At 50.9% G+C, this 230,686-nt stretch carries 163 protein-coding genes, 5 tRNA genes and 3 rRNA genes (1 of these 171 cut by a window edge); 54 read left to right on the top strand and 117 right to left on the bottom strand.

What is annotated here, in order from left to right:
- From KDX31_00855 to KDX31_00810, 10 genes are all read right to left on the bottom strand, one after another.
- A protein-coding gene (locus KDX31_00855) for a DUF4347 domain-containing protein (GenBank protein UTW03633.1) crosses the window boundary here: on the bottom strand, nucleotides 1–35,160 show its 5' portion. It extends 2,187 nt beyond the left edge of the window; only the first 35,160 of its 37,347 coding nucleotides appear in the window; its start codon is at nucleotides 35,158–35,160; its stop codon lies beyond the left edge, outside the window.
- Nucleotides 35,161–35,416: 256 nt separating this feature from the next.
- Nucleotides 35,417–36,682: a TolC family outer membrane protein gene (locus tag KDX31_00850; GenBank protein UTW03632.1), complete on the bottom strand. Its 1,266-nt coding sequence runs from the start codon at nucleotides 36,680–36,682 to the stop codon at nucleotides 35,417–35,419.
- A 577-nt stretch (nucleotides 36,683–37,259) separates the two neighbouring features.
- The gene (rnr, locus tag KDX31_00845; GenBank protein UTW03631.1) at nucleotides 37,260–39,965 is read right to left on the bottom strand and encodes a ribonuclease R; all 2,706 of its coding nucleotides are present in this window, start codon (nucleotides 39,963–39,965) and stop codon (nucleotides 37,260–37,262) included.
- A 178-nt stretch (nucleotides 39,966–40,143) separates the two neighbouring features.
- Nucleotides 40,144–41,067, bottom strand: coding sequence for a protein translocase subunit SecF (gene secF / locus KDX31_00840; protein ID UTW03630.1), 924 nt, complete (start codon nucleotides 41,065–41,067; stop codon nucleotides 40,144–40,146).
- A 14-nt stretch (nucleotides 41,068–41,081) separates the two neighbouring features.
- Complete coding sequence (gene secD / locus KDX31_00835; GenBank protein UTW03629.1) at nucleotides 41,082–42,932, bottom strand: protein translocase subunit SecD; 1,851 nt, start codon at nucleotides 42,930–42,932, stop codon at nucleotides 41,082–41,084.
- Nucleotides 42,933–43,116: 184 nt separating this feature from the next.
- Entirely contained in the window at nucleotides 43,117–43,452 is a 336-nt protein-coding gene (yajC, locus tag KDX31_00830; protein ID UTW03628.1) for a preprotein translocase subunit YajC, read from the bottom strand.
- A gap of 41 nt (nucleotides 43,453–43,493) precedes the next feature.
- The gene (tgt, locus tag KDX31_00825) at nucleotides 43,494–44,618 is read right to left on the bottom strand and encodes a tRNA guanosine(34) transglycosylase Tgt (GenBank protein UTW03627.1); all 1,125 of its coding nucleotides are present in this window, start codon (nucleotides 44,616–44,618) and stop codon (nucleotides 43,494–43,496) included.
- 145 nt (nucleotides 44,619–44,763) lie between these two features.
- Complete coding sequence (gene queA / locus KDX31_00820; protein UTW03626.1) at nucleotides 44,764–45,798, bottom strand: tRNA preQ1(34) S-adenosylmethionine ribosyltransferase-isomerase QueA; 1,035 nt, start codon at nucleotides 45,796–45,798, stop codon at nucleotides 44,764–44,766.
- Between the two features lie 349 nt (nucleotides 45,799–46,147).
- Complete coding sequence (locus KDX31_00815; protein UTW03625.1) at nucleotides 46,148–46,885, bottom strand: hypothetical protein; 738 nt, start codon at nucleotides 46,883–46,885, stop codon at nucleotides 46,148–46,150.
- Nucleotides 46,886–46,984: 99 nt separating this feature from the next.
- Complete coding sequence (locus KDX31_00810) at nucleotides 46,985–48,076, bottom strand: ethylbenzene dehydrogenase (GenBank protein ID UTW03624.1); 1,092 nt, start codon at nucleotides 48,074–48,076, stop codon at nucleotides 46,985–46,987.
- Between the two features lie 357 nt (nucleotides 48,077–48,433).
- On the opposite strand from KDX31_00810, the gene KDX31_00805 reads away from it, so the two are divergent.
- A complete protein-coding gene (locus KDX31_00805; protein ID UTW03623.1) occupies nucleotides 48,434–49,414 on the top strand; it encodes a rhodanese-related sulfurtransferase in 981 nt (326 codons plus the stop codon).
- Nucleotides 49,415–49,477: 63 nt separating this feature from the next.
- Here the strand turns inward: KDX31_00805 and KDX31_00800 are convergent, their stop codons facing one another.
- From KDX31_00800 to KDX31_00785, 4 genes are all read right to left on the bottom strand, one after another.
- Nucleotides 49,478–50,164 (bottom strand): response regulator transcription factor, encoded by a 687-nt coding sequence (locus KDX31_00800; protein ID UTW03622.1) that lies wholly within the window; start codon nucleotides 50,162–50,164, stop codon nucleotides 49,478–49,480.
- A 12-nt stretch (nucleotides 50,165–50,176) separates the two neighbouring features.
- Nucleotides 50,177–52,003, bottom strand: coding sequence for a HAMP domain-containing histidine kinase (locus tag KDX31_00795; protein UTW03621.1), 1,827 nt, complete (start codon nucleotides 52,001–52,003; stop codon nucleotides 50,177–50,179).
- 74 nt (nucleotides 52,004–52,077) lie between these two features.
- Entirely contained in the window at nucleotides 52,078–53,433 is a 1,356-nt protein-coding gene (locus tag KDX31_00790) for a VWA domain-containing protein (protein ID UTW03620.1), read from the bottom strand.
- A gap of 194 nt (nucleotides 53,434–53,627) precedes the next feature.
- Complete coding sequence (locus KDX31_00785; GenBank protein ID UTW03619.1) at nucleotides 53,628–54,506, bottom strand: LysR family transcriptional regulator; 879 nt, start codon at nucleotides 54,504–54,506, stop codon at nucleotides 53,628–53,630.
- A gap of 143 nt (nucleotides 54,507–54,649) precedes the next feature.
- Between KDX31_00785 and KDX31_00780 the strand changes: the two genes are divergently transcribed.
- The 4 genes from KDX31_00780 (at nucleotide 54,650) to KDX31_00765 (ending at nucleotide 57,844) form a co-directional block, all read left to right on the top strand.
- Nucleotides 54,650–55,423: a ferredoxin--NADP reductase gene (locus KDX31_00780; GenBank protein ID UTW03618.1), complete on the top strand. Its 774-nt coding sequence runs from the start codon at nucleotides 54,650–54,652 to the stop codon at nucleotides 55,421–55,423.
- A 122-nt stretch (nucleotides 55,424–55,545) separates the two neighbouring features.
- A tRNA-Leu gene (locus KDX31_00775) sits at nucleotides 55,546–55,632 on the top strand.
- A gap of 724 nt (nucleotides 55,633–56,356) precedes the next feature.
- Nucleotides 56,357–56,776, top strand: a complete 420-nt coding sequence (locus tag KDX31_00770) for a hypothetical protein (GenBank protein ID UTW03617.1) — start codon at nucleotides 56,357–56,359, stop codon at nucleotides 56,774–56,776.
- Nucleotides 56,777–57,247: 471 nt separating this feature from the next.
- Nucleotides 57,248–57,844, top strand: a complete 597-nt coding sequence (locus KDX31_00765; protein ID UTW03616.1) for a DUF2846 domain-containing protein — start codon at nucleotides 57,248–57,250, stop codon at nucleotides 57,842–57,844.
- Between the two features lie 135 nt (nucleotides 57,845–57,979).
- Here KDX31_00765 and KDX31_00760 read toward each other — a convergent pair whose 3' ends face one another.
- A complete protein-coding gene (locus tag KDX31_00760) occupies nucleotides 57,980–59,701 on the bottom strand; it encodes a YdiU family protein (GenBank protein ID UTW03615.1) in 1,722 nt (573 codons plus the stop codon).
- Nucleotides 59,702–59,739: 38 nt separating this feature from the next.
- Nucleotides 59,740–59,961 carry a hypothetical protein gene (locus tag KDX31_00755; GenBank protein ID UTW03614.1) on the bottom strand — a complete coding sequence of 74 codons (222 nt, stop codon included), beginning with the start codon at nucleotides 59,959–59,961 and terminating at the stop codon, nucleotides 59,740–59,742.
- A gap of 244 nt (nucleotides 59,962–60,205) precedes the next feature.
- Here KDX31_00755 and KDX31_00750 point away from each other — a divergent pair, with 244 nt between their 5' ends.
- Nucleotides 60,206–60,538: an SEC-C domain-containing protein gene (locus tag KDX31_00750; GenBank protein UTW03613.1), complete on the top strand. Its 333-nt coding sequence runs from the start codon at nucleotides 60,206–60,208 to the stop codon at nucleotides 60,536–60,538.
- Nucleotides 60,539–60,654: 116 nt separating this feature from the next.
- On the opposite strand, the gene KDX31_00745 is transcribed toward KDX31_00750, so the two are convergent.
- Nucleotides 60,655–61,674, bottom strand: a complete 1,020-nt coding sequence (locus KDX31_00745) for a TRAP transporter substrate-binding protein (GenBank protein ID UTW03612.1) — start codon at nucleotides 61,672–61,674, stop codon at nucleotides 60,655–60,657.
- A 348-nt stretch (nucleotides 61,675–62,022) separates the two neighbouring features.
- Here KDX31_00745 and KDX31_00740 point away from each other — a divergent pair, with 348 nt between their 5' ends.
- A complete protein-coding gene (locus KDX31_00740) occupies nucleotides 62,023–62,946 on the top strand; it encodes a LysR family transcriptional regulator (GenBank protein UTW03611.1) in 924 nt (307 codons plus the stop codon).
- Nucleotides 62,947–62,999: 53 nt separating this feature from the next.
- On the opposite strand, the gene KDX31_00735 is transcribed toward KDX31_00740, so the two are convergent.
- Nucleotides 63,000–66,734, bottom strand: a complete 3,735-nt coding sequence (locus KDX31_00735; GenBank protein UTW03610.1) for a hydantoinase B/oxoprolinase family protein — start codon at nucleotides 66,732–66,734, stop codon at nucleotides 63,000–63,002.
- A gap of 270 nt (nucleotides 66,735–67,004) precedes the next feature.
- Here KDX31_00735 and KDX31_00730 point away from each other — a divergent pair, with 270 nt between their 5' ends.
- Together KDX31_00730 and KDX31_00725 are read left to right on the top strand one after the other, a co-directional pair.
- On the top strand, nucleotides 67,005–67,802 hold the full coding sequence (locus tag KDX31_00730) for a DUF1338 domain-containing protein (GenBank protein ID UTW03609.1): 798 nt from the start codon (nucleotides 67,005–67,007) through the stop codon (nucleotides 67,800–67,802).
- Between the two features lie 40 nt (nucleotides 67,803–67,842).
- Nucleotides 67,843–69,165: an FAD-binding oxidoreductase gene (locus tag KDX31_00725; protein UTW03608.1), complete on the top strand. Its 1,323-nt coding sequence runs from the start codon at nucleotides 67,843–67,845 to the stop codon at nucleotides 69,163–69,165.
- 35 nt (nucleotides 69,166–69,200) lie between these two features.
- On the opposite strand, the gene KDX31_00720 is transcribed toward KDX31_00725, so the two are convergent.
- Nucleotides 69,201–70,037, bottom strand: coding sequence for a LysR family transcriptional regulator (locus KDX31_00720; GenBank protein ID UTW03607.1), 837 nt, complete (start codon nucleotides 70,035–70,037; stop codon nucleotides 69,201–69,203).
- A 176-nt stretch (nucleotides 70,038–70,213) separates the two neighbouring features.
- Between KDX31_00720 and KDX31_00715 the strand changes: the two genes are divergently transcribed.
- Complete coding sequence (locus KDX31_00715) at nucleotides 70,214–71,758, top strand: aldehyde dehydrogenase family protein (GenBank protein ID UTW03606.1); 1,545 nt, start codon at nucleotides 70,214–70,216, stop codon at nucleotides 71,756–71,758.
- 194 nt (nucleotides 71,759–71,952) lie between these two features.
- Entirely contained in the window at nucleotides 71,953–74,067 is a 2,115-nt protein-coding gene (locus KDX31_00710) for a methyl-accepting chemotaxis protein (GenBank protein UTW03605.1), read from the top strand.
- 206 nt (nucleotides 74,068–74,273) lie between these two features.
- Here the strand turns inward: KDX31_00710 and KDX31_00705 are convergent, their stop codons facing one another.
- The 5 genes from KDX31_00705 to KDX31_00685 form a co-directional block, all read right to left on the bottom strand.
- Nucleotides 74,274–74,927, bottom strand: coding sequence for a response regulator transcription factor (locus tag KDX31_00705; protein ID UTW03604.1), 654 nt, complete (start codon nucleotides 74,925–74,927; stop codon nucleotides 74,274–74,276).
- Nucleotides 74,928–74,946: 19 nt separating this feature from the next.
- Entirely contained in the window at nucleotides 74,947–76,305 is a 1,359-nt protein-coding gene (locus KDX31_00700) for a cache domain-containing protein (GenBank protein ID UTW03603.1), read from the bottom strand.
- Nucleotides 76,306–76,410: 105 nt separating this feature from the next.
- On the bottom strand, nucleotides 76,411–77,700 hold the full coding sequence (locus tag KDX31_00695) for a TRAP transporter large permease subunit (GenBank protein UTW03602.1): 1,290 nt from the start codon (nucleotides 77,698–77,700) through the stop codon (nucleotides 76,411–76,413).
- Between the two features lie 12 nt (nucleotides 77,701–77,712).
- Complete coding sequence (locus tag KDX31_00690) at nucleotides 77,713–78,249, bottom strand: TRAP transporter small permease subunit (protein UTW03601.1); 537 nt, start codon at nucleotides 78,247–78,249, stop codon at nucleotides 77,713–77,715.
- Nucleotides 78,250–78,326: 77 nt separating this feature from the next.
- A complete protein-coding gene (locus KDX31_00685; protein UTW03600.1) occupies nucleotides 78,327–79,403 on the bottom strand; it encodes a TRAP transporter substrate-binding protein in 1,077 nt (358 codons plus the stop codon).
- Between the two features lie 326 nt (nucleotides 79,404–79,729).
- Between KDX31_00685 and KDX31_00680 the strand changes: the two genes are divergently transcribed.
- Entirely contained in the window at nucleotides 79,730–80,482 is a 753-nt protein-coding gene (locus KDX31_00680) for a TSUP family transporter (protein ID UTW03599.1), read from the top strand.
- 149 nt (nucleotides 80,483–80,631) lie between these two features.
- Here KDX31_00680 and KDX31_00675 read toward each other — a convergent pair whose 3' ends face one another.
- The 3 genes from KDX31_00675 to KDX31_00665 all read right to left on the bottom strand — a co-directional run bounded on the left by KDX31_00675 (nucleotide 80,632) and on the right by KDX31_00665 (nucleotide 84,935).
- The gene (locus tag KDX31_00675) at nucleotides 80,632–82,632 is read right to left on the bottom strand and encodes a methyl-accepting chemotaxis protein (GenBank protein ID UTW03598.1); all 2,001 of its coding nucleotides are present in this window, start codon (nucleotides 82,630–82,632) and stop codon (nucleotides 80,632–80,634) included.
- Nucleotides 82,633–82,915: 283 nt separating this feature from the next.
- Entirely contained in the window at nucleotides 82,916–83,761 is an 846-nt protein-coding gene (fghA, locus tag KDX31_00670; protein UTW03597.1) for an S-formylglutathione hydrolase, read from the bottom strand.
- A gap of 55 nt (nucleotides 83,762–83,816) precedes the next feature.
- Nucleotides 83,817–84,935 carry an S-(hydroxymethyl)glutathione dehydrogenase/class III alcohol dehydrogenase gene (locus KDX31_00665; protein UTW03596.1) on the bottom strand — a complete coding sequence of 373 codons (1,119 nt, stop codon included), beginning with the start codon at nucleotides 84,933–84,935 and terminating at the stop codon, nucleotides 83,817–83,819.
- Nucleotides 84,936–85,064: 129 nt separating this feature from the next.
- Here KDX31_00665 and KDX31_00660 point away from each other — a divergent pair, with 129 nt between their 5' ends.
- A complete protein-coding gene (locus KDX31_00660) occupies nucleotides 85,065–85,934 on the top strand; it encodes a LysR family transcriptional regulator (protein ID UTW03595.1) in 870 nt (289 codons plus the stop codon).
- Nucleotides 85,935–85,981: 47 nt separating this feature from the next.
- Here the strand turns inward: KDX31_00660 and KDX31_00655 are convergent, their stop codons facing one another.
- The 19 genes from KDX31_00655 to KDX31_00565 all read right to left on the bottom strand — a co-directional run bounded on the left by KDX31_00655 (nucleotide 85,982) and on the right by KDX31_00565 (nucleotide 110,289).
- Nucleotides 85,982–86,350 (bottom strand): hypothetical protein, encoded by a 369-nt coding sequence (locus KDX31_00655; protein UTW03594.1) that lies wholly within the window; start codon nucleotides 86,348–86,350, stop codon nucleotides 85,982–85,984.
- Entirely contained in the window at nucleotides 86,310–87,188 is an 879-nt protein-coding gene (locus KDX31_00650; protein ID UTW03593.1) for a hypothetical protein, read from the bottom strand. The genes KDX31_00655 and KDX31_00650 overlap by 41 nt, the downstream gene beginning before the upstream one ends.
- Nucleotides 87,172–88,812 (bottom strand): ABC transporter ATP-binding protein, encoded by a 1,641-nt coding sequence (locus tag KDX31_00645; protein UTW03592.1) that lies wholly within the window; start codon nucleotides 88,810–88,812, stop codon nucleotides 87,172–87,174. Before KDX31_00645 ends, KDX31_00650 begins: the two co-directional genes overlap by 17 nt.
- Entirely contained in the window at nucleotides 88,790–89,851 is a 1,062-nt protein-coding gene (locus tag KDX31_00640; GenBank protein UTW03591.1) for a hypothetical protein, read from the bottom strand. The genes KDX31_00645 and KDX31_00640 overlap by 23 nt, the downstream gene beginning before the upstream one ends.
- Before the next feature lie 5 nt (nucleotides 89,852–89,856).
- Entirely contained in the window at nucleotides 89,857–90,501 is a 645-nt protein-coding gene (locus KDX31_00635; protein ID UTW03590.1) for a hypothetical protein, read from the bottom strand.
- A complete protein-coding gene (locus tag KDX31_00630) occupies nucleotides 90,479–91,861 on the bottom strand; it encodes a sensor histidine kinase (GenBank protein ID UTW03589.1) in 1,383 nt (460 codons plus the stop codon). The genes KDX31_00635 and KDX31_00630 overlap by 23 nt, the downstream gene beginning before the upstream one ends.
- The gene (locus KDX31_00625; GenBank protein UTW03588.1) at nucleotides 91,858–92,532 is read right to left on the bottom strand and encodes a response regulator transcription factor; all 675 of its coding nucleotides are present in this window, start codon (nucleotides 92,530–92,532) and stop codon (nucleotides 91,858–91,860) included. Before KDX31_00625 ends, KDX31_00630 begins: the two co-directional genes overlap by 4 nt.
- A 5-nt stretch (nucleotides 92,533–92,537) precedes the next feature.
- Nucleotides 92,538–92,852 carry a PepSY domain-containing protein gene (locus KDX31_00620; GenBank protein UTW03587.1) on the bottom strand — a complete coding sequence of 105 codons (315 nt, stop codon included), beginning with the start codon at nucleotides 92,850–92,852 and terminating at the stop codon, nucleotides 92,538–92,540.
- A gap of 230 nt (nucleotides 92,853–93,082) precedes the next feature.
- Nucleotides 93,083–95,311, bottom strand: coding sequence for an EAL domain-containing protein (locus tag KDX31_00615; protein ID UTW03586.1), 2,229 nt, complete (start codon nucleotides 95,309–95,311; stop codon nucleotides 93,083–93,085).
- Complete coding sequence (locus KDX31_00610; protein UTW03585.1) at nucleotides 95,301–98,156, bottom strand: response regulator; 2,856 nt, start codon at nucleotides 98,154–98,156, stop codon at nucleotides 95,301–95,303. The genes KDX31_00615 and KDX31_00610 overlap by 11 nt, the downstream gene beginning before the upstream one ends.
- Nucleotides 98,157–98,165: 9 nt before the next feature.
- Nucleotides 98,166–99,320, bottom strand: a complete 1,155-nt coding sequence (locus KDX31_00605; GenBank protein UTW03584.1) for an ABC transporter substrate-binding protein — start codon at nucleotides 99,318–99,320, stop codon at nucleotides 98,166–98,168.
- Between the two features lie 28 nt (nucleotides 99,321–99,348).
- Nucleotides 99,349–100,479, bottom strand: coding sequence for an ABC transporter substrate-binding protein (locus tag KDX31_00600; GenBank protein ID UTW05248.1), 1,131 nt, complete (start codon nucleotides 100,477–100,479; stop codon nucleotides 99,349–99,351).
- A gap of 97 nt (nucleotides 100,480–100,576) precedes the next feature.
- Nucleotides 100,577–102,148 carry a hypothetical protein gene (locus KDX31_00595; protein ID UTW03583.1) on the bottom strand — a complete coding sequence of 524 codons (1,572 nt, stop codon included), beginning with the start codon at nucleotides 102,146–102,148 and terminating at the stop codon, nucleotides 100,577–100,579.
- Nucleotides 102,141–103,739, bottom strand: coding sequence for an MFS transporter (locus KDX31_00590; GenBank protein ID UTW05247.1), 1,599 nt, complete (start codon nucleotides 103,737–103,739; stop codon nucleotides 102,141–102,143). The genes KDX31_00595 and KDX31_00590 overlap by 8 nt, the downstream gene beginning before the upstream one ends.
- A gap of 65 nt (nucleotides 103,740–103,804) precedes the next feature.
- Nucleotides 103,805–104,959 carry a diaminopimelate epimerase gene (locus KDX31_00585; GenBank protein UTW03582.1) on the bottom strand — a complete coding sequence of 385 codons (1,155 nt, stop codon included), beginning with the start codon at nucleotides 104,957–104,959 and terminating at the stop codon, nucleotides 103,805–103,807.
- Nucleotides 104,960–105,205: 246 nt separating this feature from the next.
- Nucleotides 105,206–107,041: a diguanylate cyclase gene (locus KDX31_00580; protein UTW03581.1), complete on the bottom strand. Its 1,836-nt coding sequence runs from the start codon at nucleotides 107,039–107,041 to the stop codon at nucleotides 105,206–105,208.
- Between the two features lie 272 nt (nucleotides 107,042–107,313).
- The gene (locus KDX31_00575) at nucleotides 107,314–108,795 is read right to left on the bottom strand and encodes an ABC transporter permease (GenBank protein UTW03580.1); all 1,482 of its coding nucleotides are present in this window, start codon (nucleotides 108,793–108,795) and stop codon (nucleotides 107,314–107,316) included.
- Nucleotides 108,782–109,432 (bottom strand): ATP-binding cassette domain-containing protein, encoded by a 651-nt coding sequence (locus tag KDX31_00570; GenBank protein ID UTW03579.1) that lies wholly within the window; start codon nucleotides 109,430–109,432, stop codon nucleotides 108,782–108,784. Before KDX31_00570 ends, KDX31_00575 begins: the two co-directional genes overlap by 14 nt.
- Nucleotides 109,432–110,289 carry a putative selenate ABC transporter substrate-binding protein gene (locus KDX31_00565; protein ID UTW03578.1) on the bottom strand — a complete coding sequence of 286 codons (858 nt, stop codon included), beginning with the start codon at nucleotides 110,287–110,289 and terminating at the stop codon, nucleotides 109,432–109,434. Before KDX31_00565 ends, KDX31_00570 begins: the two co-directional genes overlap by 1 nt.
- Nucleotides 110,290–110,603: 314 nt before the next feature.
- On the opposite strand from KDX31_00565, the gene KDX31_00560 reads away from it, so the two are divergent.
- The 6 genes from KDX31_00560 to KDX31_00535 all read left to right on the top strand — a co-directional run bounded on the left by KDX31_00560 (nucleotide 110,604) and on the right by KDX31_00535 (nucleotide 120,977).
- Nucleotides 110,604–112,967, top strand: coding sequence for a diguanylate cyclase (locus KDX31_00560; protein ID UTW03577.1), 2,364 nt, complete (start codon nucleotides 110,604–110,606; stop codon nucleotides 112,965–112,967).
- Between the two features lie 73 nt (nucleotides 112,968–113,040).
- Nucleotides 113,041–113,655, top strand: a complete 615-nt coding sequence (locus tag KDX31_00555) for a LysE family translocator (protein UTW03576.1) — start codon at nucleotides 113,041–113,043, stop codon at nucleotides 113,653–113,655.
- 43 nt (nucleotides 113,656–113,698) lie between these two features.
- On the top strand, nucleotides 113,699–114,835 hold the full coding sequence (locus KDX31_00550; GenBank protein UTW03575.1) for a methyltransferase: 1,137 nt from the start codon (nucleotides 113,699–113,701) through the stop codon (nucleotides 114,833–114,835).
- 373 nt (nucleotides 114,836–115,208) lie between these two features.
- Nucleotides 115,209–117,302, top strand: coding sequence for a TonB-dependent receptor (locus tag KDX31_00545; protein UTW03574.1), 2,094 nt, complete (start codon nucleotides 115,209–115,211; stop codon nucleotides 117,300–117,302).
- Nucleotides 117,303–117,321: 19 nt separating this feature from the next.
- Nucleotides 117,322–118,284, top strand: coding sequence for a hypothetical protein (locus KDX31_00540; GenBank protein ID UTW03573.1), 963 nt, complete (start codon nucleotides 117,322–117,324; stop codon nucleotides 118,282–118,284).
- Entirely contained in the window at nucleotides 118,281–120,977 is a 2,697-nt protein-coding gene (locus tag KDX31_00535; protein UTW03572.1) for a response regulator, read from the top strand. Before KDX31_00540 ends, KDX31_00535 begins: the two co-directional genes overlap by 4 nt.
- On the opposite strand, the gene KDX31_00530 is transcribed toward KDX31_00535, so the two are convergent.
- From KDX31_00530 to KDX31_00470, 13 genes are all read right to left on the bottom strand, one after another.
- Nucleotides 120,974–121,348 carry a hypothetical protein gene (locus tag KDX31_00530; protein UTW03571.1) on the bottom strand — a complete coding sequence of 125 codons (375 nt, stop codon included), beginning with the start codon at nucleotides 121,346–121,348 and terminating at the stop codon, nucleotides 120,974–120,976. The genes KDX31_00535 and KDX31_00530 overlap by 4 nt on opposite strands.
- Nucleotides 121,349–121,355: 7 nt before the next feature.
- Entirely contained in the window at nucleotides 121,356–121,835 is a 480-nt protein-coding gene (locus KDX31_00525; GenBank protein UTW03570.1) for a DUF2489 domain-containing protein, read from the bottom strand.
- A 200-nt stretch (nucleotides 121,836–122,035) separates the two neighbouring features.
- Nucleotides 122,036–122,965 (bottom strand): IS481 family transposase, encoded by a 930-nt coding sequence (locus KDX31_00520; GenBank protein UTW03569.1) that lies wholly within the window; start codon nucleotides 122,963–122,965, stop codon nucleotides 122,036–122,038.
- A gap of 224 nt (nucleotides 122,966–123,189) precedes the next feature.
- Nucleotides 123,190–123,305: ribosomal RNA gene (rrf, locus tag KDX31_00515) — 5S ribosomal RNA — on the bottom strand.
- A 167-nt stretch (nucleotides 123,306–123,472) separates the two neighbouring features.
- Nucleotides 123,473–126,364: ribosomal RNA gene (locus KDX31_00510) — 23S ribosomal RNA — on the bottom strand.
- Nucleotides 126,365–126,622: 258 nt separating this feature from the next.
- Nucleotides 126,623–126,698 (bottom strand) — tRNA-Ala (locus tag KDX31_00505).
- Between the two features lie 59 nt (nucleotides 126,699–126,757).
- Nucleotides 126,758–126,834 (bottom strand) — tRNA-Ile (locus KDX31_00500).
- An 81-nt stretch (nucleotides 126,835–126,915) separates the two neighbouring features.
- Nucleotides 126,916–128,458: ribosomal RNA gene (locus tag KDX31_00495) — 16S ribosomal RNA — on the bottom strand.
- The 16S, 23S and 5S rRNA genes sit together here with 2 tRNA genes alongside, the layout of an rRNA operon.
- 760 nt (nucleotides 128,459–129,218) lie before the next feature.
- Entirely contained in the window at nucleotides 129,219–129,824 is a 606-nt protein-coding gene (locus KDX31_00490) for a YIP1 family protein (protein ID UTW03568.1), read from the bottom strand.
- Nucleotides 129,825–129,973: 149 nt separating this feature from the next.
- On the bottom strand, nucleotides 129,974–130,879 hold the full coding sequence (locus tag KDX31_00485; GenBank protein UTW03567.1) for a heme o synthase: 906 nt from the start codon (nucleotides 130,877–130,879) through the stop codon (nucleotides 129,974–129,976).
- Nucleotides 130,872–131,864 carry a COX15/CtaA family protein gene (locus KDX31_00480; GenBank protein UTW03566.1) on the bottom strand — a complete coding sequence of 331 codons (993 nt, stop codon included), beginning with the start codon at nucleotides 131,862–131,864 and terminating at the stop codon, nucleotides 130,872–130,874. Before KDX31_00480 ends, KDX31_00485 begins: the two co-directional genes overlap by 8 nt.
- A 1-nt stretch (nucleotide 131,865) precedes the next feature.
- The gene (locus KDX31_00475; GenBank protein ID UTW03565.1) at nucleotides 131,866–132,324 is read right to left on the bottom strand and encodes a hypothetical protein; all 459 of its coding nucleotides are present in this window, start codon (nucleotides 132,322–132,324) and stop codon (nucleotides 131,866–131,868) included.
- A complete protein-coding gene (locus KDX31_00470) occupies nucleotides 132,321–133,037 on the bottom strand; it encodes an SURF1 family protein (GenBank protein ID UTW03564.1) in 717 nt (238 codons plus the stop codon). Before KDX31_00470 ends, KDX31_00475 begins: the two co-directional genes overlap by 4 nt.
- A gap of 50 nt (nucleotides 133,038–133,087) precedes the next feature.
- Between KDX31_00470 and KDX31_00465 the strand changes: the two genes are divergently transcribed.
- On the top strand, nucleotides 133,088–133,345 hold the full coding sequence (locus KDX31_00465; GenBank protein ID UTW03563.1) for a twin transmembrane helix small protein: 258 nt from the start codon (nucleotides 133,088–133,090) through the stop codon (nucleotides 133,343–133,345).
- On the opposite strand, the gene KDX31_00460 is transcribed toward KDX31_00465, so the two are convergent.
- The 9 genes from KDX31_00460 to ubiM all read right to left on the bottom strand — a co-directional run bounded on the left by KDX31_00460 (nucleotide 133,319) and on the right by ubiM (nucleotide 142,574).
- Entirely contained in the window at nucleotides 133,319–134,203 is an 885-nt protein-coding gene (locus KDX31_00460; GenBank protein UTW03562.1) for a cytochrome c oxidase subunit 3, read from the bottom strand. The two genes, KDX31_00465 and KDX31_00460, sit on opposite strands and share 27 nt — an antisense overlap.
- Entirely contained in the window at nucleotides 134,200–134,778 is a 579-nt protein-coding gene (locus tag KDX31_00455; GenBank protein ID UTW03561.1) for a cytochrome c oxidase assembly protein, read from the bottom strand. The genes KDX31_00460 and KDX31_00455 overlap by 4 nt, the downstream gene beginning before the upstream one ends.
- Complete coding sequence (gene ctaD, locus KDX31_00450; protein ID UTW03560.1) at nucleotides 134,778–136,391, bottom strand: cytochrome c oxidase subunit I; 1,614 nt, start codon at nucleotides 136,389–136,391, stop codon at nucleotides 134,778–134,780. Before ctaD ends, KDX31_00455 begins: the two co-directional genes overlap by 1 nt.
- A gap of 4 nt (nucleotides 136,392–136,395) precedes the next feature.
- The gene (gene coxB / locus KDX31_00445) at nucleotides 136,396–137,511 is read right to left on the bottom strand and encodes a cytochrome c oxidase subunit II (GenBank protein UTW03559.1); all 1,116 of its coding nucleotides are present in this window, start codon (nucleotides 137,509–137,511) and stop codon (nucleotides 136,396–136,398) included.
- A gap of 461 nt (nucleotides 137,512–137,972) precedes the next feature.
- Nucleotides 137,973–138,563 carry a sulfoxide reductase heme-binding subunit YedZ gene (locus KDX31_00440; protein ID UTW03558.1) on the bottom strand — a complete coding sequence of 197 codons (591 nt, stop codon included), beginning with the start codon at nucleotides 138,561–138,563 and terminating at the stop codon, nucleotides 137,973–137,975.
- Nucleotides 138,563–139,585, bottom strand: a complete 1,023-nt coding sequence (gene msrP / locus KDX31_00435; GenBank protein ID UTW03557.1) for a protein-methionine-sulfoxide reductase catalytic subunit MsrP — start codon at nucleotides 139,583–139,585, stop codon at nucleotides 138,563–138,565. The genes KDX31_00440 and msrP overlap by 1 nt, the downstream gene beginning before the upstream one ends.
- 23 nt (nucleotides 139,586–139,608) lie before the next feature.
- Nucleotides 139,609–140,391 carry a CDP-diacylglycerol--serine O-phosphatidyltransferase gene (gene pssA / locus KDX31_00430; protein ID UTW03556.1) on the bottom strand — a complete coding sequence of 261 codons (783 nt, stop codon included), beginning with the start codon at nucleotides 140,389–140,391 and terminating at the stop codon, nucleotides 139,609–139,611.
- Nucleotides 140,392–140,491: 100 nt separating this feature from the next.
- Nucleotides 140,492–141,229 (bottom strand): gamma-glutamyl-gamma-aminobutyrate hydrolase family protein, encoded by a 738-nt coding sequence (locus KDX31_00425; GenBank protein ID UTW03555.1) that lies wholly within the window; start codon nucleotides 141,227–141,229, stop codon nucleotides 140,492–140,494.
- A gap of 139 nt (nucleotides 141,230–141,368) precedes the next feature.
- On the bottom strand, nucleotides 141,369–142,574 hold the full coding sequence (gene ubiM / locus KDX31_00420) for a 5-demethoxyubiquinol-8 5-hydroxylase UbiM (GenBank protein ID UTW03554.1): 1,206 nt from the start codon (nucleotides 142,572–142,574) through the stop codon (nucleotides 141,369–141,371).
- 228 nt (nucleotides 142,575–142,802) lie between these two features.
- Between ubiM and ilvY the strand changes: the two genes are divergently transcribed.
- Entirely contained in the window at nucleotides 142,803–143,678 is an 876-nt protein-coding gene (gene ilvY / locus KDX31_00415) for an HTH-type transcriptional activator IlvY (protein ID UTW03553.1), read from the top strand.
- A gap of 7 nt (nucleotides 143,679–143,685) precedes the next feature.
- On the opposite strand, the gene KDX31_00410 is transcribed toward ilvY, so the two are convergent.
- The 6 genes from KDX31_00410 to KDX31_00385 form a co-directional block, all read right to left on the bottom strand.
- The gene (locus KDX31_00410; protein ID UTW03552.1) at nucleotides 143,686–144,582 is read right to left on the bottom strand and encodes a DMT family transporter; all 897 of its coding nucleotides are present in this window, start codon (nucleotides 144,580–144,582) and stop codon (nucleotides 143,686–143,688) included.
- Complete coding sequence (locus tag KDX31_00405) at nucleotides 144,579–144,968, bottom strand: acyl-CoA thioesterase (GenBank protein ID UTW03551.1); 390 nt, start codon at nucleotides 144,966–144,968, stop codon at nucleotides 144,579–144,581. Before KDX31_00405 ends, KDX31_00410 begins: the two co-directional genes overlap by 4 nt.
- A gap of 70 nt (nucleotides 144,969–145,038) precedes the next feature.
- Entirely contained in the window at nucleotides 145,039–145,623 is a 585-nt protein-coding gene (gene phnN, locus KDX31_00400) for a phosphonate metabolism protein/1,5-bisphosphokinase (PRPP-forming) PhnN (protein ID UTW03550.1), read from the bottom strand.
- 111 nt (nucleotides 145,624–145,734) lie between these two features.
- Nucleotides 145,735–145,983 carry a hypothetical protein gene (locus KDX31_00395; GenBank protein ID UTW03549.1) on the bottom strand — a complete coding sequence of 83 codons (249 nt, stop codon included), beginning with the start codon at nucleotides 145,981–145,983 and terminating at the stop codon, nucleotides 145,735–145,737.
- Nucleotides 145,984–146,231: 248 nt separating this feature from the next.
- Nucleotides 146,232–146,723 (bottom strand): acetolactate synthase small subunit, encoded by a 492-nt coding sequence (ilvN, locus tag KDX31_00390; GenBank protein UTW03548.1) that lies wholly within the window; start codon nucleotides 146,721–146,723, stop codon nucleotides 146,232–146,234.
- 2 nt (nucleotides 146,724–146,725) lie between these two features.
- A complete protein-coding gene (locus KDX31_00385; GenBank protein UTW03547.1) occupies nucleotides 146,726–148,447 on the bottom strand; it encodes an acetolactate synthase 3 large subunit in 1,722 nt (573 codons plus the stop codon).
- A gap of 434 nt (nucleotides 148,448–148,881) precedes the next feature.
- Here KDX31_00385 and KDX31_00380 point away from each other — a divergent pair, with 434 nt between their 5' ends.
- From KDX31_00380 to KDX31_00365, 4 genes are all read left to right on the top strand, one after another.
- Nucleotides 148,882–149,148 carry a hypothetical protein gene (locus tag KDX31_00380; protein UTW03546.1) on the top strand — a complete coding sequence of 89 codons (267 nt, stop codon included), beginning with the start codon at nucleotides 148,882–148,884 and terminating at the stop codon, nucleotides 149,146–149,148.
- A gap of 186 nt (nucleotides 149,149–149,334) precedes the next feature.
- A complete protein-coding gene (locus KDX31_00375; protein ID UTW03545.1) occupies nucleotides 149,335–152,859 on the top strand; it encodes a hypothetical protein in 3,525 nt (1,174 codons plus the stop codon).
- Nucleotides 152,856–153,290: a hypothetical protein gene (locus KDX31_00370; protein UTW03544.1), complete on the top strand. Its 435-nt coding sequence runs from the start codon at nucleotides 152,856–152,858 to the stop codon at nucleotides 153,288–153,290. Before KDX31_00375 ends, KDX31_00370 begins: the two co-directional genes overlap by 4 nt.
- A gap of 53 nt (nucleotides 153,291–153,343) precedes the next feature.
- Complete coding sequence (locus KDX31_00365) at nucleotides 153,344–153,844, top strand: hypothetical protein (protein ID UTW03543.1); 501 nt, start codon at nucleotides 153,344–153,346, stop codon at nucleotides 153,842–153,844.
- A gap of 396 nt (nucleotides 153,845–154,240) precedes the next feature.
- On the opposite strand, the gene tyrS is transcribed toward KDX31_00365, so the two are convergent.
- Nucleotides 154,241–155,539, bottom strand: coding sequence for a tyrosine--tRNA ligase (gene tyrS / locus KDX31_00360; GenBank protein UTW03542.1), 1,299 nt, complete (start codon nucleotides 155,537–155,539; stop codon nucleotides 154,241–154,243).
- Nucleotides 155,540–155,900: 361 nt separating this feature from the next.
- Between tyrS and KDX31_00355 the strand changes: the two genes are divergently transcribed.
- Both KDX31_00355 and KDX31_00350 read left to right on the top strand, forming a co-directional pair.
- Entirely contained in the window at nucleotides 155,901–157,298 is a 1,398-nt protein-coding gene (locus tag KDX31_00355; protein UTW03541.1) for a peptidoglycan DD-metalloendopeptidase family protein, read from the top strand.
- A gap of 28 nt (nucleotides 157,299–157,326) precedes the next feature.
- Nucleotides 157,327–158,451 (top strand): anhydro-N-acetylmuramic acid kinase, encoded by a 1,125-nt coding sequence (locus KDX31_00350; GenBank protein UTW03540.1) that lies wholly within the window; start codon nucleotides 157,327–157,329, stop codon nucleotides 158,449–158,451.
- Nucleotides 158,452–158,818: 367 nt separating this feature from the next.
- Here KDX31_00350 and KDX31_00345 read toward each other — a convergent pair whose 3' ends face one another.
- The 6 genes from KDX31_00345 to KDX31_00320 all read right to left on the bottom strand — a co-directional run bounded on the left by KDX31_00345 (nucleotide 158,819) and on the right by KDX31_00320 (nucleotide 163,018).
- Nucleotides 158,819–159,247 carry an Rrf2 family transcriptional regulator gene (locus KDX31_00345; GenBank protein ID UTW03539.1) on the bottom strand — a complete coding sequence of 143 codons (429 nt, stop codon included), beginning with the start codon at nucleotides 159,245–159,247 and terminating at the stop codon, nucleotides 158,819–158,821.
- Nucleotides 159,248–159,335: 88 nt separating this feature from the next.
- Nucleotides 159,336–159,494, bottom strand: a complete 159-nt coding sequence (locus tag KDX31_00340; GenBank protein UTW03538.1) for a hypothetical protein — start codon at nucleotides 159,492–159,494, stop codon at nucleotides 159,336–159,338.
- The gene (hmpA, locus tag KDX31_00335) at nucleotides 159,491–160,699 is read right to left on the bottom strand and encodes an NO-inducible flavohemoprotein (protein ID UTW03537.1); all 1,209 of its coding nucleotides are present in this window, start codon (nucleotides 160,697–160,699) and stop codon (nucleotides 159,491–159,493) included. The genes KDX31_00340 and hmpA overlap by 4 nt, the downstream gene beginning before the upstream one ends.
- Before the next feature lie 73 nt (nucleotides 160,700–160,772).
- Complete coding sequence (locus tag KDX31_00330) at nucleotides 160,773–161,150, bottom strand: hemerythrin domain-containing protein (GenBank protein UTW03536.1); 378 nt, start codon at nucleotides 161,148–161,150, stop codon at nucleotides 160,773–160,775.
- A gap of 398 nt (nucleotides 161,151–161,548) precedes the next feature.
- The gene (gene erpA, locus KDX31_00325) at nucleotides 161,549–161,899 is read right to left on the bottom strand and encodes an iron-sulfur cluster insertion protein ErpA (GenBank protein ID UTW03535.1); all 351 of its coding nucleotides are present in this window, start codon (nucleotides 161,897–161,899) and stop codon (nucleotides 161,549–161,551) included.
- Nucleotides 161,900–161,986: 87 nt separating this feature from the next.
- Nucleotides 161,987–163,018, bottom strand: a complete 1,032-nt coding sequence (locus KDX31_00320; GenBank protein ID UTW03534.1) for an N-acetyl-gamma-glutamyl-phosphate reductase — start codon at nucleotides 163,016–163,018, stop codon at nucleotides 161,987–161,989.
- A gap of 159 nt (nucleotides 163,019–163,177) precedes the next feature.
- On the opposite strand from KDX31_00320, the gene KDX31_00315 reads away from it, so the two are divergent.
- The 8 genes from KDX31_00315 to KDX31_00280 all read left to right on the top strand — a co-directional run bounded on the left by KDX31_00315 (nucleotide 163,178) and on the right by KDX31_00280 (nucleotide 170,637).
- Complete coding sequence (locus KDX31_00315; protein ID UTW03533.1) at nucleotides 163,178–164,920, top strand: chloride channel protein; 1,743 nt, start codon at nucleotides 163,178–163,180, stop codon at nucleotides 164,918–164,920.
- 27 nt (nucleotides 164,921–164,947) lie between these two features.
- Complete coding sequence (locus KDX31_00310) at nucleotides 164,948–165,577, top strand: thiamine phosphate synthase (GenBank protein UTW03532.1); 630 nt, start codon at nucleotides 164,948–164,950, stop codon at nucleotides 165,575–165,577.
- 33 nt (nucleotides 165,578–165,610) lie between these two features.
- Nucleotides 165,611–166,900 carry a glutamate-1-semialdehyde 2,1-aminomutase gene (gene hemL, locus KDX31_00305; protein ID UTW03531.1) on the top strand — a complete coding sequence of 430 codons (1,290 nt, stop codon included), beginning with the start codon at nucleotides 165,611–165,613 and terminating at the stop codon, nucleotides 166,898–166,900.
- Between the two features lie 8 nt (nucleotides 166,901–166,908).
- Nucleotides 166,909–167,541 carry a hypothetical protein gene (locus KDX31_00300; protein ID UTW03530.1) on the top strand — a complete coding sequence of 211 codons (633 nt, stop codon included), beginning with the start codon at nucleotides 166,909–166,911 and terminating at the stop codon, nucleotides 167,539–167,541.
- A gap of 178 nt (nucleotides 167,542–167,719) precedes the next feature.
- Nucleotides 167,720–168,211 carry a DinB family protein gene (locus KDX31_00295; GenBank protein ID UTW03529.1) on the top strand — a complete coding sequence of 164 codons (492 nt, stop codon included), beginning with the start codon at nucleotides 167,720–167,722 and terminating at the stop codon, nucleotides 168,209–168,211.
- A gap of 150 nt (nucleotides 168,212–168,361) precedes the next feature.
- Nucleotides 168,362–168,979, top strand: coding sequence for a hypothetical protein (locus KDX31_00290; GenBank protein ID UTW03528.1), 618 nt, complete (start codon nucleotides 168,362–168,364; stop codon nucleotides 168,977–168,979).
- Nucleotides 168,976–170,169 carry a DUF2157 domain-containing protein gene (locus tag KDX31_00285; protein ID UTW03527.1) on the top strand — a complete coding sequence of 398 codons (1,194 nt, stop codon included), beginning with the start codon at nucleotides 168,976–168,978 and terminating at the stop codon, nucleotides 170,167–170,169. The genes KDX31_00290 and KDX31_00285 overlap by 4 nt, the downstream gene beginning before the upstream one ends.
- A gap of 258 nt (nucleotides 170,170–170,427) precedes the next feature.
- Nucleotides 170,428–170,637 carry a cold-shock protein gene (locus KDX31_00280; protein ID UTW03526.1) on the top strand — a complete coding sequence of 70 codons (210 nt, stop codon included), beginning with the start codon at nucleotides 170,428–170,430 and terminating at the stop codon, nucleotides 170,635–170,637.
- A 91-nt stretch (nucleotides 170,638–170,728) separates the two neighbouring features.
- On the opposite strand, the gene KDX31_00275 is transcribed toward KDX31_00280, so the two are convergent.
- The 8 genes from KDX31_00275 to KDX31_00240 are packed head-to-tail and all read right to left on the bottom strand — an operon-like array spanning nucleotide 170,729 to nucleotide 177,945.
- On the bottom strand, nucleotides 170,729–171,505 hold the full coding sequence (locus tag KDX31_00275) for a Crp/Fnr family transcriptional regulator (GenBank protein UTW03525.1): 777 nt from the start codon (nucleotides 171,503–171,505) through the stop codon (nucleotides 170,729–170,731).
- The gene (locus KDX31_00270) at nucleotides 171,495–173,360 is read right to left on the bottom strand and encodes a VWA domain-containing protein (GenBank protein UTW03524.1); all 1,866 of its coding nucleotides are present in this window, start codon (nucleotides 173,358–173,360) and stop codon (nucleotides 171,495–171,497) included. Before KDX31_00270 ends, KDX31_00275 begins: the two co-directional genes overlap by 11 nt.
- Nucleotides 173,361–173,395: 35 nt before the next feature.
- A complete protein-coding gene (locus KDX31_00265) occupies nucleotides 173,396–174,211 on the bottom strand; it encodes a CbbQ/NirQ/NorQ/GpvN family protein (protein ID UTW03523.1) in 816 nt (271 codons plus the stop codon).
- A 32-nt stretch (nucleotides 174,212–174,243) separates the two neighbouring features.
- Complete coding sequence (locus KDX31_00260; protein UTW03522.1) at nucleotides 174,244–174,498, bottom strand: cytochrome C oxidase subunit IV family protein; 255 nt, start codon at nucleotides 174,496–174,498, stop codon at nucleotides 174,244–174,246.
- 23 nt (nucleotides 174,499–174,521) lie between these two features.
- Nucleotides 174,522–175,115 carry a cytochrome c oxidase subunit 3 gene (locus KDX31_00255; protein ID UTW03521.1) on the bottom strand — a complete coding sequence of 198 codons (594 nt, stop codon included), beginning with the start codon at nucleotides 175,113–175,115 and terminating at the stop codon, nucleotides 174,522–174,524.
- Nucleotides 175,112–176,050, bottom strand: coding sequence for a 4Fe-4S binding protein (locus tag KDX31_00250; protein ID UTW03520.1), 939 nt, complete (start codon nucleotides 176,048–176,050; stop codon nucleotides 175,112–175,114). The genes KDX31_00255 and KDX31_00250 overlap by 4 nt, the downstream gene beginning before the upstream one ends.
- Before the next feature lie 47 nt (nucleotides 176,051–176,097).
- Nucleotides 176,098–177,501 carry a cbb3-type cytochrome c oxidase subunit I gene (locus KDX31_00245; GenBank protein ID UTW03519.1) on the bottom strand — a complete coding sequence of 468 codons (1,404 nt, stop codon included), beginning with the start codon at nucleotides 177,499–177,501 and terminating at the stop codon, nucleotides 176,098–176,100.
- 9 nt (nucleotides 177,502–177,510) lie between these two features.
- The gene (locus KDX31_00240) at nucleotides 177,511–177,945 is read right to left on the bottom strand and encodes a cytochrome c (protein UTW03518.1); all 435 of its coding nucleotides are present in this window, start codon (nucleotides 177,943–177,945) and stop codon (nucleotides 177,511–177,513) included.
- Between the two features lie 210 nt (nucleotides 177,946–178,155).
- On the opposite strand from KDX31_00240, the gene KDX31_00235 reads away from it, so the two are divergent.
- Nucleotides 178,156–178,554 (top strand): hypothetical protein, encoded by a 399-nt coding sequence (locus KDX31_00235; protein ID UTW03517.1) that lies wholly within the window; start codon nucleotides 178,156–178,158, stop codon nucleotides 178,552–178,554.
- Between the two features lie 191 nt (nucleotides 178,555–178,745).
- On the opposite strand, the gene KDX31_00230 is transcribed toward KDX31_00235, so the two are convergent.
- Both KDX31_00230 and mrcB read right to left on the bottom strand, forming a co-directional pair.
- A complete protein-coding gene (locus tag KDX31_00230) occupies nucleotides 178,746–179,336 on the bottom strand; it encodes a tetratricopeptide repeat protein (protein UTW03516.1) in 591 nt (196 codons plus the stop codon).
- Nucleotides 179,337–179,340: 4 nt separating this feature from the next.
- A complete protein-coding gene (mrcB, locus tag KDX31_00225; GenBank protein UTW03515.1) occupies nucleotides 179,341–181,686 on the bottom strand; it encodes a penicillin-binding protein 1B in 2,346 nt (781 codons plus the stop codon).
- Between the two features lie 47 nt (nucleotides 181,687–181,733).
- Here mrcB and KDX31_00220 point away from each other — a divergent pair, with 47 nt between their 5' ends.
- On the top strand, nucleotides 181,734–183,395 hold the full coding sequence (locus tag KDX31_00220; protein ID UTW03514.1) for an AAA family ATPase: 1,662 nt from the start codon (nucleotides 181,734–181,736) through the stop codon (nucleotides 183,393–183,395).
- Between the two features lie 96 nt (nucleotides 183,396–183,491).
- Here the strand turns inward: KDX31_00220 and KDX31_00215 are convergent, their stop codons facing one another.
- From KDX31_00215 to KDX31_00205, 3 genes are read right to left on the bottom strand one after another with little or no spacing between them, the layout of a single operon-like run.
- Nucleotides 183,492–184,259, bottom strand: a complete 768-nt coding sequence (locus KDX31_00215) for a heme ABC transporter ATP-binding protein (protein UTW03513.1) — start codon at nucleotides 184,257–184,259, stop codon at nucleotides 183,492–183,494.
- Nucleotides 184,253–185,242 carry an iron ABC transporter permease gene (locus KDX31_00210; GenBank protein UTW03512.1) on the bottom strand — a complete coding sequence of 330 codons (990 nt, stop codon included), beginning with the start codon at nucleotides 185,240–185,242 and terminating at the stop codon, nucleotides 184,253–184,255. The genes KDX31_00215 and KDX31_00210 overlap by 7 nt, the downstream gene beginning before the upstream one ends.
- Nucleotides 185,242–186,042, bottom strand: a complete 801-nt coding sequence (locus KDX31_00205; GenBank protein ID UTW03511.1) for a TonB family protein — start codon at nucleotides 186,040–186,042, stop codon at nucleotides 185,242–185,244. Before KDX31_00205 ends, KDX31_00210 begins: the two co-directional genes overlap by 1 nt.
- Before the next feature lie 117 nt (nucleotides 186,043–186,159).
- On the opposite strand from KDX31_00205, the gene KDX31_00200 reads away from it, so the two are divergent.
- The gene (locus KDX31_00200) at nucleotides 186,160–186,486 is read left to right on the top strand and encodes a Rieske 2Fe-2S domain-containing protein (protein UTW03510.1); all 327 of its coding nucleotides are present in this window, start codon (nucleotides 186,160–186,162) and stop codon (nucleotides 186,484–186,486) included.
- A 3-nt stretch (nucleotides 186,487–186,489) separates the two neighbouring features.
- On the opposite strand, the gene sfsA is transcribed toward KDX31_00200, so the two are convergent.
- Nucleotides 186,490–187,194 carry a DNA/RNA nuclease SfsA gene (gene sfsA, locus KDX31_00195; protein UTW03509.1) on the bottom strand — a complete coding sequence of 235 codons (705 nt, stop codon included), beginning with the start codon at nucleotides 187,192–187,194 and terminating at the stop codon, nucleotides 186,490–186,492.
- Nucleotides 187,194–188,351 (bottom strand): pyridoxal phosphate-dependent aminotransferase, encoded by a 1,158-nt coding sequence (locus KDX31_00190; protein ID UTW03508.1) that lies wholly within the window; start codon nucleotides 188,349–188,351, stop codon nucleotides 187,194–187,196. Before KDX31_00190 ends, sfsA begins: the two co-directional genes overlap by 1 nt.
- A 379-nt stretch (nucleotides 188,352–188,730) precedes the next feature.
- Between KDX31_00190 and dksA the strand changes: the two genes are divergently transcribed.
- The 10 genes from dksA (at nucleotide 188,731) to KDX31_00140 (ending at nucleotide 200,298) form a co-directional block, all read left to right on the top strand.
- Entirely contained in the window at nucleotides 188,731–189,159 is a 429-nt protein-coding gene (gene dksA, locus KDX31_00185; protein ID UTW03507.1) for an RNA polymerase-binding protein DksA, read from the top strand.
- 36 nt (nucleotides 189,160–189,195) lie between these two features.
- The gene (gene gluQRS / locus KDX31_00180) at nucleotides 189,196–190,071 is read left to right on the top strand and encodes a tRNA glutamyl-Q(34) synthetase GluQRS (GenBank protein UTW03506.1); all 876 of its coding nucleotides are present in this window, start codon (nucleotides 189,196–189,198) and stop codon (nucleotides 190,069–190,071) included.
- On the top strand, nucleotides 190,071–190,247 hold the full coding sequence (locus tag KDX31_00175) for a hypothetical protein (GenBank protein ID UTW03505.1): 177 nt from the start codon (nucleotides 190,071–190,073) through the stop codon (nucleotides 190,245–190,247). The genes gluQRS and KDX31_00175 overlap by 1 nt, the downstream gene beginning before the upstream one ends.
- Nucleotides 190,237–193,140 carry a PAS domain-containing protein gene (locus tag KDX31_00170; protein ID UTW03504.1) on the top strand — a complete coding sequence of 968 codons (2,904 nt, stop codon included), beginning with the start codon at nucleotides 190,237–190,239 and terminating at the stop codon, nucleotides 193,138–193,140. Before KDX31_00175 ends, KDX31_00170 begins: the two co-directional genes overlap by 11 nt.
- Nucleotides 193,141–193,196: 56 nt before the next feature.
- The gene (locus KDX31_00165; GenBank protein ID UTW03503.1) at nucleotides 193,197–194,597 is read left to right on the top strand and encodes a sigma-54-dependent Fis family transcriptional regulator; all 1,401 of its coding nucleotides are present in this window, start codon (nucleotides 193,197–193,199) and stop codon (nucleotides 194,595–194,597) included.
- A 553-nt stretch (nucleotides 194,598–195,150) separates the two neighbouring features.
- A complete protein-coding gene (pcnB, locus tag KDX31_00160) occupies nucleotides 195,151–196,563 on the top strand; it encodes a polynucleotide adenylyltransferase PcnB (protein ID UTW03502.1) in 1,413 nt (470 codons plus the stop codon).
- On the top strand, nucleotides 196,556–197,059 hold the full coding sequence (gene folK / locus KDX31_00155) for a 2-amino-4-hydroxy-6-hydroxymethyldihydropteridine diphosphokinase (protein ID UTW03501.1): 504 nt from the start codon (nucleotides 196,556–196,558) through the stop codon (nucleotides 197,057–197,059). Before pcnB ends, folK begins: the two co-directional genes overlap by 8 nt.
- A gap of 130 nt (nucleotides 197,060–197,189) precedes the next feature.
- On the top strand, nucleotides 197,190–197,981 hold the full coding sequence (panB, locus tag KDX31_00150; GenBank protein UTW03500.1) for a 3-methyl-2-oxobutanoate hydroxymethyltransferase: 792 nt from the start codon (nucleotides 197,190–197,192) through the stop codon (nucleotides 197,979–197,981).
- Nucleotides 197,982–197,986: 5 nt separating this feature from the next.
- The gene (gene panC / locus KDX31_00145; GenBank protein ID UTW03499.1) at nucleotides 197,987–198,835 is read left to right on the top strand and encodes a pantoate--beta-alanine ligase; all 849 of its coding nucleotides are present in this window, start codon (nucleotides 197,987–197,989) and stop codon (nucleotides 198,833–198,835) included.
- Nucleotides 198,836–199,116: 281 nt separating this feature from the next.
- Nucleotides 199,117–200,298: an acetyl-CoA C-acetyltransferase gene (locus KDX31_00140; GenBank protein UTW03498.1), complete on the top strand. Its 1,182-nt coding sequence runs from the start codon at nucleotides 199,117–199,119 to the stop codon at nucleotides 200,296–200,298.
- 78 nt (nucleotides 200,299–200,376) lie between these two features.
- On the opposite strand, the gene KDX31_00135 is transcribed toward KDX31_00140, so the two are convergent.
- A complete protein-coding gene (locus tag KDX31_00135; GenBank protein ID UTW03497.1) occupies nucleotides 200,377–201,213 on the bottom strand; it encodes a 6-carboxytetrahydropterin synthase in 837 nt (278 codons plus the stop codon).
- A gap of 129 nt (nucleotides 201,214–201,342) precedes the next feature.
- On the opposite strand from KDX31_00135, the gene rsuA reads away from it, so the two are divergent.
- The 3 genes from rsuA to KDX31_00120 are packed head-to-tail and all read left to right on the top strand — an operon-like array spanning nucleotide 201,343 to nucleotide 203,774.
- Entirely contained in the window at nucleotides 201,343–202,035 is a 693-nt protein-coding gene (gene rsuA, locus KDX31_00130; GenBank protein UTW03496.1) for a 16S rRNA pseudouridine(516) synthase RsuA, read from the top strand.
- The gene (locus tag KDX31_00125; protein ID UTW03495.1) at nucleotides 202,032–203,075 is read left to right on the top strand and encodes a class I SAM-dependent methyltransferase; all 1,044 of its coding nucleotides are present in this window, start codon (nucleotides 202,032–202,034) and stop codon (nucleotides 203,073–203,075) included. Before rsuA ends, KDX31_00125 begins: the two co-directional genes overlap by 4 nt.
- A 21-nt stretch (nucleotides 203,076–203,096) precedes the next feature.
- On the top strand, nucleotides 203,097–203,774 hold the full coding sequence (locus KDX31_00120) for a hypothetical protein (GenBank protein ID UTW03494.1): 678 nt from the start codon (nucleotides 203,097–203,099) through the stop codon (nucleotides 203,772–203,774).
- Between the two features lie 981 nt (nucleotides 203,775–204,755).
- Here the strand turns inward: KDX31_00120 and KDX31_00115 are convergent.
- On the bottom strand, nucleotides 204,756–205,301 hold the full coding sequence (locus KDX31_00115) for a redoxin domain-containing protein (protein ID UTW03493.1): 546 nt from the start codon (nucleotides 205,299–205,301) through the stop codon (nucleotides 204,756–204,758).
- Nucleotides 205,302–205,751: 450 nt separating this feature from the next.
- On the opposite strand from KDX31_00115, the gene KDX31_00110 reads away from it, so the two are divergent.
- Nucleotides 205,752–206,102: a hypothetical protein gene (locus tag KDX31_00110; GenBank protein ID UTW03492.1), complete on the top strand. Its 351-nt coding sequence runs from the start codon at nucleotides 205,752–205,754 to the stop codon at nucleotides 206,100–206,102.
- 263 nt (nucleotides 206,103–206,365) lie between these two features.
- Here the strand turns inward: KDX31_00110 and KDX31_00105 are convergent, their stop codons facing one another.
- The 16 genes from KDX31_00105 to rlmE form a co-directional block, all read right to left on the bottom strand.
- Entirely contained in the window at nucleotides 206,366–206,821 is a 456-nt protein-coding gene (locus KDX31_00105) for a CreA family protein (GenBank protein ID UTW03491.1), read from the bottom strand.
- A gap of 96 nt (nucleotides 206,822–206,917) precedes the next feature.
- A complete protein-coding gene (gene pnp / locus KDX31_00100) occupies nucleotides 206,918–209,020 on the bottom strand; it encodes a polyribonucleotide nucleotidyltransferase (GenBank protein UTW03490.1) in 2,103 nt (700 codons plus the stop codon).
- 211 nt (nucleotides 209,021–209,231) lie between these two features.
- Nucleotides 209,232–209,501, bottom strand: coding sequence for a 30S ribosomal protein S15 (gene rpsO, locus KDX31_00095; protein UTW03489.1), 270 nt, complete (start codon nucleotides 209,499–209,501; stop codon nucleotides 209,232–209,234).
- A 132-nt stretch (nucleotides 209,502–209,633) separates the two neighbouring features.
- Nucleotides 209,634–210,602, bottom strand: a complete 969-nt coding sequence (gene truB, locus KDX31_00090) for a tRNA pseudouridine(55) synthase TruB (GenBank protein ID UTW03488.1) — start codon at nucleotides 210,600–210,602, stop codon at nucleotides 209,634–209,636.
- Nucleotides 210,603–210,605: 3 nt separating this feature from the next.
- Nucleotides 210,606–211,001 (bottom strand): 30S ribosome-binding factor RbfA, encoded by a 396-nt coding sequence (rbfA, locus tag KDX31_00085; protein UTW03487.1) that lies wholly within the window; start codon nucleotides 210,999–211,001, stop codon nucleotides 210,606–210,608.
- 20 nt (nucleotides 211,002–211,021) lie between these two features.
- Nucleotides 211,022–213,574: a translation initiation factor IF-2 gene (infB, locus tag KDX31_00080; protein UTW03486.1), complete on the bottom strand. Its 2,553-nt coding sequence runs from the start codon at nucleotides 213,572–213,574 to the stop codon at nucleotides 211,022–211,024.
- 23 nt (nucleotides 213,575–213,597) lie between these two features.
- On the bottom strand, nucleotides 213,598–215,088 hold the full coding sequence (gene nusA / locus KDX31_00075; protein UTW03485.1) for a transcription termination/antitermination protein NusA: 1,491 nt from the start codon (nucleotides 215,086–215,088) through the stop codon (nucleotides 213,598–213,600).
- 36 nt (nucleotides 215,089–215,124) lie between these two features.
- Nucleotides 215,125–215,580, bottom strand: coding sequence for a ribosome maturation factor RimP (gene rimP, locus KDX31_00070; protein UTW03484.1), 456 nt, complete (start codon nucleotides 215,578–215,580; stop codon nucleotides 215,125–215,127).
- 298 nt (nucleotides 215,581–215,878) lie between these two features.
- A tRNA-Met gene (locus tag KDX31_00065) sits at nucleotides 215,879–215,955 on the bottom strand.
- Between the two features lie 256 nt (nucleotides 215,956–216,211).
- Nucleotides 216,212–216,298 (bottom strand) — tRNA-Leu (locus KDX31_00060).
- A gap of 13 nt (nucleotides 216,299–216,311) precedes the next feature.
- Nucleotides 216,312–216,677, bottom strand: a complete 366-nt coding sequence (secG, locus tag KDX31_00055) for a preprotein translocase subunit SecG (GenBank protein ID UTW03483.1) — start codon at nucleotides 216,675–216,677, stop codon at nucleotides 216,312–216,314.
- A 12-nt stretch (nucleotides 216,678–216,689) separates the two neighbouring features.
- The gene (gene tpiA / locus KDX31_00050; GenBank protein ID UTW03482.1) at nucleotides 216,690–217,454 is read right to left on the bottom strand and encodes a triose-phosphate isomerase; all 765 of its coding nucleotides are present in this window, start codon (nucleotides 217,452–217,454) and stop codon (nucleotides 216,690–216,692) included.
- Between the two features lie 106 nt (nucleotides 217,455–217,560).
- On the bottom strand, nucleotides 217,561–218,895 hold the full coding sequence (gene glmM, locus KDX31_00045; protein ID UTW03481.1) for a phosphoglucosamine mutase: 1,335 nt from the start codon (nucleotides 218,893–218,895) through the stop codon (nucleotides 217,561–217,563).
- Nucleotides 218,888–219,772 carry a dihydropteroate synthase gene (folP, locus tag KDX31_00040; GenBank protein UTW03480.1) on the bottom strand — a complete coding sequence of 295 codons (885 nt, stop codon included), beginning with the start codon at nucleotides 219,770–219,772 and terminating at the stop codon, nucleotides 218,888–218,890. The genes glmM and folP overlap by 8 nt, the downstream gene beginning before the upstream one ends.
- A 61-nt stretch (nucleotides 219,773–219,833) precedes the next feature.
- On the bottom strand, nucleotides 219,834–221,810 hold the full coding sequence (gene ftsH, locus KDX31_00035; GenBank protein UTW05246.1) for an ATP-dependent zinc metalloprotease FtsH: 1,977 nt from the start codon (nucleotides 221,808–221,810) through the stop codon (nucleotides 219,834–219,836).
- Between the two features lie 89 nt (nucleotides 221,811–221,899).
- Complete coding sequence (gene rlmE / locus KDX31_00030; protein UTW03479.1) at nucleotides 221,900–222,520, bottom strand: 23S rRNA (uridine(2552)-2'-O)-methyltransferase RlmE; 621 nt, start codon at nucleotides 222,518–222,520, stop codon at nucleotides 221,900–221,902.
- Between the two features lie 122 nt (nucleotides 222,521–222,642).
- Here rlmE and KDX31_00025 point away from each other — a divergent pair, with 122 nt between their 5' ends.
- Complete coding sequence (locus KDX31_00025; protein ID UTW03478.1) at nucleotides 222,643–222,945, top strand: YhbY family RNA-binding protein; 303 nt, start codon at nucleotides 222,643–222,645, stop codon at nucleotides 222,943–222,945.
- Nucleotides 222,946–223,008: 63 nt separating this feature from the next.
- On the opposite strand, the gene greA is transcribed toward KDX31_00025, so the two are convergent.
- The 3 genes from greA to carA all read right to left on the bottom strand — a co-directional run bounded on the left by greA (nucleotide 223,009) and on the right by carA (nucleotide 227,927).
- The gene (gene greA / locus KDX31_00020; protein UTW03477.1) at nucleotides 223,009–223,485 is read right to left on the bottom strand and encodes a transcription elongation factor GreA; all 477 of its coding nucleotides are present in this window, start codon (nucleotides 223,483–223,485) and stop codon (nucleotides 223,009–223,011) included.
- 12 nt (nucleotides 223,486–223,497) lie between these two features.
- Complete coding sequence (carB, locus tag KDX31_00015; GenBank protein UTW03476.1) at nucleotides 223,498–226,704, bottom strand: carbamoyl-phosphate synthase large subunit; 3,207 nt, start codon at nucleotides 226,702–226,704, stop codon at nucleotides 223,498–223,500.
- 89 nt (nucleotides 226,705–226,793) lie between these two features.
- Nucleotides 226,794–227,927: a glutamine-hydrolyzing carbamoyl-phosphate synthase small subunit gene (carA, locus tag KDX31_00010; GenBank protein UTW03475.1), complete on the bottom strand. Its 1,134-nt coding sequence runs from the start codon at nucleotides 227,925–227,927 to the stop codon at nucleotides 226,794–226,796.
- 273 nt (nucleotides 227,928–228,200) lie between these two features.
- On the opposite strand from carA, the gene KDX31_00005 reads away from it, so the two are divergent.
- Nucleotides 228,201–230,183: a hypothetical protein gene (locus KDX31_00005; protein ID UTW03474.1), complete on the top strand. Its 1,983-nt coding sequence runs from the start codon at nucleotides 228,201–228,203 to the stop codon at nucleotides 230,181–230,183.
- Nucleotides 230,184–230,686 lie beyond the last annotated feature (503 nt).

Genomic DNA, 230,686 nt, shown 5'->3' with positions numbered 1-230,686 from the left:
ACCCGACAACGAACTGAAAGTAGCGTTATTGGCAACCTGAGTATCAAAGTCGCTGACAAATAGAGCGTTAGCACCGGCACCAGCATCAATATGCAATTCACCAAGAATGCCATCCAAATCACCGTGAGCGCCCGCCTGATTGGTTAAATCACCGTTGGCGTCGCTGGCAACATAGATCGAGTCTTCACCCGCAAAGGTATTAATGTTGGTTTCAGTATCCTGATGAGTCGACAGCACATTGACGCGATCGTTACCGCTACCTAAATTAATATCCAGCGTATTAATGTTGTAGTAGTTGATGCCATCCATTCGGGTTTCAAAAGTCGCATCACCAATAATGTCAGTAATTTCAACATCGCGATACTCTCCCTGGAACTGAATCAACCATTCGTTGCCAACCTGTGTAACAGAGATATTATCCGTGTAGGGTAAGAAATCTTTTTGATCCGACAGATCATCATTAACAAACGAAGCGGGCTTATTGTTTGGATTCAATAATGGCCGCAGTGCTTCAATGATTTCAGCCTGAGTAGCGGTAACCGAAATGGACGCCGTTAACTGACCCAGAATTTCCAACTGATAAGTGCCCGCTGATGCCGGTGTAACCGTTTGAATCCGGCCGGTTTGTGGCATGATGGCAGCTTGTCTGGTGGTACTGGTTCTCACTTCAACAGTCGCAGTAGCAGCAGCAATTAACCCCGTCTGATCAGTAATTTCCAGCTGTGGAATAGGATTACCTGCCAATTCACCACCAAAAGTAACGGTATAGATGTAACCATTCACAATCTCCTCACGCTCAACAACCAGACCCGCGTCAGCACTATAGTGGTCTCTCAGAGCCGTCTGCAGAGTCGCTTCCTCAAGGTCATTGATCGCTATCTCAACACCACCAACATCCAGGATATAACTTCCGGATACAGCCCGAATATAGAGCGACTGAATCTCTGCCAGCGACGGCATATCCAAACCCGTAATACTGTCGTAAGTAACGAACATGTCGTTATTGTTGTCATCACCAGTGTCATTAATGATCAACTGGTTATCACCGGCTCCGCCATCAACCACCAGCAATGCCGCAATCTCATCGGCTAATTGCTGCTGACTACCCACGGTAATAATATCGTCATCATCGCCGGTCTTAAGCGTCAGCGCACCTGCCACCGTTTCGACGGCAATACGGTCATTCCCTCCTTTGGTTTCAATCGTAGTGCTGCCCTCATGGGTCGATTGAATCGTCAGGTCATCAACCCCTTCACCCAACTCAATCGACAGCGCTTCAATATTGGCATACCGAATTCCACCCGGGATCTCTTCATCACCCAGTCTGATGCTCTCACCCATACCAAAGCCTGTGATAGTGTCTGCCGTTAACGTACCACTTTCAGCAGCAGGGCTGGCACTATTATAAAGATTGAGCACATCCACCTGAGTATCTTCTGTCACCCGGGTGTTCATGTTCACGGGATTAATGTAGTAATCCCGTGCCGTTGGCTCAACACCATCTGGCCAGTCCCCGACTAAGGTGAACGTTTGACCATTCTGAGACTTAATCTCCATAGTGACGGTTTCGCCCGTGGCGTTATCGACCACGACCAGTTCAAACAGACCGTTCTCCAGGTCGAGATTGAAGCCATCCAGGTGTGTGAAGCTGTCTTTATCCCAGTACTCTGCGGCGCTGTCTGTTACCACGATTTCACCACCGACAGTAGCGATCGAGGTGAGCGTGCCTTCGGTTTTATACCAGTTATTTTCCTCCGGCAATAAGAGTGGGTTTTTAAGGGTCTGACCGGCACTTTCAACCAAACCACCGTCGATAGAGATAGGCCCGCGAATACGGTTGAGGCGTTCGCCTAACGGCTCAAATACCTGCGCATCACCACCATCAATAATGTTGTCATCGACTGCCGACAGGGTAACGGTCTGAATGTCATCCCAGGCAACCTGACCAGCCGTAGGCGTACCACCCGTAAAGGTGATGCTAGACGTACCCGGATTTACCTGTACCAGATTGTGCTCAGCCGTTTTACCGTCTTCGAAGGCATAGTTACTATGATAGGTACGCGTTGCTATTCCGGCAAAATCAACGGTAACAGAATCCGGCACCATTAAGCCGGTCACTGGATCGAGCACCATTGGCTGACCTGACAACACCACCTGATAGGAGTCATCCTGCCAGGTTTCGTCGACATAACCTTCCACGTCAGTCATCAGGTAGCTGACTTCAAAACGATCACCCGCACTCAGACTCAGAGTTGAAACCAGGTTATCCCCGTGGCGACGGTTATATTCATCGTAGTTTTTGTCCGTCAGAACATCAGCAGCATTCTTAAAGGTATAGGTATCGGTTTCCGCGTCATAGCTATCAATGATCGCTACCTTACCCGCGTTCGCACCCGAGGTTACCTTCAACAACATACCGTCCATCTTCACATAGTTACTGTCGGTGGCATGGCCATCGAGTGAAATATTCAGCTTATAGTTTTCAGTCATACCCTGAAGATAGGTACTTGAATAGGTATTGCTGTCATAGGTTACTGAATTGCTATATGAGCTGGTAAACAACGTCTGCGTATGAGTAGTCACTTCAGTACGCACAATCACATCTGTTGTGTACGTCACTGAATAACCGACTTCGACCCGATAACTGCCCTGATTAGCAAACAGGAATTCCAGCATAGGATCCTGCCCACTACTACTGCCGTTATCCGCTAACCAGCTAAAGTCTTTATCAAACGTCATCTCTGTGCCGTTAACACTGTAATTCAGATCCCCAGGCAGAGATGTCATGTCAAACACTTTCATATAAGGCAGATAGGCTTGTGAGTATGTCACCTGAGTGTCAACTACACGTCTGGACTCTGTGAGAGTGTCAAAAATAGTGCCTGAAGATGTAAACGACTCACTCCTATAGTTATAAGTTGAACTATCGCTATAGGCTTTACCGTAGTCGATATCGAACAAGCCCTGAACCTGAGTTTTGCGCCCATTCGAAATAATGGCGTCATCAATTCCGGCATCAACTAACACCTGATTACCAACGGCAGTTGCCGTGCTGCTAAGCCCGGCGGTATAAAGCTTACTCATCAAACCATCGGCAACGACCTGATTAATCGGATCAGCCGCATCTATATCGCTCTGAGTCACTAAATACGTGTACGTGATGCCATTGACTGTAATCGACCATGCATCACCGACAGCAGGTGAAGAGTCAGTATCCAAATCCAGGGCATACAGATCGTACCGCTCTCTGCTATCAGAGCTAGGCTGGTCTAATGGTTCATTGTTTTTAATCGTCAGACTGGCTGTAACACTACTTTCATCATCAGCGACGAACACTAAGGCATTCGCCACGACTGTCACCGTAATACCCGCTAATCCGTTAGTCAGCGCTGTGGCAACACCCGCTAATCCACCAGACGCTCCGGCAGTGCCATAAATCGTCGACAATGAACTGCCGGTGTAGGCTACGTCATTATTGCTGGAATCCTTAACCTCGATGGTCCAGATATCACTACTACTATAGCTGTAACCAGCATCAATCGTTAAGGCCTGGGAATAAACCGTCACATCAGAACCGCTTCGAGAGGCTTCAACACTCTCCGTCACCACCGCATTCAGCGTCAGACCCGGACTTGTCGTACCACTGTCCCGGGTGATCACCAGAGTATTACTGGTGGTGACATAAGTAGCGGTATAAGCACCAGACGTCAGCTGTGTGGCCAGATCGGTCCCCACAGCATCAAGCTCGGTATCGGTCGTTGGGGCAGTGGCATTGCTGGCCACGGCTGTTGAGTCAGCCAGAACACGCCAGTTTTCAGCGTTGATGCTTCCATCAAGAACCAGTGTTTGCTGAACTACCTCATTTGAAGTAGAGAAACGGGCATCTGAAGTGACCATACCGCTGCCATCAGTACGTTTCACAACAAACGAAGTATTACCACTGGTATAACTAACGGTGTAACCAGCACCTAACTGAGTGTTCAGTTGCGCTTGAATATCATCGGTTATTGCAGCCAATGTTGGTGCATTACCCGCACCGTTATAATCACTCGTGTAAGTGCCCGTTTTACCATCAACAGTAACAGACCAGGTGCGGTTGCTGGCAACGCCTGTATCGATGGTAAACTCGCGTTCAATCAACAGCGTAGAAGCACCCGTATCAACAACCCTGTCATCGACCACTCTGACGCTGACGGCTTTACTGGCGCTATCCGTAATAGTTAACGTCTTAGTACCATTGTCGTATTCAATCCGATAGTCCTGGCCTAGCACCGCTTTGACTGCGCCAACCATACCCGCACCCACAGTATTGAGGTTATCCGCACCGGAAGATTTATCGAAGGTGTAGTCCTGACCATCAATGGTGACGATCCAATCCTGCCCATTAGCAACACCAAATGAAGGTGCTTTCAGAACCAGATTGGTTTCCCGCAATGCCGTAGATGTTTGCACCGCAGAATAAGCAGTTTCATGGGTAATCGACAACGTAAAGCCGTTTTCAGTATTGGTAATCACGACATCGTCTGCGGAGCTTCCCTTAGCCACGGTAAAGAAGCTATCCAATCCGGTATTGGCATCTTTTAGCTTGTTCAGCAGTGACGTAGCAACATCGACACCACTGGTACCCGCAGCCTCAACATCATAAGTCACACCCGAAACAGTCACATGCCATTTATCACCCGCTTTAACCGTTGCCGGGAAGTTTATACCCGCCGAGGTATACCATCCGCTGGAGCTACCAAGGGTAGAGTCACTGCTGTTAACGGAACCTGCTGCGCTGAACAACATGTCATTAGTCACTTCGAATATGTAACTATCCGCTTTATAAGAACCACCACCTTCAATAGTGATGTGTGACATAGAGTCGTCAATTGCACCACCTACGTCGACATTACCAATCAGAATATTGGGTTCGGTATACCAACCTTTGTTGTTACTGCCCGTCAGAATGTCACCATCAATGTCACTGATGATTTGACCACCGGTGCCGTTGTAGAAGTACGTTTCATCCTCGACCTCCAGAAGTGCTGACTGGGTGAAGTCGAACTCTGTCGTGACCTGCTGCGGCAAACTCAGATGCAGCTTATAATCAGTGCCTTCGGGCACGCCTTCCCATACGGGATTGTTGCGATTCGTATTACCTTCAACCTCAACAAAGTAGGTGCCCGCTTCGGTGATTTTGTAATTAATGTAGCTGTTATTGTAATAGGTCGCGGGCAGAACCGACGTTTGCCCCTGATCCAGTTTCAACAAGTTGGTTTTGCTCTGCCAGTAAACACTGTCCCCATAAGCATAATCCGAATCCACATCCGCCCAGAAATCAATCCCGGCAAGGCCTGCCGCATCAATCATCGGTTGAGTCACGGTGAACTTAAAGTAATCTCTCGTGCCATCGCCACGGCCATTAACAGTAATATGCGGTGCGGCTTTAGAATTTGCGATAGTAGGGTCTGTCGCAGTTGTCCAGCGCGCGGCACTCAGATCCTGAGCCGTCTTGAAGGAGTCATTGCCTTGCAGCTCTTCCACTTCCGCCAGGCCAAAGCTCGCGTCAACCGAGCTGCCAGTACTGTTTGCCAGTACCATGCCTTCGCCCAGCACCGCCTCAGCCCCCGTTTCAGTGACTTGCGCACGGCCATTATCCTGAAGAATCAACAGGGAGGGTGATTCGTCATCCGCGATGGTGACATCAATCACACCCATAGCCAGACCGTTGTAGTATGGGTCAGTACTGCTTACGATATGGCTTAAGCGACCATAATGAATTCCTTCAGTGACTGAATCATCTATGGCAGTAAAGGTAACTGTTTGAGCCTTAAACCAATCCTGCGGAGTGAAAATCAGCTGAGTGACACCACCGGTTGATAACTGTCCGTCACTCTCTATTGTGATGGTCACGTTAGCCGATGGCTGATGACTTAGCATCAACTCATAGCTATCACTACGCAGAGACGCCACTGCTTCAGCGACGAGCGGCTCACTGCTACTCTTAGCAATCAGAACGGTTGGAGATACTGAGCGTACATCAATGTTGCCCATGACCTGACCACTATAGAACGCGTCATTAGTGATTATTGTGTGGGAGATTAAACCATCTGACTCACCGCCATTAGCGTCACTGTAAGAGACCACCTGAGGCCCCCAGTTTGCTGCGGTAAAGGTTAAAACGGTTTTATCCGTCGCCATGGAATCTGGCGTATCAATTTCAATTGTGACATCCGCCGTTGGCGCCTGAGATAACGCTACCTGGTAGCGATTATTGCTCATCAGGGTCACGGCCACATCAGGATTATTATCAATCACTTTATGTGACGTCAGATCATCATCTACGACTTCTGCTGAAATCTGACCCACCAGAATACGATCATACCCATCGCCATCCTGATCGGTATCACCCTCCTGAACCGCATGGCGAATAACAACATTGCGAACACCTTCAGCCAGATCATCGTCAGGAGCCGTGACTGTCACCAGCTGAGGAATAAACCAGTTAGTCCGATCGAACATAAGTGTTGTGGAGTCTTCGCTGCCATTCAGAGCGACACCTTTACCGCCCTGCTTCAATTCCAGCTCAGTTGCCAGAACTGCGCTCGCGGTTACCCGCACAACATCCTGCGGTGCACGGGTCAAAACCACTTCATAGGTATTATTGGTTTTGTTCCTATCGGCTAAAACAACACCCGCGGCTTTCTCAAATGTACGGATTGATGAACCGACAGGGCGGACAATAACACCCGCTTCATCATCGTCCATCACATCGGCAGAGATGGTATTAGTTAACGCCAGGAAGCGACTGTCATTGGTAGTTAAGGTATGTTCCAACAGACCACTGTGCCCCTGAAGATCATCAGCAACAACGGTCACAGCATTACCGTCATTTCCACCGGTTGTATTAAAGGTATCGCTGCCCAGGCCACCGATCAGGTTCAGGTCCAGATTTTCACTGGTACTGTAAATATAGAAGTTATCGTTACCTTCCATACCATTAATAATTAATCGCTCTACCCCTTCAAAGCCAATAAAGCGACCGGCACCATAAACACCGTTTTCGGTTATCACATAATCATCACCGAACTCAGTACCCAGAATCGTAACGGTATCCAGACCATCACCACCCCGAATATTCACCGGCGCATTCATCGCGTAGTTGATGAAGTCAGCCCCCTGACCACCATTGATGTTGGTAACCGGGGCGTTTTCATCTTCAGGATCTACCAGAACGAAACTGCGAATCAGGAAGGTATCGTTATCTTCATCACCGTTCAGATCAACAGACGCAACGTTGCGGTAGACAACAAAACTATCCTCACCAATGCCACCGTTAAGCGACGCATCGTAGCTGATACCGTTACTGATATAACCCTGGGTCACAAGGGTCGTATCAAAATAGTCCTCAGGCTTCAGACCCGATTCAACATTGTTTCTGGCTGAATTAAATACCTGCCCTACCTGGAAAGTATCGTCACCGGCACCACCATAAACTGACATCTTCGCGCTGGTGTCATCAAAGGTGAAACTGTCATTCCCGGCACGACCATAGACGTTAATTTCGTCGTTAGTATCGATGTTATAATTAACGCGCTGAACGGGTGCCCCAACAATTGGATTACCCTCTTCATCCACCTGCAAAGCGAAAATAGCATCCGGGCGGAACAGGAAGCTATCCGCCTGATCAGTTCCCTGAATCGCAACCCGGTCAAAGCCAGTATCGCTGGCATCGTCATCGATGGTGATCTCTGACTCACCTTCAGTGGCCAGACCAATGTAGTACCAATCAGAGCCACCTTCACCCCGCAATACCAGTTCGCCACCTATTCCATCAAGGTTCGTTTGCAAATCACTGGCATTGTAGTTGACCCGAATCGTGTCATCGTCAGCCCCCGCATTAACTTCAGCGTATGCTCCGGTATCAGACAGGGTGATGAAGTCATTACCTTCCCCCGTATTTAACTGAATGTTCGAAGCACCGGCCGCTGACACAAAGAGTTTGTCGCCACCGGCCCCGGTGTTAACCGTAATATCGGTTGCGTGGTGCAGGCTTTCGATCGCAACGTTATCAACAACAGCCTGTGTGTTGTCATTGGCGTCGTCGGCATTCAGATTGAGGACGACGTTTTCAACGCCAACCATACGCACAGCATACTGCCCTAAGCCTTGCAGCGTATCGAAAGATACAACGCTCTCAACCGCGCCTTTACTGGTCACGAACTCATCGGTGACGACCAGCGTTTCGTTGATCGTCGTGATAATTTCAACCGACTCAGCTAAATAGAAGCCATAATCATCCTGCACACCGTTGATATTGATCTCATGATCCACGGCCTTGCCATCGATCTCACGGGTAATAATTAAGCCATCCAGCAACGGCGCTTCCACGTCGGTGCGCAGCGCCTGGCCACCATCCAGGGTTTCAATTAACAGGGTGACATTGGCATCATTGAACTCAAGATCACCTATGGCACTCTGACCCACCGCAACGGCGTAAGCTTTCCAGTTATCAGCCGTCAGATAAACACCGTCATCTAAGGTATTACTGGCTGCGACATCATTGGCCCCACTGTCCTGATTAAAGCGACGCAGCGCGACCGCTTCCAGAATAACTTCGTGATTGGCACCGACACCATAGTAAGCGTAGCTGTAATAGGAGTGATCCAGATTATCGATGATCTCTGAATACATATTATTGAGAAGAATCTCCTTACCCCGTGTATCGCTGCTATTACCAACAGTACCGCTGACCCAATTAACACCCTGTACTCCAGAGGTATCACCCACGGTGTAATTGATCGCCAGAATTTCACGGGTATCAATCTCACGCACAACGTTGTAGTTGGTTTTACCCGCCGTACTGTCAGCCTGCGGGCCATCGCCCCAGCCATTATCATTACGGGTGAGTGCCTGAACATCATCAGCATTAGGGTCTAAACGACCCACATAGTCGCCCAGAGACGCATTCCAGTCATACGCCGCATCCCAGGTAGCGTCATCCCAGATGTTCTGCGAGTATTCATAGCTCGTAGAACGAATCGATGTATCCAGCTGAGTCTGCTTATACACCCTGAGGGCGGAATCAGATGCGATGTCGTACACTCTGCCGTCGGGTAAACTACCGTCTTTAAGCTGCGCACGTACGCCGGACAGATCCAGATAGCTTCTCAAATCTTCAAGACGGGCAATCACATCCGTCTTGAGGCCAGAAGAAGGTATTTCATCCAGCATGGGATCAATCAGCAGAGCATCCAATACATCGAGAGAGAAATCATAGGTGCTGATAAGGTTCTCGCCCATCAACTGCAAACCGCGTTTAACAAAACCATCTAAGCGATCGATGAAGGTCGTATCCGACACAACAGGGTTTGAATTTGCCAATGCCGTTACTGCGGTTTGTAATGGATTGAGGTATTGAAGTGCTGTGAACTCCTCCACCAGAAGGTCTTTCGACAAGGTAATGCTGGCCTCAGCGACATCTCCGTTCAGCAGGTCATCGAGAAGGCCTACCTGAGTATCTTTATGCGCGCGGACTAAAGCGCTCTTCAGGTCATCCGGAGTAAAGCCGGTACCGTCGGTCAGCTCAGCTAATTTGGTGAGATTAAAGTCAAAATCCACCGTTTCTAATTGTTGTTTCTCTAAAGTAATGTCCAGACCTGAAGTATCTCTGGCATTCACGGTCACCGTATCGGTATCCGCTCCGCCCACGACACGCACTAAGCCGGCAATACGCGCCATATCGTAGTTCTCGGGCAGTACTTTCAGCACACTACGCTCAGGCAGATTGTCAAATTTATACGCCGCCGTACCGGTGATTTCTTCAGCACTATAGTTCTGCACAACATTAATGGTGGTATCGCTTTCCTTCTTAGCCTCAACATCGTAAAACAGCGATATCATATCCCAGAACATATCTTTACCGGGTGTTGATCCGGCGACACCAACGCGGTCATATGAAGCATACTTTTCATCGCCTACACCGGTCACGCCCTCCCAGGGAGTGGTATAGGTGTAATGGTGTGTGCCAAAGAACCAGTAACTGGCCTGATGATAAACCGGCACATTGCGCACGTAGACATCCGTCAGAAACAGATCCGGATCGTAGCCCCAATTATCAATTTCAGTGGCGCTATTAGATGAGCCCAGGCGAACCCCATCACTCTGAATAATACTGCCGGTGACTGTCTGACCTATTACCCAGTTTAAGTAGGTTCCGAAGAAAACATCGTCCAGCGCTATATTACCCGCTTTGATGGATCCCGTATCAGCCAGACGATCAAACAGATCAAAATCGATCTCATCGGGCAACTCTGGCGCGATAGCGTGCCCCAGTTCAGTAACTTTTACCTCTTCTATCGGCGCGTATGTAGCGAAGTAATTCTCCCAGTCGCCATCAGGGAAGTTTTGTCCCCACTCCTGGCCAGAGAAATTCAGCGCCTGTTCCAGCAAGTCGGTGTTTTGAACGTAAGCATCAACTGCGGCGGTATTGTCCTGGCGAACATTGAACGTCCAGTTGCCGTAGTTTTTCCTTTCGAGACTGGACAGGCTGACACCATTGACCGGGTTGTTACGTGCCCGTTCAACGCCCTGAGCGAAGAGTTTTAAGGCAACCGTCAAGTTAGCCTCAAACAGACGCCAGTGGGCCTCATCAATAACCGGGTTGGCATCTGCCTGCACCCATTTCTGGAAAAAGGCTTCCCAGGCGGCGGCATCGAAGCTGTTATCACGTTTGGTGAAGACAACCTTATTATCAGTGATCGTTTGCGAAACCAACGCGTCATCAAGCACATTCTGCTCGACGGTATAGGTGGCATTGGATTCCGGATAAGTAACGTTAAAGGTTCCACCGGCACCACCGTAATTGATATGGTCATTGCCAGACCCCAGACTCAGCAACAGGGTTATATCGGTATTCAGCCCGTACAGGTTAATGACATCCTCACCTGCGCCAGTCAGTAACGCCAGACGTTCGATACCCTTAACACCTTCAACTTTAAGGCCCGCACCGTAAATGTACTGTTTATCATTTTCATCGGTGAATATATTGAACTCATCACCAAGACGGGTGCCTGACAGAATCAGCGTATCGAAACCTGAGCCACCAAAAATAGATACGCGATTATTTTGCACGTAGTTGATCATGGTGTCTTTTTCATCTTCAGCGGTGAGATTATTCTCATCGCCAGCCCCGGCGACAATACCGCCACCGCCGGTATCACTGGCGGCACTGGTAGACGCTATTCCACTTTGTAAGTGAGATTTCAGGAAGAAGGTATCGTCATCCGCCTCACCATATAAGGACAACTGGCCAATGTTATGGTTGACCTCAAAATAGTCGTCACCGATTCCGCCATAGAAGAAACTATTATTATTTACACCGTCGGTAATACCGTTGCGACCTTTGACCACTTCGATCAGCTCACCATGGCCATCATCCACGAAGTGGGTTTCGATAACACGTCCGATCAGGAAGTTATCATCACCGGCATCACCGGAGACATTCAGTGAAGCCATGCTGCCATCGACAACGAAGGTATCGTTGCCACCACCACCATGAACAGACACAGTGCCAAGGCCTTCGTTGTAATAAACCCGTTGATAGAACTCAGGATCTGCCATTGAGATTGATGGCGTGGTACTGGCAATCGCATCGGCAATATCAACCGGCTTATTGGTCAGTGCAGCGTTACTTGACTGTAATAGATGGAAGTTACCCTGAACATCCTGAGTCGCATCTATGAAGGTTACATACCAGGGGTCGCGGTTAGTTCCTGTTCCCTTGACGTTAACATCGGTGATTTTCTTCTCACCGGTCAGCGGATCCGTCAGCGCTAATAGCGCCGCTTTAATAGTGGCCGCATCATCGGTACTGTTTAATAGGCTGGTAGATACACCATCGTAACTTAAGGTATAACTGCCAGTCTGATCAGGCAATATACTGAAGACCTGAATCTCGTTATCTTTACGCTCAAACATCGCGTCGATATCAGGCTTGCCCGCCAGTAACGCCGCACCGGTACCATCTTCAGCCAGACGCTCCACAAAGGAGCGAATAACAGAGACCGAAGCCGCCGTCGCATCATCAACCTCAAAGCGCATGAATTTATCTTCAGAGGTTAGAGGGGCATCAACCAGTTCAATCATCAACGCATCGCCACCCACAGAAGCGACCCGGGCGACGATACCAGCACCTGCCAGTTTGGACTCTATATCACCGGCGTTATCAGATGCAGATACATTGATGTTGATATCGTAGTAGCTCAGAACAAAGTCACTTAACGCATTGGTGACTGAATTTCTCTGCCTTTCTAACAGCTGATACTGAGTATCGACATCCAGATGAAGCAGATCATCTGCATCATCAGCACCCCAAATTTCCAGCACATCGCTCTCTGTCGCGCCGGTGCCACTATCCAGAATATGGATATTGGACTGATCATCAACATTGCCACTAAGGGTCATCACGTAGTTATCAGAACCGAAGCCGCCGTCAAAAAAAGCGCCTTTGGTGAAATCTCTCACGCCATAGTCATTGCCGCTTGCGCCACCGTATATTTCAAACTGCTCAAACACCCCAACCGTTGTCTCATCTTCATTAATGGCGACATCTTTTGTAGGATCCAGCAGTGATTGCTGCTGGCCTGTCACCTTGAATGAATCATCCGACAAGCTGAAGTTCAAATCACGCTGTTCTATCAACGTATCGATATCATTATTATCGACATCGATATCTTCGAATATATCGGTACCACGACCACCGGTAATAACATCATTACCCTCACCACCGTTGATTCGGTCGTTGTAGTTACTACCAATCAGACGATCGTCACCATCACCACCGCTAAGGCCCAGGTTATCCACAGCCCGTGACAGTATCACCGCATCAGAATTAATGGTGTTGCCCAGAATAGGTTCTTCATTCGGGCTGAAGCCCGCAACGATGAAATCATCCCCGCCCAGAGCATTGATATTAATGGTGTCGAATTTATCGGTGACATCCGACTCGTTCGGTTTGCGATCAATACCACGAATAACGATCGTCACCTGACGTTCGCTTAAGTTATCGGCTTCAGCGAAATCAACACGTCGATGGACAACCTGTACCGTTTCGGTATCTTTCGAGAAGATAGGATCAAGGTTCTCATCAACCAGACCGGTCTCCCGCAGCTCGTGACCTACGGTAAAGTAATCCTGAATACTGGCATCGTCACCCCCTTCAATTAACACGCTATCGTTGGCGTTATCAGTATTGTAGGTAGGGTCTTCAAACCAATCGGTACCGCCATCCAATACCGCTTCACCGCCGCCGTCAGGAATGGACCAGGTAGGCTTTTCAATCATGCGCGGCACATTTTGTTCAATGGTCTGGAACGATGACAAGTACCCTTCCGCTGTGCCCGTCGGTGAATTAAGCGGCAACACCGCATAATCACCTGCGCCATCAAGCTCGATATGCCAGTTACCGGCAGCGTCTACCCGCTCAATGACCTGATAGCTGGAGGAAATATTATCAATCAGCGCCTGTACGCCAGCGCCACTGAAATCATAGGTCTGGATGATCGGTACCTGAGATGAGAATCCGGCTAAAGCAATCGTAAAGGTCGTATTACGGCTTAAACCATCACCATCGACCGTTACCAGAGTCGCATTACCCAGTGAGTCAACAGCGTTCCAGGCGGCGAACTTTGTTTGCAGTTCAGTAACAACGGCAAGGGCAGCATTACTCGCGGCCGTAGCAGCGGCAATAGCGGCATTCTCCAGAGCCACATCGCTGGGAGAAAGTGCTGCCGCATCTGCGGCTTCATCGGCAACAATCTTAGCCGCATTCAAGGCGGTTAAGTCAACCGTAATCGAAGCGTAATCCGGGTGGCTGAACGTTGTGCTGTTGACACCCAACGGCAGCGTCATGTTAACGTTAATATCCAGCCCGACAGCTAAACTCTCCAGAGAACCTGCACCCGCAGGGTTGACCACAATCGCCTGGCTGGCCTGAGTGTCAAAAGCGATTCTGAATACGTTTCCTTCCTCATGAACAGACACATTAGGGCCGCCTATACCCCCATTAAGCAAAGCCGTTTGCAAACCACTCTCGGTCAGATCAGCGGTGCCTAGCTGAATGCTGAGATCGCCGTAATACAAGTAGGTTCCTGTCACAACATCCGCTTTGTTAATGTATTGCTGCTGTTTGTTATCTGACGTATTAACATCCGCTTTCACTTCCATATTCTGGATGTTGATGAAGCGGTCCATCACATAAGGAGCATCGTTGTTAAGATCCGCGTCAAGAATGGCAACAGTCCATGGATCATTTTCAATACCCGTACCACCTACCCAGACATCGGTGATGGTATCCAGCGTTTCAAGATAAAGTTCCACTTCAAGCGCGCTCATATCACGCTGTAAGACTACCGATTCGCCGTTGTAAGAGAAGTAAGCATGATCCTGCCAGTCTTCCAGATACAAGGCTTGCGTGGCAACGACCCCATGACTCAGGTCGCGCGAGAACGCTGTAGAAGCCTGCACGACGTTGCCGTTCAGCGTGTATTGCTCTGAGCGCAACTGCAGATAATCACCCTCTTCTGTTTGCTCGGCCTGCAAGAAAGTGATCTGCCACGGATCAGCAGCAGAGCCCGTCCCGGTGACATACACATCATCAATAGCATCAAATTTTTCGAGGGTTGCTTCTATCGATGCTGCGCTCAATGTACTGATATCAATTGCTTTATCACCATACCAGAGCGACACAGGCCCCGCGGCCAGCGTTAAATTCTGTACCCGCCCGTTGTTGACCATCACCTGAGATTCAATAACCTGCTGATCAGCAACAGAAACCTCAGAAATTTCAGCCAACTTCATCACTTCATAGGAAGTATCAGCCGTATCCAGCGGAGAAAAGTTGATAGTCCAGTCGCCAGTGCCACTGATAACGACCTCAACAACAGAAGCTCTCAACGCATCGATGGTATTAAACGCGGCCAGAATATCGGCCTCGCTCATCGTGCTGTTCAGCAGCACTTTTTCAGTACCGTACCAAACCATCGCCGTATCGGTATTAAAGTTGATACTCTGTTCACCATTGGTAAACGTAAACACCGCCTCTGCAGGATCGCTAACACCATCAACATAGTCTGGGTTAGGCAGTGTAGTATTCGTGGCCGATACAGACAGCGCATCAGCAATCGTTTCTACAACGGTCAGGTTCAGATCAAAGAAGTCATCATCGGTATTCGTTGTGGCATCCAGCAACTGAATGATCCACTGGCCTGGCTCAGAACCCCAGGTGGCTTTCACTGCGGTGATATCCGGGTGGCTCAGAAGCGCCGCTTCTATGGCCGCAGCCGTTGCCTGCGCCAGTGACACCTGCACGGTCTGACCGGAACCATTCACATAGCTATACGCGGCCAGGTCCAGTGAAACGTCAACCGCCTGACCGTTATAGGAGAACTCAGCAGCAAACGCATTCGCCGGAAGGGTAAGCGCCTGACGGTCACTCGCCGGGAACACCACATGCTGGGTCACCGTCGAAGAGGTCGCCGTTAACGTGCTGACCGCAGCAGCGCTATCCACTAATTCAAAGTTCAGGACGCTGTAGTTACCATCGGTATCGGTAATAGCATCCAATAACTGGACAACCCAGCTGCCTGCGACATCACCGGCAGTGACCACCACATCGTTAATTCCAAAATGCGCCAACAACGCTTGTTCTATGGACGCTTGCGTGCCATCAGCATCGACGGTCACAGTGCCGCCACCGTAACTGACAGAGGTTATTTTACTACCTGCAGGAAGAGTAAATGACTGCTCGGTATTAGTCGGCAGATTGATGTCATCACCTAACACAGTGGTTCTGGTAACGATACCGGCCCCGAGGGCGCTACCACCGGTAACAAACTCAAGGGTATGGAAATTCCCATCCGCACTTTTAGATGCTTCATCAGCTGCAGGCCCTGACGGATTATCAGAGAAGCGAATCAACCAGGGGTTATTCGTGGTTCCCTGACCACTCACTCCCACACTTCCGGCGGGAATACCGGTCAGGCTTTCAAGTGCAGCCTGCACTTCTGCGGTTGTCATCAATGACGATAGCGCAACACCTTCATTGTTATACCAAACAATGCCATTCACTTCGGCAGGCGCGTCTTCGTTATAATCCAGTATGTCAAAAGCCAACAGCTGAGCACCGTTACGAGCTACCTCGCTCATAGTATCGGTAATGGTGGTGACATTGGGTGTGTGATCCGGGTTAGACAGATAGTCAGCCCCCAACACATCCAGATGATACAGATACTGCTGGGTACGGGTATCGCTGCGCTCAGTCATCGGACCGCTATGTTTCTGCACATAATACTGATGTGCCAGCACCAGATAGTTGCTGTTCAGATCAGTGGTCGCGCCGTCAAAGGTAATTACCCATGGATTAGCTTGAGTACCATGAGTACTCAGCGTTGCCGCTGCAGCCGGTGTAACAGTGACGTTACCCACACCAATAGCGGTAATAGACTCAAGCGCTGCCTGCACCTCAGCCGCACTCATACCGGCAGTAATCGTTGCTGAGTTACCCGCTGTTCGGCCATCATCGATTTTCGTATCATCGTAGCCGTAAAACAGAGTCACGTTATCCAGTCCATCAGCCAACCACAGTTCTTGCTGATTGTTTTCCGGTGACGAGGCTAAATAGTCGGCAACATTAACGATGGACTCGAGTACCGGTGCTCCATTAGAGGTGGTCAGATACTTGCCACCCTCCTGCAAATCATAACGATAGAAGTACTCGCCCTGGCGTACATTCGTGATATAGCTCTGAGGTTCTTTCAGCTCATAAATGATGTCGCCATTGGAATCCTTAACCACATCACCATTTTCATCCAGCTTAGGTGTTTGCGCCAGGAAGGCGGAGTAATCAGCTGGATAGACCTGATAATTACCATCAACATCACGATCGGGTTGCCATTCACGGGCTTTATCCCGGCCTAACGTGATATCAACACTCACCAGAGAAGTGTCCATCAAATCACCGATAGTGATATCGTCACTCTCTTTTTGCGTATCGAGTTTCAGAGACTCGATAGCGTCCATGACAATATAATCAGGCGCGAAATCGATGGTTAATTTAGCCCGGGTATCTTTTGTTACGCCATCGGCTAAGAAAAGTGCGGCATTGAGCTTACGCAGATCAACATGACTGGCGTCGTCATTGACTTTTATATCGAAAGTATCTGTACCTGCGCCACCCAACATTAGCAGATTGGCGCCATCCGCCAACGGTGCATAATTCCAGACAACGGTATCATCACCAGCACCCGCATCAACATCGACCGAGCCGGTACCCGCATTGATGATATCGTCGCCGGCATTACCTTCTATATCATTCACGCCACCCAGTATTGGATTGCCTTCTTCGTCTACGCCACCGACTGAGATCTCATCATTGCCGGCACCACCTTTGATGGTGTTACTGCCTAAACCACCGTCGATGAAATCACCAAACTGAGTTCTGAACAACGAATTGTCTTTAGTGATGACTAAAGCAGCACCACCCGGACCATCCGTTGGTATTCCCTGATTGTTGTAGTAATCGTAAGGCGTGCCATCTAATTGGTAGATTGGGGTTAGCCGCAGATTGCCATCCGGGTCGGTAAAGGTCGCGATATCAGTGGTAATATCCTCATCACCACCCTCAACGTAATCATCACCGCCATAAGTCGCTATGGTATCGAAACCCTCGCCACCAAATACCCGATCATGACCGTCACCGGTAAAGATAATATCGTCACCCGCGTTACCACGAACAGTCAGGCCGTCATAATTAAAGTTTTCACCCTTCACCACCACCTGATCGTTGCCATCACCGGTTTCAATGAGATAGGTGTCGTTCGCATTACCACTGCCAAGATAAGCAGTATCTATGGAGATCACATCATCATCAATACCTGCGACCAGTGACGTTCCGGTGTTCGCTCCGCCACTAACGTACAGCCCCGTCAGGAACTCAGTGTTCTCGGGATCCGCAATCATCTCAATGAAATCACTACCGCCAGCCAGATCAACCTCGATGTGATCAACGCGACCGTTTAAGCGTTTCAGACTATAGCGATCATTATGTGAAGTACCCGAAATCGTTAAGGTGCTTACATTTTTAGCCAGATAAACTTCGGCGACCAGCCCGGTACTAACGACAATAATATCTTCATCAGGATTATTGCTCTTCAGTAAGCGTATACGATCACGCAAAGCGGTTTCTTCCGCTTTGGTGTAATACTCAGTGTCGAGATAACCCTCTTCTGACAATTTCTGTAGTGTTAAATCAATATCCGGCGTAATGACATCAACGGTGTAGCTATGCGCATCAGCATCCGCACCCTTGTCATAACTTAATATCAGATTTCCGCTGCTCTGATCATCATTTTCCCAGGAAGCGATGTGATCCGGCGCGTGGTGAATACATTCAAGTTCAAAGGTTGCCAACACCTCGTTGACGAAACGGTTGCGTGCTTCAAACAGGGTTATCTTGCTGATACCTGCATCAATACCCACCCACAGGAACGCTTCTAAGAACAGGTTCAGTGAGCCCGTCATATCAAACAAACACTGCGGACCATGGGTAATCCGCTCAATCAGTTCTGAACCGTAGAGCTTGCCATCACCGACGGGCAAATCATCGAGGAACCGGGTTTCCATATCGTTGAGATCGAAGCCAATAATCGCTTCAATACCGCCTTTCACACCCGCTTCAACCAGGCCACCAAGGCCCAGACTGGCGATCACACCTACCGCAGCGCGCAGTGTGACTTCAGCTTTATCATCAACGGTATTTTCCAGACCGTGATCGTCCAGATAGAATCCATTAATCAGGCGCCAGGATTCAGCTACGTCAAAATCGGTTTCCATCCACTCACGGAAGCCGCGCGTATCAAAACCAAAATCAAAGTTGGTACTGGCACCAATTTCACCGAAGAAACCAACGTTAAAACCAGGATAGACCGGGAAGGTTTTCTGATATTCAAAGAACAGATCCAGGTCTGGCAGATCATACCAGAACAGATCGACTTCACCCCGGCCCGTAATAAACTGCAGCAGGCTGGCCGGATCTTCCAGAATCGGAATTCTGAAGTTTTTCTGTCCGACAGGATTACCAAAGGTTGCCCGGTTATTAGTCGGTTTATTCGCGCTGGATACACCGCCTTCTACGCCGTCCTGTGACGGACCGGCAATGGTTGATGCATGAGTACCCAACTGGGCATTTCGATCAGCTTCTGATTTGGCGCCCGCTGTGTTCTTAGAGGTAACCGCTGATGACGTATCGGTTGCATAACCACCGGTTAAATTAAAGTCACCAAAGTCGATATAGCCAGCCGACTTAAGCGTTTTCGCCTTTTCTAAAAAGTCGATAGTGGCGGCCAGAGCAGCAATGACTTTTTTCGCTGTATCAACCGTTGTGGCAGGCAAACGAAGATAGGCAATGTCGAGGATTTTAAGCTTGGCAACGCCCATATCGATATCAGTGTTAAGCAGATCAATAACCGGCTTAAGTGGCAGAATAATATTGCCAATAGTATCGAAGGTATCACCCAGGAAGCTTTCAAACACTGAGCCTGCATCTAAGCGTACATTTTGTAAAATAATGTTCGGATCACCAAACGAAATGCTCGCACCACTCTTTGTCGAGAGAGAGCCGCTGGCTAAATCCTGATAATAAACGATGGTGGTATCGATAGACGGCAACACATCTGCCGCCGATGTGGAAACCTTGGTAAACAGCTTCGCCTCAGCGTAAGCGTTGGCATTGATGACCAGCTCAACTTTTTCGCCGAGCTCTAAACGCCCATCAGCGGCAACGGTGCCGGTTGTTCCACCGATGTCTTTAATATCAAAACCAAAGTGGCCGCTGATGCCTGCCCCTTTGTCATTGATGAGATTACCTGCGCCATCGTATTGCAGCACCTTACCTGCGGTTTCGTCAGTCACATCGACCTTTAAGAAGCCCAGCGTACCCTGCGCGGTGGAACCGTTTTTCAGACGAGCATCGACATCCAGGGCGATCTCTTCACCTTTAGCGTTGATCCCTGAGGTGTTGAGGAACAAACCAAAATCAGGTCCGCTGCCTAGCGGAGCCATATTGCCCAGCCCTATGCCTAAGCCCATCAGGTAATCAATTTCAGCAATCAGGGAAGCATCAACATCCAGGCCTAAACCAGGCATTCCGACGGAAAAATCAACCGGCAGTTCGCCGTCAACCAGCACACCACCAAACTTGATATCAAAACTTAATAAGCCATTAGCCGAGAAGGTTAACTCAATGTCGTCTGCACTGGTGGGCAGACGTGTTTTTATCTTGCCGTTTTCATCGTATTGAATTGCACCAGAAGCATCTAACAGTGGCACCACAAAGGAAAACAGTGGACTATTGATGGTTTTCAGCCCGTCATAAAGCCCCTGACGGATTTCATTCAGCAAAGCTTCAAAAACTTTGCCTCCTTCGTCTTCAAGATCTTGTAATTTCTTGCCCAGCCCATCGATATAACCACTGGCATCTTTGTGGCCCAGGACGCTGGTTTCTATGCTGCGCAAGCTATTGGCCAGATCATCAAAGGGCTCCCCCCCCACCAGAGGCAGTTCGATATTATCGATTCCTGCAGCGACTTCGTTAATCGCTGAGAATGCGCCTTCCAAGCCTTCCCGAACGGTTTTCGGGTCATTCAGCAGATCAAGCAACAACACGATGACATCAAAATTCATATTGAATTTCGGCAGGTTGTAATCGAAGGTGCTGACAAAGTTCTGGCTTTGATCGACACTGAACGCCGCTTTGGCGAACAGAACGTTATCCGCAACACCATCCGCATTGAGGTCTCTGTCGGTGCCGCCCAGAGGCAGTGCTTCAATGGGGAAGAACATCGGTAAGTTCAGACCGGCAGAACCAAAAGCTGCTGCCTGAAAACCGTCTCTCACTTCGGTTAAATCTAAGTAGCCGTTGCCATTAGCGTCGGCACCCGGGTTACCCATATTGGCGTAAAAACCCAGATCGATATTAGCGCTGCCATTTTTACCCAGCAAACCGATGGTGCCCAATGGGCCGGCGTCAAAGCCTAGCTCAATATCGAGATCGTCAACCCCGCCGTGCAATGAAGCATGAATGCCTGTCATTTCATCAATGTAGAAAATAGGCGTGCGCACGTCACTCAGATCAAAACCGAAACCGAGATCTAAACCGGCTTCAGCTCTCAGGTCTATTTTGCCATTCGCTTCAACGTTGATGGCATCTAATGCACCATCGGCAAGGCCTAACCATGTATCCAGCCCCAGATCATCTATATCAAGCGCCAGATCAAACTCTTTCTCAGCAATCAGGTCGAGATTCAGATCGAAGTCAAACGCCGAATTGACATAGCTCATATCAACCATATCGGCATCTGCAGCAATACCCAGCGGAGCCAACAGAATACGCAGCTCTTCATTGAGCATATCTTCCAGCTGCTGGACGTTACGCGCCGCATCACGAACAGTGCTCACAGCATCGCTCAGTCCCGCCGCAAAACTCACACCTCCATCCCCCAGAATATCGGCAAGACTGGCATCAATTAAGGCTATCTTGTCATACAGCAAACCATCTTTGATGTTAAAGCGTGACAGGGTTTCCCCTGTCGTGGCGGGATTGGTGCCCGTTGTATCGATAAATTTAGCGCCCGTTATCTCCTCAGCTATCGGCTCAACCAACACATCGTTTTCATCGTAGTTGCCCATTAACTCCCATGATGTATGAGAGTATGTCTGAATAACGCGTTCACTATTCTGGAACAGCTCAACGCCCCAGAAAGTATCGCTATTGCTCGTATCTTTCCATTCAAGAAGAGTAATGCCTTTACCATCTTCAAGGATTTCATAGCGACTTGCCTGTGGCCCCCCGACTGGAGATATTTCATAACTATCCGTCGCAAGAACAGAACCAGCACCCCAGCGTTCTTCGTAAAAATTAACAGTGTTTCCGCTCTTCTGCCCCCATACTTCCCGATCGGTACCGACAATATCTTTAAGAATCTCGTCCACCCCCCCGATAATCATATCGAGTGACAGACCACCTAATGAGAATACCTCTTCTAGATTATCGAACTGGACAGAACTTGGAATGCTGGAGAGAAACTGTGCCATTGAAGCATCTTCGGGCAAACTGCTACTGCTGGCAGTAATAAAACCAACTTCATTACTGAAGCCATCCAGCGCCCCGGAGAGCGACACTGGCAATAACACTTCAAAGTGAGCATCACCCTCCAATTCAGGCAAGCCCATCAGCGAGGCCGTGCTATCACTAAGCATATCCTGGTAATTAAGAACCCCATCGAACCCCATGCCAACTGACGCGCCCAGTGACAGTGCCGCATCATTCACTTCAAAACCAATCGGCCCTAAATTGACTCCAAAATCAAAGGCTTTTATAAGATTACCGGCAACCTCATCCGCCAGATCCGAGGCTAAGATTTCCTCAGCAACAGTAATAATCGTTGAAGAGCCATCAGGGCTTAATTCGATAGCCGCAACCGTATAGAGCTCATCGGTATTACCCGACCCCTGCAGGTAGAAAGCATCACCGACCATGAACATACCGGCACTGGTGCTTTTTATCGCACCAATATGATTACCGGCAATGGTAATCGTGGCAGGCGTGGTATCAGCAGAACCGGCAGTAATACCGGTAATATCAATATATTCTTCGCCGAAATTGAAGTGCGCATCCAAGCCTGGATCCCGCACATAAAAGGCGCCGTCATCAGCAACACCAAAGTTAAACATGAAGTCGATGCCGCCACTGATAACCAGTGGCTGAGACTGAGTAATATCAATCGGCAGGTCAAAGTTAAAATCACCAAACGAGATCAGTTCATTCAGATCCAGATTGACCAGTTCGCTGAAGCTCTCCAGGGTCAGGGCAACACTGTACTCTTTTAAATTCGAAGATGAAGCGACATTGATAGCAAAACCATCATTCAAGCCGGTGGTTTGCAAATGCTCCAGCAGATCTTTGGTGGTGGCAGAACTATTGAGATCAAGATAGGCATCGATCGTGTCGACAAAGGCCTGAACTTTAGTCTGAATAGTGCCGTCTAAGTTGGTGACTTTATCACCCAGCAGATCAGACAAGGATAGATCGGTAAACGGAATAGCTGTGGAGTCGTCCAGATAGTTATCAATTTTAGTACCCAGATGCGAAGACCAGGTAGCCAGCTCACCCAGACCGATACTTAACTTGGTTTGATCCGACAAACTCATAAAATGATCGGAGGTTGGCAACAAACGCTGACCTTTAGCAATCTCCTCCATCATCAGATCGGTGGTGGGGAAATCAGGGTGACTCATGCCCAGCACATGACCCATTTCATGCATCAGTACCGTCAACAGGTCAATGCTGTCATAAGCACCATCGTCGGTGTCATCCTGCTCTGTCGCATCCACATACCAGGTCGCACCGGCAGCGTCATCATCAAGTGTGATGGTGTAATCCAGGCCATTCGCGCCGGGCGCACTGGTGGTTCTACCGACCACACCGGCGTCTGCAATAGCGTCTACTGTAACCGTTATATTTTGCAAATTAATCAGCGCAGCAGCAGGCAGTACCTCGGTCCAACGGGCAATCGCTTCAGTTTTTAACTTATCGATCGCAGCGGCATCCGTTGTCGCGTCGATCGTCGCCCCGGTACCCACCGTCGCTGTGGTAACAAACTCACCAAAGCCCTGAGATGATTTGAAAGCCGTCCATAGTCCCTCACCCGAGGCAATCTCATCTAAACCTTTAACATCAAAAGCACCGTAAGCTTTGACGGAATGACGGGTGCCAGAGTCATCGGTGTAAAAATACTCTGTATATACACCATCGATGTCTGTTTGCGGTGCAGATTTAGTGATTTTTGCCGCGATCGTTGAAAAGTCGAGGACATCTGATGTACCGGTGGAAAAAACCTGATCCTGACCAAATTTGTCATTAAAAGTAAAAGTGGTTTTAGCCAAATCCAGTTTGAAGTCGTTGATCTCAGGATCAGGCGAGGCTGAAAAATCGACTGTAAACCGTTCAGCAACGGTGCTGGTTACCGATACGGTTATACCCGTCAACTCATTCAGCGCCGCTTCTATGTTGGCGGTTGTTACAGCATCGTCAACACCAATAGCAAACGTTACCTGCAAACGCGCAGGATCAGGCGTAACACCGACGGTCTCTTCAAAATTAGCAAACGACAGGGTAACCAACTCACCTTCGTCGAAAGAGCTCGCGGTGAAATCCAGCTCAAACGAAGCCTGAGCGGTCGGGTTCGCTGTTCTGTCTATCAGATCCGTTATAACGACGCCACCGTTGATGTTTCTAAAGACATCATTCCCTTTGCCGCCCTCCAGGTTTTGAATATTTTTATAGGTGGCAATAATGGTAGAACCATCAAGAACCGTGGTGGTGACCGAGCCCGTTTCCAGATTCGTGGTATCCAGAACAATACCCGTCACATCGGTATAACCCGGGGTAATAAATTCAATATTAAAGGTAAAGTTGCGCAGGTCTTCGACATCTGCAGGATTGGGCTGAGTCACATCCACCAGCAGGCCAGGAACCTCGTTCAGCTTGTCTTCGATCTGCTGCATCATCGTCTGATAATCAGCCAGTGCCGTAATATTCACTGATACCGGGCCGGTTGTGCCGTCAGGATGATCAAACGTGAACGTAAACTCACCACCACTTATCTGATTACCCAGAGTAATCTGGTGAATATAGTTTTTCTCAGAACCATCTAATGGGTCCTGCGGCGCAACCGCGGCTTGAACCTGACGGTCGCTTGAAACCGTTAAATGGGTTGGGGTAAAAATAAGTTGTTCTGGATTATCGAATCTATCAAGATTCAAAAAAGTGATAGCAAAGGTACTCGAGCCTTTGGGAATCACGCTAACGTTATTAACACCAAGATGCAGCTCAAGCTCAGTTCTGATATTACTGGCTGTGACGGTATCAGTCGCACCAACAGTGATATCCAGAGTCGTAAAGCCGCCAACCGCAGAGTAATCACTTAAGGGTAACTGGAGCGTAAACTGATCACCTTCAACAGCATTGAGTGCTAATAATTGTTGTTCATCGCCCTGCTCCCGCGATGCAGTGCCCAGTGCTAAATTGACAGAATAGTTAGAGGTCTGGCCCTCCAGACTCAGGGTGTTGCCATTTTCATCGGTTTCACCACCATCTATCGTATCGACACCTCCCTGACCGATCACAAAGATATTATCATTGTCGTTACCGACAAAGGTGTCATCACCGCTGGAACCAATCACTTTGGTAAAACCGGCAACAGCGTTATTAGACAGGTTCCACTGCGAATCTGCAGCCACCGCCGCATTAATTGCCCCGGAAAGTGAATTCCAGCGCTCGCCCAATACCGAGGTTGCACTGCCAAATAACACTTTAGACTCAGCAATCTCCCCCCAGACCGGCACCTCAACAGCATCCCATAAGGTGTAAGCAATACCCGCCGTACCGTCTACCGTCACCCCGGCAACAGTATCTGAAGCATCGCTGTTATTGTCATAGTTCTGATAATTAAGGGTAATATCACCCTCTGAAGAGATCACGCCTCGCAAACGAGCATTACCGTGGAAGGTGAAGATATTATCACCACCGCCGCCAACGATATTCTCAATACCGGTGGCAAAAACATAGTTACCTAATAAAACATCATCCGATAGCGGAATGCCGAACCGTTTCAGTGCCGATCCGAATATCTCGTCCCGAACCATAATGAAATTAGCACCAATCGATAGCAGTGGAACTTCAGCATCATCTCTACCAACACTGATAAGATCGGTAAGCTCACTGATATTGTCGGTCGTGATCTCCCATATATCGTAGTGCAGCGTATTTTTAACATCACCGCTACCCAGCTGGCCTTTGAGACCAAAACCCGCCTCGGAAAGATCTAATGTATCAAAGAAGTCACTGACACCTGCGATCTTAATATCGGGCGCCTCAACAACTGCAGCGGCGCCCCACAGACCACTGAACTTATAGGTATCAGCACCCCAGCCTCCCGCAAGCACATGAAAACCAGGCGCAACAACATTCTCTGAAAACAGTGAAGGCTCACCGTTGATCACCGTTGACATAACAGTGTTTGCAACAAATTGCGCATAAGGGTTGGCAATTGAGTTTTCAATTAAGTTACCACCAACCTCAAACAGGTTACTGCCTAGTGAGGCATTGCCCAACGCTGCAACAGGATTAAGCGTTGTGTTTAACGCGATATTTATACCTGCACCGTAGGTAACATTATCGATATTCTGAATTCGGCCGGTAAAGCCTGCCTTCTTACCCAATAAACTGGTTAACACCGTTTGGGTGAAATCATCTTTCGCATAGCCAGTAAGAGCATTAGCGTTATCGCCAATAACCAGATTATCCGTATCACTAAGGCGTGTAGCTCCGGTAACTTCAAGTATCCAGGACTTGGTTTTACCGCTATCCGGATTCACCGTAACCGTGATTTTATTGGCACCTAACGCCGCATCAAGCGCACTTTGAATCGCCCCCCGCGTGGTCGCATCATTCTGATTAACCGGAATATCAAGAGTACTGACGCCATTAACGGATAAGCGGAACGTGGTAAGTGACTGATCCACCAAGGTGACGCGTTGCTTTTCTGCTACGCTCACTGCACTGCCATTGGCGACAGTAATTATATTGGCTGCCACACCCGGGGCAGCAACTGCGGTGTCTTTAACAATCTGCAGGGCTGATGCATCAATGATTAACGGCTGTTCAGCCGCATCGAGATCAGCCACCACTTCGACGATAAACTCATTACCCACCAGGGTGACGGGCAGAGTGTTGATAGCCGACGCGGTCAGGGCCGCATTAATACTCGCCAGCAACGTATTATTGACAGCGTCATAGTCAATAGGCCCTGTGGTTACACCACCAAAACTCAGTGTGAATGTCCCGCTGATGGTTTCACCGGCCACCACAGGTGGCATGGTAAATTTATAGATCCGGTTAGTCTCAACCAGCGTTGCATTGCTGGTATCAGTGCGATCCAGATAGGCATCAATTCGACCCACCTTAACCGGCGTTAAAGACTGATCGGTTGAGGCCGCTGATAATCCGTAACCGGTGCCCCCCATCGACTCTACAATATGGGTCAGTGAGGTCAGTGTAATGCTGAATTTATCGCCAACTAAGGTAACCGCGGCCGTTGCAACACCTGCTAATTGAGTATTAAGCGCCGTTTCGATACGTCCACGCAGGTCAGCGGCCGTCTGATTTGCCTGCAGCGCAACATCCACATACACAGAACCGGTGACCAGGCTGTTGTCACTCAGGGCTTTCAGGTTGTACTTCAGCCCTACGATTCCCTGCGAAGCACCATTAATGTTGAGGCTTTGAACTTCCTGACCATTGGTAAGCTGACTTGTGATCGTCGATGTGCCCAGAACAGTACCGGTAAAGATACTGTTCTTAGCGACAATGGATGCCACAGAGCCACCCGCAATGCTAATCGTGAACGGGCCAGTTCCGGTAACCGTCACCGTCCCTGTTAGAGTCGGTTGCTGATTAATGAGCTGCTGTAGTGCGGCCTGAATAGCATTTTTATCGGCTTCCTGGGCTAAGTCTGCTGTCTTATAGGTGCCGATATATAAATTATAAGGATCTGAATTAGCACCATGAGTAATGGTAATATCGTGAACCTGTGGCGTAGCGGTAGTTGAGGGGGTTAACACCAGATCAACCGCTGGCGCAGAGAGCGAAATATCAGTCAGCGTGGTAACGGTTTTATCGCCCACCACACGCCAACGCAGATCAAATGTTCCCGCTGTTTCGTCTGCCGTGACCAAAACCGTTTTTGGTGTTCCGGCAGGCAGCGCCATCGCTTGGTAAATAGCGTTCTCGATACGTTGCGCCAGGGCTGCATAATTGAGAGGCGCATTACTCTCTTTAGTAAATACCGCCGCACTGCCAGACGCAGACGTCACCACACCGGTGAACTCCACCATGTTGTTCTGGTTCGTATAAGTGATAAGGTATCCAGCCTCATTCTTAGTCACCGAGACGACCTTTGTTCCCGCAGCCAGGCTAAATTCTGTGGCCAGTTGGGTGTTTATTGTATTGGCAATGGTCGTCGATATATCGTCCGCCGCTGCGCCGGTGCTTAAACCGGTAATGGTCTGAACACCTGCTGTCGTGACATAGGTCAGATTAAAGTCTGTCGAATCGGTTACCAGCAGCTGTTGCTGCACCGGAGGAGTCAGATAGATGGGGGCGGTGGTGACTGATGTAGTGTCACCCTGCACCGTTAATGTGAAGCTACCACGCTGAGCTTCGGGGATAGACAAACGTTGAACTTCAGCCCCCCGATGACCATCAACAACCGTATCAACGGCAACGGATGACTTAGAGGTTTCCGCCAAATTCACGTAAGTAATCTTACGCAGATCGGCGAAACTACCACCTGAGATATCAACGGTATTTTTGACTGCAAGATCAGGTGGCGTTAACGATAACATACCCACCAGGCCATCAACATTAAGCAGCTGCGCTGATAACGGTTTGATACCCGTACCGCCAATCACCGTCCCTTTAAAGGTCGTACTTCCCGAAATGGAGAAGGTATTGGCATTCACGCCACCACGCACGATGGTATTTTCGCCAACATTCGTGAAGACAAAGGTCTCAAAAACACTCTCACCCAGTAACTTATCAACCAGGCCCGATGCCTGAGCATCGGTACTCAGGGTCGTTGGTCTTGGTGCAACTCGCTCTACAGTCAGTGACAACTGACCCGTGTTACCGTCGACCTTACCTTTTGCAACGTCCGTCGTCAGTTCAAATTTGCCACTCACTGGAGAGGCATACCCCAACGCCGATCCATCCAGGTTCTTCAACGCTTTGGTTAAGACCACATTACCCGGATCATTAAAGGTAATATTCAGTTTAGTGTTTGCCGCCGTACTGCCAAAGCGCGGTTCTTTAATGCTGACCGAACCGGCACCCAGTAATTCGTTAAGCTTATTCTTCAGCTCAATAATATTTGCCGCTTTATTGTCCGCAACAAAAGTAATCTTATCGGTTATTTTGTGCTCACCATCTTTGACCGTAGTAACGGTAGGTGTCACCGATGCAGAGGTAACCTGTAACAGATCCACATTGACCAACTCTTTGTTGATAAAGGTGATATCCCAACTATTGGCCTTAAAGCCTTCATTAGTTGTTTCAGCGGTTATGGGTGATCCATCAACAGTCACACCGGTCACTTTCACATTAAGGCTCACCTGAGAACCGGTCGCAGAGGTGAATTTCAATAATTTCAATGCTGCTTCAATCTTTGCAGCCGTGGCTTTAACGTCTACTTTGCCCGTCGCGGTATTGGTAATAATTTCAATCGGAGTCGCTGTAGTTTTGACGGTACCCGTAGCAGGATCTTTAAAACTTAGCTTAAAGGTTCCAGTAGGCAATTCAGAGCCGGTGAAGGCCAGTCGCTGAATCTCTTGAATTTTATAATCGAGAGCAAACTCACCCGCCGTAGTGGTATCTATGATAAGCGGCTGTACCTCTTTAACCGCGCCTTTCTGCTCAAAGTTGAAATTCAGTTCATCCGAAACCTGACTGAAATCGATGTCCAGAACATGTCCATTTGCCGTCAGCGTACTGGTATCGATGGTCACGGTATTTGTTTTGCGTAACGCTTCTGGAACGGCAATCGCCGCCAGCATATCGGCTGCCGAGGCAGAGCCAAAAATAAAGGTCGCGTCGGCATTGGGCGCCAGAATAGTCTCAAACGCATGTATGTTGCCAGCCCGACTACCATCAACCAGCGTGGTAACCCGTCCCTGTAAATTATTTGTCCCTTTTAAGCCCGTCACGTCGACAGACATATCCGTGACATCATTTTCACCCGGCGCGGTAAAGGTAATTTGCCACTCTTTCAATGCATCAGTAAAACTATCGGCGCGGACCTCTACCGTGTATTTCTGAACAAAATTTCGCTTCAGGTTATTTAATGCGGTCTGAATAGCTAAGCGGGTATTTTCTTTTTTCAGGTCAGCTGTCCCGGCCGTTGTATCAATGGTAATAGGGCCGGTGGAATACTTACCAATAGTTAAAACAAAGCTACCTTCGGTGACGTTATTGAGTGTCAGTTGCTTAATCTCACGAACCGAAGAGCCCTCAACGGTTGTCCAGATATCGGGCTTACCCTTTAACGTTGAATAGTTAGTGAGTGAAACCGTGTTGAGATCGCTTATTTCGGGATTTAAAACAGTAATTTCAAATTTATTGCCTGCACCGTAAACCACCACATTGGCAAATATTTGTGGACTATGCTGGTTTAATTTTTGTTGAATCTGTGCCGCAATATCATTAGGAGTCGAACCGGATGCGATAGGTACCGTAATGGATACCGTCTTATTAGGTGTCGCTACCCCACCGACGGTTTCAGTGTATTTGAAACCCATTGTAAAACTACCGGACTCAGCCAGACCCAGATCGATCTTAACGGAACCATTGGTATGCTGAGTAATTAACCCCGTATTGGCATCAACCGTATTAACGCCCGGCACCAACGTACCGACTGTCGGAATCGCATAAGATAACCCAGCGGTGCTGACAATAGTCATTAAAGGTATATTGGTGTAGATCGGTTTTTTGAACTCAACATCAAACGCCCCGGTTCCAGACCCTGCAGACTTCACGGTTACCAGGTCACCGACTGGCGCTACACCACCAACGGGAGTCAGCAGGACTCTCAGCTTAGTTTCCAGTGCCGTTTTTATATTGGTCGCTGTCACTGCCGTGGTGCTGGCTACAGTTATTGAGATCGGCGCTGTTGTCTCAACCGTACCATCCGGTTTGGGGAAGTTATTCAGTTTTACCGTGAAATTACCCGATACAGCACCACCCAGAAATATTCGCTGTACGTCATTGGCGTTACCTTCACTGTTAACACGGACAGTATTGGCTGTCAGCGCAAAATGGCCAGACACATCACCAAATCCAGAGAGGGTTTTAGTCCAGCTGGTTTTATCTTTAATAAAAGTACCGGTACCTGCCAATAAGTTATTGCTGTTGAACAGGTAAGTCATCTCCTGGGTGACATTGGAGAAATCAAGCACATCTCCACGGGTTTTCAGCCCCTCATCGGTGGTTGTGTCATCTTTCCCTTTCTGACTTTCAATAACTTCGTCCTGCCCCCAGTCATTGATGAACACATAATGATCGTAGCCTTTGCCGCCAATAAGGGTATCGTCACCTATTCCACCATAGAGAACATCATGACCCGTACCACCCACGATACTGTCGTCGCCCAGACCACCACTCAGGTAGTCATTGCCAGCGCCACCGCTGATAACATCGTCACCTAAGCCGCCACTGATCCGGTCATTACCTGCGTCACCACTGAGGTTATCATCGCCTTCTCCACCACCGATGGCATCATTACCCAGGCCGCCATACAAAATATCGCCCTGTAGCGTGCCGGTGATAATGTCCTGGCCGGCTCCACCATCCCAGACACGCCCGGTTTTAACACTGACGGCTTGGGTATAATTATCAGAAAAGATAAGGTCGTCACCACTACCTGTACCATTGACCAACAAGCCAAAGTCGCCTAAAACGGTCATACTTTTAACCGTACCCGCACCCGAATCACTGGTGCCTCTCAGGCCATCTATGCGATCGATAGCACCCGCTTTTAAGCCGGTACTGGCGCCGGTAAATTCGACCGCATCAATGATAATGGTCTTAATAGTGGTCGTCAGTGTGTAACGATCTTCAGTCGTAGGCCCGCTGGAAGTGTACTTTTTAATAACAGTAAGAGGATCAGGATTCGTTTCAGTCTCAGCGCTTAAAACGATGGTCGTCTGATTGCTTCCTCCTGCGGTTTTTTTCTCTGAACGAGCTTCCGTTATCAGCTTAATCTCTGGAATATTCATTCCAGCCGCTAACGATTGGAATGTGATAGTGAAATCGTATGGACTGGTACCCGTCGCAGTACCTGCACCAGTCACATTAACCATAGCCGCAGGCGTGGCGGCAGGCTGGGCCGGGGCTGTATTTGTAGAAACAACCGGCGTCGCTTTTAACAATAATCCATTAAGAGCTTTAGTCATTTCTGCTGCAATCGATGCCGCAGTACCCGAATTACTAATTTCTATGGTTTCTACGCCTCCCAGAGACAACCGGAAGCTCTTGATGTTACTCAGCTCCTGAGCACTGGAAAGAGGCGAAGTAGGCGTACCCACTTTAATTTTCGGAACAGTCAGCTTCTGTACTTCGTTGGTGGCCGTAGCGGGGAGCACACCATCGGCGGTATTAAAAATACCGGTTACCGCTTTATTGACTACACCCGTCGTTGATTTACCCAGATCCACAATCACATCGTTAGTGTTTGTAGACTTATATTGCGAGTAATCCAGAATATTAACGCCATCGGTTTTAGCGATATTGGCACCCGCGACATAGACAGTACCTGTTACCAGTCCCTCAGCCACCGTACCGGTTGTCTTCGCAGTCAGAATTTTACCGGGCAAGGCATCCTGATCTTTGATGATGTAGGTATTCTTACCCTGACCACCGATGATGTTGGCAATGTTATCCGCGTTAACGACATAGGTGAAAGTGACCGTTTTTAAGATAGGCGCCGCCGTGGTACCGATATTGATCTGTTTCTCGACGATCGCCGTCACTTTCACTTTTGAGGTTATTGTAGTGACCGCCGGAATCCCGGTAGATGTAGTGCTGACACTATCCAGTTCAAAGATCAGATCGTGAGTGACCTCGCGGAAATCAAGCGTCCCTTTTTTGCTGGTTGACTGAGTGTCGTCAATAAAAAAGTTAACGGTTTCTGCCAGCGCAGGCGTCGCGCCCTGATAAAACTGACCCCAGTCATTATTGAATTTATAGGTATTATCACCCAGGCCACCGATCACTTTTTCAACATTGATGGCATTTTTTACCGAGTGTGTACTGGTGGTTACATTCTGGCCCTGGAAAACCTGAACACCATATTTTTCAGTCGATGTTCTATCACTTTCCAACACTTCAGAGACCACCGGAATACCCGGCACAGTAGCTGTTGACAGCGGTTTGGTCGATTTAACCGATGAGTGAAATTCAACCGTAATCGCCTGAGTCAGCGCAGAGAAATCCAGGGCATCGGCGTCGCCACCCTTAATCACCGTTAAACCGTCTTTGGTATCAGCGCTTTCTATAACCTGATCAGCACCCCAATCATTTTTAAACACATAAGTGTCGGACCCAGAGCCACCCACTAAGGTTTGTGTACCCGCGCCACCCGCAAGGTAATCTTCGCCAGAGCCTGTAGTCACAGTGACATCAGTTAAACCAGCAACATCAAGTTTCTGATCACCTTTATCGGCGGTAAATGACGCAAATGAGTCTTTACTAAAGCCACTTAAAGTACCAATACCTTTAATGGTAGTGCCCACTGATAAATTGACATAATTTGTCAGCACAGTGCCTGAACCACCGGAGTTATAAATCAGATCAATTTTGCCGGAATAGTTGGTATTGGCTTTATTGATGTCTATTGGTGCAGAATTATCATCGATAATAAGCTTGGTATTTCCGGTATCCAGAGCTTTACCAAATGACAGTTTGCCAATTTCTCCCGTTCCGCTGGTAACCACCGCAACCGTGTTTTTAGCATTCAGCTGTGTAGCAGCATCGACGGCCGCAGGGTCAATCCCCATCACCGCATAATCTTTCACCCACTTAAATGCATCATCACTGGATAAAGCAGTGCCTGCTTTGCTGATAGCGATGTAGGCACTGGCGATTGACGATGTATCCAAAACATCTATTTTAGTTTTTAACTCAAGTTCAGTTTTATAACCTGCCCGACCCACCTTGATATTTTTAATAGTAGAGTCATCACCGTCGGCAAACTGGAAAGTACGTAACGTATTAGGTACCAGAGCGCCCGTCGTTTCATTGATTGCCTGGGCCGTAATTTTGAACGGAGTGGTGGCGGTTTTGCCCGTCACGGTAATACGGATGTCACTGCTAACACCGGTGAAGTTGATGGTATCTGTGCCCGCTGCGAGAGTGACCGGAGTCGCCGAGCCATTCAGCTCACCTAAGCTAACGGATTTATCGGCAGCCAAAAGCCCCGCATACAGAGGATCATTTGATGCAAAAAACAACTGTTCAGAGGACATCATATCCAGGGTTTGAGTCACATACCCTGACTCAGTTTCCAGTATCCAGTCGCCACCGATGAAGCGATTACCCGTCAGATCATCAGACGCGGCAATATCTGCCTGAGTTGCCCCCGCCAGCCGGTCAACAAACGCGATACCAACATCACCTTGCGCAACGTTACAGCCATAGATAAGAATATCGCCATCTGACTTCAGTGCTTTGCCCCAGGCTTCCAGCTGTTGACGATAGCGTTCTAAAGAAGCACTTCCCAGGGTAGCCGTCCCCAGGCGCAGCAAGCCTGAAGCTCCGTGTGACAATACATGCAGCGCGGAAATATCTTCATAGGCAGTAAGAACATCAGCAAGCTGTTCAACACCATCAGCTTCGGCATCCAGCAAAACGACCGTCACACGTTCGGACTGCTTACGCGCCAATGACTCATCCACTAACGCGTCAGTTAATTCGTTTTCTGAAGCTAAGGACTCTTCCGTATCTCCCTCTGCCGGATACCAGTCCGCCACCAACACACTGCCAGCGCTGGTAGTTTCAGTACGCCATTCAAGCCCATCGGCCGCATCGCCCATAAAGGTACTTAACAGCGATTGATAATCGTCAACGGAAGGGTCAATAACAACAAACTGATGACCCGACAATTGCTGGATGTGCTGAATTGTAGCGGCAGACTTTAGCGCATCAGCTTCAGCACTAACACTGTCTTCAACCGTACCCTCTTTAGGCTGAACAGCCTCAAGTTCGCCATCATCCTCAGAGGAAACCGGAAGCTCTGCAACCTGAAGGTTCTCAATCTCGGCCCCAGCGTCAGCACCACTATCAACGCTATCCTGATCATAATCATGCTGACGAATCAGCTGTAACTCCTCAGAGTTACTCGCTTCCGCTAAGCCTGCATCAATCAGCTGCTCTACCATGACGTTTTCGTTTAGCAGCTCTGCACTTAACGCAAGTGGAGCCGCATCTGCAGATAACAGATAACGATTTTCCATCTGCTCCATCAGATAAGTATTACGTCGCCGGGCAGTGATACCCTGACTAGTCCATATGAATTGTCTTAAATTACGATATTTGTCATAACGCATTCTGAAAAGACGATTAAATATATACGACATAATGTTCATCCAATGAATATTTCATTTAAAAAAAGCAACTATTCAATACGCTTTTTTCAGTTGATACGGAAGGAAAGCAAGCTTCTCTGCGCGATAAAACGAAACGAATTAATACGCAGAGACTACGTGCAGACTAAGACTGATCGCTTGTAAGCCAGTTGTTTATTGCTGACAGGTCTTCTTCCTGAAGCGCGCCAACCGCAAATTTCAGCCGCAAAACGTTTAGCACGTAATCGTATCGAGCCTTGATCAACGCCTGCCTTGCATCGGAAAGATCCTGTTCAACATCCAGCACTTCCACCAGGCTATTCTGACCACTACGGTAGCCTGCTGACTTAGATTTCAAACGGCTTTCCTGCGCCTGAAGAGATTTCTCAAGAGCGCCAATTTGTACAATCGCTTCATTTATACGGTGATAAGCATCATGAGCTGAACGCTCAACAGCGCGCTGTTTATCATTACGATCCTCAAGCACACTATTACGCTTTTCTAATGCCTGACGGATTTTGGCAGAGGTTTTTCCACCAGAGTAGAGGGGTAAATTAAACTGAATGACCATCTCGGTTGTATCGATATCACTGCTACCACCGAATGGTGAACCCTCAACCACAACGTTACCGTGTGTTAAGACCAGATCAAGGGTTGGATAGTGGCCGCCGCGCAAGGCCTTAATCTCTTTATCTGCCTCATTCAAACTGAGATTTAGCGCATGTAACTCTGGGTTATTCTTTGCCGCAAGCCTTACCCACTCTTCGGGATCAGATGGCACAGGCATTTCAAGTTGAATATCACTACGTAATCGGGACAGTTCGCCCGGCATAGAACCCAAAGATTCTCGCAGAGCATAGCGACTATCCATCAAACGGCTTTGCAGTTCGATCTCTTTGCTCAGAGCATTCAGGTAACGCGCAGAGGCGTCCTGCAGATCAACGGTCCTGACAAGACCCGTCTTATGTTTCTTTTCGGACACTTCATAGTGCTTCTGCATCGCTTTCTTTTCAGACTCAATGGCCTCTAGCTGATCGCTCCGCTCCAACACCAGGAAGTAACTTTCTGACAATCTTAGCAACAACTGCTGTTTGGACAGCTTATATTCGACCTCAGCGCGGTTAGCGGTGATTTTTGACTGGTCATAACGCTGCCATCGGGAGTAGTCAAATATTGACTGAGTGACTGTAAGGCCATAGCTTTCTGTGGGGTAATCGGCAGAGTTACCATAAAAGACAGCGTTATCTGACTCATTTATGGTTTTACTGGTCTCTTTGTGCTCATACTGGAGCGATATGGTCGGCAGCAAATCCGCCCGACTCAGATTGATAATTTCCTGGTCAGAGCGGTACTTATAGTATGCGGAAAGGTACTTAGTATCGCTCTCTTCAGCGACTTTCCAGACATCCATCAAGTCATCGGCCTGCACTTGAGCCGAACAAACTAATACAGAACATAAGCCCGTATTCACGATAATACGAGTTAGTTTAGAATTAAGCATGCATTCTCCCCGACCTCATCCTGAGCACTCCCAATGGTAATCTAACAGAAGGTTCAGCATCCGCCGCTAAAAATAGTTATTTAGTATTCAAAAACTGCATAGATTACTTTTTATTGATACCCAGTATGCTCAAATAACAACCAGGGTACAAACAAAATAATGTCAATAGGGAATTTTATTTATCGCATCTAAATAAACCATTAAGAATCAGGAACCTACAACAATAACCATTAAAAACAACATATTAAATACACCCTTACCACTACCCAGATTGAGCAGTGATGGTTGTTTCAAACAGGTGTATGATACGATCTGTAGCGGATTCAAGAAAAAAATAGTGCACTAGCGGTTATAATTTATACAACACGCTACTCAAGTCGCTCCTTATATATGCAAAAAGGCGGATCCCCCTGAAAGGAAATCCGCCTCTGATTTTACAACTATGCCAACCCTCGCCGACTGCGCCAGGCCAGGCCCGAGTGTGGGGTTATTTACGCGAAGTTTTACCCCGCAGCTTTTTCAACTTACGCTTTTTCGCCCGATTGCTCAGTCCTTTGGCGGGCTTTTTCGATAACCGGATCACTTCCAGTTCCGACTCACTCAAACGCACGCCTCCAGCACTCTCAGACTTTGCTTCGAACTTATTTCTGTTGCTTTTTCCGGCCCTGTCCTCTGCTGAACGTTTACGAGACGGTTTCCCCGAGCGGGCCTCGTCATCGCTTTTACCCCAGGGCGTTTTTGCATCTGTCCGGTTGCCCTGCTTAGCACGACTATGTTCGGGCTTAGCCGAAGAAGTCCCCGACGGTCTGCCTCGGGCAGGCCTACTTCCCTGGCGGCTTTCCAGCTCGGCAAGCGCTATTTTACCTTTACGCAGCAACTCCCGCTTACTCAGGCGCTTCGGTTCAGTCTCTGCACTCGCGGAATCAGCCCCGGGCTTCTCTGTCGCATCCAGCTTTTTAACCAGCTCGAAATCGATCTTGCGGTCATCCAGATCCACTCGCGCAACCTGCACCTGAACCCGGTCTCCGAGACGGAAAGATTTTCCGCTGCGCTCGCCATATAAACGTTGCAGGGCGGCATCGTAGTGATAGTAATCCCCCGGCAGCGCCGAGATATGGATCAGTCCTTCAACATAAACCTCTTCCAGCTCGACAAATACACCAAAGCCGGTCACCGCCGAAATCACGCCGCTGAACTCATCACCGACACAGTCCTGCATATACTCACATTTGAGCCAGGACATCACATCACGGGTGGCATCATCCGCGCGGCGTTCAGTCATGGAGCAGTGCTCGCCCAGCTCTACCATCTGCTCCATGGTATAGCGATGCATAAACCGCTTATCAATACGGAAGTTCTCCGGCCGGGTAACATGATGACTGTCATTATCCGAATGAATAAGCCCCCGAATGGCCCGATGAACCAGCAGATCGGGATAACGGCGTATGGGTGAGGTAAAGTGGGTGTAGGCCGGATAGTTCAGACCAAAATGCCCCTTATGCTCCGGACTGTAGACCGCCTGCGACATCGAGCGCAGCATCATCACCTGGATAACATGTTTATCCGCACGCCCTTCCAGGGACTCAGTCAGCGCCTGATAATCCGGTGGCGTCGGCTCATCCCCGCCCCCCAGACTCAGTCCCAGCGGACCGAGGTAGGTGCGCAACGCCTGCAACTTCGATTCTTTCGGACCGTCATGCACCCGGAACAGCGCAGGCTGCTTCAGTTTTTGCAGCATTTGCGCAGAGGCCACATTGGCACAGAGCATACACTCTTCAATAATCTTATGAGCATCGTTTCGCACCACCGGAACGATCTTCTCAATCTTGCGCTCTTCACTGAACAGAATACGGGTTTCGGTGGTTTCAAAATCTATCGCCCCCCGCTCCTCCCGGGCCCGGCGCAGCGCACAATACAGCTCATGCAGGTCTTCGATATGGGGCAACACTTCTGCATATTGCTGGCGCATCGCAGCACCGAAATCGGAATCCGGCTCCTGTAACATGGCGCCGACTTTGGTGTAGGTGAGTCGCGCTTTGGAGCGTATCACCGACTCATAGAAGGTATAGCCGCTGAGGTTCCCGGTAGCACTGATGGTCATCTCACACACCATCGCCAGCCGGTTTACATCCGGATTAAGCGAACACAAGCCGTTGGACAATATCTCCGGAAGCATAGGCACGACAAACTCGGGGAAATACACCGAGTTACCCCGTTTATGCGCTTCAATATCCAGCTGACTATCGGGGTGAACATAGGAGGATACATCGGCGATCGCCACCCATAAGCGCCAGCCACCGGAGCGTTTCGGTTCACAGTAGACCGCATCATCAAAATCTTTGGCGTCCTCACCATCGATGGTCACCAGCGGCAGATCACGCAGGTCGATGCGGTTTTCCACTGCAGAATCAGGTACTTCAGGGCCAAACTCACTGACCTCCTGACGTATCGCATCGGTCCATTCATTGGGGATATCATAGTTATGGATGGCAACCTTGATCTCCATGCCGGGCGCCATATGATCACCCAGCACCTCAGTCACCCGGGCGGTTGCTTTAGCCCGTTTAGACGGCGGTGTAATCAGCTCGACTACCACCAGCTGTCCCTGCTTATATTCCAGTCCGCCATCAGGGTCGGGCAGAATCTGAATATCATTGGTAATCCGCTGATTTTCCGGCGTCATATAACCGAAACCGGCATGCCCCTGAAAACGCCCAACCAGCTTATGGGTTTTGCGTTCCAGCACCTCGACAATAGCCCCCTCCATCCGGCCTTTACGATCTTCTCCGGTGGCCCGCACCAGCACCCGGTCGCCATCAAAGACCTGGCGCATCTCCCGGGCCGAGAGAAAGATATCATCACCGCCCTCATCGGGAATCAGAAAACCAAAACCATCCCGGTGCCCCATAATCCGCCCGGCAACCAGATCAAGCTTACTCAGCAGCACATACTGAGCCTTACGGTTACGCATCAACTGACCATCCCGCTCCATCGCTCGCAAGCGACGGCGCAGCGCTTCAGCACTCTCCTCATCACCAATCTCCAGCAGCACCTCTAGCTGAGGGCGGGTCAGCGGCTCTCCCTGGTCGGCCAGCAGTTGCATTATCAACTCCCGGCTGGCTATCGGGCGTTCATATTTCTCCGCTTCGCGGTCGGCGTGAGGGTCATCTGAGTAGTTTTTTGGGTCAGACATTCATCATCTTCTGTTAGGTACATTTTGAATAACTATACTCCAACAATACCTTAATCTGGAGCGTTTTACAGAACCTGTAGTGTAGTTAAACAATTGAAAAAGCGACATTCTCCAAACCGACACGCCAGAAACCAAAAAACCGGCTTTCGCCGGTTTTTTTTCATCAGACTAATACCGGTTAAGGCATTTCATCGACCTCTTCACCCTCGGGCTTCTCCGGCGGTAACAGATCCTCTTTACAGATCCCCAGCATGATCAGTATGTTCGCTGCCACATAGATAGAGGAGTAGGTACCGATAAAGACACCGACCAGAAGCGCGACCGCGAAGCCAAAGATCATCTCACCGCCAAACACTGCCAGCGCCACCAGTACCAGCAAAGTCGTCAGGGAGGTTACCAGTGTACGCCCCAGAGTCTGGCTCAGTGAGACATTCATAACATCGACCGGCTCACTCTTACGCAGCTTGCGAAAGTTCTCGCGGATACGGTCGGACACTACAATGGTATCGTTAAGCGAGTAACCGATTACCGCCAGAATAGCGGCCAGCACGGTCAGATCGAAGTCCAGCTGCAGCACAGAGAAGAATCCCAGTACGATCAGCACATCATGCCCCAGTGCGGCCACCGCACCGATGGAGAACTTAAGCTGAAAGCGGAAGGCAACGTACACCATGACCATAAACAGCGCCAGCAGCATGCCTAAACCGCCCTGCTCGCGAAGCTCTTCACCCACCTGCGCACCGACATACTCGTTGCGGCGCAACGTCAGATCCTGAGACTCACCGTCCTGCAAGGTTTGCAGCACCATATCACCCAGACTGGGATCATGAGCAACCCCCATGCGGATGAGAATATCCACCGGCGAGCCAAAGGTCTGCACGATGGCATCCTCATACCCGGCATTCTGCAGTTTATCGCGGATACCGTTCAGGTCAGGCTCTTGTTGATAACCCACTTCGATCAGTGAACCACCGGTGAAATCCAGACCAAACTTAAGTCCGTTGATCGCCAGTGAGGCGACAGAGATCAGCAGCAACGTAATCGAAAATGCGGCAGCAACTTTTCGCAGCCCCATAAAGTTATAGATTTTTTCAGTCGTCATCTTACTCTACTCCGTCAGATCGACAGTTTCTTCAGCGCACGACCGCCGTAAGCCAGATTAACCAACATCCGGGTAACCATGATCGCGGTGAACATGGAGGTCAGGATACCGACCGACAGGGTAATCGCGAACCCTTTTACCGGACCGGAGCCCATCGCAAACAGAATCACTGCCGCCAGCAGCGTCGTAATGTTGGCGTCAAAGATAGTGGAAAATGCACGGTCAAATCCGGCGCTGATCGCCGACTGAGGAGGCATACCGTTTTTCAGTTCTTCACGTATCCGGGAGAAAATCAGTACGTTGGCGTCCACAGCCATACCCACCGTGAGCACGATACCTGCGATTCCCGGCAGAGTCAGCGTCGCCGACAACATCGACATCACCGCCAGCAGCATCACCAGGTTCAGCGTCAGTGCAATATTGGCCAGTACACCAAAGCCCCGGTAGTAAGCCAGCATAAACAGCAGCACCAGAGCAAAGCCGATCTGCACCGACATCACCCCCAGCTCAATATTCTGCTCCCCCAGACTCGGTCCGACGGTACGCTCTTCAACAAAGTAGATCGGAGCGGCCAGAGCACCGGCACGCAACAACAGAGCCAGCTCAGAGGATTCGGTCGCGCTGTCCAGCCCGGTAATCCGGAAGCTGTTGCCCAGCACACTCTGAATGGTTGCCAAAGAGATAATCTTCTTCTCGACGTAAGGGATCCGCTTGGCAACCTGCTCACCCTCCACCGTTTCATAAAGGGTGCGATTCTTATGCTCAACAAACAGCACAGCCATGCGCCGCTTGATGGCGTTACGGGTGGTACGATTCATCAACTGACCGCCCTTGGCGTCCAGTGAGATATTTACCTGTGGCTGACCGTTCTCATCAAACGAGGACTGAGCGTTAGAGACACTGGAACCGGTGATAATCACGTCCTTTTCCAGGGTCGCCTCACGATTCTCATTACGGAACTCATAGGTCTCAGTAGTCACCCGTGAAGCATCGGTTTTGGCTTCCAGACGGAACTCAAGGTTCGCGGTCTTACCGATAATCCGTTTAGCCGCAGCCGCATCCTGAATACCCGGTAGCTGAACCACGATACGGTTACGTCCCTGACGCTGCACCAGCGGTTCTGCAACACCCAACTCGTTTACCCGGTTGCGCAGGGTGGTCAGGTTCTGCTTGATCGCATAATCTTCGATCTCACGGATCTTGCTTTCCAGCAATGTGATGGTGAGATAGAAAGCACCATCCATATCTTCGGTGTTAATCAGAAATTCGGAATACTCTTTACGCAGCAAGGTGACCGCCTGGTCACGCATATCGGCCGCCGAGAATTTCACCTCAAGACTACCATCCTCACGATGATCAACCGCGCGATAACGCAGTTTTTCGGAACGTAACTTGGTTTTGATCTCGCTGACATAGACATCCAGACGCTGCGCCACGGCAGACACCATGTCTACTTCCAGCAGGAAGTGCACACCACCCCGCAAATCAAGTCCCAGCTTCATCGGGCCTGCGCCAACAGATCTCAGCCATTCAGGGGTCGTGGGCGCCAGATTCAGGGCCACAACATATTTATCACCCAGCGTCTGGCTGATAACCTCTTTGGCTTCCAGCTGAGTACGACTGTCTTTGAAACGGATCAGACCGCCATTATCAGTCAGTTCTTCACCTTTAACGCTGATATCAGCCTGCTGCAAGGCTTCGGTCACCTGATCCAGCAATGGCTGGTTGACTACATTCGACTCTCGGGTGCCGGAAAGCTGAACAGCATAATCGTCAGGAAAAAGGTTGGGTGCGGCATAGATACCACAGACCAGCAGTACCAGCACGATCAGCGCATTTTTCCACAGTGGATATTTATTGAGCATGGCGCTCTGTCCCTAACTAGCCCGGTTATCAGAGCAAGCGCTTTCATCAAAAAAGGCTCGTTTCTGACCGGACTCCAATGTTTAGATTTAAACGATTCAACAAGCAGGCAACGGCCTGAACCGTCGCTGCTCTAATCACATAAAAACAACGCCACGATAGTGGCGTTTGGTTATGGATTTGTTACTAGATCTGTTTAATGGTGCCTTTTGGCAGCGCAGCACTGACATGAGTTTTCTGGAAAGTCAGCTCAGTAGTGTCATTCACGCTCAGTACCACATAGTCGTCGCTCAGACGCACAACTTTACCGATCAGACCACCGGCGGTGATCACTTCATCACCCTTGCTCAGTCCGTTCAGCAGCGCTTTATGTTCTTTGGCGCGTTTTGCCTGAGGACGCCACATAAACATGTAAAAAATAACACCGAAGCCAACCAGAAAAATCAGATTGAACATACTTGGATCTAAACCACCCGGTCCGGCAGCTGCTTCAGCGTAAGCTGGAGAGATAAAAAAGCTCATTACGGCTTCTCCTAATACTTAATAAAATCAATAAATTAAAGTCAAACTTCAACGTTAAGAGGCGGTGTTTCCATCCCCTTAAGATGGTAGAACTGGTCAACAAAGTCGTCCAATTTACCCTGTTCAATGGCCTGACGCAATCCGGCCATAACTTCCTGATAATAGTGTAGGTTATGGATGGTATTCAGCTGTGAGCCAACAATCTCCTTACACTTATCAAGATGGTGCAGATAGGCACGGCTGAAATTCTGACAGGTGTAGCAGCTGCACTGCTCATCTAACGGCCGTGTATCGGTCTTATTCGCAGAGTTGCGCAGTTTGACCACCCCGTTACGGGTAAACAGATGGCCGTTACGCGCATTACGGGTGGGCATGACACAATCAAACATATCCACACCGCGGCGAACACCTTCCACGATATCTTCCGGCTTCCCCACACCCATCAGATAGCGGGGCTTATCTTCCGGCATCTGGTGAGCCAGATGATCCAGTACCTTTACCATCTCCTCTTTCGGCTCACCCACGGACAAGCCACCAATGGCATAACCATCGAAGCCGATCTCATTCAGCCCCTCGATTGATTCATCCCGAAGATGGGGATACATGCCACCCTGCACGATACCAAACAGCGCAGAAGGACTGTCGCCATGGGCCGCTTTGGAACGTTTTGCCCAGCGCAGGGAGAGACGCATCGAGTCGGCGGCCTCAATCTCGGTGGCCGGATATGGCGTGCACTCATCGAAGATCATCACGATATCAGAGCCCAGATCTTTCTGAACCTGCATCGACTCTTCCGGCCCCATAAATACCTTGGAACCATTCACCGGTGACTGAAAGTGCACCCCCGCTTCCGTAATCTTACGCATCGCGCCCAGGCTAAACACCTGAAAACCACCGGAGTCGGTCAGAATAGGACCGTTCCAGTTCATAAAATCATGCAGGTCGCCATGCGCCTTAATCACTTCAGTGCCCGGTCGCAGCATCAGGTGAAAGGTATTCCCCAGAATAATCTGCGCACCGATCGCCTCAATATCTTTCGGCAACATCCCCTTAACCGAGCCATAAGTACCCACAGGCATAAACGCCGGCGTTTCCACATCGCCACGGGGGAAACTCAAACGGCCGCGACGGGCTTTGCCATCGGTCGCCAGACGTTCAAACTTCATAAAACATTCTCTGCTCACAATCTGTCCTAAATAAGTTACCTGAACTCAGGTTTCGCCTGGGGAGTTGCGATCTTCTCCCTATATAAGGCTGAATAAAATAAATTAAAGGCTGATCGCTGTTTTTTCGACTCAGACCGCCCTTCTGCTAACGATCTTTTTTGGATAAAAACATCGCATCGCCATAACTGAAGAAACGATAACGCTGCGCCACCGCTTCTTTATAAGCCGCCATCATATGCTCATAACCGGCAAACGCCGACACCAGCATAAGCAACGTCGACTCCGGCAGATGAAAATTGGTGATCAGCAGGTCGACCGTGCGGAACTGATACCCCGGAAAGATAAAGATATCCGTATCACCAAAAAAGGGCTGAATCTCGCCATCCTGGCTGGCGGTTTCCAGGCAGCGTACCGAAGTGGTTCCCACGGCAAGCACCCGGTTTCCCCGCGCTTTGGTTTCCCGTACCGCCTGACACACCGCTTCCGGCACTTCGATATATTCAGCATGCATCTTATGATCCTGAATATTATCGACTTTCACCGGACGGAAGGTCCCGGCCCCCACATGCAGGGTGACAAAAGCTTTGTTCACACCCTTCTCGGCCAGACGGTCGAGCAGTGCATCATCGAAATGCAGGCCGGCGGTTGGCGCTGCGACAGCCCCCGGCTTTTCGTTATAAACGGTCTGATAACGTTCCCGGTCAGACAGCTCATCTTCCCGCTTCATATAGGGAGGCAACGGCATATGGCCGAACTGTTCCAGTGCCTCGACCAGGTGCACATCCTGCAGCTCAAACTGCAACTCAAACAGGTCATCATGACGGGCCACCATGGTTGCTTTCAGGCCACCCTCAAACGTCAGTTCTGCGCCAGGTTTGGGCGACCGGCTGGAGCGGATATGGGCCAGTGCAGAGCGCTCATCCAGTACCCGTTCGACCAGCACCTCGATCTTACCGCCGGAGGCCTTCTGGCCAAACATCCGCGCCGGAATAACCCGGGTATTATTGAACACTACCAGATCACCGGGTTCCAGCAGATCCAGCACGTCGAAGAACTGCCGGTGCTGAAACTCACCGCTGTTACCATCCACACAGAACAACCGGCTGTCGCTGCGCTTCTCCAGTGGATAGCGGGCGATAAGCTCGTCGGGTAGATCAAAGTGAAAATCTTTTACCTGCATAGAGAAACGTTAACCTGACACGCAATAATTAGCTGAAACCGACGGGCAATCCAGTAACCGGCCGATAAAAAGGGAGCATATCCTACCCGGTTTACGGTAAAACTTCAGCTAAATTAGACGCGGAAAGACGATCTCAGGCATCAGAAAAAAGCTCGTCAGGGGAGAGGCAACAGGAGTCAACCGAACCCGTGCAGCCGGAAGCGAGCAAAATCGCGCCTGTTAATGAATGAAAGCATCGACCACCTCCGGGTCAATGCTTATCAGAAGAGCTTATCAAACTGGCTTTTTTAGCCCGGCCGGTCAAAAACGGGAAGCCGTATTATTCAGCCCGGTGCTCGTAAGACTAAGGCTAATGCTCAGATTCAGGCTCAAGCACTATCGCCGGTAACCGAAACCAGAGATTCAACAGACACAAGCCACTCATTGCACACACAGCACCGATCTCGACAGACCCTGCCACCGATATCACATAGGCAAAGCCACTGAAGAATTTTGTCAGCCACCAGGACGCGATATCCAGCCACAATGCGATCCAGCCTGCAGAGATCAGCAGCGTTTTAATCCAGCTAGCATAACTGCTATAAGCCATGACCATTGAAACAAGTACTAAGAATACGGCGATACCAAACAGGTGGATATGGGCTGTTTTTGCCATTTTCGTCCAGCTATACCCACCCTCGGTGTATTGCACTATATCCTCGTAGTGACTGAAAGGCATCGAGGTAATCGCCTTGCTCATCTGGGAATTACGGCTATGACACTTCTGACAATCCTCTTCGAGGATATACATCACCTCCTCTTTGAAGAAGGCATCATTCTTCGCCCCCTCTGCGATCCATTGAGCGATCAGATCGATATCACTATCTTCAGCAACATATTGATACATTGAGCCTTTCATGGCTGAGATCAACAGTGAGTCGCTGTAATGGGATCTCACTTTCTCCATCTCCGGAATATTAAAACCGCGGTCATGCTGAGAATAGAGTAAGCCAATCAGGGTGACCGCACTGAGCGCGCCCAGAATAACGGTTATAAGAAAACCGGACAGTCCCAGCTTTGCAGAGAATTCAAGTGAGTTTATACGCATAGATCAGCCCTTATCAGGTAACTTGGCAAGACCGGACGCCCGTCTTCGCCTGAAGAAGAGCATCCCATTTATCAGTACTGCATTGCTGCACTGATTCAGTTACTTAAAGATGAGATCATACGCTCCTTCATGATAGAGATGATCAATCTGCGAGTTATCAAACACCGAGATCCCGAAGCTGTAAGCCTGGCTCAGGTCACTGAACTGAACATCCTGAACTCCGGCATTCTCGCCGCTAGTCACCAGCGCCCGTTTGATTTCGATGGTCCACCGACCATCCTGCCACTCCCCTTTCGCCCAGATATCCCCCCGGGAGCCGGTAAACGCTTCAGACATAATCCCCGGAACCTGGTCACCCGGTTTAAAGGTATCCACAAAAGGGGTCTTCTGGGAGGGGGTAATGGTAAAGCCATCCACATTACCCTGGCTGCGATTCATAAACGCAGGTCCGGTCTTTTCGGCATTCACATTATCAACATAGCCACCGCCGGTTTTACTATCCCCGTGACGCCCCCAGTTTTTATTCACTGACGGATCATTCACACTGTCGATAAACTGGTCATCAATCAGCCCCAGTGGATTCATGCGTACACTTTTCCAGTGCCACATATCGATAGTCTGACCGTCCCGGGTATATTTACGCCCCGGCGCTTTGCCTGTCTGATCAAAGCCATTAATTTTGCCGTCATCATCCTGCATATGACAGGCGACATCACAGCCTTTCTTAGCGAACCCCCGGGCATTAATGTTCCACAACAGTGCCAGCTTATCTTCATAGTAAACATTATCGTGGCCGGTCTGATCCTTATCTTTCAACTGTTTCCATGAACCATCCGCCTGTTTTTCCCAGGGGAAACGGGCCAGGCTTTTAGTCGGATCATCGTACTGAATAAGAAAATAGACGAAGTTCTCATCATAGAGGGATTTAAGCTGCACACTGACACCGGTCATCCCGCCATAGTTGTTCGCTTTATAGGGCAGGTTATCGAGCTGAACACGCAATTCCGGGGCGTTATCCCATGCGCTTTCAGCCATACCATCCAGTGTGATTGTGGTATCAGTCTTTACACTGGTAAGCGTCTCGTTGGCGGCCTGAACGGCACCACTTAACGTTATGCCGCTTAAAGCAACGCCACTCAGGATCACCAGTGAACCAACAAAACCGGCTCGCGCTTTAATGAATCTTTGCATAGATCAACCCTCAAGCTGTGTGAATCAGAGAATTACATCCCTGTTATTTTTTATCGATTTTTTCAACTATAGCTCAAAGCGAGAGCCTGCAAGACAAAAGATATCGGGGGATTCACCATAATGTCTGGCCACGTTGATACAGATCATGATCGGCTCAACGACCGTCCGACATCGGCATATCGGTAAGTCCTCAGCCTCATCCGATTAACCTTACTCTTTATCCGTCTTCATGAGAGACGGATGTAGGTATAATGTCGCCCCTCTATTCAATAGATAATTGAATAAATAATTCAATAAACCCACCTACAATAACCCCAAAGGCTCCGGATTTACGTTCCGACCGGCTGAGGAGAACGAATGTCACAGATCGTAGTCTGCGCGATGTATAAATTTGTCGCGCTGGAAGATTTTGAAACCCTGCGTGAACCACTGCATAAAGTCATGCTGGATAACGACGTACGCGGCACACTGCTGCTGGCCCGCGAAGGGATTAACGGTACCGTCGCCGGCAGCCGTGCCGGTATTGATGCCCTGCTGACCTGGTTGCAAAACGATTCCCGGCTTGCCGATATCGTTTACAAAGAGTCGCTGGATGACAGCAACCCGTTTCACCGCACCAAGGTTAAGCTGAAAAAAGAGATCGTTACCATGGGCGTTGAAGGGATAGACCCTAAACGCGTCGTTGGCACTTACGTCAAACCGGACGAGTGGAATGCACTGATCTCCGACCCGGAAGTTATTTTGGTGGATACCCGCAACGACTACGAAGTTCAGGTGGGCACCTTTAAGGGAGCGATCAATCCGGAAACCGAGACCTTCCGCGAGTTTCCTGCCTACGTCAAAGAAAATCTGGACCCGCAGAAAAACCGTAAAGTGGCAATGTTCTGCACCGGCGGTATCCGCTGTGAAAAATCCACCGCCTACCTTAAAGAGCAGGGCTTCGATGAGGTCTATCACCTGGAGGGCGGCATTCTGAAATACCTGGAACAGGTACCCCAGGAACAGTCCTTATGGGAAGGCGAGTGCTTCGTGTTTGATAACCGGGTGACAGTCAATCACCAGCTGGAAAAAGGCAGCTACGATCAGTGTCACGCTTGCCGCCTGCCGCTCACCGCGGAACAGATGCAAAGCGACAAGTATCAGGCGGGCATCAGCTGCCCCAACTGCTATGACAACCTGAGCGATGAACAGCGCGAGCGATTTATCGAGCGGCAGAAGCAGATGCAACTGGCTCAACAACGGGGCGAGGCCCATCTGGGCGCCGATGCCAACGACACCAGCAGCAAACGGCGGGAACTGAAACTACAGGAACGGCTGGCGCAGCAGGAAAAAAGCTAAACACTGACTTAGAGGGATCTGGCTACGCTGATCCCTCTTAACCTGCCACACTAATTTGCCGTACTAGTCATCGAACCGATAACCGATACCATGCACCGTGGTGATGATGCGCGGCGCTCTGGCATTCAGTTCAATCGCCTTTCGCAGTTTGGATATATGCTGATCCAGAGTACGGCTATTGGCAAAATAGTCCCGCCCCCAGCAGTGGTTGAACAGCGCATCACGATCGACCACCTTGCCCTTCAATTCAAATAACAAACGCAGTATTTTCAAATCCCTCAGGCTTAACTCAATCACCTGATCACCGCGTAGCGCACGAAATTCAGAGGGTCTGATCTGCAGGTCCCCCATAACAAAACTGTCATCCTCCGCGATGTTCATTAGCGGACGCAGAGACCGTCTTGTTACCGCCCGTATCCGGGCAATCACTTCACGACGGCCAAAGGGTTTTTTGATGTAATCGTCGGCGCCTAATTCAAGTCCCAGCACCTGATCGATCTCTTCCGATTTTGCGCTGATAAAGATCACCGGAAGCACCTCATTATGCTGACGAATACGCCGACATACCGCATAGCCGTCCTGTTTCGGCATCATGATATCCAGCAGCACCAGGTCAGGCTGATGCTGTAGGTATAACTGCCAGGCCTGATCACCATCCGCCGCCGCTATACACTCATAACCTTCAGACTCCAGCAACGTCGCCAGTCCCTGGCGGATATGCAGATCATCTTCAGCAATTAACAGTTTCATATCCCTTCCTGTCTAATAATCCGGTTTTCTGTCCTGCTGCTCAGTTGAGAGCGCAACAGGGGTTACCAGCGTCAGTAAAAAACTGGCTCCTGAGGTTTCTGTTGGTGAGCTCGACTGTAAGTCCGACGGCGCCTTCGTTGAATAACCCGGCTCAACCATCAACTCGCCCTGATGGGCTCTGGCCAGGTCACGCGCCAGCCCCAGTCCGATCCCCGTGCCACTAACGCCCTCGGTCAGCTTCTCGCTACCACGGTAAAAAGGTTCAAACACCTTGTCAGCTTCATCCGCCGGGATACCGGGACCAAAGTCGCGCACCCGTATATAACTATACAAACGACCTGAGCGCTCCTGCTGCCAGCTACTGATATCGACGAAGCGCCCATCAGCGGCATATTTTTCACAGTTGCTCAGCAGGTTATTCAGAATCTGCTCCAGCGCTTCACCGTCAAAATGGCATAACTGCTTAGCCTCACCGGTAAAACGAATGCTTAAAGTGCGCGCGCTTAAGACCGGCGTAAATAGCTCCACAACCTGATCAATACAGTTATCGATGACCCCTGGCTGATATCTGACACTGACGCCCTCACGCTTAGAGCGTGAAAAACTCAGCACATTTTCAATCAACCGAGACAACCGCCCCGCCTCACTGCTGATCACCCCCAGATAACGTTGCGCTACCGGCTCATCATCGCTCAGTTCATGCTCCAGCATCTCGGTATATAAACGCACATTCGTCAGCGGCGTTTTGAGTTCATGGGACACCTGATTGACAAAATTAACCCGTTGCTCAGCCAGCCTCAGCTCGCGGTTATGCTCGCGATATAACAGGTAAGCCAGCGTCGATAAACCTGCGGCCAGCAGCACTAACAAGACCACCAGTCCCAGCCAGCCGCTGAGGGCCATCGGCAGCTCAGAGGTGTAGTAGGCCAGGTGCCAACTCGCCAAAGGGTGACTCAAAGGCATTGTTTGCAGGGGTTTCTGCCCCTTCTCAGTGACCCGTACGCCTCCCCAGCTATAGGCGATCTCGCCCCGATCATTCACCAGGCGGATCTCACTGTCCATCTCCGGCTCTATGGACACCTGCGTGGCAACACCCGCAACAGAACTGGACGGTAGCAGGTCTATCAGGTCCGATAACAGCCGCGCGGAGTTCAGAGCAAAGCCAACGGTATTGCCGTCACTATCCTGTAGCCAGAAGATCTGCTGCAAACCCACTTCGGCATACCAGGCGATCCAGCCATGGGGCGGTTCGGGCGCGCTCAACCCGGCAGACTCAGATACCCCCTGAACGGCAGCATCCCCGCTATATCTGTTTTTCTGAGCCACCGGGCTACTGAGTCTGGCGCTCTTTAATGTGTCATTACTCCCGCCGGAATACCCCTGATTTATGCCATCGGGCCCGCCAACTGGATCCACTGTCGGCATCGTAAAGCGCTCAGGCTGGCGCAGCAGATTACGGGTTAGCGCGACAAACTCCTGTTCCTGATGATTCAACGGCTGGTCTGATGGGGGAAAGAGACGCTCGCCGGTGGGCGATAAAACAAATACCTGCTTTACTGCGGCCGACTGAGCGATAAACCGGCGCACCTCTTCAACCCTGTATTGCCCCGCCGTTTGCTGCTGCAATACCGCTGTCTGGCGTATAAAAAGTTGTTGCAGCCGGAAAAAATGCTCCTGAAACTGTGCGTCAATACTCTGCAACCGACCGGTTGCCAGATTACTTAACTGGTGGGCGACAACCTGCTGTTGATCCAGTTGCAAGCGCACGCCAAACCAGGCCAGCAATAACAGTGGCAGAGCGATAATAACGGCGAGTAACAGGGGTGTTCGTCTGTTCACAGATCCTTCCGGCGGTGTGGGCGGGGATAAAACGCTGGCGTTCCATCCCCGGTCATTCTCGATGTATCCGCGTATCAATACGCCTGCTGCGTGGCGCGCTTATACTGTCGTGCCTTCAGCTCTTTACGTTGTTTATTCCAGTTCTGATCGAGCTCCATCGCGTCTGCATCCTGCAGGGCTTCCTCTTCCTGTTTCTGCAAGCGCGGTGAATTCAGCGACTCAGCCTGAGAACCCAGATAGGATGCGCTATCCTTAAGGATCTGCTTAGCCCCTTCCAGGTCACCACTGTCCCGTGCCTCAATCGCATCACGACTATATTCATTAGCCACCTGCTCAACCGCAGCTTCCAGTGCCTTATCATCCCGGGCGGCCCTCACTTCCTGCTTTGAGCCACTGAAACGGGCGATACTCTGGCCGGATAACTGCTCCTCGTTCTGCGTGATCAGATTATCGTAGTGAACCTCAACCGCAACCAGTTCAAGCTCCGTTTCTGCCTGTTGTTGCGGGACTTCGACTTCAAGAATAACGAATTTTTCCTGCTCGCTGTACAACTGATTCAGTCGGGTTGTTACCCGGTTGCCAATAATCTCGCTTTCACGTCCCAACAGACGAATCGGCTTTACGCCATTGCGACAACGAATCTCAATATTGACCCCCTGGGCAACCACTGACAGCACATCGCCAAACTCATACTGGAAAACAGAGGCCAGATCTTCAGCGTTTTCGACAAACGCATGGTTACCATCACTGTAACCCGCTAAGCGGGTCATCAGGTCTTCGTTATAACCCAGACCCAACCCAATAGTCGTGACGCTGATCCCCTCTTTCGCCAGCGAGGCCCCCAATTCACCCAGTTCAGACGCCGACTGTGGGCCGACATTGGCCAATCCATCGGAGAGTAAAATAACCCGGTTGACCTTATTCCGGCTGAGAAACTTACGCAGCTCATTCGCCCCTTTACTCACGCCGGCAAACAGCGCAGTATTGCCATCCGCCCGGATATGACGAATCGCATCATAAATGGCCCGCTGGTTATGCACTTCAGTCGCCGGCACCACCACCTGCACCCGTGAATCGTAGCTCACCACCGACACGATATCCCGTTCATCCAGACGCTTAATCGCCATGATAGCGGCTTCACGGGCATACTTAATTTTATCGCCACCCATCGAGCCCGACTTATCCAACACAATTGCAACATTGGCTGGTATCCGGGCCTGCTTATCCTGCTGTTTAAAGCCTTCCAGCGATACTTTAATAAACGCCCGGTGACTTTGCCCGGCTTCCATCACCGGGGTTGCCAGATTAATATTCAGATTCACCTGATTCACCTGATTCGCCTGAGCCAGCACCGGCAACAGGCTCAGTAAAACAAATCCGAACGACTGCAGAGTTCGTTTTATCATATGTTTGTCAGATTGAGAGTCCATGATCAAATTCCTGAGTTGAGAGTATAGTGAAGCAAATCCACCGTTGTATTGACTCTACGCTCAGTCAGACAGAGAAAAGTCAGATCAGGTTATCGATTTTGTAAGAAATTTGTAAAATCCAAACGTCTGATTATAAGCGCTCTATTTAACAGCCCTGTTCAAGGGCCCTATTTAAGAGCCCTGTTAAACAAACCTCAGGTCTGATGACACAACTCAATCCAGCGCTCGATCCCGGCACTGCGATACTTATGCTTGTTGATCACCAGATACAGCTGCCTGTTGAAATCACGCCCGGCCACCCTTAACGGCACCAGCGTGCCCAGTTCAAACGACTCCTGCAGGGCGATGCGTGATAAACAGCCAATACCCAGTCCCTGCGCCACCGCCTGCTTGATCCCCTCAGCGTGTTCCAGCTCCAGCATCACATTCAGGTTGGGCAGCAAACCATGCAGCGCCCAGTCAAATGCCTGACGGGTGCCGGATCCCTGTTCCCGCAGAATCCAGCGGGCGGACAGCAGATCGGTATCACTCAGCTGATGTTTACGCGTCAGCGGATGATCCGGGGCACAGAACACCTCCAGCCGGTCATTCAGCCAGGGGACCACCTCCAGATCCGGATGCTGCACCTCCCCTTCCACCAGGCCGATATCCAGATCGAAATTGATCAGCCGGGCGGCGATTGCCGAGGTGTTGGCCACCTGCAGATCCAGCTTCGCCCGGGGCTGTTCGTCGAGATAACGGGCGATCAGCCCCACCGCCAGATAGTTACCGATGGTCATGGTTGCGCCAATTTTCAACTGCCCCACTGCCTGATGCTGAGCCATATCCTGCTCCAGACTGCGGGCCCGTTCCAGCAAGGCTTCCGCCCGGGGACGCAGCAATCGCCCCAGCTCATTGATCTTCAGCCGCTTACCCACCCGGTCGAACAGCTGGATATCAAACTGGGTTTCAAGATCGCGCAACGCCCCACTGGCCGCCGACTGCGACATCGACAAACTGTCCGCCGCACGGGTGATATTGTCATAGTGAGCCACTGCCAGAAACACCTCTAACTGGCGCAAGGTATATTTCATATTCGGTTTTTCCGATTACATTTATCTAAATAATCACCTTTAACACTATAGCAAAGCGCTCTAGCATGCACTTAAGGAATAGATAAAGTCTTTTAATAGCTTTAACGCATAAGCAAACAATCAAACAGTTTTGAGGTAGCTCCATGTCAAACATCGGTCGTGAAGAGGTACTCAGCGTACATCACTGGAACGATACTCTGTTCAGCTTTACCACCAGCAGAGATCCGGGTTTTCGTTTTAAAAACGGTCACTTCACTATGATCGGACTGGAACACGAAGGCCGCCCGCTGATGCGCGCTTACAGCATCGCCAGTGCCAACCATGAAGATCAGCTGGAGTTCTTCAGCATCAAAGTACAGGACGGCCCGCTGACTTCTAAACTGCAGCGCATTCAGCCCGGTGATCAGATCCTGATCAGCCGCAAGCCCACCGGTACCCTGATCAACGATCACCTGCTGCCGGGCAAGCATCTCTACCTGATCAGCACCGGCACTGGTCTGGCACCGTTCATGAGCATCATTAAAGACCCGGAAATTTATGAGCAGTACGACAAAGTGATCCTCACCCACGGGGTACGGCAGCTGTCGGAACTGGCCTATGCCGATGTAATTCAGGATCACCTGCCCGGCAACGAATACTTTGGCGATATGGTCAGTGACAAGCTGCTCTACTACCCCACCGTCACCCGCGAACCGTTCCGCAATCAGGGCCGCCTGACCGACCTGATCGCCACCGGCAAGCTCACCCGGGATCTGGGGCTGCCGGACCTGAGCCTGGAGAATGACCGGTTTATGATCTGCGGCAGCCCGAGCATGCTCAAAGACACCACCAACATTCTCGATGGCATGGGCTTTATCGAAGCCCGCCACGGCGATGCGGGTCACTACGTGATTGAGCGGGCCTTTGTGGAACGTTGAGCTTGAGATCGACAACAGCCCTTTCAGTATTATGAAAGGGCTGCGACGCAACGATTTCAAAGATATTTCATCAATCGCATTGACCGCCCGAAAACGAGACGTATAATACGCTCCACGTTTGTGCCAGTGTGATGGAATTGGTAGACATAGGGGATTCAAAATCCCCCGCCCTTAAAAGCGTGCCGGTTCGAGTCCGGCCACTGGTACCATGAATAAATAAAAAAGGGTCCTGCATTGTAGGACCCTTTTTTATTTATTCTTCAGTTGTCGGACGAGAACCGGAGGTTCGACAAACAGTTTCCAGGAAACTGTTTGGACAAGCCGCTTGCGGCGCAGCCCCAAAGGGGTTGTTGCAGCCAACAGGCTGCAACAATCAATCCGGCCACGTTTTTAGCCTCATGACTCTTCTCTAAAAGTAAGTGAGGCTTTTTTATACCTGAAGCTTGGGCAGAAAGGACATAGGGGATTCGCTTTCCAGAAGATCTCTGCCCGCCCTTAAAAGCGTGCCGGTTCAAGCTCTGGAATCAGCGGCCACTGGTACCATGAACGAAATCAATTAAGCCTCGTTACTCTTTAACCTAAAGAAACGGGGCTTTTTTGTGCCTGAAGCTTGGGCAGAAAAGACGTAGGGGATTCGCTTTCCAGAAGATCTCAGCCCGCCCTTAAAGCGTGCCGGTTCAAGCTCTGGAATCAGCGGCCACTGGTACCATGAACGACAATAGATTAAGCTTCGTGACTCTTTACCATATGTGTTGAGCCGCTTAAGTTACAGGATTGAGAAGTAACTTCCGCAGAGATGCAAGGGAAACGTGTTTCGTCTGTCCGTATTAATGGGCCTGCTTTTCCGGTCCAGTTTCCTTGAGATAGCTCTTATTTTTTTGGTTCTATCATTACCCAGAGCACCACTTTGCCCAAAGAAAATGGAATTTAATTATGAGAGATATATTATTGCTGACGCACTTCACTGGATTGATCTTTGGTGCTGGTGCCGGTTTTTCGATTTTTGTGATCGGTTTTCTCAGTAAAAGGTTCCCGCCGGAAAGTCGCCAGGCTGTTTTAGTCAGCTTGTTTCCGCTTCGCTACATCTCCTACATAGGCTTGCTGTTGTTGGTGGTGTCAGGCGTACAGATGGCGATGCCTTACTACGCAAACCTAGGCAATATGCCGTTGTTTAGCATAAAGATTTTGTCCGTTTCGTTGATCGTACTCTTCAGTTTGTATGGCGTCTGGCAAATGCAATTGGCGAAAAACAACAACCCGGCGCTGTACTTAAAACGTCTGGGTATAGCCGGAAAGGCTGGGTTCGCCTTGAGTCTGGTCACGGTTTATTGCGCTGTATATTCATTTCACTGAAGAAAAAGTATGAACGTTGCTTTGTTGTTTGGGGGTATGGAGCATTCGATATACCCCGACCTGTTTGACGAATGTTTAAACCGGGTTGATGACTTTCTGATAATCGATACACCGCTGAAAAGAAGCAGGGCTTTTTTGTGCCTGCTAGTTGGATAAGCGCATATAGGGGATTCGCTTTCTATAAGATCCCAGCCCCCCTAAAAGCATGCCGGTTCAAGATCCTGAATCAGCGGCCACTGGTACCATGGATGTAAACCGATTAAGCCTTGCCTGCTCTTACTATAGCGCAGCAATTTTTTGTGCCTGCGATGTAGAGAAAAGGCATCGGGATTACGAAATTGATCTGCGCCATTGACTACCCTTCAGGTGATGTTCTGTATTGATTCTGATCAATTCAGGATAACTCTTCTCTGCATTATTCCTGTCGTGATCCATACTAATAACCAAATATCTTCGCTCAGGAGCACTGCAATGCATACCAAACTCTGCCTGCGTATCCCTGTCATACTGGCACTGATAGCCCTGTTGGTTACAGGGTGTGCTTCAGTGCCGATGGAAGCTCTGGTTAAAGACACTGAATCAAAACAATTCGTTCCTGCCCCGGATAAAGCCTCGCTCTACATATATCGAAATGAGGTTCTTGGCGCAGCTATTCCGATGTCAGTATTTATCAATGGTAAAAACCTTGGCCAAACCGCATCTAAAACGTATTTCCATTTGAGTCTCATTCCCGGCCAGTACGATATAGATTCAATAGCCGAAAATAATTGCAGTCTTTCCCTGAGTGTAGAGCCAAACCAGAACTACTTTGTCTGGCAGGAAATTAAGATGGGAATGTGGATGGCACGTTGCGCTTTGCATGAAGTCGGTCAACAAGAAGGGCGCGAGGGTGTAACCGAGTCCAAACTCATCAAAATGCAAATTTCTGTCGCGGATATTCTCCCGCTGGGTCAGTCTGCGGACTCTGTAGCGACAAAGATTCGGGAGCTTAATGAACTCTACAAAGATGGGTTAATTACTGAAGATGAGTACCATTCCAAGAAAAAAGAACTTCTGGATCAGCTGTAGCGGGACTTTACTAATAAAGAGTAATAAAGGGGACCGGTTATTTATAAATGAGAGAAAGCCCTAAAGAACTCTCTTTCCTGAAGCTCTTCCCCCTTTTTTGTAGTTACCGCTCCGGCCCTCCCGGTCTCCGAAATTTCACGACGAGCAGCTATAGTGCGACACGCCGCCGAGCTCTCTGAATTCAGACGGTTTCCGCCGGTAGTATTTATCTTCAACGGCTTGTGATTGCTCAGCATAGGGCTGGGTCATCACCTCCTGCAGTTCCCGCACCAGCTCGTAGTTCCCTTCGGCCGCTTGCTGGTACGCAGGCACAACCAACCACTCCCGCAGACTGTATTTCGGGTTAACCCGTTTCATCTGCTGAGAGATCTCATCACGGGAGCCGGACTGGCTGTCGATCAGTGCATGCCATTTTGTCAGCCACGCTGACCAGCGCTGATCCATCCCTTCCGGATCCGCCTGATAGGCTGGCCCCTGATAGAAGCCTTTCTGCAGTGGCGCGATGTCGTCTGGCAGATTCGACAACTCGCGGAAAAGAATGGTGTAATCCACCGGAGTTTGCACCATCAGCCCACCCAGCTCATTGAGCAGCTCTTTATTAAAGTGTTCCAGCCCGAGTTTGGCGGCCCACATCGCTTCCAGTTTCGCCTGCATCACTTGCGCAAAGCCACTACGGATCTCGTCCAGTTGTTTCAGCGCCACCTCATCCGAGGCCAGCAACGGCCGCAGTGCCGTCCAGAACATGTGGAAGTTACGTTCTGCAGCAACGGGCTGATTGAGGAATGAGAAGTGTTGTCCGCCACCGGTCCAGGGTTGATATTGCGGATCGAAGCGTTCACAAAATCCGAACGGACCGTAGTCGAGGGTGAAACCACCCGCCGCGCAGTTATCACTGTTGAAGTTGCCCTGGCAATAACCAACGCGAATCCAGTTCGCCACCAGCGAGGTCAGGCGATTGCGGAACTCGCGCGCCAGCATCACCACTTTTTCGGCGGTGCTCAGGGTATTATCGATAACGTCAGCGTACTCGCGATCGATCAGGTGCAGCACCATCATCTCAAGTTCCGCCATCGCGTTCGGGTGTTCCTGCTTGCGGGCCCGGCGAGCAAAGAGCTCCAGCTGGCCGACCCGCAGGAACGACGGTGCGACCCGGGTCGAGATGGCGACAGGCTCCGATACCATCGTGTCGGGATCCATCGAGTGCGAGCCCTCTGAATACCACGGCCGTCTGACCTGCTCCGTTTTAGACACATACAGACTCAGCGAGCGGGAGGTTGGCACGCCGAGGGCGTGCATATGTTCCTGTGCCAGAAACTCCCGGACACTGGAGCGCAACACGGCGCGGCCATCCGCGCCGCGGCAGTATGGAGTCCGGCCGCCACCTTTGAGCTGCATCTCCCAGCGCTGTCCCTTGATAACCGCCTCGAGTACGGAAACAGCACGACCGTCACCGTAACCGTTGCCGGTTTGAAACGGGCACTGCTGAGTGTATTCGGTACCGAAGATGGACAGTGCGTAACCACAGGCCCAACCAACCCCGCGCATCGGCTGCGGAACCTGGGAGGTATCGCCCGAGAACATCCGCACGAAGTCCTCCGACCGGGCCAGACTGTCGGCGAACCCCAGCTCGCGAAACAGCGATTTGCTGTGAGCGATGTACTCAGGATCTTCGATTGGCGTGGGTTTTACAGGGACATAGTGGCCCGAGAACACCTGTCGCGGCGCGTGGTCGGCGCCGTCTGCTTTCGCGTCAGGATCGGCGTTGAGCGTGTCCGTGAACGAGTAGTTTGCCAGCGGAGCCAGATCGTCGAGGGTCGCGATGGTTGGCAAGGTATTCTGGGGTTGTTGATGATTCATTGGGGCTCCTCATGACGTGGGTTGAACAATGATCCCCCTTAATAAGAGGAGTTAGGCGTATTATCAGGATCCACCTCTCCATACACCTCTTCAGGGTCCACATCATTCAGCAGCAGGGTCTCTCTGACTGTTTCAATATGCGCAAGAACAGCCTGATAGCGATCGCCGTATTCATACTGTGTCACTTCGATTGCTTTGGGCATATAGGTAAAGGCTATTTTTAATGCCTTCAGTACGTCGCCATTCATCTGCTCGCTCATATAAATCCTATGTGTTGAAACCGGATAGACAAAGAAGAGGGTAAAACGTTAGACATTGCAGGTAAAGAATCATTCACCGTGAAAAAATTTTCAGGCTCAATGAGCGTATCCGGATTTACACTAACAAAACTAAATCACCGATACGAACCAACCTGACAATCAGATCAATCAATTCACCGCTTCCCTCCGTTTCCTGCTAGAATGCCGCCCCCTCAGCACGATGACAAAACTTCAGGAGTCACCCATGTCTAAATGTTTCTATAAAGGTACTCCCGATATTATGGGCAACTACGGTAAGAGTGGTTACAACACCAAGGCGAAAGTGAAACCGGGTAGTGAAAGCAGCCCGCTATCACTGAGTGTCACCTCCGAGAAACGCCGAGAGGCAGTGGCAGCCATGGTTGCCGAACATGATCTGGTAGCGACCATTGTTGTTGATGCGGAGAGTGAAGAGAACATCGCTGAGCTGACTGCTCTGTTAGCCACACCTAAAACCGTGCAGATAGAGAAAACACCGGAGCGAAACGCCCCCTGCTCCTGTGGCAGCGGTAAGAAATACAAAAAGTGCTGCGGTTAAACCTTTCACTCAACAGCGTTAACGCTGCACAGCATTACAACAGAATAGAAAATGCACCGGCGCGGGCCACGACAGCAGGCCACGTCGGTGCATCAACATACGGATTTCAACTGCGGTTACTGACAGCTCTCTGCCAGCTCCTTGGCACGTTGATAGACGGCCCGCGCAGGTAATCCCCTGGCCTCCAGCTCCGCCAAATAACCTTCAGATGCTTTATCAAGCACCGGCTTCCAGGCAGGGTTATCAACACCACCGTCGACCGTATAAAACTGATGACCTGCAGCTTCCGCCTGGGCACGGCCTTTCACATCAGCCATGTCAAACTCATTCGCCGCAATCTGTGACCAGGCTTCGCCTGAATTGTTATCGATCACCTTTTGCAGCTCGGCGGGCATACTGTTGTACACATCGTTGTTCATGGTCACCAGAAATGACAAGGTATACAGCCCGCCCACTTCGGTATGATTCGATGTCAGATCATTCATGCGGAAGGTCAGCTGACCTTCCCACGGCAAGGCAACACCGTCGATAACACCCCGCTGCACCGACTGAAACGCCTGCGGCGCAGGCATACCGACAGGCTGTCCTCCCAACCCTTCCAACAGTTTTGCCACCACCGCAGTAGGACGGCGGATTCTCAGCCCTTCGAAGTCGGCTGGCTGTTTAATCAGTTTATTGGTGGTATGTATATGCCCCGGCCCGTGAGTGAAGAGAAACAGGGGTTTAGTATCTTTATACTCGGCACTGATCAGCTCTTCATCATACAGATGCTGAATAATACAGGAGCCGTTGGCAGCACTCTTCGCAACCCCCGGCAACTCAACCACCTGAGTCAGCGGAAAGCGATTAGCCGTATAGCCCTGCACCGTCAGGGTTACATCAGCGATACGATTCTTAACCGCATCATACAGGGCCGGGGGTTTCGCCAGGGTGGATGAAGGATACACTTCCACCGCGATACGGCCCCCGGAGTCGGCACTGACTTTATCCGCCCAGGCCTGGGCAACATTCTTGTGGATCGCGGCCACCGGAGGAAAGAAGTGCGCTAAGCGCAATGTGTAATCTGCCGCCTGAGCCACGGGTACGACTGAAGCGGTAGTCAGAGCCAGAACACTACCTAGAATTAACTTTTTCATTGCATAGATTCCATTTAGATTATTGTTGTTTTTGCAGATATTAAACGCGGGTGATCCTCTGTTTTCATATGAGTCTGTGCAGGGATTTATGACCTTAAGCGCTACGGTAAAACGCCCTTACACAAGCCGACAGAAAACCAGTTCGTCGATCTTTGTTGGGCATGGCCATTTAACCGGCGCCTGCACACAATCCAGAGGATCAGAAAAACGGGAATTACCCGGATGAAAAGTGTCACCGTGTCGCTGCATCTTGAATCTTCCGTTCTTATTATTAGAAAGATCACTTTAAACCACAGATAATATAAGGAATAATCAGTTTTTAACCCCAGATACAAAGAATATGCATATATGAATCCTAACCTATTGAAGCAATTAGCCATCGTGGTCAAGCAGGGTTCTCTTACCAGCGCCTGTGAACAGCTGCATGTGACCCAGCCAACCCTCACCCGCAGTATTCAACAGCTGGAGATGAAGGTGGGGGCACCGCTGTTAAAACGAACCCGTTATGGGGTTATTCCCACTGAGATCGGCGCCCGGTTATCTCAGATTGGTGAGCGGATACTGGCGGAAACGGTCAGGGGGGAGGAGGTAATCCGGCAGTTTCATAGCGGCTATAAAAGTGAGTTTGTTATCGGTATCGATCCACTCTGGGAGTTTGCCACGGTGAATCAGATGACCGATTACTTCTTGCAGGAAAAACGCTATGCATTTCATTTCCGCACCGGCTCGGCAGCAACCCAGATCACCCTGCTGCAGGAGGGCGAGTTAGACTTCCTGCTGGCACCGGCACATCTGTCCGTGTCACAGAAATCGCTGGACCGTCAGATTCTGTTCCGTGACCGTTCCGGTATTTTTGCCGGTAAAAAATCCAAACTGATCGGTTCAAAACAGCCACTCACCCAGGCGGACATTGCCCGACAAAAGTGGATCCTCGCTGGCGCCAGTGCCGGATTTTTAGGCAGTCAGAGCGAAGTCACGGAGGCAAACGCGGCGCAGATGGCCTTCACCGGCAGCATTCGTTCGGTGATCCATCTGTTAAATACAACCGACATGCTGGTCTGGCTACCCGCCCGTTTAACCTTAATGACCGAAGCGATCAGTCCCGAGCAGATGCTTACCGTGGAGGGCGTCACCTCTTCCCGGCGCGATATAGCGCTGTGGTCATCGCGGGAACACAGCGAACGCCCGGAAGTCCTCAAAGTCCGTGAGCTGATCAGCGATTTCGTGATCAAACAGGATAAAGAGAGACCCCTGTATGGTCTGGAGCTGTGATCGCCGAACTTGTCTTTACGGTTCAATGACCCGTTCTTCAGGCCGATCATGTTTTACTTTTTACCGTAACCCCCGCCCCCCGGGGTAGCCACCACGAAGCAATCGCCCGGCTGCATCTCGACTTCGGCAGTAGCACCCAGGTCTTCCCGGTGGCCATCCTTTCGTTCCACCCAGTTCTCTCCGGGACAACCGGGTTCACCCCCGTCTACTCCGAACGGGCGGGTGCTGCGATGGGACGAGAGGATGGCAGCGGTCATCGGTTCGAGAAAGCGGATGCGTCTGACAACCCCATCACCGCCGTTGTGCCTGCCGCGGCCACCGGAGCCGGGCCGCAGCCTGAAATTTTCCAGCACTACCGGATAGCGCCACTCCAGCACTTCCGGATCGGTCAGACGGGAATTGGTCATATGGGTCTGGACCGCACTGGTGCCATCGAAGTCTGGCCCGGCCCCCGAACCGCCACAGATAGTTTCATAATACTGATAACGATCGTTACCGAAGGTAAAATTGTTCATGCTACCCTGCGAACCCGCCAGTATCCCAAGCGCACCATAGAGGCAGTCGGTGATCCACTGGGAGGTCTCGACATTACCGGCAACCACGGCGGCAGGATACACGGGGTCCAACATCGAGCCTTGCGGGATAATAACCTCCAGTGGCTTCAGGCAGCCCTGATTCATGGGAATGTCATCATCTACCAGGGTACGAAACACATACAGCACCGCGGCATGGCAAACCGCCCCCGGAGCATTAAAGTTTGTGTCCCGCTGAGCGGAAGTGCCGCTGAAGTCGATCCGGGCTGATCGAGCGGCTTTGTCAATCCGGATGCTGACGCAGATCTCGGCACCATCATCCATACGATAACGAAATTCACCGTCACTGAGGACATCCAGCACCCGGCGAACGGACTCCTCGGCGTTGTCCTGCACATGCTGCATATAGGCGTGCACCACCGGCAGGCTGAACTGCCCGATCATACGGCGAAGTTCCTGAACGCCTTTTTCGTTGGCGGCAATCTGCGCCCTGAGATCGGCAATATTCTGATCGGGATTACGCGCCGGCCACGGACCACTGCTCAACAGGTCCCGCATCTCTTGCTCGAGAAACTGCCCCCGGTCCATCAGTTTAATATTGTCGATCAGCACGCCCTCCTCCTCTACCGAACGGCTCCCCGGCGGCATGGAGCCGGGGGTAATGCCGCCTATATCGGCATGGTGGCCCCGGGACGCGACATAAAAGAGCACCTGTTTTTTCGCCTGCTTTCCCGACTGTTTCACTGACTGCGCCTCGGCGCTCTCTGCACTATCGGCAAAAACCGGGGTTATCACGGTGATATCCGGCAGATGGGTACCGCCGTTATAGGGGGCATTGAGGATATAAACATCCCCCGGCTGCATGCTGTCGCCATGCTTATCGATAACACTGCGGATACTCTGCCACATCGACCCCAGATGCACCGGCATGTGCGGAGCGTTGGCCACCAGATGCCCCTGCTGATCGAAAATAGCACAGGAGAAGTCCAGTCGTTCTTTAACGTTCACCGAGTAACTGGTGTTTTCCAGCGTGAAGCCCATCTGTTCGGCGATGGACATAAACAGATTATTGAACACCTCCAGCATCACCGGATCCACGGCAGTGCCGATAGCAACCTGTCGCTGTAGTGGGATCACCCGCTCCAGCAGCAGATCGCCCCGGCCGGTACAAGTCGCCTGCCAGCCGCATTCCACCATATTGGTGCCGGTGCTCTCCAGGATAATAGCCGGACCGGTAATACAATCGCCGGAGTGTAATTCTGCCCGCTGGTACAGCGGCGCATCATGAGCTTTACCGTCGCTGTAGACGCGGCTTCGGGCCATCATCGGTGGCTCTCGTTGACCGTCAGGACGCTCTGCGGGCGAATCCTGATACTCGCCCGCAGAGTGAACTGTCCGGTGCTCTTGCCACGGCTCGGTCCGGTTTTGCGCCTGATGAGTGGTACCCACGACCTCAACCGAAATCGCTTCCAGTATCAGGGCTTTATCCGCCACTATGAAGCCGTAACGTTGTCGGTGTGCCGCCTCAAACGCCTGACAACAGGCGCGAAAGCCGTTGAAATCCACCACCAGCGCAGAATCGGTCCCCTCATACTTGAGGTGGGCTTTATAGATCGCACTGATCTGCGGCTCCGGAACCCGCTGCTGTCTGACCTCCTGCTGACCATCCGCTTCCAGTTGCCGGTAATCCGGTTGCAGAGCCTCAGCCAGCTTAGCCGTAAAACGTTGTTCCACGGCCTGCTGACGCAGGCAGCGGATATCTGCCAACCCCATACCATAAGCGGACAACACACCTGCCAGCGGATGCAGCAGCACCCGGGTCATTCCCAGCAGATCCGCGACCTGACAGGCGTGCTGTCCGGCGGCACCTCCGAAGCAGCACAGCGCGTAATGAGTGATATCATAGCCCCGCTGGGTCGAGATCTCCTTGATCGCATTGGCCATATTTTCAACCGCGATGCGTAAATACCCCTGAGCCACCTCTTCGGCGGTGGAAGCCTTACCGGTTGCGGCTTCTATCTCACGGGCCAGCGCTTCAAACTTGGTTCGCACCACCGCCTTGTCCAGAGACTGGTCGGCGGCAGGGCCAAATATCCTCGGGAAGTATGCCGGGATCAGCTTGCCCAGCATCACATTACAGTCGGTGACCGTCAGTGGACCGCCCCGGCGGTAGCTGGCCGGGCCGGGATTGGCACCGGCAGAATCCGGTCCGACCCGGAAACGCGCGCCGTCAAAACTGAGTATCGAGCCGCCCCCTGCCGCTACGGTATGGATCTGCATCATCGGTGCCCGCATCCGCACGCCCGCCACCAGCGTATCAAAGGCACGTTCAAACTCACCGCAATAGTGGGTGACATCGGTGGAGGTCCCGCCCATATCAAAGCCGATAATTTTATCAAAGCCGGCCATGGCACTGGTGCGGGCCGCCCCCACAATGCCACCGGCGGGACCGGAGAGAATGGAATCTTTTCCCTGAAACAGTCCGGCATCCACCAGCCCGCCGTTCGACTGCATAAACATCAGCTTGGCACCACCCAACTCTGCGGCGACCTGATCGATATAGCGTCGCAGGATCGGTGACAGGTAAGCATCCACAACTGTGGTGTCCCCCCGGCTCACCAGTTTCATCAGCGGACTGACCTCATGACTGGTGGAGATCTGGGTAAAACCGATCTGCTGTGCCAGCCCGGCCAGTTGTCGCTCGTGATCCCAGTAACGGTAACCGTGCATCAGGACGATTGCCACCGAGCGGATACCGCGATCATAGGCCCCCTGCAGTGTCCGGCGCGCCGCTACCAGATCCAGCGACGTCAGGACCTCACCGTGCGCCCCGGTGCGTTCAATCACCTCTTCGACCTCCTGGTAAAGTAACTCGGGTAAACGAATATGGCGTTCAAACAGCCGGGGCCGGTTCTGATAAGCGATCCGCAGGGCATCACGAAAGCCGCGGGTAATCAGTAACAGACAAGGCTCCCCCTTACGCTCCAGCAGGGCATTGGTGGCGACGGTGGTGCCCATTTTAACGGCGGCAATCTGGGCGGATGGAATGGGCTGTTCGGCAGAGAGATCCAGCAGATCACGGATCCCCTGAATGGCAGCGTCCCGATACTGTTCCGGATTATCAGACAGCAGTTTATGGCTCATCAGGGTGCCGTCCGGACGAAGCGCTACTACGTCGGTGAAGGTGCCGCCCCGATCGATCCAGAACTGCCACTGACTGTTCTGCTGGTTGGAACTCGCTGCCTTTTTCTGCATCGTGTGTATCCAGATTTATTCGTCTCAGCAATACCAAAAGTATAACCGCTTATCCTTGCACCGCAGCCCGCGCTAGCAGCCTGACGGGTAGACGGCTGTGCCGGGCGTTATTCAACGCCAGACGGGATTCCCTGCAAAATCTCACGGACCCGGCACTCGCCTTAGCTATAGAACAAACATATATCCCCCATAAGAAAGCTATATTTTACTTATATATCCGAACTTCATAACGTTGTTCGGTCTGTCTGAACCAATATCGGGATGCAAACGATGAACCGCGATACTTTTTTTGCAATGCTTTGGGACGATTACATCGAGATCGCCCCGCAGGCCGAAAAAATCCACCACCTGTTCACCCGTCTGGGGGAAACGGTTGTTAATGATCACGTCGCCTTCCGGACGTTCTCTGATTCGCCCATCGACCTTGATCATCTGCAACCGGTTATTCTCTCGATGGGCTATCAACTGCAGGACCACTATACCTTTGAGCAGAAAAAGCTGATTGCCAGAAGTTATGCTCACCCGGATGCAACCGCGCCGCGTATCTTTGTCAGTGAACTGATGCGCCACCTGCTGAGTGATCCGGTGCAGACCATCCTTGAGACGGTGGTGTCCCAGATAGAACCGGACGTGGTCGCCGGAGCGGAGATCTTCGCCCGCGGACGGCTCTGGCAACCGGTCTCACTGGCAGACTACAACACCCTTGCCGATGAGAGTGAGTACGCCGCCTGGCTGGTCAGCATGGGACTGCGGGTCAATCACTTCACCGTCAGCCTCAACCATCTGCAACAGCTGACTGAGATGCAGCAGGTGATCGATCTGCTGGAGCAGCACCACTTCCCGATCAACCAGGCCGGTGGTGCAATCAAGGGGGTTCCGGCAGACCTGCTGGTGCAAGCATCAACGATGGCCGACCAGGTCGAAATCACCTTTAGCGGCGGCCAGAAAAAAGTCGTTCCCAGTTGTTTCTATGAGTTTGCCAAGCGCTATAAAAACGCCGATGGCGAGCTATTCGGTGGCTTTATCGCCAATAACGCTGACAAGATTTTCGAATCGACTAACCGCTAACGTGGCCCCAGACAGTTCAGAGAGTAATAAGGAAGCCAGCATGGAGCCTGAAGATAAGATTCGACAGCCACTGCCCGACTCACTCTGGGCAGCAACCGCCTGCTCCGCCCCGCAAACGATGCCGCTTCAGGGAGATCACATCTCTTCGGTGGTGATTATTGGTGGCGGTTACACCGGTCTGTCTGCCGCGCTGCACCTGGCCGAAAAAGGCATTGAGGTGACGGTGCTGGAAGCGGAGGAGATTGGTTTTGGCGGATCGGGACGCAATGTCGGGCTGGTCAATGCGGGCCTCTGGCTTAACCCCGATGATATAGAGAAACGCCTCGGCAGCACCTATGGCCAGAGAATTAATACCCAGTTAGCGGCAGCTCCCGAGCGGGTGTTTTCAATCATTGATCGCTACAACATCGACTGTGAAGCGGTGCGCAATGGTACCCTGCACCTGTCCCATTCACTATCCGGTGATCGGGCGCTGATCAAACGGGCAGAACAGCTGCAAAAACGGGACGCACCGGTTGAGCTGAAAGACCCGGCAACCACTGCCCGGCTGACCGGCATGAACCGATACCGAACGTCGCTGTTTGATCCCCGCGCCGGGACAATACAGCCCCTCAGTTATGCCCGGGGACTAGCTCGCGCTGCACAGTCTGCCGGCGCCCGGATTCATACTCAATCCGCGGTGACGGAACTCAGCAGCACTCCGTCCGGCGAATGGCGGGTTAAAACCGCCCGGGGCTGCATTACCGCCGACAAAGTAGTGATCGCCACCAACGCCTACAGCGCACAGCTGAATAAAGACCTGCAACACGCCTTTATTCCACTGCATTTTTTCCAGTATGCCACCGCGCCTCTGGAACCTGAGCAGTTGCAGGCAATACTGCCGCAGAGGCAGGGCTGCTGGGATACCCGTCAGGTGATGACATCAATACGACTGGACCGGGCCGGACGACTGATTATCGGCAGTATTGGCAAGATCAGCGATCAGGGGAATAACTTCCTGCAGCAGTGGGCCGCGTCACAACTATCCAGACTGTTGCCGCAGCTCTTTTCCCAACAGAAGATCAGCCAGAACCCTGACTTCTGGGAGCATAGCTGGTGTGGGCGAATCGCCTTCTCCAACGATCACCTGCCCCACCTGCACATCCTGGCGCCGGGCCTGATCAGCTGTATAGGCTACAGCGGCCGCGGCATTGGCCCAGGCACCATGGTTGGGCAATCCCTCGCCGATCATCTGACCGGCATGCCGCTCGAAGATATGTTTATTCCGGTCTCCCGGCTTACACCTGTGCGCGCCCGCAAAGCCCGGGAGCAATGGTATAGCCGCGGCTCAGATCTGTACCATCTGTATCAGCGCATGGTGTAACATCTAATATGGATAGCGGATATTGATAGCGGTATCTAAGCCAGCTCGGATTTAATGCTTTCAATCACCGATAGCAACAACGGTGGCAGTGACTGATCATGGGTATAGGCAAGACCGACCACCCGCTCCAGATTTAAGCCATTCACAACGCGGCTGGTGATATCGTTACGTTCATCGGTGGACTGCTGCGGCACAATCGATACCCCCAGTCCGGCGGCAACCAGGTCAAGCGCGTACTCTTCGGTCCTGACAGTGGCTTTGATATCCAGATTGATGCCTTTCTTCTGCACCGCATATTGCCAGGCATCATTGAATTCACAGGGTTTGCGACTAATAAAGGGGATATTGTTGAGCTGATCGAACTCGATGGACTCCTGTAACGCCAGCGGGTGGGATCTGGAGAGCGCCACCACATACTGATCGGTCCACAGTTTATGAAACGCTTCGTGCTCATGCACAATGGTACTGGAGACAATCCGGGCATCTGCTTTCTGAGTGGTATCAACCAGGGTCAGATCCAGTCCGGGAATCTCCCGCAGCAGCGCTTTGATGATCGTACCGACCCGTTTACCGGACAGAAATGGCATTAACCCGATACTGACAGCGATGTGCTCGGTCCGGTCCATAAACTGCCGCTTGATCGACTGAACATCCCCCAGCACCTGACACGCCTGAGGATAAAGCCGGCTGCCATCCGGGGTCGGCGTGACCCCCTTCGAGTGCCGCACGAACAGCGGACAATCCAGTTCGGCTTCCAACTGCTGAATAGCAGCAGAGATAGACGGCTGGGCAACAAAGCAGCGCTTGGAAGCCGCACTCAGGCTTAGCTCCTCATAGACGGCAACAAAATAACGGAGTGAACGGAAATCCATCGACAGAACCTCAACAGTAATCGAACAGCATCCCTAAGAATAACCTATAGGAACAACAAACCGATATAGTTTTAACCAATACCCCCTGCAGATATTTAGTATTTTTTCAGCCTCTGTGCCATCGTTAACATAGCTGGAAATCGGTCAAACAACAGTGTTTAAAAAGGGCTTTAACCATGAGCATGACTTTTCTGGAAAATCTGGGCATGAACAGGCTCCAGTCTGACAACCTCTACTGCAGTGTACTGAGCCACGATCTGCGCCAGACTGGCGAAGGCAGTGAATTTTCAGTGAACTCGCCGATCAATGGTATGGAAGTCGCCCGCTTCAGAAATGCGACTCCTGCTCAGCTGGAGCAGGTCATCACCACAGCCACCGCAGCATTTAAAACGTTTCGCACCGTTCCGGCACCGGTTCGCGGTGAACTGGTGCGCCGTATCGGTAATATTGCCCGGGAACACAAAGAGGATCTGGCCCGGGTCATTACCCTGGAATCCGGCAAGATCATGGCGGAAGCGCTGGGCGAAGTGCAGGAATGGATTGATGTCTGTGACTTTGCCGTGGGCCTTTCCCGTCAGCTGCACGGTAAGACCATCGTCAGCGAACGTCCGGGACACCGGATGATGGAGCAGTGGCAACCTCTGGGACCCGTCGCAGTGATCACCGCGTTCAACTTCCCGATGGCGGTGTGGGCCTGGAACACCATGATCGGTCTGGTGTGTGGTGACGCCATGGTGCTGAAACCCTCTGAAAAAGCTCCGCTGTGTGCCCTGGCCTGCCAGGCAGTAGTGGAGAAAGCACTGGATACGATGCCGGAGATTCCGCGCGGCATTGCCAGTGTCATCATCGGTGATCGTGAGATTGGTCAGTTGATCGCTCAGGACACGCGTTTCCCGCTGGTTTCAGCCACCGGCTCGACTCTAATGGGCCGTAGCGTAGCTGAAACAGTTGGCGCTCGACTGGGTCGTTCCCTGCTGGAGCTGGGTGGTAACAATGCGATGATCGTTTCGGAAACGGCCGACCTGGATCTGGCGCTGCGCGCCATCGTCTTTTCCGCCGCCGGTACCGCCGGACAGCGCTGTACAACCCTGCGCCGACTGATTACACACCGATCTGTTCAGGATGATCTGGTTGAACGCATCAAACGCTCCTATGCCTCGCTGGCCATTGGCGATCCGGGCACCGAAGGCAACCTGGTAGGTCCGCTGATCGATAAGCACAGTTTTGATGCGATGCAGAGCGCACTCGATGCCGCAAAACAACAGGGCGGTGAAATACTGTTCGGCGGTGAACGTGTGACTGAGGGCGTTCCGGATGGTGGTTACTACGTCCGTCCGGCTATCGTCAGCATCCGTCACGATGCCCCGGTTGTACATCAGGAGACGTTCGCCCCGATCCTCTACGTACTGAGCTTCGATACTCTGGATGAAGCGATCGATATCCAGAATGAAGTGCCGCAGGGCCTGTCTTCCGCAATCTTCACTGAGAGTATGCGTGAAGCGGAACAGTTCCTGTCTGCAGCCGGTTCCGATTGCGGTATTGCTAACGTCAATATCGGCACGTCGGGTGCCGAGATCGGCGGCGCCTTCGGCGGTGAAAAAGAAACTGGCGGCGGCCGTGAGTCGGGTTCGGACGCCTGGAAGGCCTACATGCGCCGCTCCACTAACACCATTAACTACGGTGGTGAGTTGCCGCTGGCCCAGGGTATCGTTTTCGAATAAACACCTGCCCGACATAATAAAAAGCCTGCCCTGCGCAGGCTTTTTTGCGTTTGAGATCAAACAGGAGCGTTAGCACGGCTACACGATCCCGAGCTATTTAACCGGGTATATGACTACACCTACCCCCTGATAGGTATTGAATCCCCAGCCGTTAGATACGACGATCCTGTGCTAATTATAAAAACAGGTGATCTATGAGCTGGACCTCTTTAGTACGTAAAATATCCCTTCCTGTGGCACTTTTACTGGGACTTACCGTCATCATCCAGCTGATCATCTCAACGCTGCTGATCAACTCCACCACTGAACAGCTGCGTAACACCATTGAACCCGCCCTGAGCAGTGCGGCTCAGGATAAAATGGAAACCTTTGCCAGCGCAGAACAGCGGCGTATTGAGAAGCTGTTTACATCTAACGTGCTTGCGGCAACGGGTTATGCCCGCGACATTTCGTTCCTGCGCGAACAGTTTCGCTCTCTGTATATCTCATCGGATGATGTCCGGTATATCATCAATCAGTACATCGCCGGCACGCTGCAAAATAATCCTGAAGTACTGGGCATCTATGCGGTCTTCCTGCCTAAAGCGCTGGATGGTGCAGATAACGAACATAAGGGAGAGGATGACCTGGCCTCGAATGAAGCGGGACGTTTCGCTGTTTACTGGACCCATGATGGGAAAGGCGATGCGGCTCAGTCAATCATTACCGAAACCATGATCAATGATACAAAACCCAGCAGCAGCGGTCAGCCTTATAATAGCTGGTACCGCTGTCCGGTCGAACGCAAAGGCCCCTGCATTATCGATCCCTATACAGATGAGGTTGATGGCAAACAGACGCTGATGACATCGGTCGCCGTACCCATCTACTTCTCAGACCGCTTAGTCGGGGTGATCGGTATAGACCTGCCACTGTCCCAGATGCAGGCATCGGCGGAAGCCTTTGGCCATAAACTGGCAGATGGTCAGGGCCGGGTGATGTTGATCTCTGCGTCGGACACACTGGTCGCAGATAGTCAGAGCATAGGTTCTGCCGGACAAAGTGTCACAGACCTGCTGCCGGATAATGTTCAGCTCAACCAGCCTGTCACGCAAAAGAACAATGAGCGTTATACCCTGATTCGTCATCTCAACCTGAATAAACTGGCCACCTGGAAGCTGTATATCGATGTCCCTGCCAGCCATGTGCTACAGCAGGTCGATGCGGTTATCTCGGTGTTAAAACTGGGACAAAAAAATCAAACCACCGGCGTTATCATTGCCGGATTGCTGATCGTGGTATTGGGTTCACTGAGTGTGATCTGGCTGGCGATCCGTATTACCAAACCCCTGCGTCTGGTGGCCGGAGCGCTGCAGCAGATATCCGACGGTGAAGGCGACCTGACACAGCGAATCAGGGTACAGTCCCAGGATGAGGTGGGTATTCTGGCTGGACATTTTAATCAGTTTGTCAGTCAGTTGGCGGATATGATTCAGCGAATGGCCGACTCCATTAAGGAGGCCCTGAGCAAATCAGAACACGCAACACAGCTCGCCTTCAAGACCAATCATGACGTTGAACAACAGCAACAACAGATCGTCATGGTTGCCACCGCATCGGAAGAGATGTCTCAGTCTTCGGTTGATGTAGCGAAAAATGCAGCACACGCCGCTGATGCCTCTCACCGGGCGGAACAGGCCTCCCTGTCCGGACGACAAGCGATCAAAACCACCACCGGCAATATTGCAGCGCTGGCTCAGCAGATGCAGGTATCGATGTCCCGGGTTGAGGGGCTGGCAGCCGACAGTGACAATATCTCCGAAGTGCTGCTGGTGATCCGTTCAGTGGCTGAACAGACCAACCTGCTGGCACTGAACGCTGCGATTGAAGCCGCCCGCGCCGGTGAGCAGGGCCGTGGTTTTGCTGTTGTGGCCGATGAAGTCAGGGCTCTGGCGGCACGCACGGCAACCTCGGTCAGCGAGATTGAAACCGTGATCAATAACCTGCAAAAAGCCACCAGCTGCGTGGTCAGCAGCATTCAGGAAAGCTCCTCCTTAGCAAAAGACTCAGCCGTTCAGGTGCTTGATGCCAGCAATATGTTTGATACCATCGCCCACGCGGTAGAAGAGATCACACACCGGTCGACCCAGATTGCCACGGCGGCAGAAGAGCAAAGTATGGTGGCCGGGGATATCAGTCAGACCCTGCAGAATATCCGTACTGTTGCCGATGAGGTCACCGATCTGGCGAAAGAGTCGGCGACTCTCAGCGAACAGATGACACAGATGGGCCGAGCGCAAAACGACCTGATTAGCCGGTTTAAGTTTTGAACCTGCAGATATTCGCTGTCTGCAGCATCTGAGGCCGATCGGCTCAGGTGTGGGGGGGGCGGAATGAGCCGTGAGGATGGGGCTATCGTCTGCATCGCCAGAATGAGCTCCGCTATTTTTAGCAACTCCGAGGTGTTATACCCGAGGCGTTATAAAGGTCGCGGCGAGTCCGGGGATTACCCGCTAGCTGACGCTTGCGACCAGGCTCAGTCAATCAGATTATGTTCAATCGCATAGCGGGCCAGACCGGCCGCTGTCTGAATACCAAGCTTGGTTTTGATGTTCTGACGATGGGTTTCAACCGTTCTAACCGATATATCCAGCTGCCGGGCCATCGCTTTATTACTGGCCCCCTGAGCCAGTAGCCGAAGGACTTCCTGCTCCCGGCACGTCAACGCTTCTTTTGACTCAGAGGCCTGGCCTGACGGTTGGAAATCGGTTTGACTAAAAAGCGACTGAGACGCCCCCGCGCTAAAGTAGGTTGCTCCGCTGTAGACAGTCTTGATAGCGGTAATCAGCTCGCTAGAGGATACATCTTTTAAGACATAGCCTGCCGCGCCACACTGAATCAGCTTGAGAATATACTCACGGCTTTCATGCATACTCAGAATCAACACCCGGACATCGGGCTGTTCGGCTTTGAGTCGTTCTGTCGCTTCAAACCCGGTCATCACCGGCATTGATATATCCATCAACACGACATCGGGCTGCACCTGGGCAATGAGTTTCAAAGCCTGAGCACCATCATTAGCAGAGCCGACAACTTCTAAAGAGGGTTCATCTTCCAGACGCGCAATAATCCCCTCCAGTACCAGGGGATGATCATCGACTAAAACAATGCGAATTTTTTCAGTGCTCATACATCCTCTCCTTTCATAACTACACCAGAGTGAAACCCGCCCGGATGCGGGTACCGCTTCCGGGTTTACTGCGGACGCTGAAATGACCACTGAGCAGCTCAGTACGCTCGCGCATATTTAACAGACCAATGCCATCAACCGCATTATCATGCTTGATAAACCCCTGCCCGTCATCTTTGATCTCCACCCAGATCATCCCTTCCTCTTTCCAGATGCTCAGTACAACGGACTTTGCCTGTGCATGACGCTCGATGTTGGTTAATGCTTCCTGTGCAATACGATACAGCGTGATCTCAATATCATCGGGTAGCCGCTGCTGAGGCAGATCCAGATGAACTGACACCTTTAAACCGGTGCGTTCGGAGAACTCATCCAGCATACTATGCAGTGCCGACTCCAGCCCCAGGTCATCCAGCAGAATTGGCCGCAAATCGTGGGACAACCGCCGTACCTCCTGAATTGCCTGATTCAGTACTTCACCGCCTTTGCTCAGTTCAATATCCGCTTTAGTTTCATGAGACTGTAACTTTTCCCGGGCCAGCTCTATGCGAAATTTAACCGATACCATTAACTGATTAATACCATCATGCAGTTCGCGGGCAAAGTTTCGTCGCTGGGCTACCTGAAACTGAACATATCGATGCGCAACTTCCCGCAACCGGGCATCTGCCAGCTGCGAGGCATGTACATTGATACCTAATCCCAGCAAGGCTATCACTATGACCGTACTCGCCAGAATCGCCACAACGGTAAGGAAAGTATTACGAATATTGTGGGTCACCTTAAGGCGGATTGCGGCAACCTCTTTAGAGATATCATCGAGATATAATCCAGTTCCCATCATCCAGTTGAGTTTTGGTATCTGCACCACATAGCTCAGTTTATCCACCAGACCGACTTTTGACGGTTTATTCCAGACATAACGATAAAACCCGCCACCCTCACCGGCCAGCTGCAGCAGATCACGAATCACAAACTGGCCATCGCGGTCCTGCACATCATAAAGGTTTTGCCCCACCAGCTCCGGCTGAACGGGGTGAACCAGATTGAAGCCCTGTTGATCGTAGACAAAGAAATAGCCATCCTCACCATAGGTCAGGCTATGTAAAACCTGTCTAACCTCAGCTTCCGCTTTTTTATCGCCCGGTTCAGCTTCAGCTACGATACGGGCGATGGATGTCATCGCCAGCGCGACATAGTGTTGCAGCTCCTGCCGCTTGGAACGCAGCAGGTTCTCTTCAAAGGTCTTAATCTCCTGCTCAGACAACTGGTGTGCCTGGCTCAGGCTGATCAGCGTGATCGCCACTGTCACCAGAATCAGAGGGATAATGGATAGCAGCAGCATCTTTGTCTTCAACGACGTGACAGGACTTTTCATTGGCTCACAATCTGATTAAGTTTGATTTAATAACAGCGTTCCTTAAGTTTTTCGATAATGTAATTAAGGGATAAACAGGGCCTTTCAGCCCCGCGCTATGGTTTGTTAGATTAACCCATAAAACCCCGGGAATAACAGAATTGATAGGAGCACTGCCACCTGCATCAGGATAAAGGGCATCACGCCACGATAGATATCCACGGTTCGCACCTCTGGAGGTGATACACCCTTAAGATAAAACAAACTGAATCCAAACGGCGGCGTCAGAAAGCTGGTCTGCAGGTTCATCGCGATCAGTATGGCAAACCACACCGGGGCGATGCCTAACGCATCCGCGACAGGCGCCAGAATTGGCACAATAATAAAGCTGATCTCAACAAAGTCGATAAAGAACCCCAGCACCAGAATAGCCAGCATCGACAATATCAGAAACCCGGTTGTACCTCCTGGCAGATCGGTCAAAACCTCCTCAACGATGTAATCACCACCAGTATAAGTAAAGGCCATAGAGAATGCGGTCGCACCCAACAAAATAGCAAAGACCATGGCGGTGACTTTGACGGTTTCAGACGCTGAATCCAAAACCATCTTCCAGCTAAACTGGCGATACAGGGTCGCCAGTATAATAGCCCCGACCCCACCCAGTGCTGAGGACTCAGTCGGTGTTGCGATACCCGCAAAAATAGAACCCAGCACAATCAGAATCAGAGCCAGTGGCGGAACAATCGCGATCAGCGCTTTAACATACTGCTGCCGCTTACTGGTTCCGTCATTATCCAGTGGTAACGCGGGAGCCTTTTCCGGTTTAAGCCAGGCATAGATCAGGATATAGATAATGTATGCGCCGATCAGAATAAAACCCGGACCCACCGCCGCTTTAAACAGATCACCCACGGGTATACCGAGCACATCACCCAGTATGATCAGAATAATCGACGGCGGAATAATCTGACCTAAGGTACCTGAGGCGCAGATAGTCCCGCAGGCCAGTGACTTGTCATAGTTATACTTCAGCATCACCGGTAACGAGATCAGTCCCATCGCCACAACAGAAGCGCCTACCACCCCTGTCGATGCCGCTAACAGCGCGCCAACCAGGACGGTGGAGATAGCCAGTCCGCCGCGCACACCACCAAATAGCTTACCCATAGCCTCCAGCAGCTGTTCAGCCAGCCGGGTTTTTTGCAGCACAATCCCCATAAATATGAACAGCGGTACCGCCATCAGAGTGGTGTTCTCCATAATGCTCTGAATGCGGAACGGCATGAAGGCAAAAATTTCAGGACCTTCGGCAAAAACACCAAATGCCAAAGCCACTCCACCAAATGTGAACGCAACGGGAAAGCCCAGCAGCAGCATGAACAACGCCACCGCGAACATCACTATACCAATCATCGTATACGCCTCTTAATGCTGTGGAGGTTGATAGTTATCCGCCTGACGGTTGCCCAGCAGAATATTCAAGGATTTCAGAAACATGCCGACACCACTGATCAGCATCGCCAGAAAGGAAAAAGGGATCACCGCTTTAATAATCCAGCGATAAGGCAAGCCACCCGGATCACCGGAAGTCTCTCCCAATAGAAATGACTCTTTCGCAAAATCAACGCCATACCAGGCCACCAGTGCACAAAAAGGCATCAACAGAAACAGGGAGCCAAACATATCGATTAACGCTTTGGTCTTCGCCGTTTGACGTTCATAGATAAGATCGACCCTGACATGCCCCCCGGTCTTCAGGGCATAGGGCACACCCAGCAGGAATACCGACGCATAGAGATGCCATTCGAGTTCCTGCATGCCGATAGAGACATCGTTGAAGAGGTAGCGCATGACTACGTCGATAAAGACGTTAAACAGCATGACAACAAACAGTACTGCAGAGGTCTTACCTAACAACTCCGAGAAACTGTTAATCATCTGCTCGAGTCTGATTAATAACATCACAGCTCCTGAAACAGTAATAAAAGCGACCTGACCTGAATAACAGGACAGGCCGTTAATGAGTGAGCCAAGAAGACTTATTCGCTCACATTATCGAGGTAGGCCTTATCGGAGATCTCAGTCCAGACACGGGCTTTCTTCATATACTCTGACTGCGAATCGAGAATCTTCTTAGCCAGTGGATCTGCTGCCGCTTTCTCGGCCAATAACTCGTCATTCGCTTGACGCATGGCGGCGATAACATCAGCCGGGAAAGATTTCACCTGAATATTCGGGAACTCTTTTTTCATGTTGTCCCAGTTCACCCCTGACTCGTGATAGGACTGGATATACATGTCATAAGCCGCGGTGCGCATAGCTGTCTTCAGAATCTGTTGCAGATCCGGAGGCAGTTTGTCATAGGATTTTTTGTTGATCATAAACTGCAGCTCTGTCGCAGGCTCATGCCAACCGGTGTAGTAGAACGGTGCGATTTTATGGAAGCCCATGCGCAGATCCAGCGATGGCCCTACCCACTCCAGTGCATCGATCGTGCGTCGCTCAAGCGCAGTATAAAGCTCACCCGCGGGGATATTGGTCGGTTTGGCACCCAGTTTCGCCAGTACTTCACCGGCAAATCCGGGAATTCGCATCTTCAGCCCCTGCAGATCCTCAAGGGAGTTAATCTCTTTCTGGAACCATCCACCCATCTGGTTGCCGGTGTTGCCTCCCGGGAAAGACAGCACGCCAAATTTGCCATACACCTCATCCATCAGTTCCTGACCGCCACCATAATAAAACCAGCCATACTGCTCAGGCGCGGTCATACCAAATGGCATGGTTGTAAAATACAGAGTATTAGGCACCTTGCCCTTCCAGTAATAGGAAGCGGAGTGGCCCATATCATACTGACCGGCACGGACCATATCGAAGACCCCGAGCGGAGCCTTATGTTTATTCTTGGAATCAATAGTAATTTTCAGGCGTCCATTGGACATTTGATCGGCCAGCGCCGCCATATTTTTAGGCGCATCACCAAAGATAGGAAAGTTGGTTGGCCAGGTTTCTGCCAGCTTCAGCCGATAGACTTTCTCTGCTGCCATCAGCGGGCTCGCCAGCAGTGAAGCACAGGCAGCAACCGCCAGTAGTTTTTTCGCAAAGTTCAGTTTTAACATTGTTATTATCTTCCTCTGTTTGCACCACCCCATCAGAATTAAGGGCAGATTTCTCGGCTCCGATAACCGCTTTTGAGCGGTATTCGCATAGCAGACAGTGTGACGAATCAGGGCAACGCCCACTATTCGTGAAAGTGCGCAATAAGAGATGAAAGACTACGTAGAAAGATCTCCGTAGTTTTACGGATAACATCATTGACTCGATCCAGCAGTACTATCCAGCATTACTATCCAGAAGTACCCTCTGAATTTTCCTATCCCGGATAAAGCGACAGCTGTTACAGTGCCTCCTATCAGGCAATTAGATAGCAAACAAAGAGGTAACGATGGAACTGGACCTGACACTCATCCTGCTGTTCGTTCTGACCGGCCTTGGAGCGGGCATAATCGATGCGATAGCCGGCGGTGGCGGCATGATTACGCTGCCCGTGCTGCTGGCATCGGGTATGAGCCCGGTGGAGGCGCTGGCAACTAATAAGCTACAGGGGAGTTTTGGAACGTTCGCTGCCTCAGTCTACTTTGTACGTAAAAAGCTGGTTGATCTGACACAGATGAAACTGATGATTCTCTGTACTTTCCTGGGTGCGGTCTGCGGGACGATGACTGTACAGCAACTGGACACCACCTTGCTGGCTGCAATTATGCCGTTTCTGCTGATAGCCATCGCGCTGTACTTCATGTTTTCAAAACGGATGGGGGATCTGGACCGGGACCGGAAAATCAGTAACGCTCTGTTCGCCTTCCTGTTGACCACAGCGATCGGATTTTATGATGGCTTTTTCGGGCCGGGAACCGGGACATTCTTTGCGCTCGCGTTTGTATCGCTGCTCGGTTTCAGCATGTCACGGGCAACCGCCCATACCAAAATACTGAACTTCACCTCGAATCTGGCTTCGCTGATTTTCTTCGCTCTGGGAGGCAATATACTCTGGCTGGCAGGCTTTAGTATGGCGGCCGGGCAACTGATCGGTGGTCAGATCGGCGCACATATGGTGGTTAATCAGGGCGCTCGTCTGATCAGACCACTGGTGGTGGTTGTAACACTGATAATGTCTGTCAAACTCCTGCTGGATCAATAACATGATAAGCAGATAAATTCACGTCAACCGGACTACGAGAAAAGCATTGAACCCGTTAGCTGATGCGTCTATACGACGGAACACGAAGTGTTATGAATCAGCATTACACTGATTCATAACGCTTCAGGTGCAGACCTTAGCGATACAGCTTAAGAGATCCGGAACGAGTTAGACAGTGTTTGTAACTGGCTAGCCAGTCGTGCCTGCTCATCTGCGGCGATGGAGATCTGGTTGCCTCCTTCAATCCCCTGATTCGAAAGCTCATTGATACTCCTGACGTTATTAGCCAGGTCGCTTGTCACTGATACCTGTTCCTCCGCAGCGGTTGCAATCTGCAGACACATCGTGTTGATTAAATTAATTTCATTCTGAATTTCAATCAGTTTCTTTTCCATTATATTGGTTTGCCCAACGGTCTTCTCTGCATCCTCTGCACATTTCTCGATGGTATTCGAAACCGCGCCTGCGCTGGATTGAAAATTAGCCACAATTCTTTCGATATCCGCAGTAGAACTCTGTGTGCGTTGCGCCAGTGTTCTGACTTCATCAGCCACAACCGCAAAACCACGCCCCTGTTCGCCGGCTCTCGCGGCTTCAATTGCGGCATTTAACGCCAGCAGGTTGGTTTGCTCTGCAACACTTTTTATAACATCCACAATCGCAGAGATTTCATGACTATCTTCTTTAAGACGGGTAACCGACTGGTTAGCCTGATCCATGTCACCTGCCAGTTGATTCATGTAACCGACCGTCTCTGTGACAATATTGACACCATCGGAGGTTAGATTATTGACATGACTGGCCGCTTCAGAGGTCGTCATCGTATTCGTTGCGACTTCCTGAGCGGTTGCTGACATCTCCTCAGTCGCTGAAGCCACCAGAGTCGTCTCATCACGTTGACGCTCCAGTCCCTTCAAATTACGATCAACCGTTGTTGAGGTTTCTTCGGCAGCGGCTGACAACTGAACACTGCCTTTATCAATCTCAGTGATTGCCAGTTTAAATGTTGCCAGCATGTCGTTAAAGTGCCCGGCACTAATCCCCAGCTCATCCTGAGTGATAACGTTGACACCTACCGTCAGGTTTTTAGTCTGTTTGACTTCATCCATCGTGCCAACAAGCGCATTCAGCTGCGCGGTTAGAATACGAATGATCGATACCGCTAATAATACCACTAAGAGAATGATCACCAGAGTCACGCTGCTAACGAGCAGAATAGAGTTATTCGCAGACGCTTGCTGCGAAGCTGTCAGCATTAACAGGTCGGCCGATAACTTATCTTCTACTATTTTCAGCTGATTAATACGTCCTGTTGCCTGCTTAAACCAATCAATTGCATCAACGTTAAAACCACCGCTGGAAGCATGACTAAAGGCGATATCCCGCATCCGTTCTACTTCACGGACGGCCGCATGATCCATAGACTGAGTATAAAACTGGCGCGGCTCAGGTAATGCAAATTTCGTAAAATTATCAAGGTAGACCGACTGTTCAGTTACCAGTTGAATAAATCGCTGGTACATCCCCGGAGCAAACTGGCCTGCACTAAACGAATTACTTAATACAGCCCGCTCAATACCGGCGCGTTCTTTGGCCTGTAGAAAGTTGTAATACGCCGATAACTCATTTGCAAGCGCTGCATTTTCAGCCAGATGAGCCACCCGATAACTAACCGACAAAAGTAAACTATTAAGGTGAGTGTAGAAACTCAGTGCATCCTTGAGTGGGATTTCCTGGCGGTCAACCTGGCGACGAATCTCATCCAGCCGACTCATTTGTGTTGCTATATCCTGTAATACTCCAGCCACCTCATTAGTTTGCAGTTGAGGTAAGGTCTGCTGCAGGAAATCCAGCCGTGACTGAGCGACCCTGGAAGTACTCTGCCGCTGTTGAATCAGAATGTCTTTAAATGCAGTACCTTTCGACCCTATAAAACCGGCAGTCGCTCCCCGCTCCTTTTGCAGCTCATGAACTAAAAGACTGTTCTCAGCTGTGATTTCAACCAGTGTTCCGGCATTTTCTGCATTTTTACTTTGCTTGAAGTCATGAAAAATATCCAGACTGGAAAATACCAGCAGGCCCAGGAAAGAGGGCAAGACCAGCAATAATATTTTATGTCTGAACATTAATCGCTTTAAAAAATTCAACATAGCTACTCCCTTAAACTCACATATGCCATTGCAACAGGCCCGCTCTCATCTAAGAGTGCGCGCCAATAGCCCCGCGGCGAAATGCTGCATGGCAGCATATTAGCCAATATGATTTCTGGAGGAAATACATCGTTAGTGATACTTGTCAAAATAAAAACCGATATTTTATACCTTTGCGCAATGAGCAGCGGTTGTATTTATCAGCGGTAATCCGATTAATCTAAAAATAAAAAAGGGGCTCATAAAGAGCCCCAAAACATACCTCAACAAGCAAAGCTTATCGTTAGCAGTCAGCAACAAGATAACGATGGTGGAACCTGAGCTGTTCCTCTATAAAACTGGCGATGAAGTAGTAGCTGTGATCATAGCCTTCATGCTGTTCAAGTTGCAGCGGATAACCGGATTCAGCCGCGGCAGCTGCCAGTTTTTCCGGCTGTAGCTGCTCTGCCAGAAAGTCATCCGCCAGCCCCTGATCAACACGTGTCGGCAGATGCACAGGATTATTGCGCAATAACACCGTGGTATCGTACTGCTGCCAGCGACTCTCATCCGTCCCCAGATAGGCGGTCAAAGCTTTACGTCCCCAGGGACAGCTGACCGGGTTGCTGATCGGACTGAATGCAGAAACCGAAGTGTAACGTCCGGGATTACGCAGGCTGATCATCAACGCTCCATGCCCGCCCATTGAGTGACCGGCAATTGCGCGCTTCTGTGATACCGGGAAAGTGGCCTCTATCAGTTTCGGCAGTTCATCAACGACGTAATCATACATCCGGTAATGCTCATCCCACGGCGCTTCAGTCGCATTGACATAGAAACCCGCCCCCTGGCCCAGATCATAGCCCTCGTCGTTAGCAACATTATCACCACGGGGACTGGTATCCGGTGCCACAATAGCGATCCCCAGCTCTGCAGCGACCCGCTGCGCACCGGCTTTCTGCATAAAGTTTTCATCGGTGCAGGTTAACCCGGACAACCAGTACAGTACCGGAACCCTTTCTCCACTCTGCGCCTGCGGCGGAAGGTAGATTGCAAAACGCATGGTCACACCAAGCGCCGATGACTGATGGTTATACTGTTTATGCCATCCGCCAAAGCTCTTCGTCTGGCTTACAAGTTCGAGACTCATAGATCCTTTCCTCAAGGGCTGTCGCCTTTATGACGACAGCCGCTGTAGCTGACGGTTACTTGTCGTAATGAATAACGCTGCGGATACTCTTACCCTCATGCATCAGATCAAAGGCGCTGTTGATATCCTCCAGACCCATGGTATGCGTAATGAAGTCATTCAGGGCGAACTCGCCCTGCAGGTAACGTTCGACGATTTCAGGCAGCTCAGAACGCCCCTTAACACCACCAAACGCTGAACCACGCCATACACGACCGGTTACCAGCTGGAACGGACGGGTAGAGATCTCCTGACCGGCACCGGCAACACCGATAATCACGGATTCACCCCAGCCTTTGTGGCAGCATTCCAGAGCAGAGCGCATCACATTAACATTACCGATACACTCGAAAGAGTAATCCACACCCCCATCGGTCAGCTCAACAATCACGTCCTGAATCGGCTTGTCGTAATCCTGCGGATTGATGCAGTCGGTTGCCCCCAGCTTGCGGGCCAGATCAAACTTAGACTCATTGATATCAATAGCGATGATACGGCTGGCTTTCGCCATCGTTGCACCGATAATTGCCGACAGGCCGATACCACCGATACCGAAGATCGCTACCGTCGCGCCCTCTTCAACCTTAGCGGTATTCATGACAGCCCCCATACCAGTGGTCACACCGCAACCCAGCAGGCAGACTTCTTCCAGAGGGGCTTCTTTATTCACCTTGGCCAGAGAGATTTCAGGCAAAACAGTGTATTCAGAGAAGGTAGAACAACCCATATAGTGATAGATCGGCTGACCGTCTTTATAGAAGCGAGTGGTACCATCAGGCATCAGACCTTTACCCTGGGTCTCACGAATCTTCTGACACAGGTTGGTTTTGCCGGATTTACAGAACTTACACTCGCCACACTCAGGGGTGTACAACGGAATAACGTGGTCGCCAACAGCAACACTGGTGACACCTTCGCCAACCTGCTCCACAATACCACCGCCCTCATGACCCAGAATCGCCGGGAAAATACCTTCCGGATCTTCACCTGACAGTGTGAAAGCGTCGGTATGACAAACACCGGTAGCAACGATGCGTACCAGCACCTCGCCCGCCTTAGGTGGCATGACATCCACTTCTTCAATAGACAGGGGCTGATTCGGCCCCCATGCGATAGCAGCTCTAGATTTAATCATGGTCATTTTCTTCAACTCTTTCTGGGTTGTATTTGTGACGAAGCCTAAACAATTAAGTATCCATTGTAGTTATTAATGAAAACAAGATAATCTACCCGTTTGTTAATATACTTTTACGAGAATGTAACAATGAATCGTTGGGAAGGGGTTTCTGAACTGATTGCTGTCACAGAAACAGCAAGCTTTACTGCTGCGGCGAAGCGTCTTGGCATCTCCACAGCTCAGGTCAGTCGCCAGATAAGCGCGCTGGAAAACCGTCTGGGAACCAAACTGTTCTATCGCACTACCCGTAAGGTGACCGCAACGGAGGCGGGCGAGACCTATTATCAATACTGTCGGCAATTACTGAACGGTCTGGAAGAAGCGGAACGGGCGGTGAATAACCTTCAGAATACCCCCCGGGGTAAACTCAGAATTACCGCTCCGGCCACCTATGGCGAACAAAAGATCGCTCCGTTGATCAACGACTTTATCAGTCTCTACCCGGAACTGGAGGTTCAGTGTCATCTGACCAACCAGACCGTCGATCTGGTGGCATCCGGATACGATCTGGCCATCCGTCTGGGTAAGCTGGAAGATTCCAGCATGATCGCGCGGCAGCTCATCTCCCGTAAACTCTATGTCTGTGCAGCCCCCGCGTATCTGACTACCCATGGTGAGCCCCATGTGCTGAATGAACTGAGTCACCATAACTGTCTGCTCGGTACGCTGGAGTACTGGCGCTTTCTTGAGCATGGACAGGAACGTAATATCAAAGTCAGTGGAAATCTGCACTGCAACAGCGGTCAGGCGTTACTGGATGCGGCATTGAAAGGGATCGGGATCGTACAGCTGCCCGACTACTATGTCGAACCCTATCTGGAAAGCGGTGCGCTGATCTCGTTATTACAAAACTATCAACAATCGAGCGAAGGGGTCTGGGCAGTCTACCCCCATAACCGTCACCTCTCTTCTAAGGTTCGTATGTTGGTTGACCATCTGGCAGAACACCTGAGATAAGTGCCTGCCCGATGCCGCTATAACTGATTTAACAGAAGCACTGGTGATTATAACCGGTTGCCCATCAGAAACTGCCGATAACGGATGACTTTCTGCTGCTGCCCCTGATCATCTGAACGGTATTTATAGTAACGATCGCCCACCTGATACACAGTTCTGCAACTTTCAGACTTATGCTCCATCTGCAGACAGATCTCGTTATCTTTTACTCTCCACTTTCCTTTACGCGTTTCCCAATACCGCTCCTGTTCCACCCGGCCATTAGCCGCATAGTAAGTGAAGCTGGTCGAACCATTTATCAGATTGTAAGATTCTACTGTCCGTTCCGTAAACAGATGCAGTAACTCGTCAGTTGTTAGCTGAGTGCTTTCATCCTTAACCTGACACCCTGATATAGCGGCTATCAGAGCTCCCATCAGTAAAATTTTTGTCTTCATTATTAACGTCTCTCTCACTCTGTAACAGGAATTGCAAAACCAGCTCTGCCATCCCCCCATCTTGCATATTGTTATAAAAATTGTGCCCCTGCCCGGTCAGTATTGTTAACTGAGCGGGTCGATAAGACTTTTCCAATTGTAAACCTCTGATAGCCTCCACCCAGCGAATAGCCCGCTGTATGCGATTATCGCCCTGCTGCTGATCAAGATTAACCGAAGTCCTCAGGCTGCTGTCCCTCAGATTATCCTGATCACCTACGGTAACCAGCATTGGGATTTTGAGCATCTCGTCCAGTCGTACCCGATCCAGCGCAATAGTGCGGGCGATACCCCGGGGATATTTAACCTTATCATCGGGAAAGCTGTACCAACCTGCACTCCCCAGTGCCATTGCTGCCACCTGCTGCGGATGGTGCAAAGCATAGCGATGCGCAAACTGCGCACCACCGGAATACCCGGCAAGCAAAATTTTCATGTACGGCTGATTGTGTATGCAGCGCCACAATGCCAGAAAACTGTTTAGTGCAATATCCGCCCGGGGCTGACAAGAGCCGGCACAGAGTTGTTGGTAGCGGGGAAAGTGTTTTGAGCTGAATTCTGGTACCACCAGCCAGCATCCGATCTCATCTGCCAGTGGCCGATAGCTGTCCAGTTGCTCTTTAACATCCCGGGATATTCCATGCACAGCAACCAGTACTCGCTTCATATTGCGCACTTTACGTGGTTGATACAGCCATAAAGGCAGCCCTGAAATGGCAGGAAAGATAACCCGTTTAATCTCTCCGGGAGGCGGTAGTAACTCATTTATCATTGACATACCGCCCCATCATTATCACGTTAGTGTTGTTTACCAGTGCAGAATCAAACGCTCCGGACAACTCCCACCGCTGTGGACAGATTTCATCTGCCCCATTAAAACTGGCGCATAAGATGATCGCCCCCCGAAACGTCTCCGCCAGCCTACGGATAACCTGCTGCACATCAGCGCTCTGGTGTGCGACATCATCATCCAGCAGTAACAGAGAGGGCTTTCGTAGCAATGCCCGGGCCAGCATTATCCGGTAACTCAGAGAGGCCGATAAGTTTGCCCCCCCTTCTTCCAAACGGGACTGTAACCCTTGTGTCAGCTCCTGCGGGTTATCCAGGTCACATAATGCAGATACCGCCTGAAGGTCTTCATCACTGAATTTACGGGCACCATAGAGAAGGTTTTTTTTCAGAGTCCCCCGCAGTAGCGGCAGGTATGAGCTGACAAGGCAGATATGCTGACTGATCACCCGATTCCGGTAACTGTTGATATTCTTATCACCCAACAGAATACGACCGCCACTGATACGGGTGAGCCCGGCAATAGCCGACAGTAATGTACTCTTGCCACTACCTGATCCGCCCCTGAGAAGAATCCGGCTACTGGCATTAATAGTAAAGGACTGAGGCGCCAGACGGTTGGCGCAAAACACTTGCTGCAGTTCAACCTTAAACTTTCCAGCAATCCGTCTTCGTCTTCCTTCCCTGAGGGCGTCACGACTCAGAAACTGCACCAGCTTTTTCTCTGCGACTTTCTTCAGGGTCCAGAATTCATATAACCGTGTTAATCGCCGCAACTGTCCCAGCAAGTAGAGCGCCGCGGTCATCAACACAGCCATATACTGAGTACTTATAAAACCCTGTTGCTGTAAGTGCAGCCCGGTACTGATCAAGGACAGCATTGCGAACAGTAAGATAGCCTCATTCATCCCCCGCATCAGTGCGGAAGTGCGGGCCCTGCGAACCTGGCTTTGCATTAACCGTTCTGACTGTCGCAGAAAACGCCGGGTCTCTTTCCCCGGTTGGTTATAGGCACGAATTAAAGGTAACTGACGCAGCTTTTCGGTTACATTGCGTATCATATTGCCCCGCCTGCGGCGCAACTGTTCTGATTGCACAAACAGATAGCGTCCAAGCAGATAGTTGCCCGCAACCGCCAACAACAAAGGCACCAGCAGAGCAACCACAAGCAGATAATGCAGCTGCAAGAGCGCCACCAGAGAGACCGTAAACCACAGCCCGATAACAATAAGCGGCGCCATTCCCTGAACAATCCAGTTACGAATAGCCGTCATATCGCCCGTTAGTCTCAGCAATGTCCCGCCTTTGTCTGCAACACGAAAATCTTTAGGCGGCAATTTCTGTGACTTTTCAAACACCTGATGCCTTAGCTGAAAAATATATCGCTGTGCCAGTAGCTCTGCATAAAACCGTTCAATATAACGCCCTGCAGCCAGTAATATTATCGCTATAACCCCCAGTTCCCAGGGAACCGATGACTGCTCATCAATGCCTTCCACGACATGACGTCCCCAGCTGATCAGCAGGATCAGGCAGACTGACTGCAGGATACCGGTCGCAGCAAGCAGCAACAGCTGCTGCCAGCGTTTCTCAGCAAGAATGGGTGGCAACATACTTATCAGCCCCAAACAGACAGCCAAGAATATAGTCACGAGTGTTGTTCTGATGAAAATCTTTTAACTCGAGTATTGGTAACCCGAGGCTAACCCGGGCTTCATCGCAGCTTAGTGGTGAACGGGAGATGAGTCCGCCTATTCCGAGAACCCTGATGCCTGCATGTAATACCGTCTGAGCAGTCATAGTCGCGGCGATAGCACCATCCGCAGCAACCAGTGCAGCGCTTATCTCGCTAATAAACCGGGTACTCTCCAGCAGCGCCCGGTTTTCCGGCTGCAGAACACCATCCGCCACCTCAACGATAAGAATGTCGGCTCCCTGTTGAAGCGCGTCAGTTTTAAACTGCTGCAGTATCGAGATAAGCTGTGCAGGCTTCATCCCTACTGTAGAGGGATAGCCTGCATCAAGAAAATCAACGACCCGATCAGCACCAGCATCGAGCATTCGCCAATAATCAGGGCCTGCACCGGTACCCGTCAGTTTGGTAACAGATATACGGTAACCCGCCTGCCGTAATCCGTTTGCTGCGGCACAGGCCAGGGTTGTTTTTCCACTGTTCATATCACTTCCCATCACCAGCAGAGTCGGCAACTGTTGCAGGGTGACAGGGGTGACTTCCAGCTTATCAAGGGGGGCAAACTGGCTCAGATTGAGAGGGTTACCCGTGCTGTCACACAGCAACCCAATCGCGGTAATTTCAGTCGCACCTTTAACACCAGCATTGCGCTGTATTACCTCCGCAGCAATACCGCCTGCGGCCACAAGATGACACGCACCAAGCTGATCCGGCACCTGAGCATGAAACTGACCCGTTGCATAACGATCGGCAACCGCGACAATAATCTCATCCCCCGGATAGAGGTGCTCCCTGCGTCCAAAGGTGTTTTCCAGACGAGTATGATGACGAACACGATCAACCCGGGCCAGAATAAGATCCCCCGAACGAGGCTTTCCCTGCTCCAGGGTCGCTGCAACAGACAGGTCTACATTGCGGGTAATGTAGCTGCGTTTCGCTTGAACAATTCGTTTCTGCATCTCGATCACCCTGATGTAATCCTGTAGACAGTACGGGAAATTCGCTTCGCTGTGGCACGTTCTGGCGGGAGAATCCGCTCGACCTCAATCTGTCTCTCTTTGCCATAACGATCGATCTTTATCTGTTTCACGACCAGCCTCAGTTCCGGTGACCAGGACAGCAGAAGCTGCTCACGGATTTGTTCAATGTAGCGCTTATTCACAACCACCCGCAGGCAACTGTATTCATAGGTACTCAGTTGCTGCATTTTACTCAGCGAGAAATTTCCACTCCCGGCATAGCTGCAACGCCATGATCTTTTTTTAATACCGCTCTGCAAATCCTTGCGGGTCAAATCAAACCGAACTGATTCACGGTCACTGAAGGGTCTTAGTTCTACCTTACCCAAATCAGGCACAAACTGATCATAACCGCTGAGCTGTTCACCAAAGCGCCGGTATTCCAACACGGGGAAATATGGCAGATAGGAACGCTTATATTGACGCTTACGCTGATCTTCCCAAAGACTCCATTCTTTATTCGTTACCAACAATTTTTCTACATCACCATCGGAGTAAATCACGACACTACCCGGCTTGATTTCAGCCATGCTAATGGCTGGAACAAAAATCAGGAGTGCAGCCATTTTAGCTATATGCTTCTGTCTCATCGTTTCTTCCTTCGTCAATGGATTCTTTTCCGGATTGCGGTATATCAATAATCACTTGCAGGCCTCCTGAGCTGGCGGTATGCAAACGCATCTGACCACCATAACTACTCACAACAGCCTGACAGATCGACAGCCCCAGACCATAATTACCTTCCCCCTGCTCATCGACACGGGTTCCTCTTAAACACATTTTTTCGATTCTATCCGGGGGGATACCCGGACCATCATCACTAACAATAATGGTCCAGCCTTCATCATGGTTATCTCTGATACTTAGCTGCACTCTGGAGCGGGCATAACGCCAGGCGTTGTCGAGAAGATTACCCACAAGTTCCAACATATCATCACGATCAAACGGAACAGCAAACTCAGGCACATCCTGAACCAGCGCTATCGGGTTATCCCGGTTACGTTTGCGATTTAATAACTGAACCAGATAGGGCAGTTCTTCCCCGGGATTAAATAACTCACCAGGATTAGGTGATCCTGAAATTTTTGCACGCCGTAACTCCCCCTCAATACGACGCTGCAGCTGCATATAGATCTGCTTCAGACTCTCACGGTTATCTTCGACTTCGGCCGCTTGAGACAGTATTTGCAGATGCTGTAAAGGGAGTTTCAACTCATGAGCCAGATTGCCGGTCGCTGTTCTGGAACGACTCAGCTGCTTTCCAGAACGGTCAACCAGTCGTTCAATCGCATCAGCCAGCGGCATAATTTCTTCAGGAATAGCTTTCGGAAGGCGCACAGCTCCACACACTTTCCCCCTGAGCAGAGCAGTTTGCAGTGGCTTCAGGCTGGCAAAGCCCCAGTGCAGTATACTGCGCTGCAAGAAGATGATTAACAGGGCCAGAGCAACCAGAACAGTTAGCAGGTAATACTCATATTCATTCTGACGGGCAATAAATGCACTGATATCCTCAGCCACCCATATGGTTACATCCTGATTATGTTTACGTATACCCTGTCGCCATATCTGCCAGTATTCATCACCAAGACCATCAGTCTGTGATTGAGCCTGGCCACCCGGGGGAAGCAGATCGACACCCGGTCGGATATCCCAAAGGCTGCGGGAGCGCAACTCTCCCCCCTCCCAACGGACGATATAATAATGACCGGATCGTACCCGGTTAAAAACTTCAGAAACTTTGCTGTCATTAATCTGCCAGCGTCCATCCGACCATTTCAGTTCAGTGATGATATTTTCAACATCATTTTTCAATCTTGAGCCAATATATTCACTGGTAATACGATTGATCCCGGTATGCATCAACAACAACAGCAGAGTAAAAGCCGGGACTACCAAGACAATAAGTCCCCGTCGGATCTTCCGCTCCAAGGATGGCCTCACTGTACTCACGAGTCATTCCTCTCTGCCTGCAGGCAGTAGCCCTGCCCTCTACGCGTTTTAATAAACTCTTTACCAAATCGCTGGCGTAAACGATTGATATAGACTTCGATGACATTGCTATCGCGAACCTGCTCTTCCTCATAGACATGTTCAGAGAGAATCGTCTTACTGACTAAACGGCCCGGATTCATCAACAAATATCGAAGCAGGCGAAACTCAATACCCGTTAACTGGAACTCATCGCCTTTCTGGCTGCGAGCGATCTGAGTATCGAGATCAAGCTTAATCCCGGCATATTCCAGTTGCTGTGAGGTCTGACCATAACGCCTGCGCACCAACGCTTCCAGACGAGCCATCAGTTCCTCCATAAAGAAAGGCTTTCCCAGATAGTCATCAGCGCCGGCTTTAAGACCATCCACCCGTTCCTGCCAGCTGTCCCGGGCTGTCAGTATCAAAACCGGCGTATCAATCTGCTCAGCACGCATCTCCTGCAGCACTTCAAGTCCCGGTTTTTGTGGCAGACCAAGATCGAGAATAATCACATCAAAACTTATTTCCCGGATAAAAAAGGCGCCTTCAACACCATCAGATGAGATATCAACAATATAACCATTTTTTTGTAGCTGGCTACGAAGCTCCTCCACCAATCTGACATCATCCTCTATCACCAGAACTCGCATAAGGATTACTCTCCGAAGGATTCCTGTAACAGTTTACCGGTCACCGCATCAAACTCGTACTCACTGACATGGCCATCCGTATGAAGCACTTCGACTTCATAGGTAAAAACGTCATCGTTCTGCTCCAGCTCAAGGTCCAGCATACGCCCCCGGGTGAGCACTTGATTCATTGCCAACAGCTGATCAAGCGAGACAATCTTCCCCTGTGAAACCAGTTCAGCCGCATAATCAGGATCAACCATATCCTGCGGGTCAGCGTAAACAGCGCAGACGCGTAGAAATATGACAAACGCAAACACTGTTTTAAAGGGGTATGGCATATCTGTCTTTTTGCTTTCTCAATGTAACCCATAGTTTAGACGGGCTAACTTAAATGAAGCTTAAAAAAGAATACATACAGGTAATTAAAGGGAAAATGACAAGAAAATCGCTTCTGCAGCGATAATATTCTTAATAGTGGAGCAGATATTCACCCATCAGCAGGGATGCCTGGAATAACCTGCTCGCACCCCACTGTGCTAAGAACTCTGTTGAGAACTGTGCGCAGAGATTAGTCAGAATTGAGATCCGCCGGGAGCGTTATGAAGCCATCATTGGTAACGAGCAGTTCAGCCAGGTCGTCAGCGATCAGCGGACGGCTAAACAAAAAACCCTGCACCTCTTCACACGCATGCTGCTGCAGAAATTTAAGCTGAGACACCTCCTCAACCCCTTCCGCAGTAACACTCAGCCCGAGATTATGGGCCACAGCAATAATTGCCTGAGTCACTGAGGCATCGCCCGGGTCCGTAGTCACATGAGTTATAAATGAACGATCTACCTTCAATCGATCGATGGGAAAGCGTTTCAGATAACTCAGACTGGAATAGCCGGTGCCGAAATCATCAATCGCCAGCTGAACCCCCAAAGCCTTTAAGCGATGCAGGGTTTCTACCGACCCTTCAACATCATCCATCAGCATATTTTCGGTGATTTCAAGTTCCAGACAGTCGACCGGCAGACCGGTATCCAACAGCACCTGATTAACCAGTTTTTCCAGGTTTTGCCGGGCAAACTGACGTACCGAAAGGTTAACCGCAACCCTGATTTGCGGCAACCCCTGAAGCTGCCACTGTCGGGTTTGCCGACACGCCTCTCGTATGACCCATTCACCGATGGGTGCAATCAATCCGGTTTCTTCTGCGATCGGAATAAATTCAACCGGTGAGACAAAGCCCAGTTGCCTACTGTTCCAGCGCAGCAGCGCCTCAACACCGACTATTTTGCCGCTGCTCATCGCGACCTGAGGCTGATAGTTCAGCGACAGCTCATTCTCGGCAATGGCATGACGCAGATGACTTTCCAGTTCCAGACGGCGCTTAGCGACGACATTCATCGATTTAACGAACAGCTCATAACCATTTTTGCCAGCATGTTTGACATAATACATCGCGGCATCAACGTTTTTCATCAGGCTGTCTACATCTTCGCCATGATGAGGGAAAATAGCGATCCCGATGCTCGGGGTAATGACCACTTCATGACCGGCAAGATCAATCGACAAACCGATCGATTCAAGAATCCGGCGGGCAACATTCTCAGCATCGCGGATCTGATTAATTTCAGGCAACAAAACAGTGAACTCATCACCACCAAACCGGGCTACCAGCGGAGGCGGCCCCCCCTCAGTGACCACCGGCAGGTCAGTGTCTGTAGCATACAGACCGGGCTGATCTGAATGACTGCCAACCCGATCGGTAGTACGGACACTGTCCGTCAACCGGCGCGCCACTTCCTGCAATAGCAGATCACCAATACCGTGACCAAATGTATCGTTAATCCGCTTAAAATTATCCAGATCAAGAAACAGCACAGCCCCCAGGCAGCCTTTGCGATCCGCCTGATCAATTGCCAACTGCACCCGGTCACAGAATACACTCCGGTTTGAAAGGCCCGTCAGACTGTCAAACCGCGCCAGTCTCAGCACCTGATCCTGAGCCTGTTTCAATTCAGAAACATCCAGCATGGTGCCGGCAATAATTGTTGTATTGCCCTGCTCATCACAAAAAACCTCTGCCTGATGCTGGACGCTCTTAGCATTCCGCCCCGGCAGGCCGATACTGTGATTGATACCCGACATAAAACCGGAGTAGCGACAGTTCAGTAGCTGTTCAAGCCAGTGCCGCATCTGCGGCCTTTCATTAGCGGGAACACAGCGCAGAAAGGTGCGAAGACCCGCATGAGTAAGCCCCCGCTTACCTCCGAGCAACTGATAAAACTGATCAGACCAGTAGACTTCGCCACTATTCAGATGCCATTCCCAGTTACCCAGCCGGGCAATACGCTGGGCATTCCCCAGCCGCGTTTCACTCTTTTGCAACTGACGCAGCTGTTCAGTGGTGTTGCTGGCCCGGATCATATAATTGAGACGGTGCCCCAGAATTTTCCAGTTAAAGGGTTTGGTGACAAAATCAGTGGCTCCGGCGGCATAAGCCTCACGAACAGAGTCAATATCATCCTGGCCCGTTGCCATCAGGATCGGCACCAGTTTCCCACAGGGCATATTGCGCAGCTGGCGACAGACATCAAACCCATTCAGCCCCGGCATCTCAACATCCATCAGCACAATATCCGGCTGCGCCTCCTGAAAGGCCTGCAGGGCAATCACACCATTATCCGCCAGCAGTACTTCAAACCCCTCCTGCTCAAGAGAGTGACTGGCCAGAATCCGGGCTGTCAGATCATCATCAACCACCAGCACCCGGTAGGCCGCAGGTTTGCTATCTATCTCACCCGACATATTCACTCTCCGTGTTCCTGATCGTCACTAATATTTGCCGGGCCCGGTGATATTCAGCTTCAATCTCTGTCAATAATGCGGCGGCCTGTTCCAGTACCCCGTCCCTGCCAATCTGCTCTAAGGTTTTACATAGTTCCGCCAGAGTCATCGCCCCAAGATTATAACTACTCGATTTGAAGCTATGGGCGGCAACTCTGAGCGCTTGTGCATCCTGCTCTGCCATCGCCTGCTTCAGGCGTTTAAGGTCATCAGGTGATTTCTCCAGGTAGGCATCAATAATTTTGCGCAGAAAGGCACCATTGGCATCCATTTCAATCAATTGCGAAATAACACTCTCATCAATGACCTCTTTGTCGAGGTGGAAGTTTGTATCGCTCTGACGATCTTCTCTGACCCTGTCATCCGGCATGGTTCCACTGTCACCCGACTCACCCAGAGGCAGCCAGTGTCTGAGAACATGTGCGATCTGCTTTTTATCAAACGGCTTGGCCAGATAATCATCCATACCCGCTTGCAGACATCGCTGCCGGTCATCGGCCATCGCATTGGCAGTCAGCGCGATGATAGGCAGACGTGGTCGTTGCTCAGCCTGTTCCCGTTTGCGAATCTCGGCGGTCGCCTGATAACCATCCATCTCTGGCATCTGACAATCCATCAACACCAACTGATAGTCTTTCTCACTGATCATTTTCAACGCCTGAACACCATTTGCGGCAAGGTCGACTCTGACTCCCAGCCCTTTGAGTGCCTGCAGCGCATACTCCTGATTAACAGGATGATCCTCCACCAACAGAATGTGCCCCTCTATGGTGGCCGCCTCTGATGACGTATGAAAGTCTTCAATTTCCGACTCGGGCTGTTCATCGGTTTTGATCAATGTCAGACCAAACCAGAAAGTCGTCCCCTGGTCTGGTTCGCTGGAAAAGTCGATCAAGCCCCCCATCATCTCAATCAACTGACGAGAAATCGCCAGCCCAAGTCCCGTCCCGCCATAGTTTCGGGTAGTGGTACTATCAGCCTGAGCAAAGGAATCAAAAATAACACTCTGATGTTCAGGCGATATCCCCACGCCAGTATCCGCGACGCGAACCTGAAAGGAGAGGTTCTCTTCGGTCTCTTCGAACAGAACCGCAGTCACATCAATTGAGCCCTCACGGGTAAATTTAATCGCATTACCGATCAGATTGGTCAGTACCTGTCGCAGCCGTACAGGATCCCCCAGAACAACAATATTGAATTCAGCTGGCAGATTACAGGTCAGTTGCAACCCCTTCTTTTGCGCCTGCAGCTTAAGAATTGAGACCTGAGTCTGAATTAACTCAGCCAGATTCAGTGGCCGATAATCCAGTTGTAACTTACCCGCTTCAATCTTCGAAAAATCCAGAATATCGTTGATGATATCCAGCAACCCTTCCCCGGAGTACCGGATCATCTGCATAAACCGACGCTGTTCATTGCTCAGATCAGTATCCAGAACCAGATCGGTCATACCCAACACACCATTCATCGGGGTACGAATTTCATGACTCATGATGGCCAGAAATTCACTTTTTGCTTTACTGGCACTGATCGCAATCTCTTTCTCTTTATGCACCTGCTGAATAGTGGATCTGATCGCTTTCTCCATAAACAGGAATGACTCGGCAAGGCGGCCGATCTCATCCGGTTTATCCCGGGCCAGGTTGAGAATTTTCTGGTGCTGTTCTCCTGAACGAATAAAATCCTGATCAGGTAGCGATTTAGCATAGGACGCCAATATATTAAGAGGTGTCGCCATCCGATAGACAAGAATAAACGCAGCACTGATACCGGCCAGAAAGATCAACCCGATAATCAGACTTTGCTGAGCCACAACCGCCCGGCCCGGCGCTGCAATTTCAGACACCGGCACAACCACAGCCGAGTACCAGTCAAACGCCTTAAAATAACTGAAAAATATCTGCACCTCGCGCCCGCCAGTAAAGGCGCTATCGTGACCAACAGAATTTTCACCCCGTTGATATGCGGTAATAATCTGCTCCAGCACACCCGCTTTGTTCCAATCCAGATCGTCCGTTGTAATCGTATCACTCAAGCGCTGCCGGGGAGGCTCTATCAATATCTTACGGTCACCGCTGAACAGAATCGCGTAGCCCGTTTCTGCAACCTGAAGCTTATTGAAAGTCAGACGCAAAGCATCGACAATACGGTTCATCTGTTTCTGACTTTCCTCCTCGACATCAGCAAAACTGACAATGATCCCCATCGTCCAGCCCCAGTTTTCCAAGGGGAGAAAATAGCCCATATAGCGTCCCCCTTCCGGTTCACCAGGCTTATGCCAGAAAAAGATTCCGTTGTCCCCCTCAGACTTCAGCTGATCAAAACGCATCGCCTGATGTAATTGTCGCCCCTTAAGATCTCGCAGACCGGCGATTGAAGTATCGGTAAGCTTAGCGTCTGTCGAGCCAACGATAACCCCATCCGCACCAAACAGGATCAGATCACCATTATTAAAATCGACATCGGAAAGCCATTGACGAGCCACCTCTTTCGCGGCCGCCTCGGAGAGTAATCCTTGCGCCGATACCGCTGCATAGCTATCAAGAACGGTTTGCCCAAGGCGCGTGAGCTGGCGCATATCCGCTTTAATTTTACTGAGAATATCCACCTTTTCGCTGATCAGCTGTTCATAGCCGGCACGGATATTCAGATCAGCCAGCTGCAGCACGTTACGGGCAGATTTCTGCTCAGCAACCTGCATAGCCTGTCCCACATCCCGCTGGGTGAAATACATCACGCCGGCTGCAGTACAGATCAGAACTGCCACAATCAGGGCGATAATTTTAAACTTGAAACTGGACAACATACTCAGTACTCAGGGTTGTTCTATCTGCCAAAAAAGTTGATCCGCTGCAGCTAATAACTCTGCATTCAGGTAAAGCCCTATCTGCTCTGCAGTTTTCAGATTAAGCGTAATTCTGTTCGCCTCTGCAGAGCGATTCGCTAATGATGCGGGCGCTGCACCCTTAAAAATTTTTATAGCTACTTCAGAGAGTTCATTACCCTCCTCCCGGTAGCCTTCAGACTGGGACAAACTCATCAGATATCCCATCTTCACTTCCCGTTGACCATACTGCGAGAAAGTTGCTATCCGGTGCTGGTTGGCAATATCGACTAACAATGGAATCGTGTCAGTGTTAACGCCCCCCTGAGCGGTTACGTAGATTGCATCGACCTTTGGTACAAGTTCCCGGAAACAGTTAACCACAGATTGATTGGCCAGCGACTGATCAGCCACATCACTCTTAGTAAAGCAACTGACGACCGTAAAATCTCGCTCTTTTGCTAACCGCTGAATAGTATCAACAGATGCGTAACTACGACCTTCAAAGCTATCTTCATAGGCGACCCCCAGAGTTTTAAAGCGGATCAGGTCATGGAACAATGCCACCTGACGCTCATACCGCTGAGGATCGTCAGTGACATAGATATGCTGATAAGCGTTCCCCGGCTCCCGGATCAAGCCTATACTGCGGGGATCATTAACAGAGATCACCATAGTCGGAACAGCATGACGGCCAACCGCCATATCAATCCCCGCCCAGCTCCCCAGCGCGAATAGCAAATTGACCTCATTATCCTGATTTAACCGGGTTATTACCCGCTCACGCAGCTCCGTCCGATAGTTTCGGTCCCAGCCTGCGCTGTAAAACCCATCTGGCAGAAATTCGAGGTAATCACTCTGCGCATTTTCTGCCAGCCAACGCCACAGGTCTTTTGCCGTTGTCAGTTGACTGGGAATCGTCTGTGGGGAGATCCAGCCCTGTACCATCAACCCTTCAGTAGTGGCCTTCAGGTATTGGTAGTAATCATAGTATTCCCCCCCCTGATAGTAAGCCACTCGCCACTTATGCCCTTTATTCAGCATAGGAGGAACCGACTCAGCTCCCTGCAGAGCCCCCCCTGACAGCAGTAGACAGAGCCCTACCAGCCATAACAGCGGCCCCGCTTTTCCCGACTTTATTATCATAGCCTGCGCTTATATCCTTATTTCGGCTTTATTCTGAAGGAATATCCCTGTAAACCTCATCCGCTGCGCCCAGCAACAGCAAAGGCGGATTAAAACCAACAATTTCCGCTGTTTTAAGATTCACAGCCATACGAGGAGGTTCTTCAAACAACTGCGTTAACTGATTAGGCAATGCACCATTAAATACTTTGGCAAATGTGGAGGCATGAAACTCACCCACATAACGAAAGCCTGCCTGAGACAAACTCAGCAACAGCCCTTTTTTGACTTCATCCGATCCGGACTGTGAAAAAGTCGGCACCCGGCTTTCGTTGGAAACTTTGACCAACTGGCCAATGCTATTGCCAGTAACCCCTCCCTGTACCGTCACATAAATCGCATCGACCTGGGGAGCCAGCTCACGAAAACAGTTAACTACGCTGGCTTCTGCACGTGCGGTATCGCTGATATCACTCAGAGTATGGCAGCGAACTATTTTGAAACCCCGCTCCCGGCTTAATCTTTCGATAACATCTAAGGCAGCATAACTGCGGCCATTCTCGGTGTCTTCATAGGCAACACCCAGTTTTTTGAAGTTCACTATATCGTGAAACACCCTTACCTGACGGTCATAACGATTAGGATCTACCGTTGCGTGTACGTGGTCATATCCAGAGTCACTCACACTTTTAATGATGCCTGCGGACAAGGGATCACTGGCAGACAGAACCATAGTAGCTGCATGGTGGCGATCATTAGATAGTGCTTTACCCGCCCAGGTTCCCATAGCGATCATCAGGTCGAGATGGTTCTGATTGAGTCGAACAATTATTTTTTCAGTTACCTGACTACGGATAGTTTCGTCCCACTGCGCTGTATAGTGAGCATCAGGGACAAATTCAATATACTCACTTCGTATCCCATGCTGTAACCACTGCCAAAGCTGGGCCGTTTGCTCGCCCTGTTGCTCAGGAATTTCAGTCTTTTCGATCCAGCCGAGCTTCATCAGCCCTTTTACGGTTTCAATGAGGATTTTCTGATAATCGATATACTCTCCCCCTTCAAAGTAACCAACACGCCAGCGCTCACCATTATTCGTTACCGGCGCGGTTGAAAAATCAACGTTCTCTGCTGGCAGGTCGGCCTGGGTAAAAGGCACAACCAACATACAGATCAACATCAGAAAAAGCCGTTTCACTGATCGCATTATTCTCTCCTAGATGACTACAGGAACATTACACTACTTTATACGCTCGTTTAAAACAAAGTAGCATCAATTAAAGATGCCTTATAGCAACTTTTTCAGACAACAGGCCACGCTGATCGCTCAGAAGCTGTGATAACCAGTCCTCGCCAAGCAATGTCGCTGGCATCGCATCTGCAATCGTTTCGGCCAGCGAAGCGTAGTGTGCGTCACGCAGCGAAATATTTGAGATAAGCTCAAGCTCAGCAACGCTGATTTCGCCGCTGGCCAGTATCTCAAGCAATCCGGCAGGTAACAAAGCGTCAGCCTCATCCACCATAATGGTTTGCATACCGGAGAGATATCCATCAGTACAGCTTGCAGATATCACTGTCGCTTGCTCAGAGCAACTATGCTCCTGTAACACATCCACTATAGCGGCCTGCATCTTTGGCAGATAATCCGCCTGATAATAACCTCCCAGGCATGTAACCCCCCGTGCCAGCGCGATAACCAGAAAACATCCGAATACCGATGGCAAAAGCCGCCCTTCACGAATAGCCTCTGATAGTGCTACGGGCTCCAGGCTAAAATGATATTCCTCTCCATTATCATCACAACCACATAACATCAGTCGGTCTGCCAGCACACTCAACATAAGCGGTATGCGACGAGAACGTCCATCAACCCCCCAGAAAAAGAAGGTTCCACTGCCCGAGGTTTTTAACGGGTCAACTGAACCTCTTTCCGACCAGCGCTGTTCCAGAAGCGTCTGGTTCCAACAACCTGGAACAGAATCCAGTCGTTTGCAGACAGCCGTTATCAGCGGTTCAGCTAATACCAGCGAAACCAGGCTACTGGAATCATGAAGATCCTTCAGAAACAATCCCTCAGCCAGTTTCTCAAGCTCAATAGTAACCAGATCAGGCATAGTAGCAGAGGAACAAAAGAGACGGTGCCAGAGCCGGTGATTCAACAGCACAGATTGGGCAGCATAACCCTGCTGAAATAACACATCCTCAGACAGATACTCAGTCTCCAGAAGCTCAGCCAGCGTCTCAAGCAGTACAGTGTTACCGCCTTTTTCCACCCGATCATGAATCCGCTTCCCGGCTTGCTGCAGCATTGACCGGTCAAGCCCTTTCACCCGGGTCACCAGCTGACGTCTAAATTTGTTGGAAAAAAATGGTATCCGTTGCGGCCAACTGCTTTCAGCCGTATTGCAGGCATACAGCAGCGCTCCTCTGGGGTAGGTCATATTATCCAGTGGAATATTCGCACAGGAAAATACCGGAATCGTAGTAACACCTTCAACCCGCCGTTTAGCCAAGCCAAATAGCAGGCTGCCCTGAACTGACTGGGCAAAGAAATCAACGCCATGATGATTGGTGGTCAAGGCAACCGGATGCTGGAGAAAATCGGCTGCAGTCCTTTCTGCCATCTGCTCACCCAGCAAAGGGGCTACATAGTCGTAAATCACCTCAGCAATATCAGAGCGCGGCTGATAACTCTGCTGACTGACCTGACAAACCTGCTGAAGATATTCGGACACAGTACACTCACCGGCTGACTGTAACACTTTATCAACAACCGGGACCTGATAACGCACGGCGTCAAGCAGTTGCTCAGCCACACCCTTTGCTTTGCACTGTATCGGATTATTCATTGGACACGGCCTTCACCTGCGAGGTCACTGCGCCCCCCCTGGGTGACCAGGTAAGCAGAGCAAACAATATCGCCGTGATCAGATAGGCTAAACCAAACAACATAACCCCCGACTCAATATCGGTCATAGTAATAATGCCGGCAAAAAGCACCGGCCCCAGCATCTGTCCGATCCGGCTGCTGGAACGGAAGATTCCCATCGATTTACCCTCACCATACTGAGCGGTCACAGGTTGGTTCAATACAAAAGCGCTCTGCGCGGAAAGTACCAGACAGTTAGAAAGCCCCAACAACAGTATTGCCAGGGTAACGGCCATAATTCCGTCAAACAGACTGAACACCAGAAAGGCGAGACCGCCAAGCGTACAGCCCAGGATTATCGGTACCCGCTTAGACTCACTCAGATCTGCAAAGCGGCCGATGGCCGGTCCGAACAGCGCCAGAATCACACCAAACAGCATCAACACCTGACCAATGGCGGCATCATTAACCCCCGATCGGTTAAGATAGAGCGGACTGAAATAGTTAAGAAAGCCCACCACGGCAATGGACGCAGGCATACTACTGAAAAGAACTGCCGCCAGTACCTGGCGATCGCCGAGAAATCGCAGAAACGAGCCTGCTGGCTGTGGTTCCAGTGTGTCGGTCGGCGTCGCTTCTGCGGCTTTCGACGGCTCTGGTGACTGCCTCAGAATAATCCAGCCATAGACCATGACACTGAACACGATAACGGCACCTAACAAAAAGACCGGGCCATAACCAAATTGTTCGGCAAGTACGGCTCCGGTTGCCGCCCCACATATGCTGCCTGAATAGAGCCCGGCAAACAGATGAGCCAGTCCTCTGGACTTATTACTATTATCGGTGTGTCCGATCACATAGCTCTGAGACGCTAACAGCGTCAATCCATAACCAAACCCCAGCACCCCACGGGAAAGAATAAACTGCACCGCATCCGGTGCCAGCCAGGAGTAGAGGCATCCCAGTCCAGTCAGGATCAGTCCGGTATAAAAGGGGGGCTTCCAGCCACTTCTGTCTAACCAGACGCCACACATAAGAATAGCCACGCCAACACAGAGAAATTCAACCGAGATCGGCAAACCGATTAGCAGATCCGGGCTAAAGCCGTTAAAACTCCGGGGCAGCGCTTCCATATGCAGCGGAATAAACGCCATCGACAGGTCAATACCAAACAGAAACAGAAAGATCGCCGGACGCATCTGCTTATAACATCCCGCACGCTGCTGTTTGCTGTGACCGCGACTCTGCTGTAACACGGCCAGTTCCAGCGACACCAGAAACGTGATTAAGATAACGGTGGCCAGATCAAACAGACTCAGGCGCCCATTACCAAGCCAGAAATGCTGCAAACTCAGTAACATAAGAGCGATGCTGCTCAGCCCCATCATCAACCGGCTGAGGCCTTTACCACTTAAAGCCTCTCTTCGGCGACGGTATCCGAGAACAAACAGCAGCAATAACGATGTGATACACGCCGCAACGCCTCCCCAACGGACTATCTCACTCAACACTATACCGAAGCCCGCCCGCTGATAGGCGGCAAACAACAATAAAGCGGCCAGCAGAAGCATTGAGCAGAGTTGCACACACCCCCACAGAAATACTCCGATCTGTTGCCTGCGGGCTGCTCTGGCGTTCACATCGTCAACCTTGTCATAATCCCGGCACTCTCATCCTGCGTAGCAGAGAGTTTATCAACCACCGGATGGTTCACAGGCAATAACCGGTAAACACCCTCAAATAGCATCACCGGCATACTTTCCAGCGACCAACCGCTGTCAGTCCGATGAATCCGAATCCGGGCCTGCTTATCATGCCAGCGGCAGCGGTGGGGTAAAATATCAATATCATCCAGATTTAACTGACTGATCTGGCTATAGACATATGCAACAGCCAGAGCGCCGGTACCGCACGCAAGGGTTTCCCGGTTTATGCCTCGTTCAAAACATCGGTTTTCAATAATCGCCGGGCCTCTCTGTCGTGCAAAATTGACATTAATACCCGCAGGAAACATCGCCTTATAGTGATTATTAAAATACTGCCCGATATGTTCTACCAGCCAGGTGCCAAAACTTTCACGACGATCTTTGAACGCCCTCGGTTCAGAACTACCAAAAACATAATCAGCCAGCTCCGGAATAGAAAAATTACTGTCCGGAAAAATCACCAGGTGGGGTTCACCGGTAAACACCAGATGTGCCTGAATTCTCAATACGGTTGCATTGTTGAAACCCTGCAGGTCCCCTACACGAAAGCTGACGCTGATCTCCGGGTAATAGTCGATCGTCGGCGTGAAAGGGGAGGAATGCTCTGAGGTAGCCAACTCAACCGGGGCCCGCCGGGGATGACCAAGATTTACCCAACCACCCTGTTGGTCGTTGCCAGCACCGATCTGAATAATTTTAGGTACCTGCAAAGGTATTTCTGTCATGATCGAAGCGGATGAAACGCCATGCTGATGATAAAGGTGACTGGCAACGCACATTAATCCGTTACCGCAACAGAGTGCTTCTTCGCCATCCGGCTCAAACATACGAAACAGATATTCGGCCTGATCAGCATTTGGCAGACTGCGCCAGTAGCCCCGTGAATCCGCAATCGATTTCAGTATTTCAGGGCTACAGCGCTGAATCACCAGGAGATTATCGCAGCCAATACCGAAACTGGTATTCGTCGCCTGAAAGGCAAACCGTGACATCTCCGCTTCGGTAAGCGGAGAACGATCCGTTGCATCAACGATAACAAAGTTATTACCGCATGATGTGTACTTCACAAACGGAACTAAGTTCATATCAGGTTTCCGATGGTATTGGTTAGGTATTTCAAATCCATGACCTGCCTGGATTACAGCTTGTGAAACACCCTGACCGGCCCTCTGCAGGCGACAAAAATCACCATCTTGCAATAAACGTTTCACCAGGGTTAATTCTCAAATAATAGAAACAAAACAAATGTTTATATTATTATTTGAGCAGCAATCTATCACTTGCTCACCTAACAAATCAAATCATGCATTACTCATAACGGGCTGCTATGCTCAGCTGACCACTTTATTCCGACCGCCTAATTTAGCCTGATACAGTTTATCATCTGCCCAATGGAGCATCTCATCAAAGCCACAATTCTCGGACCAGATGACCACTCCTGCACTGAATGTCAGATGCACAACAGCGCCGTCCTCCAGTTCTATCCGACTCTGTCGCAGAGAAGACAGTAATGTTTCAAGCAGCCGGTGTGCTGTGGACAGATCAGTATCAGGCAGTAACAATACAAACTCCTCACCACCAATTCGACTAAACAGATCGGTTTTACGTAACATCCCCAGCATAATACGGGTAAACTCTTTCAGCACCCAATCGCCGGCAGCATGGCCGTGCCGGTCGTTAACATCCTTGAAACGATCCAGATCGATCATTGCAATAGCTATCGTAGTTGTTAGCCGTTGAGCCCGATGGCGCTCTTTTATCGCTTCTTCAATCAATGCACGGCGGTTCATAAGCCCGGTCAACGCATCCTCCCGGGCCAGGCGAATAAGTTCCTCTTCACTACGTTGCAGTGTATGAGTCATACGATTGAAAGCACTGGCCAACTGCCCTATTTCATCAGATGAACTGACCCTGGCCTGAACAGAAAGATCTCCCGCCTCAACTTTATCTACCGATTGCTTCAGCCTGACCACTGGCGCGACAATACTTTTCGCCAGCATATAAATAAGGCTAAACAGCAGAAACATGCTGACTATCAGCCATACCGAAGCTTCCAGCAGTAACTGCTTGCCAGCTTCACGCCAGCCACTGTCGGCAATGAATACCAGCAAAGAGAACGAGGAAAACTGATTAATGTAGTCCTGATACTCTGCAGCAGAAACATTCTGGGCGGTAGCACTCACCTTTTCCATGAGTTTATTGAGTACCTGATTATCGGCCACAGGAGCGGATGCCAGAAAACCATCAGACTGCTGGCTGTACATACTCGCTTGCGGCAATCGCTGACCGAAATTTTGCAACGTGGCGACATTCAGATAACGATAATCTGATTCAAAACGCAGAGGTTTAGTGCTCACCAGCACAACATCTGCAGCCTTTATGCCTCTGTCCGCCAGACTTTTATGCAGATCATTAAGAATATCATCGATCTGAGTACGGTCCAGAAAAGCGGTCACATAGCCTTTCAAATGACCGTTACAGGAGATCAGGGGCTGAGTAAAAAGAAACGTATCACGCTCAAATAACAGCCCCATAAGCATCGCTTCCCGCCCCCCGGCATAATCTATATATACCGGGGGACGAGCTATTCTTGATGTCAGACTGAATATTCTGTTTTGCAATTTATAGTAATTAGCAGAGTCGACCTCTCCTTTACGCTCCATGCTCAACGCTTGCATAAACAGTTCGTTCTTTTGCTGCTGCAGTCCTGACAAGTCATCCTGCCAGCGTTTAAATAATGCTTCGATATGGTTAAAGTGCCCGGCATTAAATAACCAGCTATTTTCCAGCACTCGGGGCAGAACAGTCTGAGATCGAGTCACTCCGGCCACCAGACTCAAATCCACCTTACCCGTCTTATCGGCAATCACCAGTGCAGAAAACCCCTGACTCCGCTGCAACGCATTGCGCGCCGATAACATAAAATCACTGGCAGAATCGATAGCACCGCAGTTATTAATACTTTCCCCCAGAAGCACAAATTCGCTGATTCTCAAGCTGAGTAGATCGTTCAGCCGCTGAGCCCCCGAAGCCGACACCAGCGAACTAATATTGCCAACCTGCTCAGCTGTAGCATCCAGCTGCGCCTGATAATAGCTCCAGGTAAAGCCCATCACCGGCAGTGCTACCGGGAACATCCAGAGCAGGATTTTGGTCAGCAGGTTCACTGGAAACCACCCGGCAAGCGGTAAATCAAAGACGGTAATACCCGAAAAAAACCTGCCAAACAGCTTTCAGGCATAACCACACGCCTGCAGATTAATTGCTCCTCAGCGTTGTAGCCTGTGGTGTTTAATAGATGCTCTGACATCATTCGCACAACCGTTCCCTCAGTTTTTAGTTAACCGTGCTATCTGCCAGTTATCGGCAAGCATGTCTTTCAGGATAGCTGCTGGTGAGGTTTATGCCGCCTTAATTCCACAAAATGGGGGGATAAAACTTAAACATGCCGCTGAATCCGCCGAGCCAGCAGATCAACCAGAATGTTCATGATCGCAGCGATCAGAATCAGCAACAGGGCAACATCGAAACGAATCTCCTGGATCGCGCTATCGACAAAAAAACCGATGGTCTGAATACCCAGAATCCCCAGAATAGCGGTCTCCCGCATGATCACTTCCCAGCGATAGAGCATAAAGGACAGGAAGGCCGGGTAGCTGCGGGGCAGTAACTCATAAAAATAGCGGTCAAGCCGTCTTGCAGGTGCATCAGCTCTTAACTGTATTTCATTACTATTACGCCCGGTCAGATATCCAATCAGGGCGCCATTGTGAATCGCCAGTGCGATCACCGCAGGCAGCATTGAGGGGCCCAGAAACTGCAACAAAATATAGGCCAGCAAGTACTCAGGGGTAGAGCGGGCCACCACCAGAAACATATGCCCGGGAAACCGTCCGGCAAGACCAAAGCAATCTCGATTGATCAGGGGAAATAACAGCAGCGCAAACAACCCGGTCACAACCAGTGCAATCTGTGACAGCAACAGAGTATTCCAGACCCCGGGCAACGCCTGATCAATAACAATAGTTCCCGCCCAGTCTGCCAGAGATTGCCAGCTCGCCTCATTACTACGCAGAGGAGCAGGCACGATATCCTCAGAGAAAAACCGCCAGACATTGCCCCAGATGATCGGCAGGCCCGACCCCATAAAAAGAGGCGCGCCCAGCAAAAACAGTGGCAGAGTCCAGCGCCTGAGCCACCATTTCTTGGTCGCGATTAACAGGTAAAAAAGGATCATCAACCCCGCAACCTCAGGATAGTATCCCTGAGAAAAGGAAGATTCCAGATAGTAGCCAAGGGTTGGCAGCCCGACAAACCCCAGAATTGCGCTGCTGCGAATCCCGCATTCAAGACGATAGGAGGTGTAGCTGACCAGATGCGGCCAGGCCAGCGGCAACCGGGTGTAGATCATAGCGCTGAAAAAGCCACTCCCGGCGGGCAGTGCATCTTCCGGATGCTTCGGAACCCGTCCCAGAATCTCAGCATACATGCGGGCAAATATACCTGAGTACGGAACCGCAATGGCCAGCAGTCCGGTTAACGGATGAAGGCCAAAAAACTGCAAAAAAATCAACGCCCAGAACAGCTCATGGATCGAGCGCGTCAGGGCACAGATTGCGCGGATAAGGGCATGGTGAAAAGCCAGAGCCAGCAGAAAGCCACAGACAACGGCCAGCGCCACTCCGGCGAAAGCAAAAGCCAGTGTTGCCAACAGCGCTTCGATTATCAGGCCGGAATCCATCAACTGTGGAGAGACAACCCCCTGTAACAGTCGTCCCAGTTCACTCCAGGGGTCCAGACTGGAGACCTCCAGATCAGCAAATGGCAGACAGATCAGTGCAACCAGGAGAAACCACATACCCGTCCGAACGCCACCGGGCCAGCGATAGCGTGGCAGGGAGAGTATTTTAGTAGAACTCATTCAGGGTACTTACTGTCAGCCGGTCGGCCCGTTCATCAAGGACAAGTTCACCATCCTGAATGGCGATAATCCGCTGACCATAGCGCAACGCCCGGTCAACATCATGCAGAGTAATCACGGCGGTGATAAAATTTTGTCCCAGCAGCGACATCACCCGATCTGCTTCAGGGCCGTCTAAGGCCGACACCGGTTCATCAGCCAGCAACACAGAGGCTTGCTGGTAAAGCGCCCGGGCAACCGCAACACGTTGCTGCTGACCGCCGGACAGATCGTCCACCGCAGCGAAACACTTATCGCTTAACCCTAACCGTTCAAGCAAGGGCAATATTTCAGCCACCCGGGCTGGAGAGGGCCATGCCAGGTTGCGTATATTGTGAAACACCGTATGGCGGGACAGGCACCCCATATAGACATTATGAAATACGCTCAGACTCCCGACCAACCCTAATCCCTGGGGGATCAGGGCGCACTCGTTGCGATTTTCGCTATAGATATGATTCAGCAGGGTCGACTTACCACAACCACTTTTACCCAGCAGAATAAGGTGCTCGCCAGTCCGGATATCAAGACTGACAGGCCCCAGAACCCGCTGACCACCGTAGCCCAGTGAATCACTCTGTATCGCAAGAGCAGTCATTAATCCAGCAAGCCCACCTGCTTCGCAACCTTACGCACAGGCTCAAAGTCTTCATTCGATGCTGGAATAAAACCAGAACGCGGGAAGCTATTCAGCAGTTCAGGATCCTTCATTCCCAGCAATACTTTTTCAACCCGGGCAGTAAAGCCTTCACCATAAACGGCATCGAGGTCCCCGCGAACGGTCCACTGATAGTCAGGATAGGTTGGTGTTTCCCAGATCACCTGTACTTTGGAAGTATCCACTTTCCCCTCTGCCACAGCTGTTTCCCAGACTTTATAGTTCAGCGCCCCCACCTGATAAGCTCCGGACTCAACCAGCGCAATCGTACGGGAATGGTTACCACTGAAACCGACCCGGCTAAACAGCTCGTCAGGGCTAATGCCAAACTGCTCCCGCAGATTATATTCAGGCATCAGGCGTCCGGAAGTAGAACCTTTTGAACCAAAGGTAAAAGTCAGCCCCCGCAGAGACTCCGGCAGATGATCAGACGGGCTGAGACCAGAACGGGTATTGGCAATAAAGTACGATTTGAATTCAGGATCTTCGACTCCCTGAGCCACAGCGCGGGCTCCCGGCACCAGTTCCCGGGCTTGTACACCGGACAGACCACCAAACCAGGCAAGTTGCACCTGATTGTTTCGGAACGCAGTGATTGACGCGGCATAGGACTTAACCGGAATAAACCGCACCTCAGTGTTCAGTTCCTGTTGCAGATAAGCGGCTACTTTCTGGAATCGCTGCTTAAGCTGGGTTTCATCCTGATCAGGAATCGCTGTAAAAACGAACACCGGGGCGGCATTAACGGCCCCCGCCAACAACATTAAAAACAATCCGCGGAGCAACATTTTAAGCATTTTCATTCCTGAATGATCGGTAAAATTTAGGCGGTCATTTTCGCACAATCCCCCATAAGAATGCAGCTTGTTTAAGCTGTGCAGTTCAAAAAGTCAGCTGCGAATACAAACAGCTGTTTAATAAACGTTGTATTCATAACTGCAAAAGCGATAACTGACGGTCTATGCTGACAATGACGTCCCCAAAATGCGACAAAGAATCGCAATGGATATCTGTTTATTGATTAAAATTAAACTGAGTCAGGTTGCCGCCTATCGTCGTTTATATCGGGGTCAGTCACAGTGATGATTACTGCCTAAGCAGGACATAGAATATGCTGTATCACGCTTTTAAGCTGTTATTTATTCTGCTGTGCACTGCGCTGGCAACACTCAGTTATAGCGCGCAAAACAGTGGCACGAAGTACACCAGCACAGAGGATCTGACACCGGTCAGTTTGCAGCTCATCTGGAAGCATCAGTTTCAGTTTGCCGGGTATTATGTGGCGAAACAGAAAGGATTTTACCGCCAGGCGGGGATCGATCTTTCAATTCATGAGTATGAAAACAATGAAGATCCGGTCGCTACTGTGCTGACAGGTGAACGGGATTTTGCCTTAGGTCGTTCAACTATTCTGGCGCAGCGCATTAACGGAGCAAGAATTGTTGCACTGCTGGCAACCTTTCAAAACTCCCCTCTTATGTTATTAACAACCGAAAAGTCTGGAATTTCAAAGCCTGCCGACCTTCTGGGTAAACGGATCATGATGACCCCGGATGCAGAGAAACAGGTTGAGCTGCTGGCGATGCTGCGTCAGTCAGGCATCACGGAATCGGATTTCGAGCGTCAGAGTCATAGCTTTAATATCAACGACCTGATCGAAGGTAAAACCGATGCGATGGCATCCTACCTATCTAATGAGCCCTTCCAGCTCGAGGAGAAGGGTATCGGATACACCATGATGCAGCCGGAAAATTACGGTTTCAGTATGTACTCTGATCTGCTGTTCACATCAGAAGCACTGCTGCTGGAAAAGCCTGAACTGGTTGCAGCTTTTCGCCAGGCAACCATTAAGGGCTGGCGCTACGCCTTCAGCCATATTGAGGAAACCGCAGACCTTATCATCGCCGAGTACAACAGTCAGAATCGCTCAAAAGCAGCTCTGATATTTGAAGGCGAACAGTTAGCAAAACAGGCTTTTGATAAGGAAGGCCGGTTCGGATCCATCCAACCGGAAAAACTGAGAGTCATCTCCCAACTGTATCTGCTGTTTAATTTAATCCCGTCTGATTACACAATCGAAGGCTTTATCTACCACCCAAAAGATCAGGCCCGGCTATCCTTTAACCAGAGAGAGAAGCAGTTTCTGGCAAACAAGCAGATTTTCAAAGTCTGTGGTGATCCCCTCTGGGAGCCCTACAGCCAGTTAAAATTCAACCATTACGAAGGGGTCATTCCTGACTATCTACAGTTGATCAGCCGGCGAACCGGACTCCGGTTTGAAACCATTACCTCCCAGGTATGGAGCCAATCCATCGCCTCGATGAAAGCGGCAAAGTGCGACATCATCGCTGGCGCAATGCAGACTCCGAACCGGGCGAAGTTTATGCAGTTCTCCCGTCCTTATCTGAGCATGCCTGCCGTGCTGGCCGTCAGGTCAGACACGCCAGCCAATATGCCGCTGCAAGAGATATTCAGGCAACCACTGGCTATCATCGAAGGATCAGCCTTTATTGAGATTATTCGCGGGCGGGTTCCGGACGCCAATATAATGCCGGTTGCATCCGTCAGCGATGGTCTTAAACGGGTTCAGACCGGTGAAGTTTTCGCCTTACTGAACGCCCCTGACGGCATCAGCTCTGCTATCAGCCAGCTCCACCTGTCCGGGATTAAAGTGATAGATCAGGTCCGGGACACCTGGGATATCAGTGTCGCAGTTAACCGCACCTATCAGGACACCCCCCTGCTCGATATCATCAACAAAGCTATAAGTTCGATTACCCCGGAGGAGCGTGACGAGATTCGCAATCGCTGGATCAGGATAACCTTTGAACACGAGACTGATTACTCTCTGGCATGGCAGATGACAGCCATCATCGGCGCCCTGCTCCTGTTTCTTATATACCGCTACAGGGTGATTCATATTCACAACCAACAACTCACAGAGATGGCCAGACATGACCCGTTAACCAGCCTCTATAACCGAAGGACACTGACAGAATCACTCTTGGAGAGCTGCGATATAGCCAGACGATATAAGCGCCCATTTTCTGTGATTTTTTTTGATCTGGATGATTTCAAAGTAATTAATGACCATTTTGGACACAATGAAGGAGACCGGGTGCTTAAAGAGGTCGCTGATATTTTACACAGCAATTGTCGCTTGAGTGATCATTATGGCCGCTGGGGAGGAGAAGAATTTCTTATCGTGCTGCCCGAATCAAACCTCAAAGAGGCTCTGGCAAGCGCCGAAAAGTTACGCAGGGCGATACAAAAACATGATTTCAAACTCGCTCCGGAAACACTAATCAGCGGTAGCTTTGGTGTCGCAGAGTATGAACCGGATGAATCGATTAACAGCATCGTTGCCCGATCCGACAAGGCTCTATACCGGGCTAAGTCTTCGGGCAAAAACCGAGTATGCAACGATCCCGGTGACAAAAAGAAAACCTCAGCAGAACGGCATCAGAACAACTAATTACGCTTATCACAATAGCCTTCAAACAGGCTAAACGGTAAACTCACTCCCTGCTAAAGCAAAGGAGTCTGTCATGTCTTTCGAAAGCGCCATCACCTTTTTTATCGCCATATTTATCTTTGGCATAACGCCCGGTCCCGGTGTGTTTGCCATTCTTGCCAAAGCGATGGTAGAAGGCTCCCGACGCTGTTTTATGCTGGCACTGGGGATGACCTGCAGCGACATTATCTACCTGACGCTTGCCTGTCTCGGCCTGGCCACCATTGCCGAACACTGGAGCGGGCTTTTCACGCTAATCAAATGGATAGGGGCTGCATACCTGCTCTGGCTGGGCTTTAAAATTTTTACCAGCAAACCCACGCTAAAAGCCCCAACCACACCGATCGGCAGGCGGTCATCTCTGGAGTTTATACAGGGCGCTCTCATCTCCGCTTCCAATCCGAAAGTGATTCTGTTTTATATCGCCTTTCTACCCACATTTATGGACCTGTCTTCACTCGACAGTAAGGATATTATCCTGGCGGCAGGCCTGACACTGACTGCCCTGATGCTGGGGCTGATGTTAATTGCTTACTGCGCCCACTGGGCGAGTAAGCGATTACAATCACCAACCGCGATGCAACGGCTGAATCAGTGTGCCGGAGGAATCATGATGAGTGCTGGCGTTTATCTGGTCTCACGCAATTAATTCCTTATAATCATCTGCCCACTATTCAGTTTACAGGATTACGATGGAAACCCTTGCCGTCCCTCAGGGCAATTTTGAACTGTCCCGCTTTCCTGCCCGACAACAGGAAACCCTGCGTGCCTGGGATGCAGCTGACGAATATCTGCTGAACTACCTGCAGGATGAACAGTTGCTGCACACCAACAGCCGCATCCTGATTCTGAACGATAGCTTCGGCACACTGGCCTGCGCGCTCTCCGGTTATCACACGGTTTCTGTCAGCGACTCATTTATTGCCCAGCAAGGGATGCGGCTTAACTTCAGTCAGAATCATCTTGATCCCGACGCGATAGAATTCAGGCACTCTCTGATGGATTATGGCCAAGGTGAACCTTACGATCTGGTGCTATTAAAAGTCACCAAAAGTCTGGGACAACTGGAAGATCAGTTGCATCGCATCCGCTCTTGTCTGAGCCAGAATAGTCAGATTATCGGCGCGGGAATGGTTAAGGGGATTCACACGTCAACCCTGGAGTTATTTGAAACGATTATAGGTCAGACTCAAACATCACTGGCCAGAAAAAAAGCCCGACTGATCTTCTCCCGGTTCAACCCAACACTGAATCCACCTGAAAACAGCTACCCAAAGTCATATATACTGGAAAACACTGAGTATCAGATCCTCAACCATGCCAACGTATTCTCCCGCGAAAAACTGGATATCGGTACCCGTTTTTTGATCGAACACCTGCCCGCTGATAACCGTTTTCAGCAGATAGTCGACCTTGGCTGCGGCAATGGTATTGTTGGTCTGATGGCTTCAGCAGCCAATCCAGAGGCAACCATCCACTTTGTGGATGAATCCTACATGGCTGTAGCTTCTGCTGAAAACAACTTTCACAGAGCCTTTCCTGAACGCAGCGCCACATTTAAGGTTACTGACTGTTTAAATGGCATTACACAGGACAGCTGTGACCTGATACTCAACAATCCCCCTTTTCACCAGCAGAACGCCATTGGTGATTTTATCGCCTGGCAGATGTTCAGCGAATCTAAGGCGGTGCTTAAAAAAGGCGGCGAGCTCTGGGTTATCGGCAACCGCCATCTTAACTACCACGCTAAATTGAAAAGACTTTTCGGCAACTGTTCAACCGTCGCCAGCAATAACAAATTTGTCATTCTGAAAACAGTCAAAAGGTAAACGCCCTGCCAGCAACACAGCGGGGCCGGGAAGAATTAATAGTCCTTTTATGCGGCGATATCTGCATCACTGTGCAGCAAAGGCAGAGATCAATACCCCCACTTTAAAACAGGCGTTTACTTTTTCTTGAAACATTAACCTGCATCTGAATCGACCAGTATGGTGATATCAGGTATATTCATAAGCCTTATTTTCCCTGACTTTTTCTGGCCATTTGTTTATCAGGAACAGATAAACATGACGTAGGTTCTGAGTATGCAATGGATAATCGAACATAATGGTTTTATTATCGAAGCAATATTGATGGGTGTTATTGTTATTTGGGTTGGTACACGGATCTGATCAAACCTAATTGCAGGTTAAAACCACAACCATGTCATTTATAAATATTCGCCGGACAATAAGCAGCCTGTCTGTGGCTTTCATTTTGTGTCCTCTTTCCGCATTCTGTGTAGCGCAAGACGCGCTATCTGAGCTTGATTATCTGACCGAACTTCCGGTCACATTTTCAGCAACCCGACTGCCACAAAAGCTCAGCGAAGCGCCTGCGTCTATCACTATCATTGACCGCCGAATGATTGAGGCATCCAGTGCCACAACCATCCCCGAGCTTTTCCGGCTGGTGCCGGGCATGCAATCCTATCATATAGCCACCAACGCATCGGCGGTGGCCTATCATGGTATGAGTGATAAGTTTCCCCCCAGAATGGAGGTTATGATAGATGGCCGGTCAGTCTATATTCCCCTTTTCTCTACTGTCATTTGGGAAAGCCTGCCAATCAGTATTGATGATATAGAACGGATCGAAGTGGTTCGGGGCACTAACACCGTTACCCAGGGTTCGAATGCCTTTCTGGGAGCTATTAATATTATTACCCACTCCGCTTTTTCACCCCGCGAAAACATTGTCAAATATCAGCAGGGAGAGTTTGATAATAAAACCTTTTACAGCCGATACAGCGCATTCCATGAGTTGGGCTACTACAGTCTTTCTGCAGGTATCACCGGTAACGAAGGCAACCGGTTTAGCAGTGGCAATTCAGACCCCTATTTTAACCGGCATTTTACCTTCAACACCTCGATATCTCCCACATTACTCGATACTTTCACGGTCAATCTGGGCGCTAATTCCGGCTACTCTTCTGTCGGTGATATCAAATCGACTAATGATCCGAATCTCCCAGATCCAAAGCGGCGAGAATTTGAAACCAATTATCAATATCTCAACTGGACTCGACAGTTAGGCTCTGAAAAGGAGTTACAAGTTTCCTATTCCCATAGTGAAAATATTTTTGATGCCCGTTTATTGAGAGCAGAAGAAACTGGATTAAGTTCTGATGCGCAGGCATTTTTGGATATCAATGCGCCCTTCAAAATTACTGCTGAAACTGGAAATATCGAACAGCACGACATAGAAGTTTCATATCGACAAAAGCTTAATTCACAAGCACAGTTTGTCAGCGGTCTGAATTATCGCTCGGGCAGTGCTATAAACCGCCAGATACTCGATACGACTGAATGGATAAACGAAGAAAGTGTCCGTACTTTTATAAACCTTCAATATAGCAAAGAAAACTGGATCTATAACCTGGGTCTTTCCGCTGAGAAAAGTAAACATGCAGGCAAAAGAGTCTCGCCCAGACTAGCCGCAAACTATCAACTTTCAGACTCAAGCTTTATCCGCAGCTCTTTAAGCCGGGCATTCCGCATGCCCTCCCTTCTTGAATCCAATTATCAAACAACAATCTATGCCCCAGAGGGATACCCCCTTCCAGTCTATGATTACAGTTTCACTAAAAATGAAGACCTTAGACCGGAACAAGTAGATACTTTTGATATTGGAACACATTCTAAATGGCAGCAATACAATAGCGAACTGGATCTGCGTTTGTTTTATGAAGATATCTCTGGTGGTATTAGCGAATCAGAAATATCCTCACCTCCTGAGCTAATTGCTCTATTAAAAGGGAATCCCCCCAGGACCCACATCATTTCAAACAGCGCTCAATGGCATAACAAAGGCATTGAAATGCAATATAAGTACCAGTCACAAAGCATTTACAAGCCTCTTATAATTCTAAATTATGGTTATATACAAAGCAGCGGTCGGCGTATTCTCAGTGAAGTAACAAACGAGATCGATCCCCTGAAAACCCGGAATCCTACCCATACCGCTTCGGCACTGGCAAGCGTCACCCTTCCTAATAACCTGATGCTTAGCATTAACCACTATTTCCTAAGTTCAGTGCAATGGATTGAAGCCCAACGAAATGTCGAGAAAGATCCTCCCAATTCACCTTACCACCGGACTGATCTGAAAATTTCCAAGGGATTCAGACTCTCACCTCAGAATGAGCTGAGTATTGCGCTGATTGTTCAGAACTTACTGGATAAACCCTATTCTGAGTTTTATGCTGAAAATATGTTTGAACAACGAACCTACTTACAAGCCCAGCTAAGTTTCTGACTTTCTGCCAAAACGGATTATGCTGAAAACTACACAGGAAGTAGTCACAAGAACCACTTATAACTGTCAGATCTTCTGTTTACTGATAGCTTTTTTGCTTGCCTGCGACAATGTTAAAGCCGCTGATTCGCTACTGCTGCTCAGCAGCGAAAATCCTGCCTACGAAAGTGTTGCGTCTAAAATCATCAGTCAGGGTCCGACCATCAGCATGGATACCTCCTATACCGACCACATGACTGATAATGCCAAAAACCATCTCGAATCATATCGTTTGCTCATTACTGTCGGCAGTCTGGCCACTGAATTTGCGATGAAATTCGCTCAGCAAAACAGCACGATCATTAGCACCTTTATACCCAGCCAGCGCTTCCAACAGTTATCAGAGAAATACTCCCGTGAACTCAAACAAAGAGAGATCAGCACAACAGCCATCTTTCTCGATCAACCGCTACAACGCCAGCTTAAGCTGGCAACAGAGATAAGACCACAACTGAAAAGGCTGGGGTTCACACTGGGACCTGACTCGAAGTATATATTGCCTGAACTGAAAGAGGCCGCAGCAGCAATGAACCTTAGCCTCAATTATCAGATGCTGACCCTTGAAGACAACCCTATACAGCGTATTCAGCCAATAATGGAGAGTTCGGACCTGTTTCTCGTTATTCCGGACCAAAGTACATTAAATAAAACCACGGCGAAATGGCTTTTATATATGTCTCTGCGAAACCGGGTCCCATTGCTCGCCTTCTCACAGAACTATGTTAAAGCCGGAGCGGTTGCTGCATGTATCTCCACCCCGGAAGATATAGGTCGTTATACCGCTGAACAGCTGCACTTGATTGCCAGAGGCTCTTTACCGCCCCCCTCTTTTAGCCCCTATTTTAAAGTGGTTACTAATCCGCGGATTGCAAGACAATTAAACCTGTCAATAAAAACCGCTGAACAACTCCAGCAACTAATTGTGGAGGCAGAAACCCAGTGATTAAGAACAGGAAAAACCGTTATGGGATTCGTCAACAAGTATTACTGATTGCTCTGATCCCGCTGGTCGTAATGACCCTGATCTTAGCCGGGTACTTTGTCTCAACCCGGATAGCCGACAATAAATCAGCTCTGATTGAAAGGGGTGAGACTATGTCCCGGCTGCTTGCTCAGGCTTCAGAATTTGGGCTGATCTCAGAAATGACTCATCAGCTATCGGCGCTCAGTCAGGGGCCTATACAGGAAGCCGATGTAGCCGATGTGATCTTTATCAACCGGGACAAAAGAGTTCTATATCGCTCCAGCCATTTCAAACTAACACCCGACCTGAAGCCACAGCCAAGCCGTCAGACGGACGATGCTGTCTGGCTGTTCACCACGCCGGTCACCACTCAGGGAATTATCGTTGGTGATTCCCCCGAGACGGGCTCTGCTCAGGTGGAGCGGCAGCTGCTGGGCTGGATTGTGGTCGCAATGTCGACCGCACCGATGCATAACCGTGAAAACCAGATCATTACCAATAGCCTGTTGATTTTGCTGGGAGGACTGATTGGCACATTTATTATCGCTGCACGATTCGCTGAAACGCTGACAAAGCCGATAATCAGCCTGACCGGCGTTGTCAAAAGACTTGAAGAGGGACACCTCGATGCCAGGGTTGAGATTCAGTCCTATGCTGAGCTTGGCTCTCTGGAAAAAGGGGTAAACCTTCTAGCTGAACAGGTTCAGAGTTCCAATCAGATTCTTGAGAGTCAGGTGGAAAAAGCGACTGAACGGTTACGAAAAACCCTGTATCACCTGAAAAACCAGAATATTGCCCTCCAGAAAGCACGCCAGCGAGCAGATCAGGCCAATATGGCTAAGGATCAGTTCCTTGCACGTATGAGTCATGAGCTCAGGACACCTCTGACATCGATACTAGGTTTTACCAATATGCTCAGACAAACAGATCTGAGCTTTGAGCAGCAGGAACATTGTCGGATTATCAACCAGACTTCGACCATGCTGTTATCACTCATCGATGACATACTGGATTTTGCCAAACTACAATCCGATGCAATAAAACTTGAACGAATACAGTTCAATCCTGAACAGGTGATTTTCGAAGCACTTGAGATGCAGTCCCAAAGCGCTGCCGCGAAAGGACTGGAGTTAGCCTACCAGGTCGATGAAACCGCCTATACTGATGTGTTAGGAGACCCAACCAGACTGCGTCAGATCGCAACCAACCTTATCAGCAATGCAATAAAATTCACTGACAAAGGCCAGATTCTGGTCACACTTAAAACCCTGAATGAGAGCCATGACCAAAAACAGCTGCAACTTTGCGTCAAAGATACCGGTATCGGAATTTCTGAAGAGCAACAGACACTCCTCTTCAATGCTTTTGCCCAAGCCGATTCATCAATAACACGCCGGTTTGGTGGTAGTGGCCTGGGACTTGTAATTGTACAAAAGCTGGTACAACTGATGCGGGGTAGCATTGAACTCTCCAGCACGCTACAGGCAGGTACCCAAATCTGCTGTAGCATCACGGTCAAAACTGACCATAAGCTGCTGCAGACTTCCGGGGTTACGCCACAAAAAGTCGAGCTTATTATCTTCGACAGACACACTGAGAGCCTCGAGTCTCTCAGCAATATGGCTCGCCCACTGGTATCACAGTTGTCTGCCTGTGCAACGATCCAGGATCTGGAAAAAACGCTGTCAGGTGTACAGGGACACTCAGCAGGGCTGATCTTCGGGCTGAGTGCAAATAGCGATATAGCGAATCAGCAAAAGCTAAAAATAAGCAAAATCTTCGCCTCATTTAAAGGCTATATCCTGCTGCTGACACCTGCCCTTGCCGGTAACACTGACGAATTTTCACACCTGACCGATAACCCTCAACTGACAATTAACAGTAAGCCATTACACCGGGAGACACTTAAAAAATGGCTGTGCCAGACCCCGGTAAATAACCCGCAACTGAAAACCGAACACAGTACAAGTCGACCGCTGACTGATAGAGTTATTCTGATTGCAGAAGATAATGACTTTAACCGATTACTATTGAGAAAGATTATTGAGTCTGCCGGGGGAACCGTTTTTGAAGCAAGGGACGGTGAGCAGGCCATCAAGCGAATTAATGAAATAAAGCCTGATATAGTCATAATGGATGTACATATGCCGAGAATGGACGGGATCAGAGCAACCCGTGCAGCGCGTGAACACTTTCCTGACCTTCCTATTATTGCACTGACCGCTGATGTAATTTCCAGCGAGGAGCATGCTCTACGCCAGGCAGGGGTTACCCGGATTGAATATAAACCCATCAATGACACACGGCTGATCAAACTGCTGGGAATGCTTTGCGGAAAAGAGAATCCAAAGTATAACGAAGTGACACCACAGCCAGACACACCGGTGACAAATACAAATCTGAGTAAATACAAGATAAGTAAAGAGGATCTGCACCAAGAGCTGACAACGCAGATAGAGGGGTTACAGCAGGCGTTTAAGCAGAGCAATCTAAAGAGTATACGAGACCACAGCCATCAGTTGATCGGTCTGGCCGGGCTATTCGAGCTACCGGAACTGGAAAACTGCAGCATAGAGCTGAATGATGCGGCGAAAAACGGTAATAACAGAAAAGTATGGCAGATCCTTTCCCGTCTGCAGCGCCTCATAGCGCACCAGCAATACCTTGATTAAAAATCGACTGTCAAAGGAGCATTGCGGATAAACTCCTCCAGTTCCGTTGCCATCTGTTTGATGTAGTTACGCCCTTGAAGGTCGTAGAGATAGCCATTCAAACCAGGTCTTGCGGTAACACTATCCACTTCTCCCTGATCAAACTGGTAACAACGCCGACGGAAACCTTCCAGCTCAGTATCGTGTGAGATTGGCGTATGTATGAACAGGCTCCATGCCTGCTCTGTCGTTGAACGATCGTCTATTCCCTGCATTAATGACAACACATATTCCCGGTCAGGTCGATAGGTCGGCGCTCGCCCAAATAACAACCCCACAACCAGCAACATAAGTACAAAAAGGCTAACCAGAAAAACAACGACAAACTCCATCTACACCTCAATGATAGCGATTGAAATCCTGAACCAGTAAACACTTTGCAGCGCTGGTAACCTGATCACTATAGTCAGTCTCAAATCTATCCATCTGTGCTATATATTCAAGCTTCTCAGGCCCTCTGAGCTTTTTCCAGGCCTCCATACGTGGAATATGCTTACTCTGTTCATAGACCTCATTAAAGACGTTATAAGCTTCTGACTGAGCCAGTTGCGGGTCTAAATTATCCAACAACACTTTACACCTGATGCTAGCCTCAGTGAGTGGTATCTCCCCACTTAGTATAGCCCTACCAATCACCTGCAGACTCTCAATAATATGCAGACGATGCTGTCTGACTTCTGCTGCTATTTTCTGCAGTTTGAGCTCAGCGTTAATCCGCTTCTGTTTCTGCAGCCGAACCAGACGCAGGATATAAATCCCAAGACCTGTCACGATAAGCAGATTTGCCACAATCAAGATATACAGCGTTGTTTCAGACATAAAGTACCTTCGATAAAGAGCAGAGGCTAGATCACGGTTGCGTCACCCTAGCAGTGGTAAAACGTGGTGACGCCACTTGCCAGATAAAAACATTAATTTTACAACGATTATAACATGCGACAACGAAGCCTTTAAAACAGCCTCACCGCCGAGGGTGCCGTAAATGGGTAGGAGCTGCATCCTGCAGCGAAGGCGCTTTTCTAGCTGTAGATTTCAGATACGTTGTTCACAAGTAACCGGCTTATAGGTGGTTGCTTGTTTAAACTACCATGTGGTCTGACAAGGTTATACCACTTCAGATAACAGGATAGTTTCGCATTTCGCTGAGCAGAATTGTTATACAGTTTACCGTAAGACCACTCCCGAATCAGCGTCTGTATAAAACGTTCCGCTTTACCGTTTGTCTGAGGGCGATAGGGGCGCGTATTCATGGGGCGTGCACCGATCGTTTTGACGGCATTTCTAAAGGCTCTGCTGGTGTAGCACTTACCATTATCCGTCAGCACCCGTTTTACCTTCACGTCCATTGCTTTCAGTATTTTGAGGGTGTTTTCAAAGAACCTGACAGCATCCTTAGCAGATTGCCTTGGGTGAACTTCTGCATGGCTCCATCGAGTATAATCATCGATACAGATATGCACGTATTCCCAGCCAGCACCTTTGGTCATCACTTTACGGACGCCTGTCTTGCGGTGGCCTGGCTGACTGAAACGTGCGACACGCTTGATATCGAAGTGAATTAGCCCTCCTGGCTCATCGTATTCATAACGACGGACTGGCTCTGTCTTTTTCAGCAGGTGACCACACATGCGATGGGCAACAACACAGACAGTCGACAGCGGCATCTTGAGTGTGGCAGCAATATCTGTTTGTGACCAGCCACCCAGGGCCAGCGCTTTTATCGCTTGCTCTTGCCAATAAAGCGTTCGCGATGCGATGCGTTTAGGTCGACTTTTGCGATCTCGAAGTCCATTGAGACCTTCTTGATGATAGCGCCTGATCCAGCGATAGATTAGGCTTTTAGATACCTCGAAAAAGCCAGCCAGTTCGGAGACAGACACATCTTCTTCAAGATGTTTTTTGACAATTAAAACTCGACTATGGAGGCTAGATTTTGCATTCTTGTGCATGGTTGTTCACTCCTCTGTTTAAAGGGCTATTGATTTCGCAACCAACAGCTTCCAATACAACCGAGTTGTGAACAACCTCTCTGAATTTCACATCTAGCCACTAGCAGGCGCGTAGCGCCGTTCCAGCAAGCGACGCAGTCGCGTCTAGCCACGTCTTTGTTAACGCGCCTTAAACGAAAAAAGCCCCGATCATTCGCATGATCGGGGCTGTTTCGTAATTAGGTGCTTGGCGATGACCTACTCTCGCATGGAGAAGCTCCACACTACCATCGGCGCTAAGACGTTTCACTTCCGAGTTCGGTAAGGGATCGGGTGGTTCCATCTCGCTATTGTCGCCAAGCAAAACTGGTTGCTCTAACGATTTGAACTAAAGCGTTTGCTTATCTGTTCAAAGCGTCATTCGAATCCTGTAATCGGAGAGTTATGTACAAACTCTAATCCGTGGCTGTTTTATTCAGCCGCAATGTATCTTAATCTATCAGCTAACCCAAACGCTTTTGGCGTTATATGGTCAAGCCTCACGAGCAATTAGTACTGGTTAGCTCAACGCCTCACAACGCTTACACACCCAGCCTATCAACGTCCTGGTCTTGAACGGCTCTTCAGGGGGCTCAAGGCCCCAGTGAGATCTCATCTTGAAGGGGGCTTCCCGCTTAGATGCTTTCAGCGGTTATCCTGTCCGAACATAGCTACCGGGCAATGCCATTGGCATGACAACCCGAACACCAGAGGTTCGTTCACTCCGGTCCTCTCGTACTAGGAGCAACTCTTCTCAAATCTCAAACGTCCACGGCAGATAGGGACCGAACTGTCTCACGACGTTCTAAACCCAGCTCGCGTACCACTTTAAATGGCGAACAGCCATACCCTTGGGACCGGCTTCAGCCCCAGGATGTGATGAGCCGACATCGAGGTGCCAAACACCGCCGTCGATGTGAACTCTTGGGCGGTATCAGCCTGTTATCCCCGGAGTACCTTTTATCCGTTGAGCGATGGCCCTTCCATACAGAACCACCGGATCACTAAGACCTACTTTCGTACCTGCTCGACGTGTCTGTCTCGCAGTCAAGCGCGCTTATGCCTTTATACTCGATGCATGATTTCCGACCATGCTGAGCGCACCTTCGTACTCCTCCGTTACTCTTTGGGAGGAGACCGCCCCAGTCAAACTACCCACCACACAATGTCCTCGATCCCGATAAGGGACCTGAGTTAGAACCTCAATAGTACCAGGCTGGTATTTCAAGATTGGCTCCATCTGAACTGGCGTCCAGATTTCAAAGCCTCCCAGCTATCCTACACAAGTAATATCAAAGTCCACTGCGAAGCTATAGTAAAGGTTCACGGGGTCTTTCCGTCTAGCCGCGGATATACGGCATCTTAACCGCAATTTCAATTTCACTGAGTCTCGGGTGGAGACAGTGTGGCCATCGTTACGCCATTCGTGCAGGTCGGAACTTACCCGACAAGGAATTTCGCTACCTTAGGACCGTTATAGTTACGGCCGCCGTTTACTTGGGCTTCGATCAAGAGCTTCGCCGAAGCTAACCCCATCAATTAACCTTCAAGCACCGGGCAGGCGTCACACCCTATACGTCCACTTTCGTGTTTGCAGAGTGCTGTGTTTTTAATAAACAGTCGCAGCCACCTAGTATCTTCGACCAGCGCCAGCTTAGGGAGCAAGTCCCATCACCAGCACCGGCGTACCTTCTCCCGAAGTTACGGTACCATTTTGCCTAGTTCCTTCACCCGAGTTCTCTCAAGCGCCTTGGTATTCTCTACCTGACCACCTGTGTCGGTTTGGGGTACGATTTCTTGTTATCTGAAGCTTAGAAGTTTTTCCTGGAAGCATAGCATCAACCACTTCACCCAAAAGAGGGCTCGTCATCAATTCTCAGTCTAGAAGGACCCGGATTTTCCTAAGTCCTAAACCTACAACCTTAAACACGGACAACCAACGCCGTGCTGGCCTAGCTTTCTCCGTCACTCCATCGCAATAACAAGAAGTACAGGAATATTAACCTGTTTCCCATCGACTACGCTCTTCAGCCTCGCCTTAGGGGTCGACTCACCCTACCCTGATTAGCATTGGATAGGAACCCTTGGTCTTCCGGCGGGGAAGTTTTTCACTCCCCTTATCGTTACTCATGTCAGCATTCGCACTTCTGATACCTCCAGGATGCCTTACAGCTTTCCCTTCAACGGCTTACAGAACGCTCCTCTACCACGCTGTAAACAGCGTCCGTAGCTTCGGTGTATGGTTTGAGCCCCGTTATATCTTCCGCGCAGGCCGACTCGACTAGTGAGCTATTACGCTTTCTTTAAAGGGTGGCTGCTTCTAAGCCAACCTCCTAGCTGTCTAAGCCTTCCCACATCGTTTCCCACTTAACCATAACTTTGGGACCTTAGCTGACGGTCTGGGTTGTTTCCCTTTTCACGACGGACGTTAGCACCCGCCGTGTGTCTCCCGTGATTGCACTCATTGGTATTCGGAGTTTGCATCGGGTTGGTAAGTCGGGATGACCCCCTAGCCGAAACAGTGCTCTACCCCCAATGGTGAGACACGAGGCGCTACCTAAATAGCTTTCGAGGAGAACCAGCTATCTCCGAGCTTGATTAGCCTTTCACTCCGATCCACAGGTCATCCGCTAACTTTTCAACGGTAGTCGGTTCGGTCCTCCAGTTGATGTTACTCAACCTTCAACCTGCCCATGGATAGATCGCTCGGTTTCGGGTCTAATCCTAGCAACTGCACGCCCTATTAAGACTCGGTTTCCCTACGGCTCCCCTATACGGTTAACCTTGCTACTAAAATTAAGTCGCTGACCCATTATACAAAAGGTACGCAGTCACGGTCTCAAGGACCGCTCCCACTGCTTGTACGTACACGGTTTCAGGTTCTATTTCACTCCCCTCACAGGGGTTCTTTTCGCCTTTCCCTCACGGTACTGGTTCACTATCGGTCAGTCAGGAGTATTTAGCCTTGGAGGATGGTCCCCCCATATTCAGACAGGATATCACGTGTCCCGTCCTACTCGATTTCACTACTAAAACGCTTTCGCATACGGGGCTATCACCCACTATGGCCACACTTTCCAGAGTGTTTTGCTAACGTTAAAGTAGCTTAAGGGCTGGTCCCCGTTCGCTCGCCGCTACTAGGGGAATCTCGGTTGATTTCTTTTCCTCCGGGTACTTAGATGTTTCAGTTCCCCGGGTTCGCCTCTCAAAAGCTATGTATTCACTTAAGAGATACCCAGCTTATACTGGGTGGGTTTCCCCATTCGGAAATGTCCGGGTCAAAGTCTGTTTACCGACTCACCGAACCTTATCGCAGGTTACCACGTCCTTCATCGCCTCTGACTGCCAAGGCATCCACCGTGCACGCTTAGTCACTTGACCATATAACCCAAAAGGGTCTGTCAAAGTCACTGATAAAACTTCTTTGTCATCTTAAAGATGACGCTGAAATAACGATACATTTACGCCGGATTAGCGCTTGTACATTTTTCTCGTTTTGTTACAGGATTCAATTGTTAAAGAGCGTATAAAGCTAAAAGCTTTAAAAGATAAACATCAGCAGATGTTTATTTTTTAAGACTTTCAGACGAGCAATCAGATAATTTATCAGCCATATTTTGTGTCAATCAAGGCGCAAAATGGTGGAGCTATGCGGGATCGAACCGCAGACCTCCTGCGTGCAAAGCAGGCGCTCTCCCAGCTGAGCTATAGCCCCAGATGAGCGACTATCTTCAGTTCTAACTAACCACCACTCAAGCTTTTCGCCCGGGAAAGTGGTAGGCCTGAGTGGACTTGAACCACCGACCTCACCCTTATCAGGGGTGCGCTCTAACCAGCTGAGCTACAAGCCTTCAATCGGTCAGAACCAATATGCTCTCTTTATCAGTGATCAGATAATTCGTGTGAACGCTTGCTAAGAATCCGCTATCGTTTAAGGAGGTGATCCAGCCCCAGGTTCCCCTAGGGCTACCTTGTTACGACTTCACCCCAGTCATGAACCACACCGTGGTAACCGCCCTCCCGAAGGTTAAGCTAGCTACTTCTGGTGCAATCCACTCCCATGGTGTGACGGGCGGTGTGTACAAGGCCCGGGAACGTATTCACCGCGACATTCTGATTCGCGATTACTAGCGATTCCGACTTCATGGAGTCGAGTTGCAGACTCCAATCCGGACTACGACCGGTTTTCTGAGATTTGCTCACCCTCGCGGGGTTGCGGCCCTCTGTACCGGCCATTGTAGCACGTGTGTAGCCCTACTCGTAAGGGCCATGATGACTTGACGTCGTCCCCACCTTCCTCCGGTTTGTCACCGGCAGTCTCCTTAGAGTTCCCACCATTACGTGCTGGCAAATAAGGACAAGGGTTGCGCTCGTTACGGGACTTAACCCAACATTTCACAACACGAGCTGACGACAGCCATGCAGCACCTGTCACAGAGTTCCCGAAGGCACTAAGCTATCTCTAGCGAATTCTCTGGATTTCAAGAGTAGGTAAGGTTCTTCGCGTTGCGTCGAATTAAACCACATGCTCCACCGCTTGTGCGGGCCCCCGTCAATTCATTTGAGTTTTAACCTTGCGGCCGTACTCCCCAGGCGGTCTACTTAGTGCGTTAGCTGCGCCACTAAAGAATCAAGTTCCCCAACGGCTAGTAGACATCGTTTACGGCGTGGACTACCAGGGTATCTAATCCTGTTTGCTCCCCACGCTTTCGCACCTCAGCGTCAGTATCAGACCAGGTGGTCGCCTTCGCCACTGATGTTCCTTCCTATATCTACGCATTTCACCGCTACACAGGAAATTCCACCACCCTCTTCTGTACTCTAGTTTGCCAGTATCAGGTGCAGTTCCCAGGTTGAGCCCGGGGCTTTCACATCTGACTTAACAAACCGCCTACGCGCGCTTTACGCCCAGTAATTCCGATTAACGCTCGGACCCTCCGTATTACCGCGGCTGCTGGCACGGAGTTAGCCGGTCCTTCTTCTGCAGTTAACGTCACAGCTATAGCGTATTAAGCTACAACCTTTCCTCACTGCTGAAAGTGCTTTACAACCCTAAGGCCTTCTTCACACACGCGGCATGGCTGCATCAGGCTTTCGCCCATTGTGCAATATTCCCCACTGCTGCCTCCCGTAGGAGTCTGGGCCGTGTCTCAGTCCCAGTGTGGCTGATCATCCTCTCAGACCAGCTACGGATCGTCGCCTTGGTGAGCCATTACCTCACCAACAAGCTAATCCGACGCAGACTCATCTGATAGCGCAAGGCCCGAAGGTCCCCTGCTTTCCCCCGTAGGGCGTATGCGGTATTAATCCAAATTTCTCTGGGCTATCCCCCACTACCAGGCAGATTTCTACGCGTTACTCACCCGTCCGCCGCTCGTCAGCAAAGTAGCAAGCTACTCTCTGTTACCGCTCGACTTGCATGTGTTAAGCCTGCCGCCAGCGTTCAATCTGAGCCATGATCAAACTCTTCAGTTTAAATCAAGAATGCCGGAAAAAGGCATTCGGTAAATCTAGCTCAAAGCATTAAACAACTTGCATAAAAACATTTGCATGAATTCACTTATGTGTCGCTTACTTTGATAAAGCTTTTGTGCTTCATCTCAACAAGCGCCCACACGAATTATCTGATCTATCTGTTAAAGAGCGTTGCTATCAACTCTCAACCGTTGCCAGTGAGTCGTCTCAAGCGAGGTGCGTATTCTACTCAACACCCCGTTGAAGTCAACCATTTTGTTTGAGAATTTTAAGTAAATTTTCAAACCATTCTGATCGCCTTCCTGTTTTGCTATCCCGACTCGATTAACAGATTTAACTCTGTGTTATCAAGGCGTTAAACTCAACAGCCCGACTTGTTTCAGTGACCGTTTCCGGTGGCTGTCTCAAGCGAGGAGCGCATTCTACATTCTGGAGCTGAGGAGTCAACAGGGCGGCACGAAAAAGTTAAGAAATTGTGAAAAAAAATCGCACTTCGAAAAGACAAGTAGCTAGAACGCGGCTACGCCGCTGGCTAGACGTCGCTTCGCGACTTGCTAGTCGCTAGCAGAGCCTTCTTTATGGGTATTGTGAAAACCCACTTCGTAAGCGAGTCTGTAGAACAACAATCTCTTAAACCTTAAACATAAAAACCGCCTCGCGGCGGTTTTTATGTTTTGTTTTGCTTTTTCTAGCAGGAAACGCAGTTTCCGTTCTAGCCACTAGCAAGTTGCGAAGCAACGTCTAGCTCCTAAGAAAGAGGTTAACCGCCAACATAGCTGAGCGGGATTACAGTACTCCACATAATAACCGTCACAGCCAGAAGACCGACCAGGACACAAAGCCCAACAGTCAGAATAGATGACGCGAAGAAGAACGCTCTGTCTTCAGGGATCTGCATGATCTCAGGGACCCCGGTATACAACAGATAGACGGTATAAGCCAGCGCGACCATTCCCACGATCACATTCAACCAGAGAACCGGATATAAACCAACAATGCCAGCCATAAACATTGGCGTTGCTGTAAACGTCGCCAGCACCATGCAATCATCCAGGCTGGCCTTTCCACCATAGGTCCGTTCCATCCAGTGGATAACATAGGCGATAAAGCCAACGCCTATCCACATCGCAACATAGAACGCGATTGCAGCCATCATTGCACTTTGCATCGACAGTTTAACAAAGTCCCCTCCCGATATACTCCAGCCAATCTGGGTTGTTCCGATAAAAAGAGACAGGGCCGGAATGGCCGCCAAAATGCTTATCTGTGACAAGAAGCAGTGCATCATTGAGTAATGCTCTTTGCGTATATCTCGCCACTCATGTTTAGGGTCGTATATGACTCCCCACATATGCTGCAGAAACATAGGTCATTCCTCCCAAGGCTCGGATTCATTCCCGCCTTACTATTGTTTTTAAATTACCGTGCTCTCCTTAACGACCGGTTTTCATCTGTCTGTGACAGTTCTTAAGAATCAGTACACGTAATCCGCTGAAATCTTTCTTTTCATTTTTATCAGTGTAGACCTATTACGTAATGATCGACCAATAACACAACAAATAACCACATAATATATTTCACACTAAACCAGAACATCGACATCGGAGCGCTGGAATCATTAGCCAGATACACCCTTACAGCCCATTGGAAAAACCTCAGATTTAACAGCGTGACACCCATCAGATATATAAGACCACTCATACCGGTCATAAACGGGAAAAGCGTAGTCAAAACCATCAACACGGTATAAAGCAAAATTTGTAACCGTGTATATCGTTCACCATGTGTAACCGGCAACATAGGTACTCCTGCACGGGCATAATCATCTTTTTTATGGATGCAGAGCGCCCAGAAATGCGGCGGAGTCCAGGCGAAGATTATCAGCACCAGCAACAGACTATCCGGCTCAATCCTGCCCGTTACAGCGACCCAGCCAAGCAGCGGCGGTGCAGCGCCTGCGATTCCTCCAATTACTATATTCAGCGGTGTTGCCCGCTTCAGTAGCATGGTATAGATCAGTGCATAACCGATTAGTGCCCCCAGCGTCAGCCAGGCCGTTAACAGGTTGGTCCAGAGTATCAGCACAGTAATTCCCGACAGAGAAAGGAAAGCAGCAAACAGCAGCGCCCGGGTCTCATCGATCTTTCCCTGCGGTAACGGCCGACGGTGGGTTCTGGCCATCTTTGCATCTATATTGCGGTCCATCACATGATTGACCGCTGCAGCACCGGATGCCATTAATCCGATCCCAAGTGTTGCACTGATCAATGTTACTATCGGTGGAAACTCAGGTGTCGCCAGACACATTCCAACAATAGCGGTAAGCAGCATCACAGCCACCACCCTGAGCTTACATAGTTCAAGATAGTCACGGCACAGGGCCAATGGTGAAGTGAACACCCGCTGTTGACTATTATTCATAGTGAACCTCCGATTCGTAACGTATCTTAAGCCATAACAGGCACAGCAACAGTGATACAGCACCCGCATGATGTAACCATGCCAGCCAGATGGGGACCCCATAAACGACATTGGCACCTCCCAAACAAAGCTGGAATATCAACAGGGCAAACAGCACAAAAGCCGGTTTTCTGCTTGCGCTGCTGCGCAGCGCTAACGCTCCCGCCAGCAACATAACTGCCGTAACAACCAGAGCCCCTGCTCTATGTGTCATCTGTATCGCGGCTCTTGCCGGCTGTGACAGGGTTCCGCCCTGATGGTTCTGACCGGTCTCAAGACTAAAACTAAAACCCGAGCTGAAATCCAGCGCCGTGCGCTGGCCTTCGACACAACTGAACCAGTGAGTACAGGCCCAGCCTGCATAATTGGCGCTGGTCCAGCCCCCCAGCAGCATCTGTATAAACAGCACCAACACGGCTATACGCATGACCCATCGCCCCCTTGACGGGGTGCCAGGCACTGCCATCGGACGCAACTTACCCGCCAGAAGAATAAGCAGAGTCAGGGTCATCAAGCCCCCCAGCAAATGCCCGGCAACAACCGCTGGCAGCAGCTTCAAAGTCACCGTCCACATCCCAAACAGCCCCTGGGCGATCACCAGAATCAGTAAAAGAAATGACAGACGAACCGGATAATCAGACTTTTTCCGTCTTTGCCACGCAAAATAGGCCAGCAGGAGTATAAAAAGACCCAATAGTGAGGCCATATAGCGGTGTATCATCTCCAGCCAGCCTTTCGTAACATCAACCTCAGCACCGGCAAAATTTTGTTGCGCCTCGGCGATATGCGCGGCAGAGACCGGGGCCGTAATTTGCCCGAAACACCCCGGCCAGTCAGGGCAGCCCAGCCCAGCATCCATAATGCGGGTCCAGCCGCCCATAAGAATAACCATCACAGCCAGCACTATTGCCAGATAGCAGATATATAGGGGACGCCGGTTACTCATCTCATCCCACCTTGGATATACGTAATAGTCGTTTCAGATCTTTTATAACGACCTTAGGCGGAAGTGACAGACTATAACGGGTAACCATAAAACCCCGCGGATCAGCCAGTAATAAACCTGCCCCCAGCTGACTGCTATCCACTTCCTGCCAAAGTAAACGGTCACGGTCCTTTCCCAGAGATGCCTGAAGATTCGGTAACAGAGTCTGCCAGTGACGACACTCGTCCGCGCAGGTATTGTCCACCAGAAGAATCAGTTGCCAGTTACCCTCTGCTGTTAGCGGCTGATTTTCCAGTTGCAAATCGGCAAGTGTCACCCCCGGGGGATAGAGCTCTCCTTCAGTAATTTGCTCAGCAGGCCGCCAGCCTGAGAAATATGCCATTGAAGCCCCCAATAAAGGCAGCAGTGCGACAGCCCAGACCAGCCAGAAAACTGTGCGCGGGTAACCTTTCTTACTCATAATACCTCCTGTTTCCGGTGCCAGATGAGCCAGCTACATCCCCCCATCAGCACAATCGCCAGACCAAACCACTGGATGGCATAACCGATATGTCTTTCAGGCAACATATTCACCACTGGCCAACCGATACTCAGTTCTGGCAACAAAGAGTTATCAAGACGTATCACCGCCGGATATAATCCCGGATGTCGCAGTGCTAATCGCACCATATCCAGTTGCTGTATTCTTACCCGCCCATCCTGCTGCCAGCTATCAGGGTGAAGCTGAATGGTCGGGGTCGGAGTTACAAGCCTGCCACTCAGGCTGATAACGCCCCGTGGAGGATGTATTTCAGGCAAGCGGTCTCTGTACTGACTGGCGGCTATCCACCCCAGATTAACCAATACCAACCGGTCTTCCTGCGCCTGAGAATCCGGTTTAAACGGCACAACCACCTCATAACCGGGTCGCCCTTCTCTTGTCCGGTTATCTAGTAAATAAATAACACCATTGACAAAACTGCCGGTCAGACTCACCCCCAGCTGAGCCGGATTACCCGGCTCAGGCAACGCAGTCAGGTTCGTGCGGGCAGAACTCCAGTGATCCAGTAACTGTTGTTTTTCGTCCGCCCGCTGCAGCTGCCATAGTCCCAGCCATAAAAGCAGAGGGATCAGCAGTAACGCCAGAGTAGCAATAAGCCACTTGCTAAGCGGGATTCCCTGAACTTTACTCAAAGAGGAACCCTTCACAACAGTTCTGTTCACATATCAACCGAGTACGGAATATGTTTAAGATCGTTATTTTTATCGTGTTTATTCTTATCATTATCAGTCTCTTCGCAGGCCTTTACTTTCTATTGAAGGATCAGAGTCGTTCCCGACGCACAGTGCAATCCCTGATATTGAGAGTCTCCCTGGCGGTATTTCTTCTCCTAATCATTCTATTTGGCTTCTACAGTGGCGAACTAAAACTACGTACTCCGTTTCCGCTAATGCCATCATCACCTCAGTCAACCTCACAACAGATAGACAAACAGGAATAACCCAACCCAGACCACATCAACAAAGTGCCAGTACCAGGAAACTGCTTCGAAACCAAAATGGTGATCCGGCTCAAAATGCCCCCGAATCACCCGCAGTAAAATAATCACCAGCATCAGGGTTCCCAACGTCACATGCATGCCGTGAAATCCGGTCAGAATAAAGAACGTTGCACCATAAATACCGGCATGAAGCGTGAGTCCTAACTCGTGATATGCTTCGATATACTCCAGCGCCTGAAAGGCCAGAAATGCAGTTCCAAGCGCAATGGTCAGTACCAGCCACACAATAACCTGAGGCCGTCGATCCTGTTTCAAGCGGTAGTGGGCAAACGTCACAGTCACACTGGAACTTAACAGCAACAGCGTATTCACCAGTGGCAGGTGTAGCGGATCGATAAGCCCTGCCGGGCCCGGATAGGCGGCCATATCCGGCGTTTTCATCAGCGGCCAGGTAGCTTCAAACCCTTGCCACAACATATTGGCAACACCTTTCTCCCCCTCGCCTCCCAGCCAGGGTACCGACAGATTTCGAACATAGAACAAGGTGCCAAAGAAGGCCGCGAAAAACATAACTTCAGAGAAAATAAACCAGCTCATTCCCCAGCGGAACGAACGGTCCATCTGGTCGGAATAAAGTCCCCTGCGGCTCTCATCAATCACATGACCAAACCAGCCGGTCAGAATAAGTCCCATACAGAGGGCGCCAATCAACAGCAAACTCAGTCCAAGACCGCCTCCGGTATCGGCACTCATTGCATTGATCAGAGTTCCGGCACCAAAAGCGATCAGAAACAGCGACACCGAGGCCAGAATTGGCCAGCGGCTTTGGGCCGGTACGTAGTAAGCCTGAGTACTCATAGAACACTCCTCGCAGGTTCAACGGCAATACCGCTAACCGGGCTGGATTCAGGGGTAATATCAAACAGAGTATAAGAGAGCGTGATAGTGGTGATATATTTCGGCAGCCCGTCATCTACCATAAGCACCAGCGGCATCGCCCTCTCCTCACCCGCTCCGAGAGGCTGCTGTTCAAAACAGAAGCAGTTAACTTTATGCAGATAGGGGGCCGCTTCAGATGGGGCTATACTGGGGATCGCCTGGGCGACCATATCCCTGCCGGTAGGGTTCAGCGCGGTGAAAGCGGTCTGCATCATCTCCCCGGGGTGAACTGAGATTTCCGCTTGCTCGGGACGAAGCTGCCATGGCATCGATTCATTATTAACCGCCAGAAACTGCACCCGTACCTCACGCTGGTTATCGATTTCATAATCCCGTGTCAGCGCACCGGTGTTCTGCAGTTTGCCATTCAGGCCGGTGATGTCACAGAAAACGTCATACAAAGGCACCAGCAAAAAACCGAAACCAAACATCAGTACGGTGCCGGCTAGCAGCTTTACTAACAGTGAGCGGTTGCGCTGCTGCAGCTGATTCATCACACACCTCGGTCATTCTCGTTGTATGGGTGTTTGAATACCGGTGGCTCGGTGAATGAGTGATACGGTGGCGGTGAAGGCAGAGTCCACTCAAGCCCATGGCTTCCTTCCCAAACGCGGTCCGTCGCTTGTTTACCCGAGCGAATGCAGCTGACGAGGTTATAAACAAAGAGTAACTGGGAGAAACCAAACAGGAAGGCACCAAACGTTGCCACCATATTAAAATCGGCAAACTGCAGGGCATAATCAGGAATACGTCTCGGCATACCCGCCAGACCGAGAAAGTGCATCGGAAAAAACGTCACATTAACGCCGATAAAAGAGAGCCAGAAGTGCAGCTTACCCATCGACTCGTTATACATATGCCCGGTCCATTTAGGTAACCAGAAATAGGCCGCCGCCATGATCGCAAAAATAGAGCCAGGTACCAGCACATAGTGAAAGTGCGCCACCACAAAGTAAGTATCGTGATACTGGAAATCGGCTGGGGCGATCGCCAGCATCAGCCCGGAAAAGCCACCAATGGTAAACAACACAACAAATGCCAGAGCAAACAGCATCGGCGTCTCAAAGGTCATCGAGCCCCGGAACATCGTGGCAACCCAGTTGAACACCTTAACCCCGGTGGGCACTGCAATCAGCATCGTGGTATACATAAAAAACAGCTCACCCGCCAGCGGCATGCCCACGGCAAACATATGATGCGCCCAGACGATAAATGAGAGTATCGCAATCGACGCAGTGGCATACACCATTGAGGTATAACCAAACAACCGCTTGCGGGCGAACGTGGGGATAATCTCAGACACCACACCAAAGGCCGGCAGTATCATGATATACACCTCCGGATGACCAAAGAACCAGAATACATGCTGAAACAGTACCGGATCACCGCCACCTGCAGCATCGAAAAAGCTGGTCCCAAAATGGATATCCATCAGCATCATGGTCACCACACCGGCTAGCACTGGCATCACCGCAATCAGAAGAAAAGCGGTTATCAGCCAGGTCCAGACAAACAGCGGCATGTCCATCAGTTTCATACCGGGCGCGCGCATATTAAGGATCGTGGCAATCACATTGATCGCCCCCATAATTGAGCTGATTCCCATCATATGTACGGCAAAGATAAAAAATGTCACGCTGGGCGGGGCATAGGTAGTAGAAAGCGGTGCGTAGAAGGTCCAGCCGAAGTTTGGCCCGCCGCCCTCCATCAAAAGAGTGGAGAGCATCATTGTGAAAGCAAAGGGTAATATCCAGAAGCTCCAGTTATTCATCCGCGGCAGGGCCATATCCGGCGCACCCACCATCATCGGAATCAACCAGTTTGCCAGCCCGACAAAAGCGGGCATCACCGCCCCGAACACCATAATCAAACCGTGAGAAGTGGTCATCTGATTAAAAAATTCAGGCCTGACCAACTGCAACCCTGGCTGAAACAGTTCGGCTCGAATGGTCAGCGCCATACAACCACCGATAAAGAACATGAGCAGACTGAAGATCAGATAGAGCGTACCAATATCTTTATGGTTAGTCGTATAAAGCCAGCGGGTAATACCTGTGGCGGGACCGTGGTGACCTGTGCTGTGGACTGTCTGCTCTAAGCTACCCATCACCCTACTCCTTCAACAATTCATTGATTTGCTGAACCGTAACCGTGCCACCCTGGTTACCCCATGAATTACGTTCGTAAGTGATCACTGACGCCAGATCTACCGCATCTAGCTGCTCAGCAAACGCCTGCATCGCAGTACCGGAACGGCCATGCAACACCACATCAATATGCTCTGCCGGATCTCCGCTCATCAACTGACCGCCTGCCAGTGCCGGGAATATCCCCGGAATCCCCTGACCCTCCTGCTGATGGCAGGCCGCGCAATTGCCTTTGTAGACCTCCGCACCTCTGACCATCAGTTCGGCCTGACTCATATCACGCTGTGCCGACTGCGCCGCGGCCACTTTCAGGCTGGCCTGTTCCGCGACCCACAACTGATAGTCCTCGGGAGATTTCACGTCGACTACTATTGGCATAAAACCATGATCCCGGCCACATAACTCGGCACACTGTCCGCGATAGATCCCCGGCTCATCCACCAGAGTCCAGGACTCATTAACAAAGCCGGGAATAGCATCTTTCTTCACGGCCAGCGCCGGAACCCACCAGGAGTGAATAACATCGTTTGAAGTCAGCAGGAAACGCACCTTCTTACCGGCAGGAATGACCAGCGGGTTATCCACTTCCAGCAGATAGTGCTCTCCCTTGAGCTGCTCATTACTGATCTGTTCGAGTGGAGTCGAAAGAGAGCTGAAGAAGTCGATATCCTGATTGAGATACTTATAGCGCCATTTCCACTGATACCCGGTAATCTGAATATCAATATCGGCGCTGTTTTTATCGTACATCTGAATCAGGGTGGTGCTGGCAGGCACTGCCATAGAAACAAGGATAACCACCGGCACAATGGTCCAGACGATCTCGACCCAGGTACTTTCATGAAAATGTGCAGCTTTCACTCCACGGGATTTACGGTGCCAAATGATTGACCAGAACATGACTCCGAATACCACAACGGCAATGGCAACGCAGATGTAAAAAATAATCATATGCAGGTCATAGACGGAACGACTGATCTCAGTTGCCCCCTCAACCAGATTTACCTGCCACTGCGCTGCAACCAGCGGCGCATAAAAAAGCCCCGCAAAAAACAGGACCCTTCCAGTAGCTCGTATCATCCCCAGGCCTCCTTGTTGCTGAATACTCAACAGCTGCACACCAAGCCTAAAAAAATCCCTTTTAGTCCTATTCGATATCCCAACTGCTTACTTGGTTATAAGCCAGTATAGCAGCAGATTTCAGAGTGCAAGGGAAAGTTCCGAAGCGGAACGAAGTACAGGGGCGCATGCAAGCCGCCCCTGCAGGAGAGAATAAAATCTTCAATTAATTCTGAAAACTACTTACCCTGCCAACGTCGTTAAAAGCCAGAACAGTAGCGAAATCAACGCAATCAAAAACACCGCTGAAGCCAGCAGTCCTAACCACATCGATTGCATCGGAATATTATATTTCCTTTCCCTTTCGTCAGGTGGTTTCGTAAATACCATGCACCATGATCTGTGAATTCTGGCAATCCAACTAATTAACATCAGCAGCTTTTCAGAGAATCGGGTCGGATACATAAGCACCACTCCTCTTATTAACTGCACCTTTTAAGGTATAGTCGATAGCCAAGCAAAATAGCCAACAGAAATGCAAAAATAAGTTGCTGTAAAAAGTCAGAACGAATCTGCCAGACGAAGTGCAACAACACCAGCAGGCTGACGGGATAGATAAGGGTGTGAAGTTTTTTCCAGCGCTTTCCAAGTCGGCGTTGCATCCCTTGAGTGGAGGTTAGCGCCAGAGGTAGCAATAACAGTAACGCCAACGATCCCACCACGATATAGGGTCGCTTAGTGAGTTCTGTCAGCAATATATCCCAGCGCCACCCCACCAGAAAAGTAGCAAACGCCAGCAGATGGAGCACTGCATAGAAGAACGTATAGAGGCCGAACATTCGCCGGTAGCGGGTCAGCCATCGCCAGCCCAGAAACTTGCGCGCAGGTGTCACCGCAAGCGTCAGCCATAGCCAGCATATCGCCCAGAAACCCAATTCTTTGACAATATATTTAGCAGGATCAGCTCCCAGCTCATTTGTCAGCAGGCCTTCAAGCAAAACCCCCAGTGGCAGCAGTAGTAACAGGAAGATAAGCCACCAGCGCAAAAGTCCCATGCGTTCCCCTGGCGCCATCAGAACCACTTGGTCAGATCCATCCCCTTATAGAGGTGAGCAACCTGATCGGCATAACCATTGAATGGCAGCGTATCAATAATATTGGGCGTTAACAGCCCAGAGGGTAACCGGCGCTCGGTAGCCTGGGTCCACCGGGGATGGTCAACCTCCGGATTTACATTGGCGTAAAAACCATATTCATCCGGCGCGGTGATATTCCAGCTGGTTTCTGGCATCGTTTCGCTGAAGTGGATACGCACAATCGATTTAATCGATTTAAAACCATACTTCCAGGGCACCACCAGGCGAAGCGGCGCACCGTTCTGAGGCGGCAGCGCATTACCATACATACCAACAGCCATCAGCGTCAGAGGGTTCATCGCCTCATCCATACGCAGCCCTTCTACATAAGGCCAATCAATCGTGCCAAAGGAGCTCCGCTGTTCAGACATCTGCTCCTTATCGAGAATTGTCGTGAATTGCACATACTTCGCTTTGGTGGTGGGTTCGAAACGCTTAATCAGATCCGCCAGCGGGAAGCCAAGCCAGGGAATAACCATCGACCAGGCCTCAACACAGCGTAACCGATACACCCTGTCTTCCAAGGCATGAGGAGCAAGGATATCTTCAAGATCATAATTGCCTGGCCGGGCCACTTCGCCACTTATTTCAACTTTCCAGGGATCCGTCTTAAACTTTTGAGCATATCGCACCGGATCCCGCTTATCGGTACCAAACTCATAAAAGTTATTATGGGTAATTGCGTGGTAGTAGGGAGCCAGCGTTTCACGGGTGGACAAGGCGCTGTTGCGCAGCGCATCCGCCAGTTTAGGTTGCAGCCACTGAGGCCCTTTATAACGGGGCAGATCGGCTGGAATATCATAGTCTGCCGCATCTGCCAGTGACGGCAGGCCTACCATTGGAATGGCAGCAACGGACAGCGCCGCTTGCATAAAACGACGCCGCTCCCGATAAACCGACTCGGGGGTAATCTCAGATGACTTTATCGGGTGTGTTTTACCCCTCGAATACCTGTCCAAAACAACCTCCTGCCATGTACATGCTAGTTAACGGGTGAGTGTTTACGTTTACGCAGCAACCAGAGAACCGGACCAGAAAGGGTATAACCCAGCAACAGCAGCCAGAGAAAAATAGGCGGACTGATTGAGATAACACCGATCGTCAGCACTATCACCAGCAGGATCATAAACGGAATCTTACCCTTCGGATCGACGTCCTTAAAACTATAGTAAAGTACATTACTGACCATCAGCACACCCATCAGCGCAACGTAGATAGCGATGGGAAAAACAAAGCTGCTGACATCGATATCGAACTCGACACAAGCCCAGACTAAACCGGCGATGGAAGCAGCTGCCGCGGGACTGGGCAAACCGATAAAGTATCGTTTATCGACTGAGCCAATCTGGGTATTAAAGCGTGCCAGTCGCAGAGCCGCTCCGGCGACATAAATAAATGCACAGAACCAGCCAAACTTGCCGGCACCACTGAGCGCCCAACTAAACGTCACCAGCGCCGGAGCCACACCAAAAGAGACCATATCAGACAGAGAGTCATATTCCGCACCAAACGCACTCTGGGTATTGGTGAGGCGTGCTACACGGCCATCCAGACCATCCAGTACCATCGCCACGAAAATCGCAATTGCCGCATTATCAAAGACACCGTTCATTCCGGCGACTACTGCGTAGAAACCACAAAACAGCGCTCCGGTGGTGAACAGATTTGGCAGCAGATAGATCCCCCTGCTTCTTGGCTTGGGGCCCGCCTGTTCATGGTCTGGCTGATCAGATTGTTCCGGTTTGTTTCCCTGTGGGTCATTCATAAGAGCTATTTACACCAATGGATTAACAAAATGTAGCGACATTCTACTTTTCCGAATCAGGGAAAGCTATGTCTACAGAAAAGAGGGGACAGAAATACGCTCAGGCTCCCAGAAGAACCCGATCAACAAACTTTCGTACCAGAATATTCGATTCGGGGGTTTCAACCGCCGAGTTTAACACCTGCTCAAGCTGACCGTCGCCCTCGGTATAATGAGACTTATAAAAGGTCAGACGCTCAATCAGAGTGGCTTTATCCACTTCCGGATGAAACTGAAAGGCCCAGAAAGGCTTGCCTTTGAGTTTAAAGCTGTGGATACACTGATCGGTATAAGCAAGTAACAGGCATTCTGATGGCAGCGATTGTGCGTACTGCCGGTGAACCGAAATAGCGAAGAACCCATCCGGGGTATCGTGATACAGCTGATCATCTGCGGCGGCGTCCGCTAAAGAAACCGGAATGGTTCCCATCTCAAAGCCAACATCCTTATGCAGTATCTCGCCACCCAGCGCCAGTATCGCCAGCTGGAAACCGAAACAGGAAGCGAAGACAGGCTTACCGGTGTCACCACAGTGTTTAATCAGCCTCTGACATCCCTCTATAAAACTAAACTGCTCAGGCTTCAGTACATCCGCCTCACTGGCACCGCCGACCAGCAAGGCATCATAATCATCGGCAGCGGTAGCAGGAAAATCAGGTGTATCAAAGACATTGAGAATGTCTATCTGTGTCGGTGTCACACCACAATACGCAGCAAAGCTGTCGTGTTCTTCCCGGCGCACCTGCTCGCCATCACGAATCTGTAACAGCAGGATTTTCAGTTGTTCCCGGGTTTTCATAAAAGAGCCCTTGTACACACGTCTTAGTTCTGAATACCTGTCTAAGAATACCCTGCCAGGTTAAAGACTCAATAGAAAAAGCGCGGTATAACAGAAATGCTACCCTTCAAGGTGGTATTACCTGAATGATGCACCCCGCTTACTTCAGCCCGGGAAGGAAGAATGGAATATCGATTCGTTTTTCTGTCAGCTTACGGGTAATCACCTGCTTCAACGGCGCAAAGTTATTAGCGATTCTCAGCGTCGCCTTACGGGCAATTTTTGCTGCAAAGTTATCATTGGTAAACAACCCAACCACAAGATTAGTACCCATGTACAGCGGCCTGGTTACCCGCATATGGCTGGTCTGGTATTTCTCCAGCACCGTGTAGCTGCCGATATCCAGCCCCTTGGAAAGGGCGTTTTTAATCTCTTTAGTCAGGGTCTCCTGACTGCGCAACCCCAGATTGAATCCATGCGCCGTAACCGGATGCATCCCCACAGCGGCATCGCCAATCACCGCAAACCGGCGGCTGATAAACTTATTGGCATGCACCGCAACCAGCGGATAGAGATGCCGCCGGCCATAGAGCTTCATACTGCCCAGTTGCCCTTGCAGTCGCTGTTCAATATCCGCAGCAAACGCCTCTTCACTCATATTGTAGATCGTATCGGCTTCAGCACTGGAGACCGTCACGACAATCGATGACAGGTTGCCACTCATCGGCAGAATCGCCAATGTGCGGCCATAATGGAAACATTCAAAGGCGGTCTGGTTATGGGGCAGTGTGTGCTCCATACGGCAAACAATTGCGGTACGGGAAAAGTCCTTCATGGTGGCGGGGACACCCATTTTCCTGCGGGTCTCTGAAAAACGGCTGTCCGCGGACACCAGCAGATCACACTCGATCCGCTCACCATTTGACAGCACAACCCAGGCACTATCGGCGCCACTGCCCACATCCTCAACCGAGATTTCAGTCAGCAGTTCGACATTGCCGATCCCCTCAACAACCTCAAAATAGGCTTTACGTATTTTATCGTTTGGTACCAGATAGCCAAGGGCATCCAGACCGGCATCGTCATTATCGAAGTTCAGGCTGTAGCTGGAATTACCGTCCAGTACTTTGGCGGCACAGATCGGTGATACATCTTTATCAGCCAGCTGCTGCCAGGCACCTGAGCTTTTCATCATCTCCATCGACAGATGAGTCAGGGCGATCTCACGACCATCTTCCGGTGGTTCCCGCAGGGTTGTCAGGGATGAGCGCTCCACCAGCAAAACGTTCAGGGACGTGTCGCCCAATGAACGGGCAAAACTCAGCCCGGCGGGGCCTGCGCCAATTATTACGATGTCATACTTCATACCGGACCTCAGGGCGACCGCGCGCCATTGCAACTTAAATATGACCGCAAACAGTAACGTCTATCGCCATAGATTTCCCTAATCCAGATCAAGGTGAATTAACAAAGCTGAGATTAGATAGCTTAAGTTCGTTGCACTTTCAGAAACATATGCAAAAATACATTTCAGATACCGCAACACATTCAGCCTCATAATGGCACCCGGTAAACCTTTGGAAACCCTATCGATATGGATACCCGCTCCCTAAAGTTTTTCATTAGTCTCTGTGACACGCTTCACTTTGGCCGGGCCAGTGAAGCATGCCATATCAGCCCTTCGGCCCTCACCCGAGCCATCAAGCAGCTGGAAGACTCGCTGGGAGTGCAGCTGTTTGAACGGGATAATCGAACGGTCAGTCTGACCCGTGAGGGTGAGCGTTTTCAGGAGTATGCCCGGGAAGCACTGACACAGTGGGATGTGGTACGTAACTCTCTGCTGGAAGGCGCACAGGAGCTTCAGGGAGAGATCAGCGTCTATTGTTCAGTCACCGCCAGTTACAGCTTTCTGTACGATATCCTCAGTGACTTTCGTAAACAGCACCCCAGAATCGAACTCAAGCTGCACACCGGTGATCCGGAAAATGCGATTCAGCGGGTACTCGCCGGTACGGATGATATAACCATCGCAGCGAAGCCCGATACACTGAACGCCAGCCTGGCATTCAAACATATTGCCACGTCGCCACTGGTGTTTATCGCACCGCAGAAAGATATCCAGCTCGATCCGATGCTGAACGGCTCACCGGACTGGTCTGCCATACCGATGATTCTGTCAGAGGAAGGTGTATCACGAAAACGGATAGATCAGTGGTTCAAAGCGCGACAGACTAAACCGCTTATCTATGCCCAGGTTGCCGGCAATGAAGCGATTGTCAGCATGGTCAGCCTGGGGTTTGGCGTGGGTATCGTCCCCAGGATCGTACTGGACAACAGCCCACTGGCTGAAAGGGTTCGCATTCTCAATATCCAGCCAGAACTCAAAGCCTACGATGTCGGTCTGTTCGCGCTGAAAAAGAAACTGCAGAGTCCGCTGATCGACGCATTCTGGTCACAGATCCGCGAATAAAACCAGGCTACTCTGCGACCACCCGCCTGCCCGGTTTATTCACCAGATAGATGCCCAGCGCCACCAGCAACAAAGCTCCCAGCATATCGAATGAGAGCTGTTCATCCAGAATCAGCCACGCAAACAGCACACCAAACAGCGGCGTCAAAAAGGTAAAACTGGCGATTTTCGATGCTGGATAGTGGCTGAGCAACCAGAACCAGGCCAGATACCCGGCGAACGCCATTAACACGGTCTGAAACAGCAGCGAGCCGACCACCAATGGGCTCAGGTTAGTAATTCCCGGCTCATTCAGCAGCCATGACAACAGCGGTAAGGCTAACGCCGACACGACCAATTGATACAACAGCACCCGGGAAGGCGACTGGTATCGTTGAGGAGACGCTTTCAGGACTACCGTTGTTGCCCCCCAGAAAAACGCAGCAGCCAGTGCCATAATATCGCCCAACAGAGACGCCTCACCATCGATTGAGTCTCTGAAAGCGAAGAAAACACCGGCAAAAGCGATTAACAAACCAATCACCTGCGATCGTTTCAATGACTCATCCGGAACAAACAGGTGGGTTCCCAGCGCCACAAGAAAGGGGGAAGTATAGAGGAAGATAGTCGTGTGCGACGCGGTAGTCAGAGTCAGGGCGATATAGATCAGCAAAAACTCGATAGCAAACAGCACGCCTAATAATACGCCCCACCAGAAAGCACCATCGTCGCGGAAGATTTTCTCTCCCCTGAAGACCATCCACAGCATTAGTAACAGAGAGGCGCCAACGGAACGCAGACCGGCCTGCATCAGTGGCGACACTCCCTCAAGGCCAAACTTTACCACCGTCTGATTGAGGCCGAACAGCATACACAGCCCGATCAACAGCACTATGGCCGGGCCATCAAAGGACGTTTTAATCATGCACTGAACAGCGCTTCAAGTTCAGGTGAAATATAGGGCCGGCCACGCTCATTCAGTGCTGTGCCTATCACCAGAGCGTTAACACACACCTTATCATCGTCCACCCGAACAACCCGCTGACGGAAACCAAACTTCACTTTACTGATCCGTTCCAGTGCAACCTCAACCCGAAAGCGATCACCGCTTTTCAATGAAGACTTATAATCCAGCTCAGAACGGATCACCACCAGATGGATACCCGCTTCAGTCAATGCCGCAAAATCAACGCCATTGCTGAGCAGGAACTCATGGCGGGCATGTTCCAGATAGTTAAAATAAATGCCATTGTTGACGATGCCCTGCATATCCAGTTCATAATCCCTTACGCTCATTTCGATACTGAACATTTTACTTCCCCGACAAAAAAAAGAGGGTGCGATCATAGCACCCTCTGGTAACAGTGTAATTAAAGCTTGGTTAATGCGTAGAACGGGCCGGTTTAAACGGTTCAGGCGCCAGAGACTCAATCAGCTTCAGCAATGATTCAATGCCATCCTGCAGTTTGGCATTATTATCGATCAGCTGAATATTTTCCGGCAGACTATCAACAAACTGACGATGCCGGGCCAGCCGTTTAACGATCTCGGTTTCACTTTCCCGACCCCGTTTCATCAGCCGCTGGTGCAATATTTCCTCGTCAACTTCCACCAGCACCGGAATCAGATTTGGATAGGCATGCATTGCGATTTGCAGATATTCCCTGGAACCGTTAATAACCACATTGACCCCTTTCGACAGCCAGTTATCAATCTCTGAACCAATCCCATAGCTGTAATCGTGGGAGTACCACTGCATTGCAAACATTCCCATGTTAGCACGCATGTCAAATTCTTCAGGCGAGAGGTGGATATGATTTTCACCGCCGACATTCGGCGCGCGGGTGATATAACGGTGGGCTACAAAGCAGCAATGATTTGTCTGCAGACGCTGGCGACACCCTTCAAGCAAGCTATCTTTACCACTGCCTGAAGCGCCAACCAGATAGAGCAGTTTTCCACTCATAGGATGATCTCTGAGTACAATAAACAGTTATTTTGAGTCCAAGAGTAATACGCTTAAATTGGAAACGCCAGCATTGATTAGCCCGGCACCATCCTGACCCTCAATAAAGCTTCAGGCCAGCATCTTCTGCTCAAATACAACAACGTAGGTATCGTTCCAGCGTGGGAATAAACTCGTCTGTCGCCATAAAGGTTCCTGGGAATAGCGGGTAAAATCCGGGAGCAAGCCACGGGTCATACAGCTAAGAACTCCAGGACTGGCAGCGGCGCTAACAGCACTATCGGCAACACTGTTAAATGAGCTGAGCGGCGATGCGGCAAGTATAAAGGACAGCACTATCAGCCTGACTGAACGGATCATAACAACCTCCTCAGACCGGAACTCTGTTAATAGGCCATTCTGACTCACTGATAATCAGAAGACTGCGGATTCCCTGTGACGCCGGTCTGCATCCCCGGCTTTAGTCCGGAGGAATACTCATTATAGACCGAATAGAAAATTCGCCAGAAAATATTTACGACACGTTCTTTTCACACACTCATCTCTCAGATAAGAACAGACGAAAAAAAACCGCTCAGTGAGCGGCTTTTTTAACAGTGCAGTAAGCCTTACAGACTCAACACCTTCTCGCCACGGGACAGACCGGAGACACCGGTACGCACCACTTCCATAATATGTGTAGTGCCCAGGGTTTCGATGAAGGCATCCAGCTTATCGCTGGCACCGGTCAGCTGAACCGTATAGGTAGTCGGCGTCACATCGATAATCTGGCCACGGAAAATATCCGCAGTCCGTTTGATCTCAGCACGCATCTGACCGCTGGCCTTCAGTTTGATCATCATCAGCTCGCGCTCGATATGATCGCCTTCCGTCAGATCAACTACCTTCACGACATCAATCAGCTTATTCAGCTGTTTAGTGATCTGTTCAATCACCCGGTCACTACCGATAGTGGTGACCGTCAGGCGTGACAGGGTCGAATCTTCGGTTGGCGCAACCGTCAGCGATTCAATGTTGAAGTTACGCTGGGAGAACAGACCCACAACCCGGGACAGTGCACCCGGCTCGTTTTCCATCAGCACAGAAATAATATGTCTCATGATCAGGTTCTCTCCGTCTTGCTCAGCCACATATCACGCATAGAGCCACGTGGTACCTGCATCGGGTATACATGCTCAAACGGATCTACAGCGATATCCATAAACACCATGCGATCTTTCAGGGAGAACGCTTCGGTCATCGCCGCTTCCAGATCTTCATATTTTTCAACCTTCATGCCAACGTGGCCATAGGCTTCAACCAGCTTAACGAAGTCAGGCAATGACTTCATATATGACTGCGAATGACGGGACTCATAGTTCATATCCTGCCACTGACGCACCATCCCCAGAGACTGGTTGTTCAGGCAGATAACCTTCACCGGAATATCATACTGACTGATGGTAGAGAGTTCCTGGATGTTCATCTGGATACTGCCTTCACCGGTGACGCAAACAACCTCTTCATCGGGGAAGTTCATCTTTACACCCATGGCGGCCGGCAGACCAAAGCCCATCGTGCCCAGACCACCGGAATTGATCCAGCGATTCGGTTTGTTGAACTTATAATACTGCGCCGCAAACATCTGATGCTGACCTACGTCAGAACAGACATAAGCATCACCCTGAGTCACCTTACTCAGCATCTCGATAACCTGCTGTGGTTTCATCAGCTCGGAGTCATCGGTACGGAAACGACCACCGTGACGGCCACGCCACTCATCAATCTGCTGCCACCAGGCATCAATCGCTTCTTTACCAGACTGCTTCTTGCTGCCCTTAACCAGATCGATCATCTCCTGCAGTACATGCTTGGCAGGTCCCACAATCGGCACATCCGCCTGAATGGTTTTCGAGATCGAAGCAGGATCGATATCCACATGGATAATTTTGGCTGTCGGACAGAACTTATCCACGCCGTTGGTAACCCGGTCATCAAACCGTGCTCCCACCGCCAGAATAAGATCGGCATGGTGCATCGCCATATTGGCTTCATAGCTACCGTGCATTCCCAGCATACCGATGAACTGACGATCCGTACCCGGATAGCCACCCAGCCCCATCAGGGTGTTGGTGACCGGCGCATTCAGCAGCTTAGCGAGTTCCGTCAGCTCAGCACTGGCAGCCCCCATGATAACGCCACCGCCGGCATAAATAACCGGACGCTTAGCGCCCAATACCATATCGATCGCTTTCTTAATCTGTCCGCTATGCCCCCGGCTGACCGGGTTATAGGAGCGCAGCTTAATGCTTTTCGGATACTCGTAATTAAAGCGGTCGGTCGGGTTTGTCATATCCTTCGGAATATCAACCACAACCGGGCCTGGACGGCCACTTTCCGCAATATGGAAAGCTTTCTTGATAATAGAGGGGATATCTTCAGGATTCTGGACACTGAAGCTATGCTTAACCACCGGACGGGAGACACCGATCATATCGGTCTCCTGGAACGCATCTTCACCAATCAGGAAGCTCATAACCTGCCCGGTAATGACCACCATCGGAATCGAATCCATATACGCGGTAGCAATACCGGTAATCGCATTGGTTGCACCCGGGCCGGACGTCACCAGCGCCACACCGGCTTTACCGGTGGCACGGGCATAGGCATCCGCCATATGGGTCGCAGCCTGTTCGTGGCGCACCAGAACGTGTTGCACCTCTTCCTGCTGGAACAGCGCATCATAAATATGCAGCAGCGCTCCGCCCGGATAGCCGTAGATGTGTTTCACACCCTCATCTTTAAGGGCGCGAATAACCATTTGTGCGCCTGAAAGTTGTTCCACAATAGTATCCTCAAATTACACGCATCAAAGCATGTATAAAAATTCTGATACTGGAGGATGTTATGACGCGCCTACTGGTGTGAAATAACATCAACCAGCAGGCTTTTGCAAAGATGACCGGTACGGTCAGAGAAAGGCAAAAGCAACTCTTCATCCGGTGATTAAGTGTGGGTACACACTGTAAACCCGGGAAAATAAGCTGGGTGTGCTTATCAGGTTTCTGCTTCGGGGTAACCTACTTGGCGCAGAAACAACTAAATTGTGCCGCCATTCTGCCAGCAGTACAGGAATTGATCAATAGATCAGCAGCGATAAATTATATATTTTTCAGATGCTGAAACGGATAGCTGCAGAGCTGGTGATGGGAGTGCTATAGTGAGCCAAAAGAACCTGTTAACAGAACTTATTCATTTTTGTCAGTCGGAGATTGATGCATGAGCACTTCGGAAATTAAAAATAAGGAACGCGCCATTGATGAGCTGGTTCTGGTTTTACGCAAAATATTTGCTGAACCGGAGATCTGTGCCAAGGCGCTTGAGATCACTCGAAAATATATCAACGAAGATCATCCTAATATCAAAATTGCGGATGAACTGTCCGCCACCACCAGCGTCAAGATTCCGGTGGAACACAGCGAAGCAGACACCCTGTTTCTGGAGATGCTGAAAGATCTGGTACGGGACGAGAAAGCGCTGTATTAGGACTGACCTGGTCGCCATAGGCGGGGGGCTTCATGGCCCCGCCTTATCAGAAAAAGCATGCCTTTCCTATTAACATACTCCCTTCTATAACTTACACTTAACATCCTCAAAGGCAGTGAAGCCGATAAAGTTACACCACCCAGCTTATCATCAAGCTGTTGTCAGAGAATTAAAGGAATAATTCAGATGTCACGTCCAAAAACCGCCTGTTTTGACAACTACTTTTTCATCAGCGTCAGTGGCATCAGTCACAACACTACGCAGACATTTCAATTCTATAACAGCGATGACCAGATACAGCAGGAGTACATCGAAGCCAAACAGCAACAGATGGAACAATCAGGCTATAGTATTTTTAGCTGGGACTGGACACCTGAAACTGAAAAACGCAACGTCTGGCTCAGTATTGAATGCGACGAAAGCGGGCCAATTAAACTGCCCTTATTCAAAGAGGTGGATAAGCAGGAATATCAATATCTAGACGAACATTACGAACAGAATTACCATCTGCAAGCGGTTGTTCCTCTCACGCTGTTGCCCAGTTATCAGCCGCAACAGTACCCGGAGCAATATATGGCTCCCATCCGCAATGGTTACCTCTATATTTTTCAGGGCAATCAGCTGTGGCGTGAGATAGAGATCATAAACAAAGAAGATCTTGGCCCGGAGTTTCGTGACACCCATCTGTACCACCACCGTGAAGGCTTTGAAAAACCATTCAAAAAAGGCCCGCGCAAAGCCGTCGGCAAACCACTCAGAGATATCTGGCTGCCAACCAAAGCCAACGGAAGTCCTCAACCCTTGCACATTGCTTACTCAGAGGTTCAGTGGAGCGCCGCCTACCTGAACTTTCTCGAAAGCCCTGAAAATCAGGACACCCTCCGACAGCGTACCAGCCTGATTACTCACCGCAGCATTAACGTTCTGGGAGAGAAGCTGAACAGCACCTTCAGAACGATGCGCCTGCGCGAACCGGAAATTGAACACAAACTGGCCGACCCCAGCCTCTATAATCGTGACCTCAGTGGCAAACACCTGCATTATCTGTACGACGGTGTAAGCTTCGAAGTCGATTCGCTGCGCAATAACAGCAGCAGTCTGCTATCAACACTGGAGAATAGCCCTCACCAGCGGCTGGAATACGGCGCCCGCGTTGCCCAGTACAACCAGCAGATGAATCCTAAAAGTCAGGAAGACAGCCTCTGGCAGCCCCACAGCTCGATCGATTATCTGGCCGATGCCAGAGCCCGGCAGCTCAGACTGATGGTGCTGCCCGATCCGCTATTCGATCTGCGTCACCACACCTCCATGGCGATGCAGGTCAGTGCCTGCCTGTTCCATATACTGGAAGACGCCGGTCAGCAGAAATACTTTCAGAGCGCCGAACTGGTACAACGCTTTGTCGTGCCAGATAAACTGCCTAACGGTCAGGAAAACCCCAACCACAAGCACCTGGACAGTTTTAACTACAGCCCCATCGGCGCATTCCAGCGCACTCTGCGCACGATAGAGCGTCAACGCTGCCATGCGGATATGGCGCTATTCCAGGAAGCCCTTGGCCAAACGCTGGTTAATCCGGCCACCGCTGCGGCAGTGCGGGATATCACCAGCCAGGAACGCGGCGCCCCCGGCGCCTACCGATTAGTCGGCAATGCCTTCCAGGCCCTGAGCCTTAACCTCGCCGCTATCGACCCGCTGCAGGACAACGGTCAACCGCAAGACTGGCCCGGCCACAGCACCATCGCCAACTTCTACACCCGGGGCGCCAGCCACCCGCTGCATGCCCTGCTCTACCCACCTGCCGATCAGGTGCCGCTAGACACCGCCTACACTGCGCCCAGTCCTGTGAACGACGGTAGTGGTCTGGCAACCACCGAAAACATCGCCCGCTGGGCCGGCGACACCCTGCTGTTGGATGATCAGATAGAAAATCTGGATCAGGCACTCCTGCTGGCCGAAAACGGCGAAGATGGCTTTGGCGGCAGCCGCCGTCTCCTCAATACCGCCGACGGCGTCCTGAGTGGTTTCTTTACCGCGATGCTGGCACTGCAGAACAAAGCCAGCGCCCGCGCCAGCCTCAGCCAACGGGTCGAAACCATCGAATTCAAAGCCGCCTACCTCGACAATATCCGTCTGGGTAAGCTAATAGCGCCGGATAGTTTCGGACAGGCCACCTTTATTTCCACTTCCGGCGAGCCGATTGCGGGCGCCTATGTCGTCGGTGTACACAGTCAAAAAGCCGGACTGCATTTTGGCCTCACCGAAGCACAGCGCCAGAAAGCCACCTCAAAACGTACCGGAGTATTTCGGGATAGCAACGGCAAACTGCTGGCCTCCACCAATAAACGCAGCCTCAAAGGCACCGAGTTAAGACAGGGCGCCACCGCCCGTAGCAAAGTCGACCTGCGGGTTCTGACAGTACCCAATGACAACCCCATCACCCAGATGAAAGTCGAACAATTAACCAAAGAAGCCGATCTGGCGGATAAACTGAACCCCCAGAGCAAAGCGGGTGGAATCGCGGGACAGGCCTACACAAGACTGGGGGTCCCCTACTTTATTGTGGCGCTGGAAATCATGAATCTGCAGAGAACGGTTGCGGGGTTTGATGATAGACATGATAAAATTTATCGAGGTTTAGCAGGTCTTAGCGCATTAACTGACTTAAGCGTAGCTCTCGTAAGTGCGTCCAACGTCCTAACAAAAGAAATTGGTAGCCTAGCGCAGTTATCTTCAAGAGTAGTGATTTCTAACTCGGATGGTTTAACCCGTTTTTTATCATTTCCCAAATTCAATTTACATCTCGAAAAAAATATAACCTTACTCAAGGGGGCTGGCATTGTCGGCGGAATACTCACCACAGCGGTGGCCATATGGGACACAGCCATCCTGATCGGCGAACAGGATAAAGATGCCGCCTTTGGGATGGCCATGTTTGCCACCGGTACCGCGATCTCGACTTTCGGCAGCCTCTACACCGCCACTTTTCTGTTGAGCCCCCTGGGCTGGATCGGACTGGCGATAGCCCTGGCAGGCTTCGGTCTCTATTTGCTGTTCAAAGACAGCCCCATGCAGAACTGGCTCACCAACGGTCCCTTCGGCAAAACGCCCTCCACAGAGGGGCATTACGCCTACCTACAAGAACCGCAACAGGGCTACCAGTCACTGCTTAGCCTGATTATGAATATTCAGATTAAAACCTACCCTCTGCATCAGGTCGAGATCCCCGCCGACCTGAGAATACGGGTTGAGGGCCTGGGGGCGACCCATGCGATCTGGCTCAGTAGCAACCTGCTGGGTATATTTGACCCCGACAAAGTAATGATTGAGCTGCGCGCCAAAGCCGCCGTGCTGGAAAACCGCTTCCATAGCTTCGACGGCTACTACGGAAAAGTCACCCGGATCGACATACAGATCGCCCGGCCCTGCTACCGCCACGTAACCGGCCAGGGCTGTCTGGTCTTTTATCGCTATAGCAAAAAGATTACCCAGCCTAAAGAAACCCCATCACACCGGGGGGATAATCTGCTCAGTTCCCAACCCCACTTCCACTGCCGGGCCCAGTTAAGGGTCGGCGACTTTATCTTCCCAGCACCACCGCCGGGTAAACTGAACAGTGCAGGGGCAGCAACAGCGACACCGACATTCAGCGAGCCGGAATACTGGTGGGCCGATGAAACCGATTACAGCGAACAGACCATAAAACTATGACCGATACAGCACAATACGCCGATACCGTATGGAACAGCGAACGCTTTTCCAACCAGAAGCCACGCCCGGAACAGGGCACGCTGATTAAACTGCTGCAGGGCGGTGCTCCCCTGCCCTGGAGCCGGGCCAACGAAACGGTTCCCGTCAGTATGATCCAGGAGCCAACACCCGCAGAAATTAAACAACGTCTCAAAGAGAATAAGAATGAAACCCATTGGGATGAAAAAGAATTATCAATAGCCTCTCTAAACTCTCTTAGCAATGCATTTTATATTCTTTCTTCCCTAGCTAAAGTTGTTTGTATAGTCCTATTTCCGATTTCATTAATCTCAACATTTTTCCTTTCCATCGTTGATGAAACCATTGGCTTTAAAGAATATATTGAAATAATGATTTTTTTTCCCAATATATTTTTTTACCATCTGGAGTAATTTGGAGCTACTGGGAATTAATAAACAGAGGTATATTCCCCCCCCCATTTTTTATGAAAGCGGTCAAACATTTCACGTTTAGCCGTGCTACCGGCATGGTCACCCGCTATAAAAACAATAAAGAGCTCTATAGCCATCCTTTCCCCGAGTTCGACTGTTATCTGATTAGCAGTCCCAGCCATCAGGGGATTCTCAGCTACCAGCTGCATCTGGTACATCGCTATCATCGTTACTTTGACAGTATTCCCCTGCACGGTTTCAGCACCAGCCAGCAACCGGACGAGTTTGAACAGATCTGGAACCTGATTCAGCGCTATATGGACACCAGCCAGCCAATGCCCGATATCCCGGAGCTGGAACCCGCCCGGCCCCGCGACCCTACGACTGCCGCCTGGGACAAGCAACATAACCGCAAGCCCGACTACTGGTTCTCAATGGATGATGAAGCATTTGAAGAGGCAATCAATCAACTGCGTGCCGAACAGCACTTTAAGCCCACTCAGGGTCCGGAGATCGATCTGTTTAATGGCGGCATTCAAGCCTGTGTAGCCTGACATTTACTGCCGTAACAATTAACACATGGAGGTGTAACCGATGAACCATCAAATATTGAACGATCTGAGCTTTTCGACGGCTGAAAAATATAATGAAAAGATGGATCTTCTAAAGAAAAACCTGAACAACCTTAAGTTCCAACTGTTGTTCGCTTATCTGATATTGGCCTTTAGCATATTTTCGATGATCAATTTTCCTTACCTGCCGGTATACGCACTTGTCATTATTTTCATATTCCCGGTTTTATCTGTCTCGCGTCAAATAAAACAATATGAACAAGCGATCCAAACACTAAAAGAATCAGTCGAAGACTTTGACTTCTATATGCACTGATTTTGCCATAAAAAAACGCGCCGACTCTTTCGAGTAGCGCGTTTATTTTCAGGCAAACAGAGTCAGATCACAAACAGGTGGTGCTTTTTCTTGCCCAGTTTCACCAGGAAGAAGCGACCGTAAGTGCCGTTCTCAGAGGTAAATACTTCAGCCGCTTTCATATTGTCACCCATGCCTTTCTCAACGCCGTTGACGATCACTGCGTTGCGCTGCAGGGCATCTTTAATCTGCTTACCGGAAGCCGCCAGGCCTGCATCGCTCAGCAGAGTGGTCAGTGGGGTTTCCGCCAGATCGACACCGTTCAGTTTGGAGGATGGAAGACCATCCAGTTGCAGCTGTTCGAAGTCCGCTTCGCTCAGATCGGTCAGGTTTCCGCTGAACAGTGCATCGGTAATGCGCATCGCTGCGATCAGCCCCTCTTCGCCATGCACCAGACGAGTCACTTCACGGGCTAGTACAGACTGAGCCTCCGGACGGCCTTCGCGCTCGATATCAGCCTTTTCCAGCGCATTGATCTCTTCAACAGAGAGGAAAGTGAAGAACCTCAGGAAGTTATAAGCATCGGCATCGGCGGTCTGCAGCCAGAACTGATAGAACGCATAGGGAGAGGTTCTATTCGGAGAAAGCCAGATCGTGCCGGACTCGGTTTTACCAAACTTAGTCCCGTCTGATTTAGTGATCAGCGGCAGAGTCAGACCAAAGGCTTTGTTACCGTTCATACGACGGGTCAGTTCGGTACCCCCGGTGATATTACCCCACTGGTCAGAACCACCGATCTGCAGCGTACAGGCATGGCTGGCGTTCAGTTGCTGATAATCGTATGACTGCAGAATCATGTAGGTAAATTCAGTAAAGGAGATCCCCTCGCCTTCCCGTTCGATCCGCTGCTTTACCGATTCTTTAGCGATCATCTGGTTGACAGAGAAATGCTTACCCACGTCCCGCAGGAACGTCAGAATATCCATACCGCGGGTCCAGTCGAGGTTGTTCACAACCTCAGCACTGTTTTCACCGCAATCGAAGTCGATAAACTGACTCACCTGACCTTTGAGCTTTTCAACCCAGCCCGCAACAGTGTTGTCATCATTGAGCTTACGCTCCTGCGCCTTAAAACTCGGATCACCGATCAGACCCGTGGCACCGCCCACCAGCGCCAGCGGCTTGTGACCCGCCTGCTGAAAACGTTTCAGCGCCAGTAATGGTACCAGTGAACCGATGTGAAGACTGTCTGCGGTGGGGTCGAAGCCACAATAGAGGGTGACAGAACCTTCAGCCAGGTGTTGTTCCAGCTCGTCTTCACTGGTCATCTGCGCGATAAGTCCGCGCGCATTGAGATCCTGTAGCAGCGTTTTGTCTGTCATTGCCTTCTATTTACCTTCACAAAATAAGTAGTAATCATGGATTGGGGGCGTATTCTACCCTTCCCCATTAAATCCGACAAACCTATGATGCCGGTATACGACAATAACGCCCACTTTTTCAGGCCAGCCCGGCCTGTCATACCGCGCAGAGACGCAGAACTTTTCAGAGAAAAGATGTTCTGATAGAACTTAGCGGCCCGACCCGCTTGTAGCGTTGGTATAAAAACAGACAGCAGGGTCTGCGGATACCGGATGTTTTGCTTGATTTGCAACGATTTTCGCCGATACAGAGTGAATATTTCGATTATGTGACAGCATCCGGTATAATTCAGCGAATTTTCAGATACTGAGGTACAGTACCGTGTTTCTAGTTGAGCGGTTAAAAAAGCATCTCCCGATCACACACCTGATGGCAGTCATCATCTGTGTAGTCATTATCGGCCTGACAACGATGCTGATGCCTTCCACGGACGCCCCGGCTTCAGGCCTGCCAACACAATTTACTCAGCCTCAGATCAGCGACCCGGAACCACTGTCTCCGTTTGGGTTGCAGAGCGATAACGGGGATGCCAGCAAAGCTGATTCCGGCAACACCCAGATCGCAATGGTGTCTCAATCGGTTCAGTCTGCGGCTATTCCGCCAACCCAGCAGAAGCCTGACGTATGGCAGGATATTACTGTACGCAGTGGCGATACCCTGACCTCTGTTTTTCAGCGCGCGGGTCTTACCGGCCGGGATGCCTTTCTGGTCAGCTCTGCTGTCAAAGGGACTGACGCCCTGAAACGAATTTATCCTGGTCAGACCCTCAGTTTTGTTCTCGAAGAGAAGCAGCTGGTCAAGCTGAAACATGTGCGCAACCAGTTGGAAAGCTCTCTGCTCACCGCCACAGATCAGGGCTACAGTGTAAAAGAGATCACTAAACAACCCGAAATCGCTGCCCGGTTTGCCAAAGGCACTATCGAAAACTCCCTGTTCCTGGATGCCTCAGCGGCGGGCATGTCAGACAAAATGATTATGGAGCTGGCCGCTATCTTTGGCTGGGATATCGATTTCGTGCTCGATCTGCGTCAGGGTGACAGTTTTAATCTGGTCTACGAAGAGAAGTTTCTTGATGGCAAGAAGATCGGCGAAGGTAATATTCTCTCTGCCCAGTTTGTAAACCAGGGTGAAACCTATACTGCCATCCGTTATACCGACAGCGATGGCAACAGCAGCTATTACACGCCGGAAGGTGACAGCATGCGCAAAACATTCCTGCGCAGCCCGGTGGATTTCGCCCGCATCAGCTCCAGCTTCAAATCACGCCGAAAACACCCTGTACTGGGTCTTACCCGCGCCCACAAAGGCACCGACTATGCCGCCCGCACCGGCACACCGATCAAAGCGGCTGGCGACGGCAAGATCATCTGGCGTGGCAAGAAAGGCGGCTACGGCAACTGCGTAATCGTCCAGCATGGCGGCAATATCACCACCCTCTATGGTCATATGAATGCCTTCCGCAAAGGTCAGAAAACCGGTAGCCGCGTGGGCCAGGGGGATGTGATCGGTTATGTTGGTCAGACCGGACTGGCTTCGGGTCCCCATCTGCACTACGAGTTCCGCGTCAACGGTGTACACAAAAACCCCCAGACAGTGAAACTGCCGCAGGCCGCATCGATCGACAAGGCAGAGCGGCAGACGTTCTTCGCCGAAGCCCAAAAGACACTGGCACAACTGGAGTCCTTCAAAGCAACTCAGCTGGCTTCAGCGGCTAATTAATCACAGTAACCGGCAGGCAGAATCATCGATGAACACTTCAACCTGTGCACCCATCTATATAGGCCTGATGTCGGGTACCAGCCTTGACAGTATCGATGCTGTCGCGGTCCGGTTTGAACCGGAATTTGAGCTGATCGCCAGCCATAGTGAGGCGATCCCCCCAGCTATCCATGCAGCCACCCTCGCCCTGTTCAATCCCGGTGATAATGAGATTGAACGGCTGGGTCGTCTGGATCTGGAACTGGCGAAACTGTTTGCCATCGCCGTCGAAAACCTGATCAGACAGCACCATCTCGACCGACAGCAGATCGCGGCTATCGGCAGCCACGGGCAGACCATCCGTCACCGTCCCGAGGCCAATTTCACCCTGCAGATCGGCGACCCGAATCTGATCGCCGAGCGCACCGGAATCACGACCATCGGTGATTTCCGGCGCCGGGATATGGCCGCCGGAGGCCAGGGAGCCCCGCTGGTACCTGCTTTTCACAGTGCGCTGTTTCGCCACCCTGAACATAACCGGGTTGTGGTGAATATCGGCGGTATGGCCAACCTGACCATTCTGCAAGCCTCAGAGACAAAGCCGGTGCTGGGTTATGATACCGGCCCCGGTAATGTTCTGATGGACAACTGGATAATGCAGCACCGGCAGGAAAGCTATGACAGGGATGGCCGCTGGGCGGCACAGGGCCGGGTGCAGCCCCAGCTTCTTAAACAGATGCTGGCACTGCCCTACTTCTGTGAGCCTCCGCCTAAAAGCACCGGCAGGGAGCAGTTTAACCTGCCCTGGCTGGAGCAGATGGTGGGGGCACTTGCAGTGAAACCGCAGCCTGAAGATGTTCAGGCAACACTACTGGAGCTGACAGCGATCACGATTGCCGATGCAATCAACAGCCACCAGTTGAGCGACCTGCAGGTATTTCTCTGTGGTGGAGGCAGCCATAACAGTCAGTTACGCAGCCGTCTATCGGAACTGCTGAAGCCCCACTATCTGAACACCTCCGCCGAACTGAACCTTGACCCTGACTGGGTTGAAGCCGCCGCGTTTGCCTGGCTGGCCTACCGTACCCTGAACCGACAGAGCGGTAACATTCCCGACGTTACCGGTGCGGCGGGTTACCGGCCGCTGGGCGCGATTCACTGGGCGACTGAATAAAGAAAATACTGATACATAAGCACCACACCCTTTGCGTTACCTAGCTATCAGTCATCTCTTCGGTGTAATGCTTATAATCGCTTCATCCAGATCCAACACACGCAGCTGTATATAGCCTGACCTGAGTGCACCCTGTTTCACAAAGTACTTCCTATTCTTACTTAGCGTTTTATGATTTTTATAGGAATCAAGCATCATTTCAGTAAACGTTCATGAAATCATAAAACGTGAGATGTAGTCCCTGCCGGAAAGACCCGAGCAATCGGAGCACGTTGAAATATGAAAAAGACTTAAAGCGTTTCAGAAAGCTTCGGCGTACCCGCTGCAGGGGCGCTTCAGAAATGAAATAGTGCAGAGGGAAGTCAGATCAACCCGTCGCCAATAACGGAATCAGCTGACGTTTATTCACCATCAGATCTGCCAATGTGTATGTTCGCATGGTATCAATAAATGCCCGCATCCCTTCAGTCAGGGCCTTTTTCAATTCACAACAGGGCAGTAACTGACAGGCTGTGGTGGTGCAATCGACACCGTCGAGATGGTTTTCTAACTGCTCGATAACCTCACCAACATTGATCGATTCAGGGCTGACCGCCAGCCGGATTCCGCCATTTTTGCCACGTATCGTCTGCACATACCCCAACTTAGCCAACTGCCCGATCACTTTAACCATATGACTCTGAGAGACCTGATAAACAGCCGCGACCTCAGCCACACTACTGAGCCGCTCCTCTTCCAGACTGGCAAGGTACATCAAGGTACGCAGACCAAAATCGGTGAAAGCGCTTAGCCTCATAGTCACTCCTGAAACGATTTAGATAGCCAATAAAAACGGGGTACAGACAACTATACCCCGTTTGATTGTCACACAATAGCAGAAGCAATCATAAACGCCGCAACAGCAGATTGCAGCAGGTCGCCAGCGCAGCAGCCGGAGGATATAGCCGGCCCCATTGTCCCAACTGGTCGGTACTGAAACAAAAGAACAGCGACATAATACCGGCAACCACTGCACTCTTAAAAAGCAGTTTCACTCTGCTCAAGCCAGACTTTCCCCTGGACCAAATACTTCATAGTGAAGTCGTTCATCGGCGATATCACGAGCTTTCAAATGTTGATAGATCGCCTTCATAAACGGCAATGGTCCGCAGAAATAATACTCAGCATCTTCCGGGCAATAGTGTTCAAGCCAGTCAGCCGTGATATAGCCCTGGTGGTCATAATCAATCCCCTGGCGGGCACCGCCGGACAGGTCATCATAGAAAGTTGATGCGGTCAGTTCAGGATAATCCCTTTTCAGACAGCGGATATGCCCGGCGAACGCATGGGAATGGCGGTTACGGGTGCCATGCAGCCAGACTATTTTCCGGGAATCCTGACTGAACAGCATCTCATTGAGCATACTCAGCACCGGCGTTATCCCCACCCCTCCGCTAATCAATACCACGGGGCGGTTATTCTGCTGCATGACAAGATCGCCTCCCGGCATATGTATCGCCAGCCGACTCCCTACCCTGACCTGCGCATGCAGATAGTGAGAGACCCGCCCCTCAGGTATACCGGCAGCCGGTGAAGGTTCCCGCTTGACTGAGATTCGATACCCTGCTGCAGTATGACGATCTGAAAGACTGTACTGGCGAATCTCTTCATGCTCCCAGTCCGGATTAACAACCTTCACACTGATAAACTGACCCGGACGGTATTCAGGTAATGGCTTGCCATCCACAGGACTCAGATAGAGGGAACGAATTTCATCACTCTCATCCACTATGCGGTTCACCCTGAAGGCTTTAAAACCAGACCACCCTTCGACCTCCGCCTGCGCATACAGCTGCTGCTCCCGGCCAATAAGGATATCCGCCAACTGTTGGTACGCTTCTGCCCAGGCTTGCAGAACAGCGTCTGTTGCAACCTCTTCACCCAATACAGCTCTGATCGCTTTAAGCAGGTTACGCCCGACAATCTCATACTGTGGCGGAGTGATATCAAGACTGAAATGCTTCATCGCGATTTTCTCGACCGCACCACCCAGAGCGCCGAGATTATCAATATTCGCGGCATATCCGAGAATAGCCGCAGCCAGGGTTGACTGCTGCCGACCGTTTGCCTGACTCGCCATATTGAATACATGCTGAAGCTCCGGATTTTCAGAGAATAACAGACCGTAAAAATGTTGTGTGATCGCCTCTCCTGATGCCTCAATTGCAGGCACCGTCGCTTTCACAATGGCAATTGTTTCTGTGTGCATAACCACCCTTAATAATTTACATAACTGATTTTTGATTTTTTGTTTAATGAAGCACTGAAGCGATACTGCAGTGCTACAGGTTTCGTTGCAGAATGTCGTAATGGCAGGTTTCTAAACACGGGAACAGCTCCCGTTCCTCAAACCGGATGTGACCTTTTAGCAGGTGCGCAAACGCCTTTAGTCCCTCGGCATCCTGAGCATGCATCAATACACGCAGTTGCCGATGCTCATCCTTAAAGCGATCCAGCAACGGCTCGTTAATTCCCTGAATCAACACCTCCTCCTCTTTGAAATGCGTATTGAGATCAGATTGCACCCCCTCGCAGACCCCGGCCCAATAACTCAGCATTACCTCAGAATCCTGTTCATACAGATTCAGCAAACGTTTGGCATAGACCAGCGCAGTGTGATGTTCCCGGCTCAAGGGCTGAAGCGTCTCTGATCTTTTCATTATCGGACTCCTGAAATGACGCCTTAATATTCATTTGAAATGAATATTATTAAGATATAATATGCATGTCAAATGAATATTAAGAGAAACAGACAATGGTTATCTGGTCTACAAGTGAAGTTAGTGTCTTTATTGCGGTTATCGGAATGATTATTTTCAAGCTCTGGAGCGTTTGGCAGGTATCGCTTAAAGCCGGGGCAAATCGTGAAGGGCGGGTTATTTTTCTGGGGCTTTTAAGCGGTCTGACAGTGTTTGGCCTGACCGCAAAAATATATATTTCGCATGTCCTGAGTTAATCAGCGAAAGACTTAAAAACAAAAAGCCAGCAGATGCTGGCTTTTGAAATGTTGTACCAACCGGATGAGCGCGAGCTCTGGCCGGGTTGTAATAACGAGTAATCAGATCGAGAAAGAGGAGCCACACCCACAGGTCGTGGTAGCGTTGGGGTTGTTAATAACAAACTGAGACCCCTGCAGGCCCTCTTTGTAATCCACCACCGAGCCCACCAGATACTGATAGCTCATCGAATCAATCACCATGGAGACACCGGCGTTCTGAATCTCGGTATCATCATCAGCAGTCGCCTCGTCAAACGTGAAGCCGTAAGAAAAACCCGCACACCCGCCCCCGGTAATATACACCCGTAGTTTGAGGTTATCGTTCTGTTCCTCTTCGATCAGACTTTTCACCTTAGCCGCTGCGGAATCGGAAAAAACCATGTCCGGCTGCTGGTCAGTCATCTCTGTCATATCTGCTCCACTTAAATCGATTTTGCCTTTATCAGGCGCTATTATCTTATTAACCAAGTAAATTAGTCAAGTATAGATAATGCCTGGTTATGGCATCATCCCTGCGTGACGCAATCCCTCGGTTTCATCAAAACCAAACATAATATTAAGGTTTTGAATTGCCTGGCCTGCAGCCCCTTTAACCAGATTATCGATCACCGACAGAACCACCACGGTATCGTCATTCTGCGGACGGAAGACACTGATACGACAAATATTCGCCCCTTTGACACTGCGGGTTTCTGGCAGGCTGCCCGCTGGCATTACATCAACAAAAGGCTCATCGGCATAGCGCTGCTCAAACAGCTCCTGCAAGCCATCCACCGGATCTTTCAGAATGCCATAAAGCGTTGCATGGATCCCCCGGATCATCGGGGTCAGATGCGGAACGAAAGTCAGGCCGACAGGTCGACCGGCAGCCTCACTCAATCCCTGCTTCACCTCCGGCAGGTGCCGGTGACCGGCCACGGCATACGCTTTCATACTCTCACTGCTTTCACACAGCAGAGAACCCACATTCGCACCACGACCTGCACCACTGACACCCGATTTCACATCCGCGATCAGTCGACGATGGTCGATCAGTCCATTTTCCACCAGCGGCAGGAAGCCCAGCTGGGTTGCTGTGGGATAACACCCGGGACAGGCAATCATCTCGGCATTTTTGATCGCATCCCGGTTGACTTCCGGCAGCCCGTAAACCGCTTTCGCCGCCAGCTCAGGACTGGTGTGCTCCATGCCATACCATTTAGACCAGAGCTCCAGATCTTTAATACGGAAATCCGCACCCAGATCAATCACCCGAACGCCACGGGCAACCAGTTCAGGCGCCATTTTCATGGCCACGCCATGCGGGGTCGCAAAGAATACCGCATCACACTGCGCCAGGGTCTCCACATCCGGTACCGTAAACTGCAGATCGTAGTGACCACGCAGGTTGGGGTACATATCGTCAATTCGCAAGCCTTCCTCAGAGCGGGAGGTAATCACCTCAACCTTAACCTGAGGGTGGTTTGCCAACAGTCTTAGCAGCTCTACGCCGGTATATCCGGTGCCACCTACGATACCTACTTTGATCACTTTGACCTCACAAATCGTTCAACGGTTTTCTATTCTGTCTGCGTATGATACAAACCCTTGGGGGGCATTACTATTGTGTACCATTAAAATAAGCGACGAAAAGCCCATCTAGCAGATCTTTCTATAAAGCACTTTTAAAAACAGGCTGACGCGTTCCGGATGTTCAAAGACTCCCTCTCATTCTCCCATTTTCGTAACCGGCTGGCCCATGCAGATGCTCTGCCGCAGCTGGTGCTACTGGGGATTATATCCGGACTGTTTTCAGGTCTGGTGATTCTGGCATTCCGGCTGTTAATCGATCTGCCACTGGAATTCTGGCTACCAGAGAATAACAGCGAAAACTTCGAAGGCTTACCCACCTGGTTACGTTTTGCCCTGCCTGTTGGCGGCAGTATCGCCACCTTTCTGCTGCTATGGAAGTTACTTCCCGCCACCCGCAAAGTCGGTGTCGTACATGTACTGGAACGGCTCAGTTACCATCAGGGGCATCTGCCGGCCAAAAATATGCTGGTACAGTTTTTTGGCGCCGTCATCGCGCTGCTAAGCGGACACGCCGTTGGCCGGGAAGGCCCGGCTATCCATCTGGGAGCGGCCTGCGGCAGCCTGATCGGCCAGGGACTCAGACTGCCCAACAACTCGCTGCGACTGCTGGTCGGTTGTGGCGTTGCCGCGGCGATCTCAGCGGCATTCAACACCCCGCTGGCCGGCGTGATTTTCTCCATGGAAGTGATTCTGATGGAGTATACCGTGATCGGATTTACCCCGGTGCTGGTGGCCTCAGTGACCGCCGCCCTGCTGATACGGGTGACCTATGGGGATGAGTCAGCATTCACTATCCCCGCCTTGCAGATTCAATCGCTATCGGAGGTGCCCTTTGTCATTCTGCTGGGGATTTTCTGCGCCCTGCTGGCAGCCGGATTTATCCGTATCATGATCCAGACACAAAAATCCGTCAGCTGGCCAATGGGCGTAAGGCTTTTAGTTGCAGGTCTGCTGACCGGACTGGTGGCGATCTGGTATCCACAGGTGATGGGGCTGGGCTACGACACGGTTTCTGAGGTGATGCAGGGCAATACAGGCCTGACACTGCTGGCAGGATTACTCATCAGCAAATGGTTGCTGACACCGATTGTGCTTGGGCTGGGCATTCCCGGCGGACTGATTGGCCCGTCACTCTACGTCGGCGCCGTAGCCGGAGCGACCTTTGCCGTGCTGATCGCCCCCTATACAGGCGAGAGTCATTCCGGTGTAGGGTTCTACGCCATGCTGGGCATGGGAGCGATGATGGGGGCAGTACTGAATGCCCCGCTGGCAGCCCTGATCGCACTGCTGGAACTGACCGGAAATCCGAATATTATATTTCCCGGTATGCTCGCCATTGTGGTCGCCAGCACCACCGTTCGCTTTTTCTTCAATCAACCGTCAATCTTTCTCAGCTCGCTTAAGGCGCAGGGGCTGGACTACCGTCAGGAGCCGCTGACTCAGGCGCTTTCCCGACTGGGTGTCGCCAGTGTCATGAATACCAGTTTTGTCCGCTGCGACCGGGTTATCGGCTGTGAGTCCGCCATAAAAGTACTGGAACAACGTCCGGAATGGCTGGTTCTGGAGGACAAGCAGGGGATTCCCCGCTATATTCTGCTGCCATCAGACCTGCAGCACTTTATTGACCGGCAGGCCGAGCGCCACGGTTTTGATCCCCAGCTTGAGCTGGACCTGATGGAAATGCCCGCCATCCGTAAAGATATCGCCTCTCTGGGTATCAACGCGACCCTGAAAGAAGCACTGGACCAGATGAACAATGAACAACTGGATGCGCTGTGGATACAAAACTACAGCAAAGAGATCACCGGCACCCTGACCCGGGAGCAGGTTGAACAGTTCTATACCCAGAAAACAGATTAACCCGCAAGCAGAGCAACAGAACAGCCGATGAAAGATTTCAAGTTACAAGGCCTGTACGCCATTACCGACAGCACTCTCATGCCCGATACAGACAGCATGCTGTTTCAGGTCGAGCAGGCGCTGCGCGGTGGAGCACAGATCATCCAGTACCGGGATAAATCAACCGATCAGACCCGGCGGTTGCAACAGGCGCTGGCGCTGCTGGATCTGTGTCATCAGTTTGACCGCCCCCTGCTGATCAATGACGACACTGAACTGGCCAAAGCCTGCCAGGCAGATGGCGTGCATCTGGGTCAGAGCGACGGCAATATCCGTCAGGCCCGCGAATATCTGGGGCCACAGGCTATTATCGGCAACACCTGCCACAGTTCGCTGGAACTGGCTCAGACCGCCTGCGACCAAAACGCAGACTACGTCGCCTTCGGCGCGTTTTTCCCCTCCAGCACTAAACCCAATGCAACCCCGGCTCCCATTGCTCTGCTAAGTGAAGCAAGATCAACACTACCCGTTCCGGTGGTAGCGATTGGCGGCATTAATATGGATAATGCAGGGCAGGTAATTTCAGCCGGGGCGGATATGATTGCAGTGATCCACAGTTTGTTTGCCTGCGAAGATATTTGCGCCCGGGCCGGACAGTTTCACAGCCTGTTTAACTGATCCGCTCACGCCACGAATTTAAGAGAGTTCAACATGTCACGTTCAGAGTCTTTATTCCAAGCCGCACAGGCCCATATCCCTGGTGGTGTTAACTCACCGGTACGCGCATTTAAAGGTGTGGGTGGTACACCGATCTTCTTTAAACGCGGTGAAGCGGCCTATCTGTTCGATGAAGACGATAACAAATATATCGACTATGTTGGCTCCTGGGGCCCGATGATTCTGGGCCATTCCCACCCGGCAGTCATGGATGCGGTCCGTAAAGTCATGGATTCCGGACTTGGCTTTGGCGCCCCTACGGCTATCGAGATCGAGATGGCCGATAAGGTTTGCGAAATGATGCCGGGAATGGACCTGGTACGTATGGTGAACTCCGGTACCGAAGCCACTATGAGCGCGATCCGTCTGGCCCGTGGTTATACCCGCCGCGACAAGATCGTAAAATTTGAGGGCTGCTACCATGGTCACTCAGACTCTCTGCTGGTCAAAGCCGGTTCCGGCATGCTGACGCTGGGCGAGCCAAGCTCTCCTGGTGTACCTGCAAGCTTGGCAGAGCACACGATTACCCTGACCTACAACGATATCGACAATGTTCGTGAAGCATTTGCCGAAGCAGGCAACGAGATCGCCTGTATTATCGTTGAACCGGTTGCCGGCAACATGAACTGCATTCCGCCTGTTCCAGGCTTCCTCGAAGGCCTGCGTGAGATCTGTGACCAGTACGGCACAGTGCTGATTCTGGACGAAGTGATGACCGGTTTCCGGGTCTCGCTGACCGGCGCACAGGGTTATTACGGCGTGATCCCTGATCTGACCACGATGGGTAAAGTCATCGGTGGCGGACTGCCGGTGGGCGCCTTCGGTGGCAAACGCGAAATCATGGAACATATCTCGCCACTCGGCCCGGTTTACCAGGCGGGCACACTGTCCGGCAACCCTCTGGCGATGGCAGCCGGTCTGGCGATGCTGAACGCGCTGGAGGAAGAGGGTTTTCACGAGAAACTCAGCGCTAAAACCGAACTACTGACGCAGGGCTTCGAAGCGATGGCACTGCGTCACGGCGTGCCATTCACCACCACCCAGGTCGGCGGTATGTTCGGCCTGTTTTTCACCGATCAGGAGCAGGTCACCTGCTTCGCTGAAGTGATGAAGTGCGATGCCGATAAGTTTGGCCGTTTCTTCCACGGTATGCTTGAAGAGGGTGTCTATCTGGCGCCGTCTGCGTTTGAAGCGGGCTTTATGTCTCAGGCGCACACCGAAGCGGATATCAACGCCACCATCGAAGCGGCTGGTCGGGTATTTGCCAAGCTGGCAGCGGAGTAACACGATTGTTGAGTCTGGCTTTAGGCGCACTGCTGATCGGTGCCTTGTTCGCAGCCTATCTGCTGCAGACAGGTGCAGTAAAACTGACGACAGAATTGGCTGATGCGCCCAGAACAACCCTGCAGGCGGGCGCTTTAAGCGCCCTCTTTATCGCCTTTTCCGCATTAGCTGAGCTGCTGCTCAACCAGACCGGCAGCGATATTGAAACCCTGCAGCGGATGTCGACCAATCTGGCCTATTATGCCGCTATCCCATTGCTGGCAACCGCTATGCTGGTCAGTGTCCGTAATAGCCACTGGGAACGTCCCGCCTGGGGACGCTGGCTGATCGGTCTGTTTGCCCTGTTTGAGCTATTACGACGCATGGAACATGGCGAAACCTATACTCAGGTGGTTGCAGTGGCCGTCAGCGCGGTCATGCTCGCAGCCGTCCTCATGACCCGCCAGAAACAGCTGCGGAGTATCACCCTGTTAGCGGCCGTCCATATGTCTATCGCCCTGCTGCTGACCGGCCCTGGCGCGCTGGTACCGGATGCGCTGTCCAACTACAGTTATCTATACCCGCTATTGCTTGCAGGCGCCCTGCCCCTTTCAGCCATAGCTATTAAAAAAACCGTCCTGTTTAATCTGAAAAAAGCCTGACCGAAGAACGCTTCAGTACAGCCGGTCAGGCTTTACCTATCAAAGATAGAGTGCGCTTCTTCCCCTAATCCCCTCACGATCTGCCACTGGAATTTCACCCTGATCTGATGCACTATCCGTCAGATTGGATGAGAGACTTTATCTGTGCTCCAGCAGCCGCAACCGACAAGGAATCCCCATGATTACCCCCGCCTATTGTCAAACCATGGCCCGCTACAACGCCAACATGAATGACCAGCTCTACAACGCCTGCGCCACGATTGCGGATCAACAACGCCGGGCGGATATGAAACTGTTCTTCAAATCGATCCATGGCACTCTGGATCATCTTATGTTTGGCGATATTGCCTGGTTATCCCGCTTTATGGGGAAGGATAGTGAAGTGCCTGAATTTGGCGCCATTCTTTACCCGGATTTCTCTGAACTCGCTGAGGCCAGAAAAGAGTGGGACCAGAAAATCATCGAGTGGGCGGATCATCTGGAGCAAAGCTGGCTGGAAAGCGATTTTTCCTATGTCAGTAAAGTGGATGGAAGCTCGCGGACCAAACCTGCATGGTTGCTGGCAACCCATATGTTCAACCACAGCACTCATCACCGGGGACAACTCACCGCGGCCCTGAGCCAGCTGGATATCGATTTTGGTGTGGCCGATCTGCCCTTTGTGCTTTAAAGCAAACGTGCAAAAAGGGTCAACCCGGAAACATCAGCATGATTAACAATCTGACCTTTATAAGCCTCATCCAAATGTGCTGATATACTGTACTGATATAAATTAACCACCACGGTATGATTTCCATCACCCTGTAGCAGGACGCCGGTTATGAAGAGCTTTCTCCGAGAGAACCCCACGATCGCTTTTGGTCTGGGCTTGCCATTGCTGCTGGTGACACTGTTCTTACTGATATCCGGAATACCCGCGCTTCTGGTCGCCCCGCCACAGTATGATCTGCTGTTCGCCACTGAATACTATAACTACCAGAACGGGGTCCAGATTTCGGTTATCAACCGCTCGGTTCAGGTCATTGATCAGGGCAATATGCCCAACAACCAGAAGCCCCGGATCTGGCGCTACAATGCTCAAACCGGTGCGGTGCAGGAGATCGCTTTTATTCTGCCGCCAAGACCGGTTGTTTCCGGGCAAAACAGGGCTAACGAAAACCAACCTGCCGCGACGGACGAGAGACCCGAAGCCAGCATTATCAATCTGCCTGATCTGGACGGTGTAACGGTTGATTCATCCAGCATTGCTCCGGATGGATACGAATTCAGCATCGGCAATAGCACGTCCCGTAATGTTTTTGGTGGCCTGTTTTACTCCTCACGTTATCGCAACGCAGCGGTGCTGAGCAAAAATGGACGGACTATCCGCCTGCCAGATATGGCTGGCCGCTACTACCGGGGTAACACCCACTTCATAGGCTGGGTCATACCTTCATGACGGCACTATTGGTATTTATCGTCATCATCGTGCTGATTGGCGGGGGAATCTGGGGATGGCCGCTGCTGGCAGGCTTACTTGGAATCGCCAGCGTCACGGATAAAGCCGGTGCGTTAAACCATATAACGCAGCTGATGAACAGATATGATATTACCCCCGACGATATCGATACCGCCTTTCATCAACAGACCTCTGCCAGAAGCGATGCTGACAATCGCAGCAAAGGCGATATTGCCAGAACGCTGTTTGCCTACCTTGGCGGGATTTTTATTCTCGCAGGGATCAGCACCTATATCAGTATGTTCTGGGATAGCATGGGCAGTGTAATGCGGGTTCTGATGACTCTGGGAGTGGGTTATATCCTGCTTATTGTCCTTGTCGCAGCGCTGCATGAGAGAAGATATCCCAGACTCATTCTGCCACTGACCATTACCTCAGTATGCATGCTGACCAGCGGCTGGTTTGTTCTGATTCACGAACTCTATCCCCGGGGCGACAACTGGCGGGCTGCCACACTGTGCGTGTTTGCGGTGATGGCCCTGCATCAGGGAGCGTTGTTCTTTAAATATCGACGCACGGCTCTGCTGTTTACCAGCCTGTTTTTCAGCTATGGCTTTTTAGAAGTGGGGCTCGATATGCTCGGTGTCCCCATCGCCTATATTTCCATTGCGTTGGGAGCCTCCGTTTTTCTGGTGGGAACCGCTCTGGAAAAAACCCCTTACAAACTGCTTGCTGAACCGGCTCTGCTGATTGGCACCTGCTGGCTCAACAGCGGTTTATTTGATCGCATTGATCTGTTCACATCGACCAATTGGGCCAGCCTGATTACGGGCGTATGCATCGTCTTTACCGCTTACGGAATGCACAAATCGGCACGTTATCCACGGCTGGTAGCACTGGGTTATTTCCTCGGCTCGATCATGGCCTATAGTGGTTTGTTCGACCTGGTGCAGAACACCTCAATAGAACTCCTCTATCTGGCGGTAGCCGCATCGGGGCTTTATGCCTGTGTAGTGCTGCAAAGCCGGGCTCTGTTGTTAACCACAGTCATCGCGATGCTGGGCTTCATGGTCTATTTCTCTGAGAAGTATTTTGCTAACTCGCTGGGCTGGCCAGTCACGCTGGTTCTCCTCGGGCTCGCTTTTCTCGGTATAGGAGCACTGGCCATCAAAGTAAAACAACGTATCTGAGCAATCATACTGAACTGCACTTCCCATTGTCCGTTATATTGTCCGCTACAATAAATATTTAATATCAGAAACTTATAGACAGGCACTGAGTAACTCTATACAGTGATCAGCAGCTAGAAAGAAGTCTCATATTTACATCCTACATTTCGTTGTTTTATTCGTAACACCACGTCCTGCAGTTTCTAAGTCTCAGTCTACATTTTGATGCAATTCAAGCCTTTTGAAGGCACTACTTTATTTATATTTCAGGATATTATTATGTCTAATACAACGACTGGCACGGTTAAATGGTTCAACGAAACTAAAGGTTTTGGTTTCATCGAGCAACTATCCGGTCCCGATGTTTTCGCTCACTTCAGCGCAATCGTCAGCGATGGTTTCAAAACTCTGGCAGAAGGCCAGCAAGTACAGTTTACCGTTACCAGTGGTCCTAAGGGTCCTCAGGCTGAGAACATTGTAGCTATCTGATCGATAGCTCCATTTAAAAAAGGGCAAACCTTGCGGGGTTTGCCCTTTTTTTATCTCTTTTTTTTGGGAGCAGCTCAGCCAACCGGGATAATCAGTGACCAAACGCCCGCAATCCCTGCAGATCATGCACCTGGATCTCAGCCCCGTTAACTTCGATAAGCCCCTGAACTTTCATCTCTTTAATCAGTCGGGAGAAAGTTTCTGGCTGCATGCCTAACTGCGATGCGATCAGCTGCTTGGCCATCGGTAACAGGAAGACACACTGCTTTGCCGCCGGATCCGGCGCCAGCCCGAACAGGTAATTCCCCAGCCGGTGACGGGTGTTTTGCAGGGTCAGGGTTTCGATCTCTTTAATCCGCCGGTGCAGCTTAACCGCCATGGTACCCATCAGTTTCATCGCGCTCTCGGGCGCTGCTAGCAGCATATCTTTGTAAAGTTTATTAGGAATCACCATCACTTCGGTACTACCCATGGCCGCTGCATTGACCGGATAACGTATCTGATCCATAAACATCAGGGCCTCGGCAAAGGCCTCGCCGGCACGGATCACTTCGATCACTTTGGTCTGACCGTCAGGGGACACCCGAAATAGTTTCATCGTACCGCTGAGCACCAGATAGAAACTATGTGCTTCGCCTCCCTGACTAAACAGGGTTTCATCATTTTTCAATTTAAGAGTGCGACAGTGCTGCAACAGTGTTTCCTGGGCCTGTTGCGACAACGATGAAAACAGGAAGTGCTCACCGATAACCGCCTGTAATCTGGATTCTGACATCGTAGTGTTATCCGTTAGTAGAGGATCAATCGCACTATCATAACCGGAGTTTTGCGAACCACCAGTGTCTATATTCACTTTTTTACCCGGCATACAATTTTCCTGTCAGGGTCATATAAAGTTGCGGCAAGCGTTTCGGTAACTGTTCCGCCTGGCGAATAACCGTATAGCCCTGCACGCCAAACAGATAGGGCAGATACTGACTGGCATCGGCATCAATGGTGATACAGAACGGAATCAAGCCCTGACTGCGGGCCTGTTGAATCGCTTTACGGGTGTCCTCGACACCATGTCGTCCTTCATAGCGATCCAGATCATTAGGCTTACCATCGGTCAGAAGTAACAACAGCTTTTTCTCTGCACTCTGGTGACTCAGCAACTCGGTTGCATGACGAATGGCCGCCCCCATCCGGGTATAGAAACCAGGGCTCATATCGGCAATACGCCCTCTGATACCGGCATCGTAGGTTTCATTAAAATCTTTGATGCAGTTAAAGCGTACATGCTGACGCCGGCGGGATGAAAATCCATGAATAGCAAACTGATCGCCACTGGCGTGCAGGCTTTCAGCAAACAGATGTACTGAATCCCGGATCACATCGATCACCTGTTGTTCATTATTCACCCAGGCATCGGTCGAGAGCGACAGGTCTGCTAACAGCAGACTGGCGATATCCCTTACCAGCGGGCGCTTCTGACAATACAAGCGGGGATCACCGGTGTATCCGGAGGGATTATTGGCAACCGAGCCACGGTAATCAAGATACGCATCCAGATTCAGCTTATCCCCCTCATACTGCCCCCGAATCCACTGCGGGCTGAGCGACAGGCTTTCAAACTGGCGCCGCAGCCGGCGCGCCGGCTTCTGCAAATGCTGCGGCAGTTCAGCGTCAACCGCATGCCGGCTGCGCATCGGAATGATGCGACAATAGTCGCTGAGCAGGCGGCTTTTTTTATAATCCCATTCCGGATAAAGAATGCCCTCGCTGAGCGGAATATCGTCCTCCTGTGCGGAGGGCAGATCCAGATCGAACTTTATCCGGCTGGCCACTGTGGAATTGTCCTGTGTGACCGACATTTTATCGATATCGTTAGCAATACTTTCGGCCTGATCAGGGTTATCTTCCTCATCCGTGCTGCGATCCATCTTGATAAACTCGGCAAAGGAAAACAGATCCGCCTCATGACGCACCCCCAGAGTGGCCCCCTGCTCATCCGGTTTATCCACCCGTTCGGCCTGCCGCCGCCGCTGCTCTGCCTGTCGGGTTTCCCCCTGCGAAGCCTGACGATCGCTGATCTCGCCATCAGCCGCCTGCCCGCCACAACGAGGCGCATCCGGATGCAACCACAGCGCTACCGGTGCCGGGGCATACTTACCATCGGGCAACTCAGTCACCGAACCGGGAACCTTCAAAGCCTGTTGAATCGCTCTCTCCTGCGCGGCCGCATCATACTTCAGGCTGGCGGGTGCAGGCCGTAATGCGATATATGCCTTTACCAGCCGCTGATAGCGTTGCCGCAACCCCTGATACCGCTGCAGGGCCTGACAGGTGCGTTGCTGGCTTTCAACAATCCAGCTGGTATCAGGGAGAGTCTCTGCTGCGATCGGGGTGCCGGCCAGTGCCGCCAGCCAGAAATACAGATCCCGGTTCAGTTGCGGCTCGGCAAACAGATCCAGGCAGGCGGGCAGATAAAGACAGCTTTCATCCTGCCAGGCCAGTTCGGCTTTACGTCCGGTACCTGCCACCCGGTGTAACCAGCTACGCCGCGCCTGATGCAGGGTCGCGGTGGTGGCACTGATACGCAACGCGCTATTGCCCCCCAGAGCCCGATAAAATACGCCCAGCGGGCCACTGACCTGATCCAGCTTCACTGCCGCCTGCGGATGCCCCTGATGGGCCATCCGGGTGATAAAGCGATCCCATAGCTGACCGACCCGCTCTTCCATCGCTGTATTCTCCTGTGCAATCAGATAATGATGGTTTAATCAGTGCGACCAAAAGCCGCCTGCACCAACTCCATCAACCCGGCAATGGTGTCCTGATCATCACTCAACGGCTCAATCATGCCCGCCCGGCAGGCCTTCACCGGATCAAACCCGGTACTGATCAGGGTTGCGGTATACACCAGCAGGCGGGTACTGGCCCCCTCTTCCAGATCCTGATCTTTCAGCTGCCGTAAACCGTTAGCCAGAATCACCAACTGCTCGGCTATCGCTTTATCCACCGCGGTCTCATTCAGCAACACCTCAACTTCGGCTGCGGCTGGCAAATAATCAAAGCTCATCGAGACAAAGCGCTGCCGGGTGCTGGGCTTCATCCCCTTCAGCAGATTCTGATAGCCTGGGTTATAGGACACCACCAGCATGAAATTATCCGGCGCCTGCAAGGTTTCACCGGTGCGATCGATCGGCAGAATCCGCCGGTCATCGGTGAGCGGGTGAATCACCACGGTGGTGTCTTTACGCGCTTCCACCACTTCATCCAGATAGCAGATACCGCCGGTACGCACGGCCCGGGTCAGCGGCCCATCGCTCCAGACGGTTTCGCCATCGCCGATCAGGTGACGCCCGACCAGATCCGACGCACTCAGATCATCGTGACAGGCCACGGTATACAGCGGCAACCCCAGCCTTTCGGCCATATAACTGATGAAACGGGTCTTGCCGCAACCGGTCGGCCCCTTTATGAGTACGGGCAGCCGGTGCTCATAGGCATGCATAAAGAGTTCAATCTCATGCCCCTGCGGTTCATAAAACGGCAGCGTCTCTGCCGTATTCAGTTGAGAAACAGTGCTCATAACGCATCTCCGAAAACATTCACTTTACGGCTTCAAAAGGCATAGGTCAGACTGATACAAACTGCCAGCACCGGAATATAGGCCAGCATTAACCCACGCCACATCAGCGGAGCCTGTTTCAGCCCCATGAAATACTCCACCAGCAGACTGGCTTTAATCACGCTACCCAGCAGCACTATAGCCACCAGTCCAAAGGTTATCCGGTAAGACTCTGTCAGCAGCGCCATAGCAATGGTCAGCAGTAACAGCAGCAACCACAGCCCGGTCAGTGTGTATTTACCCGTCATCAATCTTACCCTCCCACGCCTCATCAGCCTTGTAGTACATACACCAGTGGAAACAGCATCAGCCATAACAGGTCCACCATATGCCAGTAACAGGCGCCGCTCTCAAACTCATTCATCCGTTCACGGTGATAACTGCCCCGGTACACCTTGTAGCTGAGGAACAGCAGCACCAGCATGCCCAGAATCACGTGCAGCATATGAAAGCCGGTCAGGCCGAAGTAGAAGAAATAAAAATCATTACTCCCCAAGCCAAACCCAAGTTCCGCCAGGTGCTGATATTCAACGCTCTTTACCCCCAGATAGAGCCCGGCGCAGGCCAGCGCCAGCAACAGATTGATCACGCTGACCATTCGCTGATTGTTTAACAATGCCCGCTGCGCGATAACCACGAAATAACTGCTGGTCAGTAGCGCCAGAGTATTTATCAGTCCGGCACTGGTGCTGACAGAGGCCTGTCCCTGAGCAAATATCTCCGGATAACGTACCCGGGTAATCGCAAACAACAGAAACAACAGCGCAAATACACTCAGTTCGGCAAAGATAAACAACCAGACAGCAAAGTCTCCCGGGAGAGTTTTCACTGCGGTAACCGGTTGCGGGTATCCAACAGCGTTCATCTTTCACTCTCCTTAGCACTATCCTTAGCACTATCAAGTTCCAATACCGGAATCATCCGATCACTATCCGCCGAGCGCCGCTGATCACCTGCGGTCCAGTGCAGCAGGCCGCCATCCGGGTTATCTTTCTGTACCTCGTTGCAGGCATGTATACATTCACTACACTGGGTACAGGTAAATTTGCGGCGCTTGATACTGCGCGCGGGTAAGCGCATGGGACACGCAGTATCACAGGCATTATTACAGTCCTTGCACAACGCAGCTCTGCTGCTGTCAAAACTGACCATCAGTGCTTTGGGATTCATCATCCACAACAGGCTTTGCAATACCCCCAGCGCACAACCATATTTACAGAACAGATGCCGGGCAAACAGAAAGTCGCTGAGAAACGCCAGCGTGGCGACGCCGAGAAACCACGCCCGCCCCCCACTTAATAGCAGTTGCCACAGATCACGGTACAGCTCCAGCGGTGGTACCAGATAACCCAGCAATCCGACAGCCCATATCAAAGCGATCGCCGTACTACTGACAATCAGCATCAGCCAGGCGCTCAGGCTGTGAGGTTTACTGCCTTTTTCCCAGATAGTGGGCCGACCGATCAGCCTCTGCATCTGCCCGTTAATCAGCTCCACGACTGAAAAATGGGGACACAACCAGCCACAATAAAGCCGGCCATATCTGGCGGCGATCCAGATTCCGGCAACCACCAGCACCACAATGGGCAGCAGTATCCGCAACAGAATCTGTACTGCAGCATCGGAACCACCCGCCCCGGCAACCGCCTGATCGATACCCAGTCCCAGCGACTGCCCAAACAGAATAAAATGCCCCTGAGTCAGGTCATAGCGGAACAGATCGGTTACGGGTGCCAACAGAAACAGAATGAAGAAGACACTGCGGCTAAGGTTTCGGTAGAACTGCTGAGGCTGGTACATCAGAATATCCAGAAGCACTCCCCCGCTGGGGAGGAGTGCATTTCCCGTTAGTCGGAAATCACATTTTCAGCTTTGACCAGACGCGCTTCTTCTCCCTTGATAAAGAAGCTGGTGATATACACCACCAATCCGATCAGGAAGATCACACCCGCGACTTCACGCAGCCAGTAGAACAGTGAAATCTGATCCTGAACCATCATGAATGGCAGGGGATTTTCGCTGTAGCGCTGCAGATAGACCTGCAGAATTCCGGCACCGGTCAGGAACAGGGTAATAAACACCATAGACACGGTCATTAGCCAGAAGGCCCACATCTCAGCGACCTGTGATTTATTGCTGTTCGCCGCATCCCGGCCATTCAGCATCGGCATCGCATAGGAGATCATCGTCAGGACGATCATCACGTAGGCGCCGTAAAAAGCCATGTGACCGTGGGCTGCAGTGATCTGCGAACCGTGAGTGTAATAATTCACCGGAGCCAGCGTATGCAGGAAGCCCCAGACCCCGGCCCCCAGGAAGGCCATCACTCCGGTGCCCAGCGCCCACAGCGTCGCGGCACGGTTCGGATGCTGACGGCGGCGTTTGTTTACCATATTGAAGGCAAACAGCGTCATCATAAAGAACGGCACCGGCTCCATCGCAGAGAACACCGAGCCGATCCACAGCCAGTAATCCGGAGTACCGATGTAGTAATAGTGGTGACCGGTGCCCAGCAGGCCGGTAATCAGCGCCATCGCAATGATCATATACAGCCACTTTTCAATAACCTCCCGATCGACACCGGTAATTTTGATCAGGGTAAATGCCAGGATCGCACCCAGAATCAGTTCCCAGACACCCTCGACCCACAGATGTACCACCCACCACCAGAACATCTTGTCCAGCACCAGGTTATCGGGGTTGTAGAAGGAGAACAGGAAGAACACCGCCAATCCTAGTAGTCCCAGCATCAGAACCATGGATATAACAGTCTTGCGGCCCCGCAAAATGGTCATGCCAACATTAAACAGGAAGCCCAGCGCCACAATCACAATACCAATCTTAGTGATTGTCGGCTGTTCAAGGAATTCCCGCCCCATCGTCGGCAACAGGTCATTACCGGTAATTTTGGCCAGCGTTGCATAAGGCACCGCCAGATAACCGACAATCGTCAGTGCGCCAGCAACCAGAAATACCCAGAACAGCAGCAACGCCAGTTTTGGTGAGTACAACTCGGTTTGAGATTCCTCGGGCACCAGATAGTAAGTCGACCCCATAAAGCCAAACAGCAACCACACAATCAGCAGATTTGTGTGCACCATACGGGCAACGTTGAAAGGTATTTCCGGAAACAGGAAATCACCCATAACATATTGCAGACCCATGATCAGGCCGAACAGGATCTGTCCGACAAACAGGGCAATTGCCGCAATAAAATACGGTTTCGCAACCGCTTGAGATGTATATTTCATAAACGCCCCTTAGCCCTGAATATTCGGTGGCCAGTTATTGGCTTTGATTTCTGAGGAGTATTTCAGGAACGCTGCTATCGCATCCAGTTCCTGATCAGTCAGGTTAAACTGAGGCATACTGCGGCGCCCTGGAATACCATTCACCGGACGGCTCTGGATAAACCCTTTAATCGCCTCTTTACTGTGGCCGAAGCGCTCATAAACATTACCCAGTTCCGGCGCGAAATATGCCCCTTCGCCCAGTAACGTGTGGCAGCCAATGCAATTATTGTCTTCCCAGACCTTCTTACCGAGAGCAACCTCTTCAGTCAGGTTCTGGCGGTTATCCTGTTCAGGTAAGCCCCGCACGGAGTGTGTGGTCAGTCCTATCAGCAACAGAAAGAAGAACAAGCTTCCTCCGAAGAAGATATTCCTGGCCATCGATTTGGTAAACGTTTCGTTCATAAGGTATCTCCAACCCTTAAACTGTGGCCGACAACCAGAAACGGTTGTCTTATAGCAATTCACTACGTGCCACAATTGTCGCCACTTACCTAAACGCGACCTTGACCACCGTCAATTTCCAGAAAATACCCGAGCGTTTTTATAGGTTTTTAGAAAGATCTGAGCTATTAATGAGCATATGAATAGATTTTCAACAGGTTGAAGACCGCTATGCGCCACCCCGGATCGCCATCAGACAGAAACCAACTGGCTATCGCCGCTGAGTCACTTTATCTGATCAACTTACTGGCGTTGCCCGGCATTGCGTTACTGATACTCTGTTATCTGCGCTGGAAATACCGGCACAGCAGCAACGCTCTGGGTCGCTGCCATCTGCAGCAAGCCTGCCTGATAACCGGGTGGTTTTGCCTGATTGTGATGGGTGGGGGAGTAACGCTCTGGATTTTACTGGCAGGCAGTGCGGCGGGAATCGCTATGATGCTGCTCTATCTGATTGTGATGCACACCGGTTTTGTTCTGCTGGGTATCTTCGCTTTAGCGAAAGCAATCAGCGGCCAGCACTTTCACCCGGGAAGCCGGGGGTGCCCGGAAACCCGCATTGAGCATTAGGGTTATAGCTGATTTCATAAACCAGCTATCGGCTCCGTACCGACTAAAGCTTTGATCTTCAGACGATTAAACAAAGATGAACCGCTATTCAGTCAAGCTGCAATGGCCGGGGGTGCCCCGGCATTTAAGTCGTTGTCCTGAATCTTTGCTACGCAGATTCAGCACTGAAAAACTCCTGTCTGACGCTGGCATCAGTACAAACGGGCTTTATCCCGGGCAGCCGCAGCACCACTGTGATCACCGCCTTCGCTGCGAATATCGGCAATCAGAATCCATAACCTGCGCTCCAGTGCAGACTGTCCCCGGGCCAGTGTCAGGCCTTTCAGGGCAAACTGTTCCGCCTGCAGATACTGCCCCTGCTGACGACGCAAATCGGCCAGCTGCATATACACATGAGGATCCCGGGGAGCGATCCGCTGCGCCCGTTCAAGGCTGCTTTGCGCGGCACTGAACTCACCCTGTTTCTGCTGCGCCACAGCGCCCTGAAGCAGGGCAATGACAGCAGGATTACTGCTGGAGACCGGTGTTGGCGCAGCAACCTGACTGCTCATCTGACTGCTCGCCGGACTGCTCACGACGGTGAATCCCTGAGCGGTATCCACCGGCGTAGTCACGGCGGTTCCTGAACTGACATTCTGATCGATCATCACCCCGTTTCCGGTTGTCGAGCGGGATACCGAACGATCTTCAACAATGGGGTTTATATTGGCATTACCGCCCATACACCCCGCCAGCAATGATGTTAAGAGCAGCCCGCAACCCGTTGTTATAACTTTACTCATCTGTCTATTCCGTTCTGAACCAGCGCTTGAAAAGATCAAGCGGATTACTGATAACATTATCACCGCACCCGGACGATTCCTTAGGTTCAGTGCCTTCAATAAATGGCAATTGACGGGCTCCCACACAGCCTTCACCCGACATCAGACCGGAGGAATCTTCGACCCAGTGATAAGTGATGGTGTCCGGCCGTTCCGCCATGAAAGGCTGTGGCCGGGCCTGTGCCATAAACTCGGTCCATACCCGCAGCGCACCACTACTACCGGTCAGAGGCAGCGGTTTATTATTATCCAGCCCCAGCCAGACAACCGCCAGCCGGTCGCCGGCAAACCCGGCAAACCAGCTGTCACGCTGATCATTGGTGGTGCCGGTTTTACCCGCTACCGTAAGCTCCTGCGGCAACCGATTATACACCGAACGGGCAGTGCCCTCGCGCACAACTTCCTGTAAACCGTACTGAATCAGATGCACCGGACCGGAAGCTACCGTCTGCAGAATATTGTACGAATAGCGTGACAGCTCCTGATTCTCATTATCCGTCACCATCCGGATAGCCCGCATCGGCACCTGAAAGCCGTTTCCGGCGATAGTCTGATAAAGCTGCGCCACTTCCAGTGGCGATAAAGCCGTAGAACCGAGCAGCATCGAAGGGAACTCATCGACATCTCGCTGCAATCCCAGCCGTTTCAGCATATCCACCACTTTCGGTGTGCCTACCTCAAGCCCCAGACGGGCTGAAGACTGATTGTAGGAGTGTGCCAATGCCGTATGCAACGGTACCGGACCGTGACTGGTGCGGCTGTAATTCTGCGGTTGCCAGACATCGCCGTTTGGCAGCTTCACCTCGACCGGCTCATCCTCGATAACCGAAGCGAGACTATAATCCCCTTCCAGCGCAGCCAGATAGACCACCGGTTTAATCAGCGAACCGACCGGGCGCAGGGTATCCAGAGCCCGGTTAAAGCCCTGGTAGCGGGTGTTTCGACCGCCGACAATGGCCAGCACTTCGCCACTCAGCGGGTTACTCACCACCATACTGCCTTCCAGCTCTTTGATTGATGATCCATGACGCTGCTGCAATTTACCGATGACACCGACCAGGCTGTTTTCTGCCCGGGTCTGAGCGATCGGATCCAACGCAGTAAACACCCGCAAGCCATCACTGTTGAGGGCCTCTTCGGGATACTCTTCCCGCAGTTGCCGTTTCACCAGATCCAGATAGGCCGGATAAGCACCTTTAAGCAGACTCTGCTGTTTCACCACTCCCAGGGGTTGAGTCTCCGCCGCCAGCCGCTCCTCCGGGGAGATGCTACCCTGCTCCTGCAGCACCTTCAGCACCAGATTGCGGCGCTCGGTGGCTCGCTGAGGATGACGACGGGGGTCATAGAAAGAGGGGCCCTTGACCATGGCCGCCATCAGCGCGACCTGATGCAGTTTCAACTCGCCGATCGGCTGAGCGAAGAGATACTGGCTGGCCAGACCGAAGCCATGAATCGCCCGGGAGCCCTCCTGCCCCAGATACACTTCGTTGAGATAGGCTTCGAGGATCTCATCCTTGCTATAGTGCAGATCCAGCAATACCGCCATCGGAATCTCAGTCAGCTTACGACTCAGAGAGCGTTCAGAACTAAGGTAGAAGTTCTTAATCAGCTGTTGCGTCAGGGTGCTGCCCCCCTGTACAAATCGTCCGGCTTTAAGATTGGCCACCATCGCCCGGGTAATCCCCCTGGGAGAGATACCGAAATGACTGTAATAGTTACGGTCCTCAATAGCGATCAGTGCATCCACCAGATGGGGTGGTGCTTCAGACAACTGAATCAGATCACGATCTTCATTATCTTTGGGGTAGATCCCTCCAATCAGCACCGGTTCTAAGCGCGCCAGCGGCAACTGACTGCCGGACTCATCACGGATACGGGTGAGCGTATCGCCGCTGAAATCAATCAGCAGTTTACGGGCGCTCTCCTGTCCGTCGGGGAAATCAAAACCACGGGTAAAAACCCGCACCCGTGAGGTAGCCCATTCAGCACTACCCGGCTGAGAGGCCCGGGAGGTGAACTGATACCCCAGCCCTTTCAGCTCAATTTTCAGATCGTCCCGACTCAGCTGCTGACCGGGAAACAGCTCCAGAGGACGGGCATAGACTTTCGCCGGCAGCGCCCAGCGTTTACCCTCAAACTTAGCCCTGACCTGAGCATCAAGATAAACCAGCCCGGCGGCGGCAATAACCAGCATCACCAGGGAGACTTTCAGAAACAGTTTAAATAGCCGACGCTTCCAGGAGGGCTTATTTGACTTCGTTTTGCGACTCTTTTGGGAACGGGATGCTGCTGCCCCTCTCTTTTTTGCCATTGGCTACGTATAATCCTCTGTGAATTCCGGCAATTACTTAAAAAAATATGACTCCAGAACTGATCAAAGCCCTGTCAGAACCAAACAATTATCCTCATCCGGTCTCCGAGATCCGGGTGATTGAGACGCATATCTCCTGGGTAATTCTGACCGGTGAGATCGCCTATAAAATCAAAAAACCGGTCGATTTTGGTTTCCTGGATTTTACCAGTCTGGAGAGTCGCAAACACTACTGTAATGAAGAACTCCGCCTGAATCAGCGATTAGCTCCGGATATTTATCAGGAAGTGATCGCGATTTGTGGCTCGCCGGCCAACCCTAAATTAACCCGCCAGGAATTAACCAATCCTGAACCGGCCACTATCCCCTCAACAAAACTTGCTTCAACGGCAGCGGCATCGACGAATTCTGACGCGCGCGCTGCAGATATTGACAACGCAGGGGTGGATAGTTCTGCACAACCGTTCGAGTATGCCGTAAAAATGCGGCAGTTTGACGATGCCCTGCGGTTAGACCGCCTGTTACAGAAAAGCGCCCTGACCAACGCTCATATTGACGCGTTGAGTCAGCAGATCGCTGAGTTTCATCTCGCTGTACCCCATGCCAGTAACGACGGCCCCTGGGGCGAGACGGACACCGTCTGGCGGGTGGTCAGCGATAATTTCGCTCACACAGGCGAGCATCTTGACTCCCTCGATGACTGGATGGAACTGCAGCAACTCGCCTATCAGGTCAGCCAGCAGTTCCGCAGTCTGTCTTCAAAGATTGAACAACGCAAGCGCGAGGGCAATATTCGTGAGTGCCACGGTGATCTGCACCTGGCCAATACCACCCTGCTGGAAAATCAGGTCAGACTGTTTGACTGTATTGAGTTCAATCTGGAGTTCCGCTGGATAGACACCATCTGTGATCTGGCCTTCCTGCTGATGGACCTGGAAGCCAATCAACAGCACGCTTTTTCCAACCGCTGCCTGAACCGCTATCTGGAGATCACCGGCGACTACGACGGCACCCAGCTACTTAATTTTTATAAGGGCTATCGGGCGATGGTGCGTGCCAAGGTTGCAGTGATCGGCAAAGAACACAACCTGGAGGTGTACCGCCGCTATATCAAGCTGGCTTTAAGTTATGCCAACAAACCCTCCCCGGTGCTGTTCCTTATGCACGGTGTTTCCGGCAGCGGAAAAAGCTATCTGAGCCAGCACTTGCTGGAACACAGCGGCGCGATCCGTATCCGCTCAGACGTTGAGCGCAAGCGCCTGCACCGGGAGCTCAGTCTGAAAGGGGAAAAGCTGGAGATGTATGGCAATGAGATGAATGCCCATACCTTCAATCATCTTAAAGCACTGACCAAGACACTGCTCAGAGCAGGCGAAACCGTGATCGTTGATGCAACCTTTATTCGTGAGCGTACCCGTCAGAGCTATATCCGTATAGCTAAAAAACTGGGGGTTGAGATTCGCATAATATCCTGTACCTGCAACCAGTTGTTGATGGAGCAACGCCTGGAGCGCCGCGAAGCAGAGGGGTCGGACCCATCAGATGCCGATGTGAAGATCATGCGACAACAGCAGAAAACCGGGCAGCCATTAACCAGAGCAGAACAACACTACTGTTACAAAGTGGACACCAACTCAGCTAACCCGATTGAAAGCCTTTTCGAAATGATCAGACAGGACCCCCTGATCACACTGCCTGTAAGTGACTGAGTAGTTTAACGCAGTGCTGCGATTCCCGGGTCTGACTTAATAAAGGCCTGGCCCATTAAGCGTCAACGGCCTGAGATTAAATAACCAAAGGCAGCGTCATTTAACACCCGGCTGGCTGATAAAAACAGGGCCTGATACGGTTTCAACTTTTCGTACCGATACCTGATAAAGTGCGCTGAGATGCGCTGCCGTCATCACCTGGTCAACCGTTCCTGCGGCAACCATCTGTCCCTGCTGCAACAACACCACCCGGTCTGCCAGTTGTGCTGCCAGGTTAAGATCATGCAACACACAACAGACCGATACTCCGGCAGCGGCTACCGCCCTGATCTGTTGCAGCAGTATCTGCTGATATCGCAGATCCATCTCACTCACCGGTTCATCAAGCAATAACACCTGACAATCGGAACCGGTCTGAGCCAGCACCCTGGCAACCTGCACCCGCTGCTGTTCACCTCCGGAGAGGGAGGTATAGTCCCGCAGTGCCAGCGACTCAAGTTCAAACTGCTGCAGACAGGCGCTAACCCTTGCCGCAGTTGCATCCCGATTGAGCATCAACGGATAGCAGCCCAAAGCCACCACCTCTTCGACCCGAAAGGGAAAATTGAGCGGCTGCTGCTGGGTATACATCGCCAGATAGCGCGCCCTGAGCTGCGGCTCCATCCCGGACAACGCAACCCCCTCCAGACAAACCTCACCGCGGTCCGCCGGATTCAGGCCGCAAAGCAGCCCCAGCAGGGTTGATTTGCCCGCCCCGTTGGGTCCCAGCAATACGGTAATCTCTCCCGGATGCAGCTCCAGAGAGATATTCTGCAACAGCGTTTTGCCGTTTCGTTTCAGGCTGAGGCCGGACGCCGTTAACATACTCTCAGCTCCCGCTTACGCCGGGTTAACAGCAACAAAAAGAATGGCCCGCCCACCAGCGCAGTGACGATGCCCACCGGCAGCTCTGCCGGACTCACCAGCAGCCGCGAGACGATATCAGCAACGGTCAGCAACACCGCCCCCAGCAGACCCGACAAAGGCAGCAGGCGGCGATTATCGGGACCGGTTAACAAGCGCACCAGGTGGGGCACGACCAAGCCAACAAAACCGATAATACCGGTCAGCGCCACCACCGCTCCGACACCCAGAGCGATTAACAGGATCATGACACGCTTACAGCGCACCACATCCAGCCCCAGTAATCCGGCCTGCTGCTCTCCCAGCAACAGTATGTTGAGCTTTTGCCCATAGCGGGGCAACAACCATAGCACCGGTACAGCCGCTGCCAGCAGCACCAGCAGATCCTGCCAGCGGCTATGACTAAGACTGCCCAGCAACCAGAAACTCAACTGCCGCAACTGCTGATCCGCCGCCAGGTATTTCAACCCGCCAAGGCCGGCCAGCGCAATCGCATTGATGGCAATGCCACACAGCAGCATATTGGTGACCGAAACGCCCTGCAGGGTGACCGACAACCGGGCCACCAGCAGCGTGGTCAGCACACCACCCGCGAACGCTGCCAGCGGCAGCATCAGCCCCCCCAGCAGATAGACCGAGCTGCCAAGCAAGACCATCATCACACCGGCACAAAGCGCTGCGCCAGCGGAGATACCGATCAGACCAGGATCAGCCAGCGGATTACGAAACAATGACTGCGCGGCGGCTCCGGTGATCGCTAACAGGGCGCCAGCCAGCAGCGTCAATAACAGCCGCGGCAACCGCAACTGCCAGAACACCTGACTGGCAACAGAGTCATCAAATATACCCCTCAGATCCAGGGCCACCGGACCGGTCGTGAGTGAAAATAATACCGACACGATCAATGATAACCATAATGCAATCAATATATTGCGATGACTCATCAGTGTTTCTCCAGAACAAAATCAACCGGCACCCGGACAAAGGAAGCCACCGTTGAGCCATTCTGCCTGGCCGGGACAAACTGCCAGCGCTGCACCGCATTCCGGGCCGCCTGATCGAGCAGATCAGACCCTGAACTGCGCTCTATCTGTAAGCCCTCAACCAAACCATCCCGACCGATCTCAACCCGCAAAACCACCTGCCCCTCAAGCCCCCGTCTACGGGCCAGCCGTGGATAACGGGGTGATTCTGGCGGAATCAGGAATTCCGGGTGGGACTGATACAGGAGGGCGCTTTGCAATGAAACCGGTTCCGGCTGACTCTCTGCTGCAGCCGGCGCCACCGGAGTCTCAGTCTGCGCCATGGCTTTTCGCGTCCGGATCTCAGCTACGTCTTCAGTCACCGGCTTGAGTTCGGCAGAAGCCGTCGAGCTGGTGTCAGGGGCTGATTCTGACGTCCCGGCCGAGATCGGCGCAGCCCGGTCGCGGAGCGATCCGGATAGGATATCTGGCTGCTTCGCAGCAGGCCTCGCTAACGGTTTATCTGTCTGCTTAGTGGTTGTTGCTGCGGCAACAGGCGGGGCTGTATCTTCGAGGGCTGTATCAGCACTGTCATTATCACCACTGTCGTTGTCAGTCTGGGATGCCGTTACCGTCACTTTAAGCTCCTGCCCGCCTAAGCGAACCGGTTGCTGTGAATCCAACCAGCCGCTACCGATCAGTGTCAGATGAACAGCACCCGACACAAACAGGGTAATAATCAAAATACGCAACTCAATCAGAGTCGCCAACAGGCTGTTCACAAATTCAGATCACCCAGTATTTTAAAGGTATAATTGACAACAAAAGTTGGCGATTATAATAGCAGTATCAGCACAACTGTCTGATATTTTCTCATCGGAAGATTAAACGGATTCACTATGGCGACTGTTACACCTTTATTCCACATCAGTGAGCTGGCTGAAAACAGCGCAAAAGGGCTGGAAGTGAATCAGCGAAAACTCTTTGCGGTCAGCAGTCAGGGAAAGGTCTACCTGTATGAAAATAGCTGCCCGCATAAAGGTGTTCCACTGGAATGGCTGCCAGATACTTTTCTCGACATAGAAAAGCAGTTTATTCAGTGCTCGACCCATGGCGCCCTGTTCACGATTGATCAGGGACTCTGTATTGCAGGCCCCTGCGCTGGCGCCAGCCTGGCACCCGTTGCCTGCGAGATCATTGATGGTCAGGTCTGTATCCGCGAATAGCGATCAGAGACAGACCGGCAGCGCATGAGTGATAGTCACCTGTTGTGGTGAAATGGTGGCGCCATAGGCATAGACCTCGACACCGGCAGCAGCGGCTGCGCGCAACAACCGGCCATATTCAGGGTCAATATGATCGGCCGGGCGCACCTGTTCAATACCGGTATGCGGCACACAGAACATCAGCACCGCCCGATACCCGGACGCGACCATCAGCATCAGTTCCCGCAGGTGTTTCGCTCCCCGTGTCGTTACCGCATCGGGAAAGGTGCCGATCCCGTTCTGTTCCAGCAGGGTGACATTCTTGATCTCCACATAACAGGGTGGCCGCTCAGCATCCTCGAGATACAGATCGATACGACTGTTCTCATCGCCATACTTCACCTCCTGACGAATTGAAGTGTAGCCTTGCAACTCAGTGATCACAGCGGTTTCGATCCCTTCACGGATCAGTGCATTCGCCCGACCGGTATTAATACAGGCCCAGAAACGCTCCTCAACCTGAACCAGCTCCCAGCCAAACGGGTATTTACGTTTCAGGTTCCCGGTATCTTGAATCCAGACTTCACTCCCCGGATCAGCACAGTTCTTCATAGAACCGGTGTTGGGGCAATGCACTGTCAGTTGCCGCCCACTGTCCAGTTCAATATCCGCCAGAAAGCGTTTATAGCGTTTGATCAGCCGGCCTGACTGCATATTCTCCAGTTGCATCAGCTAAGCCTTTTACGCAGTCGTTCAAGTGCTTTTTCGATCTGCGCCACACTGGTGGTGTAGGAGAAACGAATATAACGGTTCGCCCGGTATTCGCCAAAATCAATGCCCGGGGTTACCGCAACCTTATCCTGATCCAGCAGATCCCAGCAGAAATCGAAGGTGTTATCGGTAAAGCGGGAGGCGTCCGCATAGACATAAAATGCGCCCTCCGGCATCAGGGGAATCTCAAAGCCAAGCTCCCGCAATCCATTGACCAGCAGATCCCGCCGCTCACGGAACGCTTCCCGGCGTTGCTCAAGGATATCAATGGTCTCTGGGCGAAATGCAGCCAGAGCCGCGTGTTGCGCGATAGTCGGCGGTGAGATAAACAGGTTTTGCGCCAGCCGCTCAATATCCGCCACAGCGGCTTCCGGCACGATAGTCCAGCCCAGCCGCCAGCCGGTCATACCGAAATACTTGGAGAAACTGTTCAGCACAAAGGCGTTCTGATCGACCGATAGCACAGAGGTGGCATCAAAACCGTAAGTCAGGCCATGATACAGTTCATCCACGACCAGGTGACCGCCTTTACTTTTTACCGTCTGGGAGATGAGTTCCAGCTGCTCTCTGTGAACCACACTGCCGGTCGGGTTAGCCGGCGATGCCAGCAGAACCCCGGCGGTATTGCTGTTCCAGTTCTGATCAATCAATTCCGGCGTTAACTGGTAGTTATCTTCCGCGCCAACCGGCACCAGTTGCCCCCGGGCCTCCAGCAAGCGTAAAAAGCGCGGATTACAGGGGTAACCGGGGTCAGCCATCATGAAGGTCTGGCCCGGGTTAGTCAGGGTTGCAAACACCATCAGCAATGCCCCCGAGGCACCTGCCGTGACAATCACCCGCTCCGCCGGAATATGCAGGTCATAGCGGTGCCGGTAAAAAGCCGCTATCGCCTCACGCAGCGCCGGTATTCCGGCCGCCGGGGTGTATTGGGTATGACCTTCACGAATCGCCGCGATACCCGCTTCCGCAATAGGTTCCGGGGTGGCAAAATCCGGTTCCCCGGCACACATATGCACCACATCATGCCCCTGAGCATCCAGCTCTTTAGCGCGTTTAAGCAGATCCATTACTTTAAAGGACTCGATATCAGCGACCCGATCCGACCAGTGATTCATCACAGGTGACTCCCCTGTTGACCGTTTTTTTGAATGGACAGGATTATACATTACTCATAGCCTGAAAGAAGGACACCTCTACCCGGAATCACGACTGAAACCGCTGAGCAGTTGCTATAAAACAGCTAATCGCTGCTATAGTTAGTTGTTGTGCCCCTTTCAATGACTCAGTGCTGCACAACAGTCTGAAAAGATTAAAAAATGTGGCCGTTGCAGATGATTTACAGTTTTTTTATCTTGGGGCTGGTGAAAACCCAAAGGTTCTGGTAACTTCAGCTCCCTTCTGATGGTTGGTTTAAGCACCTTCAGCATCGTAGCCGTTGGTAGAAGCGTTCGGGCACCCTAGCCCGACCTGTTTAGAGAGAAGCGAGGCAGAACTATGCCGAATCAAGAAACACAGTTCACACACTTTGTACCCTATCCGATTAAGGATGGCGAAGAGTACATGAACGAAGCTCAAAAAGATCATTTCCGCCAAATTCTGAACGCCTGGAAACAGGAGCTGATGGAAGAGGTAGACCGTACCGTTAACCATTTGCAGGAAGAAGCAACCAACTTTGCTGATCCCAGCGATCGAGCCAGCCAGGAAGAGGAGTTCAGCCTGGAACTGCGCACCCGGGACCGGGAACGTAAGCTGATCAACAAGATATCTAAGGCGATGGAAAGCATCGACGAAGATGATTACGGCTATTGCGACGCCTGCGGTGTAGAGATCGGTGTGCGACGTCTGGAAGCACGTCCGACAGCAACCCTCTGCATTGACTGCAAAACACTGGCTGAGATCAAAGAGAAACAGCTCGGTATCTGATCTGTTCGCGGCTGACCCTCGTCAGCCGCTTTTGCAATGGTCTATACCGGTCGTTTCGCTCCCTCACCCACTGGCCCGCTCCATTTCGGCTCCCTTCTGGCCGCAGTTGCCAGCTATCTCGACGCCCGCGCACATAATGGCCTTTGGCTGTTACGCATCGAAGACCTCGATCCTCCCCGCGAGGCTGAAGGGGCTACTGATAGTATTTTCAGAACACTTGAACAGTTTGGTCTGCACTGGGATGGTGAAGTGATTCGTCAAAGCGACCGACTCGCTATCTACAATGATATTCTGTCCCAACTGAGTAATAGCGGCGCTGCCTATCGATGCAGCTGCTCCCGACAACAGATTCAGAAACGCAGTAGCAACCCACTGTATGACCGCCATTGTCGCAGTCACCCGCCAATGACCGGAGCACGCTGCGCCATGCGCATTCGCTGCGACCAGGATTACCCGTTCGATGACCTGATTCAGGGACATCAGCAGTTCAGCAATCTGACTGAAGATTTTGTTATTTTCCGCAGGGATGGTTTTTTCGCCTATCAGCTGGCCGTCACCATTGATGATGCGGCACAACAGATCAGCCATATTGTCCGCGGCTCAGACCTGCTCGACTCAACCCCGAAACAGATACACCTGCAACAAAAGCTGGGTTACCGTCAGCCGGTGTACGCGCACATTCCCGTAGCAACCAACAGACAGGGACAGAAACTCAGTAAACAGACGCTGGCCCCGGCTCTGGATGAGCGTCAGGCGCTACAACTGACCATCCGCGCACTGGATTTTCTTGGCCAGCAACCCGTGGCAGAATTAGCCGATGGCACCATCGAAGAGTGCCTGTGCTGGGCAACTACGCACTGGGACATCACGGCGATTCCGAAGCAAACGGGTATCATTCTGGAGGATAACTAATGCATTTTTACCGTGTCCTGATCGTACTGGTCATTGGTGGATACCTGTTATCACCGCTTCTCGATCAGTGGTGGCCCGATTCTGCCACCCCCTGGTACAGGCCCTATATTATCTGGGCAGTCCTTATTCTGCTGGTAGCCATACTGGAACGGAGACGCCGCAGCGATGAATTTTAATCTGATCGAACTGCTGCTCATCGCCATCGCCTACCTGACTGCACTGTTTGGTACCGCCTACATCACCGAGCGGGGCTGGGTTTCGAAACGTATCATCTATCATCCGGTTACCTACGTCCTGTCACTGGGGGTATTCACCAGCGTCTGGACCTTTTACGGCACATTCGCCATCGCCAAAGAGTCCGGTTATAGCTTTCTGGCATCTTATCTCGGCGCTTCAGCAGCCTTCTTTCTGGCGCCGGTTATACTGATCCCGATTCTGCGCATCACCAGAACCTATCAGTTAAGTTCGCTGGCCGACCTGTTCGCTTTCCGCTTTCGTTCAGCCACTGCCGGGGCACTCACGGCATTCTTTTCACTGATTGCCATTCTGCCACTGATCTCAATTCAGATTCAGGCGGTATCAGATTCACTGCATATTCTTAACCAGGATTTTTCTTCAGACCAGATCGCCGTCGGCTTCTGTACCCTGATCGCTCTGTTTTCAATTCTGGCAGGGGCCCGCAACCCCTCATTGCGCTATAACCGCACCGGTCTGATTGTGGCGATGGCAACGGGATCACTGATAAAGCTGTTCGCCCTTGTAACCATTGCGCTATACGCACTATTCAATGTGATGGGCGGCCCGCACGGACTGGAACTCTGGCTGCAGCAGCATCCGGAAGAGCTGGCGGTATTCGATACTCAGCTGGACAGCAATCTGTGGCGCACCATGCTGCTGGGATTTTTCTCAGCCATTATTGTGATGCCTCACACCTTCCATATGCTGTTTACCGAAAACACCTCATCCAACAGTCTGCATAAAGCCAGTTGGGGCGTCCCCCTCTACCTGCTGATCCTGGCGCTGGCGGTTCCCCCAATTCTATGGGCGGGCATCCGGCTGGGGGTTGCCGATCAACCGGCATTCCTGATTCTCAATCTGGGGATAAAGCTGGAGTCCAATTTCCTCACAACACTGGCCTTTATCGGTGGACTGACCGCTGCCAGTGGCATCATCATTGTGTCCACCATATCAATCGCATCAATGCTGCAGAACCATCTTATTCTGCCACTGGTCCCGCCTCTGTCGACGCAAAAGCTCTATTCGCGGCTGCTATGGCTCAGACGGATACTCATTATCGTTATGATGCTGGGAAGCTATCTGTTCTACACCGAGGTCGGTCTGAACTACAACATCCACTGGCTGGGCACTCTGGCGTTTATTGCCTTTATGCAGTTCCTGCCGGGCATCCTCGCGACACTGTTCTGGCCAGGAGCCAACCGCACAGGCTTCAGCCTCGGACTTATTGTGGGCATGAGTATCTGGATTTTCCCGATGCTCAGCGCCTTGCTGAACGGCAGCATCAGCGATGCAACATCAATTATGTATCATCAGAGCTGGCATCAGATTGCGATCTACGCACTCACAGCAAACATTATCGTGTTTCTGCTGGCCTCCATTCTGACACGCAGCTCACCGGAAGAGATCGCCAGCGCCAGCGCTTGCCTGCATAACAGCTTGCAACGCCCAGTCGGACCTCAGCTTAGCATCAGTCACAGCGATGAGCTGGTGACTTTACTCAGCTCTCGCCTGGGTAAAACAACCGCTCAGAAGGAAGTTGAACAGGCCCTGCAGGAACTGAACCTGCGCAGTGGCGAGTTGAATGCCATCGACCTTATGCGCCTGCGAACCCTGATTGAAAGCCGCCTCAGCGCGGTATTTGGGCCGGTTGAGGCCAGCGCACTGCTAAATCAGCAGGTTCGCAAGGGTACACCAGATCAATACCGCACCCGGGACATCCATCTGCTGGAGGGGCAACTGGAAAACTATCAGACCCGGCTCAGCGGTCTGGCTGCCGAACTGGATAATTTGCGCCGCCACCACCGCATGACGCTGCAACGCTTACCCGTCGGCGCCTGCTCACTGGACGAAAAGGGGCAGATCATTTTCTGGAACGAGGAGATGGAACAATTTACCGGATTGCAGAGCTCATCAGTCTTAACCCGAAAACTAATCAGCCTGCCCGCGCCCTGGGGCGAACTACTGAATAACTTTTCAACTCAGGAGCAAAACCACCTGCTCTCGCACCATCTGCTAATCAACGAAGAGAACTGTTGGCTAAGCCTGCACAAAGCCAGTCTGGCTGAAAACTCTGAGTCGATGGTGATCCTGCTGGAAAATGAAACCGAAAACCAGATTCTGGTGAACCGCCTGTCTCACAACGAACGACTCGCGTCGATTGGCCGCTTTGCTGCCGGCGTGGCACATGAGATCGGCAATCCAGTCACCGGGATCGCCTGCCTGGCACAAAATCTGAAATATGAGACCGATGATGAGATCATCCTCGAAAGCGGTGAACAGATTGTGGCCCAGACCAACCGCATCACCCGTATAGTGCAGTCGCTGATCCGTTTTGCTCATACCGGCCAGACTGACAGCCAACAACTCCAGGAAAACATAAACCTCAAAGAGCTAACCAGCGAAGCGCTTCACCTGGTATCGATGGACAGCCGGGGAAGGGAGATTAAACTGATCAACAATATTGATGCTGCGATCAATATCAGTGGAGACCTACAACGACTGATGCAGGTGTTTGTCAATCTGATCAATAATGCCTGTGATGCCTCCCCCCCTCATGGCAGGGTGTGGCTCGAAGCGAAGCAGACCGCTAACTCAATCGAGATCACCGTTAACGACGAGGGTACGGGGATCGCTCCGGAGCATCAGAACAAACTGTTTGAACCGTTCTTTACTACCAAAGATCCCGGCAAAGGAACCGGATTAGGGCTGCCTTTGGTCTATAACATCATTGAGGAGCATTATGGTAGTATACGCATAGTGAGTCCCGCCAATAAAAATCAGAACAATGGCACTCAGGTGGTTATCACCCTCCCGGTCACTTTGCAGGATTAAGTTTGTAAAATAACAAACACCTGCCGACCAGAGGACAAGAAGCAAAGGTAAACCGAATGAGCCGCATTCTGATCGTAGAAGATGAGTCTATTATACGTTCTGCCCTCCGGCGATTGCTGGAGCGCAACAATTACAATGTTGACGACGCAGGGTCTGTCGACGAAGCAACCAGTCAGTTCAATCTCAACGACTATAACCTGATCATCAGTGATCTGCGCCTGCCTGGCGCACCGGGCACCGACCTGATTAACCTGGCCAAAGCGGTTCCGGTAGTCATTATGACCAGTTACGCCAGTATGCGCTCCGCGGTGGATGCGATGAAACTGGGTGCGGTCGACTATATCGCCAAACCCTTTGATCACGACGAAATACTGGAAACCATCGCCAATATCATCCGACTACGCGGAGCCGAGGACAAAACTACTCAGCAAGATGGAAATTCCCAGCCGACCCCGGAAAACCAGATGGTCGGCAACTGCGCAGCGATGAAAAATCTCTTTAGCCGAATTCAAAAAGTCGCCCGAACCGATGCTACCGTCCTGATCCAGGGAGAGTCCGGCACAGGCAAAGAGCTGGCGGCCAGAGCCATCCACCAGCAGAGTGACCGTTCAGGTTCGCCAATGGTATCGGTTAACTGCGCATCCATTCCGGAAACGCTGATAGAATCAGAGCTGTTTGGCCACGAAAAAGGGGCTTTTACCGGCGCTGATTCTGCCCGCAACGGTTTGATCGAAGCGGCCCATGGCGGCACCCTGTTTCTCGATGAGATTGGCGAACTGCCTCTGGAAGCTCAGGCACGGCTGTTACGATTTTTACAGGAGGGCGAGATCCGCAGAGTCGGTGCAGTTAAATCGATCAATGTCGACGTCCGCCTTATTGCTGCAACTCACCGCAATCTGAAAGCGCTGGCCAAGACCGGAGAGTTCCGCGAGGATCTGTACTACCGGCTCTATGTAATGGAACTGCAGATGCCGCCGCTACGGCAACGGGGTGAGGATATTATCGAGATCGCCCAGCAGTTTTTACAAAAGAGCTGCGAAAAGCTTGGCTCCCCGCTGCTCAGTTTCAGTGCAGATGCCTGCCAGACGATGATTCGCTATAACTGGCCGGGTAATGTGCGGGAACTGCAAAACGCCATCGAACGGGCGGTTATTCTGGCTGACGATCACAGCATCACCACTGACCTGCTGGGACTGGATATCGAATCGGGCTCCCTTGCTGAACTGGAATCCAGTTTTGCCAGTGGCCATTCACTGGTAGCGGAAAGCGACATTGACCTCAGAGAACGCCGACCAGAGCAAAACCTCTCTCTGGATGATTACTTCCAGCGCTTCGTGCTGGAAAACCAGGACAGTATGAGTGAAACCAAACTGGCTAAAAAGCTGGGTGTCAGCCGCAAGTGTTTATGGGAGCGCCGTCAGAAGCTGGGCATTCCACGAAAGTCTAAAGAAGCGTAACGAGGGCCACTTCCTGCTGGACAGGAAAGATTTCAGAAGTGTTACTTATCCCCCACTACGCAGATGCAGCATGAGTAAAAAGGTAACACTTTTTGTTACCCTCCTCGCGAGTACAGGGTAACAAAACGGCAACTCAAAACATCAAGCACAATAAAAACAAATACTTACAAAAACTGGCACAACAACTGCTCTATATACGGGCAAGAAGAAGAACAATACTTACCGCCAATAATCATAATAAAAATAAAACCCAGATTATGAGCCGATAAGTAACCTGCCTCGAATAAAAATAAAAATGAGGCTCTAAAAGCTGATCGCTGGATTGACACCCAATACAACGGTCCCGAAACAGTGCTCTTAGAAATAAAAACAACAAGCTAAGACATAGTTGTTGTCTAAAAGCGGTCAGCTTACCCATCTACTTTTGCCCTCCTATTACTCATATCCTGCTTGCACTAAAGATCAGTAAAACTGCGGCGTAAACTGCATTTTTTGATTGAATTTCATGCTATTATTCTGCGCTCTTATTTCTACGTAAGTTTCTCAGTGAGATATGGACAAAAACTCATCACCTATAGGCTCGTTTATCCGTAAATTGTTCGGTAGTAATCGAAAACGCCCATCCGGCGAAGTCAGCACGCAAACCTGCGGCCCTCAGCTAATTCCTGAAGAGGTTCATCAGATTCCCCGCCGACAGCTGAACGACGCGGCGATGAAAACCGCTTACCATCTGCAGGATGAAGGCTACGAAGGTTATCTGGTCGGTGGTTGCATCCGTGATCTGCTGATGAACAAACATCCCAAAGATTTTGATGTTGCAACCAATGCCACACCGGAACAGGCCCATGCGCTATTCCGTCGCTCACGTCTGATCGGCCGGCGCTTTAAACTGCTCCATGTCCGGTTTGGACGGGACATGATCGAAGTCGCCACCTTCCGCGCCAGCCATGATAGTCATCCCAAGAACAGCGATGGCGAACATGGGCGACAGAACGACAGCGGCATGATTGTTCGCGATAATGTTTATGGCACCATAGAAGAGGATGCACTGCGACGCGACTTCACGGTAAATGCTCTCTATTACTGCCCTAAAGACCACTGTGTCTACGACTTTACTAACGGCTTCAGTGACCTCAAACACCGCACCCTGCGCATGATCGGCGACCCCGATGCCCGCTATCGGGAAGATCCGGTACGCATGCTGCGAGCGGCACGCTTTGCCGCCAAGCTCGGTTTTAGTATTGAAACGGAAACTGAAGCCCCGTTGTATGAGCTGGGATACCTGCTCAATGATATCGCTCCGGCCCGGTTGTTCGATGAAGTCCTTAAAATCTTCCAGTCCGGACATGGTGTTGAGTCCTACCATCAGTTTCGCAAATACGGTTTGTTGGAGCATGTTTTCAGCCAGACTGCCTACTGCCTTGAAAACCCCGGAGACGCTCCGGTAGAACAGCTGGTGCTCAACGCACTGCAGAATACCGATCGCCGTATTCAACAGGATAAAAGTGTAACCCCCGCCTTTCTGTTTGCCGCACTGCTCTGGTATCCAATGCAGCAGCGGATGGCTAAATTGCAACAACAGGAGGGGATGCATACGGTACCGGCGATGCACGAAGCCGCGAATCAGGTGATTGGCAAGCAGATTAGTCAGACAGCCATTCCCCGCCGTTTCTCCACACCAATCAGAGAGATCTGGGAGTTGCAGTTCCGCCTGCCCCGCCGTCAGGGCAAACGCGCCGACCGGCTGATGGAACACCCGCGCTTCAGGGCGGCTTATGACCTGCTGGTGCTGCGTGAAAACAGTGGCGAGGATTTAGAAGGGCTGGGTAAATGGTGGACCGACTACCAGACACAGAACCCACAGATCCGCAGTCATATGTCCCGTGAAGCGACCAAAGACGAGCCTCCCAAGCGACGTCGCAGACGCCGCTCACCGACAAAGAAGCACGAACAGAATAATGGCTGAATCTCCGGCCCTCACCCCATGGACCCGCTGCTATATAGGGCTGGGGAGTAACCTTGAAAATCCGGTCACTCAGGTTGTCACCGCACTGCTGGAGCTGGAACGTCTGGATGGTTGCCGCAATCTGGTTCATTCCAGCCTGTATCGTAGCGATCCGGTTGGTCCTGCCGGCCAGCCTGACTATATCAACGCTGTCGCCAGCCTGGAAACCACCCTTCGTCCCCTCGAACTGCTTGATGCAATGCAGGCACTCGAGCAACAACACCAGCGGGTCAGAATTCAGCACTGGGGACCGCGCACGCTGGATCTTGATCTGCTGCTCTATGGTGACCAACAGATCACTCATGAACGATTAACCGTGCCCCACCCCTATCTTCATGAGCGCAGTTTTGTGCTCTATCCCCTGGCAGAAATTGCACCTCAGGTGCACATTCCGGAGCAGAAAAGTCTCGCCGAATGCCTTAAAGCGTGCGACAAAGGCTCTCTCGAACGAATTTAGAAAAACCACAAGTTATTAAAAAACAATAACTTATGAAGACTTATTCCGCTATGCACAATAGATAATAGTTAAACCGAAAAGGGCTATGTATAATCCCCCCCGTCTGAGTAATAAATAAGCAGGTTCTCTTATGAGCAGCATTACCCTTCATACACTGATGGCTCGTAAACAGGCCGGTGAAAAGTTTGCGGTACTTACCGCATACGACGCCTGTTTTTCCCACCTTATCAGCACTGCCGGTGTTGAGGTGATGTTAGTGGGCGACTCCCTGGGCATGGTATTGCAGGGCAATGACAGTACTCTGCCGGTAACCATCGAGGAGATGGTTTACCATACTGCGGCCGTAAAAGCAGGCAATCAGGGCTCTATGATCATGTCTGATCTGCCGTTTATGAGCTATGGCACACCCGAGCAGGCAATGGACAGCGCTGCTGTGCTGATGCAGGCCGGAGCCCATATCGTCAAACTGGAAGGCGCGGCCTGGCTGGATGACACGATCACCCTGCTGGCAGAGCGCGGCGTTCCGGTGTGCGCCCATCTGGGACTAACGCCACAGGCAGTCAATGTACTGGGCGGATACAAAGTGCAGGGGCGCGACAACAGCGCCGCCAAAAAAATGATCGAAGATGCGGTACGCCTGGAACAGGCTGGCGCAGCAATGCTACTGCTGGAATGTATTCCTTCACTGCTGGCCGGCGAAATCACTAAAGCGGTCGATATTCCGGTTATCGGTATTGGCGCAGGCGCTGACACCGATGCTCAGGTGCTGGTGATGCACGATATGCTGGGAATCACTCCGGGTCGCAGTCCAAGGTTTGTGAAAAACTACATGGCGGACAGCGATGATATCGCCAGTGCCTTCAAAGCCTACGCTGAAGAAGTGAAGGCGGGCACTTTCCCCGGACCTGAACACGGATTCTGATAATCATGAAAACTATCTATTCTATTGCTGAGCTGCGTGAAGCCATCGGCGAAGAGCGACGTGCGGGTAAAAAAATCGGCTTTGTTCCAACCATGGGCAACCTCCATACCGGACATATCCAGTTGATCCACCAGTCTAACAATCATGCCGACATCACGGTTGCCAGCATCTTTGTAAACCCGTTGCAGTTTGGTGAAAATGAAGATCTGGATGCCTACCCCCGCACCCTGGCAAGCGACCAGGAAAAGCTCGAAGCGGCCAACTGCGACTACCTGTTTGCACCCAATATCAATGAAATGTACCCCAATGGACAGGTGATCCAGACCCTGATTGAAGTACCGGGAATCTCTGATATTCACTGTGGTGCCAGTCGTCCGGGACACTTTCGGGGCGTTGCCACCGTAGTCTGCAAGCTGTTTGGTATTGTCCAGCCGGATGTTGCCATCTTCGGCGAGAAGGATTTCCAGCAACTGATGGTAATCCGGCGTATGACGGAAGACCTGTTTCTGCCGGTTGAAGTGCTCGGCGCCCCGATTGCCCGGGCACAGAGCGGCCTGGCCCTCAGTTCCCGAAACGGTTATCTGACCGAAGAGGAACTGGCAACAGCCCCTACCCTCAACAGCACTATCAGTCAGACCATCGCCCAGATCAGTTCCGGCCGCAGGGATTATACGGCGATGCAGGAAGAAGCTCAGGAGATTCTGGAGCAGTCTGGCTTCAAACGGGATTACTACGCCATCTGCAATCGTATAAATCTCCAGCCTGCCAGCCCTGAAGATACTCAGCTGGTAATCGTTGCCGCCGCCTATCTGGGTAAAGCCCGCCTGATCGATAACATGGTCATCGATCTCTGATCATAGCCATCTCAGGTTTATTCACCTTTGGTAGGCTTGGTAATCCACCCAACAACTGCTAAATTCACCTGTCTGGCGTCATTTTTTTATGACTCATGCCGCCAGACAGGTGAAACCCCATTGCAGTTGCCTTTTGACTATGCTGTACTGCACTGCACAAATAAGATTATTACAAAAAAGCTGCAGAGTGTTTTGTGTTGGATTACTGACTGATCCGCCATCAAAAAGTCACACAGTATGGCTAAACTACTGCGGCAATCTTACAAGCAAGAGGAATGATCATGCGTGATGTTGTTGTTGTAGCCGCAGGCCGTACGGCTGTTGGTAGTTTTAATGGTTCTCTGGCATCAGTTTCTGCCAGTGATCTTGGCGCTGCTGTTATTAAAGGTTTGCTGGAAAAATCCGGTATTTCCGGTGACCAGATTGATGAGGTTATTCTCGGTCAGGTGCTGACTGCCGGTTGCGGCCAGAACCCAGCCCGCCAGGCGACGGTGAATGCCGGGCTTCCAATTGAAGTCTCCGCTATGACGATTAACAAAGTCTGTGGTTCAGGCCTTAAAGCGATTCAGCTGGCAACTCAGGCGATCCGTTGTGGCGATGCTGAGATGATTATCGCCGGTGGTCAGGAAAACATGAGTGCGTCTGCACACGTGCTGCCCAATTCCCGTAACGGCGCCCGAATGGGTGACTGGAAGATGGTCGACACCATGATCAAAGATGGTCTTTGGGATGCGTTCAACGACTATCACATGGGCATCACCACTGAAAATATCGTTGAGAAATACGGTTTCACCCGCGAAGAGCAGGATGCTTTTGCAGCAGCCTCTCAAAACAAAGCTGAAGCGGCGCAGAAAGCGGGTAAGTTTACGGATGAGATTATTCCGGTTGTTATCCCTCAGCGTAAGGGCGATCCGGTTGTGTTCGATACCGATGAGCAGCCACGTCACGGTGTAACCGCTGAAGCGCTGGGCAAACTGCGCCCGGCCTTCAAAAAGGACGGTACTGTTACTGCCGGTAACTCTTCTACTCTCAACGACGGCGCCGCTGCCGTAATCCTGTGCTCTGCTGAGAAAGCGGCTGAACTGGGTCTGCCGGTGCTGGCGACAATCAAAGCCTATGCGTCTGCAGGTGTTGATCCATCTATCATGGGTACCGGTCCTATTTGCGCAACTCAGAAAGCGCTGGAAAAAGCCGACTGGACAATTGATGATCTGGAACTGGTTGAAGCCAACGAAGCCTTCGCGGCACAGGCAATGTCTGTCAACAAAGATCTGGGCTGGGATACCAACATCGTTAACGTTAACGGTGGGGCAATAGCGCTGGGTCATCCAATCGGCGCTTCAGGCTGCCGTATCTTCGTTTCCCTGCTACACGAAATGGCTCGTCGCGATGCGAAGAAAGGCCTGGCGACTCTGTGTATCGGTGGCGGCATGGGTACTGCGCTGGCAATTGAGCGCAGCTAAGCGATACCTGCTTTAAAAAAACCGCGGTCTTAACCGCGGTTTTTTGTTTCTACTCACTCAGCTAAAGAAAACGAATGATCAGGCTTCGGCGATCGCCCCTTTAGCGACTCCTTCAAAGGCGCGCACAGTCACCGCTTTATCTGGATATTCTGCTTTAACCTGCTGCGCCAGATGGCAGGCAATCTGTTCCACTGTCGTCTCGGTATCAATCAGATAGCAGTTCTTTGCTGGCAGCCGGATCTCAAACTCCCCCTGCGGGGCGTTATACAAATAATGGTGCTCAGCTGAAGGCTCAGACAGCAGATGGCTGCGGGTGCCGATATAGATATCATGAAAAGTTTCAGCCCACTGCTGTTCAACACCGGTATCACGCTGACCATCGAGAAAGATTTCAATGCGTGAACGATGCCCGTGGGCGATGCGCTGACAGTTACCGTCGTGTTGCTGCAAGCCGTGACTGTAGTGATAAAACGCACCACTGATCGATTCGGGCACAAAACTGATCTCAAGCCCCTGCACCCCATCCGGAAACAGCGCCAGCAACTGGTCTTTACACCACTTGGCCAGGCTGGTTTCGGTCACCTGATCCATATCCACCAGCACTATCGCCTGCTGAGGGGAACGACAGAAGAACTCTCCGCCGTCTGGATACTGCCAGGTAACAACGGTTTCCCCTCCGGCCTGACTGGCTTTGAGGTTAGTCATTCCCGTGGGCACGACTAACGCATGGTCGATACAATTATCAAACCATTGCTTTACCGCCTTTTTAACAACCGCGAAGTCGCAGATCATCCCCTGCTCATTCAGATTGCCGTCCAGCACCAGCTGGACCAGCCAGGACTCTCCCAGCAGGCCTCGTTGCGGATGCAGGTAGGAAAAATCAACATTGGTCAGGTTATCTACAAAAAGCTTCACAGGCAGTCACACGGTCAGTTTAAATTAGTCATTATACGGGCGGCGTATATTAGCTGATTACCAGCTCTATTGCATTCAGGCTGGTACCGGTATACTAGCTGTTTTTTGATAACAGGCAGATGAAATTCGATGCGACTGGATAAATATCTGAGTCAGGCAACCGGTTTACCCCGCAGTCTTATTAAACGACAGATCAAATGCAAAAATGTCGAGGTAAACGGTCAGATCTGTCAGGATCACGGTTACAAAGTCGTCAGCAGTGACGCCGTGCTACTCGAAGGGCGCGAGGTTTCTGCTCCCGGCCCCAAATATCTGATGCTGAATAAACCGGAAGGCACTGTGTGCGCCACTGAAGATGCGGAACACCCTACGGTTATCGATCTTCTCGATCTGGAAAACATCCGCGATCTGCACCCCGCTGGCCGTCTGGATATCGATACCACCGGATTAGTACTGATCACCAACGATGGTCAGTGGTCCCACCGGGTGACTTCACCGAAACACCATTGCGATAAGGTCTATCTCGTCACCACCGCCGACCCTATCTCGCCGGACTATGCAGAACAGTTCGCCACAGGCATCACGCTGCGTAATGAAGAAACGCCCACCCTGCCTGCCACACTGGATATCCTCTCAGACACTCAGGCCCGGGTTACCCTGCAGGAGGGGCGCTACCATCAGGTAAAGCGGATGTTTGCCGCCATGGGCAATAAAGTGATCGCCCTGCACCGGGAACAGATTGGCAAGATCGTGCTGGATGATGATCTGGAACCCGGCGAATTTCGCTTTCTGACCGATGAAGAGGCTAAATCCTTCCGATGACTGATACTGCATTTTCCCTGTTGAAGCCTGAACTGGACAGCGCCAGCGGTATTGCTCTGTGGATCGCCGATGAAAACCTGCTGAATCAGACCAGTCGTGTAAACCCTGACGTTACAGTTATCAGCAACCGCTTAGATCTCTGTCAGCAACTTGAAAGCGCCGGCTGGCACAGCCTGTTCTCTGATTTTGATTTTACTGCCTACGCCGATCATAGCGTGGATAAGATTCTCTACCGGGTATCAAAAGAAAAACCGGTGGTACACCATGTGATCAACCAGGCGATCCGTATTCTCAAGCCCGGTGGAAAACTGTGTATCTCTGGCCTTAAAAACGAAGGCATTAAAACCTATCTGGATAAAGCCAAGAAACTCTTTGCCGGACAGATCGAGCAGTCAAAATCAGACAAGAATACCTGGATGGGCATTTTGCAGTCACCCGGGGCACCCGACACGGAGCTATTGGAGGACCACGACTACACCACGCTTCGGGAAGTCGCCACGGACGAAAACTTCAGCTATATCAGCAAGCCTGGTGTCTATGGATGGAATAAGATCGATAAAGGCAGCGCTTTTCTGATCGCCGAACTGCCCCGCTTTATTGAACGACTCCCACAGAAGCCGGAAACCGCGCTTGATCTGGGCTGTGGATATGGTTATCTGTCACTTAACTGCGCACCACTCGGCTGCCGGATCACCGCCACCGATAACAATGCCGGCGCCCTTAAAGCCTGTCAGGAAAATTTCCGATTGCGGGGAATCGACGCTGAAGTCATTGCCGCAGATTGCGCAGACGGTATTGCCGGGCGTTTCCCACTGATTCTTTGCAATCCACCGTTCCATCAGGGCTTCGGCATTGAAGGGGATATGACTGATCGGTTTCTGGATGCTACCCGTAACCACCTGCAGGCTGATGGTATCGCCTGCTTTGTGGTTAACCTGCATATCCCGCTTGAACGAAAAGCCCGGAAACGCTTCTCTACCATAGAAACAATAGCCGATAATGGCAGCTTTAAGCTGGTATTACTGGCTCAACCGAAATAAGAAATGAGTTAAAAGTACAGCATGGTTTCCACCTATCTGAAACAAACCTGGTTTTTTTTCCGCGCCAATATCCAAGCGATTATGCGCATACAGCTGCCGTTCATCATCCTGATAACGCTGATCAGCATGAGCGCAATGCAATCGGTCGATCCGGAGAATCCGGAGCTGAACAACTCTATCCTGATGTTCTATCTGGCCAGCCTGATCTTTCTGCCTCTTTATGTCGGCGCGACCATCGCGTATCTGGAGTCGGTGGTAAATAACGCCCCTATCAGCACTACCGAAGCCCTGAAAGTTGGCCTCAGCCGCTGGGTCCCCCTGTTTGTCACCAAACTGCTCGGTGCATTCGGTATCGCCATCGGTCTGTTGCTGTTTTTTATCCCAGGGGTATTCATGATGATCCGCTGGGGGTTTGCGGAATACTTCAGTATTATCGAAAAAACCAGCCCGACCGAATCCCTGAAAAACAGCTGGCAGGACACTTCAGAATACTTCTGGCCCCTGCTGAACGGCCTTGCCGTGCTGTTTGTCATACTTCTGGGAAGCAACCTGCTGATCGAAACGCTGCTGCAAAGCATAGGACTCGATTCACTCATCCTTCGCAGCCTGTTTGATATCGTCTTCGGATTCCTTAACTGCCTTTATACGATATACGGATATCGGCTGTATTGTGTCATGCGGGAAAAACAAAGTGGCTAGAACGTGACTTCGTCACTTGCTAGTGGTTAGACGGGAAGCTTCGCTTCCCTTGCTAGAAAAAGCGTAAAACATTGAATCTCGATAAATATATGTGCTCATAGGGAAAGAGTTATGAGGCTTTGCTCTAATTAACAAGGACGTACAATGAAAGGGATTTTTTCATCAACACGATCGCTGTTGCGGCTGTATCTGTTTTAGCTGCTTTGCTTTTTTCTATGACCCCAGATTACTCGGTTATGGAAAAGAGGATGATAGATATCTGAATGCCATAATTCAAAAATGCAATTCAGGTCTGGAAAGAAACAGCCGATCCTTCCCTCATCAGTCATTCATATCCATTTTACCCCAAGATGACATAAGCTTTGATTCAGCGCTCGATAGCTGCTTTAAAAATCAAATAGTTTCGAATGTGCTGGAAGCTTTCTAAAATCATCTCATTTTTTGAGCAACACCGCATACAGCCTATACAAAGCAGGAAATGACCCGCGAGAATCATTACAGCATGCCAGAGAAGCATTACATGTATCGCCACGTTTAGACAAAGACCTGATAACAGCAATATCAGAACTAAAGATTCAGATGCACGAGGCTGAACTCAACCTCATCGAGTATCAGGATGTTGTAAACTCCTTCGAAACTTACATTAAGGCTGAAAACAACCAGTCAACTGTATATAGCTACGAGCCCTTAATAACTCAATTATATACAGACTATTCTGATGCCCTTTTATACTCTGGAAACTATCTTAAAGCCTGGTATCAAAAAGGAATCTATTACCAGCTCGAAAGTGACGCCGTCACGTATAACTTTGCTGTTGGGATTCGGACCTCATCCCAACCTACTTCTGATAACCGGTTTATAATTGCACAGAACCAAGCTTACCACGCAGATTGTCACACACTAGTTAAGAAGGCCTTTTCTAACCACGAGCAGGCGCGAAGCGCCGTTCTAGCTACTGCTTTTAAGCGAAGCGACGTCTAACTACTCACGAAGCAATTCCCGAATATCTCCTTCGATCGCCCTCGCCTGCGCCGACCCCACATGCGTCTCGCCGATATAGATTGAACGGACCTTTCCCTGTTTGTCGATCAGGTAGAAGGCTGGCCAGTATTTATTGCCCATCATCTGCCAGTAGATAAACTGATTATCCATCATCACCGGATGATGCAGCTCAAATTCATCTATTTTGGCCTCTACATTGGCTCTGACGCGTTCATGGGCGAATTCCGGAGTATGGATACCAATCACTGTAAATGCCTCGTCAGCAAGCGCCTGCTCAAGCTGACGCATCCATGGAAACGACCGATAACAGTTCCAGCAATCAAAGGTCCAGAAATCCAGCATGATCACTTTCCCCCGCAGCTCCCTTAAGGATAAGGGCGCACTGTTCAACCAACTATCGGCATCGGTCTGGGAGAATTCTGGGGCAGGCAAGGGGGTTTCCAGCTTTCCAGCGCTTACGCTGAAGCTAAGCGCCAGATTCAAGCTTAAGAGTAACAACAAAGAGGTTCGGCTAATCCGGTTCATATACTTCTCCCATTTCCAATAAGACCCGCTTAACATCCCCAAGTTCATCCCTCACTACTGCCCTTGCTCTTAAAGCGCTCTTCATAACCACTCACAAGATGCCCAGAGACGTCTGACTTCGGCTTTTTTTATCCCCAGATTCGCCCGCACAAGGCTGTGCATAACACTGGGACAACTGACGTGAGCCCTATCAGGGCTGGGGTTGGGGATACCGGGCAATAAATGTTCAGCAAGTATGCAGGGCTGAAAATAAGTAACAGACAACAGTTTTCCCATGCTCTGAAAAAACGCTTGTTACAGCCAAAAACAAGGTGGCAGCGCCAATCAGGCAAGTGACGCAGTTGCATTCAGCGACGGCTCTTATCGAAAAACCGGGTTAAAAACAGTTGCATTCATAACAGAATCAAACATAATGAGAATCATTATCATCTAATTTAAAGGGAAATTTACATGAATGCACTCAGAATTGATGCCTGGCTGGAGCGAGAGGAACCGATCATCAGGTTACACAGTGGAATGTCTGAAGCACTCATCGCTGAATGGCGTGGCAGTGCGGTTTTCGAATTAATAGAACAGGGAATCGTGACCTGCAACGAGTTAGTTTCAACCAATCGCAGAGTGCAACAACAAGCCGCTCATGAACTACTGCTCAATGCCTGTGCAAACTCAATCTGCAGCAAAAACGGTCCGCAGTGTTTTACCTGCATAACCGGTCGTCTGTTGCGAGCCCTGGCACTGAGTGACAACGAGGTAGAACAACCCTCCGTTGCAGGCCTGGAGTTATACCGATCAGCAAGCTAATATTTCTCCCGACTCGCCATGAGCAGGCGCACAGCGACATCCGGCTGCTGCGCTTTTATCCCCAGATTCGCCCGCACAAGGCTGTGCATAACACTGGGACAACTGCCGTAAACCTTATAATCACTGGGCTCTGGGAGAGCGGGCAATAAATACCCAGCGCATAAAACCAACTTTATACGGCAGCATCCCCATACTCTTAATAGCGCTTTTCCTAGCCACTGGCAAGTCGCGAAGCGACGTTCTGGCAAGTGAAACAGTGACGTCTAACGACTGCTGTTATAGCCCTGCGTCCCCCAAAGAGGCACAGTTGAAAGGCTGTGCTTGTAGCTGCCATTGATCTCTTTAGTGGAGTAGGACAGGTACATCAGCGTCTGTGATTCAGGATCGAAGATACGCCGCACTTTCATGGTTTTGAACAGTATGCTTTTAGATTTTCGAAACACAACTTCGCCATCTTTTGAGCGATCGATCGCGGTGATCATCTGCGGGGTTATCGGGCCGGTCTGACGACAGGCAATCGATGAATCACTGGGATCGGCAAAGTCCAGATCGGCTTCAATACTGGCGATATGACAGGTGACACCGGTCACCACAGGATCCACCAGCACATTCAGTTTAATATCTTTAGTTGTCAGTATGCCGAGCGACACATCCCCCACCTCATCGCCACCACAGCCGGCCAGCAGCAGAGCCAACACTATGCCTGTTACTCGTTTCATATTCAGCGCCCTATACAGATTTCAACGTATTGTAACGTACTGCAGAAACAAAAAAGCCCTGCATCAGCAGGGCTTTTTTAACAGCGGAATGAGTGCTTATTCTACAGACTCATCCTGCTCCAGATCACGCATGGTCAGTTTGATACGACCACGGGGATCAACTTCCATCACCTTAACCTTAACGACATCGTCCATCTTGATGTAATCGGTGACTTTCTCGATACGCTTATTCGCGATCTGAGAGATGTGCACCAGACCATCTTTACCCGGCAGGATATTTACGAACGCGCCGAACTCTTCCAGACGTACAACCTTACCTTCGTAGATTTTACCGACTTCGGCTTCTGCAGTGATCTCACGAACCTTATCCACAGCAGCTTTAGCGGCAGCTTTATCGGCTGCATAGATGCGTACAGTACCGTTATCTTCGATATCGATCGTTGCACCGGTCTCTTCAGTCAGGGCACGGATAGTCGCACCACCTTTACCGATCACGTCACGAATCTTCTCTGGGTTGATCTCCAGCAGAGTCATTGCAGGCGCATTGTCAGGCAACTCAGGACGGGCATAACCGATGACTTTTGCCATCTCTTTGAGGATCAGAGCACGGGCTTCATAAGCCTGCTCCAGCGCGATATCCATGATCTCTTCGGTAATACCGGTGATCTTGATATCCATCTGCAGCGCGGTTACACCGGCTTCAGTACCTGCTACTTTAAAGTCCATGTCGCCCAGGTGATCTTCATCACCCAGAATATCGGTTAGTACGGTGAAACGCTCTCCGTCCTTAACCAGACCCATCGCAATACCGGCAACTGGCGCTTTCAGCGGCACACCGGCATCCATCATCGACAGTGACGCACCACAAACAGACGCCATAGAGCTTGAACCGTTAGATTCAGTGATCTCAGACACGATACGGATGGTGTACGGGAACTCTTCTTGTGTCGGCAGAACCGCAGCAACACTGCGACGCGCCAGGCGACCATGACCGATCTCACGACGACCGGTAGCACCCATACGACCCGCTTCACCGACAGAATATGGAGGGAAATTGTAGTGCAGCATGAACGGATCGCGGCGTTCGCCTTCGATCGCATCAATGATCTGGGAGTCACGGGCAGTACCCAGTGTACAGGTAGCAATCGCCTGAGTTTCACCCCGGGTGAACAGTGCAGAACCGTGAGTACCGCTCAGTACGTCGATTTCAACGTCGATACCGCGAACAGTCTTGCTGTCACGACCATCGATACGTGGCTGACCATCCAGGATACGTCCACGAACGATCTCTTTCTCCAGTGATTTGAAGATACCGGATACTTCACCGGCAGAAGGCTGATCCTCTTCACCACACAGTGCTTCAACCGCTTTATCACGGGCAGCTGCCAGAGCGTTCTGACGCTCCATTTTATCAGCCGTCAGGTAAGCATTATTGATATCAGCACCAACAACACCGCGAACCTGTTCGATCAGGGCTTCATTCTTAGCTTCCGGAGTGTATTCCCAGCGTGGCTTACCGGCTTCAGCAACCAGTTCATTGATCGCATTGATCGCAACCTGCATCTGCTGGTGTCCGAATACAACCGCACCCAGCATCTCATCTTCAGACAGTTCCTGAGCTTCAGATTCAACCATCAGAACCGCATCAGAAGTACCCGCAACCACCATGTCCAGCATAGAGGCTTGCAGTTCTTCATAGGTTGGGTTCAGCGTATAACCGGCTTCTTCAGTGTAACCTACACGTGCACCACCGATTGGGCCCTGGAAAGGGATACCCGAGATCGCCAGCGCGGCAGACGTACCGATCATCGCAGCGATATCAGGATCGTTAATCTTATCCGCAGACATAACCGTACAGATAACCTGCACTTCATTCATGTACCCCTTAGGGAACAGTGGACGGATAGGACGGTCGATGAGGCGGGAGGTCAGCGTCTCTTTCTCAGACGGACGTGCTTCACGCTTGAAGAAACCACCCGGGATACGGCCTACTGAGTAGTACTTTTCCTGGTAGTGAACAGACAGTGGGAAAAAGTCCTGACCTTCGCGGGCTGATTTAGCGCCAACGACGGTACACAGAACCTGTACACCGGCCATAGTAACCAGTACAGCACCGCTCGCCTGACGGGCAACCCGACCGGTTTCGAGGGTAACTTCATGCTTACCGTATTGGAATGTTTTAGTAATTGCTTGTGGCACGATACAATTCCTTATCTTTATGCAAAACAAAAAAAATGTCTGTACTACGTCACACCGGCCTCTTTATAGCCAGTACTCTGCTGGGCTCTGACAGAGCACACCAGAGTACAGGCTGGTTGGTGTTAAACGTTGAACAGACGCATATACAGATCGCTGTATCAGCAGATCTTAAAAGCACCGGGGCCATCATAGATGGCCCCGGAACATTATCTTAACGACGCAGGCCGAGACGCTTGATCAGATCAGCGTAACGCGTTACATCTTTCTTCTTCAGGTAGTCCAGCAGCTTACGACGCTGGTTTACCATGCGGATCAGACCGCGACGAGAATGGTGGTCATGGATGTGACCTTTAAAGTGAGACTGCAGACCAACGATGTTGTGGGTCAGCAGAGCAACCTGTACTTCAGGTGAACCAGTGTCGCCTTCGCCACGAGCGTACTCAGCAACGATCTCAGCTTTCTTTTCAACAGATAATGCCATTTTAATAACTCCAAAAGTAATATGCACACCACGCTATATGTGTGTGGTGGATTGATAGTCGCGTTGTACCGAGCATATTTTCAGTTCAACGTCAGATTACCAGTGTCGCCTGAGCCACACCGGTAAATTCAATTAGTTTTCCTGAGTACTCATCAGACGCCGGGGTAACAGTGTGCCCTCAGCATCAATCTCAGCTATACCCAGAAAGCGTCCGCTGGTTTCTTCAAGCAAGCGAACCAGCGGTTGTGCCGGATTCGCACCATCGGAAGTATCCAGTACCACCGACTGTCCAAAACACAGGGTGCGGGTCTGTCGCTCAGTAAGCACTACCTCAGGGGCATCCGCTACCGGACTCCATGGCGGCAATAATAACTCATCCAGACGCTTTTGTATGCGTTCCGGCTCAGCAGCACTGCCCATTTCTTCCACTAACTGTTCCAGATCAACCAGGGGCATCATGCTTTCGGCTTTGTAAGGGCCGGAATCAAGACGACGCAGCATTTTAACATGTGCTCCGCACCCCAGCATCTCCCCCATATCCTGAACGATCGAGCGGATATAAGTGCCTTTACTGCAGCGGATATCCAGATCCACTTCATCGCCACGGAAAGCCAGCAAGTCGATACTGAATACCGTCACCTGACGGCTTTTCACTTCGACCTGAATCCCCTGCCGGGCCAGTTTATACAGCGGCTGGCCGTTATGCTTAAGGGCCGAAAACATCGATGGCACCTGAGTAATCAGACCGGTAAACTCCCGCTGTAACAGCTCATCAATCAGCTCTGCAGTGAGATTTTCCGGCAGTGGCCGCTCTTCCACCACTTCACCGTCAGCATCACTGGTATCGGTTCTCTGCCCCAGCTTAGCGGTCGTGATATAGCGCTTATCAGCATCCAGCAGGAACTGGGAAAACTTGGTCGCTTCACCAAAGCAAAGCGGCAACATCCCGGTAGCCAGAGGGTCAAGCGCCCCGGTATGGCCCGCCTTCGCGGCACCATAAATCCGTTTTACAATTTGTAACGCCCGGTTTGACGACATTCCACCCGGTTTATCAAGCAGAAAAATACCGTTGACCGGGCGGCCTTTTGCCCGCCTAGCCAAGGGTTACTCTCCGTCGTCCTGACCGTGCTTATCGTCCGCCCGGGAGGCCTGAATAATCAGGTCGTTGAGGCGGCGGCCACGGTCAACACTTTCATCAAAATGGAAGCGCAGTTGCGGCATCACCCGCAGTTTGATCTTACCGGACAGCTGTCCACGCAGGAAACCAGCAGCATTATTCAGAACCTTAAGAGATTCCTTCACCGCCGTGGCTTCATCTTTACCCCCCATTGCCATCACGGTGATATAGATATCGGCATAACCGAGATCCTTGGCGATCTTAACGTAGCTGATCGTCACCATGCCCAGGCGAGGGTCTTTAATTTCACGCTGGATCAACTGAGCCAGGTCCTTCTGGACCTGGTCAGATATCCGCTGTGTACGACTGAATTCTCTTGCCATAATAGTCTGTCAATACACTCTTATAACGTACGCGCGACTTCAATGGTGTCGAAGACTTCGATCTGATCGCCGACTTTCACATCATTGTAGTTCTTAACACCGATACCACACTCCATGCCCTGACGGACTTCAGCGACGTTATCCTTAAAGCGGCGCAGAGATTCCAGCTCACCTTCATAGATCACCACGTTTTCACGCAGTACCCGGATGCGTTTGTTACGGAATACATTGCCTTCAGTTACCATACAACCGGCAACAGCACCGATCTTAGGCGCACGGAAGACATCACGAACCTCAGCAATACCAACGATCTGTTCCTTGAACTCAGGAGACAGCAGACCGGTCATCGCCTGCTTAACGTCATCGATAATGTCATAGATAACGCTGTAGTAACGCAGTTCCAGTTCTTCACGTTCAACAATGGCACGCGCCTGAGCATCCGCACGAACGTTAAAGCCGATCATGATCGCGCTGGATGCAACGGCCAGGTTGGCATCCGTTTCAGCGATACCACCGACACCGCCGGAGACAATATTCACCTTAACTTCATCGGTGCTCAGATCCACCAGAGAGCTCATCAGCGCTTCCAGTGAGCCGCGGACATCCGCTTTGATGATGATATTCAGCGTCTTCACATCGCCGGACTGCATGTTCTCGAACAGGTTCTCGAGTTTCGCCTGTTGCTGACGCTGCAGCTTAACTTCACGGTATTTACCCTGACGGAACAGCGCCACTTCACGCGCTTTCTTCTCGTTGGAAACCACGGTGAACTCATCACCGGCACCCGGCGTACCATCCAGACCGAGAATCTCCACCGGAATAGACGGACCGGCTTCTTTAACAGGTTTACCATTCTCGTCCAGCATTGCGCGCACACGGCCGTATTGCAGGCCCGCCAGTACGATATCACCCTGTCTCAGGGTACCATTCTGAACCAGCAGAGTAGCAACCGGACCACGTCCTTTATCCAGACGGGATTCAACTACAACACCGCGTCCCGACGCTTCCGGAATCGCTTTCAGTTCGAGAATCTCAGCCTGCAGCAGAACAGCATCCAGCAGCGCATCGATGCCCTCACCGGTTTTGGCCGAAACATTGACGAACTGAACATCACCGCCCCACTCTTCCGGCAAGACATCACGCTGAGCCAGCTCATTCTTAACCCGCTCAGGATCCGCATCTTCTTTATCGATTTTGTTGACCGCAATAACCAGCGGAACACCCGCCGCTTTCGCATGGTTAACAGCTTCTTCAGTCTGAGGCATCACGCCATCATCTGCGGCAACCACCAGAATTACGATATCGGTTAACTGTGCACCACGGGCACGCATCGCGGTAAAGGCAGCATGTCCCGGTGTATCCAGGAAGCTGACCATACCATGGCCCGTTTCAACGTGATAAGCACCGATATGCTGGGTAATACCACCAGACTCACCAGCAGCAACACGGGTTTCACGGATATAGTCAAGCAGTGATGTTTTACCATGGTCAACGTGACCCATTACCGTCACTACCGGCGCACGCTCAACCTGCTCACCGGCGATATCTTCTGCGGCACCGGAACTTTCGATCAGCTGGTCTTCAACAGTATTTTCCTGCATCGCAACAGCGGTATGACCCATCTCTTCAACAACCAGGCTTGCAGTATCCTGATCAATGACGGAGTTAATGGTCGCCATGGCACCCATTTTGAACATAACCTTGATCACATCAGCGGCCTTAACCGACATCTTTTTCGCCAGTTCGGCTACAGTGATCGATTCCGGAATAGCCACTTCATGAATGACCGGAGCGGTTGGCCGTTCAAACGCCTGAACGTTGGAGCTGGTCATGCCTCTCTGAACCGGCTTACCGCCACCACGACGACCACCGTCACGTCCGCCCGGCTTGCGGGACAGACGCTTATCACCGCCCTTACGGCCCGCAGCAGGCTTATCCTGACTACGGAAATTCTTTTCCCGGGTCGGCTTCCGATCCTGCTTTGGCGCAGCCGCAGCGGGTGCAGCATCGGCAACAGCTGCCTTTGGTGCTGCCGCTTTTGCCGGCGCTGGCTTGGTCATAGAAGGTTTCGATACGGCAGGTTTAGCTTCACCCTGCTTATCAGACGCTTCTCGCTCCGCCTTGGCTTTTGCTTCAGCTGCCGCTTTAAGACGCATCTCTTCGCGCTGCTTTTCCTGAGCTGCCTGCAGCTCTGAATCACGACGTGCCTGAACTTCCAGTTCAGCCTGAAGATTAGTCCCTTTAACCTCTGCAGCCGGTGTCTCTTCGACATCGGAACGTTTGACATAAGTGCGCTTTTTGCGCACTTCAACATTAATCGTTTTCTTGCCTGCCGCGCCTGATACTTTGATCTGGCTGGTTGTTTTACGCTTCAGCGTAATTTTCTTAGGCTCACTATCGGATTTTTCACCGTGGCTTCGCTTAAGGTGGTTCAGCAGTTTCTGACGCTCATCTTCGGTAACGGAAGCGGCTTCATTTTTGCCTGCAATACCTGCTTCTTTCATCTGCGTAAGCAGACGATCAACGGGAACGCCAACTACTTCGGCAAGTTGTTTTACTGTGACTTCTGCCATCTGGGTTTATCTCCTCCGTTGACTTATTCTTCGTCCGCAAACCATGGGGCGCGCGCTGTCATTATCAGCGCTGCAGCCTTTTCTTTATCCAGCTCTTCAATCTCAAGCAGGTCTTCAACCGCCTGCTCAGCCAGATCTTCCATGGTCACGATACCTTTGCTGGCCAAAACAAAAGCCAGGTGACGCTCCATACCTTCCATCTCCAGCAGGTCCTGAGCAGGTTCTGCATTTTCCAGAGCCTCCTCATTCGCTAGTGCCAGATTCAGCAGAGCATCTTTCGCGCGGTTGCGCAGTTCATCAACAATCTCTTCATCGAAACCATCGATTTCGAGCATTTCATCGGCAGGAACATAAGCGACCTCTTCAAGTGAGGTAAAGCCTTCATCCACCAGAATGCCCGCAATATCGTCATCGACATCCAGGTGCTTAACAAACAGCTCCAGGATTGAACCGGTTTCAGACTGCTGCTTTTCTGCAGCCTCTTCTTCGGTCATGACATTCAATTTCCAGCCGGTCAGATCTGACGCCAGACGAACATTCTGTCCGCTGCGACCAATCGCCATCGGCAGATTCTCTTCTGCAACAGCAACATCCATCGAACGGGAATCTTCATCCACAACAATGGAGGCAACCTCTGCCGGAGACATCGCATTGATGACTAGCTGCGCCGGGTTATCATCCCAGAGAATGATATCAACACGTTCACCGCTCAGTTCGTTTGAAACGGCCTGAACACGGGCTCCACGCATACCCACACACGCACCAACAGGATCGATACGGCCATCATTGGTTTTCACGGCAATCTTGGCACGAGAACCCGGATCACGGGAAGCCGCACGAATTTCGATCACCTCTTCAGAGATCTCAGGCACTTCAATGCGGAACAGCTCGATCAGCATCTCAGGACAGCTGCGGCTCATCGCCAGCTGGGGACCACGGCCTTCAGTACGAATCTCATTCAGTACCGCACGTACCCGGTCACCCATGCGGTAGGTTTCCCGCGGCAACAACTGATCACGGGGCAAAACCGCTTCCGCGTTATTGCCCAGATCAACAATAATGTTATCCCGTGTCACTTTCTTTACGGTACCGGAGATAAGCTCTCCCAGGCGGCTGCTGTACTGCGCAACAACCTTGGCGCGTTCTGCTTCACGCACTTTCTGCACAATAACCTGCTTAGCAGTCTGCGCAGCGATACGGCCGAACTTAACCGATTCAACCTCTTCTTCGTGAATATCACCCGGCTGCAGAGTGCTATCGATCTCTTCCGCTTCCTGCATGGTCAATTCAGTGCCTAATAATGGCACATCGTCATTACTGACCACGGCCCAGCGGCGGAATGTCTCATAATTTCCAGAGGTACGATCGATTACAACGCGGATATCTGCTTCTTCGTCATAGCGTTTCTTAGTCGCTGTTGCCAGCGCCAGCTCGATCGCTTCGAAGATTACCTCTTTAGAAACATCTTTCTCGTTAGATACTGCTTCTGCAACCAGTAGAATTTCTTTATTCATACAACTGCCCCAACCTCAAAATTCAATTCTTTACTCTCAGAACTGAGGAACTATGTTTGCTTTTTCAATATGGTCAATCGGTAACAGGTATTCTTCCTGATCGACAACCAGCACAATATCTTCATCTTCAATACCACTGAGGACGCCTTTAAACCTGCGACGACCATCAAATGGCATACGCAGCTTAAGCTGCACTACATGTCCGACAAACGCCTGGTACTGTTCCAGAGTAAACAGTGGGCGATCCATCCCCGGGGAGGAAACCTCTAATGTATATTCACCGCTAATCGGATCTTCTACATCCAGAATCCCGCTCACCTGCCGACTGACGCTGGCGCAGTCTTCTACACCGATGCCTGCTTCGGCATCGATATAGATCCGCAGCATGCTATGACGCCCCTGGGATATCATCTCAACACCCCATAACTGATAACCGAGAGCCACTACGGATGGCTCAATCAGTTCCTGTAACACACTCAACTTTGCTGACACGCAAAAACCTCTAAACGCACTTTCTTAGGCAAACAAAAAATGGGTCAAAGACCCATTCAACGTACGACCCCGATGGGCCGCAAGTACGAAAAAGCCCCTAAAAAGGGGCCAATCAACGTACTGCTTGATCGACAATTTCAGGTGTAGCCGAATCAGCTGCATACTGAAATTGGTAGTGGGAATCAGCATCAGTTATCAGTTTCCTAAAGGAAGACAACAACTCCAAACAATGCTAAATCGTATTAACCCTCAAGAGTCCGTTACACGAATCTCTCGTTTCTGACATATCATTTAAAAATGGTAGCGGGGGCCAGATTTGAACTGACGACCTTCGGGTTATGAGCCCGACGAGCTACCAGGCTGCTCCACCCCGCATCAGAAATCGGCGAGAATTATACTCTTACAGCCAGAGTAGTTCAAGGACAGCTTGTCTTGATTACCAAACAAGCAGCAATATCCCACCCTTCCCCGCTCCGCACGCAACATATACATAAAGCAGGCCCGGTATCGCAGCCCCGCATGACGGCCCTCAGGACTGCACTGACAGGTGAACCGGACAAAATCCTTCTCTAAAAGAATTTCCGGCGAAGCAGGCATAAAAAAAGCGCCCACCGGGCGCTTCTTTTAAATATGGTGCCGAAGGCGGGACTTGAACCCGCACGACCATTAGGTCACCACCCCCTCAAGATGGCGTGTCTACCAATTCCACCACTTCGGCATTAAAACGAGACTTACTCAGCAGGCGGTACGTCCGCATCCCCTGCAGGTAATTTATTTTCTTCCAGAACCGGAACCTGCTCAGCTTCATCAGCTGCGCTTTGGATAAGTTCTGCAGCAGGCACACCGGCATCACTTACCGATACAGCCCTGTCTTTTGCATAGACCGCCAGCACAAAACTGGTAATAAACAGTCCGGTTGCAATAATTGCGGTCATACGACTTAAAAATGAGCCGCTGCCCTGGCTGCCAAATACAGTCTGAGATGCACCTGCACCAAAAGATGCACCTGCTTCAGCACCTTTACCCTGCTGCAACAGCACCAGAGCAATAATGGCAATAGCCAGCAGAACATGTACAGCAAGAACCAGAGTTTCCATCTATTTTTCCACTTACTTACGACTCTCTGCAGCCGCAGCGCAGATCGTCAGGAATTCATCGGCTTTCAGAGATGCGCCACCAATAAGGCCGCCATCAATATCCTGTTGAGCAAGGAGCTCAGCCGCGTTACCGGCATTCATACTACCGCCATAAAGAATCGACAGTTTATCAGCTACCTGCATATCACTGCCAGCCAACTGAGCACGGATCGCAGCATGTACTTCCTGCGCTTGTTCAGGCGTTGCTGTCAGACCGGTACCAATAGCCCAGACCGGCTCATATGCAATGACAACAGATGCAAAACACTCAATACCAATCCGTTGCACAACAGCATCAATCTGCGCTGCCACCAGGGCCAGAGTCTCACCCGCTTCACGCTGTTCCAGAGTTTCACCGACACAAAGTATCGGGATCAATCCGGCAGCCAGCGTTGCCGCAACCTTATCGGCTATATCGGCATCGGTTTCTCCGAACAGGCTACGTCGTTCAGAGTGACCCAGAATAACATATTCACAACCCAGATCCCGAAGCATCTCCAGTGACCATTCACCGGTAAACGCTCCCTTTGGCTGAGCAGACACATTCTGAGCACCCACTGCAACTGACGCATCGCCGATCAGCTCTTTTACCTGGTGCAGGTAAACAGCAGGGGGACAAACCAGTATCACCAGACCATCAACCACAGGAACACCCGCTTTGATGCCATCCAGCAGAGTCCTGATCGACTCACTGGTTCCGTTCATTTTCCAATTTCCGGCGACTATCGTCTTACGCATGAGTTCCCCTCTGTGCAAAGCGGCGCAAATAATACCCAGTTTCCCGATAAGTTACAAGCAGCTACACCCGGGTAAGCAATAAAATTTCAAGCTTTCTACAAAATAATCAAAGCGCCTGACGAACAGCTTCAGCCAACTCTTCACAGAGCCCCTCAACCCAGACTTCATCATCGCCCTCGACCATTACCCGAACCACGGGTTCAGTGCCTGAAGGGCGAAGCAGCACCCGCCCCCGTTCACCAAGGCGTGACTCGATATCCTCTACTGCGGACTGCACCGCAGGAAGCGCAACAACATCCCGCTTTTCACTCAAACGAACATTAATCATCGTTTGTGGCATCTTGCGCATTTCCGACTTGAGTTCATTGAGCGATTTTTTATCGTCGGCCATCGCCTTGAGAACCTGCAACGCGGCAACAATACCATCACCCGTCGATGTCAGTTGACGACACACCAGATGGCCTGAAGACTCGCCCCCCAGAAGCCAGTCATTAGCCACCAACTGCTCAAGCACGTAGCGATCACCTACCTTAGCGCGGATAAACGGGATACCCGCCTGCTTCAGCCCCTGTTCAAGGCCAAAATTACTCATCAGTGTACCAACTACACCACCTTTCAGCTGCGCCTTCCGATGCATAGCCATGGCGATAATAAAGAGCAACTCGTCACCATCCACCTCCGCGCCCGTATGATCAACCATAATCAGGCGGTCACCGTCACCGTCCAGCGCCACACCCAGATCGGCCTGTTGCTCAATAACGGTTCGTTGCAGCATTGCTGTAGAGGTTGCACCACACTCTTCATTAATATTGATTCCGTCCGGCGAGGCGCCAACCTCGACAACCGTTGCGCCCAGCTCCCGGAGTACCTTGGGTGCAATGTGATAAGTTGCACCATTGGCACAATCAACCACGATCTTCATACCCTTGAGACTCAGATCACCGGAAACAGTACCTTTGCAGAACTCTATATAACGACCTGCGGCATCATCAATCCGTCGCGCCTTGCCCAGCTCTGCCGCTTCAACGGTAGTCATCGCCATATCCATCTGCGCTTCGATAGCATGCTCGATCTCATCCGGCAATTTAGTGCCCTGCTCGGAGAAAAATTTGATGCCATTATCGTAATAAGGATTGTGCGATGCACTGATTACGATACCGGCATTACATCGAAAAGTCCGCGTCAGATAAGCAATTGCCGGAGTTGGCATCGGCCCTAATAACAGAACATCGACGCCCGCGGCAGCAAGCCCTGACTCCAGGGCAGACTCAAACATGTAACCTGAAATCCGGGTATCCTTACCAATAATGATTTTACTGCGTCCTTCCCGGGCAAAAACTTTTCCAGCAGCCCAACCCAGTTTCAGCATAAAGTCAGGAGTAATTGGCGCCGTACCTACCTTGCCGCGAATCCCATCAGTACCAAAATATCGCTTAGTCATTATCAATCCTGCCCTCATTCAATATGGCTTCGGCCATGCGCACCACATCAACCGTTTCCCTTACATCATGCACTCTGAATATCTGCCCGCCCTGCTGCACACCGATAGCAACGGTTGCCAGACTTCCCGCCAGCCGCTGATCTACCGGCCGGTGAAGCACATGATCAATCATACTTTTACGCGAAGTCCCCACCAGCAGAGGCATACCAAAACGGTGTAACTGTCGCAGATTATTCAGTAAGCGCAGATTGTGTTCTACGGTTTTACCAAAGCCAAATCCGGGATCAAGAATTATCCGGTCACTGGCAATACCTGCTTCGTTGCAGGCGACAATCCGCTGCTGCAGAAAGTAGCTCACATCATCCAGTACATCATCATAATGCGGCGCATTCTGCATAGTGGCGGGACTTCCCTGCATATGCATAACACACACAGGGAGGTTAGTGGCTGCAGCCGCCGCCAGAGCGCCCTCGCGCCCCAGGGCACGCACATCGTTAATCAGCCCCGCACCGAGCCCGGCGACTCCTGCAATCACTTCTGGCGCACTGGTGTCCACCGAGATAACCACATCGAGCTCAGCACTGAGTCGTTCAACAACCGGCAACACCCGATCCAGTTCCTCCTGCACCGAGACGACGGCGGCTCCCGGCCGGGTTGACTCTCCGCCAACATCGATGATCGTTGCGCCATCCTGAACCATCTGCCGGGCCCGTTCGAGCGCCTGATCAACACTAAGTTTCCGGGCGTCATAGAGCGTCCCACCATCGGAAAAAGAGTCTGGCGTGACGTTGACAATACCCATCACCTGAGGGCGGCTCAGATCCAGTGTTCGGGCACCGAAACGGTAAGCGGAAAAGTCATTCACAGTGTTTTCCATTGGCTACGTTGTATTAAAAAAGGCCGGTCTGGGACCGGCCTTATTATCTCAGATTAATCGCTTAGTGCAGATTAGGATCCGATGCATCTGAATCAGATGATGGCTCATCTTCATTGCCATCTTTAGAAGCATCATTCGGTTCATCGTCATCCAGATCAAACTCTTCTTTCTTTTTTGCTGCAGCTGCTTCGTCAGCTGCCGCTTTTGAGTCAGACTCCTCCCATCCCTCAGGCGGAGTAACCGGCTTGCGATCCATCAGCTCATCAAGCTGCTTACTATCAATGGTTTCATACTTCATCAGCGCAGCGGTCATCGTTTCCAGGATATCGCGATTATCTTCCAGCATCTTATAGGCTTTGGCATAACACTCATCGATAATCTTACGGGTTTCAGCATCAATTTTACGCTGCACCTCTTCTGACATCGGTTTGCCTTGCTGCCCATAGCCACGGTTAAACGGATCCTGCTCTTCATCATCATACAGAATCGGACCCAGCTCGTCGGTCAGACCCCAGCGGGAGACCATATTCCGAGCCAGACTGGTAGCCCGTTGAATATCGTTGGATGCACCCGTGGTCACGCCGTCCTTACCGAGCGTCATTTCCTCTGCAATACGGCCTCCATAGAGACTGCAAATATTGGATATCAGCAGTTTACGGCTATGACTGTATCGATCCTCCTCAGGCAGGAACATAGTTACACCCAGCGCACGCCCGCGGGGGATGATTGACACTTTATATACCGGATCATGCTCAGGCATCAGTCGACCCACAATAGCATGTCCCGATTCGTGGTACGCCGTATTCAGACGTTCTTCATAGGACATAACCATCGATTTACGCTCAGCGCCCATCATGATCTTATCTTTCGCCCGCTCAAACTGCTCCATCCCGACTGTACGTTTACTGGCACGCGCAGCAAACAACGCCGCCTCATTGACCAGGTTAGCAAGATCAGCACCGGAGAAGCCCGGGGTTCCGCGCGCAATCAGGTCAGGTTTGACGTCATCACCCAGCGGCACTTTACGCATATGTACTTTCAGAATCTGTTCGCGACCGCGAATATCAGGCAGGCCGACATGTACCTGTCGGTCAAAACGGCCAGGACGCAACAATGCCGGGTCGAGCACGTCCGGGCGGTTAGTTGCAGCAATAACAATAACCCCCTCGGTACCCTCAAAACCATCCATCTCAACCAGCAACTGGTTCAGTGTCTGCTCCCGTTCATCATTACCACCGCCCATACCTACACCACGGTGGCGACCCACGGCATCGATCTCATCGATAAAGATGATGCAGGGCGCATTTTTCTTCGCCTGCTCAAACATATCCCGGACCCGGGATGCACCAACGCCGACAAACATCTCAACGAAGTCAGAACCGGATATGGTGAAGAAGGGCACTTTCGCTTCACCGGCAATCGCTTTGGCCAGCAGGGTTTTACCGGTACCAGGATTACCTGACATCAATACGCCGCGGGGAATATGGCCGCCCAGACGCTGAAACTTCCCAGGATCACGCAGGTAATCAACCAGCTCTTTAACCTCTTCTTTAGCCTCTTCGACACCCGCCACATCATCAAAAGTCGTCTTAATCTGATCCTGCCCCATCATTCGGGCCTTCGACTTACCAAATGACATCGGGCCGCCTTTACCGCCGCCGCCGCCCTGCATCTGCCGCATAAAGAACATAAATATGGCAAGTATAATCAGAATCGGGAAGCTGGCGACCAGCAACTGAGTCCAGACACTCTGTTTTTCTGGCTGTTTACCTTCAATAACCACCTTATGGTTATACAGATCATCAACCAGCTTAGGATCCTGCAGCGCCGGACGTACAGTCGAAAAACGCTCGCCGTTAATCCGTTCACCCTCGATGGTAAAACCATCAATAACAACCCGGCGAATCTGATCATCTTTCACCGCACTGATAAACTCAGAGTAGTTAAGTTTTTGCGCGGTACTTTCGCTATTAAAGTTGTTGAAAACGGTTAACAGCACTGCCGCGATAACCAGCCACAGTACCAAATTCTTTGCCATATCGTTCAAAGGAAAACCCTCTGTCTTCTCAAAATTAGTGTCCGTCCGAAAACAAACAAAACTACAGTAGTTACACTGTATTGACTATATCAGGGACGGAAGTTTCGTCCAATCAGATAGACTTCACGCGAACGGGCCCTGGAAGAGTCCGGCTTTCGGCTATAAACCTTAGTAAAGCTGCTGCGCATATCGTTCATATAATCATCAAAGCCTTCACCCTGAAATACCTTGGCCACAAAATCACCACCGGGTTTAAGCACCTGCCGGGCCATATCCAGCGCTAACTCCACCAGATACATCGCCGCAGGCTGATCAACAGCATTCATACCACTCATATTGGGGGCCATATCTGAAATTACAAGGTCTGCCAGCTCATCTCCCAATGTTTGCAGAATTTCATTCAGCACTGACTCTTCGGTAAAATCCCCCTGAATAAACTGCACACCCGGTAAAGGGTCCATTGGCAGGATATCAGATGATACCACCCGACCATGATCACCCACCAATTCTGCGGCTACCTGAGACCAACCACCAGGGGCGGCACCCAGGTCAACCAGAACCATTCCGGGGCGAATCAGCTTATCCTTTTCATTCAGCTCCAGCAATTTAAAGCTTGCACGAGAGCGGTACCCCTGCTCTCTGGATTTTTTGACATACTGGTCGTCGAAGTGTTCCTGCAGCCAACGACCGCTGCTTTTTGATCTTGCCACCAACATCACCGCTCTGAATTTGAGTCAATGTCTACTTTCTACACATTAACTCAGGTAAAATCCCTAAATTATGATTCTGAGCGGATCTTCCGCTCCACAATTCAAAGGTCAAGTATTTTAGTATGAGCTTAACCCCTACGCAAAAGAAGCAGTTCCGAACTATCGGCCACAGCCTCAACCCTATCATCACTGTCGCCGGTAACGGCCTGAGTGAGAATATCCTTCTGGAAGCTGATCGCGCCCTCGAAGACCATGAACTGATCAAAGTAAAATTTGCTGTGGGCGACCGCGAAGCAAAAAAACAACTCATCAGTGAGATGGCCCAGATCGTCGAAGCAACCATCGTTCAGGAAATCGGCAATGTTGCTCTGTTCTATCGCGCTGCCAAACATCCGGACCCGAAGCTGTCTAATCTGCTACGTTAATGTGAACGGAACAGATCAACAACAAAAAAACCGCCGATAGGCGGTTTTTTTTATTCGGCGAGATCAGATATGGCGAACCTGATCAATTTCATACTCAACTCCGCCACCAGGGGTCTGCACGACAGCAACATCCCCCTCCTCTTTACCAATCAGAGCCCGGGCAATAGGTGAGCTGATAGAGATCTTGCCACCTTTTATATTGGCTTCATCATCACCGACGATCTGATAACACACGGTATCTTCAGTATCCATGTTGATCAGATCAACCGTTGTACCAAAAATCACCTTACCGGTATGCGGAATCTGCGTCACATCGATCACCTGAGCAGAGCCCAGCTTACCTTCAAGTTCCTGAATACGTCCCTCGATAAACCCCTGCTGCTCACGGGCAGCATGGTATTCAGCATTTTCCTTCAGGTCGCCATGTTCACGCGCTTCAGCAATTGATGCTATCACGGTTGGACGCTGCACTGTTTTCAAATCATCCAGTTCTTCACGCAGCGCTTTCTCACCGCCAACCGTCATTGGAAATTTTTTCATAATACCAGCTCCTTAATGCAGGTCCTGCAAACGACGCACTGTTTTTTCTTCGCCGTACTGCATCGCCATGATCATCGCTTCAGCACCCGCCAAAGTTGTACTGTAAGGGACTTTATGCTGCAAAGCTGAACGACGAATCTCAGCAGAGTCCGCTATCGCCTTACGACCTTCAGTGGTGTTGATAACATAGACAATCTCATCGTTCTTCAGCATATCGACTATGTTCGGACGCCCTTCCATCACTTTGTTAACCACTTCCACATCAAGACCGTCCTGCTTCAACAGCGCGGCCGTTCCCCGGGTAGCAACAAGGGTAAAGCCCAGCCCAACCAAATCACGGGCAACCGGCAAAACGTTTTGCTTATCGACTTCACGAACCGAAACAAAGGCCTTCCCGGTTGCCGGCATCTTTTCACCCGCCCCCAGTTGTGCTTTCATGAACGCTTCACCAAAGGTTTCACCGACACCCATGACTTCCCCGGTGGATTTCATCTCCGGAGACAGGATCGGGTCAACGCCCTGGAACTTATTGAATGGGAATACCGCTTCTTTTACGTTGAATAGCGTAGGAATAATCTCTTCAGTAAAGCCGATCTCTTTCAGCGTTTTACCGGTCATCACCTGAGCACCGATCTTCGCCAGAGAAACGCCGATACACTTAGACACGAATGGAACTGTACGGGAGCCGCGCGGATTCACTTCGATCACGTAAACCTCGCCGTCCTGATAGGCCAGCTGAGTATTCATCAGACCCACCACACCCAGTTCCAGGGCCATCTTGCGAACCATATCACGCATCTCGTTCTGCAGCGCTTCCGACAGGCTGTAAGGCGGTAGCGAACACGCGGAGTCACCGGAGTGAACACCCGCCTGTTCGATATGCTGCATGATCGCGCCGATAACGACCGTTTCACCGTCACATACAGCATCGATATCCACCTCAACAGCAGCGTTGAGGAAGTGATCCAGCAATACCGGAGCATCATGAGAAACTTTAACCGCAGAGGTCATATACTGACGCAGTTCGGACTCTTTATAGACGATCTCCATTGCCCGGCCACCCAATACGTAAGATGGACGAACAACCAGCGGATACCCCAGCTTCTCAGCTTCGATAACTGCTTCCTCCAGAGAGCGAACAGTCGCGTTTTCCGGCTGTTTCAGTCCCAGACGCTTGAGCATCTGCTGGAACTGTTCACGGTCTTCAGCACGGTCAATCGCTTCCGGTGATGTGCCGATAATAGGTACACCTGCATGCTCCAGTGCCAGCGCCAGTTTCAGCGGAGTCTGGCCACCGTACTGTACGATCACACCCTTAGGCTTCTCAACGTGCACAATTTCCAGCACATCTTCCAGCGTAATCGGCTCGAAATAGAGACGATCAGAGGTATCATAATCCGTAGAAACGGTTTCCGGGTTACAGTTAACCATAATGGTTTCATAACCATCTTCACGAGCAGCCAGTGCTGCATGAACACAGCAATAATCAAACTCGATCCCCTGGCCAATACGGTTAGGGCCTCCGCCGATAACCATGATCTTGTCACGGTCAGTCGGATTCGCCTCACACTCTTCCTCATAGGTCGAGTACATATAAGCCGTATCAGTAGAAAATTCAGCCGCGCAGGTATCAACACGCTTAAATACCGGACGGATATCCAGCTTATAACGCTGTTTACGTACCTGCTTCTCAGACACACCCAGCAACGTTGCCAAACGTGCATCAGAAAAACCTTTGCGCTTCAGGCGATACAGCTCTGTCTTATCGAGCTCAGACAGAGTCATCGTAGAAACCCGCAGTTCATCTTTGATGATATCTTCGACCTGAACCAGGAACCATGGATCAATACCGGACAGCTCATATAGCTCTTCAACAGACATACCCAGGCGGAATCCATCACCCAGATACCAGATTCTTTCGGCACCCGGCTGCTTCATCTCGCGCACGATTTCTGTGCGAGCATCTTCACTCTGCAGATCAACAATCGGATCAAAGCCGGTCGCACCCACTTCCAGCCCCCGAAGCGCTTTCTGCAGGGACTCTTGCTGAGTGCGGCCGATCGCCATCACCTCACCCACTGATTTCATCTGGGTCGTCAGGCGGTCATTTGCCTGCGGAAACTTCTCAAAGGTAAAGCGCGGAATCTTGGTCACAACATAATCAATTGCCGGCTCAAACGATGCGGGTGTAGCACCACCGGTAATATCGTTCTGCAACTCATCGAGGGTATAACCAATCGCCAGTTTTGCCGCCACTTTGGCGATAGGGAAACCGGTTGCTTTCGATGCCAGCGCAGATGAACGGGATACCCGGGGATTCATCTCGATAATGACAAAGCGCCCGGTATTCGGACACTGACCAAACTGAACGTTAGAACCGCCAGTTTCAACACCGATCTCCCGCAGAACAGCCAGTGACGCATCCCGCATCCACTGGTACTCTTTATCTGTCAGCGTCTGTGCCGGTGCAACGGTAATTGAGTCGCCGGTGTGCACACCCATCGCATCAAAGTTTTCGATTGAGCAGACGATGATGCAGTTATCGTGTTTGTCACGCACCACCTCCATCTCATACTCTTTCCAGCCAATCAGGGATTCGTCGATCAACAACTCGTTGGTTGGAGACAGATCCAGACCGCGCTCACAGATCTCGATAAACTCTTCTTTGTTATACGCTATACCACCACCGGTTCCACCCATCGTAAATGATGGCCGGATAATGCAGGGAAAGCCCAACTGTGACTGCACCTGAAGCGCTTCCTCCATGCTGTGAGCAATCGCAGCACGCGGACATTCCAGACCGATAGATTTCATCGCCTTATCAAAGCGGTCACGGTCTTCGGCTTTATCGATAGTATCAGCATTAGCACCGATCATCTCGACGCCAAACTTTTCCAGAACGCCTTCACGCTCGAGATCGAGAGCGCAGTTCAGGGCAGTCTGACCACCCATGGTTGGCAGCAGTGCATCAGGACGCTCCTGCTCAATAATCTTAGCGACTGTTTTCCACTGAATCGGCTCGATGTAGGTAGCATCAGCCATCGACGGGTCTGTCATAATGGTCGCGGGATTAGAGTTGACCAGAATAACCCGGTAGCCCTCTTCACGCAGAGCTTTACAGGCCTGGGCACCGGAGTAATCAAACTCACAGGCCTGACCGATAACGATAGGACCCGCACCGAGGATCAGAATACTTTGTATGTCCGTACGTTTTGGCATGTGTAAATAACCGATCGAAAATTTTAATTCTTTAAAAGCTGCCCGGAGATATCTCACAGGCAGTACGTATTGACCTTAATTCAGGCTTATCAGGCCTTTCGCGCTTCAATATCGCGAATAAAGCGATCAAACAGCGGCGCAACATCGCGCGGACCCGGACTCGCTTCAGGGTGTCCCTGAAAACTAAAGGCTGCACGGTCGGTACGCTCAATTCCTTGCAGGGAACTATCAAACAAAGACTTGTGAGTCGCTCGCAGCGTCGCCGGCAATGAATCTGCATCCACTGCAAAACCATGATTCTGACTGGTAATCATCACCTGCTTATTTTCGAGATCCTGCACCGGGTGGTTTGCACCATGATGACCGAACTTCATTTTGATAGTCTTGGCGCCCGAAGCCAGAGCCAGCAACTGATGGCCAAGGCAGATACCAAACACTGGCAGATCAGTTTTACAGATCTCCTGAATCGCCTCAATCGCATAATCACATGGTTCCGGGTCACCGGGACCATTGGAGAGGAAGACACCGTCAGGGTTCAATGCCAGCACGTCCGCAGCGGAAGTTTTTGCCGGAACAACCGTCAGACGGCAACCACGCTCAACCAGCATCCGCAGAATATTGCGTTTTACGCCATAATCATACGCAACGACATGATGCGGCAACTCAGCGTCAGAGATATCCTGATGCCCTTTAACAGGATCCCAGGTTGTGGATACCCATTGATACTGTTGGTCGGTGGTAACCTCTTTCGCCAGATCCATCCCTTTGAGGCCAGGAAACGCTTTCGCATCTGCCAGAGCAGCCTCTTCATCAATATCACCCGCCATAATACAGCCACTCAGCGCCCCTTTCTCACGCAGAATCCGGGTAAGTCGACGAGTATCGATATCAGCGATACCGACAATATTTTTCGCTTTCAGATATTCATCCAGGCTCTGCTCGCTACGCCAGTTGCTGGCCGTCAGCGGCAGATCGCGGATCACAAGACCTGCAACCCATGTTTGAGAGGACTCTTCATCCTCTGTATTTGTTCCCACGTTACCGATGTGTGGATAGGTCAGGGTCACAATCTGACGGCAATACGATGGATCCGTCAGAATCTCCTGATAACCAGTCATAGAAGTATTAAACACAACTTCTCCGCTGGACTGGCCATCCGCGCCAATCGCTACTCCCCGGAAGATACTGCCGTCCTCAAGGGCCAGAATGGCTGGTCTTGTCAAAATTAACCTCCCCGCTTAGTGCGAAAATCTAAACAGAATTAATAAACTGTAAGTTGCAAAAAAGCGAGGTAGAACAAAATGCCCACCTCGCTTTTCTGTAGAGAATTCTTCTAGTGCATTTCCAGCATGCAAATCGGCGACATTTTAGTTCATCTGGCCGGCCTTGTCTATGTAACCACACCCACCATTCTGAGTATCTGCAAAAAACCGTGAAACAATCCTGTAACAAGAAAGAAATATAAATAGCTGTTTTAAATATCCAGGCAGGAAGCAATGAAAATATCTCAAATCAATCTGGTAGCAGGCTCCCTTCTGTTACTTGTTATCACCCTAATGGCCGCGTCAATGATTTGGTCACTGGAGCGCCTGGACGAAAGCTTTGCTCAAACCCGGAACTATCAGTTACTTCAGGAGGAGGTCGACACGCAGGTAAACCGCCCCATCCTTATCTATCTCAGCTCAGGCAATGCATCACTGCTGACGGACATTGATAACGCTCTTAACCGCTTAATTGAAACAGACACCCGGGTTAAAAGCCTCACAGCTGACGGTACACCGGAGATTCAGAAGACCTTAACCCAGTTACAGACAACCGCTTTGTTGAAACTTCGGGCCGCGGGCAAACTCAGACAGCCACAGGAGCTGCTGATTAATAATGAACGAGAAATTCTGGCAACACTAAGCCAGCTGTCCGATTACAGTGACGAGGGATCCACCTATCAGCCAGAGTTAAAGCAACGCTACGCCGCAATCATGACCAGACTTAGTCTGGCAATTTCCGAACTGGCGCATAGCCGTCAGCGCTTTTTCTCATCCAGCCAGCCGAACCGCTCAGATATTGATATGCGCCTGGGCATTTTAAAAAAGATGGGCAATCAGCTTCATGAACTGCCTCGTTTTGGTATCTATACAGAAGCTGAAAGCAACGATGCTCTGGGAGCACTGCTGGGAAACAGCTCGACGGAAATTCAGACAAGCCGCGATGAGCTTGGCGACCTGTATATTCAGGAGCTTAAGAGCCTAATCAGCCGATATAACAAAGAGCTTCTAAATATCGAGAAGATTTATACACAACGGGCTGAGACAATAAAAAACACAACCTATCTGGTTAACCAACTCAACGAACAACTGCAGAAAAATCAGAGCCGCTTACAAAAACAGTACGATGCTACCGGTCAGCTGGTAAACGCTCTGCTTATTGTCAGCATAATATTAATCGCTGTTATCGGGTTGTTTATGGGTATCCTCAACACCCGTCTCACCCGGATTATAAGCAATACCTGTCAGCAGCTTGATGCTCTGGCCAATGGCCACCTTAATGATGAAAGCAGCACAACAAGCAAGATTATTGAGATTAAAATTCTAAGCAACTCCATCACCAGCCTGCGAAACTACTTTACGACACTGATAGACAAAATCCATACTGAAAGTGATGCCCTGAACCTGCTCGGCAAAGATCTGAACAATAGCTCAGACACCCTGACCCTGATAGTCAACCAGCAACAGCACTCCACCGAGCAGGCATCGGTTCAGATCCAACAGCTCAGTTGCTCATATCAGGAAGTTGCTGAAAACGCGGTACGAACATCAACTGCAACACGTCAAGCGACAGAGATCGCCGTCAATGGCGTTCAGGAGATGGAAAATACCAGCCTGAGCATACGCCAGCTGGAACAGGAAACCGAAGCCACCAATAGCACACTTCAACAGCTTAAAGATGACGGAAAGGAGATTGGCTCGGCACTGCACGTTATCCAGAATTTTGCAGAACAAACGAACCTGCTGGCCCTGAACGCGGCAATCGAAGCGGCCCGTGCCGGAGAAAGCGGACGCGGCTTTGCCGTAGTTGCCGATGAGGTCCGTTCACTTGCGGTCAACACAGCGAAAGCAGCCGACAATATTGGCCTGATAATAAAGAAACTCAATGGCGCGATTGATCAAATGTCGAAAAAGGTAGAACTGCAGGCCGAACATGTTCATAACACAGCAGATCTAGCTGAAAATGCCCGGAAAAGTGTTGAGCAAATCCGTCTATCCATAGATGAAATAGACAATATGAGCAGCATGATCGCATCTGCAACAGAGCAGCAGTCCGCGGTCACCAACCAGATATCTGAAGTCATCAACATGACTCTGGAACATTCTCAGGAATCCGCAGCAGAAGCACAGAACAACCGACAAAATGCCCGCCAGGTCGACCTTATCGGAAGCAGTCTGATGCAACTGCTAGAACAGTTTAAGAAGAGCAGTAACTAATCACCAGTGTATCGCGGGCCAGATCAGGCCCGCGGTCAGTGGCGTCATTTAACTTCACTCCAAACCCTTCGTTTAGCTGATCGCAGCACTTACAACTTGTTGATCCACAATCAAGACCAAAGACCCTCTCTTTAAGGGACGCCCCTACAGCGATAAAACTTAACCCCTTCACATTCATTGCCACTGGTACCCAGAGGGAATACCAAACCATAAACAGGTTCACCACCGAGGACACGAAGAGCACAGAGGTGCCGCAAATGAGTAGGAGTTCCTGCAGCGAAGACCTGCACAATGCACCCTGTTAGCCCCCATAGGGCGTGTAGCGGCTCTTAAAGAACAGATCAATCACGCGGGACACTGAGAGCACAAAGGTGCCTTAAATGGGTAGGAGCTGCATCCTGCAGCGAAGACGCTTTTCTAGCAACTAGCAGGCGCGCAGCGCCGTTCCAGCAAGCGACGCAGTCGCGTCTGGCCACGTCTTTGTTAAACGCGCCTTAAACGAA

It is taken from the genome of Amphritea atlantica (assembly GCA_024397875.1).
In the GTDB taxonomy this organism is placed as follows: domain Bacteria; phylum Pseudomonadota; class Gammaproteobacteria; order Pseudomonadales; family Balneatricaceae; genus Amphritea; species Amphritea atlantica_B.
The sequence above is the reverse complement of the archived record's forward strand: the minus strand, read 5'-3'. Positions and strand labels throughout refer to the sequence as shown.

Coding starts and splice junctions, on each gene's coding strand:
- KDX31_00540 (UTW03573.1), top strand. CDS start 117,322: ATGCTGAAAACTACACAGGAAGTAGTCACAAGAACCACTTATAACTGT.
- panB (UTW03500.1), top strand. CDS start 197,190: ATGAGCAGCATTACCCTTCATACACTGATGGCTCGTAAACAGGCCGGT.
- KDX31_00485 (UTW03567.1), bottom strand. CDS start 130,879: ATGAATAATAGTCAACAGCGGGTGTTCACTTCACCATTGGCCCTGTGC.
- KDX31_00490 (UTW03568.1), bottom strand. CDS start 129,824: ATGTTTCTGCAGCATATGTGGGGAGTCATATACGACCCTAAACATGAG.
- KDX31_00120 (UTW03494.1), top strand. CDS start 203,097: ATGGTTTCCACCTATCTGAAACAAACCTGGTTTTTTTTCCGCGCCAAT.
- folK (UTW03501.1), top strand. CDS start 196,556: ATGGCTGAATCTCCGGCCCTCACCCCATGGACCCGCTGCTATATAGGG.
- KDX31_00770 (UTW03617.1), top strand. CDS start 56,357: ATGAGAGATATATTATTGCTGACGCACTTCACTGGATTGATCTTTGGT.
- KDX31_00250 (UTW03520.1), bottom strand. CDS start 176,050: ATGTACCAGCCTCAGCAGTTCTACCGAAACCTTAGCCGCAGTGTCTTC.
- KDX31_00550 (UTW03575.1), top strand. CDS start 113,699: ATGGAAACCCTTGCCGTCCCTCAGGGCAATTTTGAACTGTCCCGCTTT.
- KDX31_00275 (UTW03525.1), bottom strand. CDS start 171,505: ATGCCGGGTAAAAAAGTGAATATAGACACTGGTGGTTCGCAAAACTCC.
- KDX31_00210 (UTW03512.1), bottom strand. CDS start 185,242: ATGAGTCATCGCAATATATTGATTGCATTATGGTTATCATTGATCGTG.
- KDX31_00695 (UTW03602.1), bottom strand. CDS start 77,700: ATGATTGGTATAGTGATGTTCGCGGTGGCGTTGTTCATGCTGCTGCTG.
- ctaD (UTW03560.1), bottom strand. CDS start 136,391: ATGGGTAGCTTAGAGCAGACAGTCCACAGCACAGGTCACCACGGTCCC.
- KDX31_00740 (UTW03611.1), top strand. CDS start 62,023: ATGAATCCTAACCTATTGAAGCAATTAGCCATCGTGGTCAAGCAGGGT.
- KDX31_00310 (UTW03532.1), top strand. CDS start 164,948: ATGAAAGATTTCAAGTTACAAGGCCTGTACGCCATTACCGACAGCACT.
- KDX31_00725 (UTW03608.1), top strand. CDS start 67,843: ATGGAGCCTGAAGATAAGATTCGACAGCCACTGCCCGACTCACTCTGG.
- sfsA (UTW03509.1), bottom strand. CDS start 187,194: ATGCAACTGGAGAATATGCAGTCAGGCCGGCTGATCAAACGCTATAAA.
- ilvY (UTW03553.1), top strand. CDS start 142,803: ATGGATACCCGCTCCCTAAAGTTTTTCATTAGTCTCTGTGACACGCTT.
- KDX31_00750 (UTW03613.1), top strand. CDS start 60,206: ATGTCTAAATGTTTCTATAAAGGTACTCCCGATATTATGGGCAACTAC.
- KDX31_00605 (UTW03584.1), bottom strand. CDS start 99,320: ATGATAATAAAGTCGGGAAAAGCGGGGCCGCTGTTATGGCTGGTAGGG.
- KDX31_00110 (UTW03492.1), top strand. CDS start 205,752: ATGAATGCACTCAGAATTGATGCCTGGCTGGAGCGAGAGGAACCGATC.
- KDX31_00170 (UTW03504.1), top strand. CDS start 190,237: ATGAATTTTAATCTGATCGAACTGCTGCTCATCGCCATCGCCTACCTG.
- KDX31_00440 (UTW03558.1), bottom strand. CDS start 138,563: ATGGCGCCAGGGGAACGCATGGGACTTTTGCGCTGGTGGCTTATCTTC.
- KDX31_00345 (UTW03539.1), bottom strand. CDS start 159,247: ATGAGGCTAAGCGCTTTCACCGATTTTGGTCTGCGTACCTTGATGTAC.
- KDX31_00315 (UTW03533.1), top strand. CDS start 163,178: ATGTTCAAAGACTCCCTCTCATTCTCCCATTTTCGTAACCGGCTGGCC.
- KDX31_00455 (UTW03561.1), bottom strand. CDS start 134,778: ATGAATCAGCTGCAGCAGCGCAACCGCTCACTGTTAGTAAAGCTGCTA.
- KDX31_00175 (UTW03505.1), top strand. CDS start 190,071: ATGCATTTTTACCGTGTCCTGATCGTACTGGTCATTGGTGGATACCTG.
- KDX31_00735 (UTW03610.1), bottom strand. CDS start 66,734: ATGCAGAAAAAGGCAGCGAGTTCCAACCAGCAGAACAGTCAGTGGCAG.
- KDX31_00475 (UTW03565.1), bottom strand. CDS start 132,324: ATGAGTAAGAAAGGTTACCCGCGCACAGTTTTCTGGCTGGTCTGGGCT.
- dksA (UTW03507.1), top strand. CDS start 188,731: ATGCCGAATCAAGAAACACAGTTCACACACTTTGTACCCTATCCGATT.
- KDX31_00850 (UTW03632.1), bottom strand. CDS start 36,682: ATGGATGTCTGGAAAGTCGCTGAAGAGAGCGATACTAAGTACCTTTCC.
- mrcB (UTW03515.1), bottom strand. CDS start 181,686: ATGGCAAAAAAGAGAGGGGCAGCAGCATCCCGTTCCCAAAAGAGTCGC.
- KDX31_00635 (UTW03590.1), bottom strand. CDS start 90,501: ATGAGACAGAAGCATATAGCTAAAATGGCTGCACTCCTGATTTTTGTT.
- KDX31_00570 (UTW03579.1), bottom strand. CDS start 109,432: ATGACTGCTCTTGCGATACAGAGTGATTCACTGGGCTACGGTGGTCAG.
- KDX31_00700 (UTW03603.1), bottom strand. CDS start 76,305: ATGAAAAGTCCTGTCACGTCGTTGAAGACAAAGATGCTGCTGCTATCC.
- KDX31_00745 (UTW03612.1), bottom strand. CDS start 61,674: ATGAAAAAGTTAATTCTAGGTAGTGTTCTGGCTCTGACTACCGCTTCA.
- ubiM (UTW03554.1), bottom strand. CDS start 142,574: ATGAAGTATGACATCGTAATAATTGGCGCAGGCCCCGCCGGGCTGAGT.
- KDX31_00295 (UTW03529.1), top strand. CDS start 167,720: ATGATTACCCCCGCCTATTGTCAAACCATGGCCCGCTACAACGCCAAC.
- KDX31_00115 (UTW03493.1), bottom strand. CDS start 205,301: ATGAACCGGATTAGCCGAACCTCTTTGTTGTTACTCTTAAGCTTGAAT.
- secF (UTW03630.1), bottom strand. CDS start 41,067: ATGACGACTGAAAAAATCTATAACTTTATGGGGCTGCGAAAAGTTGCT.
- KDX31_00815 (UTW03625.1), bottom strand. CDS start 46,885: ATGCGTATAAACTCACTTGAATTCTCTGCAAAGCTGGGACTGTCCGGT.
- KDX31_00215 (UTW03513.1), bottom strand. CDS start 184,259: ATGTTAACGGCGTCCGGCCTCAGCCTGAAACGAAACGGCAAAACGCTG.
- KDX31_00530 (UTW03571.1), bottom strand. CDS start 121,348: ATGGAGTTTGTCGTTGTTTTTCTGGTTAGCCTTTTTGTACTTATGTTG.
- ftsH (UTW05246.1), bottom strand. CDS start 221,810: ATGGCAAAGAATTTGGTACTGTGGCTGGTTATCGCGGCAGTGCTGTTA.
- KDX31_00545 (UTW03574.1), top strand. CDS start 115,209: ATGTCATTTATAAATATTCGCCGGACAATAAGCAGCCTGTCTGTGGCT.
- KDX31_00705 (UTW03604.1), bottom strand. CDS start 74,927: ATGAGCACTGAAAAAATTCGCATTGTTTTAGTCGATGATCATCCCCTG.
- tyrS (UTW03542.1), bottom strand. CDS start 155,539: ATGACAGACAAAACGCTGCTACAGGATCTCAATGCGCGCGGACTTATC.
- KDX31_00230 (UTW03516.1), bottom strand. CDS start 179,336: ATGAGTAAAGTTATAACAACGGGTTGCGGGCTGCTCTTAACATCATTG.
- nusA (UTW03485.1), bottom strand. CDS start 215,088: ATGAATAAAGAAATTCTACTGGTTGCAGAAGCAGTATCTAACGAGAAA.
- fghA (UTW03597.1), bottom strand. CDS start 83,761: ATGAGTCTCGAACTTGTAAGCCAGACGAAGAGCTTTGGCGGATGGCAT.
- KDX31_00810 (UTW03624.1), bottom strand. CDS start 48,076: ATGCAAAGATTCATTAAAGCGCGAGCCGGTTTTGTTGGTTCACTGGTG.
- KDX31_00405 (UTW03551.1), bottom strand. CDS start 144,968: ATGTTCAGTATCGAAATGAGCGTAAGGGATTATGAACTGGATATGCAG.
- rnr (UTW03631.1), bottom strand. CDS start 39,965: ATGTCTGACCCAAAAAACTACTCAGATGACCCTCACGCCGACCGCGAA.
- KDX31_00625 (UTW03588.1), bottom strand. CDS start 92,532: ATGCGAGTTCTGGTGATAGAGGATGATGTCAGATTGGTGGAGGAGCTT.
- KDX31_00640 (UTW03591.1), bottom strand. CDS start 89,851: ATGCAGAAACGAATTGTTCAAGCGAAACGCAGCTACATTACCCGCAAT.
- tgt (UTW03627.1), bottom strand. CDS start 44,618: ATGAAGTTTGAACGTCTGGCGACCGATGGCAAAGCCCGTCGCGGCCGT.
- folP (UTW03480.1), bottom strand. CDS start 219,772: ATGGAAAACACTGTGAATGACTTTTCCGCTTACCGTTTCGGTGCCCGA.
- KDX31_00620 (UTW03587.1), bottom strand. CDS start 92,852: ATGCCATACCCCTTTAAAACAGTGTTTGCGTTTGTCATATTTCTACGC.
- KDX31_00760 (UTW03615.1), bottom strand. CDS start 59,701: ATGAATCATCAACAACCCCAGAATACCTTGCCAACCATCGCGACCCTC.
- KDX31_00565 (UTW03578.1), bottom strand. CDS start 110,289: ATGCTTAAAATGTTGCTCCGCGGATTGTTTTTAATGTTGTTGGCGGGG.
- phnN (UTW03550.1), bottom strand. CDS start 145,623: ATGAGTGGAAAACTGCTCTATCTGGTTGGCGCTTCAGGCAGTGGTAAA.
- KDX31_00520 (UTW03569.1), bottom strand. CDS start 122,965: ATGCACAAGAATGCAAAATCTAGCCTCCATAGTCGAGTTTTAATTGTC.
- ilvN (UTW03548.1), bottom strand. CDS start 146,723: ATGAGACATATTATTTCTGTGCTGATGGAAAACGAGCCGGGTGCACTG.
- KDX31_00525 (UTW03570.1), bottom strand. CDS start 121,835: ATGTCTGAAACAACGCTGTATATCTTGATTGTGGCAAATCTGCTTATC.
- KDX31_00690 (UTW03601.1), bottom strand. CDS start 78,249: ATGTTATTAATCAGACTCGAGCAGATGATTAACAGTTTCTCGGAGTTG.
- KDX31_00790 (UTW03620.1), bottom strand. CDS start 53,433: ATGGACTCTCAATCTGACAAACATATGATAAAACGAACTCTGCAGTCG.
- KDX31_00190 (UTW03508.1), bottom strand. CDS start 188,351: ATGAATCACTGGTCGGATCGGGTCGCTGATATCGAGTCCTTTAAAGTA.
- KDX31_00595 (UTW03583.1), bottom strand. CDS start 102,148: ATGAATAATCCGATACAGTGCAAAGCAAAGGGTGTGGCTGAGCAACTG.
- KDX31_00665 (UTW03596.1), bottom strand. CDS start 84,935: ATGATTAAATCTAGAGCTGCTATCGCATGGGGGCCGAATCAGCCCCTG.
- KDX31_00660 (UTW03595.1), top strand. CDS start 85,065: ATGAATCGTTGGGAAGGGGTTTCTGAACTGATTGCTGTCACAGAAACA.
- KDX31_00240 (UTW03518.1), bottom strand. CDS start 177,945: ATGAACGAAACGTTTACCAAATCGATGGCCAGGAATATCTTCTTCGGA.
- KDX31_00650 (UTW03593.1), bottom strand. CDS start 87,188: ATGTCAATGATAAATGAGTTACTACCGCCTCCCGGAGAGATTAAACGG.
- KDX31_00410 (UTW03552.1), bottom strand. CDS start 144,582: ATGATTAAAACGTCCTTTGATGGCCCGGCCATAGTGCTGTTGATCGGG.
- KDX31_00655 (UTW03594.1), bottom strand. CDS start 86,350: ATGGGAGCTCTGATAGCCGCTATATCAGGGTGTCAGGTTAAGGATGAA.
- KDX31_00370 (UTW03544.1), top strand. CDS start 152,856: ATGACCGATACAGCACAATACGCCGATACCGTATGGAACAGCGAACGC.
- KDX31_00140 (UTW03498.1), top strand. CDS start 199,117: ATGCGTGATGTTGTTGTTGTAGCCGCAGGCCGTACGGCTGTTGGTAGT.
- KDX31_00645 (UTW03592.1), bottom strand. CDS start 88,812: ATGTTGCCACCCATTCTTGCTGAGAAACGCTGGCAGCAGCTGTTGCTG.
- KDX31_00350 (UTW03540.1), top strand. CDS start 157,327: ATGAACACTTCAACCTGTGCACCCATCTATATAGGCCTGATGTCGGGT.
- queA (UTW03626.1), bottom strand. CDS start 45,798: ATGCAGGTAAAAGATTTTCACTTTGATCTACCCGACGAGCTTATCGCC.
- KDX31_00465 (UTW03563.1), top strand. CDS start 133,088: ATGTTTAAGATCGTTATTTTTATCGTGTTTATTCTTATCATTATCAGT.
- panC (UTW03499.1), top strand. CDS start 197,987: ATGAAAACTATCTATTCTATTGCTGAGCTGCGTGAAGCCATCGGCGAA.
- greA (UTW03477.1), bottom strand. CDS start 223,485: ATGAAAAAATTTCCAATGACGGTTGGCGGTGAGAAAGCGCTGCGTGAA.
- hmpA (UTW03537.1), bottom strand. CDS start 160,699: ATGCACACAGAAACAATTGCCATTGTGAAAGCGACGGTGCCTGCAATT.
- hemL (UTW03531.1), top strand. CDS start 165,611: ATGTCACGTTCAGAGTCTTTATTCCAAGCCGCACAGGCCCATATCCCT.
- KDX31_00715 (UTW03606.1), top strand. CDS start 70,214: ATGAGCATGACTTTTCTGGAAAATCTGGGCATGAACAGGCTCCAGTCT.
- KDX31_00685 (UTW03600.1), bottom strand. CDS start 79,403: ATGTTAAAACTGAACTTTGCGAAAAAACTACTGGCGGTTGCTGCCTGT.
- KDX31_00245 (UTW03519.1), bottom strand. CDS start 177,501: ATGAAATATACATCTCAAGCGGTTGCGAAACCGTATTTTATTGCGGCA.
- infB (UTW03486.1), bottom strand. CDS start 213,574: ATGGCAGAAGTCACAGTAAAACAACTTGCCGAAGTAGTTGGCGTTCCC.
- rbfA (UTW03487.1), bottom strand. CDS start 211,001: ATGGCAAGAGAATTCAGTCGTACACAGCGGATATCTGACCAGGTCCAG.
- KDX31_00575 (UTW03580.1), bottom strand. CDS start 108,795: ATGAGTTCTACTAAAATACTCTCCCTGCCACGCTATCGCTGGCCCGGT.
- KDX31_00380 (UTW03546.1), top strand. CDS start 148,882: ATGAGCACTTCGGAAATTAAAAATAAGGAACGCGCCATTGATGAGCTG.
- KDX31_00730 (UTW03609.1), top strand. CDS start 67,005: ATGAACCGCGATACTTTTTTTGCAATGCTTTGGGACGATTACATCGAG.
- KDX31_00805 (UTW03623.1), top strand. CDS start 48,434: ATGTCACAGATCGTAGTCTGCGCGATGTATAAATTTGTCGCGCTGGAA.
- rpsO (UTW03489.1), bottom strand. CDS start 209,501: ATGGCATTATCTGTTGAAAAGAAAGCTGAGATCGTTGCTGAGTACGCT.
- secG (UTW03483.1), bottom strand. CDS start 216,677: ATGGAAACTCTGGTTCTTGCTGTACATGTTCTGCTGGCTATTGCCATT.
- KDX31_00290 (UTW03528.1), top strand. CDS start 168,362: ATGAAGAGCTTTCTCCGAGAGAACCCCACGATCGCTTTTGGTCTGGGC.
- pssA (UTW03556.1), bottom strand. CDS start 140,391: ATGAATGACCCACAGGGAAACAAACCGGAACAATCTGATCAGCCAGAC.
- KDX31_00555 (UTW03576.1), top strand. CDS start 113,041: ATGTCTTTCGAAAGCGCCATCACCTTTTTTATCGCCATATTTATCTTT.
- yajC (UTW03628.1), bottom strand. CDS start 43,452: ATGAGCTTTTTTATCTCTCCAGCTTACGCTGAAGCAGCTGCCGGACCG.
- KDX31_00765 (UTW03616.1), top strand. CDS start 57,248: ATGCATACCAAACTCTGCCTGCGTATCCCTGTCATACTGGCACTGATA.
- KDX31_00560 (UTW03577.1), top strand. CDS start 110,604: ATGCTGTATCACGCTTTTAAGCTGTTATTTATTCTGCTGTGCACTGCG.
- carB (UTW03476.1), bottom strand. CDS start 226,704: ATGCCAAAACGTACGGACATACAAAGTATTCTGATCCTCGGTGCGGGT.
- KDX31_00235 (UTW03517.1), top strand. CDS start 178,156: ATGCGCCACCCCGGATCGCCATCAGACAGAAACCAACTGGCTATCGCC.
- KDX31_00270 (UTW03524.1), bottom strand. CDS start 173,360: ATGGAAGAGCGGGTCGGTCAGCTATGGGATCGCTTTATCACCCGGATG.
- KDX31_00780 (UTW03618.1), top strand. CDS start 54,650: ATGTCAAACATCGGTCGTGAAGAGGTACTCAGCGTACATCACTGGAAC.
- pcnB (UTW03502.1), top strand. CDS start 195,151: ATGGACAAAAACTCATCACCTATAGGCTCGTTTATCCGTAAATTGTTC.
- KDX31_00375 (UTW03545.1), top strand. CDS start 149,335: ATGTCACGTCCAAAAACCGCCTGTTTTGACAACTACTTTTTCATCAGC.
- KDX31_00800 (UTW03622.1), bottom strand. CDS start 50,164: ATGAAACTGTTAATTGCTGAAGATGATCTGCATATCCGCCAGGGACTG.
- KDX31_00365 (UTW03543.1), top strand. CDS start 153,344: ATGAAAGCGGTCAAACATTTCACGTTTAGCCGTGCTACCGGCATGGTC.
- KDX31_00165 (UTW03503.1), top strand. CDS start 193,197: ATGAGCCGCATTCTGATCGTAGAAGATGAGTCTATTATACGTTCTGCC.
- KDX31_00720 (UTW03607.1), bottom strand. CDS start 70,037: ATGGATTTCCGTTCACTCCGTTATTTTGTTGCCGTCTATGAGGAGCTA.
- gluQRS (UTW03506.1), top strand. CDS start 189,196: ATGGTCTATACCGGTCGTTTCGCTCCCTCACCCACTGGCCCGCTCCAT.
- KDX31_00280 (UTW03526.1), top strand. CDS start 170,428: ATGTCTAATACAACGACTGGCACGGTTAAATGGTTCAACGAAACTAAA.
- KDX31_00005 (UTW03474.1), top strand. CDS start 228,201: ATGAAAATATCTCAAATCAATCTGGTAGCAGGCTCCCTTCTGTTACTT.
- KDX31_00220 (UTW03514.1), top strand. CDS start 181,734: ATGACTCCAGAACTGATCAAAGCCCTGTCAGAACCAAACAATTATCCT.
- KDX31_00480 (UTW03566.1), bottom strand. CDS start 131,864: ATGAGTAACCGGCGTCCCCTATATATCTGCTATCTGGCAATAGTGCTG.
- KDX31_00260 (UTW03522.1), bottom strand. CDS start 174,498: ATGACGGGTAAATACACACTGACCGGGCTGTGGTTGCTGCTGTTACTG.
- KDX31_00105 (UTW03491.1), bottom strand. CDS start 206,821: ATGAAACGAGTAACAGGCATAGTGTTGGCTCTGCTGCTGGCCGGCTGT.
- KDX31_00615 (UTW03586.1), bottom strand. CDS start 95,311: ATGTCGGGTGAGATAGATAGCAAACCTGCGGCCTACCGGGTGCTGGTG.
- KDX31_00785 (UTW03619.1), bottom strand. CDS start 54,506: ATGAAATATACCTTGCGCCAGTTAGAGGTGTTTCTGGCAGTGGCTCAC.
- glmM (UTW03481.1), bottom strand. CDS start 218,895: ATGACTAAGCGATATTTTGGTACTGATGGGATTCGCGGCAAGGTAGGT.
- KDX31_00460 (UTW03562.1), bottom strand. CDS start 134,203: ATGAGTACTCAGGCTTACTACGTACCGGCCCAAAGCCGCTGGCCAATT.
- KDX31_00125 (UTW03495.1), top strand. CDS start 202,032: ATGACTGATACTGCATTTTCCCTGTTGAAGCCTGAACTGGACAGCGCC.
- rsuA (UTW03496.1), top strand. CDS start 201,343: ATGCGACTGGATAAATATCTGAGTCAGGCAACCGGTTTACCCCGCAGT.
- KDX31_00425 (UTW03555.1), bottom strand. CDS start 141,229: ATGAAAACCCGGGAACAACTGAAAATCCTGCTGTTACAGATTCGTGAT.
- KDX31_00285 (UTW03527.1), top strand. CDS start 168,976: ATGACGGCACTATTGGTATTTATCGTCATCATCGTGCTGATTGGCGGG.
- tpiA (UTW03482.1), bottom strand. CDS start 217,454: ATGCGTAAGACGATAGTCGCCGGAAATTGGAAAATGAACGGAACCAGT.
- coxB (UTW03559.1), bottom strand. CDS start 137,511: ATGATACGAGCTACTGGAAGGGTCCTGTTTTTTGCGGGGCTTTTTTAT.
- KDX31_00710 (UTW03605.1), top strand. CDS start 71,953: ATGAGCTGGACCTCTTTAGTACGTAAAATATCCCTTCCTGTGGCACTT.
- KDX31_00255 (UTW03521.1), bottom strand. CDS start 175,115: ATGAACGCTGTTGGATACCCGCAACCGGTTACCGCAGTGAAAACTCTC.
- KDX31_00600 (UTW05248.1), bottom strand. CDS start 100,479: ATGTTGATCTGTATGTTGGTTGTGCCTTTTACCCAGGCCGACCTGCCA.
- KDX31_00680 (UTW03599.1), top strand. CDS start 79,730: ATGGAACTGGACCTGACACTCATCCTGCTGTTCGTTCTGACCGGCCTT.
- erpA (UTW03535.1), bottom strand. CDS start 161,899: ATGACAGAGATGACTGACCAGCAGCCGGACATGGTTTTTTCCGATTCC.
- KDX31_00590 (UTW05247.1), bottom strand. CDS start 103,739: ATGCTTCTGCTGGCCGCTTTATTGTTGTTTGCCGCCTATCAGCGGGCG.
- KDX31_00265 (UTW03523.1), bottom strand. CDS start 174,211: ATGAGCACTGTTTCTCAACTGAATACGGCAGAGACGCTGCCGTTTTAT.
- KDX31_00585 (UTW03582.1), bottom strand. CDS start 104,959: ATGAACTTAGTTCCGTTTGTGAAGTACACATCATGCGGTAATAACTTT.
- KDX31_00395 (UTW03549.1), bottom strand. CDS start 145,983: ATGATCCGTTCAGTCAGGCTGATAGTGCTGTCCTTTATACTTGCCGCA.
- KDX31_00675 (UTW03598.1), bottom strand. CDS start 82,632: ATGTTGAATTTTTTAAAGCGATTAATGTTCAGACATAAAATATTATTG.
- KDX31_00755 (UTW03614.1), bottom strand. CDS start 59,961: ATGAGCGAGCAGATGAATGGCGACGTACTGAAGGCATTAAAAATAGCC.
- KDX31_00200 (UTW03510.1), top strand. CDS start 186,160: ATGGCGACTGTTACACCTTTATTCCACATCAGTGAGCTGGCTGAAAAC.
- secD (UTW03629.1), bottom strand. CDS start 42,932: ATGCTCAATAAATATCCACTGTGGAAAAATGCGCTGATCGTGCTGGTA.
- KDX31_00330 (UTW03536.1), bottom strand. CDS start 161,150: ATGAAAAGATCAGAGACGCTTCAGCCCTTGAGCCGGGAACATCACACT.
- KDX31_00025 (UTW03478.1), top strand. CDS start 222,643: ATGAGCTTAACCCCTACGCAAAAGAAGCAGTTCCGAACTATCGGCCAC.
- KDX31_00610 (UTW03585.1), bottom strand. CDS start 98,156: ATGTTGTCCAGTTTCAAGTTTAAAATTATCGCCCTGATTGTGGCAGTT.